General features: G+C 51.4%; 194 protein-coding genes and 2 pseudogenes (1 of these 196 running past the window's edge). 95 read left to right on the forward strand and 101 right to left on the reverse strand.

From position 1 onward, the window contains the following. From IXB28_RS16530 to IXB28_RS06120, 6 genes and pseudogenes are all read right to left on the reverse strand, one after another. Positions 1–487 (reverse strand): annotated as a pseudogene (locus IXB28_RS16530) (ATP-binding protein); the annotation flags it as partial. Further along, positions 484–1983, reverse strand: a complete 1500-nt coding sequence (locus IXB28_RS06100) for an AAA family ATPase (protein WP_215617643.1) — start codon at positions 1981–1983, stop codon at positions 484–486. The gene IXB28_RS06100 and the pseudogene IXB28_RS16530, both read right to left, overlap by 4 nt. Before the next feature lie 152 nt (positions 1984–2135). Further along, entirely contained in the window at positions 2136–3731 is a 1596-nt protein-coding gene (locus tag IXB28_RS06105) for a sensor histidine kinase (protein ID WP_215617644.1), read from the reverse strand. Positions 3732–3774: 43 nt separating this feature from the next. Further along, the gene (locus IXB28_RS06110) at positions 3775–4923 is read right to left on the reverse strand and encodes an FIST signal transduction protein (RefSeq protein ID WP_215617645.1); all 1149 of its coding nucleotides are present in this window, start codon (positions 4921–4923) and stop codon (positions 3775–3777) included. Between the two features lie 361 nt (positions 4924–5284). Beyond that, on the reverse strand, positions 5285–6469 hold the full coding sequence (locus IXB28_RS06115) for an iron-containing alcohol dehydrogenase (protein WP_215617646.1): 1185 nt from the start codon (positions 6467–6469) through the stop codon (positions 5285–5287). A gap of 14 nt (positions 6470–6483) precedes the next feature. After that, positions 6484–6774 carry an antibiotic biosynthesis monooxygenase gene (locus tag IXB28_RS06120; protein ID WP_215617929.1) on the reverse strand — a complete coding sequence of 97 codons (291 nt, stop codon included), beginning with the start codon at positions 6772–6774 and terminating at the stop codon, positions 6484–6486. Between the two features lie 228 nt (positions 6775–7002). On the opposite strand from IXB28_RS06120, the gene IXB28_RS06125 reads away from it, so the two are divergent. After that, the gene (locus IXB28_RS06125; RefSeq protein WP_215617647.1) at positions 7003–7350 is read left to right on the forward strand and encodes a hypothetical protein; all 348 of its coding nucleotides are present in this window, start codon (positions 7003–7005) and stop codon (positions 7348–7350) included. A gap of 114 nt (positions 7351–7464) precedes the next feature. Here the strand turns inward: IXB28_RS06125 and secA are convergent, their stop codons facing one another. Beyond that, positions 7465–10275, reverse strand: coding sequence for a preprotein translocase subunit SecA (gene secA / locus IXB28_RS06130; protein WP_215617648.1), 2811 nt, complete (start codon positions 10273–10275; stop codon positions 7465–7467). Between the two features lie 217 nt (positions 10276–10492). Here secA and IXB28_RS06135 point away from each other — a divergent pair, with 217 nt between their 5' ends. Further along, entirely contained in the window at positions 10493–14320 is a 3828-nt protein-coding gene (locus IXB28_RS06135) for a CHAT domain-containing protein (protein WP_215617649.1), read from the forward strand. 160 nt (positions 14321–14480) lie between these two features. After that, on the forward strand, positions 14481–14945 hold the full coding sequence (locus IXB28_RS06140) for a GNAT family N-acetyltransferase (protein ID WP_215617650.1): 465 nt from the start codon (positions 14481–14483) through the stop codon (positions 14943–14945). A gap of 72 nt (positions 14946–15017) precedes the next feature. Here IXB28_RS06140 and IXB28_RS06145 read toward each other — a convergent pair whose 3' ends face one another. From IXB28_RS06145 to psbX, 3 genes are all read right to left on the reverse strand, one after another. Then, a complete protein-coding gene (locus IXB28_RS06145; protein ID WP_246559633.1) occupies positions 15018–15200 on the reverse strand; it encodes a hypothetical protein in 183 nt (60 codons plus the stop codon). A 150-nt stretch (positions 15201–15350) separates the two neighbouring features. Continuing rightward, positions 15351–16265, reverse strand: a complete 915-nt coding sequence (locus tag IXB28_RS06150) for a Ycf66 family protein (protein ID WP_215617652.1) — start codon at positions 16263–16265, stop codon at positions 15351–15353. Positions 16266–16859: 594 nt separating this feature from the next. Further along, positions 16860–16976: a photosystem II reaction center X protein gene (psbX, locus tag IXB28_RS06155; RefSeq protein WP_215617653.1), complete on the reverse strand. Its 117-nt coding sequence runs from the start codon at positions 16974–16976 to the stop codon at positions 16860–16862. 236 nt (positions 16977–17212) lie between these two features. On the opposite strand from psbX, the gene IXB28_RS06160 reads away from it, so the two are divergent. Then, the gene (locus IXB28_RS06160) at positions 17213–17494 is read left to right on the forward strand and encodes a YggT family protein (RefSeq protein WP_407659175.1); all 282 of its coding nucleotides are present in this window, start codon (positions 17213–17215) and stop codon (positions 17492–17494) included. 116 nt (positions 17495–17610) lie between these two features. After that, the gene (gene uvrC / locus IXB28_RS06165) at positions 17611–19497 is read left to right on the forward strand and encodes an excinuclease ABC subunit UvrC (protein WP_215617655.1); all 1887 of its coding nucleotides are present in this window, start codon (positions 17611–17613) and stop codon (positions 19495–19497) included. A gap of 29 nt (positions 19498–19526) precedes the next feature. On the opposite strand, the gene arfB is transcribed toward uvrC, so the two are convergent. Next, on the reverse strand, positions 19527–19946 hold the full coding sequence (gene arfB / locus IXB28_RS06170; RefSeq protein ID WP_215617656.1) for an alternative ribosome rescue aminoacyl-tRNA hydrolase ArfB: 420 nt from the start codon (positions 19944–19946) through the stop codon (positions 19527–19529). Between the two features lie 170 nt (positions 19947–20116). Between arfB and IXB28_RS06175 the strand changes: the two genes are divergently transcribed. The 4 genes from IXB28_RS06175 to IXB28_RS06190 all read left to right on the forward strand — a co-directional run bounded on the left by IXB28_RS06175 (position 20117) and on the right by IXB28_RS06190 (position 24618). After that, a complete protein-coding gene (locus tag IXB28_RS06175; RefSeq protein ID WP_215617657.1) occupies positions 20117–20917 on the forward strand; it encodes an ABC transporter permease in 801 nt (266 codons plus the stop codon). A gap of 446 nt (positions 20918–21363) precedes the next feature. Continuing rightward, a complete protein-coding gene (locus IXB28_RS06180; protein WP_215617658.1) occupies positions 21364–22083 on the forward strand; it encodes a sigma-70 family RNA polymerase sigma factor in 720 nt (239 codons plus the stop codon). Positions 22084–22513: 430 nt separating this feature from the next. Then, on the forward strand, positions 22514–23296 hold the full coding sequence (locus tag IXB28_RS06185; protein WP_215617930.1) for an ABC transporter permease: 783 nt from the start codon (positions 22514–22516) through the stop codon (positions 23294–23296). A gap of 62 nt (positions 23297–23358) precedes the next feature. Further along, positions 23359–24618: an ABC transporter substrate-binding protein gene (locus IXB28_RS06190; RefSeq protein ID WP_215617659.1), complete on the forward strand. Its 1260-nt coding sequence runs from the start codon at positions 23359–23361 to the stop codon at positions 24616–24618. Here the strand turns inward: IXB28_RS06190 and IXB28_RS06195 are convergent. The 6 genes from IXB28_RS06195 to pdhA all read right to left on the reverse strand — a co-directional run bounded on the left by IXB28_RS06195 (position 24552) and on the right by pdhA (position 30332). After that, positions 24552–25136, reverse strand: a complete 585-nt coding sequence (locus tag IXB28_RS06195) for a GNAT family N-acetyltransferase (RefSeq protein WP_215617660.1) — start codon at positions 25134–25136, stop codon at positions 24552–24554. The genes IXB28_RS06190 and IXB28_RS06195 overlap by 67 nt on opposite strands. A 144-nt stretch (positions 25137–25280) precedes the next feature. Continuing rightward, positions 25281–25691 carry a hypothetical protein gene (locus IXB28_RS06200; protein WP_215617661.1) on the reverse strand — a complete coding sequence of 137 codons (411 nt, stop codon included), beginning with the start codon at positions 25689–25691 and terminating at the stop codon, positions 25281–25283. A 43-nt stretch (positions 25692–25734) separates the two neighbouring features. Then, a complete protein-coding gene (gene secF / locus IXB28_RS06205; RefSeq protein ID WP_215617662.1) occupies positions 25735–26685 on the reverse strand; it encodes a protein translocase subunit SecF in 951 nt (316 codons plus the stop codon). Beyond that, on the reverse strand, positions 26682–28118 hold the full coding sequence (gene secD, locus IXB28_RS06210; RefSeq protein ID WP_215617663.1) for a protein translocase subunit SecD: 1437 nt from the start codon (positions 28116–28118) through the stop codon (positions 26682–26684). The genes secF and secD overlap by 4 nt, the downstream gene beginning before the upstream one ends. Before the next feature lie 159 nt (positions 28119–28277). Further along, a complete protein-coding gene (locus tag IXB28_RS06215) occupies positions 28278–29261 on the reverse strand; it encodes an alpha-ketoacid dehydrogenase subunit beta (protein WP_215617664.1) in 984 nt (327 codons plus the stop codon). Positions 29262–29303: 42 nt separating this feature from the next. Next, the gene (gene pdhA, locus IXB28_RS06220) at positions 29304–30332 is read right to left on the reverse strand and encodes a pyruvate dehydrogenase (acetyl-transferring) E1 component subunit alpha (protein ID WP_215617665.1); all 1029 of its coding nucleotides are present in this window, start codon (positions 30330–30332) and stop codon (positions 29304–29306) included. Between the two features lie 756 nt (positions 30333–31088). On the opposite strand from pdhA, the gene IXB28_RS16895 reads away from it, so the two are divergent. From IXB28_RS16895 to IXB28_RS06250, 6 genes are all read left to right on the forward strand, one after another. Then, entirely contained in the window at positions 31089–33263 is a 2175-nt protein-coding gene (locus IXB28_RS16895) for an IMS domain-containing protein (protein WP_215617666.1), read from the forward strand. Positions 33264–33341: 78 nt separating this feature from the next. Then, positions 33342–34028 (forward strand): PD-(D/E)XK nuclease family protein, encoded by a 687-nt coding sequence (locus IXB28_RS06230; protein ID WP_215617667.1) that lies wholly within the window; start codon positions 33342–33344, stop codon positions 34026–34028. A 247-nt stretch (positions 34029–34275) separates the two neighbouring features. Next, positions 34276–34623, forward strand: coding sequence for a phage holin family protein (locus tag IXB28_RS06235; protein ID WP_215617668.1), 348 nt, complete (start codon positions 34276–34278; stop codon positions 34621–34623). A 335-nt stretch (positions 34624–34958) separates the two neighbouring features. Next, the gene (locus IXB28_RS06240; protein ID WP_215617669.1) at positions 34959–36662 is read left to right on the forward strand and encodes an ABC1 kinase family protein; all 1704 of its coding nucleotides are present in this window, start codon (positions 34959–34961) and stop codon (positions 36660–36662) included. Positions 36663–36876: 214 nt separating this feature from the next. Beyond that, positions 36877–37536, forward strand: coding sequence for an HD domain-containing protein (locus IXB28_RS06245; protein ID WP_215617670.1), 660 nt, complete (start codon positions 36877–36879; stop codon positions 37534–37536). A gap of 118 nt (positions 37537–37654) precedes the next feature. After that, positions 37655–38989 carry an HlyD family secretion protein gene (locus IXB28_RS06250; protein WP_215617671.1) on the forward strand — a complete coding sequence of 445 codons (1335 nt, stop codon included), beginning with the start codon at positions 37655–37657 and terminating at the stop codon, positions 38987–38989. A gap of 1330 nt (positions 38990–40319) precedes the next feature. On the opposite strand, the gene IXB28_RS06255 is transcribed toward IXB28_RS06250, so the two are convergent. The 4 genes from IXB28_RS06255 to IXB28_RS06270 form a co-directional block, all read right to left on the reverse strand. Further along, positions 40320–42326, reverse strand: a complete 2007-nt coding sequence (locus tag IXB28_RS06255; protein ID WP_215617672.1) for a sensor histidine kinase — start codon at positions 42324–42326, stop codon at positions 40320–40322. Further along, positions 42326–43015, reverse strand: coding sequence for a response regulator (locus IXB28_RS06260; RefSeq protein WP_215617673.1), 690 nt, complete (start codon positions 43013–43015; stop codon positions 42326–42328). Before IXB28_RS06260 ends, IXB28_RS06255 begins: the two co-directional genes overlap by 1 nt. Positions 43016–43626: 611 nt before the next feature. Beyond that, positions 43627–45693 carry a fasciclin domain-containing protein gene (locus tag IXB28_RS06265; protein ID WP_215617674.1) on the reverse strand — a complete coding sequence of 689 codons (2067 nt, stop codon included), beginning with the start codon at positions 45691–45693 and terminating at the stop codon, positions 43627–43629. Between the two features lie 411 nt (positions 45694–46104). Continuing rightward, positions 46105–47097, reverse strand: coding sequence for a ligase-associated DNA damage response exonuclease (locus IXB28_RS06270; protein ID WP_215617675.1), 993 nt, complete (start codon positions 47095–47097; stop codon positions 46105–46107). 347 nt (positions 47098–47444) lie between these two features. On the opposite strand from IXB28_RS06270, the gene IXB28_RS06275 reads away from it, so the two are divergent. Continuing rightward, a complete protein-coding gene (locus tag IXB28_RS06275; protein ID WP_215617676.1) occupies positions 47445–48368 on the forward strand; it encodes a LysR family transcriptional regulator in 924 nt (307 codons plus the stop codon). A 117-nt stretch (positions 48369–48485) separates the two neighbouring features. Then, a complete protein-coding gene (locus IXB28_RS06280) occupies positions 48486–49205 on the forward strand; it encodes a rhomboid family intramembrane serine protease (protein WP_215617677.1) in 720 nt (239 codons plus the stop codon). A gap of 47 nt (positions 49206–49252) precedes the next feature. On the opposite strand, the gene IXB28_RS06285 is transcribed toward IXB28_RS06280, so the two are convergent. Beyond that, on the reverse strand, positions 49253–49918 hold the full coding sequence (locus IXB28_RS06285) for a hypothetical protein (protein WP_215617678.1): 666 nt from the start codon (positions 49916–49918) through the stop codon (positions 49253–49255). A 174-nt stretch (positions 49919–50092) separates the two neighbouring features. On the opposite strand from IXB28_RS06285, the gene IXB28_RS06290 reads away from it, so the two are divergent. Next, on the forward strand, positions 50093–50911 hold the full coding sequence (locus tag IXB28_RS06290; protein ID WP_215617679.1) for an SPFH domain-containing protein: 819 nt from the start codon (positions 50093–50095) through the stop codon (positions 50909–50911). A gap of 87 nt (positions 50912–50998) precedes the next feature. Then, positions 50999–52048, forward strand: a complete 1050-nt coding sequence (rlmN, locus tag IXB28_RS06295; RefSeq protein ID WP_215617680.1) for a 23S rRNA (adenine(2503)-C(2))-methyltransferase RlmN — start codon at positions 50999–51001, stop codon at positions 52046–52048. 96 nt (positions 52049–52144) lie between these two features. Here the strand turns inward: rlmN and IXB28_RS17010 are convergent, their stop codons facing one another. The 4 genes from IXB28_RS17010 to pyrH all read right to left on the reverse strand — a co-directional run bounded on the left by IXB28_RS17010 (position 52145) and on the right by pyrH (position 55368). Further along, positions 52145–52333: a replication restart DNA helicase PriA gene (locus IXB28_RS17010; protein WP_246559635.1), complete on the reverse strand. Its 189-nt coding sequence runs from the start codon at positions 52331–52333 to the stop codon at positions 52145–52147. A gap of 501 nt (positions 52334–52834) precedes the next feature. Then, on the reverse strand, positions 52835–53965 hold the full coding sequence (locus IXB28_RS06300) for a geranylgeranyl reductase family protein (RefSeq protein ID WP_215617681.1): 1131 nt from the start codon (positions 53963–53965) through the stop codon (positions 52835–52837). 130 nt (positions 53966–54095) lie between these two features. Next, the gene (frr, locus tag IXB28_RS06305; protein WP_216862982.1) at positions 54096–54617 is read right to left on the reverse strand and encodes a ribosome recycling factor; all 522 of its coding nucleotides are present in this window, start codon (positions 54615–54617) and stop codon (positions 54096–54098) included. 22 nt (positions 54618–54639) lie between these two features. Beyond that, positions 54640–55368, reverse strand: a complete 729-nt coding sequence (pyrH, locus tag IXB28_RS06310) for a UMP kinase (RefSeq protein ID WP_215617683.1) — start codon at positions 55366–55368, stop codon at positions 54640–54642. 120 nt (positions 55369–55488) lie between these two features. On the opposite strand from pyrH, the gene IXB28_RS06315 reads away from it, so the two are divergent. Together IXB28_RS06315 and IXB28_RS06320 are read left to right on the forward strand one after the other, a co-directional pair. Next, a complete protein-coding gene (locus tag IXB28_RS06315; RefSeq protein WP_215617684.1) occupies positions 55489–56178 on the forward strand; it encodes a diacylglycerol/polyprenol kinase family protein in 690 nt (229 codons plus the stop codon). A 527-nt stretch (positions 56179–56705) separates the two neighbouring features. After that, positions 56706–57122 carry a bactofilin family protein gene (locus IXB28_RS06320; RefSeq protein ID WP_215617931.1) on the forward strand — a complete coding sequence of 139 codons (417 nt, stop codon included), beginning with the start codon at positions 56706–56708 and terminating at the stop codon, positions 57120–57122. A 138-nt stretch (positions 57123–57260) separates the two neighbouring features. Here IXB28_RS06320 and IXB28_RS06325 read toward each other — a convergent pair whose 3' ends face one another. Then, positions 57261–57587 (reverse strand): Hpt domain-containing protein, encoded by a 327-nt coding sequence (locus IXB28_RS06325; RefSeq protein WP_215617685.1) that lies wholly within the window; start codon positions 57585–57587, stop codon positions 57261–57263. Positions 57588–57752: 165 nt separating this feature from the next. Continuing rightward, a complete protein-coding gene (locus IXB28_RS06330) occupies positions 57753–57911 on the reverse strand; it encodes a hypothetical protein (protein ID WP_215617686.1) in 159 nt (52 codons plus the stop codon). A gap of 56 nt (positions 57912–57967) precedes the next feature. Between IXB28_RS06330 and IXB28_RS06335 the strand changes: the two genes are divergently transcribed. The 4 genes from IXB28_RS06335 to IXB28_RS06350 all read left to right on the forward strand — a co-directional run bounded on the left by IXB28_RS06335 (position 57968) and on the right by IXB28_RS06350 (position 60213). After that, positions 57968–58462: a gamma-glutamylcyclotransferase gene (locus IXB28_RS06335; RefSeq protein ID WP_326520962.1), complete on the forward strand. Its 495-nt coding sequence runs from the start codon at positions 57968–57970 to the stop codon at positions 58460–58462. A 54-nt stretch (positions 58463–58516) separates the two neighbouring features. Further along, a complete protein-coding gene (locus IXB28_RS06340) occupies positions 58517–59422 on the forward strand; it encodes a cation diffusion facilitator family transporter (RefSeq protein ID WP_215617687.1) in 906 nt (301 codons plus the stop codon). Between the two features lie 16 nt (positions 59423–59438). Then, positions 59439–59957, forward strand: a complete 519-nt coding sequence (gene pgsA / locus IXB28_RS06345) for a CDP-diacylglycerol--glycerol-3-phosphate 3-phosphatidyltransferase (protein WP_215617688.1) — start codon at positions 59439–59441, stop codon at positions 59955–59957. 97 nt (positions 59958–60054) lie between these two features. After that, positions 60055–60213: a DDE transposase family protein gene (locus tag IXB28_RS06350; RefSeq protein ID WP_407659176.1), complete on the forward strand. Its 159-nt coding sequence runs from the start codon at positions 60055–60057 to the stop codon at positions 60211–60213. A 98-nt stretch (positions 60214–60311) separates the two neighbouring features. On the opposite strand, the gene ctpC is transcribed toward IXB28_RS06350, so the two are convergent. The 3 genes from ctpC to IXB28_RS06365 all read right to left on the reverse strand — a co-directional run bounded on the left by ctpC (position 60312) and on the right by IXB28_RS06365 (position 63908). Then, a complete protein-coding gene (ctpC, locus tag IXB28_RS06355) occupies positions 60312–61610 on the reverse strand; it encodes a carboxyl-terminal processing protease CtpC (RefSeq protein WP_215617689.1) in 1299 nt (432 codons plus the stop codon). Positions 61611–61994: 384 nt separating this feature from the next. Next, positions 61995–63221, reverse strand: a complete 1227-nt coding sequence (gene ispG, locus IXB28_RS06360; RefSeq protein ID WP_215617690.1) for a (E)-4-hydroxy-3-methylbut-2-enyl-diphosphate synthase — start codon at positions 63219–63221, stop codon at positions 61995–61997. Positions 63222–63437: 216 nt separating this feature from the next. Then, positions 63438–63908: a tetratricopeptide repeat protein gene (locus IXB28_RS06365; RefSeq protein WP_215617691.1), complete on the reverse strand. Its 471-nt coding sequence runs from the start codon at positions 63906–63908 to the stop codon at positions 63438–63440. A 331-nt stretch (positions 63909–64239) separates the two neighbouring features. On the opposite strand from IXB28_RS06365, the gene IXB28_RS06370 reads away from it, so the two are divergent. Further along, positions 64240–65091: an AAA family ATPase gene (locus IXB28_RS06370; RefSeq protein WP_215617692.1), complete on the forward strand. Its 852-nt coding sequence runs from the start codon at positions 64240–64242 to the stop codon at positions 65089–65091. On the opposite strand, the gene IXB28_RS06375 is transcribed toward IXB28_RS06370, so the two are convergent. Continuing rightward, a complete protein-coding gene (locus IXB28_RS06375) occupies positions 65088–66887 on the reverse strand; it encodes an aspartate kinase (RefSeq protein WP_215617693.1) in 1800 nt (599 codons plus the stop codon). The genes IXB28_RS06370 and IXB28_RS06375 overlap by 4 nt on opposite strands. 432 nt (positions 66888–67319) lie before the next feature. Between IXB28_RS06375 and IXB28_RS06380 the strand changes: the two genes are divergently transcribed. Next, complete coding sequence (locus tag IXB28_RS06380) at positions 67320–68741, forward strand: NAD(P)/FAD-dependent oxidoreductase (protein WP_215617694.1); 1422 nt, start codon at positions 67320–67322, stop codon at positions 68739–68741. 74 nt (positions 68742–68815) lie between these two features. Here IXB28_RS06380 and IXB28_RS06385 read toward each other — a convergent pair whose 3' ends face one another. The 3 genes from IXB28_RS06385 to IXB28_RS06395 all read right to left on the reverse strand — a co-directional run bounded on the left by IXB28_RS06385 (position 68816) and on the right by IXB28_RS06395 (position 71923). Further along, positions 68816–69742 (reverse strand): S66 peptidase family protein, encoded by a 927-nt coding sequence (locus IXB28_RS06385; protein ID WP_215617695.1) that lies wholly within the window; start codon positions 69740–69742, stop codon positions 68816–68818. A 48-nt stretch (positions 69743–69790) separates the two neighbouring features. Further along, the gene (locus IXB28_RS16900; RefSeq protein WP_215617696.1) at positions 69791–71506 is read right to left on the reverse strand and encodes a protein kinase domain-containing protein; all 1716 of its coding nucleotides are present in this window, start codon (positions 71504–71506) and stop codon (positions 69791–69793) included. A 135-nt stretch (positions 71507–71641) separates the two neighbouring features. Then, entirely contained in the window at positions 71642–71923 is a 282-nt protein-coding gene (locus tag IXB28_RS06395; protein ID WP_215617697.1) for a Ycf34 family protein, read from the reverse strand. A 552-nt stretch (positions 71924–72475) separates the two neighbouring features. Here IXB28_RS06395 and IXB28_RS06400 point away from each other — a divergent pair. After that, complete coding sequence (locus IXB28_RS06400) at positions 72476–73726, forward strand: CCA tRNA nucleotidyltransferase (RefSeq protein WP_246559636.1); 1251 nt, start codon at positions 72476–72478, stop codon at positions 73724–73726. Positions 73727–74106: 380 nt separating this feature from the next. On the opposite strand, the gene IXB28_RS06405 is transcribed toward IXB28_RS06400, so the two are convergent. Next, the gene (locus tag IXB28_RS06405) at positions 74107–74268 is read right to left on the reverse strand and encodes a hypothetical protein (RefSeq protein WP_215617699.1); all 162 of its coding nucleotides are present in this window, start codon (positions 74266–74268) and stop codon (positions 74107–74109) included. A gap of 294 nt (positions 74269–74562) precedes the next feature. Here IXB28_RS06405 and IXB28_RS06410 point away from each other — a divergent pair, with 294 nt between their 5' ends. Then, on the forward strand, positions 74563–76020 hold the full coding sequence (locus IXB28_RS06410) for a DEAD/DEAH box helicase family protein (protein ID WP_215617700.1): 1458 nt from the start codon (positions 74563–74565) through the stop codon (positions 76018–76020). Positions 76021–76051: 31 nt separating this feature from the next. Here IXB28_RS06410 and IXB28_RS06415 read toward each other — a convergent pair whose 3' ends face one another. Continuing rightward, positions 76052–78064: a sensor histidine kinase gene (locus IXB28_RS06415; RefSeq protein ID WP_215617701.1), complete on the reverse strand. Its 2013-nt coding sequence runs from the start codon at positions 78062–78064 to the stop codon at positions 76052–76054. A 3-nt stretch (positions 78065–78067) separates the two neighbouring features. Beyond that, on the reverse strand, positions 78068–78328 hold the full coding sequence (locus IXB28_RS06420; RefSeq protein WP_215617702.1) for a hypothetical protein: 261 nt from the start codon (positions 78326–78328) through the stop codon (positions 78068–78070). 617 nt (positions 78329–78945) lie between these two features. Here IXB28_RS06420 and IXB28_RS06425 point away from each other — a divergent pair. Then, a complete protein-coding gene (locus IXB28_RS06425; protein ID WP_215617703.1) occupies positions 78946–80859 on the forward strand; it encodes an ABC transporter ATP-binding protein in 1914 nt (637 codons plus the stop codon). Between the two features lie 99 nt (positions 80860–80958). Here the strand turns inward: IXB28_RS06425 and IXB28_RS06430 are convergent, their stop codons facing one another. Then, entirely contained in the window at positions 80959–81246 is a 288-nt protein-coding gene (locus tag IXB28_RS06430; protein WP_215617704.1) for a hypothetical protein, read from the reverse strand. 50 nt (positions 81247–81296) lie between these two features. On the opposite strand from IXB28_RS06430, the gene IXB28_RS06435 reads away from it, so the two are divergent. Continuing rightward, entirely contained in the window at positions 81297–81506 is a 210-nt protein-coding gene (locus IXB28_RS06435) for a hypothetical protein (protein WP_215617945.1), read from the forward strand. Here the strand turns inward: IXB28_RS06435 and IXB28_RS06440 are convergent. Together IXB28_RS06440 and IXB28_RS06445 are read right to left on the reverse strand one after the other, a co-directional pair. Further along, a pseudogene (locus tag IXB28_RS06440) lies at positions 81461–81602 on the reverse strand (Uma2 family endonuclease); the annotation flags it as partial. The gene IXB28_RS06435 and the pseudogene IXB28_RS06440 sit on opposite strands and share 46 nt — an antisense overlap. Before the next feature lie 105 nt (positions 81603–81707). Beyond that, entirely contained in the window at positions 81708–82646 is a 939-nt protein-coding gene (locus IXB28_RS06445) for a cation diffusion facilitator family transporter (protein ID WP_215617705.1), read from the reverse strand. 434 nt (positions 82647–83080) lie between these two features. Between IXB28_RS06445 and IXB28_RS06450 the strand changes: the two genes are divergently transcribed. Continuing rightward, positions 83081–83836 carry a hypothetical protein gene (locus IXB28_RS06450; protein WP_215617706.1) on the forward strand — a complete coding sequence of 252 codons (756 nt, stop codon included), beginning with the start codon at positions 83081–83083 and terminating at the stop codon, positions 83834–83836. Here IXB28_RS06450 and IXB28_RS06455 read toward each other — a convergent pair. From IXB28_RS06455 to IXB28_RS06470, 4 genes are all read right to left on the reverse strand, one after another. Further along, a complete protein-coding gene (locus IXB28_RS06455) occupies positions 83820–84221 on the reverse strand; it encodes a hypothetical protein (RefSeq protein WP_215617707.1) in 402 nt (133 codons plus the stop codon). The two genes, IXB28_RS06450 and IXB28_RS06455, sit on opposite strands and share 17 nt — an antisense overlap. A 5-nt stretch (positions 84222–84226) precedes the next feature. Further along, positions 84227–85225, reverse strand: coding sequence for an ABC transporter permease (locus tag IXB28_RS06460; protein ID WP_407659177.1), 999 nt, complete (start codon positions 85223–85225; stop codon positions 84227–84229). A 209-nt stretch (positions 85226–85434) separates the two neighbouring features. After that, positions 85435–85962, reverse strand: coding sequence for an adenine phosphoribosyltransferase (locus IXB28_RS06465; RefSeq protein WP_215617709.1), 528 nt, complete (start codon positions 85960–85962; stop codon positions 85435–85437). A gap of 24 nt (positions 85963–85986) precedes the next feature. Next, a complete protein-coding gene (locus IXB28_RS06470) occupies positions 85987–86208 on the reverse strand; it encodes a hypothetical protein (protein ID WP_215617710.1) in 222 nt (73 codons plus the stop codon). A 687-nt stretch (positions 86209–86895) separates the two neighbouring features. Here IXB28_RS06470 and IXB28_RS16905 point away from each other — a divergent pair. Further along, positions 86896–87849: a M23 family metallopeptidase gene (locus IXB28_RS16905; RefSeq protein WP_215617711.1), complete on the forward strand. Its 954-nt coding sequence runs from the start codon at positions 86896–86898 to the stop codon at positions 87847–87849. A 35-nt stretch (positions 87850–87884) separates the two neighbouring features. On the opposite strand, the gene IXB28_RS06480 is transcribed toward IXB28_RS16905, so the two are convergent. Then, on the reverse strand, positions 87885–88376 hold the full coding sequence (locus IXB28_RS06480; protein ID WP_215617712.1) for a tetratricopeptide repeat protein: 492 nt from the start codon (positions 88374–88376) through the stop codon (positions 87885–87887). 355 nt (positions 88377–88731) lie between these two features. On the opposite strand from IXB28_RS06480, the gene IXB28_RS06485 reads away from it, so the two are divergent. Next, positions 88732–89244, forward strand: a complete 513-nt coding sequence (locus IXB28_RS06485) for a pentapeptide repeat-containing protein (protein ID WP_215617713.1) — start codon at positions 88732–88734, stop codon at positions 89242–89244. Between the two features lie 61 nt (positions 89245–89305). Here IXB28_RS06485 and IXB28_RS16740 read toward each other — a convergent pair whose 3' ends face one another. Further along, entirely contained in the window at positions 89306–90010 is a 705-nt protein-coding gene (locus IXB28_RS16740) for a 4'-phosphopantetheinyl transferase family protein (protein ID WP_215617714.1), read from the reverse strand. A 34-nt stretch (positions 90011–90044) separates the two neighbouring features. Between IXB28_RS16740 and IXB28_RS06495 the strand changes: the two genes are divergently transcribed. The 4 genes from IXB28_RS06495 to IXB28_RS06510 all read left to right on the forward strand — a co-directional run bounded on the left by IXB28_RS06495 (position 90045) and on the right by IXB28_RS06510 (position 96095). Next, positions 90045–91238 (forward strand): NAD(P)/FAD-dependent oxidoreductase, encoded by a 1194-nt coding sequence (locus tag IXB28_RS06495; RefSeq protein WP_215617715.1) that lies wholly within the window; start codon positions 90045–90047, stop codon positions 91236–91238. Between the two features lie 111 nt (positions 91239–91349). Then, positions 91350–92369, forward strand: a complete 1020-nt coding sequence (locus IXB28_RS16910; RefSeq protein ID WP_215617716.1) for a DCC1-like thiol-disulfide oxidoreductase family protein — start codon at positions 91350–91352, stop codon at positions 92367–92369. 94 nt (positions 92370–92463) lie between these two features. Continuing rightward, a complete protein-coding gene (locus IXB28_RS06505; protein WP_215617717.1) occupies positions 92464–93759 on the forward strand; it encodes a proton extrusion protein PcxA in 1296 nt (431 codons plus the stop codon). Positions 93760–93908: 149 nt separating this feature from the next. Then, on the forward strand, positions 93909–96095 hold the full coding sequence (locus tag IXB28_RS06510; protein ID WP_215617718.1) for a serine/threonine-protein kinase: 2187 nt from the start codon (positions 93909–93911) through the stop codon (positions 96093–96095). A gap of 131 nt (positions 96096–96226) precedes the next feature. Here the strand turns inward: IXB28_RS06510 and IXB28_RS06515 are convergent, their stop codons facing one another. Beyond that, the gene (locus IXB28_RS06515; protein WP_215617719.1) at positions 96227–97069 is read right to left on the reverse strand and encodes a DNA adenine methylase; all 843 of its coding nucleotides are present in this window, start codon (positions 97067–97069) and stop codon (positions 96227–96229) included. Positions 97070–97222: 153 nt separating this feature from the next. Between IXB28_RS06515 and IXB28_RS06520 the strand changes: the two genes are divergently transcribed. The 5 genes from IXB28_RS06520 (at position 97223) to IXB28_RS06540 (ending at position 101859) form a co-directional block, all read left to right on the forward strand. Beyond that, positions 97223–97420 (forward strand): DUF751 family protein, encoded by a 198-nt coding sequence (locus IXB28_RS06520; protein WP_215617720.1) that lies wholly within the window; start codon positions 97223–97225, stop codon positions 97418–97420. A gap of 133 nt (positions 97421–97553) precedes the next feature. Then, positions 97554–97970, forward strand: a complete 417-nt coding sequence (gene rbfA, locus IXB28_RS06525) for a 30S ribosome-binding factor RbfA (RefSeq protein WP_215617721.1) — start codon at positions 97554–97556, stop codon at positions 97968–97970. A 47-nt stretch (positions 97971–98017) separates the two neighbouring features. Then, on the forward strand, positions 98018–99646 hold the full coding sequence (locus IXB28_RS06530) for a glycoside hydrolase family 3 N-terminal domain-containing protein (RefSeq protein ID WP_215617722.1): 1629 nt from the start codon (positions 98018–98020) through the stop codon (positions 99644–99646). A 549-nt stretch (positions 99647–100195) separates the two neighbouring features. Next, positions 100196–100975, forward strand: coding sequence for a carboxylesterase family protein (locus tag IXB28_RS06535; protein ID WP_215617723.1), 780 nt, complete (start codon positions 100196–100198; stop codon positions 100973–100975). A 116-nt stretch (positions 100976–101091) separates the two neighbouring features. Continuing rightward, positions 101092–101859: a transposase gene (locus tag IXB28_RS06540; protein WP_215617724.1), complete on the forward strand. Its 768-nt coding sequence runs from the start codon at positions 101092–101094 to the stop codon at positions 101857–101859. On the opposite strand, the gene IXB28_RS06545 is transcribed toward IXB28_RS06540, so the two are convergent. Beyond that, positions 101816–104290 (reverse strand): GUN4 domain-containing protein, encoded by a 2475-nt coding sequence (locus IXB28_RS06545; protein WP_215617725.1) that lies wholly within the window; start codon positions 104288–104290, stop codon positions 101816–101818. The genes IXB28_RS06540 and IXB28_RS06545 overlap by 44 nt on opposite strands. Before the next feature lie 458 nt (positions 104291–104748). Here IXB28_RS06545 and psb34 point away from each other — a divergent pair, with 458 nt between their 5' ends. Both psb34 and IXB28_RS06555 read left to right on the forward strand, forming a co-directional pair. Next, complete coding sequence (psb34, locus tag IXB28_RS06550; protein ID WP_215617726.1) at positions 104749–104919, forward strand: photosystem II assembly protein Psb34; 171 nt, start codon at positions 104749–104751, stop codon at positions 104917–104919. Between the two features lie 73 nt (positions 104920–104992). Further along, complete coding sequence (locus tag IXB28_RS06555) at positions 104993–105223, forward strand: photosystem II protein, Psb35-related (RefSeq protein ID WP_215617727.1); 231 nt, start codon at positions 104993–104995, stop codon at positions 105221–105223. 353 nt (positions 105224–105576) lie between these two features. On the opposite strand, the gene sppA is transcribed toward IXB28_RS06555, so the two are convergent. After that, positions 105577–107409 carry a signal peptide peptidase SppA gene (gene sppA, locus IXB28_RS06560; protein WP_246559637.1) on the reverse strand — a complete coding sequence of 611 codons (1833 nt, stop codon included), beginning with the start codon at positions 107407–107409 and terminating at the stop codon, positions 105577–105579. A 65-nt stretch (positions 107410–107474) separates the two neighbouring features. After that, on the reverse strand, positions 107475–108536 hold the full coding sequence (fni, locus tag IXB28_RS06565; protein ID WP_215617934.1) for a type 2 isopentenyl-diphosphate Delta-isomerase: 1062 nt from the start codon (positions 108534–108536) through the stop codon (positions 107475–107477). Between the two features lie 278 nt (positions 108537–108814). Here fni and IXB28_RS06570 point away from each other — a divergent pair, with 278 nt between their 5' ends. The 4 genes from IXB28_RS06570 to IXB28_RS06585 all read left to right on the forward strand — a co-directional run bounded on the left by IXB28_RS06570 (position 108815) and on the right by IXB28_RS06585 (position 114632). Then, entirely contained in the window at positions 108815–108961 is a 147-nt protein-coding gene (locus tag IXB28_RS06570; protein WP_215617728.1) for a hypothetical protein, read from the forward strand. A gap of 201 nt (positions 108962–109162) precedes the next feature. Continuing rightward, positions 109163–110590, forward strand: a complete 1428-nt coding sequence (locus IXB28_RS06575) for a carbohydrate porin (protein WP_215617729.1) — start codon at positions 109163–109165, stop codon at positions 110588–110590. A 9-nt stretch (positions 110591–110599) separates the two neighbouring features. Continuing rightward, positions 110600–112951 carry a tetratricopeptide repeat protein gene (locus tag IXB28_RS06580; RefSeq protein WP_215617730.1) on the forward strand — a complete coding sequence of 784 codons (2352 nt, stop codon included), beginning with the start codon at positions 110600–110602 and terminating at the stop codon, positions 112949–112951. Between the two features lie 391 nt (positions 112952–113342). Continuing rightward, positions 113343–114632 (forward strand): glycosyl hydrolase family 8, encoded by a 1290-nt coding sequence (locus IXB28_RS06585; RefSeq protein ID WP_215617731.1) that lies wholly within the window; start codon positions 113343–113345, stop codon positions 114630–114632. Positions 114633–114708: 76 nt separating this feature from the next. On the opposite strand, the gene pyrR is transcribed toward IXB28_RS06585, so the two are convergent. After that, positions 114709–115251, reverse strand: a complete 543-nt coding sequence (pyrR, locus tag IXB28_RS06590; RefSeq protein ID WP_215617732.1) for a bifunctional pyr operon transcriptional regulator/uracil phosphoribosyltransferase PyrR — start codon at positions 115249–115251, stop codon at positions 114709–114711. 152 nt (positions 115252–115403) lie between these two features. Continuing rightward, positions 115404–115835: an Rrf2 family transcriptional regulator gene (locus IXB28_RS06595; protein ID WP_215617733.1), complete on the reverse strand. Its 432-nt coding sequence runs from the start codon at positions 115833–115835 to the stop codon at positions 115404–115406. Positions 115836–116377: 542 nt separating this feature from the next. Here IXB28_RS06595 and IXB28_RS06600 point away from each other — a divergent pair. Together IXB28_RS06600 and IXB28_RS06605 are read left to right on the forward strand one after the other, a co-directional pair. Then, positions 116378–116776, forward strand: coding sequence for an AbrB family transcriptional regulator (locus IXB28_RS06600; protein ID WP_215617734.1), 399 nt, complete (start codon positions 116378–116380; stop codon positions 116774–116776). An 85-nt stretch (positions 116777–116861) separates the two neighbouring features. Beyond that, positions 116862–118340 carry a hypothetical protein gene (locus IXB28_RS06605; RefSeq protein WP_215617735.1) on the forward strand — a complete coding sequence of 493 codons (1479 nt, stop codon included), beginning with the start codon at positions 116862–116864 and terminating at the stop codon, positions 118338–118340. A gap of 23 nt (positions 118341–118363) precedes the next feature. Here IXB28_RS06605 and IXB28_RS06610 read toward each other — a convergent pair whose 3' ends face one another. Further along, on the reverse strand, positions 118364–119689 hold the full coding sequence (locus IXB28_RS06610) for a GAF domain-containing sensor histidine kinase (protein WP_215617736.1): 1326 nt from the start codon (positions 119687–119689) through the stop codon (positions 118364–118366). 297 nt (positions 119690–119986) lie between these two features. Between IXB28_RS06610 and IXB28_RS06615 the strand changes: the two genes are divergently transcribed. Next, entirely contained in the window at positions 119987–120295 is a 309-nt protein-coding gene (locus IXB28_RS06615; protein ID WP_215617737.1) for a DUF3155 domain-containing protein, read from the forward strand. A 182-nt stretch (positions 120296–120477) separates the two neighbouring features. Here the strand turns inward: IXB28_RS06615 and IXB28_RS06620 are convergent, their stop codons facing one another. The 4 genes from IXB28_RS06620 to ntcA all read right to left on the reverse strand — a co-directional run bounded on the left by IXB28_RS06620 (position 120478) and on the right by ntcA (position 124112). Further along, on the reverse strand, positions 120478–120999 hold the full coding sequence (locus IXB28_RS06620; RefSeq protein WP_215617738.1) for a cofactor assembly of complex C subunit B: 522 nt from the start codon (positions 120997–120999) through the stop codon (positions 120478–120480). 126 nt (positions 121000–121125) lie between these two features. Further along, positions 121126–121503, reverse strand: a complete 378-nt coding sequence (locus IXB28_RS06625; RefSeq protein WP_006515159.1) for a PadR family transcriptional regulator — start codon at positions 121501–121503, stop codon at positions 121126–121128. A gap of 446 nt (positions 121504–121949) precedes the next feature. Then, positions 121950–123347: a DUF3084 domain-containing protein gene (locus IXB28_RS06630; RefSeq protein ID WP_215617739.1), complete on the reverse strand. Its 1398-nt coding sequence runs from the start codon at positions 123345–123347 to the stop codon at positions 121950–121952. Between the two features lie 93 nt (positions 123348–123440). After that, the gene (gene ntcA, locus IXB28_RS06635) at positions 123441–124112 is read right to left on the reverse strand and encodes a global nitrogen regulator NtcA (RefSeq protein ID WP_215617935.1); all 672 of its coding nucleotides are present in this window, start codon (positions 124110–124112) and stop codon (positions 123441–123443) included. A 499-nt stretch (positions 124113–124611) separates the two neighbouring features. Here ntcA and fabI point away from each other — a divergent pair, with 499 nt between their 5' ends. Genes fabI through IXB28_RS06650 form a run of 3 tightly spaced genes read left to right on the forward strand, consistent with a single transcriptional unit; the run spans position 124612 to position 128283 of the window. Further along, entirely contained in the window at positions 124612–125388 is a 777-nt protein-coding gene (gene fabI, locus IXB28_RS06640) for an enoyl-ACP reductase FabI (RefSeq protein ID WP_215617740.1), read from the forward strand. 45 nt (positions 125389–125433) lie between these two features. Continuing rightward, positions 125434–125883: an SRPBCC family protein gene (locus IXB28_RS06645; protein WP_215617741.1), complete on the forward strand. Its 450-nt coding sequence runs from the start codon at positions 125434–125436 to the stop codon at positions 125881–125883. A 9-nt stretch (positions 125884–125892) separates the two neighbouring features. Beyond that, the gene (locus IXB28_RS06650; protein WP_215617742.1) at positions 125893–128283 is read left to right on the forward strand and encodes a hypothetical protein; all 2391 of its coding nucleotides are present in this window, start codon (positions 125893–125895) and stop codon (positions 128281–128283) included. Position 128284: 1 nt separating this feature from the next. On the opposite strand, the gene IXB28_RS06655 is transcribed toward IXB28_RS06650, so the two are convergent. Further along, the gene (locus IXB28_RS06655) at positions 128285–128734 is read right to left on the reverse strand and encodes an ATP-binding protein (protein ID WP_215617743.1); all 450 of its coding nucleotides are present in this window, start codon (positions 128732–128734) and stop codon (positions 128285–128287) included. A 2-nt stretch (positions 128735–128736) separates the two neighbouring features. Continuing rightward, positions 128737–130371, reverse strand: a complete 1635-nt coding sequence (locus tag IXB28_RS06660) for a SpoIIE family protein phosphatase (RefSeq protein WP_246559639.1) — start codon at positions 130369–130371, stop codon at positions 128737–128739. 295 nt (positions 130372–130666) lie between these two features. On the opposite strand from IXB28_RS06660, the gene IXB28_RS06665 reads away from it, so the two are divergent. Further along, complete coding sequence (locus IXB28_RS06665) at positions 130667–131551, forward strand: hypothetical protein (RefSeq protein ID WP_215617744.1); 885 nt, start codon at positions 130667–130669, stop codon at positions 131549–131551. Positions 131552–131554: 3 nt separating this feature from the next. Here IXB28_RS06665 and rsmH read toward each other — a convergent pair whose 3' ends face one another. After that, entirely contained in the window at positions 131555–132412 is an 858-nt protein-coding gene (rsmH, locus tag IXB28_RS06670; protein WP_215617937.1) for a 16S rRNA (cytosine(1402)-N(4))-methyltransferase RsmH, read from the reverse strand. A 297-nt stretch (positions 132413–132709) separates the two neighbouring features. Between rsmH and IXB28_RS06675 the strand changes: the two genes are divergently transcribed. Further along, positions 132710–133894 carry an NAD(P)H-quinone oxidoreductase subunit H gene (locus IXB28_RS06675; RefSeq protein ID WP_215617745.1) on the forward strand — a complete coding sequence of 395 codons (1185 nt, stop codon included), beginning with the start codon at positions 132710–132712 and terminating at the stop codon, positions 133892–133894. 73 nt (positions 133895–133967) lie between these two features. Here the strand turns inward: IXB28_RS06675 and IXB28_RS06680 are convergent, their stop codons facing one another. Beyond that, positions 133968–134720 (reverse strand): pentapeptide repeat-containing protein, encoded by a 753-nt coding sequence (locus tag IXB28_RS06680; protein WP_215617746.1) that lies wholly within the window; start codon positions 134718–134720, stop codon positions 133968–133970. 590 nt (positions 134721–135310) lie between these two features. On the opposite strand from IXB28_RS06680, the gene IXB28_RS06685 reads away from it, so the two are divergent. Both IXB28_RS06685 and IXB28_RS06690 read left to right on the forward strand, forming a co-directional pair. Next, positions 135311–136012 (forward strand): hypothetical protein, encoded by a 702-nt coding sequence (locus IXB28_RS06685; RefSeq protein WP_215617747.1) that lies wholly within the window; start codon positions 135311–135313, stop codon positions 136010–136012. A 199-nt stretch (positions 136013–136211) separates the two neighbouring features. Then, positions 136212–137195, forward strand: coding sequence for a pentapeptide repeat-containing protein (locus tag IXB28_RS06690; protein WP_215617748.1), 984 nt, complete (start codon positions 136212–136214; stop codon positions 137193–137195). 60 nt (positions 137196–137255) lie between these two features. Here IXB28_RS06690 and IXB28_RS06695 read toward each other — a convergent pair whose 3' ends face one another. Beyond that, the gene (locus IXB28_RS06695; RefSeq protein ID WP_215617749.1) at positions 137256–137993 is read right to left on the reverse strand and encodes a hypothetical protein; all 738 of its coding nucleotides are present in this window, start codon (positions 137991–137993) and stop codon (positions 137256–137258) included. A gap of 863 nt (positions 137994–138856) precedes the next feature. Between IXB28_RS06695 and IXB28_RS06700 the strand changes: the two genes are divergently transcribed. The 8 genes from IXB28_RS06700 (at position 138857) to IXB28_RS06735 (ending at position 153318) form a co-directional block, all read left to right on the forward strand. Beyond that, the gene (locus IXB28_RS06700) at positions 138857–141163 is read left to right on the forward strand and encodes a cellulose biosynthesis cyclic di-GMP-binding regulatory protein BcsB (RefSeq protein ID WP_246559640.1); all 2307 of its coding nucleotides are present in this window, start codon (positions 138857–138859) and stop codon (positions 141161–141163) included. A 1-nt stretch (position 141164) separates the two neighbouring features. Then, positions 141165–143831, forward strand: a complete 2667-nt coding sequence (bcsA, locus tag IXB28_RS06705; RefSeq protein ID WP_215617751.1) for a UDP-forming cellulose synthase catalytic subunit — start codon at positions 141165–141167, stop codon at positions 143829–143831. 480 nt (positions 143832–144311) lie between these two features. Next, positions 144312–145424 carry a response regulator gene (locus IXB28_RS06710; RefSeq protein WP_215617752.1) on the forward strand — a complete coding sequence of 371 codons (1113 nt, stop codon included), beginning with the start codon at positions 144312–144314 and terminating at the stop codon, positions 145422–145424. A 101-nt stretch (positions 145425–145525) separates the two neighbouring features. Then, on the forward strand, positions 145526–145900 hold the full coding sequence (locus IXB28_RS06715; protein WP_215617753.1) for a response regulator transcription factor: 375 nt from the start codon (positions 145526–145528) through the stop codon (positions 145898–145900). A gap of 41 nt (positions 145901–145941) precedes the next feature. Next, positions 145942–146427, forward strand: coding sequence for a chemotaxis protein CheW (locus tag IXB28_RS06720; protein WP_215617754.1), 486 nt, complete (start codon positions 145942–145944; stop codon positions 146425–146427). Between the two features lie 111 nt (positions 146428–146538). Continuing rightward, the gene (locus IXB28_RS06725; protein WP_215617755.1) at positions 146539–149718 is read left to right on the forward strand and encodes a methyl-accepting chemotaxis protein; all 3180 of its coding nucleotides are present in this window, start codon (positions 146539–146541) and stop codon (positions 149716–149718) included. Positions 149719–149831: 113 nt separating this feature from the next. Next, positions 149832–153002 (forward strand): hybrid sensor histidine kinase/response regulator, encoded by a 3171-nt coding sequence (locus tag IXB28_RS06730; RefSeq protein WP_215617756.1) that lies wholly within the window; start codon positions 149832–149834, stop codon positions 153000–153002. 67 nt (positions 153003–153069) lie between these two features. Next, positions 153070–153318 (forward strand): MoaD/ThiS family protein, encoded by a 249-nt coding sequence (locus IXB28_RS06735; protein WP_215617757.1) that lies wholly within the window; start codon positions 153070–153072, stop codon positions 153316–153318. Between the two features lie 101 nt (positions 153319–153419). Here the strand turns inward: IXB28_RS06735 and IXB28_RS06740 are convergent, their stop codons facing one another. The 3 genes from IXB28_RS06740 to IXB28_RS06750 all read right to left on the reverse strand — a co-directional run bounded on the left by IXB28_RS06740 (position 153420) and on the right by IXB28_RS06750 (position 155376). Then, positions 153420–153785, reverse strand: a complete 366-nt coding sequence (locus IXB28_RS06740; protein ID WP_215617758.1) for a DUF2237 family protein — start codon at positions 153783–153785, stop codon at positions 153420–153422. A gap of 150 nt (positions 153786–153935) precedes the next feature. Then, positions 153936–154823, reverse strand: coding sequence for a hypothetical protein (locus IXB28_RS06745; RefSeq protein WP_215617759.1), 888 nt, complete (start codon positions 154821–154823; stop codon positions 153936–153938). 28 nt (positions 154824–154851) lie between these two features. After that, positions 154852–155376 carry a hypothetical protein gene (locus IXB28_RS06750; protein WP_215617760.1) on the reverse strand — a complete coding sequence of 175 codons (525 nt, stop codon included), beginning with the start codon at positions 155374–155376 and terminating at the stop codon, positions 154852–154854. 796 nt (positions 155377–156172) lie between these two features. Between IXB28_RS06750 and IXB28_RS06755 the strand changes: the two genes are divergently transcribed. Both IXB28_RS06755 and mltA read left to right on the forward strand, forming a co-directional pair. Continuing rightward, positions 156173–156427, forward strand: coding sequence for a hypothetical protein (locus IXB28_RS06755; protein WP_215617761.1), 255 nt, complete (start codon positions 156173–156175; stop codon positions 156425–156427). A 2-nt stretch (positions 156428–156429) separates the two neighbouring features. Continuing rightward, positions 156430–157593 (forward strand): murein transglycosylase A, encoded by a 1164-nt coding sequence (mltA, locus tag IXB28_RS06760; RefSeq protein ID WP_246559642.1) that lies wholly within the window; start codon positions 156430–156432, stop codon positions 157591–157593. On the opposite strand, the gene IXB28_RS06765 is transcribed toward mltA, so the two are convergent. Both IXB28_RS06765 and IXB28_RS06770 read right to left on the reverse strand, forming a co-directional pair. Further along, positions 157550–158386, reverse strand: a complete 837-nt coding sequence (locus IXB28_RS06765; RefSeq protein WP_215617762.1) for a P-loop NTPase family protein — start codon at positions 158384–158386, stop codon at positions 157550–157552. The genes mltA and IXB28_RS06765 overlap by 44 nt on opposite strands. 209 nt (positions 158387–158595) lie before the next feature. Then, positions 158596–158742, reverse strand: coding sequence for a hypothetical protein (locus tag IXB28_RS06770; protein WP_215617763.1), 147 nt, complete (start codon positions 158740–158742; stop codon positions 158596–158598). Between the two features lie 55 nt (positions 158743–158797). Here IXB28_RS06770 and IXB28_RS06775 point away from each other — a divergent pair, with 55 nt between their 5' ends. Together IXB28_RS06775 and IXB28_RS06780 are read left to right on the forward strand one after the other, a co-directional pair. Next, positions 158798–160570, forward strand: a complete 1773-nt coding sequence (locus tag IXB28_RS06775; protein WP_215617764.1) for an ABC transporter ATP-binding protein — start codon at positions 158798–158800, stop codon at positions 160568–160570. 275 nt (positions 160571–160845) lie between these two features. After that, on the forward strand, positions 160846–161790 hold the full coding sequence (locus IXB28_RS06780; protein WP_215617765.1) for a hypothetical protein: 945 nt from the start codon (positions 160846–160848) through the stop codon (positions 161788–161790). Here the strand turns inward: IXB28_RS06780 and IXB28_RS06785 are convergent. Then, positions 161787–162215, reverse strand: a complete 429-nt coding sequence (locus IXB28_RS06785; protein ID WP_215617766.1) for a CoA-binding protein — start codon at positions 162213–162215, stop codon at positions 161787–161789. The genes IXB28_RS06780 and IXB28_RS06785 overlap by 4 nt on opposite strands. A 25-nt stretch (positions 162216–162240) precedes the next feature. On the opposite strand from IXB28_RS06785, the gene IXB28_RS06790 reads away from it, so the two are divergent. Next, the gene (locus IXB28_RS06790) at positions 162241–162681 is read left to right on the forward strand and encodes a secondary thiamine-phosphate synthase enzyme YjbQ (protein WP_215617767.1); all 441 of its coding nucleotides are present in this window, start codon (positions 162241–162243) and stop codon (positions 162679–162681) included. Here the strand turns inward: IXB28_RS06790 and IXB28_RS06795 are convergent, their stop codons facing one another. The 6 genes from IXB28_RS06795 to IXB28_RS06820 all read right to left on the reverse strand — a co-directional run bounded on the left by IXB28_RS06795 (position 162682) and on the right by IXB28_RS06820 (position 168739). Continuing rightward, positions 162682–163491: a Uma2 family endonuclease gene (locus IXB28_RS06795; RefSeq protein WP_215617768.1), complete on the reverse strand. Its 810-nt coding sequence runs from the start codon at positions 163489–163491 to the stop codon at positions 162682–162684. It lies immediately after the preceding gene. A gap of 103 nt (positions 163492–163594) precedes the next feature. After that, positions 163595–165616 carry an NACHT domain-containing protein gene (locus IXB28_RS06800; protein WP_215617769.1) on the reverse strand — a complete coding sequence of 674 codons (2022 nt, stop codon included), beginning with the start codon at positions 165614–165616 and terminating at the stop codon, positions 163595–163597. A gap of 78 nt (positions 165617–165694) precedes the next feature. Continuing rightward, on the reverse strand, positions 165695–166990 hold the full coding sequence (locus IXB28_RS06805; protein WP_215617770.1) for a glycosyltransferase: 1296 nt from the start codon (positions 166988–166990) through the stop codon (positions 165695–165697). 73 nt (positions 166991–167063) lie between these two features. Continuing rightward, positions 167064–167765: a hypothetical protein gene (locus IXB28_RS06810; protein WP_407659178.1), complete on the reverse strand. Its 702-nt coding sequence runs from the start codon at positions 167763–167765 to the stop codon at positions 167064–167066. 223 nt (positions 167766–167988) lie between these two features. Next, positions 167989–168333, reverse strand: coding sequence for a cupin domain-containing protein (locus IXB28_RS06815; protein ID WP_215617772.1), 345 nt, complete (start codon positions 168331–168333; stop codon positions 167989–167991). 19 nt (positions 168334–168352) lie between these two features. Continuing rightward, complete coding sequence (locus IXB28_RS06820) at positions 168353–168739, reverse strand: DUF1823 family protein (protein ID WP_215617773.1); 387 nt, start codon at positions 168737–168739, stop codon at positions 168353–168355. A gap of 78 nt (positions 168740–168817) precedes the next feature. Here IXB28_RS06820 and IXB28_RS06825 point away from each other — a divergent pair, with 78 nt between their 5' ends. From IXB28_RS06825 to IXB28_RS06835, 3 genes are all read left to right on the forward strand, one after another. After that, positions 168818–169693: a biotin--[acetyl-CoA-carboxylase] ligase gene (locus IXB28_RS06825; RefSeq protein WP_215617774.1), complete on the forward strand. Its 876-nt coding sequence runs from the start codon at positions 168818–168820 to the stop codon at positions 169691–169693. Between the two features lie 111 nt (positions 169694–169804). Then, a complete protein-coding gene (locus IXB28_RS06830; RefSeq protein ID WP_246559643.1) occupies positions 169805–171364 on the forward strand; it encodes a M23 family metallopeptidase in 1560 nt (519 codons plus the stop codon). Between the two features lie 82 nt (positions 171365–171446). Next, positions 171447–171875, forward strand: coding sequence for an acyl-CoA thioesterase (locus tag IXB28_RS06835; protein ID WP_215617775.1), 429 nt, complete (start codon positions 171447–171449; stop codon positions 171873–171875). Here the strand turns inward: IXB28_RS06835 and IXB28_RS06840 are convergent. The 4 genes from IXB28_RS06840 to IXB28_RS06855 all read right to left on the reverse strand — a co-directional run bounded on the left by IXB28_RS06840 (position 171796) and on the right by IXB28_RS06855 (position 177819). Continuing rightward, the gene (locus tag IXB28_RS06840; RefSeq protein WP_215617776.1) at positions 171796–173190 is read right to left on the reverse strand and encodes an AMP-binding protein; all 1395 of its coding nucleotides are present in this window, start codon (positions 173188–173190) and stop codon (positions 171796–171798) included. The genes IXB28_RS06835 and IXB28_RS06840 overlap by 80 nt on opposite strands. Further along, the gene (locus tag IXB28_RS06845; protein ID WP_215617777.1) at positions 173172–174155 is read right to left on the reverse strand and encodes an o-succinylbenzoate synthase; all 984 of its coding nucleotides are present in this window, start codon (positions 174153–174155) and stop codon (positions 173172–173174) included. Before IXB28_RS06845 ends, IXB28_RS06840 begins: the two co-directional genes overlap by 19 nt. A 182-nt stretch (positions 174156–174337) precedes the next feature. Next, entirely contained in the window at positions 174338–175264 is a 927-nt protein-coding gene (gene menA / locus IXB28_RS06850; protein ID WP_215617778.1) for a 2-carboxy-1,4-naphthoquinone phytyltransferase, read from the reverse strand. 83 nt (positions 175265–175347) lie between these two features. Continuing rightward, complete coding sequence (locus IXB28_RS06855) at positions 175348–177819, reverse strand: endonuclease MutS2 (protein ID WP_215617779.1); 2472 nt, start codon at positions 177817–177819, stop codon at positions 175348–175350. Between the two features lie 164 nt (positions 177820–177983). Here IXB28_RS06855 and IXB28_RS06860 point away from each other — a divergent pair, with 164 nt between their 5' ends. From IXB28_RS06860 to IXB28_RS06880, 5 genes are all read left to right on the forward strand, one after another. After that, positions 177984–179225 carry a DUF790 family protein gene (locus IXB28_RS06860; RefSeq protein WP_215617780.1) on the forward strand — a complete coding sequence of 414 codons (1242 nt, stop codon included), beginning with the start codon at positions 177984–177986 and terminating at the stop codon, positions 179223–179225. A gap of 215 nt (positions 179226–179440) precedes the next feature. Beyond that, positions 179441–179809: a response regulator transcription factor gene (locus IXB28_RS06865; protein ID WP_215617781.1), complete on the forward strand. Its 369-nt coding sequence runs from the start codon at positions 179441–179443 to the stop codon at positions 179807–179809. 119 nt (positions 179810–179928) lie between these two features. Then, entirely contained in the window at positions 179929–180585 is a 657-nt protein-coding gene (gene upp / locus IXB28_RS06870) for a uracil phosphoribosyltransferase (RefSeq protein WP_215617782.1), read from the forward strand. Positions 180586–180597: 12 nt separating this feature from the next. Beyond that, positions 180598–180918: a gas vesicle protein gene (locus tag IXB28_RS06875; protein WP_215617783.1), complete on the forward strand. Its 321-nt coding sequence runs from the start codon at positions 180598–180600 to the stop codon at positions 180916–180918. Between the two features lie 228 nt (positions 180919–181146). Continuing rightward, positions 181147–181443, forward strand: coding sequence for a YggT family protein (locus IXB28_RS06880; RefSeq protein WP_215617784.1), 297 nt, complete (start codon positions 181147–181149; stop codon positions 181441–181443). 94 nt (positions 181444–181537) lie between these two features. On the opposite strand, the gene IXB28_RS06885 is transcribed toward IXB28_RS06880, so the two are convergent. The 3 genes from IXB28_RS06885 to IXB28_RS06895 all read right to left on the reverse strand — a co-directional run bounded on the left by IXB28_RS06885 (position 181538) and on the right by IXB28_RS06895 (position 185368). Further along, a complete protein-coding gene (locus IXB28_RS06885) occupies positions 181538–181972 on the reverse strand; it encodes a hypothetical protein (protein ID WP_215617785.1) in 435 nt (144 codons plus the stop codon). A gap of 535 nt (positions 181973–182507) precedes the next feature. Further along, complete coding sequence (locus IXB28_RS06890; RefSeq protein ID WP_215617786.1) at positions 182508–184043, reverse strand: AAA family ATPase; 1536 nt, start codon at positions 184041–184043, stop codon at positions 182508–182510. Positions 184044–184171: 128 nt separating this feature from the next. Further along, the gene (locus tag IXB28_RS06895) at positions 184172–185368 is read right to left on the reverse strand and encodes an AI-2E family transporter (protein ID WP_215617787.1); all 1197 of its coding nucleotides are present in this window, start codon (positions 185366–185368) and stop codon (positions 184172–184174) included. A gap of 165 nt (positions 185369–185533) precedes the next feature. Here IXB28_RS06895 and recJ point away from each other — a divergent pair, with 165 nt between their 5' ends. Beyond that, a complete protein-coding gene (gene recJ / locus IXB28_RS06900; protein ID WP_215617788.1) occupies positions 185534–187867 on the forward strand; it encodes a single-stranded-DNA-specific exonuclease RecJ in 2334 nt (777 codons plus the stop codon). Between the two features lie 76 nt (positions 187868–187943). Here recJ and IXB28_RS06905 read toward each other — a convergent pair whose 3' ends face one another. The 13 genes from IXB28_RS06905 to IXB28_RS06965 form a co-directional block, all read right to left on the reverse strand. Continuing rightward, a complete protein-coding gene (locus tag IXB28_RS06905) occupies positions 187944–188921 on the reverse strand; it encodes a GNAT family N-acetyltransferase (protein WP_215617789.1) in 978 nt (325 codons plus the stop codon). Positions 188922–189267: 346 nt separating this feature from the next. Then, on the reverse strand, positions 189268–190458 hold the full coding sequence (locus IXB28_RS06910; protein WP_215617790.1) for a DUF4419 domain-containing protein: 1191 nt from the start codon (positions 190456–190458) through the stop codon (positions 189268–189270). 116 nt (positions 190459–190574) lie between these two features. Further along, positions 190575–190721, reverse strand: coding sequence for a hypothetical protein (locus IXB28_RS06915; RefSeq protein ID WP_215617791.1), 147 nt, complete (start codon positions 190719–190721; stop codon positions 190575–190577). Positions 190722–190888: 167 nt separating this feature from the next. Continuing rightward, positions 190889–191287: a hypothetical protein gene (locus tag IXB28_RS06920; protein WP_215617792.1), complete on the reverse strand. Its 399-nt coding sequence runs from the start codon at positions 191285–191287 to the stop codon at positions 190889–190891. 30 nt (positions 191288–191317) lie between these two features. Beyond that, positions 191318–191485: a PCP reductase family protein gene (locus IXB28_RS06925; RefSeq protein WP_215617793.1), complete on the reverse strand. Its 168-nt coding sequence runs from the start codon at positions 191483–191485 to the stop codon at positions 191318–191320. A gap of 154 nt (positions 191486–191639) precedes the next feature. After that, positions 191640–192515: an SDR family oxidoreductase gene (locus IXB28_RS06930; RefSeq protein WP_215617794.1), complete on the reverse strand. Its 876-nt coding sequence runs from the start codon at positions 192513–192515 to the stop codon at positions 191640–191642. Positions 192516–192583: 68 nt separating this feature from the next. Then, entirely contained in the window at positions 192584–193129 is a 546-nt protein-coding gene (locus tag IXB28_RS06935; protein WP_215617795.1) for a hypothetical protein, read from the reverse strand. 293 nt (positions 193130–193422) lie between these two features. Further along, positions 193423–194187, reverse strand: coding sequence for a hypothetical protein (locus tag IXB28_RS06940; protein ID WP_215617796.1), 765 nt, complete (start codon positions 194185–194187; stop codon positions 193423–193425). Between the two features lie 209 nt (positions 194188–194396). Further along, the gene (locus IXB28_RS06945) at positions 194397–195632 is read right to left on the reverse strand and encodes a sensor histidine kinase (protein WP_215617797.1); all 1236 of its coding nucleotides are present in this window, start codon (positions 195630–195632) and stop codon (positions 194397–194399) included. Continuing rightward, on the reverse strand, positions 195622–198231 hold the full coding sequence (locus tag IXB28_RS06950) for a hybrid sensor histidine kinase/response regulator (RefSeq protein ID WP_215617798.1): 2610 nt from the start codon (positions 198229–198231) through the stop codon (positions 195622–195624). Before IXB28_RS06950 ends, IXB28_RS06945 begins: the two co-directional genes overlap by 11 nt. A 436-nt stretch (positions 198232–198667) precedes the next feature. Then, on the reverse strand, positions 198668–200083 hold the full coding sequence (locus IXB28_RS06955; RefSeq protein WP_215617799.1) for an ABC transporter substrate-binding protein: 1416 nt from the start codon (positions 200081–200083) through the stop codon (positions 198668–198670). Positions 200084–200178: 95 nt separating this feature from the next. Further along, the gene (locus IXB28_RS06960) at positions 200179–200610 is read right to left on the reverse strand and encodes a hypothetical protein (RefSeq protein ID WP_215617800.1); all 432 of its coding nucleotides are present in this window, start codon (positions 200608–200610) and stop codon (positions 200179–200181) included. A 112-nt stretch (positions 200611–200722) separates the two neighbouring features. Then, positions 200723–201646 (reverse strand): formylglycine-generating enzyme family protein, encoded by a 924-nt coding sequence (locus tag IXB28_RS06965; protein WP_215617801.1) that lies wholly within the window; start codon positions 201644–201646, stop codon positions 200723–200725. A gap of 173 nt (positions 201647–201819) precedes the next feature. On the opposite strand from IXB28_RS06965, the gene IXB28_RS06970 reads away from it, so the two are divergent. Further along, positions 201820–202161 carry a YciI family protein gene (locus IXB28_RS06970; protein WP_215617802.1) on the forward strand — a complete coding sequence of 114 codons (342 nt, stop codon included), beginning with the start codon at positions 201820–201822 and terminating at the stop codon, positions 202159–202161. Positions 202162–202207: 46 nt separating this feature from the next. Further along, positions 202208–203428 (forward strand): RNA polymerase sigma factor, encoded by a 1221-nt coding sequence (locus IXB28_RS06975; RefSeq protein ID WP_215617803.1) that lies wholly within the window; start codon positions 202208–202210, stop codon positions 203426–203428. 8 nt (positions 203429–203436) lie between these two features. Here the strand turns inward: IXB28_RS06975 and IXB28_RS06980 are convergent, their stop codons facing one another. The 3 genes from IXB28_RS06980 to IXB28_RS06990 form a co-directional block, all read right to left on the reverse strand. After that, complete coding sequence (locus tag IXB28_RS06980) at positions 203437–204570, reverse strand: DUF1822 family protein (RefSeq protein ID WP_215617804.1); 1134 nt, start codon at positions 204568–204570, stop codon at positions 203437–203439. Then, complete coding sequence (locus IXB28_RS06985) at positions 204567–205772, reverse strand: sigma-70 family RNA polymerase sigma factor (protein WP_215617805.1); 1206 nt, start codon at positions 205770–205772, stop codon at positions 204567–204569. Before IXB28_RS06985 ends, IXB28_RS06980 begins: the two co-directional genes overlap by 4 nt. Before the next feature lie 255 nt (positions 205773–206027). Continuing rightward, a complete protein-coding gene (locus IXB28_RS06990; protein ID WP_215617806.1) occupies positions 206028–206459 on the reverse strand; it encodes an NUDIX domain-containing protein in 432 nt (143 codons plus the stop codon). A gap of 85 nt (positions 206460–206544) precedes the next feature. Between IXB28_RS06990 and malQ the strand changes: the two genes are divergently transcribed. From malQ to IXB28_RS07015, 5 genes are all read left to right on the forward strand, one after another. Beyond that, positions 206545–208044, forward strand: a complete 1500-nt coding sequence (gene malQ, locus IXB28_RS06995) for a 4-alpha-glucanotransferase (protein ID WP_215617807.1) — start codon at positions 206545–206547, stop codon at positions 208042–208044. Between the two features lie 402 nt (positions 208045–208446). Then, positions 208447–209208 carry a response regulator transcription factor gene (locus IXB28_RS07000; protein ID WP_215617808.1) on the forward strand — a complete coding sequence of 254 codons (762 nt, stop codon included), beginning with the start codon at positions 208447–208449 and terminating at the stop codon, positions 209206–209208. 26 nt (positions 209209–209234) lie between these two features. Continuing rightward, positions 209235–210851: a gamma-glutamyltransferase gene (gene ggt / locus IXB28_RS07005; RefSeq protein WP_215617809.1), complete on the forward strand. Its 1617-nt coding sequence runs from the start codon at positions 209235–209237 to the stop codon at positions 210849–210851. Positions 210852–210988: 137 nt separating this feature from the next. Beyond that, positions 210989–216367, forward strand: coding sequence for a translocation/assembly module TamB domain-containing protein (locus IXB28_RS07010; RefSeq protein ID WP_215617810.1), 5379 nt, complete (start codon positions 210989–210991; stop codon positions 216365–216367). Between the two features lie 181 nt (positions 216368–216548). Next, positions 216549–217418: a tetratricopeptide repeat protein gene (locus IXB28_RS07015; protein WP_215617811.1), complete on the forward strand. Its 870-nt coding sequence runs from the start codon at positions 216549–216551 to the stop codon at positions 217416–217418. Between the two features lie 332 nt (positions 217419–217750). Here the strand turns inward: IXB28_RS07015 and IXB28_RS07020 are convergent, their stop codons facing one another. Next, positions 217751–218146: a response regulator gene (locus tag IXB28_RS07020; RefSeq protein ID WP_215617812.1), complete on the reverse strand. Its 396-nt coding sequence runs from the start codon at positions 218144–218146 to the stop codon at positions 217751–217753. Positions 218147–218465: 319 nt separating this feature from the next. Here IXB28_RS07020 and gyrA point away from each other — a divergent pair, with 319 nt between their 5' ends. Continuing rightward, positions 218466–220964, forward strand: coding sequence for a DNA gyrase subunit A (gene gyrA, locus IXB28_RS07025; RefSeq protein WP_215617813.1), 2499 nt, complete (start codon positions 218466–218468; stop codon positions 220962–220964). 9 nt (positions 220965–220973) lie between these two features. Further along, positions 220974–222191, forward strand: coding sequence for an ABC transporter ATP-binding protein (locus tag IXB28_RS07030; protein WP_215617814.1), 1218 nt, complete (start codon positions 220974–220976; stop codon positions 222189–222191). A gap of 82 nt (positions 222192–222273) precedes the next feature. Here IXB28_RS07030 and IXB28_RS07035 read toward each other — a convergent pair whose 3' ends face one another. Next, positions 222274–223020 carry a hypothetical protein gene (locus IXB28_RS07035; RefSeq protein ID WP_215617815.1) on the reverse strand — a complete coding sequence of 249 codons (747 nt, stop codon included), beginning with the start codon at positions 223018–223020 and terminating at the stop codon, positions 222274–222276. A gap of 546 nt (positions 223021–223566) precedes the next feature. Here IXB28_RS07035 and IXB28_RS07040 point away from each other — a divergent pair. Continuing rightward, positions 223567–224712, forward strand: coding sequence for an ATP-dependent 6-phosphofructokinase (locus tag IXB28_RS07040; protein WP_246559644.1), 1146 nt, complete (start codon positions 223567–223569; stop codon positions 224710–224712). A gap of 221 nt (positions 224713–224933) precedes the next feature. Continuing rightward, positions 224934–225554 (forward strand): TetR/AcrR family transcriptional regulator, encoded by a 621-nt coding sequence (locus tag IXB28_RS07045; protein WP_215617940.1) that lies wholly within the window; start codon positions 224934–224936, stop codon positions 225552–225554. On the opposite strand, the gene IXB28_RS07050 is transcribed toward IXB28_RS07045, so the two are convergent. After that, entirely contained in the window at positions 225551–226042 is a 492-nt protein-coding gene (locus IXB28_RS07050) for a HugZ family pyridoxamine 5'-phosphate oxidase (RefSeq protein ID WP_215617816.1), read from the reverse strand. The genes IXB28_RS07045 and IXB28_RS07050 overlap by 4 nt on opposite strands. 161 nt (positions 226043–226203) lie before the next feature. Between IXB28_RS07050 and IXB28_RS07055 the strand changes: the two genes are divergently transcribed. The 3 genes from IXB28_RS07055 to IXB28_RS07065 form a co-directional block, all read left to right on the forward strand. Next, complete coding sequence (locus IXB28_RS07055) at positions 226204–226593, forward strand: RidA family protein (protein WP_215617817.1); 390 nt, start codon at positions 226204–226206, stop codon at positions 226591–226593. Positions 226594–226941: 348 nt separating this feature from the next. Beyond that, entirely contained in the window at positions 226942–227811 is an 870-nt protein-coding gene (aroF, locus tag IXB28_RS07060) for a 3-deoxy-7-phosphoheptulonate synthase (protein ID WP_215617818.1), read from the forward strand. An 875-nt stretch (positions 227812–228686) separates the two neighbouring features. Then, a protein-coding gene (locus IXB28_RS07065) for a response regulator (RefSeq protein ID WP_246559645.1) crosses the window boundary here: on the forward strand, positions 228687–230686 show its 5' portion. The gene runs 688 nt beyond the window's last position; only the first 2000 of its 2688 coding nucleotides appear in the window; its start codon is at positions 228687–228689; its stop codon lies beyond the right edge, outside the window.

Consider the following 230686-nt stretch of genomic DNA (forward strand, 5'->3'; position numbering starts at 1 on the left):
CTCCCGCAACGCCGAACGCAACGCCTCCCGCAACGCCTAACGCAACGCCTCCCGCAACGCCTAACGCAACGCCGAACGCAACGCCTCCCGCAACGCCGAACGCAACGCCTCCCGCAACGCCGAACGCAACGCCTCCCGCAACGCCTCCCGCAACGCCGAACGCAACACCTAACGCAACGCCGAACGCCTCAATAGGAATCCATATTTTGGTTAATATAATTGCTAATAGGGTTGGTGTAACAACCGTTAGAAAAAGTCCCTGGAACCATAGGTTGCGTTCACAATGAGCGGTCTGAAACCATTGAATTCGTTCTTGCCAACTATCACAGTCTTCGAACCGTTGCCCACTACCAAATTTAGTTTCATACCAGCGGAGTGCTTGGGGAAAAAAGAACACCCAGTACAACAACAATAAATAATCCAGCGGATTCCATAAAGATAAAGGTTTTCTACGTTTAGGGGCTAAATTTAACCGAGGAACCGTCACAAGATTTCTCTCCCTCGATATTGTTCAAACACGTCATAGCATTCAAGCATCAACTGCTTAGGAATTCCCTTGCTGGTTTGTATTATCTTCTCTACATCAACATCAGCAAATCCCATTCCTGTCGATGCTAACTGTGCTTGGATAAAAGTCTTGATCTCTTCTGCACCCCAGGGATTTACCATTGCCTCCAAACAAATCCCTGCTAGGGGCGATACCATAGTCCCTTTGCCGCCACTGTCAGGAAACAATCGATCCAACGGTTGCGATGCCGTCACCACCAGCTTAAACGGAGCATCCCCACCCTCTGCTAACCCGCGCAACTGAGACCGCACCTGATTGGTAAACCCATCCCAGGTCATTTTTTCAATCTCATCTAGCAATAACAACACCCGACGACTTTTCACCAACTGCTTAAACCGAAACCCCTTGCAGGTTGCAAACCCCATGGAATCGCACAGGGCATAGTAAAAATCCTCTTCATCGGTCACATCATGCAGGTCAATATATAGCGGCTCCCGATCCGCTTTCAAGGCAGTTTCAGCCTTGCGTTCTATGGCCTTTAGCAACGAAGACTTGCCCATCTCCCGCTCACCAATCAGCGCCACACTGCTGCCCGTATTGAGGATGCTAAATACCTCGTTTAGCTCCCGCTCTCGCCCAAAAAATAAATCTGGATTGTCGATGCGCCCAGAACGATGCCAAAACGGATTTTGTACATCGACTGGGATAGCTAGGACCTTTTCTGATACAGGCACGATGGTTTGCTGCTGCAATAAGCGATCCAGCTTTGCATTGATTTGCTCCACAGTGAGTGCCGTGGGGCCTACAATCGCCAAAATTTTCTGATCGTTTTGATTTAACCCCCGCAATAGCGACATTTCCACAAATGTCCGCAGGGCATCCTGTTCGCTAAGCTGTTCTGCAAAGTAGCTGGCAACTTGCTCTGCCAGCATGGCTTCAATGGCCGGTCCATAGCAACTGGGGGCACCCTCTGCGGCAATGGTCACCAGCTGAGCAGTGGTCTCTTGCCATAGCTGAAGTGAACCATGGTCAGCAGCCCCTATCAGCCCGTTAATATCCTCTAAATTCAGGGCAGGGAGTGGCTGCTTTGGATGGCGGATATTGTCAATATCGGTTTTTAGTTGCTTCAGATGTTGGTCATACCAACGAACGGCATCACGGCAGGCTTCTGGATAAATTACCTGCCCTCGATAGGTTTGCTGATCTGTCCCAATTAGCTCGGTGCGTCTACCGGAGGCAATGGTCATCAGCGCCTGTTTATAGGCAAGCCAAACTGCCCGGTTCAACTGCTCCGTTAGGGGCGAATTGTCCTGCCGCAGGCGATCCCACAGGTACATCACCAGACCATCCACCCGATTGCCGGTGATCCCCCCCGCTAGGGTGCCTGCACCCAATGCCCCAGCCAAGGCTTCCCCAGCCCAAACCTCCTTGGCAAATTTGAGTAGTATTAATGTGAGTACGCCCGCAAACTCCAATCCATCACTCCATAGGGAACCGCTTACTAAGGTAACCTCAAAAAAACGAGAATGTGGTGGCTATGAACAGCTTGTAGTAAATGTTTGCCTAGATTTGCGGGTAAAGCCTTAATTTTATTTTGGCTGGGCAAGGGACCGTTATAGGGGCTGGTTTAAATAGATGCGATCGCATCCCCCGATTCCACAGCCGTCTTCCATTGCTGCCGGATCGGCAAAACTATCTGAAACGTCGTGCCCTGCCCCACCTCCGACAGGCATTGCAAACGCCCCTTGTGGGTATCCGTCACAATTTGATAGCTAATGGATAGCCCTAGCCCTGTGCCTTTCCCCACCGGCTTGGTCGTAAAAAATGGATCAAACAGCTGCCTTTGCATCTCCGCCAGAATTCCAGGCCCATTGTCGGTAATATCAACTTGCACATGGGACTCATTCACCTGCCGCGTGTGTAGCGTAATACAAGGCGCAGGCAGCGATTCAGACTGTTGCTTGTGCTGCTCATCAATGGCATCAATGGCATTCACCAAGAGATTCATAAATACCTGATTTAGCTGTTCTGGCAGACAGGTAATATCAGGAATGGTCTCATATTGTTTGCTGAGCTGGATCTCTGGACGATAATGGGTAGGCTTGAGCCGATGACTGATCAACAACAATGTGCTGTCCAGACCCTGGTTGAGGTTGGCACATTTAAAGTCGGTTTCACCCAGGCGAGAAAAATTATTTAGCGATAAAACAATCTTTTTGATGCGTTTACTACCCACCGCCATGGAGTTTAGCAACTTGGGTAAATCGTCTAGCAAATAGTCTAGTTCGATATCTTCCATCAGCCTATCCAGCTCTTGCTGCTTTCCTGGATATATTTTTTGGTATAGCTCGATTAGCTGAATCAGGTCGTCAGTATAGTTAGCCAGGTGGGGCAAATTGCTGTGAATAAAACTGATGGGGTTATTGATTTCGTGGGCAATGCCCGCCACCAGATGCCCCAGGCTAGACATTTTTTCGGTTTGGATTAGCTGGGTTTGGGTTTTTTTGAGTTCTTTTAGGGTGGTCGCCAGGCGACGATTCCGGCGTTCTAGGGTTTGTTGGGTAATTTCTAGGGTTTGGTGCTTTCGGCTGAGTTCTTCTAGCTGTTTGCTGAGGAGCTGTTCTACAGCCTTGAGGGCAGTTTCTGTTTTTTGGCGCTGTTGGTTTTCTGCGATCGCATTATGGTGGGCAATGCAGCCTTCAATGGAGCGGGTAAAGCTATCGACAATGCTGAGCAGCTTTGCCATTTCGGCTTCTACTAGGTTGGGGCTCATTTGGGCCGCATAGAGCTTTAAAATGCCAATATTGCCCAGACGATAAATAATAAAAACGCCGGTTTTGAGTCGCTTTTCGGTAATTAAGTGGTCAAATAATTCCGGAGTTTTTTCTGAGTCAACAACACAAAAAGGCCGGTTTGGGGTGAGCAGCGTGATCAGGGGATGCTGGCTATCGACGGTTTTTAGCCCGGTCCAAAATTTGGGAGAGCTGTAAACCAGGTTGTAGGCATCGTTCTGGGGGTGCTCTTGGGTGGGCTGGCTAGCGGTGGATAGGAGTTTTGTCTGGTGAATCCAAAGGCCAGCGTACTTTAGGTTTTTGCGAGACATGAGGGCTTTGAGCATGCGATCGCAGTTCGTTTTCAAATCTAACGACCGCCCCGTATCCAACGCTAGCTCGTACAGCAGCGACAGCGTTTGAATCGTTTCTTTTTGCTCCTCTTTCTCCATTGCAATCTTAATTTAAGAAATCTCCCATGGCCTGTTTCCCCACTTAGTTTTGGCGATACAACGAAGCAACAACCGTTGTTTTATTGAAAAACTCCAATAGCCCATCACCATAGGAAGAGATTTCTCCCAAACTCAGGATGCCTTCGGGGACAACGTGGTTAGAGCCAAGACCCCGCTGAATGGATATGAGTTCTTGCTCAAATTGGTCATCCAAAAATAATACCCTGGAAATACAATCCACCACGATGACCGCATGCACCTGGTCTTCATTATTCGAGTCGATGGTTGAATCTTTGGCAGCTTGTTCTGCCGCCGCTATCAAAGAATTAACAGTACCCTTAAGAATGTATAAAGATGCGTTCTCAAAAACTTCGCCAACGCACACCAGGGCACCCGTTTCATTCACTAGTATGGGATCTCGTACAATATCTTCTTGACCCGCTTTGGCAATGCCAAAGGGATATCCTTTGGCAATATCAAAAAAGTTGTCTGTGCGCAGTTCTTGGCCGCTATCGGCTTCCACTGTGGCTCGATAAACGTCAAAGGCATTTTTCCAACTGAGCTGGTTAATGATGGTTTTTTCGGTTTGTGTTGCCACCACCGGACCTTCCAGCCTTTGCCAGCCATGGCGGACGCCTAGGCCGCTGTGCAACTGTAAAAATGTGACCAGGGCCGCATCTTGGAAATAGCCTTGGGGGCTAAACAGGCAGGGCTTTTGCTCTAGCGATAGGGAGCCCGCGCCACCCCCTAGATAATTAATAGAATCTCCCAGGCTGTCATACATTTCTGAGAGAAATGTGCCAATATTGCCGGTCAAACCATCTACCAGCAGCAACGCTGTGGCAGGGGGAATATCGCTGGTATGGTCCAAGCTATCCAAAATAGGGTCAAAGTCCGGTAGGGCAATATCTGACTGATCTAAGCCCTGAATTAGGTAGGTGTCACCCAGAATCGGGAAAGCATTGACGACGACGCCTTGGGTAGATTTGCGATCGCCCCCAATCACAGCCGGAAACACCCCGCCAATAAAATTGATATCCGCATCGCATAGGGCCTTGATCAAACCTGGGATATCCAAGTCCGCCGCTTCCCCCACAAAAATGCACACAGTGGACGGCGCCGCATCTAAGGGCGCAATCACTTGCTGACAGGTTTGCCGCACCTGGTCTATGGAAGGATTGTCTAGGTACATAGTTGTGTACTGTCTGGGGGTAAGCAAACAAAGGCACGTATGCCCCGATGGCGGCACGATATGCCCCGATGGCGGCACGATATGCCCCGATGGCAGTATGCCGATGGCACGGTATATGCCCCGATGGCACGTATGCCAATTGCACGATGTGTCTAGATTGCCCGAAAATAGGGCGTTATTAAAGCTATGGGCGTTTTTTCAGTAGAACTACCGTTGCAAATTCAGGGGACGAAATCGTTAAAAAAAATAACAGTTTGCCCCTGGCAGATAAAATCATTCCCAGCCTCCCGACCGCCGCTACTTAACCCGAAGCCGTTGCCTAAGGTAGATTACAGAGTGCCAGACTCTAAATCAGCAATGGCTAAATCCTCGACTCCACTAAGCTACGGATTTCTGTTGACGTTAGCGTAATCGGGTTATTGCGATTTTTAGTGCGCCCAACAATACGTTCTAAATCCGAGGCTTGTACGCCATACTCCCCTAGTTTGGGGATGTTTAACGTTTCAGTCCACTGCCACAGGATTCTACATAAAGCGTCCCCATAGTAGCCCCGATCTTTGCCAGGGGTGCCGTCTAGGAATTCACCCAGCTTAGCCATTTTATCGATGGCGATATCATTGGTTGCCCGCTGCTTTAGGGCGGTCCAGTTGGTTTCATTGGCGGCTGCCAGCAGGGTGCCACAAACCACGCCGTGGGGAATCGGAAAAAAGCCCCCCAGCGGCGAGGCCAGACCGTGAACAATGCCTAACCCCGCATTGGCTAAACAAATCCCCGACAGTAACGAACCATAGGCCATGGCTTCGCGCACGGCTAAGTCGCTCGCCCCACTGCCACAGGCCGCCAATAGGTTTGGCCCTAGGGCCGTGAGGCCACTCCAGGCAAGGGCATCGCTCAGGGGGCTTGCCGTAGGCGACAAATAGGGCTCCAGTAGCTGGGTAAACGCATCTAAGCCACAGGCTGCTGTGACCTGGGCTGGGCAAGTGACCAACAGCTCACTATCGATGATGACGCCATCAGGAATAAGATTTTCATGGCGAATAGATTTTTTAAACCCCTGGTCGCCCACCTCACTAATCACCGCATTTTTAGTGACTTCACTACCCGTGCCCGAAGTGGTAGGCACCGCTAGATAGGGGACTTTGTCTCCCCCATGGGGGATGCCTTTGCCGACACCTTCCAGGTGGTCCACGATGGAGTTGGTGTAGGGCAACATGGCCGAAATCGCTTTGCCTGCATCGACAACACTGCCCCCACCAATGCCGATAACGGCTTGAATGCCCTGGTCGCGATAGGTGTGACAAGTCTGATCGATAAAATCTGGGGTGGGTTCTCCAGCGCAGTGCAGAATCTCATAGGAAATCCCCACCTGTTTTAAGCTGGCTTCAATTTGGGCCAGGTGGCCAGTTGTTTGTAGCGATTTTCCACCAATCACTAACAATAAACAGGAGGCATTTCTTTCCTTGAGCCAGGTAGGAATCAGCTTGCGTTTGCCAGCACCAAAATAAATCGGTGGGACCTTGGCAAAGCTAAAGTCTGCAAATACCATGGCGAAACCTCATGCTAAGGGGCAAGAACGGTGTAAGCTTTTCCCTGTCTGGGCTGGGCCATCCAGTCGGCAACGGTTTCCCGCCAGGTGAGGTAATGCTGCGTTTGTTTGTGGGCCGCCGCTCCATCGGCTGTTTCGTAGGCCTCGTACAGCATAAATTTTGTCGGGTCTTCCGGGTCTTGGAGAAAATCAAACCGAATATTGGTGGGTTCTTGTACCGAACCTAAGTGGTTGGCCTTTGTTGCTGCAATAAAATCATCCACGTGTTCAGGTTTTACAAATACATGGACGCAGGTAACAACCATAAATGTCTCCTCTGAGTAAACCGTCAGCCGCAGGGTGAGCACAGCCCACCTAATACAGGAAAATACCGCCCATAAGCCTATCGATTTCCCCGGCAAGGAGTAACTTGCCGCAACAAAAGTTGTAAAAACTTACCGACTAGCAGCCCAGACCCTAAACCTTTATAACGGTTGCGCCTTTGACTCTACACCAAAGATACGATCGCAACGCAGTCCCTATCCCTATTTTCTATGACCCCCCAACTCACCCTCAATTTGGTGCAAGGTTCGGTGCAGTTTAACTTTTCCGCAGCGGCGGCCCAGGAACTCAAAAATACCTTAGCCACCTTAACTCAAACCCTCAAGGCATCGGCGGCAGCTACCGTAGGTGCAGGCCGACCGAAGCCCGTAAAGCCCACCGAATATCGCCACACGGGGGATGTATTTTTAGAAATTTTTTGTAACCCCAATATTTGGCCTAGTCCATTTGCGGCCAAATTACTGATCACGGTACGAGACGACCGCATGCGGTTAACCACCGAGGCCGAACTCACCCGCATTATCGAAGACGTAAATATTTATCTAGAACAATACGCCTAACAGTTAAATACCCTCGTAGGAATAGGCACTAAGCACTATTCCTACGAGGGTATCGAACGCAAAAATCAAAAACCTTTAAATAGGGCATCCATAAGGGAGTGCCCGGACACCACCTTATACGACTTCTACATCGATGGGGCCATCGGCGGGCTCAGGTTGCTTGGGCTGCTGAGGCTGGAACTGGAACATGGTGTAGACCACATTACGGCGAATGCCGGTCATCATGTCCAAAAAGACTTCGTAGCCTTCGCTCTTGTACTCAATCAGCGGATCCTTCTGACCATAGCCGCGCAGACCCACGGTTTCCCGGAGGGCGTCCATCTGCTGTAGGTGCTCACGCCACAGGGTATCCACCTGTTGCAAGATAAAGAATCGCTCCGCTTCCCGCATCAAACCGGGCTTCATCTTATCCACCTGGCTTTCTTTAATGTCGTAGGCAATGTGCACTTGCTCCCGCAGGAATGTCTTGATTTCACCCATGGACAGGTTCTCAAGCTGGTCGGCGGTGAGATCCTCTAGCAGATAGATAAACTCTTTGACCTTGCCAACAATGTTGTCTAAGTCCCATTCCTCTGGCGGCAGCTCTGGATTGATGTAGGCTTCGACGATGTCGTCCATGGTTTGTTCGCCATAGCCGATCACCAGTTCCTTCAGTTTGTCGCCTTCGAGCACCCGACGACGTTCGGCATAGATAGCCCGACGCTGGTTGTTCATTACCTCGTCGTATTCAAACACTTGCTTACGAATGTCGTAGTAGTAGGTCTCTACTTTCTTCTGAGCCCCCTCCAAAGAGCGCGTTAACATCCCCGACTCAATGGGCATGTCTTCTTCCACTCGGAAGGCGTTCATTAGGCCCGCCACCCGGTCTCCACCGAAGATACGCAGCAGGTTGTCTTCCAAACTGAGGAAGAATTTAGTAGAACCTGGGTCACCCTGACGACCGGCTCGACCCCGTAGCTGGTTATCAACTCGCCTAGATTCGTGGCGCTCAGTACCAATGACGTGGAGACCGCCCAATTCAATTACTTTGTCGTGCTCAGCATCGGTGAAGTCTTCGTACTCCGCCAAAATCTGCTTGTACACTTCTCGCAGTTTTTGGATGGCGGCGTCTTCCGTGGGGGCTTTCTCCGCAGCGGTGGCAATTTTGTCTTCGGCTTCTAGTTCCGACAGGCTCTGGGGGCCGTAGGTCTTAACGGCAAAGGCAACGGCATCCTTCAGGGCTTTTTCGGTGTCGCTGGATAGGTCAGTGGGGAAAATTTCAGGTGAGGCTTTCCAGGTTTTTTTCTTTTTGCCATTACCTTGGAATCCCTTGGCCGAAGTGCGTCCACCCCCTGCACCAGCGACCTTAGCGACGCCAAAGCCCTGCTCGTCTTCAGGACGAACCACCTTGGGCATCAGATATTCCCGCATTTTTAGACGGGCCATATAGTCGCCGTTACCACCAAGGATAATGTCGGTGCCGCGACCGGCCATGTTGGTGGCAATGGTCACTGCGCCGCCACGACCGGCCTGGGCCACAATTTCCGACTCTCGTTCAACGTTTTCGGGCTTGGCGTTGAGCAGATTGTGGGGGACGTTCAACTTTTCCAATAGACCGGAGAGCAGCTCCGATTTTTCAACGCTAGTGGTACCCACCAGCACCGGGCGACCGGTCTCGTGCATTTCTGCACATTCCTGGGCCAGGGCGTTCCACTTGGCGGCTTCGGTCTTGTACACCACGTCCGATACGTCCTTACGGGCGATGGGACGATTGGTGGGAATAATCGTAACTTCGATGTCGTAAATCTTTTCGAATTCGGCTTCTTCGGTTTTAGCCGTACCGGTCATGCCCGATAATTTGTCGTACAGCAGGAAGAAGTTCTGATAAGTGATGGAGGCTAGGGTTTGGGTCTCTGGCTGAATATCCACATGCTCTTTGGCTTCAATCGCCTGGTGAAGACCATCGCTCCAGCGACGACCGGGCATTACTCGCCCGGTAAATTCATCAACGATCACCACTTCGTCATTACGGACGATGTAATTAACGTCTTTAACAAAAAGTTCTTTTGCTTTAACGGCATTAAATACGAAGTGTGCCCAAGGGTCTTTGGGGTCAAATAGGTCCTTCACATTTAGCAGATTTTCCGCCTGTTCAAAGCCTTCGTCCGTCAGCAGGACGTTGCGGGCTTTTTCGTCCACTTCGTAGTGGGTTTCTGCATCTAGCTGGCGGGCGATGTCAGCGGCCCGCTCGTATTTTTCCTGGGGCCGGTCTACCTGGCCGGAAATAATCAGAGGCGTGCGGGCTTCATCCACCAAAATGGAGTCCACTTCGTCGATGATGCAGTAGTTAAATGGGCGCTGTACGACTTCTTCAATGGAAGAGGCCATGTTGTCCCGCAGGTAGTCAAAACCGAATTCGCTATTGGTGCCGTAGGTGATGTCGCAGTTGTAGTTTTTGCGCCGCTCAGCTGGACTCATGCCCTGCTGAATGAGGCCCACGGATAGGCCTAGGAAACGGTGTACCTGTCCCATCCATTCAGCGTCGCGGCGGGCTAGGTAGTCGTTGACGGTAACGACGTGTACCCCTTTGCCCGATAGGGCGTTGAGGTAGGCCGGTAGGGTGGCCACCAGGGTTTTTCCTTCACCGGTTTTCATTTCGGCAATTTGGCCATCGTGGAGGACCATGCCGCCAATGAGCTGTACGTCATAGTGACGCATGCCCAACACTCGCATACCGGCTTCTCGCACGACGGCAAATGCCTCGGTGAGTAAGTCGTCGAGGTCTTCACCCTTCCCAAGGCGTTGTTTAAATTCAACGGTCTTACCTCGCAGTTCGTCGTCGGAGAGGGCCTTGATCTCGTCTTCGAGCAAGGCAATTTCCTTGACGTCAGGTTGGTAGCGCTTGAGCTTACGGGCGTTTGGATCGCCTAAAAGTCGTTTCAGCATGTCTGGGCAGTAAACGGCGAGTGTGGGTACTATACCCCGATACCTATCTTATCTAGATATCCTAAGTCGATAAACCCCCTTCTGTACCCCCTGCTAAGGGACGGTTTCCCCCACTCGCGCACTGATTGATTTTAATTGTTTAAAGTGTCCGTAATCTAGTTAGTCTGGGCAATGACTGTGGCAACCTAGGACGGATGAGGTCTGGGGCCAGGTACGCATGCATTGCCGGTTAAATCGCGTTCATTCTGCACCGTTGCGTGCTGGCTTACGAAAGCTCTACAGGGTGTGTTGGGGCATCGGTCTGACTACGTTGGGGAGTGGTTTGGGGAGTGGTTTGGGGGCGGTGGCTACGGCCCAGTCGATTGTGCCTGGGGAGCGTACCGAGGTCGATCAGCGGGCTGCTGACTATTGGATTACCGGGGGGCAGCGTTCAGGGGACGGTGTGAACCTGTTCCACGGATTTGAGAAATTTGGCTTAGTTGCCAACGAACAGGCGACTTTTTCGGTGCCCGCGGGGGTGGCCCATGTGCTGGGCCGCATTAGCGGCGGTGATGCTTCTTTAATTGATGGCCAGCTGCGTCTGGTGGGCAGCGATGCGGATTTATTTTTGCTCAACCCTGCTGGCATTATTTTTGGGGCAGCGGCGACCTTGGCGCTGCCCGGTGATTTTTTGGCGACGACGGCAAATGAAATTGGTTTTGCCGGGGGGACTTTTCCTGCCATGGGCGCGGTGGACTATGGCTCATTGTTTGGAGACCCCATGGGGCTAGGGTTTGCACCTAATGGCAGCGCTGTGCTAGTCAACGGTGGAAATCTGGCGGTGGAGTCCGACGCGGGTGTGTCGTTAGTGGGCGGTCAGCTGGTCAACACCGGCAGCCTTGCTGGGGGGACGGTCACTCTGGCGGCGGTGTCGGATGATGGGGCCTATGTGCGATTGAGTCCGGTGGGGGCTGTTTTGAGCTATGACGTGATGCCGCAGCAGATGACCGGCGGCATGGCTGCAGTTGATCTACCGGGTTTGCTGACCCAACCATCCGTGGCGTCGGCCACTGGCCTGGTGGTGACTGCTGACGGTAGCCTGCAGCTGGCGGGGGCGACGCTGGATCTGGCTAGCGGTATGGCCTTATCCACTGGCGAAATTACGGGCAGTGCGATCCAGCTATTGGGCGATCGCATTGGTGTGCTAGGGGGCACTGTGACCGCCTTCGATGGGGGCAATATTTGGCTGGGGGGCAGTCGAACGGGCAGTGGCCCGTTGCCCAATGCCGAGTCTATTTACGTGGCACCTGGGGTAACGCTCAGGGCCGATGGCCGGGGGGCTGGTGCGGGCGGCAACATTGTTTTGTGGTCCGATGAGAGTAGTCGTATTTATGGGGATGTGTCCGCCCAGGGGGGGCGCCAGGGGGGTGATGGGGGCTTTGTGGAAACCAGTAGCCGTAACTTTTTGGCGGTAACCCAGGGGCCGGATGTGTCATCGGTGCGGGGCAGCCCAGGGCTGTGGCTGTTGGATCCCTTTGATATTGAGATTCGGGATAACCGCACCAATGAGAATTTTACCCCCGGCGCTCCCTTTACGGCGACGGGGTCTCCGGCGGTGTTAGATGTGGGGATATTGAGCCAGGCCCTGGGGAATGGCAGCGTTGTTGTTGCCACCGGCAACGGTGGTACAGAAAGTGGCACAATTAGTCTTCTGGATCCGCTGACCTATGATGCAGCACCTGGGGCCACGTTAGAACTATCGGCCGCTGGTGATATTGCCATCAATGCATCCATTAGCCCTGCGAGTGCAGCCTCCGGCCCGCTCAACCTTGAATTACAGGCCGATAGAGACGGCCAGGGGACGGGGGCCGTTACCTTTGCCGACAATGTGGTGGTGAATACCGCTGGTGGTAGTTTGTTGGTGAGTGGTAATGGTGAACAGGTTCCCGGTGGGGCCGGTGTGTCGCTATTTTCGGGGGTGGCGGTGGAAACCAGTGGGGGCAATATTGATATTGTGGGCCGGAGTGGAAACGGTGTTGGCATATTGCTCGAGGCTAATACCCAGTTGAACACTGGGGGCACAGGAGACATTTCGCTCACGGGCACCAGCAGTACGGGCATTGCCATTGATATTGATACCAATGTCACCACTAATAGCAACTTGTTGCGTCTGGACGGGCAGGTGGGGGATCAGACGCGGTTGGCAATTCAGTCGGTCTCTCCTTTGGTCGATAGGGCCGTGCAGATTAATGCGGTGGGGGATGTGGACGTTGGGTATGTGGATGTGTCAACGAGCATTGATATTACGACGACAAACTTTTTGCGGGTGACAGCGACCAATACCCAAGGGCAAAGTTTGTTGGCTCCCGATGGGATTCGCATTAGCCATGGGGGGGCTAGCCAAACGCCCTTTATTGTGGGGGATGCTGGGAGCAATGGTACGGCGGGTGCGATCGCAACAGATGCGGGCAATGTCATCAACCCAACCCGTTCTTTCCTAGAAAGTTTTTCCCAGGGCACAATTCAAATTTTAACCACCGGGTCTGACCCCAACGATTGTCTGGGCGACTGCAATGAGGACGACGACATTGCTGGGGACAACGGTTTAGATGACGATGATGTCCTAGACGATGCCTCCGATGACGCCCTGGACATTGACGACGGTGGGGACAACGATGGCAATGGCCCAGATGGCGACCAGGACGACAATAATGGCAGCGACGAAGAGGACGATGAGCGCCGGGATGAAAATCGGGACGACGACGATGACGTAAACCAAGGGAATGATGGCTTTTTCGAAGTCTTAGACGATACGGAAATTACCGCCGAAGAACTCGCCATCAAAGAAACGATTTTAGCCCAAGAATATTCTCAATACTTGGGGGTGAGGGCCGAGCGCAACCTGCCATTGGTGGAGGTGCAGCAAAAACTCCATCAGGTCGCCACCCAAACGGGATATACCCCCGGCATTGTCTACATAAACTTTGTGCCGAATACCCAAAATTTCCCCAAACAAATCCTCGAACTCAATAAGGAGAACTATTTATTAGAGTTGGTTCTAGTCACCGCCGGTGCCCCCTCCCAGCGTCTGACCCTAGATATTACTAAAGGCGATATCCAAAAGATTGTTGCTCGCCTACAGCGGGGGGTAATCAATCCTTCCTTTGGCCGTCGTTATTTACGCCCAGCCCAAAAACTTCACCGCTGGTTGATCGCTCCCCTCGAAGACTCCCTCAGCCGGCAAGACATCAACCACCTAGCATTTGTTCTCCCCTCTGGTCTGCGGTCGTTGCCCTTAGCCGCCCTCCATGATGGCGAGACCTTTTTGGTAGAACGCTACAGCCTTGGCATTATGCCCAGCGTTAGCCTCACCAACATTGACTACCGTGATGTTAGACAAGAGGAAGTATTGGCGGCAGGTGCCTCCACATTTGTCGATCAGCCAGATTTACCCGCCGTACCTTTAGAACTAAAAACCATTGCCGATACTCTTTGGCCTGGTCAGTTCTTCCTCAATGAATCCTTTACCCCAGAGCAACTGATCACTAACCGCCAGCGCAAAAGCCAAAGTATTTTACACCTAGCTACCCATGGAGAGTTTCGCGCCGGCAGCCCGAGTAATTCCTATATCCAGTTTTGGGACAGACGGGTCACCCTCGACCAGCTGCCTAACCTCAGCCTCAACGATCCTCCCATAGATTTGCTGGTGCTCAGTGCCTGCCGCACGGCCCTCGGGAGTCCAGAAGCAGAGCTAGGCTTTGCTGGTTTGGCCGTACAGGCGGGGGTGAAAACGGCAATGGCTAGCCTTTGGCGGGTGGACGACATCGGCACGGCCGGGTTAATGACCGAATTTTATGCCAACCTGCTCAATAGTTCCACGCGTGCAGACGCGTTGCGCCAGGCTCAATTAGCCATGCTGCATGGAGATGTTACGGTAGATGCTGGTCAGTTGATTTGGACCGATGGAGCCTTGGCCATGCCCCCAGCCCTCGTGTCAGAGTCACGCACGGTTTTGACCCATCCGTTCTATTGGGCAGCCTTTACCCTCATCGGTAGTCCTTGGTAAGGTGGTTTCGTATCATTCAATACAAATCTATTGATGCTAACCATCAATAGATTTGATGGTTGCACCTGGTTCATCTGTGTAGTCTAGGGGCATAAACTTTCCCAATGCCTTTAGTCTATGGGGCAGGGTCAGGCAATGTTTTCTCATAGTTTTAGGTTCTATGGATTTTCGCACTGTCCAATTTCGCTACACAGAGGCATTGTCCACTCAGGATTTAATTCAACTTCGAAATTTATTTAATCAGTCGGCGTTTTGGGCCGTTGGACGTAGCCTTGAAGACCTGGCTATGGCCATTAGCTGTAGCTGTCCAGTGGTCACCGTCTGGCATCAAGAAACCCTAATTGGCTTTGCTCGGGCGACCTCCGATGGCGTATATCGCGCCAATATCTGGGATGTGGTCATCCACGATGATTACCAGGGCGCTGGTTTGGGGAGAAAGCTCGTGGAAACCGTCATCAGCCATCCCCACATGAGTGGTGTAGAACGCACCTATTTGATGACCACCAATCAGCAGGAGTTTTATCAGCGGGTAGGGTTTTCAGAAAACCAGACAACGACAATGGTGCTCTTAAATCAGCCCTTGGAAGAACTGCCGCTGCGTCAAACAGAAGACGTTGTTGCATAACAAAAAAATGGGCTAACTTAGCCCATTTTAAAATTTTCTATTGGTTTGTCGAAGAAGCCTGCTGCTTAAGGGTTAGGCTTCTTCGGCTTCGATCTTCTCGCGACTGTCATCCCAATAGGCGCTGTAGGTCCACTCTTCCTTCATGCCTTTGTCAATCACCTTCCAGCGATAGATGGCTATTTCAGGATTAACGCCCACCTCAATCAGCTTGGCACCCATGTAATATTCTGTTTGCTTTTTGGTGCGGGCTCTCATAAATTCTGACTGGCTTTTTGAAATTAGCTTCGTGATATGAGCCTGGGTCGGTTTCTTTCTTGCCATGGGATAAAAATGCGGTGTGAATGGCTGGGCAAAGTGTGGCCAATGGAAGCGCGGCTAGAACTAGCAAGCAAGCTCCTTGGAAAATTAGTAATTGGCCGGGGGCTGAGATGGAGGTGTATCTGGATAGGAGCCAGGATCTTCATCGGAGGAGGAGGCCGGTCGAAAATCAGTGTAGCTACCTTCGTTCGAGCTTTGGGGTCGGGGCTTAACATTCAGCGGTGGCCGCTCCCCGCGAAGGTTAGGGTCATCAGAAGACTTGGGTAACCCCCCTAAACTATGGCCAGCGCCATTGCCTGAGGGGATTGGTGGCTGATCCATGGGGCCCTGGGGTGGACGCTGAGGGCGATTGCTGGGGCCGCCGCCGTCGCCGTCGTAACGGGGTTTGGAGTAGAAATTATCTGGGGGATTGGGACGAGGTGCTGGTCGTGTCGGACCTGCGGGGCGACTGTCGCCATAGTTGTTGCCGTAACTATTGCTGCCCGGCCTTTCTGGAGGTCGGCCTTGTTGGTCGCTAGGTTGTAGGCGAGCGGGAGGACGACGATCTTCGTAGGGGGGGCGTTGCGGCTCCAATGGGCGAGACTGATACTTATCTCCATAGCCATCTCGGTAGCGATCGCTTGGAATGCGAGGCTGTCTGGGGCCGGGAGAATCCCAATCGTCTAGTTCGGCGCGATAGACACGGCGTGGTGGCCTTTCCTCATACTGGCGGGGGGGGCCATCCCGTTCCGCCGGGCGAGTACGACTGGAATCTCGCTTGCTAATGTCATTAATAATTAGGGTGGTGAGCATGCCCACCAGCATTACCTGCTGAAACGAAGCTAGTAGCTCCATATTTAAGTGGGCCAGCAGGAAAATGCCCGATAGCAAAAGCAAAATGGAGTACACCTTATCAGAGCTGCGCTCGTAACCAGGTTTGAGCTTGTCTAAAAAGAACAGTCCAACTGCGCCCAGAATCAATATTATTCCAACTAGCAGTGGGACCGGAGTACCAAAATTCACAATTGCTTCCTCGTAAGATAGGGGGCCCTCTAACAGGCGCTCAGCCTAAAATAGCTACCCATAGCCACCAATTCTATCCTAGCGGGCAGCTTTGAATTTGTCCGAATGCAATTGATTGAATCGATTCAATTAATTGCATTGGCCATAGCTATTGCCATGTATGGCTTTAGCTAACCATGATGGTGGGCCCTATGGGGCCTGGGTAGCCTTAGCTAACCATGATGGTGGGCCCTATGGGGTCATGTATGGCTTTAGCTAACCATGATGGTGGGCCCCATAGGGCCCTATGGGGCCATCGCTCCATCTAAAATTCAAGCTTTTGGGGTGGAAATCAGCTCATAAATGCTGGCCTGGATGATTTTCGGCCTGATGTGGCCGTGTCAGGGTTCGACAACGTGCCCCTACGGCTCATTTGGCTCAGCTTGGCGCACCCATAAAAAAGAGGTACAGCTGAATAGCTGTACCCCTAATATCCTTAATGCAGAAATCTGGATGTAGAAATCTCGTAAAACCTGACCTTAAACGCACCTATTGAAAAGTCAACGGTGGATCAGTCGCTACGACAAATTAGATGATGGCGTTTGCCAATAGAGACTAACGACTAATTTTATCCCGCTGACTAATAAAAACGACGGCGACGGTTGCAGGGATAACTACAATGACGGCACCTGCTAGAAGGCTTAAAAGAAAATTAGTTAATGATGGTGTCATGGCCTCTACTCTTCAGATCAGCAAACGTTTGTAATGCTTGGTTAATATAGTATCGAGCAACGTTAACCTTGAGAAGTCTTTTGGGGGAGGCAAGTTGTGATTTTTCGCGGTTTAGAATCGTTAAAGGCGTTTGATACAAAGAGTTTCTGAGATTTTTGGAAAGGAGTGGACTAAGTCCCCTAACTAAGCTTTACAATCCTTAATGTGGTTTAACTTCCTGGAGAGGTGACATGGCAATATCGGGTATTACGATTGGCAACTGGATTGTCGGCCCTCTGTTGGCCGTTATGACCCTGCTATTTATTTTTCGTATCGTATTGACCTGGTACCCCGAGGCGGAGTCCGCCAAGTTTCCTTTTAGTCTGGTTTACTGGCCCACGGAGCCTTTGTTGATTCCGGTGCGCAAGGTGGTGCCCCCGTTTGGTGGGGTGGATATTTCGCCGATTATTTGGGTGGCCTTTATTAGCTTGTTGCGAGAAATTTTAGTCGGTCAGCAAGGGCTGCTGAGGATGTTTTAGACCTGGTAAGCCCCATGGGTACCACAGGGTTACTAAAGATGTTAGAGACGCCTCAAGTAGGACATATGTATGCACAATAGAGAGGCCCCCTATTAGAGGACCCGGAGAGACCATTCGTGCCTTCTTCTGCCGCTGCAACGACGCTACTTAAAGATCCTGAGCGTTTAGATGCCCGTCTCAAGGAAATTCCCCAGGAACCGGGGGTTTACTTTATGCGAGATGGGGACGAGCAGATTTTGTATATCGGCAAATCCAAAAGTCTGCGCAATCGAGTACGTTCCTATTTTCGAGACAAGCACCACCACACCCCCCGCATCAGTGTGATGGTGACCCAGGTGGTGGATATTGAATTTATCGTCACCGATACGGAAGCCGAAGCCCTGGCGTTAGAAGCCAACCTGATTAAGCAGCATCAGCCCTATTTTAATGTGCTGCTTAAGGACGATAAGAAATATCCCTATCTCTGCATTACGTGGTCAGAGGACTATCCCAGAATCTTTATTACCCGTAAGCGCCGGAAGAAAACTAAGCGCGATCGCTACTATGGTCCCTATGTGGATACGGGGTTGCTGCGCCGCACGCTGCACATATCCAAAAAAATCTTTCCCCTACGCCAGCGGCGCCAGCCTTTGTTTAAGGATCGTCCTTGCCTCAATTACGATATCGGCCAATGTCCTGGCGTATGTCAGCAGCTGATTACGCCTGAGGATTACCACAAGATTGTGCAAAAAGTGGCCATGGTGTTCCAAGGGCGTGTGCAGGAACTGGAGTCGATTTTGACCACCCAGATGGAAAAGGCGGCTGAGAAACTAAACTTTGAGCAGGCGGCGAAGCTGCGGGATCAGATTCGTGGGTTGCAAACCCTGGGGGCTCATCAAAAAGTGGCGCTGCCCGATGACACCATTTCCCGAGATGCGATCGCGCTTTCCGGTGACGACCAGCACACCTGCATTCAGCTGTTTCAAATTCGAGCTGGGCGTTTGGTGGGGCGATTGGGGTTTGTAGCAGAAACCGAATCTGGGACGCCGGGGCAAATTTTGCAGCGGGTGCTAGAGGAGCACTACCCCACGGTGGATGCGGTGGAAGTCCCCAGCGAAATCATGGTGCAGTATCCCCTGCCCGATGCCGATATATTGGCAGGGTTTTTGTCTCAACAGCGGGGGCGCAAAGTCACCATTGAAGTGCCCCAGCGACAAACCAAGGCCGAGCTGGTGGAAATGGTGGAGCGCAATGCCCAGTATGAACTGGCCCGCACCCAGCGATTTGCCGATCGCAACAACCAGGCAATGCAGGACCTCGCAGAAATTGTCGATCTACCGGGGCAGCCTAAACGCATCGAAGGCTACGATATTTCCCACATTCAAGGCTCCGATGCGGTGGCGTCCCAGGTTGTCTTTGTCGATGGGTTGCCGGCCAAACAACACTATCGCCATTACAAGATTAAAAATCCCAAGGTGACCACTGGCCACTCCGATGACTTTGCCAGCATGGCCGAGGTGATCCGCAGGCGTTTTCGCAAGTATGCCGAAGATACGTCCAAAGAGCGCATTGGCAACCCAGACTGGCCCGATTTAGTCATGATTGATGGGGGAAAAGGCCAACTTTCGGCTGTGGTGGAAGTTTTGACGGAGCTAAACCTGCTCAGCGAGCTCCACGTGGTGAGTTTGGCGAAAAAACGAGAGGAGATCTTTTTGCCTGGGGAGTCAACGCCGCTGCCCACCGAGGCAGAACAGCCTGGGGTGCAATTGCTGCGTCGTCTGCGGGATGAAGCCCACCGCTTTGCCGTCAGCTTTCACCGCAAAAAGCGCACAGATCGCATGCGGCGCTCCCGCCTGAGCGAAATTCCCGGCCTGGGCCACCATCGCCAAAAGGTTCTGTTGGCAGAGTTTCGCTCCATTGACTATATCCGTGAGGCCAGTGTCGAACGACTGACGGCGGTATCAGGCGTGGGGCCTAAGCTGGCTCAGCAGATCTATGACTACTTTCACCCAGAATCATCGTAACGGTTGAGGACGCATGGGTTCCATGGCCCTTAATCCTCGAAACTCACCCGACCACGCATTGCTTTCTTCTGGCTACGCTTTGCTTTACTGTCTAACCGTCTTTTTTTAGCCGCCTTGCTGGGTTTGGTGGGTTTCCGTTTTTTCTTCACCACCATGGCGGAGCGAATTAGCTGCTGCAAGCGTTCGAGGGCATCGGTTTTGTTGCGGAGCTGGGTGCGATAAGTTTGGGATTTGATATTGACGATACCGTTTTTGGTAATGTGATGGTCTCTCAGAGATAACAGACGAGTTTTGTAATGCTGGGGTAAAGAGGAGGCTGCTATGTCGAAGCGTAGGTGAATCGCCGTGGCCACCTTATTAACGTTTTGGCCGCCCGCGCCCTGGGAGCGCACCGCTTGCAATTCAATCTCATTTTCAGGAATTGCCACCTGACCAGAAATCCTAAGCATCGTCCAACTCCCTATTGCCCTAGTGTCAGCATAACCAACTACACTGAATTCTGGGCGTTGCTGAGCCCCGGTATGATTGCATCTGTCAAATTCAGGTGATTAGAACGTTTAACAGATCGGCCCATTCCCTACATCAGCAACGGCGAATTCCGTATCTACTGCAATGTCCCATGGCTTTGTTCGGTTACCTTCAGCGTCCCCTGCGCATAATCCAGACGCTGCTGTCGGTTTACTACGCCTACATGCTGGAATATCGAGCCGAACTCATGTTTTGGGTGCTGTCTGGGTCGTTCCCCCTAATTCTGATGGGGCTGTGGCAAGAAGCCGCCCGCAGCGGCCAGTTTGATCTGGACCCAGACACCGTGGTGCGCTATTTCCTAGCGGTTTTTGTGGTGCGGCAGCTGACGGTGGTTTGGGTGATTTGGGATTTTGAGCGAGAGGTCCTAGAAGGCAAACTCTCCCCCTTGCTATTACAACCCTTAGATCCAGGCTGGCGTCATTTCTGCTCTCACCTGGCCGAGCGTTTAGCCAGGCTGCCCTTCATCGCCATACTGGTGGGACTATTTCTCTGGCTATACCCCGTTGCTCGCCAGCAGCCGGCCCATTTATTTTGGGGCCTATTGGCCACGGGACTGGCCTTTTGCCTGCGGTTTTTGATGCAATATACCTACGCCATGGTGGCCTTTTGGGTAGAGCGGGCCACGGCCATCGAACAGTTTTCGTTTTTGCTATATACCTTTTTCTCGGGCATGGTGGCCCCGTTGACCCTATTTCCAGAGGCCGTACGGACCATCGTCTTTTGGACGCCGTTTCCCTACTTGATCTATGTGCCTGCGAGTCTGCTAGTGGGCTTGCCCATAAAGATTGGCCAAAGCATTGGCGTCACCTTGATATGGTGTCTGATCTTTTGGCTGCTGAACCGTTTGTTCTGGCGGTTAGGCCTCAAACACTATGGCGGTATGGGCGCGTAGGGGGCCAAAAGCCTTAGGCACATTGCATACGTACGTATATGTAGAAAGCATAAACTTAAGCATGTCTGTACGAAGCTAATATGTGATTTGTTTATATTAGATTTGAAGACAATTAAAGCTGCTTTATAGCCTACTTATTTAGGCTGTTTAGTTGAATATTTTTGTCAAAGAAAAGCGGTTATCACCCATCTCTTAACTAACACTTTACGGACTACTCTTTAGCAACAGATTAGAGTGGTATTGAGCGATAGTTCTGATAGAAAAACGCTCAAACGGCTGATGTTTGATAGAGGTAGCTTTTATTACATTGGTGGACGTGCATGGTGATTATCACAGCTGCCCGTTCTACTAAGTAAAATTCCTACCGTTCTTTCTCACTCAATTTAGGTTTATCCCTGACCCACTCAGCCTTCAGTATTAAAGAAGCTTCCTGAATTGTTTTTATTATGACTACTATCCAACTTGACGTACCCTCCCTATCTAAAGGGGTTTTAGATTCTGTTTCTGCATTGTCTGGGGGCTCTACTGCTCAAAATTATTCTCAGAAGCTTGAGGCTGAGCAACTGAATCAGTTGGATTTAGCTGAATTGATTAATGTCTGCCAACGTCACCGTTATCCTGAGCAGGCTCCTTTTGCGGAGTTGATGCGACGCTACAGATCCCATGTGGAACGTCAGCTTTATCATCTTGCTCCCGATTGGTCCGATCGTGCTGATCTCGCTCAGGAAGTTTGGATTCGCGTCTACCGTAACTTAAGTCGTTTACAGTCGCCGGTAAAGTTTAAAGGTTGGATGAGTCGTATTACTACTAATCTTTTCTACGATGAGCTACGCAAGCGCAAGCGTCACGCGGGTACCTTGTCCTTGGATGCTCCTCGTCATTTAGATGATGGTCAGGTTGATTGGGAAATCGCTTCAGAGGATCCGAGTCCTGTGGACACAATGATGACCCATGAGTTCTATGAGCGTTTGCAAGCTGCGATCGCTGAGCTGCCTGAAGTGTTTCGGACCACTATTGTTTTAAGAGAAATTCAGGGCCTACCCTACGAAGAGATTGCGGAGATTACCGGTGTATCCTTAGGGACGGTTAAGTCCCGCATTGCCCGGGCTCGCTATCGTCTTCAGGGTGAACTAAAGCGTTATATTGATGGTCAGCGCTCTGCCTAATGCCGATGGTGTTGCTGGTCCATGCCACTGTGGGCAATTTCTAGACCTGCGGCATGTTTGCTTGATTGGTGCATCCCTTGTATCAGCAGTAGCCAAGATATTTTTATGATTTGAGTTTATTTGTTTTGTCATAGGTTCAATGTGATTGTTACTTTCTGATTTGGAAAGTTGAGGTCGCGGCTGAACTAAAAGACTGTCTAAATTTTGTTATTGCTCCCTGGGTCGTCTAACGGTTCAGGGAGCAATTTATTTGGGGTTGTTTTGGGCTATGGCCATGGGGCTGCCTGGAAACGTGTTCAATTAATGCTGGTCTCACCCACCATGGGGAGGTTTAGGTTTGAGCGGCCCTGCGTTGCCCAGTGTGGGTTGATGGCTAAACGGCCCTCGGGCATTGGTAGGATGACATTAACGCCGAAGGGGAGTAGTGACATTGCAACGATATTTCAGGGTATTGCGACTATTTTGGGAAGTTGCGATCGCAGCTGAATTAGAATATCGGCTCAACTTCGTCATTGCGGCCCTCAGCAGCCTGACGGCCCTGGGGGGCAATTTATTCGGCCTATTTTTGTTTTACCGCACGGGCTATCAATTTCAAGGCTGGCAGTGGCAAGAAGCCCTGGTGGTGCTGGGGGTGTTTACGATGCTGCAGGGGTTTGCCGCCACATTTCTGAGCCCCAACCTCAACCGCATTGTCAAACATGTGCAGGAAGGCACCCTAGATTTTGTCCTGTTAAAACCCATTAGCTCCCAGTTCTGGCTATCCACCCGAACGATTTCTCCCTGGGGCTTTCCCGACCTGGTGTTGGGGCTGGTGATGATTGTCTACGCCGGTACTCAGCTCGGGTTAGGTTTGGACCGCTACTTGGTGGCGATTGTGCCCTTGGCTTTGGGGTTTATGAGCCTGTATAGCCTGTGGTTTATGTTGGGAGCCACCAGCATTTGGTTTGTCAAAATCTACAACGTTACCGAAGTGTTGCGGAGCTTTTTGGAAGCTGGCCGGTTTCCCATCGTCGCCTATCCCGCCGCGTTTCGTATCTTTTTCACCTTTGTCATTCCAGTGGCGTTTCTCACCACGGTGCCTGCCCAGGTGTTTCTTGGGCGCATTGAAGTCACCTGGCTAGCGGGGGCGGCCCTACTGGCCATGGGATTATTCTTTATTTCCCGTTTGTTTTGGCGGTTTGCCCTCCGGTTCTACACCAGCGCCTCTAGTTGAACCCTGGGCGTTGTATGCAACCCGGCGATACACTGTATTCTCATTAGCCTATATTCTCTTCCATGAAACGCCAATTCCTGTTTGTTAGTCTGTTGAGCGTAGGGTTGTTATCCGCCTGTAATGGCAATCCTCAGGGAAACGAGAATGAAAAGACCCTAGTTATTTTGGGCTCCCTCACCGGTGTTGGCCAAGAGATTGTTGAGGAGGCCTTTGCCCCCTTTACCGCCGAAACGGGGATTGAGGTGGTTTACGAAGGCACAGACGCCTTTGCCACCGTACTTCCCATTCGGGTCGAAGGTGGAGATGTGCCAGACCTGGCTATTTTTCCCCAGCCCGGTCTAATGAGAGATCTGGCTAGGGAGGGCGTCCTCACACCGCTGGGGTCATTCATGGACCTGGATGCGTTAAGCGAGGCCTTTGGGCCTGACTGGGTCGAGCTAGGGGCCGTGGACGACCAGGTGTATGGGGTTTGGATGCGGTCCGATCCAAAAAGCTTGGTGTGGTATAGCCCGACCGCATTTGAAACCGCTGGATACACCGTGCCCACTAGCTGGGATGAGCTGATGGCCCTGGGGGAAGAGATGGCGGCGGCGGGCACCACTCCCTGGTGTTTGGGGATGGAAAGTGGTGACGCCACCGGCTGGGTGGGGACAGATTGGGTGGAAGATATTCTGTTGCGCACCGCTGGACCAGAGATCTACGACCAGTGGGTGGCCCATGAGATTCCGTTTAATTCTCCCCCGGTGAGGGAAGCGGTCAAAATATTTGGTGATTTGGTCCGTAGCGATCGCTATGTGCGCGGCGGCGCGGTGGGGGCCATTAGTACCCCATTTGGCGATGCCCCCGCCCCGCTGTTTGATCAGCCACCGGGGTGTTATTTGCATCGCCAGGCCAGCTTTATTACCGACTTTTTGCCCGAAACGGTGGAACCGGGCCAGGATACTCGGGTATTTTTGCTGCCGGGGCAAGAGGCCGCCGCCCCTTTGCTCACCGGGGGCTTAGTGGTGGCCATGACCCACAACACCCCGGAGGCCCAAGCGGCGATGAACTATCTGACCACGGTTACCCCCCATGCTAGCTGGGCTGCCCGTGGCTACATTAGCCCCCACAAACAGGTCGATCTGTCCCTCTATCCTAACGATGGGGTGCGGCAAATGGCAGAGGTGCTAAACCAGGCCGAGACCATTCGGTTTGATGGCTCTGATTTGATGCCAGCGGCCGTGGGTACGGGCACCTTTTGGACTGAGATGGTGAACTACGTGAGTGGGACGGACATGGATACGGTTCTGTCGGCCATTGACGATAGCTGGCCCGAGCCATAATCCTCAGCCGTTAATTCGTAGAGTTCCAATGGGTGATTGTAATAGTCTTCGGTGTGGCCCAAACACCGTAGGTTTAATCGAGCCATTACCCGCTGCGAGCGAAGATTGTCGGCGGTGGTGACGGCGTAGATATTGTCCAAGCCCACCGTGGTAAATCCATGGTGCAAAAGGGCCTGGGCGGCTTCGGTGGCATAGCCATAGCCCCAACTCGCGGGGCGAAAATGCCAGCCAATTTCGATTTTGTCGCTGTCGGTTTTGTCGTTGTTGGGGAGCGGTATGAGCAAAATGCTGCCAATGGCCCGGTCAATGGCTCTTTCGACTACGGCCCAAACGCCGAAACCGTGGACTGTGCGATCACAATAGCGCTGCAGCCGCTCTTGGGTAATCCGAATAGAGGCATCCGCATCCCCCGACAGCCAGCGCATCACCCGTTTGTCACCATAAATATCGTGGGCCTGTTGGGCATCGTAAATGGGACGCCAAGGACGAATCGTTAATCGCTCAGTTATCAATCGCATGGGGTAGGATGCTGGTCTAGTTCGACAGCTGCCCATTGTGCGGCAGCGATGGCGAATATTCTAGCGACAGGAGTTTAAAACGCACCGTCGAATTAGTAATTATTGAAGATTCTGGTGTTGCCTCGGGGCCGATTGCGCCCATACCTATGGGCGATTAACCAATGACCACAGGGGATGGGAATCCCCCTGGCGTCGAATTTTTGCCAGCTGTGCTTCCAGGCGTTTGCGCTCGAGGGGGGAAATACCCAGGGTGAGATGGCGCAGCTCCCGTACAACCAGGGTGCTGGCCAGCCCCACACAAAGAAAGAACCCCAGGGAGCCAAGAAAGTTATATTTCAGGCCGTAGTAGACCGAGGTCCAGGTGAAATAGTCCAGCAATAGGCTAATCTCGGCCCGCAACTGCCATAGGGTTAGGGGACCCACCGTTAACCAAACAGCAACGGTTAGCCGCCACCAAAGCGTTAGAGAATGTTGCCGCAGTGCTTCAATGGCTCTCTCGGTGGCGATATTTGAATAATGGTGATCGATGTTGTTAGGACTATTGGAGGATGTCACGGGTTGTCAACTGCCGATACCCCTAGTCTAACGCTAGGGTTACCTACTCCGCCGCCGGGGCAGGGAGTTCTGTAATAGACTCAGACCGACCGCGCCACCAGGCTAGGAGGGTGCTGGCGATGAAAATACTGGAATAGGCACCGGCGATAAAACCGACGATCATGGCGAGGGCAAAAAACTTAAGCGTATCTCCACCAAAAATAACAATGGCGAGCAGCGGTAGGACCGTGGTCATGGTGGTGTTGATGGAGCGCCCCAGGGTTTGATTCACCGCATCGTTAACGATGTCGTTTACGCCTTTCTCCGGCATCAGCTTAAAGTTTTCTCGAATGCGATCGTAGATAACAACGGTGTCATTCACAGAGAAGCCCACAATGGTGAGCAGGGCCACAATAAACAAACTGTCGGCCTCATAGCCGGCCACAAGACCAAGAATGGCAAACACGCCTAGGGTAATGATGACGTCGTGCATAAGGGCCAATAGGGCCAGCACTGCGTAGTCGAACTTAAATCGCAGACTTAGGTAAATGGTGATGCCTGCAAAGGCCACAATCAGAGACAGAAGGCCAGCGGTGAGCAGCTGTTTGCCGATGGTGGGGCCGACCACATCGATTTTGGATGAATTGGGATCCACCGCACCTAACGTTTCTGCCAGGGCAGCCCGGAGAGTGGTTTGTTCATCAACGCTCAGGTTGCGGGTCCGAATCGATAGGGCCTGACCAGAATCTCCCACCAGTTGCAGACTGCTGCCCTCTAGACCCTGCCCATCTAGAATTGTGCGAATATCGGCAATCTCAATGGGATTTTTACAGATTGTTGCATCGCTACAGTCGCGCTCTATTTGCAGTCTAGTACCGCCAATAAAGTCCAACCCAGGTCTAACGGGCCCTTGGAACTGGCTCCAGGATAAGGCCATGGTGGCGATGCTAATACCAATCAGCAGACCGGAAACCAGCCACCAGATCCCACGTTGTTTAACAATGTTCAGTTTCATGATGGTTGGGAATTAGAGGGCAGATCGGTGTCCAGGCTGGGGGCAAAATAACCCACCTTGCGGAACTGGGGGAAGCTAATGATGAAGAATAGGAGGTTGCGGGTGCAGGTGAAGGCGGTAAATAGGCTCACCGCAACACCAACCGCCAGGGTGAGGGCAAAGCCTTTAACCAGACCGGCACCAAACCAGAACAAAGCACCGCAGGCAATAATGGTGGTGATATTACTGTCGAGGATGCTAGAAAACGCCCGATAAAAGCCTGACTCTACGGACCGATAGAGCGTTTTTCCGGCGCGCAGTTCTTCCCGAGTGCGCTCAAAAATGAGCACATTGGCATCGACGGCCATGCCGATACTGAGAATAAAACCGGCAATACCGGGCAGGGTCATGGTCACCCCAAGAATGTTGTAAGCGGCCCAGGTGAGCAAGGCGTATACCACTAAGGCGATGTCGGCCAGGATGCCGGGCAGACGATAGTAAATGGCCATGAAAATAAGCACCAAGACTAGGCCAGCCATGCCGGCGTAAAGGCTGCGTTGGATGCTATCGCGGCCTAGGGTGGCACCGACGGTGCGGTTTTCGACCACCTCTACGGGCACCGGTAGTGCCCCACCCCGTAGCTGAATTTCTAAGTCCCTAGCGGCTTCTGCGTTAAAGCTACCGGAAATGGTAGCGCTATTGCCGGGGATGCCAGTGGAGGCATACTGCACGTCAACGGTGGGGGCGCTGATTAAACGGCTGTCTAGAAAGATGCCCAGCACCCGCCCGGTGCCGGCAATGTTGCGAGTCATGTCCGTAAACAGGGAGCCACCTTCGTTATTGAAGTAGATGGATACTTCCCATGATTGACCACCGGTGCCCCTGGGGCTAGCTAGGGCATCGGTGAGCTTGTCGCCCTTAAGTTCGGTGTCGTCAAACAGCTCCAGCAACGTTTCTCGGCTGGTCTGGAGCGCTGAGGTGATTTGTTCGAGTTCGGCCAACTGCTCTTCAGTGATGTTTTCACTGCCAGCGGCCAAAATGGTCGCCTGCTGAATTTCTTGCTGGCTAATAATGTCTGAAATGGCCCTCAGTTCGCCCTCGGTGCCAGGTTTTTGGGAGCGAAATTCTAGCTGGGCGGTGCCCCCCAAAACTCGCTGGGCCTGCCCTGGGTCGCTAACGCCGGGCAGTTGAATCAATAGCTGGTCTTGGCCGGAGGTTTGGACGATGGCTTCGGATACGCCCAGTCCGTTAACTCGGTTTTCGATTACCCGCTGGACGGCTTCGAGCTCCCGCTCGGAAATTTGGGTAATCTCTTCGGTGGTCAGTACTTGGAGGGTAAGTTGAGAGCCTCCCCGCAGATCTAACCCTAACTGTGTGGGTAGCTGCACAATGGTAAACACTGCTGCGATCGCAAGTCCAACAATGACAACCAACATCGAGCGTTGTTTACCCATGGCTGTTCTCCGTCCTATCCATACACCAGTTCACGTAAGCTCTCCAACAGAACATCCTAGTATAGGTTGCCACTGATGCCCCATGAATCTCCCACAAAACTAAAAAAAGCACAGAGGACCCAATTTAAGCCCCTGTGCTGCATGTCTAGCGACGATGGCCTAAACCCGAGCCGTCATCATTTTTTCCACCGCTTCAACAATTTGCTTCGGCTGCACAATCGTTAAGCTTTCCAAACGGCCATTGTAGGGCGTCGGAATATCCTGGGAAGACAACCGCATGACCGGCGCATCGAGCTCATCAAAGAAGCGATCGTTGATGGAGGCAATAATCTCCGCCGCAATACCGCCTGTGCGCATGCACTCTTCCACAATGATGACCTTATGGGTCTTGCGGATAGATTCACCGATGGTGTCGTAGTCAATGGGCTTCAGCGAAATCAGATCGATCACTTCAGGATCGAACCCCTGGGCTTCAATGCCCTTCACCGCCTGCAAGACATGGTGACGCATGCGGGAATAGGTCAAAATCGTTACATCCTTACCCGGGCGCACCACATCGGCCTTATCCAGGGGCACCAGGTATTCATCGCTGGGCAAATCTTCCTTCAGGTTGTAGAGCAATACATGCTCGAAAAAGAGTACCGGATTCTTATCGCGAATCGCAGACTTCAATAGCCCCTTAGCGTTATAGGGCGTAGAGCAAGCCACAATTTTCAAGCCAGGTACCGCCTGAAAATATGCCTCCAGACGTTGGGAGTGTTCTGCCCCCAACTGACGACCGACACCCCCCGGTCCGCGAATCACCATGGGAATGTGATAGTTACCGCCCGATGTGTAGGGCAGCATGCCTGCATTATTGGCAATTTGGTTAAACGCCAATAGCAAAAAACCCATGTTCATCCCTTCAACAATGGGTCTCAGACCAGTCATCGCGGCACCCACCGCCATGCCAGTAAAGCTATTTTCTGCAATGGGGGTATCTAGCACCCGCAGGGGGCCATATTTCTCATAGAGGCCCTTGGTTACTTTGTACGAGCCGCCGTAGTGGCCCACGTCCTCCCCGATTACAAAGACGGTCTCGTCCCGGCCCATTTCCTCGTCCACGGCTTCCCGTAGGGCATTAAATAAAAGTGTTTCTGCCATTAGATACCTTTGATTTCCTATTAACTGCGTGGTTTATGGGGCTTAGTCTTCAGCAAAAATGTAGCGATGTAGCTCCTCAGGGGATGGCTCAGGGCTGGATTCAGCGAACTTCACCGCGTCTTCCACATGGACTTCAATCCGCTTTTTGATCGCCTTTAGCTCGGCATCATCCGCTAGGTTTTGCTCAATTAAGTAAGCTTCCATGCGAGTCAGGGGATCGCGTGCCTGCCATTCATCCTTTTCAGCCTGGGATCTCAGTTCATCTGGATCGGCTAGGGAATGACCTCGGAAGCGATAGGTGAGACATTCAATCAAGGTGGGGCCTTCCCCAGCGCGGGCCCGAGCCACGGCCTGCTTAGCCACATCCCGCACAGCCAGCACATCCATGCCGTCAACCTCATAGCCCGGCATCCCAAAGACGCTGGCCTTACGATAAATCTCAGTTTGGGAAGAAGCCCGCTCATGGGCCATACCAATCGCCCACTTATTGTTTTCCACCACAAACAAAATCGGCAACTTCCACAGAGCCGCCATGTTCAGACACTCAAAGAATTGACCGTTATTCGTGGTGCCATCGCCAAAGAAAGCGGCCGTAACTTGATCTGCGGAGGCATCGCCTAGGGCATCGCGACGGTAGCGGGACTGAAACGCGGCCCCCAGGGCAACCGGGATACCTTCACCGATAAACGCAAATCCGCCTAGCAAATTGTGCTCTTTGGAAAACATGTGCATGGAACCGCCGCGGCCTTTACTGCAGCCGGTTTCCTTACCAAAAAGTTCAGCCATAACAGCGTTGGCCGGAACACCCGCACTGAGGGCATGGACGTGGTCGCGATAAGTGCTGCAAACGAAGTCATCGGGGCGCATGGACTTAATTACCCCACTGGATACAGCCTCCTGGCCATTGTAGAGGTGTACAAATCCGAACATTTTGCCCCGATAGTACATTTCGGCACACTTGTCCTCGAAGTACCGTCCCAGGACCATGTCCTCGTATAGCCTCAGGCCTTCTTCTTTATCGATCTTTGCTGAAGTTGCTTGAAATGTGGGTAATATCCTTTCCTGAACCATTGGCTTGCCAATTGCCTCGCCGCAATACAAATTATGATTATTCCAAAAAAGTGATCAATTCATGATCAACTTCGAGAATGCACACCAATTATCTAGCCTTATTGGTCGCAATTGACCGTTTCCAATTTTAACGACAAACCGTTTGGCTAAAGGGCAAATGTACCTTTCCCGTGCGGAAATAGCGTGAATATTCACTTAGATTAAGTTGATGCTGGATAATGTGTGTTAAGCGCTATGATGTCTGGCCAAGTGCCTATTCAACTAAATTCTATTGATATACCCTGCCATTATGAATAGCTAAAAATTAATGCTGTGATTGTTCCAGTTACTAAATCAATTATCTAAAAAGTTTGATTTCTTACTGTAGGCTTTCAAATATCAGCATTTCATAGCTATTATGTATGCGGTTTTTAGTAGATGACTGTTTCCCCTTGTTGGTTTGGTACTTTCTAGGCATCACTGATGTCTAAGGCTGCTATCGAGCTGCAATTTCAGGGACTGGCGTTGCTATTCCGCAGGCTGACGTGAACTGTCCAATCTAAGTGATTGGAGCGTTGTAAACCTTGGGAAATTCCTGCGGTTCGCAACGGTTGAAGGTTGGCAAGACGGCAAAGTCTGTATATGTTGGGGTGCTGCTGACCCTCGGCATGACTTTATCTGAAAGATGTTGCTCTACAGCGCGTTTATCCAGATCGGTCCATGCTCCAAATCAGCAACGGCTAAGTTGACGTCAACTCAGATGCTAAGGAAGTCACTGTGCAAATTCCGCTAGATTACTACCGAATCCTGGGACTGCCCATGCAAGCGACAGCGGAACAACTGGAGCAAGCTCACCGTGACCGCACCCTACAGCTACCCCGACGAGAATATTCGGAGTTTGCAATTCAGTCGCGCAAGCAGCTGATTGATTCGGCCTATGCCGCTTTAGAAGATTCCAGCAAGCGTCGGGACTATGATTCGCACTTAATCGCCGCTGGGGGGCCGGCTGCCATCGAACCCGTATCCATAGAAATCTATGAAGGGCAGTTAATTGGTGCTCTTTTGGTGCTATTGGAGCTGGGCGAGTACGAGTTGGTGATTCGCTATGGACGTCCGTATTTGAGTAGTGGGTCTGGCCAGTTGGGTCAAACGGCACAGGAAACCCTAGCGGATGTGGTGTTGACCATTGGCCTAGCTTGTTTGGAGCTAGGTCGAGAACAGTGGCAACAGCATCAGTATGAAAACGCTGCGGAATCGTTAGAAACCGGTTATGAGCTCATGTTGCGGGAAAGTCTGTTCCCCGCCATGCAAGCGGAAATCCAAGCCGACTTAGATAAATTAAAGCCCTATCGAATTCTGGAGCTGGTCGCTCGACCCTTGGGAGACAAAGCGGCTCGACAGCATGGTGTCGAGCTATTGAAGTCGATGTTGGCTCAGCGAGGCGGGATCGATGGTGCCAATGACGATGCATCGGGTCTGGGTGTAGAAGATTTTTTACGGTTCGTTCAGCAGCTGCGCAGCTATCTCACCTCGGCAGAACAGCAGGATATTTTTGAGGTTGAAGCTCAGCGACCTTCTTCTGTCGGTCTTTACTTATCGGTGTATGCGCTACTGGCTAGGGGGTTTGCTCGGCATCAGCCCAATCTAGTGCGTCAAGCGAAGCAGCGGCTTGCGCTATTGACGGAGCGCCAGGATGTTTATCTGGAGCAGGCCGTATGTGCGGTGCTGCTGGGGCAGACCGAAGAGGCGACCTATGCGTTGGAACGCAGTCACGAGCGGGAACCCATTTCGTTTATTCGCGAGCATTCTGCTGGGGCCCCCGATCTGTTGCCTGGCCTGTGTCTATATACGGAGCGCTGGTTGCAGCAGGACGTTTTCCCATTCTTTCGCGATTTAGATCAAAGTAGCGTCACCCTCAAGGACTACTTTGCCAATGAGCAGGTCCAAGCGTATTTAGAGGCGATGCCCCCCGATGATGTGGCCCCGGCGCCCATACCCGGTAGATGGGGCGCAGCGCCGCCACCGTCCGATCCTGGACGCTGGGGTGCCGCACCTGGGGGCGTGGCTCCTGACTATGGTGAGGCACCTACCTACCGACGTTCGTCGGGGGCTGGGACCGCCACGGCATTTGGTGTGGGTGCGGCTGCGGCCGGTGCCGCCGGAATTGGCGCGGCTGGGGCTGCGGCCATGGGGGCTGGGATCGGCGCGGCGGCATCTACGGCTGCTCCACCGCCACGGCCTACCTATACGGCTGAGCAGGTTTCTAGCCTTTCCCCTGAAGGTTCCTTGGATGAGGTGGAACCTGTCTCTACCATCGCGTTTGATGATGGCGGCGACGATGACGACGACGATGAGACGTTGCGGCGACGCTCTGGGGCTCCAAAGTGGGGCCGGTTGGCCCTAGTTTTGTTGCTTGGCCTCCTGGGGCTGGGGGTGTTGGGCTTTATTGTGGCTCAGCTGTTGGGCTGGGTCGGGGCGCTATTCAGTGGGCCTAAGCTTAAGGGCGATCCCTTAGATGTGGATGTGTCTCGTCCGGCAATTGAGCTACCTGCTGAAGAGGGTGTCTCTACGTCCACGAATGTTCAGGTGATTGCTGAGGAAACATTGCAGTCTTGGTATCGGGCTAAGGGGGAAGCCATGGGGCCACAGTGGAATGTGGAGGCGCTATCTGACATATTGCTGGAGCCCGCCCTGTCTGACTGGACCGGTAGGGCCCAGAAAAACCAGAGCCAGGGATATCACGTGGAGTACGAGCAGACGATTCAAAATATTTTGGTTGAAGAGGTCGCCGAGGATCAGCTCAAGGTCACCGCTGATGTGGATGAGACGGGGCAATCTTACTTATTTGGTGCGCCGGATGGGTCTACGTCTTTTGAAGATCAGCTGACGGTTGAGTACAGCTTGCAGAAGCAGGACGATAAGTGGATGATTGAGTCCTTTGCGGTGCAGTGATGGTGATTTTGGCGGTGCTGGGTCTCCCGCTGCCTCGATGGAAAAGATACTGATATAGGCGTGTTGGATAGATCGCTTGTGCCTTTCGATCAGCACCAGTTATTGCCCCACTTTACGGCTAAGCGGGTGTCGGTAAATCGTCGTCGCCATTTTGAAGTAGAAGGGCAGCGGTTGCCTGGGGTCACCACAATTTTGTCGGCTACGAAGCCGCGGGAAGCTAAGGAGCGTCTATGGCGCTGGCGCGATCGCATTGGTGCCGAAGAAGCCAATCGCATTACGGCTAAGGCCTCCCGCTCGGGCACCCGCATCCATAAGGTGATCAAGGCATACCTGCGCCAGGAAGAATGGTCCTTGCCGGAGGGGACCGAAGGCTTTTGGGCCTCCATTGAGCCAGTGCTGGAAAATATTGACCAGGTGCTGCTGGTGGAGGGGGCGGTTTGGCACCCGCTAAAGTTTGCCGGATATCCTGATGCGCTGATGGTGTACGACGGGCAACTGTTGGTGTGTGACTGGAAAACGGCGCGCAGACCGAAGCAGGAAGACTGGATTGAGGATTATTTTTTGCAGGTGGCGGCCTACTGCTGGGCGGTGAACTGGGTGTATCGTGACCACGGCATTAAGGTGGAGCGGGCCATGGTTGCGATCGCATTAGAAGACAGTCCGGCCCAGCTATTTAAGTTAGAGCCCGAGTCCCTAGGGCACCATTGGAGGCAGTTTCAGCAGCGCCTGCGTCAATACTATCGATTTCATGCCCTCAAGGGCTGAGCCGGCTCAGACGTCTGAGACGCCAATCATCGATTGCGGGTATCCCAAAGTACCTACCGCAGGATGGTGGCACTAGGACCCCATGGGCAGCCGATTCCAGCAAAATTACGGGGTATCTAGGCATTCGGTCGTATTTCTCTTAACACTCCTTTAATTGCCGACGGAGAATACTTTGGTATACTCCAATCAAAATTACTACGAGTAAACACGGAACCTGTTCCCGTAGTCATCACTTGTAAGGAGCCCCATGAACTTTCTCATTCCCTTTATTGTTACCTGGTTGATTACTACGATTGCTCTAGTAATCATCACCTTTCTACCCACTGGTGTTGAGTCTGATAGCTTTGGCAAAACTGCCATTACGGCCCTAGTGTTTGGTGTGCTCAACGGTATCGTTGGCATCGTAGCTAGCCTGCCAGTATTAGGCGGGTTGGTTTGGCTGGTCACCCTGGGTGGGTTGCTGCTAAACCTAATTTTGTTTGGCCTATCTGCCAAGCTCGTTGAAGGTTTCCGCCTCCGCTGGGGGATCTGGAGCGCAATCATTGGCGCGTTCTTGCTATCCGTCATTACCTCTGTTTTGGGCGCCATCATCTAACTGATGGAGATAGGGCGGCAGGGCTAGCAATGTGCGCTGCCGAATAATTTTGGCGTCTATTGGCCGCTAAGAAATAATTTAAAGAAGGGGCGCCTAGCGCTCCTTTTTTATTGTTTGGCCTATGTCAAGTTCTAGCCATTTGCTATAGCTAGCGTGAAGTCTAAAACTTTTTGTAGTTCTCTATACTATGATGAAGACATTTAACGTTAGATAGTGAGTCATCAGTGATGTTGACCATTGTCTACGTTGCTTAGGACGAAGGCTGATGATACTCGTCCCACCCAGGTGTCACCTTGCCTTCTTGACTAGGCGTTTTGCTTAGGAGCTGAGAATGTATGGCTGGGCTTGAAAAAATGCGCCGGTATGATGCTGTTGCGATCGCAGATTACTATCGCTTTCGTCTCTTAACCGTATTCTGGCGAGCAATTTCCGTAGCCATAATGCTAGGCAGTTTTGTCCTAGGGCTACTGTTCGATCGGGTTTTTAGATGTCAAGAAAAAAATGAACCCAAGCGGGCGGCGCAGCTGCGCAAAATATTAACGGACCTGGGACCCACATTCATTAAAGTTGGCCAGGCCCTTTCCACCCGCCCGGACTTGGTGAATCCAAGATTTTTAGATGAGCTGATCAAGCTACAGGATCAGCTGCCCCCCTTCGATAGCTATGTGGCTAGCCGCATCATCGAAAAAGAGCTGGGACGCACCACGGACGAAATGTATAGCTACATTTCCCCTGAGCCCGTGGCCGCTGCCAGTTTGGGGCAGGTTTACAAAGCTCGGCTCTACACCGGAGAGCAGGTGGCAGTTAAGGTGCAGCGCCCCGGTTTGGTGCCCATCATTTGCCGTGACCTCTACCTAATGCGTTGGGCCGCCGGGTGGCTTGCCCCCTGGCTACCGCTGAACTTGGGCCATGACCTGACCCTGATTGTGGATGAGTTTGGCGTCAAGCTATTCGAAGAAATTGACTACCTAAACGAGGGCCGCAATGCCGAGGCCTTTGCCGCCAACTTTGCCGATGACCCCAAGGTCAAGGTGCCTTCCATCTATTGGCGCTATACCAGCACCCGAGTGCTTACCCTAGAGTGGATTGACGGCATTAAGCTCACCGATATTTCGAAAGTGAAAGCCGCTGGCCTAGATTCGGATGAATTGGTCACCATCGGTGTCTCCTCCGGTTTACGGCAGCTGCTAGAGTTTGGCTTTTTCCATGCCGATCCCCATCCTGGCAACTTGTTTGCCATGGCCGATGGCTCCATGGCCTACATTGACTTTGGCATGATGGATCAGCTGGGTCAGGAAATGAAAGAAACCCTGGTGGATTCCGTTGTGCACCTGATTAACCAGGAATATGACAAGCTGGCGGATGATTTTGTAAAACTGGGCTTTTTGACCCCAGATGTGGACGTACGTCCCATCGTGCCTGCCCTAGAAGCCGTGTTTGACGGTGCCATTGGCGAAAGCGTGGGCAATTTTAACTTCAAAAGCATCACCGATCAGTTCTCTGAGGTGATGTACGAATATCCGTTTCGGGTGCCTGCCAAGTTTGCCCTAATTATTCGTTCTCTGGTTACCCAAGAGGGGTTGGCCCTCACCCTAAATCCAGAGTTTAAGATTGTGGAAATTGCCTATCCCTACGTCGCCCGACGGTTGCTGATGGGAGAAACCGCTTCTTTGCGTCAGCGCTTGTTGGAAGTCCTCTTTAAGGACGGGCGTTTCCAATGGCAGCGTTTGGAAAATATGATTCGCATTGCCCAAAGCGATCAAGGCTTCAATTTAATTCCCACGGCGGGTCTAGGCATGCAGTTTTTAATGTCGGAGGAAGGCCGCTATTTGCGTCAGCAAATTTTGTCAGCCCTGACCGAAGACAATCGTCTGCATACGGAAGAAGTCTTTCGCCTATGGCAGCTAGTGAAGGATGACCTGCAGCCAGATCAGCTATTGGAAGCGGCGTGGGGCGCCCTGGCCGATTTCTCAAAAAATCAGGCCGCTGCCCTAGTGCCCACCGAGTTAACATCCGTGTTCTCGGGCGCTGGGCGCTAAGCTGAATTTGTCGGCTCCCAACATAAAGTGGGCCGATTTTCTCAGAAATCTAGGGTTCGGAAGTCGGAATATCCTCTATTTCTAATTTCCGGCTTCGACCTTAGCCAAGATTTTCTCGGTAATAAAAATTAGACCCCGATTTTTACCATGGCTCGTTATGGAGAGGGCCTCTCTCATGGAGAGGGCCTCTCTCTTTGATGGTTGAATGTTTACGATGGCTCGTAGTCATGGAGAAGACCTCCCTTTTGGCCGTTGGAGCAGCCTGTGCCAAAATTTGGGAATTGTTTCACCCAGCGCCATAGAACAAGAATTTGTGCTGCTATCTGATGCCTATGGTGAGTCCCATCGGGCCTACCATACGGCCCAACACATTAATGAATGTCTGACGCTGTTGGACGCCTTAGACAACAGTGTTACCGCCCAGCAGCTGTGGGTGTTAGAAATGGCCCTTTGGTACCACGATGTGGTCTACCAGCCTAGGCTTCAAGATAATGAACAGCGCAGCGCTGGGAAAGCGGCGGCTTTTTTGCAGGCCCATGCTGTTGCTGCGGTTAGACAAGTGACAGCGTTGGTGATGGCCACCTGCCACGGCATTGACCGTGGGGATAAATCGCCCTTGGCCGCCTGGATGGTCGATATTGACCTGGCGATTTTGGGGGCATTGCCCGCTCGTTTTTTGCAATACGAACACCAGATTCGCCAAGAATATGGCTGGGTCTCGCCAGCTGTATATCAATTGAAGCGGCGGCAGGTGCTATCGCAATTTTTGCAGCGTTCCAGGCTATATCACTCACCGTTATTTTTTGAGCAGTTCGAACATCGGGCTAGGGAAAATTTGTTGTGGTTATTGTCTGATCCGTCATTGCTTGCCTAACCTCTTTGGTGGGAAGGATTTCAATACTCAGGCGTTCAGGAATTGGTTAAGCTAAAGCTAAGAGACTGGCTTGTGCTCTGTAGGGTTAAAACGGCATCAAAACGGAGAGCATTTGCGGGTGAAAGGGTTTTTAAAGGGGCGTCCCCTACTGTGGCTTCTGGGGGGAACTGCGATCGCAATTCTTGGCATCAGTGCAGTGACGTTACGGCGCTATCAAGGGACTCAATACGACATTGAGGCGTTAACGGTGCCGGTGGAGTCCACCGAAGTAACGGTGCGTATCAACGCCAGTGGTGAGGTAGAGGCCTTTCGCACCGTTAACCTAAGCCCTAAAACCGCCGGTGTTGTCGCTGAACTGCTGGTGGAGCAGGGCGATACGGTGCAACAGGGGCAGGTGGTGGCCCGCATGGACATTGATGACCTCAATGCCCAGCTCCGCCAAAACAGAGCCAGCCTAGCCGAAGCCGAGGCCCAACTCCAAGACCTATTGCAAGGCGCCAATCGGCCCCAACTGGCCCAGGCAGAAGCCAATTTAGCAGCCGTCCAGGCTCAGCTTGTAGAATCCCGTTCACGGTTAAGCTTGGCGGAAAGCGATTTGGATCGCGATCGCAATCTCTCAACCCAAGGGGCCATCTCCGATCGCGAATTAGATAACAGCCAAAATTCATTCAATAGTGCCCTGGCCAATGTACGCCAGCTCGAATCCCGCGTAGACGAAGCCCAACAACGGTTGCAAGACTTGGTCGATGACCCCGATCCAGAGACTGTGGCCCAGGCCCAAGCCCGCTCAGAACGTGCCCGTGGACAAATAGAATCCACCCAGACCCGCCTGGAAAACACCATTATCCGTGCCCCCTTTGGCGGAGTCGTCACCCAAAAATTTGCCACCGTAGGGGCATTCGTTACACCGACTACGTCCGCCTCTGAAGCAGCATCAGCCACATCTAGTGCCATTGTCGCCATCTCTAGCGGCTTAGAAATTGTGGCCGAAGTGCCCGAAGCTGATCTCGGCCAGATCCAAGTGGGCCAATCTGTTGAAATTAGCTCCACCGCCTATCCCGATCAAATTTTTGAAGGGGCCGTGCGCTTGATTGCCCCAGAAGCCATCGAGCGGCAGAACGTCACCATCTTTCAAATCCGCATACAGCTTAAGACTGGCCTAGAAGAGCTGCGCTCCAATATGAATGTAGATGTCGCCTTTCTCGGCAATCGCCTCAGCGATGCCCTGGTGGTGCCTGCTGTTGCCGTCGTTACCCAAGGTGGGGAAACAGGCTTACTCGTACCCGGTGACAAAAATAAAACAATTCGCTTTCGTCCCGTTGTCCTTGGTCCTCAAGTGGGCAACCAAATTCAAATATTAGATGGTGTAACTTCAGGCGACCGAGTCTTTGTCGATTTACCTCCAGGGCAAACCTTAGATAATTTGCGATTTAATCGCGATGAACAAAACTAGTCAGTAACAACTTACGGCAAAAAATCAATGGTGCGCCCATAGAGATCCTAGCGGATATCCAAATGCCCATAAGAAAAAGGAGCAAAGGCGCTGATAAAGCGCACCTCACTCCTTACTGTCACAGCAAAACTTGAAACTTTACGAGGGCTGCTAGATTCTTCTAGTTCGCAGCCATGCTCTTAGCAATAGTCAGCGCCACTTCTAAGCTTGTTCCACACGGATAACACCAGGCAAAGGAATAGCTCAGTACGCTGTGTTCTCATTGCTTTAATAGAAGATAGAACGATCATGGTGAAATCCTCCAAATGTGGGTGGTAGTGCTTATCTGGCGATTATTTGTTACTGCCGTCAGTGCTTTTAAGCTCAATCAGCAGTCTGGGGCTGTTATTTTTCTTGGGCTTTTCCTTGGGCTTAGCAGTAGATGTTTCTGCAACCAAAAAGAAAATGAAGCAAACTAAGAAGAAAGGGAAGAATGGCATAGCACAGCTTCTGAAAGGTGAGAATGCGTTCAACAAAACGTCGGTGTTGTTTGGATGTTTTCCTAAGGGACGTTGTGGGTAAATCAGCGAACCGCTTAGGGAAGTCAGCTAAATAACGGATGTTTTATCGAACAATCACAGAATAGCGAAGGCTCACTGTCAATACAATTTGCTTTTATGCAGAGCTTGGTTTGCTTTTGTTGAGGGGGTTAAGCCCTTATTGCTAACACCCCTTTGTACTTTTCTACAAAGCCCAGAATTGTTTGTAGCAATGTTTCAATAGTTAGTCGTTCAATCACCTGGGCCATGTGATTGAGATCATTCCTAATTGTGCATTGTCAGTTGTGAAAATCGGGCTACCACTGTTTTCATGCCTCAGTCAAATAACAGGTGTAGCGATGTCGTTATTCGTTTGAAGAAACTTTCTACTTTTGTACAAAGCCCATAGGAGTTTATTATAAAGCGCGCTGATCTCTTTAAAGAGATCAGCGCGCCTGTTGGGTTCTCTAATAAGAATCCGTTAGCTAGTAGCCCTGGGTATCATTGCCGCCACCATAGGGTGTCCCCGAATCTGATGGTGGGTCGTAGCTAGCACTAGCCGGATTAGCAACCATTGCAAATGTAGGCAGCACAGCTACCGCTACAGCAATGATCAAAGTCCATGATTTTCTACTAATAAGAGTCAACGTTTTTCACCTCCTTGAATTAATGTAGTTGACTTGGTTTTTCAATTTTCTCCCTTGAAATCAGGAGAGTTTGGTAGATGTTGGTTGCACTTTACTGATGTCATATCTAGTATGTTGTTGTCAGGCTTTGATGGGGAGAGATGGCTCGCAACAACAGCAAAGTCTTTAAGTAGTTGTAGTTAAAGGAAAGATGAGTCTGCAACACACACCCTTAAGTTTGTTTTTCTCTCTTGTATATTTCCCACGGGTTAATCGAGCCGCCTCCTTTCCGATTAGGGTGCCCTTGCCGGTTGCCACCTTATCGGTATCTAGTCCAGGGCCGTTATCAGAAATAGTTAGCTCATACAAATTTTCTTTGACCTTGCCCGTGACCGTTAGCCTGGTTGCTCCGACAGCATGTTTGCCTACATTCCCCAAGGATTCTTCCAAAAAACGACAGAGTTTTCGCTTAATATCATTGCTTAAATTGTCCGTTTCCACCGGGTCAAAGGACATTGCCTTGATTTTTAAGTCTGAAAAACCTATCAGTTCACGGGAGAGCATGGCGTCATATACATCCTGAAACAGCTCCTGTAGGGGGCTAGATAGGTCAAACTTTGTGGCCTTATAGCTCACGTCGAGGTTGTCTGTTTTAGTGGCGGCATCTTCTTTAACCGAATCTCCGATATATCTAATTTCACGGTTTAAGTCTTCTAAACAAAGACAGATATCGGGCATTCCAATATTGTCATCTCGGGTTTTCCTAAGTAAACTAGCCAGGGTCTGCAGGGGCCCATTGTGGATAGAGTCAAAAATATGGTCGATGGTCTTTTGACGCTCAAACTCAAGCTTTTTAGATAGATGGCGTTCCTTCTCTAGGGAAGAATCTAACTGAAAAATTAAACGTTCCCATCGCTTCTTGCTTTGGGTGTAGTTAATGTAAATAAGACCGTTAGCCGTTGTGGAAACCAGCGTAGCCACAAGGGGTACCCACAGACCCGCTGCAATAAAGACAAAATAGCTTAGACAGATGCCCAAAGAAACTATCAGTATTAGTGTTATCAAGCTGTTAATGATCCGCGTTGAAAAGTAGCCACAGCTAATACCTAGTCCAGAAAAGACAACGATAAACACATATTGGGCCGTGCGGCTGGTGTTGATAAATGGCCGACGCGATTCAAAACCTTGAATCATTTGGCTAATGGTATGGGACTGGATCTCTACTCCAGTCATCAAAACTATCTTTGAATCGGGCAGAATTGATTTAGAAATCTTGTTTCTTGCAGATGAAAACTTTCTTGGCGAATCCTCTAAACTTAGAAGCACAATTTTATCGGAAACTAGCTCCTTTAAGTATTCCTGTGAGTTTAGTAGTTGGCTTGCGGTAATTACCTCAAATGGCTCTACATTTCCTCGATAGTTAATCAATGTCTGAATGCCGTATATCCGTTTTGAGTTATACCCATAGACATTGGCTAACTTTGAAAGCCCAGATACTTCATTATCCCTAGGAATTCTGGGTATTTCAACTGTGTCCAAACGGACAGTGTCCTTATCTTTAATGCCATTTGCTAGTTCTTGATCTTTGTTGTCGAAATATTGGCTAACAACCTGAAACGCAAAGGAAAGTTTGAAATCCTCAGGTTTACTCGTAGGTGAAAATCCTAAAAGGGCACGTCGAACAAAGCCATCCTTATCGATCAGGATCTGGTTAAACCCTACTTGCCGTTCAATTTGCTCTGAAGATAGGCCCTCCAATGGGGGAGATGGGTCTATCTCGTCATATCTTTCAACGGTGATGAGATTTTGATTGTTACTAATAACATCGAGCAGGGGGGCTTTATTATCACCGATAATATTCTCAGCAACAATATCGGTTCCCACCACTGATGGCTTGGCGGCAAGGATTTTTTGCAGCACCTTTGCTAACTGCTCTGCTTGAATAGTGTCGTCGTCTAAATCTGGAGCGCTCTCCACATAGGGAGCGTCAATTTCAACAATGGTGATGGTACTATCGGGGGCTTCAATTAAAAATTGGTTTCTAAACGCCAGGTACTGATCAAGTACCATAAACTCCAGGGATTGAAATACCCCCAGGGAACGGGCTCCTAAAACAGCGGCGATAATCCCAAACCCCCAAATCCCTATTTTGAGCCTGTCTAAAACTCTTTCCCGTCGAGCTTGCTGTTTCATTAGTCCAGCAACCCCCGTTCGCGGGCGCGAATTTCAGTCAGGCTACGCAGGTTTTTTCCTTCTTTTTTGTCGATTTCTGGATCAATGGCCAGCACGTCGTACAGCTTGTTCCAATAGTGGCGAATGGTGCTGGGCTGGACGTTAAGCTGCTGGGCAATGGCTTTGTCTTGAAGCCCTTCATGGAAGGCTAAGGTGAGCACATCTAGCCACTCCGGTTTTAGTTCAATGCCAGACTTTATGGCTTTGATATCCCGCGTATAGCTAAAGCCTTTCAGGGCTCCATCAATGCGTTGAACCAGATCCTGGCTCGACATGCTTTTATCGACGGTGGTAAAGCCCCCCTGGTGGCTATCGATTTCTGATCGCACCCGCACTAAGGCTTTAACATGGGTGCTTTGGATGGCAATATTTTGTTCAGGATATTGCCTCATTACCTGTCTGAGTAATTCAATCCCATGTTCCACTTTGGCTTCTTCTTGGGGCTCCCCTGGAATAGACAAATCTAAAATTGCCAGGTCTAAACTATGACTTGCTAACTGCTCAAGGGCCTCCTGGGCCGTCTTTGCGGTAACTAGAGTGTAGGTAGGGTAGTTCTGCCTCAGAATGTCGATGGTGCCGCTCAGTACGACTTGATGGTCATCGACGATCAGAATTTTGCCGGTAGGTGCTTCGCTGGAGGAGGGGCCCATGGTTTATGTTCACTATCATTGGCTGCTGTAGATGCTAAAGCATTAACGGTCAATTGCCCCAGTCTGGTTAACCCGTTGTTGCTAAATGTTAATTGCACAAGCTTTTCAAGCGTTCGATTTATCCTTTTAAGGATGCTCTAACCCGAGGGGCAGATACCCTTTGAGAGGATATATCTACACTAAGGTCGCATACAGGTGTTGACAATAATCAAAGCCAGCAATTTATTGCCAGAAAAATGTAAGAGGCTTTGTAGAAAACTACAAAGCTTGTAGGTGGTGTCGTGTTCTAACCATCAATTTCTTGTTGGGCCATCGGTTGAGGACGTATGTGCAGCGGTGTCTACTCCATTTACCCTGGAACTTGCGAGTGGTAATCTTCGACTTTTTTGTGTGTATTCAGAGTTTATTTGCAGTTCAATTTAGTCAGGGTTCCAGGCATTGAAACAGGTAAAACCAGAACGGTTTTACTGGATCTTTAATTCTGAAACCCTTGATGGCAAAAAAGTTAGCTATTGCTGATGTGGGAGATTACCCCATCTATGGGATTGCCATGGGGCATGGGCAAGCCCTCAGTTTGAGTTGATGGCATTGCCCACCCTGTTGCAGATCCATTAAGCGATAGTTAGCTGTGCTTGGACGATGACATCATTGAAGTCCTGATCGCCACCGCCAGACAAGTCTTCAAATCCAAAGGTATTATCCCCTAGGAGGCGGATATGGTCTGCTCCGTCGCTGTTGGCCCCCACAAAGGCAAAGTAAATATCAGGGTCGTTAGCGGTGTCCGTATCTAGTAGAACCTCTGGTCCATCGTTAATGATGATAAAGGGGGCTAGGATGGAGCCGCCTAAAAGCTCTTGGTTGACCTTGGTGGTGGCTTGGTTCTCGACGGTAAGGTCTAGTTCAAGGCGTTGGGACAGGGCTGCTTGGGCGTAGCCAGCTGCGCCGGGACGGATATCGGTAATGCCGTCACCGTTGGTGTCGATGCCCCCGGTTTCATCGGCAATGGTGTAAAAGCCGATAAAGTTGTCGAGGGCCGCTTCGCGGTTGAGGGTAAATTCAGCATTGACGGCTTGGCCGGTAATGTCCCGTAGATCTATCAACTCGCCGTTGGGGCGCCCCTGCAGTCCTGTGCCCAGTGGTAGCGCAGCATCACTGGTTTGGATAGACACTACCAGGTCATCAAAGTTGTTGGTGTCCGGTTCGGTTTCCCAGGAGAGGGTAAATTGGCCTGGATCAGTTTCTTCGATTTGGAGGGTATTTGCGGCAGGAAAGATTATTTGGTCGAGGGCTGTTGTGCCGATATTGAGGGTGTCAACGGTGCCATCGGGAAGCAGATAAAACCGCAGATTTTGGTTTTCCTCAAGGCTGAGGGTGCGAGGAATGTCGTTATTGAATCCGTTGGGGCTATTGCTGAGGGTGGAGAATAGGCTCTGGAAGCGTTGGGTGGCTGCCTGGATATAGCCCGCTTCACCAGGGGCGATGCCGTTAATCAGGCCTAGGTCGTCATCTACGGTGTAGATGCCTAGTTCGTAGGGGCGGTGATTGGATTTGCTAACGAGGTTGACTTGAGCGTTGCCGGCTGCGGTGGAGAGTAGGGTGTTTTCGGAGACTTTGTTCAGACGGCTTACTGGTGGGGTGGTGTCTTCGCCATTGTCGGGAATATTCAGCGGAATAAGAACACGATCAATGCCTTGAATAGTGCCATTGGCGGCTTGGATGTCGGTGAGCCCAGCTATAAAGGTTGGATCGCTTAGGTCCGGTTCGTTATCAATGAGGCGATTGCCAGCTGCGGTAATGGTTGCATTGGTTAGTAAGGTGGCGATGGTGCCATCTGTGTTTACTCCGGGGGAAACGTGGTAGAGCAAAATATCGGTTAGCAGCGGGATGGGGTCGCCGTCGCCTAGTTCGGTGAGGGTGGCTGCGATCGCATCAAAAGCACCCGCCTCATCATCGCCACTAAAACCAAAGTCCTGGGCCAGGGCCACAAAGGCAGCATCCGTAGGGGCGAACACATTTAAATCCGTGTCTGCATCATCCAGGGCCTCGACCAGCCCTGCTGTTTGTAGCGCAGTGAGCAAAATGTCAAAGTCCTGGTTGTTGTTGTCAAACCCTTCGCCACTTTGGGCAACAATCCCAGCGATGGTGGGGATCGGGGGCTCGTTACTGGCAATATCCAGGGGACTCAGAACACGGTCGATGACTTGAAAAATACCGTTATCGGCGGCCTGATTAGTCAGAAAAGAGATAAAACTAGGGTCAACCAGATCTGGCTCAAGATCGATTAAACTATCCCCATTGGGCGTTATCGTCGCCCCAGGGAGTAACGTCGTAATCGTTGTTAGGCCTTGAATAGTCTCTAGCTCTTTCTCTTCTGGAGAAACATGGTAGAGCAAAATATCCCTGAGCAGGGGAAGTGGATCGCCGTCGCCCAGCGGTGTTAGGGCTGCCACAATGGCATCAAAGGCACCCGCTTCATCGTTGTTCTGAAATCCCAGGTCTTGTGCCAGGGTGATAAATGCTGCATCCGTAGGGGCAAAGACAGTTAGGTCAGCATCCTCGGCATCCAGAGCCCCATCTAGGTTTGCGGTCTCAAGGGCATTGAATAAAATATCAAAGTCATTGGATGTGTTATCAAAACTGCCACCGTCTTGACCAAAAATTTCTGCAAGTGTAGCCACAAGTATTTCCTGTTTAGTGTATCTATTCGTTATGGAAAAAATGGTGAGCACGCATAGAAAAAGACGGAACCGTTCGACGATCGGATTAATTTTTTTTGAGTTGATTTAATAAAATAATCTTTGTGTTTTAGAGAACAATTTTTGTTTGTTTGAGGAACAATCTCAATCAAAGGATGTCACCAGGTTTGGTTGCAATTCAACGGGGGGTTGCACCGCCCGAAAACCTTAAGGGGACGGCACAAAAAGTATCTTTAGGTACAGCAGACCAGTGGGGCACGCATGCCCCTTGCCTAAGGCCATAGGCGTTTGGCCTTGTCGGTTAACTGTCGGCGTCACTGAGCCTTGGGATGATTTTAGTTGTCATGTCTAGACAATTCGCCAGGTTTTGAGATTGTTTCAAGTCGTCAATGGCTAATTGTCGACTTCCCCTTCAAATAGGGTGTCCAAAGGCATGGCGTTAATCCCGAGTTGTTCTGTTAAATATCTCGACAACACATCGTTTTGGCCGTGGGTCACATAGACTGTGGTTGCCTTGGTCTCTTTTACTGTCCGAATTAAGCTGGGCCAGTCGGCATGGTCCGATAGGATAAATCCCCGCTCATATCCGCGCCGTCGGCGCGCACCGCGCACCGCCATCCACCCGGATGCAAAGGCCGTTTGGGGCCGTTTAAATCGCTTCATCCAAGTAGAACGATGGCCAGATGGCGGGGCAATCACCAAATCTCCTTGAAACCGATAGGATTTTTCTGTTTGGCTGGTGGGTACGGTGGGAAGCATGTTGACCCCGACCTGTCGATAAATCTCGGTGAGTGCCTGGACTGCCCCGTGGACATAAACTGTTTTGTCTGTGAATTGGGTGAGTTCCGCCAATACGCGCTGGGCTTTACCAAAGGAATAACAAAACAACAGTGAGGGGCGTTCTAAATCACGTTGCCACCAGCGATAAATTTGTTCTGCTGTTGTCGCCCCTGACTGCCAACGATAGATGGGGAGACCAAAGGTGGCTTCGGTAATGTAGGTGTCGCACTCTACCACCTCGAACGGTTCGCAGGTGGGGTCAGCGCAGCGTTTGTAGTCTCCGGATATGCACCACACGTCATCCTTGTGCTCCACTCGGATCTGGGCTGAGCCCAAAACATGGCCCGCTGAATGAAACGATACCCAGGTATTGCCTAGTTTAATCTTGTCGCCATACTGCATCGGTTTGAGGTCGATATCCTGGCCTAGACGCTTGCGGAGGATTCCTGCTGAACTGTGGATGGCGTAGTAATGTTCAGAGCCAGAACGGGCATGGTCCGAGTGGGCGTGGGTGATGAGGGCTGTTTCTACTTTGCGCCATGGGTCGATGTAGAAATCGCCTTGGGCACAGTACAGCCCCTCGGGGCGAACGCTAATTAGGGACATGGGGATTTAGGGGGGAGTTTCCCATTTTATTTCGCCCCGTCATGGTTGGTCGGGCGGATGGGGTTTGGGGGCAGCTCCGTGGGCCATGTCTCCCTTAGGGAATGGTTGGACTAACGCCCGATTGGCACAGTTTTTTAGTGTATGGTGGCTGATCGGCCAAATCAAGTGGTCTGCTGCACAATTTCCATGAAAGCTATAGATGGATTTAATCGATTTTATTTAGCAATCTAGGGCAATATCAAAAGATAAACCCTGTTCTAATTTGGCCTTGGGGGTTTTCGTTGGGAAAATCTTAATGGTTTGAGCCGAATATGGTTTAGGTATCATCTACATTCCTTAGGGGCTCTATGGCGCAGAGCAATCCCAACCGACTAAAACTTTCACAACTGCGGGCGCTGGTAGCGATCGCAAAAACCGGTACCTTTAGCGATGCCGCACTCCAGTTAGATCTGTCCCAGTCGGCGGTAAGTCATGCGATCGCCACCCTAGAAACAGAGCTCGGTGTGATTTTGCTCAACCGTGGTCGCCAGGGGGCCGTGCTGACCCCAGTGGGGGCAACCATTACGGCCGAAGCCGAAGCCGTGTTAAATCGGCTCGATACCATTTGTCAGCAGGCCCAGCTAGCTAAGGGCCTACAGTCCGGCCAGGTGCGCATCGGTGGATTTCGTAGCGTGGCCACCCACATTTTGCCAGCGGTGATCGAACGCTTTCGTCAGCAATATCCAGGCATCAGCGTCACCATTGATGAATTTAGCCACTACCGCCGCGTGGATGAATCCCTGCGGGAAGGGCGCATTGACATTGGCTTTAGCTATTTGCCAGCGGGTAAAGAATTTGATGCCTGGGAACTGTTGCGGGATGAATATATTGTGCTGTTGCCACCAGCGGCAAAACCCGTAAATGCTCAGCTTACCTGGGAACAGCTGTTTAGCTATCCCCTGATTCAAACACCTCCGGGGGATGGCTGTCGTTACAAAATTGAGCAATATCTCATGCGGCACCAGCAGCCCTGCAAGTTTGCCTACGATGTGCGAGAAGATTCCACCATTGTCAGCATGGTGCAAAAGGGGCTGGGGGCTACCATCATGGCCAAGCTCGCGGCAGAACCCATTCCAGACGATATTATCGTGGCCCAGCTGCCGGACCCCTTTGAACGGGTGATTGGGGTGATTACCTTAACAGACGCCCTGCAGCCCCCCTCTGTTTTTGCCTTTCTAGACACTATCAAAGCTGTGTGGGGTGGGAAGCCTGGGGAATCTCAGGCAGCGTGAAATGGGAAATCAGAAGTCGGAAATCAGAAGTCGGAATTTAAAACTTAATCGGCAGAATCGAAAAACCATCACCGACAATACCTGACAATATAAAACGTCGGCCGGTATAAATTTTCTGTGGTTCCTTTAAACGACAATAATCCCACCCGTACCACTCCCTATGTGGTGTTTGGTCTGATTGCCCTCAATGTGGTGCTATTTTTCTACGAGCTTTCCCTGCAAGGGGCTGGGGAGCAGGCCCTGGATCAGTTTTTTCGGGTATGGGCGATTGTGCCAGCGGAGCTAACGGATAGCTTTGTGGGCCGCACCGTGAATCCAGTAGGCGAATGGTTTACCCTGATTAGCTCCCAGTTTCTCCATGGTGGCTGGGCCCACCTGGGGGGCAACATGCTCTACCTTTGGATTTTTGGCAATAATATTGAAGACCAGCTGGGCCATGGCAAGTTTATTGTGTTTTACCTGGCCTGTGGGGCGTTGGCCGGGCTGGCCCAGTGGGTTTTTATGCCCAGCTCTATCGTGCCCACCCTCGGGGCCAGTGGCGCGATCGCAGGCATCATGGGAGCCTACATCATTCGATTCCCCAGGGCCCAAATCCTCACCCTGTTGCCTTTATTTATTCTGATTACCACCGTGCGCATTCCGGCCATCTTCTTCCTCGGTTGGTGGTTTGTGCAGCAGGCATTTTACGGTGTAGCAAGCTTAGGGGCCAATGCCGACATGGGGGCCGGTGGTGTGGCCTACTGGGCCCATGCCGGGGGCTTTGTATTCGGAGTTATCCTAGGGCCGCTACTCGGTTTATTCCCCAAGGGGCAAGGGCCGTTCAAATCTAGACGGTAATCGCCGCAAAGGCCAGTAGTCGGTCCCTGGTATCTGTTTTGGCCGAGTCACAGTTCAGGTAACCCAAAGGTGGGCAGTTCCAAATTGTCCTCCGCTTCCTCCGGCGGCGATATGGGGGCTGTTTCCGCTGCTGGCGCCGTGTCCCCCACTTGAAATACATATTCTCGACCAAATTCCCCTGGTCGGCTAATGCCCTCATAGAGGGTGGTGACTCCATTGTTCAAAATAGTCAGGGTATAGGGCACGGCTAGCCCATCCGCCGCATTCGCTGACTGCTCACCACAGGGAATGGTGAGCGCAACATAGGCCAAATAGTCTCCACTGGGCGCTGCCCCCGTCGGCCAAAAAATATTTTCCACCGGGTTTGCGCTGTGGGTTTCACAAAAGCCGTTGGCATTCACATCCAACCGGCCACCGGTAGGAGAGGTGGGGGAGCCAAAATCAATAATGTTGCTATTGGGATCGACCACAATTAGGTCCAAATCATCGCGGGTGTCCCAACGCAAAGTGATCTGAATATCACCGGTTTGTAAAACGGGTTGAATATCGGGTTCACTCCGATCGGGGCAAAGCTCACCCAGGTCATAGGTTTGGCCACGGCTGTCTTGGATATAGCAACCACCGTGATCATCCCCACCCCAGGCGCTGGTCTGAAAAAGCCCCCCCAGGACCACCACTCCTAAGCTGACCCACATTGCTTCACATTGTTTCATTCCAAAATATACCGTTAACTTTCTCAACATAGACCCACTGGCTAAGGCCTGTGGCTAAAAGATCTAGGGGTATTTGGGGGGAAGGGTATCGCAATTTTTCATCTGTACGCTAGACAGAAACTCGAAAGATGTGCTATCCATGGGCACATTAATTCGCGTGCGCTTTGATTCCCTATGGGTTCTTCCATCCTCGCTATTCTCTCGTTAATTGTGATCGGCTACTCTGTTGGTTCGGTCAGGGTTGTTAAAGAAGGTAATGCGGCATTAATTGAACGGTTAGGCCGTTACAAAGCCACCTTAGATCCTGGGGTGAACTTTATTGTGCCGTTACTAGACGCTCTGGTGATTGAAGACACGCTGCGGGAGCAAATTCTAGATATTGAACCCCGGTCTGCAACCACACGGGACAATGTCAATGTGGATGTGGACGCCGTTATCTATTGGCGGATTTTGGATCTGGAGAAAACCTACTACGCCATTGAAGATGTGGAGACGGCCATTCAAGAGTTAGTAACCACAACCCTGCGCTCTGAAGTCGGTAAAATGGAGCTGCAAGAAACCTTCTCCTCTCGCGAAACCATTAACAAGTCCCTGTTGGACGTCTTAGACGAAGCCACTGAGCCTTGGGGGGTAAAGGTAAACCGCGTGGAAGTTCAGGAGATTAAAATTCCTTCCGAAGTGGAAGAATCCATGCGCATGGAGCAGGCGGCTGAAATTGCAAAACGTGCAGCCATAACCAAAGCCAAAGGCTTAAAAGAAGCCGCCATTCTAGAAGCCGAAGGTAGCGTACAGTCGATGCAGCTAATTGCCCAAGCCTTTGACGGCCAGCTAAGTCAGGGCGAAATCATGAAGTTTCTCATTGCTCAACGCTATGTGGATGCCAACCAGAAGCTGGGTGAAAGTGAGAATTCTAAAGTGGTCTTCATGGATCCCCGGGCGTTAACAGAAGGCCTAGTGGATCTGATTAACGAAAATCCTGATACCAATAATTAAGCTGGGTTTCACCTAATTCTATTGCCCAAATCTTCTAAGATATAGGTCCGGTATTTATTGCTGGGCCTTTCTCTATGGTCTGAAATCATGGTTGCCATCCTGGATAACACATCCGGCCAGCGTCCCCTATTGGGGATGACCCAGGCCGAACTCACTGAGTGGGTGCAAACCCAGGATCAACCCGCTTACCGTGGTAAACAGCTGCATCAATGGCTCTACGGAAAAGGCGTGCGCTCTCTTGCCGACATTACGGTTTTTCCCAAGGCATGGCGTCAGTCTGCCGCCCATGTATCCGTCGGACGTTCCGACATTCACCATCGCTCCATTGCGCCAGACCAAACGGTGAAATTTCTGCTGCGGTTAGACGATAACCACATTATTGAAACCGTTGGGATGCCCACTGAGAAACGCCTGACGGTGTGTGTGTCTTCCCAGGTGGGCTGTCCCATGGCATGTGACTTTTGCGCCACTGGCAAGGGCGGCTTTATTCGCAATCTGGCCACCCACGAAATTGTGGATCAGGTGCTGACGGTCCAAGAAGACTTTGAGCAGCGTGTGAGCAACATTGTTTTTATGGGCATGGGAGAGCCCCTGATCAATGTGAAAAATGTGGTGGCTGCGGTTCAATGTCTGAATCAGGATATTGGCATTGGTCAGCGTAGTATTACGGTCTCTACCGTTGGTATCCCCGGCCAAATTCGTCGCCTGGCCCAGCACAATCTTCAGATAACGCTGGCGGTGAGTCTCCATGCGTCCAATCAAACATTGCGCACGCAGCTGATCCCCAGTGCCCAGCAGTATCCACTGGAGCAGCTCCTGGATGAGTGCCGTGAGTATGTGACGGTGACGGGACGGCGGGTGACCTTTGAGTATATTTTGCTGGCAGGTCTGAATGATTGCCCGGAACATGCCGCAGAGCTAGCTAGCTTATTGCGTGGTTTCCAAAGCCATGTCAACCTGATTCCCTACAATCCGATTGATGAGGTGGACTATCAGCGCCCTTCTAAAAAGCGGGTCAGTCAATTTACGAATGCATTAAAAGCAGCGGGGATTGCGGTAAGTGTGCGATATTCTCGGGGCTTAGAAAAGGATGCTGCTTGTGGGCAGTTAAGAGCCTCTAAGGTCGTCAATGTCTAGGGGCTACTAGGCCGGTTGTATGTGGGGGCTTAACCAGCCGTCATTGCGTAGCGAGGGTCGTAGGAGCGTTCTTGTCGATCCCAAAAATAATGTTGATTAACTGGCAAAAACTGAGGCAAAACCTGGGGCATAAGCTTCGATAACTTTGCCCGTTCGTTGACAAACAATCATTAAGTAATCACAACTGGAACATTGCGTTCGGGTTAACTGTTGTGAATTTAGATAATGGCGTTCAGCTGCTTTGCCACAGTTAGGACAATGAATAGATTGAATGGTAGTGCTCATAGAGATTATTGGTAAGGGCGAACAGGCCTTAATTATGGCAATTCTCTCCAGCTACGACAATGTGCCGAAAGATACAGGAAACACGGGGATCGCTTGTTAAAAGGGCGATCCCCGTGTCCGCTTTAATCCTTGGCACAGAGCATTTTGAGACTATTTAACCCATGGGAAAAATCAAAAAACGCCAATAGATTTAAAGACAAAAATTATCATTCTTATGAAGAATATGTTTAAGAAGTCAGGGTTTCATGCCTTTTTTCTAAAGGATTATTTTAGGAATTTTGCAACCTTTGATACTTTTTCAGCTGTTTCGTTGTGTAGCTAAATTAAGACTAATTAATATATTTTTTATATTAAATCGGTATGGCTTGTTTGTATTAATAAAAAACGTCAGCGGTTGTTATGATTTTTCGCTTTGCTGATTCCGGAGGGGGACCATTTGTAATGCTGACCCATGGGCTGGGTGCGACCAACATCCTCCCGTAGATTGGCCGCGTCCCTTTGCTAGTTATCTCGTCCGGGTAAAAAACTGCCGCTGATGCGTTTAATCACGCGATTGGCTAGGTCTGCGTAGCGAATTTCTCCTGCCAGTAGCTGTCCTAGGCGTTTTGTGGCTGTGGGCCGTTTTATCCCGACTCGATAGCCGATTTTTGGCATGCGGAAAAAGACATTGGCAATGCGCTGACTCCATTGGATGTCATTGCCCCATTCGGTGTGGATAGTGTGGCTATATTTTTCTAGGGCGTGGCTGTCGCCATTGAGGGCGCCGTCGATGGCGATGGCTGCTTGTATGCCACTAAAGATGGCGGGCCGGATGCCTTCTGCCGTCATCGGATCTACTAAGGCGGCGGCTTCCCCCACTAAAAGGGCTCGTTGGGTATGGAGGGGGCGGTTGCCGTTCCATAGTTTCAGGCCATGGGTATGGAGGTGGCCCGCTGTCGCTTCCATGCCTAGGAACTGGGCATAGGTGGCCAGGGAGTTTTCGGGATCTTTGGGTTTATCGCCTAAAAATCGGGTCATTCCTAGGGAATGGCTCTGTTGCTTGGGGAAGTCCCACAGGCAGCCTTGTTTCACAAGGCCAAATTCAAAGGCCATTGTGGGTTGGGCGATTGGTTCGGGTAGATCTAGTTCTAAGACATAGCTCTGGCGAACTTTTTCGGGTTTAAAGCCCAGCCATTTGGCCATGGGGCCATCCGCTCCATCCGCTGCAATTAGGTATTTTGATCCATAGGACCCCTGCTCGGTGGTGACGGTCCAGGTGCCGTCTTGGAGCTTGATATCGACTACGGGGGTGCCATCTTGGATGGTGACGCCTTGGTTGGCGGCCTGTTCTACTAAATAGTGGTCAAATACATCACGCCGGACCACCCACATGGGTTCTTCGGTTTCTAGGACGGCGTCAATGGTGTCTTCTAGCTGCCAGGTGTAGCGGATGCGTCGCAGCTTGTGGTCGATGGCGGGGGTGATGTCGAAGTCTAGCCACTGGGCAATGCTGGGTGCGATCGCGCCGGTGCAGGGCTTATATCGAGGCAGCTGATGTTTTTCCAGCAACAACACAGAGCGCCCGCGCTTACCCAGCTGATGAGCGGTCGTACTGCCTGCAGGGCCAGCACCCACAACGATACAGTCAAACATTATGCACTCCTGAAGTGGCCCACTTGCCGCCCCCGGGCGGAAAGCATCAACGCCCCTTATTCTAAGGGGCCACGGTCACCATTTTTCAGGAGTGCATAATGCTAAGGGTTAAGGCCTTAGCCGTTGGAAACTAGACCTTCATAATCTCCTTTTCTTTGTCCGCTAAGACTTGATCCACATTTTTGATGTATTGATCCGTCAGCTTTTGCACATTGTCCTGCAGGTCGCGGGATTCATCCTCCGACAGGTCGCCACTTTTCTCCTGCTTTTTGGCAAAGTCCATGCCTTCACGCCGAATATTACGGATAGCCACGCGACCTTCTTCTGCATATTTGCCAGCCATTTTGACAAATTCCTTACGGCGCTCAGTGGTGAGGGCAGGAATATTGAGTCGAATCACAGACCCATCATTGTTGGGGGTTAGCCCCACATCAGATAGAGAAATAGCCTTTTCAATATTAGTTAAAGTACTGGCATCATAGGGCTGAATCATCAGCGTGCTGGGATCAGGAGTGCTGATGTTAGCCATTGACTTTAACGGCGTAGGGCTGCCGTAATAATCAATAGTAATACGGTCTAAAAGAGATGCGTTGGCGCGTCCGGTACGAATGGTATTAAAAGAACGCTGGGTGGCTTCAACCGCCTTTTTCATCCCATTTTCCACGTCATCGATACTAGCTAACTTCACAAGATCCTCCCACAATTGTGCCAATCGGTTCCCCGGTCATGGCCCGTTGAATATTACCAGCAACGGCTAAATTAAACACCATAATGGGGATGTTGTTATCTTTACACAGTGCAATGGCGGTGCCATCCATCACTTTCAGATCTTTGGCTAGAACGTGGCTGTAGGTCAAGGTCTTGTAGCGTTTGGCATCTGGATTGGTTTTGGGATCCGAATCATAAACACCGTCTACTTTGGTGGCTTTAAGCAGCACTTCTGCGCTAATTTCGGCGGCCCGTAGAGCTGCTGTCGTGTCAGTGGTGAAGAAAGGATTACCGGAGCCGGCACCAAATATTACCACTCGCTTTTTTTCTAAATGGCGAATGGCCCGACGCCGAATATAGGGCTCAGCCATTTCCTGCATCGAAATAGCTGTTTGGACCCGAGTGGGGACCTCAATGCGCTCTAGGGCATCTTGCAGGGTCATGGCATTCATGACCGTGGCCAGCATGCCGATATAGTCGGCAGTGGCCCGATCCATGCCGGATGCGGCCCCTTTAACACCTCGGAAAATGTTGCCGCCGCCGACCACAACGGCAATTTCAATGCCCTGTTCAACGGTCTTGGCAATTTCCTGGGCAATCGTATCAACTATGGTGGGATCAATGCCGTAGGCAAGGTCACCCATTAAGGCTTCTCCGCTTAGTTTGAGTAGTACTCGCTTGTAGGTATTCCCCATGCCGTGGCTCGTGACTGAATTTCCCCATCAAGATAGCAGTCCGAGGCTGATTGGGGAACCGCATTTATAAAGGTGGGGGTGTACGCTTTACAATCTCCATGGGTTCTTACAAAGACGTTTATGGAACAACTGCAAATTGGTGTGTCTGGCTGGCAGATTGGGTTGGTCCTAGTGTGGCTCGGGTTAATCGGCGGGGTGTCTGAATTGGCCCGGCGGTTTGGCTACAGTTCAGAAATCACGCGCAAGATTGTCCATATTGGTGCGGGCCATGTGATTTTATTGGCCTGGTGGTTTATGTTGCCCGCCTGGATTGGGGTGGCGGCGTCGGTGATATTTGGTGCAGTGGCCTTAATTTCCTATCGATGGCCGATTTTACCTGGCATCAATAGTGTGGGCCGTCGTAGTTGGGGAACGTTCTTTTACGCCATTAGCATTGGTGTGCTGATGGGGTGGTGCTGGCCCCAGGGCTATCCCTATTTTGGTGTGGTTGGCATTTTAATTATGTGCTGGGGAGATGGTTTGGCGGCCTTGGTGGGGCAGCGTTGGGGTACCCATGGCTATGAAATTTGGAGCGAGAGCAAGAGTATAGAGGGCAGTCTAACGATGGCGCTGACTAGCGCCATCGTGGTGTTAGTCGTTTTGGGCACCATCCAGGGGCTATCTTTGCAGCTGTTGCTGGTGGCCATAGGCGTTGCGATCGCAGCCACAATTTTGGAAGCCGTTTCTAAATATGGTGTAGACAATCTCACCGTTCCCATTGGTTCAGCGGCGACGGCCCTAGCGTTGAGCCAGCTGTTGGCATCGGGGTAGCAGGCTGGTCTAAGATTCCATCGCTAATCAGATAAAGATGGCTTCATCGTCCCAAAAGTTATGGAACTCTCATTTAATCGGCTATGCAACTCGATGTTCTACGTCTATTTACGGAGTAATTTGTATCGATGAGTGCTTTTTTTAGCGCTTGCAAAAAATAAAGGGTAAACAAATAGCCTTAGCCACATACTGAGGTAAAAACTGATGCTAGAGTTTAGGCAAGAAAAGTCTTAAAGTTTGAAAGCTCTTTCATTCCTTGGGTACTACTAATCTTGCTGGTAACCGGTTTTTTAATCGTTGCTGCGTCTGGCTGTAGTTTTATTTCTTACATCCAGGCTATTAGCAAGGTTTACAGATCGGTTCCTTATCTAAATCAGCAGCGGCAATTTTGAACCTTATGGTTCAATAGGCAAACAGCTTTGGATTTAGAAGCGATTTTAGGTTTCGAAGCGTGCTTGGGGCCTTCCCCCCGGGCCAAGTCTTTTACCGCTGTCCAGTTGACCAGGTATTGAATTATCGTGTTTAAGATGTTTAAGCGAAAGCCGACGACTGCCTTTACCTATCTCAGCCGTACATGCGAGCTGGAAGGAAACGTTCATGCTGAAGGTCGTTTACAGGTTGACGGCATCATTCATGGAATCGTTGATATTCAAGGGGATTTAGAAATTTCCCAGACAGGTCTGGTGGAGGGGCAAGAAGTTCGAGCTAAAAATATTTCAGTGCAAGGGGTGCTCAAGGCTCGGGTCTATGTAGAAGGTAAGCTCACCTTGAGTAGCACCGCCCGATTAGAAGGTGACGTCGTGGCTGGCTCCCTTGAGATTGAGCCCGGCGCCTACTATACGGGCTACATAGAAACCCGTGAATCGAAGACCCTGCCGCCATCCCGAGATTTGCCCGAGCTTTACGGTACGGTCGAACCGACGGAAAGCCGCACATCTGCCTAGTTCTTCAGGCGTTCCGGCCAATGTAGGAACCACACCCAGCCAAAATCAAAAAAAGCCATTCCTAGGCCTCGCGTTTTAGGAATGGCTTTTTGGTCAGCGCTGTTAGTAGGGCGGCTTTCAGCGCTCTAAAAGTAAGTGCTAGCGGGTCAGGCGTTGCACTTCTTTTTGTAGGGTTTGCAGCTGTCTTAAGCTACTAGGTGCCCCTTGCAGACTACCCGATTTGGCTTTCTTCTCAATTTGGGCTGCGGTTTGCGACATCCCCACGGCACCCACATTGGCGCTGGCGCCCTTGATGTAATGGGCCACTTCCCTCGCGTTCGCTACATCGTCCGCTGAGATCGCCGCTGCTAGCTGATTGATGCTGTTGCCGACATCCTCTACGAACATGTTCAACAGCTCTTTCTCAAAGGCCTTATCGCCCCCAGCTAGCTGTTCTAATTGTTCTAGATCAAAATTCTTAGCCATAGTAGTTACTCCCTGAGAAACCCACCACATGTGGGCGATTGTCACACTTGAGAGATTGCCCAATATTCTTAAGGATCCTCCCATGGGAAAGAGAGGCTTACGAACGCAAAATGCTAGACCCCTATAAATTTACTGGAATCACATCCCATCGTTGTCAGTTGGTTGTTAATCCTTAATCAACCAACTGACAACGATGGAGCCCACCCCCAGCCAGAGCCACCAAGGTAGGCCTGGAAAACCAGAAAATATGTGGGGAATGCCATCGATGATTTGGCAGATCCATAGGCTAATAATGATCAGTATGAGACCGGCAAGGGATGTCATGGGGATGTCTAAAAAATAAACTTAGCTGCGCTTAAAAGAAATAAGGGAGAGTCACTGTGGTTACCAGATGTGGGCAGGTCGATGGATTTTATTACTTTGCCTATGGCTCCTGTATGTGCCCCGTCGATCTCAAACGTTCGTTAGGGGAGAATACCCACGACTATGTGGTAGGTCCTGCGTATTTACTAGACTATCGACTCGGGTTTTTCCGGTATTCCAGTCGTCGCCAATGTGGTGTCCTTGATATTACGCCGCATCCTAACTCCATTGTGCATGGTGTTTTATATCATTTGCCCCACTATTTGAGTGCAGGCTTAGATCGCCGTGAACAAGGCTATGTGCACCATCGGGTCGCCATTCACTGTCGGGGCCAGCAGTTTCCTGATACACGCACCTATACGGTGGTCGATAAATTGAACCATGAATGTGCTCCCAACGATTGGTATTTCGATGTGGTGATGCGGGGGGCTTGGACCTGTGGTTTGCCAGAATCCTACTGTTGGCAGCTGTTTAATCATATGCACCGGTTGCAAACCCAGTTGGCAGTTTAGTATCCGTAAGGGAGCGTCCTTCGCTACTATTAGACATGCTGCGGAAAGGTGCTCATGTCTACTGAAGTGTCTGGAGTTCGCTATCGGTCGGAAGTGAGGCAGGTCTTGGTGATCACCTTGCTTCTTAATTTGTTGGTAATGGTACTCAAGGTGATTGTGGGCTTTTGGACCGGCTCCTTGAGTTTGCTGGCAGATGCCCTTCACAGTGTGACGGATAGTGCCAACAATATTTTGGGTTTGGTGACGAATCAGCTAGCCTCACCGGAGCCCGATCGAGAGCATCCCTATGGCCACCAAAAGTATGAAGCTGTTGGCGCCCTGGGCATTGCGGCTTTTCTAGGCATTGCCTGTTTTGAGATTTTGCGGGGCACCTTCGAACGGTTGTTGCTGGGGTCTGAACCGGTCACCCTAACGCCAGCGTCGCTTTGGTTGATGTTGATGGTTTTGGGCATCAATATTGCAGTCGCCGTTTATGAGCGACGGGTGGGGCTGCGTTTGGGTAGCAATCTACTGATTGCCGATGCCCACCATACGATGAGCGATATCTGGATCACCATCGTTGTTATTACTGGGTTAATTGGTGTTTGGCGTGGTTTGGCCTGGTTGGATATCGTCATGGCGTTACCGGTGGCTATTCTGGTATTGCACAGTGGCTGGGTCGTGCTGTCGGCTAATTTGCCCTGGCTAGTGGACGAAATGGCCATTGCCCCAGAGGCCATTCACCGGGAAGTGATGCGGGTGCCTGGGGTTTTAAACTGCCACAGCATTGCCTCTCGCGGGTTGCTAGGGCGTCAGGTATTTGTGGATATGCACTTGATCGTGGAGCCCAAAGATGTGGTGAGTGCCCACGATATTACGGAATCGGTGGAACGGCAGTTAGAACAGGCGTTTGGGTCGATTCGGGCAACTATCCATGTGGAGCCTCCCAGCTATCGGGAAGAACACATTAGCTATCGATAAGCTGCAGGGGACAGGTATGAATTTACCCACTTGGATTACGTTGTCACGGTTGCTGGCGATTCCGGTTGTGTTTTGGGTGCTGGCGAATCCTACGGTGGGCAGTCGCTGGTGGGCAGTGGCGGTCTTTTTGTTAGCGGCTTGCACCGATTGGTTGGATGGATATTTGGCCCGGCGTCTTAACCAGGTGACTGAGCTAGGCAAGTTTTTGGATCCACTGGTGGATAAGTTGTTGGTACTGGCGCCGTTAATGGTGTTAGTGCAGCTGGGGACGGTGCCTGCTTGGGGGGTATTTTTGATTCTGGCCCGGGAACTGACCATTGCTGGCTGGCGCGTGGGGCAGGTCAAGGTGGTGGGGGCTAACCTCTGGGGCAAGGTGAAAACGGTGATCCAAATAGTTGCGATCGCAGTGCTGCTGTCACCGTTGTCTCAAACCTACGTCCAACTGTCCCTGGTGCTGTTTTGGCTTGCCGTTGCTATTACCTGGTGGTCTGGGCTAGTTTATTTAATCCCCCGCAGCCAGACCAGCACCCCATAACCAGTCTTTTTATTATCGGTTAACCATGGCGAACAACCCTGAGACGAATCCCAGTGAAGCACCTGACCCAGCGCCTGAACCTGCTGAGACGTGGCATATTGTGCAACGCTCAGAAGGCGCCTGCGATATTGTGACCCACACCGAGTTAGGTGCGACAGACGGTGAACCCCAAAACTGGGGCCCTTTTGCAAGCCGCTCTGAAGCCATTGCTAAACGGGTGGGGCTAATTCGAGCTGGGAAGTGCTTGCCTAAATAGGGCCTGGGGCCTTAGTTAATAGATCATCCGCCCACGCTGACCGCGGCGGTTTTAGTTGATAGATAATCCGCCCACACTAGCCGCTGACCGCGCCGGTTTTAGTTGATAGATAAGCCGCCCACACTAGCCGCTGACCGTTGACCGCGAATGACATCGTTGAGTACTTCAATGGCCTTGGCATATTGAGGATCGTCTGATGTGCCAATGCGTTCGCGGTCCTCACTGAGGTATTCCCGTTCATCATCCGATAGCTCTACGGTGAAGTTGGGCTCGATGCCTAGGGTGTTAATGTCGCGACCGCTGGGGGTGAGGTATTTGGCAATGGTCACCGCAATGCCGGAACCATCTCCCAGACCGCGTACAGACTGTACCAATCCTTTGCCAAAGGTGGTGGTGCCCACCAATACTGCTCGATTATTATCCTGCAATGCCCCCGATAGGATTTCGCTGGCGCTGGCAGAACCACCGTCCACAAGTACTACTAAGGGCTTGTCCGTTAAGGCGCGATCGCTAGCAACATTTTCATCCAACGTACCTTCCCGATTCACCGTCGATACGATGGTGCCTTCGCTGAGCCACATACGGGAAATATCAATGCTGGAATATAGCAAACCGCCAGGGTTAGAGCGCAAATCCAACACGTAGCCAGTCACATCCCGCAGTTCCAATTCCTGAATCGCCTCTCGCATCTCAGAGGCAGCATTGGCACTAAACTGAGTCAGCCGGATATAGCCCACCCCACCCTCTTGTTCTGGGTGATAGGCATAGCGCACCGGATGGATTTCAATGCGAGCCCGCACTAGGTCAAAGTCAATTTCCTCGCCATCGCGAATGATCGTCAGTGTGACTTCAGAATTGACTGGACCTCGGATTAAATTAACCGCATCACTGAGATCCATTCCCTCGGTGTTTTCACCGTCAATGGCATAAATCACATCGCCGGAACGCAGCCCTGCCTCAAAGGCGGGCGTATCCTCAATCGGCGACACTACAACAATTTCTTCCGTGTCCTCTTCCTGGGAAATCTGAATGCCCACACCGGTGAGTTCCCCGGAGGTGTCAATTTGCATATTGCGAAATTCCTGGGGATCCATGAAGCGTGTATAAGGATCTTCCAGGGTGTCTAGCATTTCCCGAATAGCATCGTAGGCTGCTGTGCTATCGGTGTAGTCACGATTCAAATAATTATTGCGAACCGCCTGCCAATCTTGATCGTTAAACGTATCGTCAACGTACTCGTGATCAATTAACTGCCAAACTTCATCAATTACCTCTTTAGGGCTTTCCCGAAAGAATGCCTGACTTTGAGACCAGTGAATGCTTGTTCCTGCAACAACTACCGCCATGGTTGTTAAGGCAGCTGCACTCAAAATCAAGCCATGCTTTTTGGTTGCCATAAAAAGAGATCCAAAGAATAGAAATGGAACGGGTTTAACCAGACAGTATAAAAGTTAGATCACACCCTACAAATATATAGGCTTTGTTCAATGGTGGCAGGAAGCGAACAAAGATTTAGTCATTCTTTTGCTATTCTATGCAGCTTAGCAACTTCCTACGGGGATCGGCCACCATTCACTAAAAATCCTGATAACTGTTGATATTGCAGCAGTTTGCCGTCGCAGATTGCTCCGCAAATTTGCTGAAATTCAATTTATCAGACCAGAATGAAATAACCATGAAGATTCCCTGTGATTATGCTTAACCCCTTGTGTAACCCTAAGCTTCACAAGGGGTTAACAAAATTAGACAATGGTTTACCGTACTATTCAGGGAAAGTCGGGTTAACTTTCTGGATCAACCCAACGATCGTCGCTTTTGATCAGGTTAATTAATTCTTCAACACCGTCCGCTTCGGGTACCCGCTTGATTTCTTCTCGGCCTCGATAGAGCGAGATATAGCCGGGGTTCTTACCAACATAGCCATAGTCTGCATCAGCCATTTCTCCAGGGCCGTTTACAATACACCCCATCACGGCAATGTCTAACCCAGTGAGATGGTTAGTGGCTTCACGCACCTTATGCAACACTTCTTCTAAGTTAAACAAGGTGCGGCCACATGATGGACAGGCCACATATTCCACCATGGTTTTGCGCAATCCCAGGGCTTGCAAAATGCTATAGCATACGGGAATTTCCTTTTCAGGTGCCTCGGTTAAAGAGACGCGAATTGTATCCCCGATACCTTGGGCGAGAAGGGTGCCAATGCCTGCGGTGGACTTGATGCGACCGTATTCCCCATCCCCAGCTTCGGTTACACCTAGGTGTAAGGGATAGGCCATGTCCAACTCATCCATGCGCTTCACCATCAGGCGATAGGCCGCCAGCATCACCGGCACCCGTGAAGCCTTGAGGGAAATGACTAAGTTGTAAAAATCCAGGGACTCGCAAATGCGAATAAATTCTAGGGCCGATTCCACCATCCCTTCGGGGGTATCGCCGTAGGTAAACAGCATCCGCTCAGCCAAAGAGCCATGGTTCACGCCAATGCGCATGGCTTTGTTCTGGTCTCTGAGGGAAACCACCAGGGGCTCTAGGGTTTCTTTGATTTTGTCGCCAATGGCATCAAACTCAGTTTTTGTATATTCTGTGCGGCTATCGCTGGGTTTCTCAAACACGTAAAGTCCAGGATTAATGCGGACTTTATCCACATGCTTGGCAACTTCCAGGGCAATTTTCATGCCGTTGTGATGCACGTCAGCTACCAAGGGCACCCGTTGGTACGTGGATATGAGCTGTTCTTTGATGGTGGCGAGTGCTTTGGCATGGGCCATGCTGGGCACCGTGACTCGAACGATTTCACACCCAATTTCATGCAGTCGGCGAATGGCTGCGACTGAGCCTTCAATATCTAGGGTGTCTTCGTTGATCATCGACTGCACCACGACGGGAGCCCCACCTCCGATGATGACATCACCGACAGGCACGGCGCGGGTTTTGCGCCGCACAATTTGAGTGTCGATTAGAGGAGCGGCATCGGTATTTGAGGAGGGAGGCGTCAGGGTTTGCATACGTTAAACAACGGTTTCAGTTTCCTAGTTTATTTTGCTAGGATCCCACAAAATGAGTACCTTTACTGGCAGTCTGAGCGACAAAAATAGTCGATTTGTCGTTACTGATTGAGCCGAGAAACGAGCTATAAAACGGTTGAATAGCCGGGGACAGCGTCAACACTAAAAATTGAGAGTAGCCTTGCCAGTTCCCTAGAAATTAACTGCCTGGGTGGGCTATTCAAGTTGAGCGATACATTCCAAAATGAGCCGCTGATTGATCAGTGAGAAGGGTTGTAGATCTAGGGTGCGACGAAAGTACTGGATGGCATCTTGGTAGTTGCCGACGGAGGCATAGCAGAGACCTAGGCCATGGAGGGCACCAAAGTGATGGGGCACTAGCTCTAGTGTTTTCTGGCAATCGTTGATGGCCGCTGGATAGTTGCCTTCCATGTAATAGAGCACAGCCCGCCGGTTCCAAGCTTCAGCAAAATCTGGCTGGGTATCGATCAGCTCATCTAAAATTGCTTTTGCTTTGGTATTTTGCTCTGCTTCTACCAGGGTTTGGCTTTCAATCAGACGCTTGGCTCCTTGGGTTCCTTTTTGGTGAAACCACATGTGCCAAAATTCGCCGATGGCCTGATTGCGTACTGTTTCGTTTTGATCTTTCAAGGCCTGAAGCAGGCGATCAATGTAGGCAGAATCCATCGTGAGAGTGATTGTGCGGACAGTTTGGGGGGAAACAGAAGGGAAACATGCTCCCCATAGTGGTGGGTCGAGATAAAACTCAGGGATGAAAGATACGGAAAGCCCCTGGCATGTCATGAATTAAGTGGACAGGGGGACGATAGAGAGTGATATACCCCACCAGGGAATGCTAAAGCAAATCTGTTGCTCAGGTGGGGATAGGGTTTAAGTAGCTAGCAGCGACTGCTGGTAAGCTTTTTTCGCATTAAGCCTAACTCAAGTTGATTTAGTAATCGTGTCATGGGCGGTGTTCACGTTATAGCCCATACTCTACGTACAAAGGATAGGTGTTTTGGTTTCCACGGTAATTCCAGTGCCACACCCGCAGTTTGTGCAAACCGCTGTTTTGGAACCGGTTACACAACGGGCACTACGCTACTTGCAGTCGGGCTACTCACTACATTTAGAGGGGCCGACGGGGATTGGTAAATCTGCTTTGGCCAGTCATTTGGCTGAGCGTCGCCAGCGTCCCATGCTGTGGATGATGGGGGGGCAAGATGTGCCTTGGCAAACAGATATCCCTGGCCCAGCAACCCAATTTAAACAGGCTTGTGCTGAAGGTTGGACGTTGGTGTATGACGAGTTTAATCGGTCTCGCCCAGAGATGAATACGGTCTTGCTGTCGGCGTTGGAGGAGCGGCGGGTGATGCGCCTCGGACAGCAGGGGCAAGACTGTGTGTCGATTCACCCTGAGTTTCGGGTGATTTTTACGTCTAATGCGGATGAGTATTGCGGCACCTATAGTACTCAACGGGCATTGTTGGACCGGTTGATTACGTTGCGGTTGCCAGTTCCCAATGTGTTGGCTCAACAGCAGCTGCTGGTGGAACTGGTCGGTTTGTCTCGGGAAGCCGCAGCCTTGGTGATTGGTATTGTGCAGCAGTTTTTTCGCCAGGTAGAGCCCGATAGCCTATCGAGTTTGCGGCCCCAATTGATGATTTCCCAGGTGTGCCAACGTACGGGCATTCAGGTTTCCGCTGAGAATGCGGAGTTTCGCCAGGTGTGTCGCGACATTTTGCTATCCCGTTCTGGGCAGTCGGCGGCGGATGCTAATGAAGTGCTTTGGGAGTTGTTTAATCGCCTGGCACAGCCGATGGCATCCTTGGAGCGGATACCATCTCGGCTGCATCCGGCTACCACCTAAGCGGGCACTTCTACTTCTTGGCTGCCAGCCAACCCAAAGGCGTTGTGGACGGCTTTGAGGGCGTCGATGCCGCTAGTCTCATCCACAACACAGCTGATTTTGATTTCTGAGGTGGCAATCATCTGGATGTTGATGTGGTTGTCGGCTAGGGCCTGGAACATTTTGGCCGCAGTGCCCGGTTCGTTCACCATGCCAATGCCGACGACGCTAACCTTGGAGATCGCAGTGTCCACCACAATTTCGCTGTGACCAAACTCATTGGCTAGCGATTGCAGCACGCTGTGGGCCATTTCCGCATCGGCCTGGGCCACCGTAAAGGCGATATCGCGGGTTTGAATGCCGTTGTGTTCGCGGCAGCGCTGGGCTTGGATAATCATGTCCACGCTGATGCCCCGATCGGCCAATATCTGAAACAGCTTGGCGGCCATCCCCGGCTGGTCTGGCACATGGCGCAGGGCCAAACGGGCCTGATTGCGGTCTAGGGCGACACCACGTACGGCGGGGCCGCTTACGGCGGCGGACTGATCCGCCCTAGCTGGAGATTGGTGGATGTCAAAGGCGGCGCAGAGGGCGGCAATGGTGCGATCGCAATCGGCGGCGGCAATGGTGCAGCTCACCTTTACCTCTGAGGTGGCAATCATCTGAATATTTACCCCGGCTGCCGCTAAGGTGGAGAACATTTTCGCCGCCACACCGGGGCGACCAATCATGCCCGCGCCCGCGATGCTGACTTTGGCAATTTCGGCATCGTTGACCAAATCCACCGTTGTCCCGGCGTCCCCCTGGAGTTCAGGAATCAAGCCAGATGCCAGCCCAGTTGCCTGGTCTAGGACATCCTTTTCCACCGTGAAGGCAATATCGTTAAAATTCCCCTCATTAATAGACTGAATCACCAAATCCACATCCAGATTTTGCTGGGCAACGGTTCCAAACAAACGGGCGGCAATCCCTGGACGATCTGGCACACTGAGCAGCGCCACCTTGGCCTGGTTCGTATCAAATTCAATTCCATCCACTGGCTGGGCCAGTTCCAAACCTTCTAAGGGTCTGGGTTGGCGATTGGGGGCAGTGACACGGGTGCCCGGATCCTGGCTCCAACTAGAACGCACCACCAAGGTGACACCATAATTTCTAGCAATTTCCACCGCTCGCGGATGGAGCACCTTCGCGCCCAAGCTAGCCAGCTCTAGCATTTCATCGCAGGTGATATCGCTCATCAGCTGGGCCGATGGCACCAGGCGCGGGTCCGTGGTCAAAATACCCGGGACATCGGTATAAATTTCGCAAGCTTCGGCTTGGAGGGCAGCGGCCAGTGCCACGGCTGATGTATCAGAACCGCCGCGCCCCAGGGTGGTAATTTCCAAGTCCGGAGCATCGCTGATCCCCTGGAACCCGGCTACCACTACCACTTGCCCCTGGTCCAAGGACCGCTGCACCCGCTCCGTTTCAATTCTCAAAATACGAGCATGGCTGTGGCGAGCTTCAGTAACAATGCCCACCTGGGCACCGGTCATGGATACTGCGGCCTGGCCCCGTTCTTGCAGGGCCATGGATAGCAACGCAATCGACACCTGTTCACCGGTCGAGAGCAGCATATCCATTTCTCGACGGCTGGGCTGGCTAGAAATTTCGTTGGCAAGCTTGACCAGGCCATCGGTGGTTTTGCCCATGGCAGAAACGACGACGACCACTGAGTTGCCTGCTTGTACGGTATTGTGCACGCGCTCCGCCACCGCTTGAATGCGCTCAACGCTGCCTACCGATGTGCCGCCGTATTTTTGGACGATCAACGCCATTCTTTTGCCCCCCTCAAACCGATGAAATTAACTGCCCACAGCAGACCGATACATCTGAAATCTGTGCATTTGCTGCTGTTACTTAACCTGGTTAACCAGATTACCAAGGGAAGTCCCGCAGTGGGGGGCGATGCCTCGGAATCTAATCGCCGCATCCGTTAATGCACCCATAGAGCCCGTTTGTGATGCTTACGAAACATTACGAAACAATGGGGTTAGTGAGTAAACCCTTTCATTTGAACCGTGAATTAGGCCCGGCTATAACGGTTTTGGTTTGCCCAATGGGAATTGTGAAAGTATGAAAAGCCTCTCTAAATAACCATCTTGGTGGGTTGATATATGAATAATTTTTGAAGAAGGTCCAAGTTTCAGCGTTCAACCCAGAGATAGACGATATAAGATTGTTAATCATCCGTAATAGTTTTTAATGCTATGACAGCAGCCCTTTCTGGTCAGGCTCCGGTAGCCCAAAAGACAACCGCTCAGCAAAAAGCACTGCATCACGTCGTTATTGTGGGTGGTGGTTTTGCTGGCCTATACGCCGCAAAATCCTTGGGTAAGGCCCCAGTGAGGGTGACGCTCATTGACAAACGTAACTTCCATCTATTCCAGCCCTTGCTGTATCAAGTAGCCACCGGTGGTCTGTCGGCAGGGGATATTTCGTCGCCGCTGCGCTCGGTGTTGAGCCGGCAGAAAAATGTCAAAGTGATCATGGGTGAAGTGGTCGACATTGACCCCGATGGGCAAAAGGTCACCCTGAAACGCAACGAAGTGATCGACTACGACAGTCTGATTGTGGCCACCGGGTCTAGCCACCATTATTTTGGTAACGACCAATGGTCCGACATTGCTCCAGGGATGAAAACCATTGAGGATGCCCTGGAAGTAAGACGTCGGATCTTTTTGGCCTTTGAAGCAGCGGAAAAAGAAACCGATCCTGAACGGCGTAAGGCGCTGCTGACCTTTTTGGTTGTGGGGGCGGGCCCCACTGGGGTGGAGCTGGCCGGTGCCCTGGCGGAGCTAGCCTACGAAACCATCAAGGATGACTTTACTGACATCAACCCCCAGGAAACCAAGATTATTTTGCTAGAGGGTATGGATCGGGTGCTGCCCCCCTACCCTGCTGACCTGTCGGTGGCGGCCAAGGCATCCCTAGAAAAGCTAGGGGTGGAAGTGCGCACCCAGTCTTTGGTTACTAACATTGACGGCGATACGGTTGCCATTAAGCACGGTGGCGAAGTGACCGAAATGCAGGCCTGCACGGTTCTATGGGCCGCGGGCATTAAGGCCTCCCCCTTGGGGAAAGCGATCTCAGATAAAACCGGTGCGGAAACCGACCGCATTGGCCGGGTGATTGTCGAGTCCGACATGAGCGTGCCCAACTATTCGAACCTATACATTGCCGGTGACCTGGCCCACTTTGCCCACCAGGGAGACAAGCCCCTGCCGGGGACGGCTGCGGTGGCCATGCAGATGGGGAGCTATTTAGCGCAAACCGTAAAGGCAAAGCTGGCCAGTAAGCCCGTGTCTGCCTTTGACTACAAAGACAAGGGCAGCATGGCGGTGATTGGCCGTAATGAAGCGGTGGCCGACCTCAACTTTATGAAGCTATCGGGCTTCCCCGCCTGGTTTATCTGGATTTTCGTCCACATTTACTTCCTCATCGAGTTTGATAACAAGCTGCTAGTGCTGCTGCAGTGGGGCTGGAACTACTTCACCTATCAGCGCGGTGCCCGCTTGATTACGGGCGACGATTCCATTCCCGCCCTATCGGAAACGGTGATGAACGAAATGGAAACGGAACTCGTCACCGTGGGTAATGGCGAGAAAGAGAAAAAAATGGTGAAAGCGTAGGGTGGGCAAGGCCCATCATGCTTGAGCCATCGGTGATGGATTGATTTCCTCTAGGGGCGCTGCTTGCAGCGCCCCTAGGCCTTTTTAGGGCCATAACCGGGAAACGACAGCAGGCCCGTGCCATCGGCATGGGCCTCTAGTTTTGCGGGGATGCCAAAGGGCAGGGCCGCATTTTCCCCATCGTGGCCAAAGGGTAGGGCCGCCACCATGGGCACACCCAGATCCCCCAGGCGTTCTTGCAAAACTTCCAGGGCGCTGAAACTGGGCACATTCTTCGGCGGTTCGCACTGGCTAAATCGGCCCAGGGCAATGCCTGCAATTTGGTCAAATTTGCCCAGCATGCGCCAGTGGGTGAGCATGCGGTCCAGGCGGTACGGCGCTTCGGTAACGTCTTCAAAGGCGAGGATGGCCCCAGCCAGGTCGGGTTCATGGGCCGTGCCCAGCAGGCAGGTGGCTACGGTGAGGTTGGCGGGTAGGAGTTTGCCCGTGGCGGTGCCGGTGACCCAGCTTTCCCCAGTCAGCGGTGCGAGGGTGTGATTTGCTAACCACGTAAATAGCCGGTTTAAGGACCAGTCGGGTTCCTGGCTAATGGTGGTGAGTAGGGGGCCATGGACGCCGCCGCTGAGCGCGCCACTCCACAGCAGGCTGGTGATGTCGGAAAAGCCGATCAGCCATTTGTTAATGGGGTGGCCCTGGGTATCGGTGGGCCACTGCCAGTTTTCCAGCAGGCGGGTGCCGCCGTAGCCGCCGCGCACACAGAGGATGCCTTTATAGTTGGGATTTTTGAGGGCTGCTAATAGCTGTTGTCGGCGCTGGTGGTCTTTGCCGGCAAGATAACCCCAGCGCTGGTTGTAGTTGGGGCTTAGCTCTATTTGGTAGCCGCGATCGCGCCAAACCTGTAACCCGGCCTCAAATTTTTCCGTTTCCCGCAGGGTGCCGCTGGGGGCGACTGCATAGAGTAAATCACCAGGCACTAGGGGGGCAGGCAAGCCGTAAGTCATGAAGAAAACGAGCAAAAATCGTTTCTGATCATGTCATAGGAATTGGCATTACGGCATCTTTCTCTGCCAAATGGTGACGGTTTCGTCCTGGCTGCCGCTCACTAATGTGTGCCCATCAAAGGCCAGGGCAAGCACCCCCCAACCTTGGGCTAATGTGGACACACATTGGCCGCTGCCGTCATAAATCCGCAGGGCATTGCCGTCGGTGCCCACCGCCAACAGCCGCGCATCGGGGCTTAGGGCCAAGGCCGTAACACTATCTGAGGTGGCACAAAACGGTGTGGGTTTGTCGGGCTGGCCCAAGGGCCATACGTTGACCCCACCTTGATCGTCTCCAACGATGGCGTAGTAACCACCAGGGTGCAGGGCTATCCCCTGGCTGGACTGAATCGGCAGCGTATTGAGCAACCCCTTGGCTGCTAATGACCAGATCCGCAGGGTGCGATCGCGACCGACACTCGCCAACCGCTCCCCCTTGGCCGCAATTCCATTTACCCCATCCTGGTGCTGGTTAAACCGATGGTGAATGTTTAAGGGGTCCACAGTCCACACCGTAATCAGTCCGGTGCTGTCGCTGACGATGAGATAGGGGAATGCAATGGTTAAGTCCGTGGGTTGCCAGCCTGACTGCGTCAGGGTGTGCAGTAGTTTTCCCTGGTTGAGGTCCCACAGTTTGACGGTGCCGTCACCACTGGCGCTGTAGAGAATGGGCCGCTGGGGATGGAAGGCTAGGGCCACAATGCGATCGCGATGCCCACGCCCCGTCAGCGGGTGGATGTCTGTGGCAGTCGCCAGATCGCAAACCAACACCTGGCCCGTGCTCGTGCCCATGGCGAGGGTGGTGGCTTGGAGCGCCAGGGCCGTCGTAATACCCGGCGTCAGTTGATACAGCGGTTGCCAGGCAACCAAATTCGCCGCGGGTGCCAGTTCTTTGGGTGGGGCTGGGCGAACCACGTTCAGCGGATTGGGGATTGCCCCCTTGGTGGGCAACAAAGATTTTGCCCGGTTGAGCAATGCTTCGGTGGGGGATCGTTTCAGGTCAGCAATCACCTCTTCGGCCCGGGCATAGCGTTTTTCTAGGGAACGCTCTAGCAGTTTATCCAGCACGCGACCCAGGGTTTTGGGTAGGGGCGCCACAAGCAGGTCCGGCCAAATCCAACGATTGTCCGCCACGGAATAAAGATCAAAGGGGGCCAGGCCGGTCAGTAAATGAACGGCCACTAAGCCTAGGCTGTAGAGGTCGCTAGCATATATCAAGCTGCCCAGGGCTTGCTCAGGGGCGGCATAGGCCGCATCTCCGCCGGTCATGGCGAGGGCTTGCCGGTCAATGCGTTGGGTAATGCGAAAATCCACCAGAATCGGGCGCGGTCCCTGGCGGATATTGGCCGGTCGAATATCCCCATGGACAAGGCGGAAGCTGTGGAGATGTTCTAGCAGGGACAGTAGGGACAGCAGCCAGGCGACTACCTGCGATGGAGACCAGGGCGGTGGCTCTGCCTGGGGAATGGCAGGGGCCGTGACATGTTCAAAGGCAAAAAACTGGCCGTTGTCTGTTTGCCAGCTATCGAGCAGGGTGGGGACCTGGGGATGCTGAGTGACGGAGCGCAAGCGTTGGGTGAGGGTTTGCAGCGGTTCTTGCGGCCTGTAAATTTGCTTAACCACCCGAAGTTGAGGCCCATTGCCGTGAGTAAATCGGGCCAGGTCCGTTTGGCCGTGATGCCCTTTACCTAGGGGCTTAAGGAGTTCGTAGCGGCTGGCATTCACAACGGGCGGCTGGCTGTTGGATCTGATGGGCTAGATTGACTGTGGGAGGCAGGCCTAGGCCCCCGTGAAGCCTAAGGAGGGGCCAGTAAAGGGGAGAGAATGAACTTTTAGCGTTGATACTGCACCAGGTCCTATTTAGGTGGGAATGGCTTCACCGGGGCGGAGTCTGGCCCATTTCCCCTGGTCTTGCTGAAAGCTGTTGCAGCCCACTACGTCATATTCAAAGCCAAAATCACCGGATTGTACAATCCGATCGCCTTCAACGCTAACGACGGGGGGCTGAATGTTGGCGTTAATGGTGGGATTTTCGGGATCAAAATCTGGGGTGTCGGTAAGATGGGGCTGTCGATGGTTCGCTTCGACGGCATGGTACGTGATACAGCGGTCCACATAGTGGCAATTGATGCAAATACACATGGTTGGGGAACGGTGTAGTTGTTAGCTTTTTTCGGAATTCTGGCCTCACAAACCTGTAGCTGTGGTGAGGGTGGGTTTCACCTACTTTAGCGCAGCTAAAATATGGGCAAGGAAATATATTGCAAATTGTTCGGTTGTCCTAAATTTTCAACGAAAATCTAGCCAGGTTTTGGTTAAGGCCCCTGAAAATTGTGTCTAGATTTATCAGGTTTTTGGGAGGGGGCCCTGAAAAAAATTGTGTCTAGATGCATTGGTTTTTGGTTAAGGGGGCCCTGAAAAAATTGTGTCTAGATTTATCAGGTTTTGGGGAGGGGGCCCTGAAAAAATTGTGTCTAGATTTATCAGGTTTTGGAAAGGGGGCCCTCAAAAAATCGTGTCCAAACTAGCTAATTTTTGGTTAGGGCCCCTGAAAAAAATGTGTCTAGATGCATTAGTTTTTGGGAAGGGGGCCTGAAAAAAATGTATTGAGATAGGTACAGACAGGTGACGCAATGTAGGAGAATTGTAAGCCGCACTACGTTAGGAGCTGCATCGTTGAATTTAGTTTCGTCTATGGCGTCTGCCCTGATTCCTAAAACTTGGCCCTTTGATAGTCGCTTGCTGCCGGAAACAGCCTGCGTCGTTGGGGGCTCTGTTCGGGATGCTTTATTGAAACGCCAGGCGGAATATTTAGATTTGGACTTTGTGCTGCCGGACGGGGCGGTTGCGATCGCGAGCGACATTGCCAAACGCTACCGGGCCGGGTTTGTGGTGCTCGATGCCGACAACCAAATCGCCCGCGCGGTCTTTGACGAAGCCACCATCGATTTTGCCCAACAGGTGGGGCCCACCCTGGAAACCGATCTGCAACGGCGGGACTTTACCATTAATGCGATCGCTTACCATCCCCAGAGCGATCGTTTGATCGATCCCCTCAATGGCATGGCGGACCTGCAGCAACAAACCCTGCGCATGGTCAGCCGTGAGAATTTGGCTGAAGATCCGCTGCGGTTGCTGCGGGCCTACCGGCAGGCGGCCCAGCTCGGGTTTACCATCGATAGCAATACCCGGTGCACCATCCGAGATTTAGCGCCCCTGCTCAAAACCATTGCGGCAGAGCGCATTCGCCATGAACTAGACGCCCTACTGAGCCAGCCCCATGGCGCCATGTGTTTTCGCATGGCTTGGCAGGATGGCCTGTTCGATTCCTGGCTGCCCCACCTGGGCGATGAACATGCTGGGCGGCTAGCTACGTTAGACCGGGCGCTGGCTAATTTACCGAGCCTGCCGGGCTATCTTGGGTTGCTCCACAGCTGGAAAGAAGCGGTGCCTGCGGGGCACTATCGCAGCTGGGTTAAGGCCGCTCGCCTGTCCATGCTGTTGCCCGATGATGAATCGGCCGCTAACCGCTGGTTGACTCGGCTAAAGTACAGCCGCAGTGAGGCCCAAGCTATTTGTCGAGTGCTGCAAACCCAGGCCTATGTGGAGCAATTGCTGGGGCCGGGGCTGTCTAGGGCAGACGAGTTTTTTCTGTTTAAGACGGCGGGCACCAGTTTTCCTGCCGTATCTTTAGTGGCGTTGGCCAAAGGGGTGGCACCGGCAACCGTAGTGGCCTTAGTCAAGCGGTATCAAACCCCTGGAGATCCCATTGCCCATCCGGTTCCATTGGTCAGTGGCAAAGATCTGATGGCCACCCTGGGGCTTAAGTCTGGCCCCCACATTGGGCAGTTGTTAAATGCCATTGAACGCGCCCAGGCCGAGGGGCAGCTGACTACCGCTGCAGATGCGTTGGTTTGGGCTCAGGACTTTGCTGGCGAAAGCTAGTGCCGGGGCAAGGCTCAACTTTGGAGTTGGGTAGGGATAAAGAGTGGAGGCTAACGCGTCACTCTTTGTTTCGTTTTACGTTTCATTCGCTATTGACCGGCTGCTAACTCTTCGGCGTGACGGACGATTTAGGTTAGCCACGGACCTCGATGAAGGCCGTGTTTGCCGCAAGCCATCAAACTGACACCGCCAAACCGACACCGCCAAACAAATACTGCCACCGAAGTCCTAACCTCGGTGGCAGTTTAGTTGCAAAATATTCGTTGTGATGTGGTTTGAGTTGAGGGGGAGTTTCCAGTAAAGGCCTCTCGTTGCCTAGTATTTTCAGATATGAAACATGCTACCCAACTCGCACTGTAGAAATTACCGAGACACCGGATCTATAGTTTGGGATCCACTGCCACATCCCCATCGGCGATGCGAACGATAAATTCGGTACCGCTGGGAGGTGTTTTTGGTGATTTCTCAACTTTCTTTTTGTCGCCGCTCAGCATCACAACCGAGCCAGCAATCGCTAAGCCTAGAATCATTGTAATATCCATGGGACGAGCCTCCTTGGTAGCAATCTGTAGGTAGAAACAACGTTGAGTGCATCCATTCCAGATAAAACTTAGAGGTTTTCCCGGATGGCTAATTCAATTGTTACTGAACGTTTATAAATTACCTCCGTGAGTGCACGGACCTTTTATAAACTACCTCCGTGCACTCACGGACCTTTGGCCATTGGGTATCGATCTTGGATGCTCTTTTGAAGATGAATTAGGGGATTCGTGCTTTGAATAGGCGCTTTGGTATATTTATTGACCAACGCTGTACTATCAATTTTTCATTGATCGATGGTCCGTACTCCCACTCTTCGGTTTGATCGCGGGACATTGATCTTGCATCCCCCTCCCCGAGGTAAGGGATGGATTGAACATGCGGTTTGGGATGATCGCATTGAGCGCTTTCGGATTCCGGCCCATTGCTATCGCCCGCTGTTGGAGTCCCTGCGTCAGGATAATGTGGCGATTGAAGATCACGCATCGGAGTTTAAGCCCTTAGAACTCCAGCCAAACTTGACCTACGACCCTTACCCCCACCAAAGTGAAGCCTTGGTGGCCTGGCAACAAAATCGATGGCAGGGGGTGGTGGTGTTGCCAACGGCGGCGGGAAAAACCTATTTGGCCCAGCTGGCCATGCAGGCGATTCCTCGCAGTGTGCTGATTACGGTGCCCACATTGGATTTAATGCACCAGTGGTATGCCCATTTGGAAACGGCCTTTCCCAACGCGGATATTGGTTTGCTAGGCGGGGGCAGTCGCGATCGCACCGATATTTTGGTGGCTACCTATGATAGTGCCGCCATCCATGCGGAAAATTTGGGCAACCGCTATGGCCTGTTGGTGTGCGATGAGTGTCACCATTTGCCTAGCGATTTTAATCGGGTGATTGCGGAATATGCGATCGCGCCCTATCGCCTAGGGCTGACCGCCACCCCAGACCGGGCCGATGGTCGCCATGGCGATCTCGATCAGCTCTTGGGTCCGGTAGTGTATAGCAAAACAGCGGCGGAGCTATCGGGCCATGCCCTGGCCCCCTATCAGATCATTCAGCTCAAGGTATCGCTGTCGGACATAGAACGCCGTCGCTATTCTGACTTAATTCAACAACGGAATGACTTTTTGCAAGAGGCCAAAATTTGGCTGAGTAGCCCTGAAGGATGGAAACGGTTTGTCGCCGCCAGCGCCCGTTCCCAGTCCGGGCGTCGGGCCATGTTAGCCCACCGAGAAGCCAAGACCATTGCCCTGGGCACAGCGGGAAAGCTACGCATCCTCGAAGACCTATTGGCACAGCACTATCCCGAACGCACCATTATTTTCACCAATGACAACGCCACGGTCTATAAAATATCCCAAGACTTTCTAATTCCAGCCATTACCCACCAAACGCCAGTTAAAGAGCGGCGACAGATTCTCCAAAATTTTCGCAACGGCGACTACACCGCCGTCGTGGTATCCCATGTGCTCAATGAAGGGGTGGATGTCCCAGAGGCGCGGGTGGCGGTGTTGCTCTCGGGCAGTGGTTCGACCCGAGAGTATATTCAACGCTTGGGGCGGGTGCTGCGCAAAGGCGATGGCAACAAACTGGCCCTACTCTATGAAGTCATTGCGGAAGAGACCACGGAAGAAAATATCGCCCGCCGCCGCAAAAAATCCCCCCGTCAGCGCGATCAGAATGCATATCGACCAAAACCGCTCAAACTACCGCTGGTGGCCGAAGCCGATGGCACACCTGAAGATTTGCCCTATTGATGCCACAACAGCATTCCCCATGGGCCTATCCCTACCTGGTGACTGAGGTGACTGCAGTGGAGCTAACGAGTTCATTGAAGATTGGTTCAGCCGGTAGGGCATCAATGGGCAGGGTGATGGCAAATTCGGTCCCTTTGCCAAGCTTGGAGCGCACATTAATAAACCCCTGATGCTGTTGAATAATTTTGAAACAGATGCCTAATCCTAAACCTGTACCTTTGCCCACCGGCTTCGTGGTGAAAAACGGGTCAAAAATCTTAGCCTGAATGTTGGCCGGAATGCCTGGGCCACTGTCGCGAATAATAATTTCCACTTGATTTTTGGTAGCTTTTCGGGTGGCAATCGTTATCTTTTTATGGTCGCAGTCGGCATCAAACATGGCATCCAACGCATTGGAAATAATGTTGGTAAAGACTTGGTTTATTTGGGCCGGCAAGCAGCGCACCAATGGCAAATTACCATAGTCTTTGACGACGGTGACGTCATATTTGAGGCGGTGGTTCAAAATTAATAGCGTGCTATCTAACCCTTCGTGAATATCGACATCTTTGACCGTGGCTTCGTCTAAACGAGAGAAATTGCGTAGCGATTTGACAATTTCATGAACGCGCTGAGTGCCCACATTCATAGAGGTGAGCACCTTCATTAAATCCTCCAACAAAAAGTCAAAGTCAATCTCCTCTCGTTTTTGTAGAATGACTTCCTCGGGCTCTGGATAGGTCTTTTGATAGGTATCTAAGAGGGCCAATAGATCTTGAAAATAATCTTCTAGGGGTTCAATATTCCCTTGAATAAAGCTAATGGGATTATTGATTTCGTGGGCAATGCCCGCCACCATTTGACCCAGGCTAGACATTTTCTCGGTTTGAATTAGCTGGGCCTGGGTGTCCTTGAGCTTATGCACGGTATTCGAGAGTTCCCGGGTGCGCTCCTCCACCCTAGACTCCAAGGTTTGGGCAGAAATTTCAAGTTCATAGGTGTACTGGCCAACCCATTCAATCAGTTGATTGAGCGATAGTGCGAGCACACTAATGTCATCTTTGGTGTTTGCAGTTGCCCGCAAATCGAAGCGTTGCTCACCGGCCACTCGCTGGGCCAGTAGGGAAATATCAAGAATAGGTCGAGCCACACGTTGAGCGATCCAATAGCCCATGATCGTCGTCACTAGGGCTCCTAAGAGCGCCACTGGAATGATCGACAACCAGAGTGTGCGCAGCGATTGGCTTAAGGATTGTTGAGAAACCAATAAAATCAGTTCGAATTTTTGATTTCCCAGACCCGCCAGATCAATGGTGTGAATAACAAAATCCTGTTCATTGATGGTGATATAAGAGTTGGAGCGGCTTAGATCTACCTTGGCTAGGGTGCTGTTATCAATCTTTGATGAGAATGTGGAGGCAACAATGCCATCTTCACCTAGGATTAAAATCTCTTCTTTAATAACTTGATTGATCTGGGTCAATAACTTATTGCCTAGGGCATTGCCTAAAATAATTCCCCCCACAATGTCTTGCCCATTGCGGATGGGGGCCGTGCCGATGAGCACCGGGGGACCAGGGTTGCCAGAGTCGATGATGGTTGCCATGTCCGACCCGGTGAGCAGGAGATCTTGAATGGATTGGGGGGGGACACTGCTGCTACCCAATGCCAGATCCTGAAAGCTAAATAATGCTGTTTTTTGGTCGCTAATAATATGAATATGATTGGCATTTAAGGTACTGCTTAGGGGCAAAATGCTATCCCTAAGCTGGTTGTGGTTGCCCTCAATGGTTCCTTGAATAATGGGTGTTTTGGAAGAAAGCAGCTGGGCTGTTTTGTGTAGGGAGTCTAGTTCTTGGGAAATTTCCTGTTGCACTAGATCAATTAAATCTACAGCCTGTTCCCGTTGTTCCTTCTCTAGCTGATTCGAAAATACGAGGCCCACAGCTGTGGTACTTCCTGCCCAGAAAATCAAAAACATGACAATAAAAGGCACGCTGATTTTTAACGGCAGTGAAGCGTTTTGGTAATTGAGCAATAACTTTTTATAAAACGCTAAACCCATGGGCTAAAAAGTCTTAAGTGAGTCATTGGCATCGACTAGCCGAAGGTCGGTAGTTGGGGGCTGCCCTGCTGAGCTGGCCAAAGTGTGGCGCAAGGTTTGATTGTTTAGCGGTGGGGCTAGTGCAATCTGAACCGTGGTTGTATCACCAATTCTGATCACCCTGGGTGGGACGATGGATTTTGTGGGGGCTGGCTGATGGGTACAACCCACCAGCAGCAGTGTGCTGGCTAAGATCAGGGAGCGGCGCATCCAGGTTTGACCCATAAGGCCTCGTGGCAGAAATGATAATGGCGAGTGTCTATGTAAGTTTTCCGATACGGATATGACACGGTGTGTTCATTCGATGCACAGTCCCTGCGAGTTTGTTCGAGTGACTTGAACACCCTAACAAGCTACTACCTGATATACGCAGGGCAGGGTAGAAAATCCGTCATAAATTTCACGGAGACGCTTCCTCTTTTATGTTTACTTGATGAACTTATTTCATCTGCTGAAATATTGAATAAAGTTGTTATTTGACTAGCAAATTTATTCAATATTTGAATATCTAACTGGTGTTGCTGTGCTAATAGAATCTGCGGCCTCAATGGTTTGATCTGGTTGGGATGGCGGTAGTTAAAAAATAGCGATATCTACTACTTTTATCCGATATGGTCGCGATCGCTTTACGTTTACTTCCTTGTTAAATGTTGATTGCTGAAAATGCCATGATTAAGGTCATAAATCAGCGGTGTATGTTATCAGGAACTTAGCCCATCCATAGCCTGCCGAAGACTTAGTGTTGTAGCGATATGGGGCCTGCTAGATCCCTTCCTGATTTGTTTCGCACCATTAGATCGTTTGCCCAGGTTACACTAGCAACGGTTCTTCTTTGTTAACTCATGACTCTGCTGGCTCTACGGGATATCAATAAGGATTTTGGCATCAAGGAAATTTTGCGAGATGCCAGCTTTAGCATCGAAGAGGGCGACCGGGTGGGGCTGATTGGTACCAACGGTTCGGGAAAATCCACCCTGCTGAAGATGATTGCGGGGATTGAGCCCATTGACAGTGGCGAAATTTGGAAAAATGCCAGTAGTAAAATTGTCTACTTGCCCCAGCAGCCAGAGTTAGACGACGAGCGCACGGTTTTAGAACAGGTGTTTGCTGACAGTGGCGATAGCATGGCCCTGGTGCGGGAATATGAGCTGATTTCGGCGAAACTGGCGGAAGCGGATGGGGATTCGAATCAGCTGATGTCCATGCTGTCGCGGGTATCCCAGCAGATTGACCAGGCCAATGCTTGGGAGCTGGAGACCCAGGCCAAGGTCGTCCTCAGCAAGCTGGGAATTGAGGATTTTAAGGTCAAGGTGGGGACGCTGTCGGGGGGATATCGGAAGCGGGTTGCGATCGCAACCGCCCTGCTTTCAGAGCCCGACCTAATCCTGATGGACGAGCCCACTAACCACCTGGATGCCCTATCCGTAGAATGGCTCCAGGACTACCTCAGTCGCTATCGCGGTGCCCTGTTTCTCATTACCCACGATCGCTATTTCCTAGACCGAGTCACCAATCGCATCCTCGAAATTGACCGGGGCGACCTATATCCCTACGGCGGCAACTACAGCTACTATCTAGAGAAAAAAGCCGGCCAGGAAGAAGCCGCCGTCAGCAGCCAGAAAAAACATGCCGGGGTGCTGCGTCGAGAGCTTAAATGGTTGCAGCGGGGGGCCAAGGCCCGCAGTACCAAACAAAAGGCCCGCATCGATCGCATTCGCGACATGCAGAACACCGAATTTAAGCAGACCCAGGGCAATGTGGAAATTTCCACCGCCGGTCGCCGCATCGGTAAAAAAGTGATCGAGCTGGAAAATATCACCAAGGGCTACGATGGCCGCACCCTGATCAACGACTTTTCCTATCTATTTACCCCAGCGGACCGCATTGGCATTATTGGCCCCAACGGGGTAGGCAAATCCACCCTGATGAACATTGTCACGGGGCGAGAGCAGCCCGACTCGGGCACCGTAGACATTGGGGCCACCATTCACATCGGCTATTTTGACCAATATTCCGACGATGTCAACATTAACGAGAATCAGCGGGTAATTGACTATCTAAAAGATGTCGCGGAGCTGGTGACCACCACCGATGGCACTGTGATTACCGCTTCCAAAATGCTGGAGCGATTTCTCTTCCCCCCCGACCAGCAATATTCTCCTATTCACAAACTTTCCGGTGGAGAACGGCGACGCTTATTTTTGTTGCGAGTGTTGATGCAGGCTCCCAACGTGCTGATTTTAGACGAGCCCACCAACGATTTAGATGTCCAAACCCTGGGGATTTTAGAAGAATATCTAGAAGACTTTAATGGCTGTGTTATTGTCGTTTCCCACGATCGCTACTTTCTAGATCGGGTGGTAGATACGGTCTTTTCCTTTGAAGGATTAGGCAAACTAAAGCAATATCCAGGCAACTATTCTGTCTATTTAGAGTACAAAGAAAAAGCAGAGCAGGCGGAAAAACTCAAGCAAGAAGCTGCTCCTAAAGCCGAGAAGGCCCAAAATGCTAAACGGAAGGACGCGTCTAAACCGAAAAAACTCTCCTATAAGGAGAAACGGGAATATGCCACGCTAGAAGAGAAAATTCCTGAGCTTGAAGAAGAGAAAGAGACCCTGGGGCAGCAGCTTTACACCAACCCCCCCAGTGACTATAACGAGATGCAAACCCTGGCGCAGCGACTGGCAGATTTAGAAACCGAGATTGAAACCTCAACCGAGCGTTGGATGGAACTGGCAGAGCGCATGGAAGAGTGATGGCTGGGCCTTATATGGGGCCGTGGTTAGCGATAGTGATGGTGGCTTTGAATAAAATCAACCCTTCACCGTGGGTTTCGATAAAACCTTGATGGGCCATTACTGTTTGCTAAGAAATTCTACTTCCGGGACCAGCGGATCGTTGACTACGCCCACCCCCGCATAGCCCCAGCGATCGATCATTTGCTTCAGCTGCTGCCCGCTGATGGGTTCTACGGAAAAGCGGTTGGCGACTTCAGCGGCATGCTGGTTGACGTAGCTGAGGGCTTCGTGGTCGGCCTTGAACAGCATGAGAAAGCCCTGGGAGTTTTCGATGTTGCGAGGTTTGGCGGCCAGGTATTGGCCATCGTGGGTGGAACGCAGTAGGTAGTAAGATTTGGTGAACATAGGGCTTGGTCGCTTTCTTCCTACGGTAAAAGCAAAGTCTTCAATCGCCTATGGCTTTGTTGCGAAGCTTAATCGATATCCAGCGGTTGATTGGAATTATGGAAGACGTCAAAATTGCTTTTTTCAAATTTTTGAATGGTGAGATTCCCGTTCAAGAATTTGAGCCATGGATATATGGTGCTGTTGATGTGCTGGCAGATGTTTTAGACGGTTATTCTTCAATTCCCCGTGCAGCATGCTCCGAACGCTTATACCGATAGTCTCTTGTTTCTTGCCCTGGCCTTACCACTTCAACCACTAAAAGTGGTGGTGGCATATCCAAAAAAAAACAGAGAGCGAGTGGCCCCCTCCAACGCCGTTACCCCGTTACGAATGGTCTTCCCTAACGGGTTTTTGATCGGCATCCCTTAATCGGAGTTGCCAGGGCGCATCGGCGTGGTTTCCTAACGATAGCTTGCCGGTTAGTCTGCGGGCATAATGGCCCGATGAATCCAACTGCGATCGCAGGTCACAATCAAATCCATGGCCAAATAGGGAAACGCATCCTGCAACCGCTGGTATAGCTGGCTCCGCATTTTATCCACATGGGCCACACCATAGGCCTTGGCCTGTTGTTCATTCACTTTGACATATACCTGCACGTAGATCAGGCGTCCTGTCATCAAAGGTCGCAGGTGATAATCCTCATGGGGTAACGGTTTTAACACATTGCCAACAATGTCGTTTACCTGTTGCCGTAGGGCATCTTCCGGGGCCTGCCCCATGAGCTGAGCCCAATTTTCCCGCACGGTTTGGATCGGTATGGGCAGCACAAAGAACACTAGCAAAATGACTAACGCGGGGTCAGCGTAGGGCACCAGGTGCCCCAGGTCACTGTGCTGCAAAATCAGGATCAGCCCAAATGCCAAGGCGACGGCACCGCTAATCAAACCGTCGATCAGCCAGTTCTTGGCATCCACATCCAGGATGGGAGAATGGCTGGTCTGGGCATATCGATATTGTTTCCAGGCAAGGATAAGGCAACCAGCGGAGGCTGCGATCGCGTACCAAATTGCCACACCGGCTTCAATCGGTCGCCCCCCATTCAAAATCGACTCCACCGACGAAAACAACGCCAATAGCGCCACCAGGGCAATCACCAAGCCCTTGCCCAGATTCAGCAAAGGCTCAAACATGGCATACCCAAACGGAAACTCCTGATCTTCTGGTTGATAGAGCAGATTAGCCACCCGCAGGGATAACAACGAAATTGCCAAGTGAATACCCGAAAATACCCCATCAAATAAAATTGCTTCAGATGAGCTGATTAAAGCAAAAACAACGCCTAACACCACCATTCCCGCATTGCCAAGGATGGTGAGTTTCAGCGCCTGCTGTTCTAACTCTTGATGATGGGTCATCGGTTGTGACTGTAACGATGTCTTCTTACCGTAGTGAACCCGTGACAAAGGCGTCAATTTTTATACCCGAAAAGCGTGTTGAACCCTGGGGAACGGCGTTGCTAAACCCCGTTGCTGCAAATTAGCAACGGGCGCGCTGAGATCGGAGAGGTTAGCTGCTCCTAACATACAAAAATCGCAGCAGCGTGGTTTATCCGTCCCTGTGCCAAGGCCGACATCCCCTGAAATATCATTCTTCACAGAAAAAATAATTAAGTTTGATAAATTACCCTGTACTACATCTGTTCGGTTGTTTGTACGCTTATGACATGCAAGGGGATATTACCTCCTCGATTGCTGAGCTCTTTCAACTGTGGGTATTTATAAAGATGCTAAATGGAGTGTCAAAACACCTTCTATTGACCGGTGGCCTGACCCTAGCGGCCGTCTGTAGTATGAGCGCACCCGCTGCCGCTGCTCGATTTTCCATGGAGATTGCCTATACCGAATCGCAGCTACTGCCCCCGTGGGATTTGCCAGAAACAGGCACGGGATTTTTCGACTTTGATGGGGTTACCTATGGCGATTTTGTTACCAGCAGTCTGATTTTTCAGAACTTTGAAACTTTTCCCGGCAATCCTTTTTTCCCAGGCGGACAAACCGAACCCTATCCTCCCAATACCGAGAGTCTGCTGACGCCCATCGTTTTTTCTCCATCCACGGCGCTGGTGTCCACCCCCACCCAATTAAGTGCCATCGGTTCCTTAGACTTTCAAACCGCTGCAGGGACAGAGCGTTGTCTCACAGACCCAATTGCCCGCGGTGGAGCCCTATGCGATGCATTTATTCCGGCCCCCGCCGTGCAATTGGATCTGTTATTTGATAATCCAATTTTTAATGTTGCGACCAATCAGTTTTTGCCCTCTAATTTTTCCTGGTCACTCACCACAACGGTTCCCTTGGATGTGCCTGGTCTGAGGTTTTCAATTCCTGCAGGTAGTCTGGTTGCCGGTGGTACCAATGTGGATGTGCCCAACCCCTTTGCAGGCAATATTGGGCCAACGGTAATTCCCGCTAACCGGGCAACACCCCTGGTGGCAGCCTCAGTGCCTGAACCCAGGGGTGTTTTAAGCTTGCTGATGTTGGCCGGAGTGGGGGGCGGTTTCATGGTGCGCAGGGCATCTGGCCTTGGTTTCAGTAGCGACCAGTGAACTCGCGAAAAACGTACATGTTAATGGCGGCTACGACAAAGCAGATGATGAAGATCAATACCCGAATGCCATAGATCGGTTCATTCATTAGCTGGCCGTTGGCAAAAATGGGCGTGAAGGAGGGCTCGACTTTCGCCATCATAAATCCTGCCACAAAGGCCGTAATGGTCGATGTGGCCTGGGATAGATTTCTGAGTTCATTGCTGGTATTAGGGGACACCAAAAAGCCCACTAGCCAACCACTGGCCCAGCCCGCCACGGCAATCAACACGGTTTGGGCAAACCCTGGATCGGTTAGTTCAGTGTGAACTCGGTTCGCTAGCCAAACGACAATGCCAAAAACAATAAAGCCAACCAGTAAACCACTGTAGGAACGTAGCTGCATGGGGCTTAGTTCATTTTAGAGAGCTTAATACGTGGATCCACAAACGATAGGGCCAGATCAGCGATTAGGTTGCCCACAATTAACATGGTGGCCCCCATCATCAAGCTAGCCATAATCAGATACAAATCCTGGGACTGCACCGCCTGCAGCGTCAGTTTGCCTAAGCCGGGCCAGCCAAAAAAGTATTCGGTAATAAAGGCGCCGCTGAGCAAACTGGCAAATTCAAACCCCAGCAGGGTAATCAATGGATTCACAGCGTTGCGTAGGGCATGGGTATAGATCACCCGGTTTTCTGGCAGTCCCTTGGCGCGGGCGGTGCGGATATAGTCCTGGCGCAGTACGTCTAACATTTGACCGCGCATCAACCGCTGTAGGCCAGCAAAGCTGGTAATACTCAAGGCCAATGTGGGCAAAATCATGTGCCAGACCACATCTAGGAATTGGCCAATCCAGTTAAGGTCATCGTGGTTAATGCTGGTGCGGCCCCCCACCGGAAATAGCGGAGTGGTTAGCTGGGCGAAAAATAGTAGCAGGAGTCCCGTGATCAAAGCAGGAAATCCCTGGCCAATGTAGCTCAGTACCCGCAGAAAGCGATCTGTAAACTTGTTGTGGTTGACTGCCCCAATAATTCCCAGGGGAATACCAATGGCCCAGGTGACCACAATGGAGGCAATCGATAACAACAGGGTGTTGGGGATGCGTTCAGCTAAGATTTCTATGGCTGGGCGATTGTAGGCAAAGCTCTCACCAAAGTTAAACTTAGTCACCACCTGGTAGAGCCATTGAAAATATTGTTGCCAAATCGGTTTATCCAGGCCAAACTGCTGTTCAAATTGTTGGATAGTTTCCGGTGAAATCTGAGGGTTTTGACGGGCCGCATCTAAAAAGTCGCCAGGTGCGAGCTGAATGACGAAAAAACTAAAGGCTGATGCCAGCAGCAGGGTTAGCAGTGCCTGCAGTATGCGCTTAAACACATACAGCGTTGTTTCGCTGGTGAGCACCATCTGCACTGTTTGCAGAGGAGAACGGTTGGTAGATGAGGGGGACTCTGCCGTCATGGTTTAAGGGAGGTGGGCGTCTGGTGCAAATTTTTGCCGGTGGCTGGGGTTCGCTTTGAAATGCTCTGGAAACTGGGCCTGTCTTTGGGGTGCCGTGACATCATTCTAATGATTGATGTCCCTGAGTGGGTAAGCGGCTAGCCCCCAGGCAAAAATCAATAGGAGATAAGGGCGTTAACCGGAATGCCCTCCGGCAACTTTTGTCGCCCTGGCAGGTCGGTGAGTTCGATTAAAAAGCTAAACCCCGCGATGGTTGCCCCTGTTTTTTGAACCAACTGGGCGGCGGCGGCGGCGGTGCCGCCTGTGGCCAATAGGTCGTCCACAATCAGGGGACGGTGATGGGGTTGGAGGGCATCTTGATGTATTTCTAGGCTGTCTTGACCGTACTCTAGGTCGTAGGACACCTGGTGCACGGCGGCGGGTAGCTTGCCGGGTTTGCGCACGGGGATAAAGCTTAGCCCCAACTGATATGCCAGGGGCATGCCAAAGATAAATCCACGGGATTCAATCCCGATGATGCAATCTGGTTGATATTGAACGGCCTGTTCTGCCATCAGGTCGATGCTGGCTTTTAATCCGTCGGCATCTTTGAGCAGTGTAGTGATGTCTCTAAAAAGGATGCCCGGCTGAGGAAAATCTGGGATCTCACGAATTAAGGCCTGGATATCTGCGGTGGTTGTCACGACTAGGGCGGATGCAGGACGGCCCTATTCTATACTGCCTGAGCCGATTGTGACCGCAGAGAAACGGCTGCTACCGCTAATGCGCCGTTCGGGGATGCCTTGACGCACGTCTGAATTTTGATCGGAATTGTAGAGACTGATGAAGTCCTGGTTGGGTTGGGGCAGCTGATGGCTATTTGAGGCAAAGGCGATCTGCGTGGTGGCAATGGGCAGTAGGGTAATGACCGTCAAGTAGATGCATTTCATGGAAAGTTGGGCCTAATCTGGATTAATTCAGATGTGCTGCCCTTGGCAGGCAGATGTTCTTACATATTTCGAAATAAGGCGCTGTTCGAAAACAGCTTGCCCCTTCCCTGTGATAGCCGTCACCATCGGGATATTCCTACTGTGGTAAGGGAATCTTTGTGCTTTCTTTGAAAAGTGATGGGAGAACAGTGACCCTACGGACTGTTATGGGGCAAATCAGGATATAGCTTTACGCACAATGGCGGATACAATTGCTAGCCGAATAGGTATTTCTAGGTAGGGCGCTCGGATTCGGTTGAGTTGTAGCGGGGATTTCGACCGCTGCTGCGGTGTATTTACTATTGTTGATTTTAGGGAGATCGCCCTCTGGCAGCTCCGCGTGATCAGGGAGTCTTGCCGCTATGAGCCCATGGCAGGGCTACGATGTCGGCAAGGTCTGCGGTTGATTTGAAGGGGGGAAACAGGCTTTTGACCCGGCCCCAGATACGGCCCATAAAATCATCCTAAGGATCGGCAATGCCGCTAATTTTGATGTGCTGTATCATATTCACGAACTTTGAGCAGTCTAAGGGCTTGTTAAAGATTAGAATCATGGCCTTGTTCCTTGAAATCATGGCTTAACAAGCTTTTCAGGATTAAACCGTGACGTAGTTTCTTAACAGCTCCGAACGGGCTCAGAGGCAACCTGTGCTTGAGGCTGTTATGCCTGTGAATGATGTTCCTCCGTCGAATACTGCAACCCCTACTAATAAGCGCCGATGTACGGTGACGGTGTCAGCTCAGGCGTGGCATGGTTCTAAGTCAGCCGCTCAGGCGGTGGGCTGCGGTAGCATTTCTGAATTGTTGGAGAAATTGGGCAATGGTGAGCTGGCGGTGGTGTTGGCCGATGAGCTGGGGCCGCCACTGGCTGAGGAGTTAGACCATGCCCCGGACTATGGAGCAACAACGCAGCAGCCGAGCCAGCCAGACTGGCCCGCAGCCACGGCACAGCCTGCTCCTAGGGCCGCAGCACCCGGCACAATTTCAACCCTATTGTCGCGCTTATCCCTGGGGAAATTTCCTCAGCTGGTGCTAACGGCCATCTGTGCGTCGTTGATTTTGCTGCCGATTCTTTATGTTTTGGATTTATGGCTGTCGAAGTCTTCTAAGGGGGATCTGGATTTAACCCAGGCGATTACCTTGACCACGGGGGATACGGTGGCGGGATATGAGGTGACGGACCATATGAGAATCCGTCCGTTTCATCCGGTGACGGGGGCTGCCAATGTGCCCCACAACGGTGTGGATTTGGCGACACCTTCGGGCACCCCGGTCTATGCGGTGGGGGTGACCGGTGATCGGGTGTCGGTTGAGTGTTGGTGGGATGTTGACGGGGGGGGCTGGGTTGCCGAGCAAACAACTGAGTCCTATCCCCAATTAGTGTTTCAATCTTTGCACCTGTTGGATGATGAGTGTCGTTCTGGTTCCTTTAAGAGCGGCGATGTGATTGCCCTAACGGGGAATACCGGGTTGGGCTCAGGGGAGCACTATGATTTTCGGGTGAAGTTGGACGGTAGTTATATTGATCCGCCCAGGCAGTTTTTGGAGGCGGCCCTGACTGGTAAAACGCTTTCTAAGGATGGCAAGCTGCCTGGGGAGTAGGTTCCTGGGTTCCTGGGCGATAGGGCAAATGGCGCTTACTGTAGCGGTTGGTCTGGACTACACACGGTAGACCAGGAGTCGATGTCGGTTTGGGATGCGAGCACACCTGTGAGCTGACTGCGATAGCCGGTCAGGCGCTCTCGCTCTAGGCCTTCTGCATAGGGAATCAGTTCATCGACAGTGGTGATGACGCAAACCCAGTCTTTGGCGGCGGCGGCTTTGTTTAACTGGGCTTCGAGGGTGTTGACCTCTGACTGGATAGCCGCCACCCGGTTGCGTTCGATGTAATATTCCACGTTTGCGATCGCATTGAGCGCATACACATCATCGGGACGTTCTTCTAAGGCGCGGCGAAAATTAATCAGGGCCGTTTGATAGTCAAACTGGCTGCTGTAGGCATAGCCCAAATTCATCGCCTGGGTATAGGCGTCTGGTGCTGCCTCGGGTGTTTCAGTTTGAGCGAGGGCAGGGCCTGGTAAGAAAATTGCCAGGCCTAAAAGTGAACCCCATAACCACTGCTTTGCCATGGATTGTCTCGGTGACCTCAAGGATTTTCGCTATTGTTACCACAAATTGTTGGTCAATCCCCAGCCTATTGCTCAGAGGGTGACTCATCTGTGTGGTTCAGCATAGAGCGGGTTAGCTAGGTTACCCGTGGTCACGGCAATATTTTCTGATTTCAGATCCGATTTATGGGAAAAGCCATCTGTGTTTGAGGCCTAATGCCTTGCCAACCGACGGGGGAATTGTTACATTAGTTTACATTAATATAAGTTTACAAAACGCCAGGCATAATCCCCTGTGGTTGCTGTGTTTCCGTTAAACATTGGTTTGCGGTTAAGGTGCCCCAGTTAATCTGCACTGGTGATTGAGGAATGGTTTGTGGAAGCATCTCAGTTAGTGCAGCGATATGCTGTCGGTCAGCGTCGGTTTGAGCGTGCAGATTTGCGTGAAGCTCAGCTGCCCGAGGCGAAGTTACAGGATGTTCGTTTGAGCTATGTGGATCTGACTTGGGCGAATTTGAGCCAGGCTGATCTGTCCGGTGCTGAGTTGGTGGGGGCAATGGTTTGGCGCGCCCATCTCAGCTGGGTAAATTTGAGCCAAGCCGATTTGCGTCGGGCGCTCATATTACATAGCCGTTTGGCTTTTGCTAATCTGTCCGGGGCGAATTTGCAGCAGGCCGATCTGCGTCTGAGCGATCTCAGCCAGGTTAATTTGCAAGGGGCCAATTTGCAGGGGGTAAAGCTCTGCTACGCGGATTTGAGCGGTGCGGATTTAAGCAACGCAGATTTGAGTGGCGCAGATTTGACGGGGGCTACCCTGCGCGGTGTGAACTGGCAAAATGTATGCCTCACTGGTGCGATCGCGGCTCCCAATTCCCCCGTGTTGGTCTAGGTTTTGATGCGATCGCATCAATAGACTTGTCGCCGCCTTAAAACTTGTGGCCTTGCTAACCCTATCCATTCAAACTCCAAAGGCGCACCTTCCTAATGCTGGGTGTTGTCACCAGGGCTCCCGTATATCCTGGCCCAGGGAAGAGGACACGCAGCTGCCACATCGGATCAGGTGCCTTTAAGCTGGGCGAGGGGGTTAACTCCACTTCAATGGCTGTTAACGATTCGCTAATTCCTTGGCCGGTTGCCTTCAAATAGGCTTCCTTGCACGTCCAATATTTAAGAAACGCTGTGCTCTGTTCCGATGCCGGTTGCTGTTGCAGGCTACGTTGCTCCCTCGGGGTTAGACAGCGCTGCACCAAGCCCCCTAATCGATCCATGGAACGCAGCTGTTCGATGTCCACGCCAAGGGGGGTGCGGGCAACGCCGCACAGAGCACATTCACCCGAATGGGACAGATTAAACTCCAGTCCCTGGCTGTTAAATTTTAGGGCCGGTTTGCCGCGGGGGCTATAGTCAAAAACAATGTCTTCGGGGTTAGTCTGAGTGTAGCGGCCCAAAATCTGACGCAGGCCACTGCGGGCCACCGCAAATCGGCGCTGATCTTTTTCAAATCGATATCGGTGCAGGCGGGTTAACTCATCCTCAGATAGCCATTGCGTGCAGGGGGAACGGTCCAAGGAAATCCGCCAAAGATCGGCGGTATTGTCCAGCGTGGTGTAGCAGTCGGCAGTGGCAGATACCCAGCGGGACTGTTCAGAAATCACAGTGTTGTGGTGTGGAAGTGGTCAAACTAGTTTCATGATTTTAGCGCCGTCGAAGTTTTCTCCCCAGAAAAAAGCCATTGGCCATGCCCCTCGGATTGTCATTGTGGGCGGTGGGTTTGGTGGGCTATACACGGCCCTGTATCTGCAAAAATATCACCAGCTTCAAAACGCTTCAATCACCCTGATTGAACCGCGCCAGAACTTTTTGTTCACGCCCCTGCTGTACGAAGTACTCACGGACGAGATGCTGCTTTGGGAGGTGGCCCCTAGCTACGACAGCTTGCTGGCTGGCACCACGATTCAATGGTGCCAAGACTGGGCCGATTATATCGACCTAGGCCAGCAGCAGGTGCGGCTACGTCAGGCAGAACCCCTTGCCTACGATTATCTAGTGGTGGCCACCGGGGCCAAAACCCGTCCCCTATCAATTCCTGGTTTGCCAGACCATGCCCTCACCTTTCGCAGCTTAGACGACGTGGTGGGCGTTAAAGCTCGTCTGGATCACCTGGCCCGCATATCGTCTCCGGTGGTGGTCACGGTCATGGGGGCGGGGGCCAGCGGCGTAGAGCTAGCGACGAAAGTGGCCGATCGCCTGGGGCCACGGGCCACCGTGCGGCTCGTCGATCGCAGCGAGCAGATCCTTAAGCTATTTCCCCAAGGGCTGCGGCGGCAGGCCCTGCGTGCCCTAAAGCAGCGTGGTGTGGCGTTGCACCTCAAGACCACCGTAGACGAGGTGGGGGCCAACCACATTTGTTTGAATGGTGAGCCCCATGTCAATCATTTGACCCTGGGGGCCACCGGCACTGAGCCCATGCCCTGGTCCGGTACGGCGGTGACCACCAACGAGCGGGGGCAAGTATCGGTGCGGCCGACGCTACAGCTTCAGGACTATGACAACGTTTTTGTCATTGGCGATGCGGCGGCACAAGCTTCCCCCGATACGGCCCAGGCCGCCTACCAAGCGGCCGCAACGGTGGCTAGAAATTTGGCCAAAATATCAGGTGGACGGCGGCCCCACCGGTTTCGATATATTCATCTGGGAGATATGTTAGCCCTGGGGAAAGGTGCCGGTGGCGTATGCAGTTTTGGCCTGAATTTAGGGGGCCGCCTCGGGGGGCTGGTTCGGCGTATGGTGTATTTACATCGCATGCCAACAAATCACCATCGGTTCAAAGTGGCTCGTCGAGCGTTGCGCCTGGTCCTGGGGCAACGGTCAGCGCGGACCTAGGCAAACGTTGTGGGACAATAATCCCGCTGGGCCCTTGGGGCCAGCCGCATGGAGCTAAAAAAATTAGCAACAGCAAAAAACTTTTTCAGGATTGCGGTCGGGGTGAATGCTGTGGAACGTCTCTTAGGGGTGGTTTTTAGTTTCGATTTACGTTCCCTGGCCTTGTTTCGCATAGGTTTAGCCCTGGCGCTATTAGGGCAGCTTGGCACCATGGCGGGCCGTCTGCCTATGGTCGGGCCTGTGGTGTTGACTTTGGCGGCGCTGCTTTTGCTCATCGGCTATCGCACCCGCTGGGTCACCATCGTCGCCTGGGGCTTGCTGGTTTTATTCCTGGGATCCGGTGGGTTAGGGGCCACCCTTGCGGCGGTGTTTTTCTGGGCGATGTTTCTACCCCTGGGTAGTTGCTATGCGGTTGATCAGGCGCTCAATACCTCACCTCGACCTCAGTCCAAACAGGTGTTTACCGCTGCCAACCTGGGCTTACTGCTGCAGCTGGTGTTGATGGCAATAGTCCTAGGCCGAACCGGTGGCGGCTGGTGGCTGGTGGGCGTCACCGGTTTGGCGCTTATTCCATCACCCTTGTGGGACCGATGGCCATCCTTTACGCCCCAACAGCTCGGGTTAAAAATTTACTACGATGCCGATTGTGGCTTTTGTAAAAAGTTGGTGCACCTACTGCGCACTTTTTTAGTCTTGCCCCGGCGCATCCCGCTGCAAATTGCCCAGGGTGATCCAGTGATTCACACGGCCATGGAAACCCATAATTCTTGGGTGATTGTTGACTGGCAGGGGCAGCATCATTACAAATGGCATGGCATTGCCTACGTCGTCAGTCTGTCGCCCATGCTGTGGCCTTTGGCCTGGGTCTTACGGTGGTCGCCCCTGATGGCTGTCGGTAACCGCATCTATGAAACCATTGCCAATAACCGTCGATTTGCCGGTAACTTTACTAAGCCCTTTAAGTTTCAATCGTTTACCGCTGAGGCTTCGCCGTTGTTCAATTTGGCCACGTGGTGCATGTTTCTAGTGGTGGCTGGCACCTACCTATACAGGTTGATGAACCACGGTGATATATTGTCGCAGCATCCAGTCTCAGTGGCGCTACATCAGATGGCTAGATTGATTCCTTGACGGCAAATGCCGCGTGAATCGATTGGTTGAGGGAATAGATATAGGTATGGACTTGATACTATAATTCTGGCCTTACTGAGCACCTACTATTGCCATGCAGCTTCGGGCATTTTTTCGCAACGCAGGTCAGTGGCTGTTTAAGTCACCCGATCAATCCCTTGAACAAGCCTATGAAGCCGCTTTAGCCATTAAAAAAATAGAGGACGACTATTTTCAGGGGAGTCCCATTAGCCAAGAAAATGGTCAGTATGGAGACAGCGCCTATCGCTATATTCAAGGCGAAGTCGAGCAAAATGTCGCCCTGATTAAAGAGTGCATGGCGACATTTGAGTCGACTCGGTCTAACCTGGCACCGGGACGGCAGATGGAGGTGCAATCCTACGACGATCAGCAGGACGAATATACCCTCGACTTAATCGATCAGTCGGCCATCATTTTCAAAAAATTGCAGTTTATAGACGAGATTTTAGGTCGTTATGGCAGCCTGGACAGTGCGCTCCAGCCTGTGCAGCCAAGCGGCGATCTATCGTCTGCTCCATCGGGGCCCAAGGCGGGTGGGGCGAACAAGGCCGATAAAAGTCGAGCGGGTTTGGCCGCTCGAGGCAGCGTCTTACCCCGGTCGATTTTACGTACGGTCGATCGGGTGAAGCAGGATCTCGATCCTACGGCGGAAGTTGATGTGATGCGCAACTTTCGTAAGTCCCAGGGAAAAACCAAAATTGCCCTAAGGTTTGTGCTGTTGTTGGTGATTGTGCCCTTGCTGACCCAGCAATTGACCAAACATTTTGCCGTGGGTCCGGTGGTGGACTATGTGCGCCAATCCACGGCGGCTGAGGTTTTCCTCAACGATGAAATGGAGGAAGAAGCCCTCCATGAGCTGCAGCAGTTTGAGGAACGACTGCGGTTTGAGGTGATTTTAGGGAAAGTGGCGGCGCTGAGCGAGACAGAGCTAGAAGAACGGGTATTGGATAAGGCCCTCGACATTGAAGAAGAATATCGAGAGCGCAGTGCCGACTCGGTGAAAAATGTATTTGCCGATATTTTTGCGGTGGTTGCCTTTTCGCTTTTGTTGAGTAGCTGCAAACGTCAGGTCGCTACCCTCAAGGCCTTTATTGATGAAATTATCTATGGCCTCAGCGATAGCGCTAAGGCTTTTATTATTATTCTGTTTACCGATATGTTTGTGGGCTTTCACTCGCCCCACGGCTGGGAAGTTTTATTGGAAGGCATGTCGCGGCATTTGGGCTTTCCTGCCAACCGCGACTTTATCTTTCTGTTTATTGCCACATTCCCGGTGATTTTAGATACGGTCTTCAAATATTGGATTTTCCGCTATCTCAATCGAATTTCCCCCTCTGCGGTGGCCACGTATAAAAATATGAACGAATAACCCAGGCAGGGCGTGCCCCTGCCAGAGGTTTATAAGAAAAATTGCCACAAACGGTTGCATCCGTAGGAAAAAACACTACACTGACCAATTAGATTAGCCCCGGTGAATTACTGACTAGGGGTACGCAGTCAGCTGTGAAGGAGCCGTTCATGAGCACACCCTGGGAATCTAGTCCCCCATTAGGCGCACGCTATAACGTATTGCAAGAAATTGGAGAGGGGGGCTTTGGCCGTACCTATTTGGCCGAAGATTTACATCGGTTTAAGGAACGCTGCGTCCTGAAAGAATTTGTGCCTCAAATTGAGGATCCTTCCCTCTTGGCCAAGGCAGAGGAATTATTCGAGCGCGAGGCCAAGGTGCTTTATCAGCTAGAACATCCTCAGATTCCTAAGTTTCGAGAGCTGATGCGGGAGGGGGGCAAACTCTTTCTGGTGCAGGACTATGTGGAAGGAACCACCTACCGTAGTCTGTTGCAGGGGCGGCAAGACTATGGCGGGCAGTTTAGTGAAACTGAAGTTACTCAGCTGATGTACCAGCTGTTGCCGGTGCTGGAATATATCCATGGTTTGGATATTATTCACCGGGATATTTCGCCTGAGAACCTGATTTTGCGCGCCGAGGATGGTAAACCGGTGCTGATTGATTTTGGCAGTGTCAAACAGATTGCCGCTACGGTAGAGCAGGAACTGTCGACCAATGTGAATCAAACCCGCATTGGTAAGGCGGGATATGTGCCCCAGGAACAGTTTCATTCCGGGGCTGTGGATCCGTCGAGCGACCTTTATGGGTTGGCGGCGACGCTAGTTGTTTTGGCTACGGGGAAAGAGCCCCAGGCGCTGCAGGACATTTATGACAATACTTGGAACTGGGATCAGTTTGTTGCTTTAGGGGAACCGCTGAATAGTGTGCTGAAAAAGATGTTGGCTCCTTCCCCTGCGCAGCGCTATGGCTCAGCGGCGCAAGTGCTCCAGGCGTTGCATGGGGCGGTGCCGGCAGAGCCACAGGAGGCCACCAATGCCGATGATTATGGCGTAGCCTTTGTGGGGGCCGTGGATGGGGACGAAAATGGTGGGGCTGAGGGCCTCCGTATAGAGGGGCCCCATACGTCGGGGGCGACCCAGGTGGTGGCGCCACCACCAGACTCGGCCACCGTTTCCCCGGCTGCTGTGGGCCCTGCCAGGCAGACAAATAGTCGCTCGGGCCTAGAAGCGTTGCTGGGGTTGTTGGCCCTGTTGGGAATCGTAGGGCTATTGGTTGGACTGTTTGGCGGGCTTGGTTTGCGCCCCCGGTTACCTTCCTTTGGCAATCAGTCGGGTTCATCCGATGCGCAGCAGCCCCAGCGGGGCTTGAATGCCGATGAAGTGGCTCGCAAAGAAGAGTTATTACAGCGTCGGCAGAACCTGGGGGTGAATGAGGCTTGGTTAAATCAGTGGGTGAATCAGCAGTTTTATGATCAGTATCCCAATTTGAGGGGACGACCCCTGACGCCGGCGGTGGAGGATGCGCCTTTGCGTTTGCGGTGGGATAACCTGGCGATGGATTCGTTGGATAGTTTGCAGCTAAATTTGAGCATGCCGGCGCGACGCGGCCTTGGGGCCTATGGGGCGGACGATCGCGAAAGCTGGCGCAAGTTGGTGAATAACCTGAATGTGAGTAGTCGGGCGTTGGAAGATTTATCCGATGCGAAGTTTGCGGCGACTTTTCCGAAGACGCCTCGGGATCGGGTGTTGGACCAGCCCTTGGGCCAGGTGTGGTACGCCATGACCCAGGATAGTGTGGAAGATTTGCAGTCTGGCAAAGCGCTAGAGCTGATTGAGTTTGATTCGGGCACGTTTAGGGATCAGCGCACGGGGCAGTTGGCCGTTGGTCAGGGGCAGGTGTTTGTTCTGAAGTTGGAGGAAGGGCAAAATCTGCGGATTAATTTGCAGGCGCCCCAGGATGCGGTGCAAATGTCTTTATATTTGCCGGCACCGTCCCAGAAGCTTCCTTTTTTGCTGTCTGATTCGTCGGAAACTACGTGGTCAGGTCGGTTGGAGCAAACGGGTTTCTATGAAATTGCGATCGCATCCAAATCCGCCAACCCCATCAACTACGCCCTCAGCGTAGCCGTGGATAACATCAGCAATACCCCTGCTCCCGAGGAGTCGCCTAAACCGACCGAAGGCGACCCCCCCAAGCCCGAAGACAAGCAACCCGAAGACCCAGAAACAGAGACCCCAGCCCCAGAGGAAGAGACCCCCTCTCCCGAGAACGAAGCGCAGCAGCCCAAAGCCGGAGATAGCACCCCAGGGGACTCCGAAACTACTGCTGGCGATGACAACCCAGTGAGTTTTTAACGCCGTTGCTGATGGAGAATTTACCAGCGCTTACATAAGCGCTGGTAAATTCTCGAGCCAAAGGGCCGCATGTAAAACAAAGCTTGCCCACACCATGGCACGACTCCGCCCTAACGGTGTTCTAGCCGCCCTCAATAATTAATCACCAGCAATTCATCCACCTTGCCCCGCTTGGCCGCATTAGAATTAATCGCCCGTTTTGCCTTGACCCGGAGCTGGTGATAGTCGCCATACAAATCCTGAATAAACTCAGTGGCCGCATTGCTCAGCATCACCTTACAGCCCCGTGCCGTGAGGTCATCCACCACAGACTTAAGCCGTCGCTGCTCATCACGGTTAAACCCATTCGTGTCATAGGCCGTAAACGAAGCCGTGGTCGACACCGGATCGTAGGGGGGATCAAAATAAACAAAATCCCGAGCCCCCGCCGCCGCCACCGACATAGCAAAATCCTCACGACGGATGGTGACATTCGCCTCATTCAGATAGCGACTGACCGCCCGTAGCACCCGTTCATTCGCAATATTAGGGTTCTTGTACTTACCAAAGGGAGCATTAAACTGCCCCTTCGAATTCACCCGAAACAATCCGTTGTAACAAGTCTTATTCAAAAAAATAATACGCGCGGCCCGTTGCACATTCGTCTTAGCCGCAAACTCCAGCTGCCGATCCCAGCCGCGCACCTCATAAAAATAAGACTTCTCATTGCGATGTTGCCCCAGGGTCTCAATCAGCTCATCCACCGATTCCTTAACCACCCGATAGCAATTAATCAACTCATCATTACTGTCATTAATAGTGGCCTGGGTGGGCTGTAGGTTCAGCAGCAATGCCCCACCACCAATGAACGGCTCATAATAGTGGCCATAGTGAGCGGGCGCGTGCCGCAGCAGTTCTGGCACCAACTGACGCTTTCCCCCAGCCCATTTCAAAAATGGGCGCAGTGGTTTTGGTGGGGAAGACAGTTGGACCATAAACTCTTAAGTATTTCCTATCGGGAGAAACGAGTCCCTACGGTAGGATATATAGGGCTCATCCGATTCAAAACAAAAGGTTGTTAAACCTTTGCAATACAAAAAAAGGTCGTCGTACCTTTTTAATATCTAAAATTGATGCAAGTTTAGACGATGCAAGACTTTTTTTCCAATGTGTCGCGCTACCCGCGTTACTTCATTACCTTTACCCTGGGCGTACTTTACAGTGCTGTTAAGCCCTTGCTGCCGCTGTTTGAGAATCGGACGACAGCCATTGCCCTAGTTGGTGCTGTCGTTGCCGGTTTCATGTTTTTAAGCTTTACCCTACGAGCAATGATGGGGTTGGCCTAGTCGACTGGGCAAGGCCAACCAGATGGCACAGCCCGGCTACAGTTAATTCCCGTTATGTGGGTAAGGGAATACTCCTTGAAGTTGCCCCGTCATCACACAGCCCACCCCAACGTTAACGAATTAGGAGAAGACGATGGCAACAAGTCGTCGAGTCGCAAAGGTGTCCGCATCCATCAAGCGCGAAATCAGTCAGATGCTGGTGACAGACATCAAAGATGATCGGGTGGGCGCTGGCATGGTCAGCGTTACCGCTGTAGACGTATCTGGCGATCTACAACACGCCAAGGTATTTGTCAGCATCTATGGCACCGCCGAAGCCAAAGCAGAAACCATGGCGGGTTTAGCCGCTGCCACGCCCTACGTACGCCGTGAAATGGGTCGTCGCATGCGCCTAAGACGCACCCCAGAAATCATCTTCAAAGAAGATGTTTCCTTTGAGCAAGGCACCCAGGTGTTGAACTTGCTCAGTAAGCTAGAGCACGAACGCGGCGTCGACGAAAACGGAATTCCCGCCGTCATTCCCAGTGCCACCGAAGAAGAAGAGACATAGCTTCTTAGGGCACTTATGCTAAAGGGCACCTATGCTAAAGGGCACCTATGCTAAAACCCATCCTGCCCGATCCAGATAGCCTATCCCTAGCCCAACTTGTCGCCCAGCTAATCGTCGTCCGCACCACCGGGCACCTATTCGACCACGAAATCGAATATCCCCAATGGGAAGCCACCCACGACCAGCTAGCGCACTACATCACCGAGCTAGGTGTGGGCGGCATTATCCTACTGGGCGGTAGCAGTGCCGAGGTTGCCCTGCGCACCCAGGCACTTCAGGCCATGGCCGACATTCCCCTGCTGATCGCCGCAGACATCGAAGAAGGCGTCGGTCAACGCTTTAGCGGTGCCACCTGGTTTCCACCACCCATGGCCCTGGGGGAAATCGCCCGCACAGATTTGCAATTAGCCAAAACCTACGCCCACCGGTTTGGCCAGGCCACCGCCCAGGAAGCCATGGCCATCGGCCTCAACTGGGTGCTAGCCCCGGTGGTGGATGTCAACAATAATCCCGCCAATCCGGTGATTAATGTGCGGGCCTTTGGCGAGACCCCCGAGATTGTTGCCCAACTAACCCAATCATTTATCCAAGGGGCACAGGCCTATCCGGTGCTAACCACCGCCAAGCACTTTCCCGGCCATGGGGATACGTCCATCGACTCCCACCTGAGTTTGCCAGTAATTGACCATGACCTAACCAGGCTAGACCAGGTAGAGTTAGCGCCGTTTAAGGGGGCAATTTCTACTGCAGCCAAGCCCGTGGATAGCGTTATGACGGCCCATCTCCGGTTGCCAGCCTTCGATCAGCAGCATCCGGCCACCCTCTCAAAGCCGATTTTGACCGGCCTATTGCGCCAGGAACTAGGGTTTGATGGGCTAATTGTCACCGATGCCCTAGTGATGGGGGCCATTACCGAGACCTATGGCCCCTACGAAGCAGCCGTGCTAGCGGTGGAAGCCGGTGCCGATGTGGTGCTAATGCCAGCGGATGTGGAAGGCTGCATTCAAGCCATTTGCGAAGCGGTGCGGGTGGGCCGCATAGACAAAAGCCAGATTCGAGCCTCGGTGGAGCGGATTTGGCGAGCCAAGCATAAGGTGTCGGGGCCGCTGGGCACTGGGCCATCCTGCCACAATTGGGAACCAGCGGAGCCCGTAACCCAGGTGCAGCAGTTGGCCCAACCAAAAACGCTGGAGCTGGCTCGCGATATTTTGCGATCATCAAATCGGCAGCAGCCTGGATTTAGGCCCAAAGGACCGGGGCAAAATGTGATTCTGGTGGATGATGTGCTGGGCTGTCGGTATTTGCCTAGGACGGCTCCAGCGATTACTGAACCAATAAGGTGGGGATATGAGCTGACGCTGCTGGATAGTCGGTCATCTCAATTGCCGAAGACGGGGGTGCCGACATTAGTGCAATTGTTTATTCGAGGAAATCCCTTCCGTAGCGGTCAGAATCTAGTGCAGCTGGCGCGCCAGTATTTGGAGACGGCCGTAGGGGATTTACAAGCGGTAGTGGTTTATGGCAGCCCCTATGTTTTGGCACAGTTAGAGTTGTCAGAGGATATTTCTTGGGTCTTTAGCTATGGCCAAATGCCGATGGCGCAGTCGTTGGCGTTGGAGACTTTGGTGGGGGCGGTGGTTGCTGTTGGGGCGGTGGATCGGAGTTTTACGGATTAGTGAATTGGATCATCAAATAGCTTGAGCTCGCCTTGGACTCAAAGTCGCAAGGCTAATTGGATCAAAACCGCTCAAACGGTTAGGAGATCGATAAAAGCCTTAAATTTAGGGCTGCATAGCCAGGTTGTTGCTTTTAGCAAACAGCACTCGATTAGCGTTGGGTTTTGAACCCAGCGTGGGTTGAAGCTACATCACCTGTCATGCCGATTTAAGCAATTCAGCGATCCAGTCTTTGTCGGCTTCAGAAAAACTGGGCGGTGGCAGCGGTTGTGATTAGTCAATACGCAGATCGCAACTGGCTCGCTCGTATATCCCTGTAACAATCGCTTGCAAGTCGATTCTGAGCGAAGTCGAAGAATTCCCGTTGGCTGAGCGAAGTCGAAGCCAACGGGAATTCTTTGTTGCAAAAAAATAGCACGACCAGCTTTGCCTAAAATTTGTTCTAATGGACCATTTAATTTACCTGTAGCATGGGCGATCCAGGGGGAACGTTTGTAGCATCGGAGTAGTCATAAAATCCTATTACCTGGAGCCGCATCGATGAACACAATGCCAGCATTTTTAACCGCAGCAATTGTTCTTGTCCCTGGCACTGCCCTGGCTCAGGTAACCGAAACAGGCTTTTTAGATCGTACCCTCACCCTTGATGGTACCGAGTATGCCTACCAAGTCTATGTGCCGAGGAATTACGAAGCGGCTGGGGAATGGCCTGCGGTTCTATTTCTCCACGGGGCTGATGAATATGGTGATGAAGGGCTAAAGCAAACCGATGTGGGTCTGGGTAGCGCTATTCGCTCCAATCCAGAGCGTTGGCCCACGTTGGCTATTTTCCCCCAGGTGCCCGAAGATGCCGACTTGATTTGGCAGGACCTAGCCGGACAAATTGCCATGGCGGCTCTAGACGAAACCGTAGAAGAATTTAGCATTGATGAATCGCGAGTGTATCTGACGGGACTATCGCTGGGAGGGGAGGGCACTTGGTATCTCGGCTATACCTATCCAGAGCGGTTTGCAGCCCTAGTGCCCATCTGTGGTTATGTGGCAGGCATGGATGGCTTTCCCTCCTTTGTGCCGGACTCTAGTGCAGACATTTATGCGGATGTGGCAGAACGGATCCAAGAGATTCCTATTTGGATCTTTCATGGAGATGCGGATGATGTTGTGCCAGTGGAAGAATCTCGGCAAATGATGGCGGCATTAGAATCTGTTGACGCTAATGTGCAATACACTGAATTCAGTGGGATAGGGCATAATGCTTGGGACCCGGCCTATGCAGATGAAGCCTTACCGATGTGGTTGTTTGAACAACAGCAGGAACAACAACAGTAAGTGGCCGCACATTGGCACCCCCCAGAGAGCTTTGCCATAGTCTCCGTAGGGTGCATTTCAATGCACCGTCTACCAAGTGTCATTATGGGCAATTGACTTTCCAGGGTAATTTGGCTATGGCACGTACTCCACGTAAATTTCAAAAAAACTATTGTTATCACATCACCACTCGCTGCAACAATCGAGAATTTCGACTGACTCGGTTTGAATGTCGGGAACTGTTGTTGTTTGCAATTCGGCGATGTCGAGACAAATTTGGCTTTAAGCTCTATGGCCTTTGCATTATGAGCAATCACATTCATTACTTGCTAGAGCCAGCCGAACCCAATGATGTGCCTAAAATTATGCACTGGCTAAACTGGTATACCGCCATGTGTTTTAACCGATTGTTGAACCGCACCGGGCACTTTTGGGAAAAGCGTTACCACAGCACAGGCTTTGCCAATACGGACCATCGCCGAGCATTGAACACATTACGCTACATCCATGGAAACCCTAAGGCTGCCAGTATGCAACAGGGCTGGTTTTATGACTTTAGCAACTACGGCAGCTACGACCGGTTGACCGATGATGGCATTACCCAATGGCATCCGGCTTTTCTGGCATTGGGGATAACGCTGGAACTCTGTGCTGCTGTATATCGTAGGTTTTGTAAACGATATAAACCTAGCCCCAAAACAGAGAGACGTAACCATTGGGGTAGTCAACGGTTGGCAGGACTAAAGCAGAAAATGAAAGCTAAAAAGGTTAGCCCTGGCCAAAAAAGCCTGTGGAAAGAATGGCAATTACCTTTTGATGAAGTGGTGGCAACGGCTAAAAAGTTTGTGCTGGCCAATTGTCTTAACCCTGACATTGCAGGGGCTCAATTTCCAGAAACAACGTAGGCTCTGGTGCCAGGTAACGATTGGCTGAAACCTTTGTTTTAGCGAACTCAAACCACTGATAATAAAAATCTTGATCGGACTGAACCGCCAATAGGCTAAAGTTTACAAGTCTGGATGCGAGAGAAGAGACAATAAAATGGACGTGCGTAAAAACGTGTGGCGCTGTCGTTCGGGGGTGTCCAGCTGACGGAGGTATCCAATTAGATGGAGTAACATATCCATAACGTGTACGAGCTGGCATGTACTCTCGTTTCTGGGAGGTGCCCAGCCCGACGAAAGGTAAGTGTCCCTTGGGTGAGGAAAGGTCATATTTTGTAGAATTCTTCCAATCAACTATCCTGTAAAACTTAGAGAATGCATCCTCATGATATTTGCCATCGGGAACCCCACCGCACTTAGTTAGGTATAGGTCTTTCTGGATGCTAAATCCAAACTTCCCATTGCTGTGGTTTACCCACAGATCATCAATGGCTTTGAGTTCCTCACAGGGAAAGTTGAGCAGTTCGTCGCTGCTAAAAATCTGGCCCTCGTCTTTACCTACGGTGGTAATCATCAACCGATAGGTTTCATTGTCAGCTTCTTCCCACTGGCCCTTTTTCAGATAGTTTTCTAGCTTCTTATACCGTGATACGGCCACGGCCTTTTTAAGACCTGCTAGTTCTGCTTCTAGTTTAGGGTCAATGCGTTTAGTGGTGTCTTGCAAACAATTATAGGCTAAATCTGTTGCATTCAAGTCCAACATTTTGCGTATCAAGCGCGTGGGCTTAACCTGGGCGGCATAGAGCAAAATAGTAGGCTTCCACCAGTCGTCTTCCAAGTGGCCATACAACAATGCTTCGGTTTGGGTCCGGACGATTTCAGCGGCTGCCAGATATTCCTGAAAGCTCAGGTGGGCAAATTCAATCTCGTCTTCCTGTTCGATCAGCAGTTCACTAATCTGTATAACCTGCTCCAAAAACTCACGGATATCTAGTGCCTCTTCCTGCTGTTGTCCATAGCCTCGCAACAGGAGTAACAGTTCTTTTCGAGGGATACGTTCCTGCCTCCGTGTCATCATTTCCAGCGCTAGCTTTTGCAAAATGCTCTGGGCATTGAATTCAGTCAGCACCGTGTCTAGTTGGCGGGCACTGGGACGATCCTGCAATTGCAGCACACATATCTCCCGATATAGCTCCACCCGGCGCTTGGGTAAATTCTTCCTCGGGTAGCGCCGATGAAAGGTGACAATCATATTAAGCAACAGGGGATTTTTGGCCAGGTCTTTTAGTTCCTGTCGATCTTCAATCTGGTTCAACAAATCCTGGGCAGACTCTGCGGCTAGCTTTTTCACATCAGGGTCACTGCGACCACCATGGGCGTACTTCTCCTGACATTCATACCAGCGGGTAACAAAGTCTCGTCGCTGCTGTTCATTAAAGTCCTGTACCCATAACCCTGTGGAGAGTTCTAAACGATCGGCAGCAGGCTGCTGTTTATAAGCTTTGGGTCGGGAAGTGAGAATAAAAATAGAATTGCCATAGTGCCGCATTTGGTCATTAATCCAGCGGGCCACTTTAGGTCGCTGGGCTTTGGCCACTTCATCAAACCCGTCTAGCATCACCACCGCATTGCCCTGGCGCAGCAGGTTAGTAGCCCAGTTTTCCGGCACGGGGCGGTCATTACCTTCCTTGGGCAAGTTGGGAATGTGATGGTTGGTAATCAGCTCTGGCAAATTAGGCGGAGTTTCCTGGGCCAGCAGGTCTCGATATTTGCGTAACACTAGCAACACTGGAATCCGCTTGGGCACCTGAAACCGTCCCTGCTGTTTAGTTCCATAGATATAGGCCACATGCTTGAGCAGGGTGGTTTTGCCGTAGCCGCCCCAGGCTAAAACTGCCAATTGCCGAAAGGGACGACGCTTCTCCGCCTGACGGATACAGTGCCAGATATTAAGGTCTTGAAACGGCTCTAGTTCTGCCCGTGCCAGGGGCTGGGGTGAATTCTTGAAACCGGGCAAATTACCGCTCAGGTTTAGCCCCAACGGGACAAACACTTCTTCTAGCATAGGGGTAAATATGCCCTCATATTGGCCCATCCCCTCAGGCCGATAGGACTGACAGTCCCATGCCTGACACTGTAAATACCAATCTTCGAAACTACCGTAGGTTAACCGTTCAGCAGTGCGGTCAATCCCCTGATTTAGCTTTTCACCAGCGGATTCTAACCTGCGCTCATTTCCCTTGTGAACTGGCATTAGCAGCTTGGCTCCGTAGGCAATGCCTAGGCCGATCACGGCTGAGGCAATCGCCTTTGGAATACTGCCATCCTGTTTAATCAGTTGCCAAAAAGCGTTTGCCCCACCCGCTGTAATGCCACCGGCTGAAATTGCTTTCAGCACAATATCTGCCAGTTTTTCGTTAAGCGGTGGTTCAGGGCCAGAGGATTGAGCCATGGCAATCAGGGACGATTCACCCCTATTTTGGCGTAAACAGAGACAAATGGACGGTTAAAAGATGAAACCCTTAATGCCAGTAATTTTGGCTACCGTGTCTGGTGCTTTCAACGCCTTTATCATCAACGTCATTGAATTTAGTAAAACCCTTAGGTCTCGGTTCGAAATTTACCGTAGGTCCAAAGTAGGGGTATCCCACCTAGGCTTCTAGAGGTTGGGGTAATTAACTTAAGTACAGTTGCAGGAAAGGCGCATTGACCCACAACCGCCTGCTACATCAGCCGCACTCCAGTAGCACCTAGCGTTCAAATAGATGTGCCGTAAAACTGCGTAACTATCCATAGAGGTATTTTATAGATCTAATAAAATCTATTCTGTCAAGTAAATTTGCAATTTGTAATATTCTGCGTTACATTGGTTTACATAAGAACACGCTTTCAGAAAAAGGACACCGTTTTATGTACACCACCATTAATGAAACTGGTCAGCTCAATAACTACGCGACTGAGCCTGAAATGTACTTAGCGTCCTACCCAGCCCCTGAGCAGCAGCGTCGTTACATGCTGCAAGCTGGTCTAGCTGCACTTCTCCTCAGTGCAGTTACATTGATTACCCTTGTCGTTAGCTAATCTTCGCTAGGGCCAACGGTTATTCGCTTTACAGCAAGTTTTAGAAATTTTAGAAACAGAAAGGAGACACACTATGATTGCAGTTTTATTGTCCGTCATCGTTGTTGGTTGGGTCGCTGCCGCCATCATTGGTACCCAAGCCTATTTCATGGGAGAGCAGACCAAGCCCATCCACGAGCGCAACTGGAATTCCGAAGGGTTTGACGGTCTAGCTAAGCTAGTCACCGGTCGTGAAACAGATTTCAACGATCGCGTATATCCCTTCAGTGGCGATGCCTACAGCAGCAACGCTGCCAACGGTTAAGTCAACAACGCTTCGGGTTTAGTTTCAGCATCATCTAGAAGTCAAGCCAAGCGAGTATTTGTTGGGGTAATTCCCCGGCGACTACTCGTTTTTTCTGTTGTGGGCTTTTTGAGGTATTGCGTTCAAATGCATTTAGGAACATACGAACAAGCTGTTTGACTTCGTGATTCTTGCCCCCAAACCCCCAATCCTGGGGGCTTTGAGTCTAGCTTCCCCCAATCTTGGGGGACAGGAGGGGGCCTCGATATCTGATGAAAACTGGGTTAACCTGCCTAATCAAAACTCACTACTTTTCAAGCACTGTCCTTGTCGGTGATGTTGTTTTTGTGCAGTCCCCTCGCTGATTTGTAACGCTACTCAATTTCTGTCGTAAAGGGCAGTCGCATATACACTCCCTGGGGGTCGTTGAGGGTATGCAATAGCGTTAGATCTTCTCGTAGCTCCAAAAGTTGTTCTGAAACCGGATCCTTGGCCCAGGGCACAGATACACTAAAGCCAAAGAGGCTATCTAAAATTTGTTCTTCTAGGCTGGGCGGTTTGGGGAATTCTTCTACTTGCCATTCGTCGAGTTCGGCCGCTTCGGCGGCGGCGGCAATGGCATCGTTCAGCCCTCCCATTTGATCCACCAGGCTGGCGCTTTTGGCATCGCTGCCGGACCACACCCGCCCTTGGGCCACCTGGTCGATTTTTTCTTTGGGGAGTTCTCGGCCTTCGGATACTAAGGTTAAAAACCGATCGTACAGGGTATTGACAAACCCCTGTTGTAGTTTGAGCTCATCGTCGCTTTGGGGGCGGCTGATGGTGTCAATGTCGGCTAGCTTGGCGGTTTTGATGATGTCCCAGGTGACGCCGTTACGATTGGCGATTTCTTTGAAGTTTAGCCGCAGGCCATAGACGCCGATGGAACCGGTGACGGTGCTGGGGGTGGCAAAAATTTGGTCCCCAGGGGCGGCAATCATGTAGCCACCGGAGGCGGCATAGTTGCCCATGGAAACGATGACGGGTTTTTGTTCTGCTAAAAGTTCGACTTCCCTGGCGATGACCTCTGAGGCAATGGCACTTCCCCCTGGGCTATTGACCCGCAGGACGATGGCTTCAATGTCGTCGTCATTGCGAGCCTGGCGCAGGGTGTCGGAGAGGCCGCCGGAGGTGATCAGTCCGGGGGCCTCTCCGTCGCCATCGACGATTTCGCCATTGGCGTAGATGACGGCGATGGTATCTTTGCCAAATTCAGGATCGAGGATTTGGCTGTAGTTGTATAGGCTGATTTGGGTAAAGTCGTCGTCGTTTTTGAACCAGTCGGTTTGGTCGGTTTGGTCGGTGAGTTCCCTAAGTTCGGTCAGAATCTCGTCGTAAAAGGCGACATTGTCTACCAGACCGGCGGCTTGGGCTTCGGCGGCAGGTAAAATTCCTTTGTTTTCGGCGATGGCCTGGATGGCTTCGGGGGTGGTTTCCCTGGCAGTGCTGGCGGTGGTTAAAAATTCTTGCCACAGGTCGGTGAGTAGGGCCTGGGTTTGTTGTTTTTCTTCTGGGCTGCTGGCGGTGCGGGTAAAGGGTTCGATGGCGGATTTGTAGCGTCCGGCCCGTAGTACCTGGACACCCACGCCATATTTGTTGAGGGCTCCGGCTAGAAATTGAATTTCGGCGCGAAAGCCGTTTAGTTCCATGATGCCGGCGGGGTTTAGGTAGATGGTATCTGCCACCGATGCGAGGTAATAGTCTCGCTCACTCCAGAGGGTGTTGTTGGCCAAAATGGGCTTGCCCGATTCGGTTTTGAATTTTTCTAGGGCGGCCCGAACTTCTTGTAGGGTGCCAAATCCGGCGAAGGTATTGCCGGTCATATAAATGCCGGTAATGTTGTCGTCGGTGGCGGCGGCTTCGATGGCCTGTAGCGCACTGTGGAGGGAAAGGGCGCGGTAGCTGCTGCCGGAGAGGGTTTCTTCGAGGACGATGCTGGCTCCTGAATAGGGGACGGCATCGACAATGTCGGTGGCCAGGTCAAAGACGAGGACTGAGTTTTTGTCTACTTCGGGCTCTGTTTCGGTGGCGGCTGAGGTAATAAACAAGCTGGCTAACCCTAAGGCTCCCAACCCTAGTAGGGCAATTAAGCTAAACAGTCCAACTAAGGTGCCAATGGCACTGGCGACGGTGTATTTGAGAAAGTCTCGCATGGTGGCTATGGGCAAAAAAGGGCTGGGCGATTAGGGGCTATCGGCTTAGCTATTTACGGGATTGGATGCGGAGATGACTACTAGTCTATGCGCTGGAGCACTGGATTGTGTCTGAGGTCCTGAAGGTTCCTTTGACCGCTGCAGAATAGGGCGGTTTTGACTTCGGCGATGAGGATGTCGGTGAGGGTATCAAGGGCATCTTCGGAATGGTCGGCGGCTTTGAGGAAGGGGAGGGCCATGCCAGCAATGTTGGCGCCTAGGGCCAGGGTTTTGGCTACATCTAATCCGTTTCGTAACCCACCGGAGGCAATCAGGGGAATTTCGGGTGCGATCGCTCTCACCCCGACAATACAATCCGCCGTAGGTATGCCCCAGTCGGCAAAGGTTTGGCCCAAACGCCGCTGTTTTACATCCTCAGCACGCTCACTTTCTACCCTGGCCCAGGATGTCCCCCCTGCCCCTGCCGTATCAATGGCCCGAATGCCCACATTGATTAGTTTCTGCGCCAAACTACCAGAAATACCATTGCCGACTTCTTTGGCAATGACCGGCACCTGCAGTTGGGCACAAAGGGTTTCAATTTTGGCCATCAGCCCACTAAAGTCCGTATCCCCTCGGGTTTGCACACATTCTTGTAGCGGGTTCAAGTGCAAAATCAAAGCATCGGCCTCTAGCCAATCCACCACCCGTTGGCAATGTTCTAAACCATAGCTGTAGTTGAGCTGCACCGCTCCCAGATTTGCCAGTAACACCGCATCAGGGGCATAGGTGCGCACATTAAACGTGTTGGCAAGTTCCGGTCTTTCCACCGCGACCCGTTGGGAGCCCACCCCCATGGCCAGGCCAAACTTCTGAGCGGTGACGGCCAGCCGTTGATTAATGATGCGCGCTTGCTCTGTGCCGCCGGTCATGGACGAAATCAACAGAGGGGCCTGCAAGGTTTTGCCCAAAAATTGGGTGCCAATGTCTATCTGGTCGTAGCTGAGTTCGGGCAGGCCACAGTGGATAAAGCGATAGCGCTCTAGCCCCGTGGTGGTGCGATGACATTGAACGTCGTCTTCTAGGCAGATACGTAAATGGTCAGCCTTGCGATCCTGAATGGTGCCAGAGTGAGTGTCATTCAAGCTAACGGTTTGGGCCACAGCGCGCTTTTGTTTAGGTTTTACCTTATCTAAATTAATCCCTAGTTTGACCCACAAATCGTTAATCAACTTTTATTCATGCTGTTGCCTTGGACCAGCTGTGCCGTTGAGTGCTAGCCAATGTCGGTAAGTCTAATCAGGTTTGGCGATTGTAACTTGAGGTCAGCGGCCATATCCGGCCAAATGCGGCTCTGGGTAAAGCCTTTGTGAAGACCAGGGCATACATAACTTAGATCGTATGAGGCCTACGTCATATTCCTTGAGGGTTTGGCCGAATTGTGGAACAAGACAGGGAATTAATCATCTTGATTTCCAGGGTTAAGGATGACGATTTGACCCGATGGGGTAACTATGGGGTGAATACCGATGGTAGCTCTGTCCGTCAATCTTTAATGGATCATGCGGTCCTAGGGAAAACTATCTAAAAAATACGGTTGCTGACTTTAGAGCATGACGCGATCTGTCAATTTGGCCCATGGCCGATGGCTCATCGCAGCTCTAAGATGGGCAACACTGAAAAACTAGCGGTTGCTGATTTGATGTGCGGGGGATGTTGCTTACTGCTTTCGGCAGCTCAATCCAGCCAACTGCGTTCTTATACACGAGTATATTTATTGGAAATGATTATGAGGGATATCGCTAGGAAATTTCGGGCACTGCCGCTGGTGTCTTGGATGGTGTGGATCGCCATAGCGGTAATTGCTGCTCCAGTGATGGCCTTACCTACAGAAACGCCCCAGGATGAAGCAGATGCCGAGCTGATTGAAGCTGTTGAGCTAGCTGCTGAGCAGGATGACGCCGATGTCGAGCTGATTGAAGCTACTGAGCTAGTTGCTGAGCCTGAAGTTGAGCTAGCTTCTGAGCCTGAAGCTGTCACCCTAGGCACTGGTGAGAGCGCTGGTGCGACGAGTGAAGCGGAGCCCGCACTCGTATCTCAGTCGGTGTCAGATGATTTGGCTGATCCGGCCGAACCCTTTGATTTTGATGAGCGGGCTGTGGAAACCCCTGAAGATGGTGCGCTAGAGCCGGTCTCGGAAACTGATGGGGCAGATGGTTCACCCAATGGAGACGTAGACCTCGACGACGGGCCGCTCACCGAGCCATCCCTTAAGCTGCAGACTGCGGCTATTCAGGAAGGTGATGATTTTTCGGCCCGGGCCCGCATGTATGGTCACTATTTTCTAGAGTCCAATGTGGCCTTTGTCGGTGCAGTGGACCTCTCCACCGGTGATGCCTTTTCGGATACGGACTCCACTGGGTTTGATGTGACTGAGCTATATGTGGTGGCATCTCCGCCCAATATGCCTGAACTGCGTGGGGCGGTGGGGCTAATTGAACTGACCTCATTTTTTGATCGCAATAGTTTTGCCAAGGATAGTCTCACCCACTTTATTAACCCAGTTTTCCAAACCAACCCGGCCCTATCGGTGACTCAGCTACAGTCCCAGCCTGCGGCCCTGGTACACTGGCGCCCCATTGATGAGGTGATTCTAAAGGCGGCGGCCTTCTCCTCCGATGGGTTTGATGATCTTGATATTAACGGTGTGGCTGGCGAGCTTGGTGTCGACCTTGGCAATCTGATTGTGCGTGGTACCTATGTCAGTGCCACCGATGACGGCGACCGGGATGGCATTCCTGAGAGTTTTCAGATTAACCGCAACGGCGTATTTGGTACCCAAGAAGGCGATCGCGAAGTGTCCTACGGCATTAACGCGGAGTGGTTTATCCCTGAGCTGAATGCAGGCTTATTTGGCCGCTATGGCTATCAACGCAATGCGGACCTAGATATTTCTGGCAATACCTACAGTTTTGGTGTCAACGTTCTCGACCTCTTTATGGATGACGATCGCTTTGGCGTTGGCTATGGTCGTCAGCTCAGTGATGATGATCGGCGCCAAGGCGATCGCCCCGATGTGTTGGAAACGTTTTACGACATCCGGTTAGCCCCCAATGCGCGGGCTGGTGTTAGTTGGCAAATCCGAGATGAGTTTTCCGAGTCGTTCCTGGGGCTGCGCGTTCGGGCCGATTGGGACTTGCTAGAGCTTTTTGATTAATGGACCGTTGTGGGCAATGCCTACGCATTATTGCTGGATGATTTGGTGGGCATTGCCCACCCTACTGATTACTCACTATTTCTTCTTGCTTTTATGAACTGGTATCAACGTACGCTGGGTCTTTGTCTCAGTTTCAATCTTATTGCTGCCACACCGCTGCTGTTGACCCAGCCGGTGCTGGCCCAGGTAACACCTAATTTAGAAGGGCAGCCCGCCCTAGTGCGCGAAGGCTATGCCCTATTTGATAAGGGATGGATTGATCCGGCCTTAGATGCATTTTCCCAAGCGGTACAGCGCTATCCCGATTCTGTCCCCGCTCAGCTGGGTCTAGCCCGTTCTTATCTAAAGTTGGGGCAAGACGCTAAGGCCTTTGAAGCATTTCGTCGGTTGCGGGTGTTGGCACCCACCAATGTGGAAGCTTTAGAAACATTGGGTTTGCTTGGCGGTTATCGCCCTGAATGGCGAGCGGTGGGCATTGATGCGTTGACCACCCTGCTAGAGCAGCCTGGCTATGGCGATAATGCAGAGGTGCGGTCCCAGCGGGCGCTGCTGCTGTTTTATGAGGGACGTTTGCTGGAAGCCGTCGCCGACTATGACGTCGTTTTGGAACAGCCTGCCACTACTGCGACCCAAATTGGGGCGGCCCAGGTGTTTGCCTATGGTGGTCGTTCCGCCCAGTCTGTGGAGCTATTTGAGGGCTATATCAGCAGCGGCCAAACCCTTAAGATTTATGAGGCTCAGGCCTATAGTTTTGCGCTGCGCCAGCAAGATCGGCCGAGTGAGGCCATTGATGTGCTACGGCCCTACCTCGATGCCAATGGTGACTCGGCAGAACAGGCCCAGCTGAAGTCTGAATTAGCGACGGCCTATGCGGCTAATCGCCAGTATGAGGCTGGGTTGCGGCTGCTAGATACGATTCAATCACAGCCGTTAGTGGTGGCTCGCGCCCTGCGGGGGATGAGTCTATATACGGATGCGCCGGAGGTGCAAACCCGCGCCATTGATGCCTATCAACAGATTCTAAACAGTTCTAGTTTGACGGTTGGTGTCGCCCGTGAAGCGGCGGATGCCCTCAGCGCCTATCCCAGCAGTCAACCCGTTACCCTGGCCACCTATCGTCAGCTGGCGGATCAATATCCCGATGACATCAGCCTATTTGTGGAAATGAGCGTCTGGGAGCGACAGTTGGCCCAGATCTCGGCCCAGGAACTGCGTCAGCGACTGTTGTCTGTGACCTTGCCCCAGAACCCGACACAGTTGCAGTACATTGCGCGGGGGTTAACTAAGCTGGCTCCCCCTGATGCAGAACTGATCCCGTTTTATCAGGCGGTTTTGGCAGCTACGTCCGTTGAGCCCTTTTTGCACTACCGGTTGGGCCAAATTTATTTGCAGCAAAATCAGCTAGCGCTGGCCCAAGAACAGCTGCAGCTCTATGCCGGAGATGACCCCGCCGTATTGCTATTCCAGGCTGAGCAAGCTCGGCGCTTGGATGACACAGATACGAGCATTGCCATCTATCAGCAGTTGGTGAATGACCCCAACAGCAGTGATGAGGTTGTGACCGGTGCCCTGCAGGGGTTGGCTGGGATTTATCAAGGGGAACGACGCTATGCGGAAGCGTTGGCTTTGTATGAAGACGTGATTGCCTTAAATCCTGGGAACGATGCCAAAATCTTGGGCCAGACCAGCTTGGCCTACCAGGGGAAGTTTATTTTGCTGGAAACGGCAGAATCGGTTTTGGCTCAGTGGCTATCTGCCCATTCTGTGTATGAACAACCCCCCGAGCTCTATAGTTTGGTCGGTTCTTTGCCCGCTGACCCAGACCGCAGTGGTCTGTATGAGTCTTTGTTGGTGGCCAACCCCGATTCGTTGGCTATTCGCCAGCGTCAGATCCAGGTGCTAGCCATGACCGATCCGGGGGCTGCCAATGAAGCTGCGGCTGCGCTGGTGGCTGAAAACCCTGATGCTCCTGAGGTTTATTTGCTGCGGGGGCAAGTGGCTCAAGATACGGGTAAGCTATCCACGGCTTCTCGGGCCTATGAGGCTTTATTGGAGCGCAACCCTGAGCAGCTTGATGCGATTGTGGGGCTAGCCGGTGTGCGGTTCCAGCAGCTGCGCTATCAGGAGGCTCGTACGTTGTACGATCAGGCGATTGAGATTGCCCCTGATGATATTGATTTGAGGCAGGCATCGGTGAGTTTAACGTTGGCTCAAGATCGGCCATTGCAGGCTTTAGAGGAAATCAACGCATTGAAGAGTCAGGTGCCCGCCAGCCGCCTTGTGCTGGAGCGTCAGGAACGCCAGATTAAGGAAGGTTTGCTGTTACATCGAGGCTTCCAGCCTGTTTGGGAGCGTTATTAACCCGTTGCGGTAAATTGCCTGCGAATTTACCGCGAAATCGCGCGAAATTTTAATCAACACAAGCGTTCCCTGGGCCTGGGCTTAGGGGGCGCTTGTGTTTGTTGTTTATGGGGTTTTATCGGTCGACGATTTGGGGCTGGATGAAGTTTTTGTTTGCATCTGTAAGTTAAGACAGTGGTTTAACCGTTGAAAGTGTTGCTGTCTAAGGCCAATGTGCCGATTAGATGGGTTTGTTTATTGTTCACCCATTCGGGAATAGCTGTGTCAGGATAGGTCTTATATTAAGAATTTTATCCAATCTAGGATGGGCAACGACTGGGAAGGCGTTGCTGTCTGGGGCGGGGCCATGGCAAGGCAATTATTGTGACAAGACATTTATAGGGAAATGACGATGGTGTCGAGAGCGGTTTTGAGATGGATGCGGCGTTGGGGGTGTCTGGCACTGTTAGGTGTGATGCTCAATATAGCGATCGCAAGTTGTCTTTCGCCGGTGCGATCGGAGGCGAACTACGAATTACCCACCGAGCTGCCTGAGACTGTCGAAATTGCCCTGGGGCCCTTTCCCCTGAGCCCATCATTCTTCAAAACGACCTGGGAAAACTATCGCGATCGCTTTATCCAGGTCGATGGTCGCGTTATTGACTGGGAAAATGACGATCAGCGCACCACCTCCGAAGGCCAGGCCTACGCCATGCTACGGGCGGTGCTAATCGACGATGCCGAAACCTTTGACCGAGTCCTCACCTGGGGCGAAGAAAACCTCGCCCGTCGTGACGAAGATGTGTTGATCGATCACCTGTGGGCCTGGAAATGGGGGCCAGATGCCGATCCTGAAGACGCGGAAAAATGGGGGATTCTAGATGAGAATTTTGCAACTGATGCCGATATTGACGCTGTTACCGCATTGATTTTGGCCTCCCGCCGTTGGCAAAATCCTGCATATTTAACCCTGGCTAAAACAAAGCTCAACGACATTTGGGAATTTTCCACGGCCGATATCGAGCTAAGTGAGGAATTATCTGGTCGATATCTATTGCCAGGTCCTCTAGAGGCGTTTCATCCCACGCCAGAAACCTGGTACCTCAATCCTTCCTATATCGCTCCCTATGCCTTTCGACTTTTTGCCCAAATAGATCGGCAACGAGATTGGTTAGAACTGGTGCAAACTGGCTATCGGATGCTCGAACAAAGCGCCCAAATTTCAGACATCGGACTCCCCAGTGACTGGGTGTTGCTCCACAGCAAAACCCCCCACTATCGCGCTATTCCCCTGACTGCACCCCTCGAAAGTTTATACGGGTTTGATGCCTATCGTGTCTGGTGGCGGGTGGCCCTAGATCTAATCTGGTTTGATTCAGCGCCAGCGGGCCACTACATCAACGACCATCTGACCGCGCTTTTAGAGCAATGGGCCCAGTCTGAACAACTGCCAGCACAAATTGACCTCACCGGGACACCCGTCGTAGACTACGGCGCCACCTCTCAATACGCCATGGTGTATCAGGCCGCGCGTCACCTCAACCCCGATTTGGCCGAAATCATCCGCGAAAATAAGCTTGCCCTGGCCGATACCGATCAATTTTGGGATGGCGATTCTGCCTACTACACTCAAAACTTAGCCTGGCTTGGTCTGTACCCCCCTGAGTGGCTATCCAGTGCCCTATTGGCAGGGCGGGCCTAATTGCTTATCTGTCTTCGGGCTTGGTGTTAGGGCGAAGGGCCTCGCTGACTTACGTGTCTTACGGTTTGTCAGACCATTAGGCCGCCGGTTTAATCAACTCCACCGTATCCCTGTCATCCACAGGTTTAAGCTGCACATTGACCACTTCTTCGCGGGCGGTGGGTAAGGCTTTGCCAATAAAATCAGGATGAATGGGGAGTTGGCGGTGACCCCGATCGATCAGCACCGCCAGCCGAATTAGGTTGGGGCGTCCATAGTCGATGACCGCGTTGAGCGCTGCTCGAATAGTCCGTCCACTAAAAATCACATCATCCACTAAGACTACTTTTTTGCCCGTCAGGTCGCAGGGCATTTTGCTTTGGGCTGGGGTGCGGGTACTAATTTGGTCTAAATCGTCTCGGTAAAAGGTAATGTCTAACTCCCCGACCAGGACTTGAATGCCCTCAAGGCGTTCCATTTGCTTAGCAACGGCCTGGGCTAAGGGAATCCCTCGGGTGTGAATGCCGACCAGGACTAAATCTTCTAAACGGTCAGTGCGTTCAATGATTTCAGACGCTAAACGATTTAAGGTGCGGCGAATCGCCTCTGCAGAAAGAATTTCGACTACCTGATCGGCCATGGTGACGGCAAAACGTGACAGTGATCGTAATGAAGCAAATGGTTCGCGCTTGCTGCTATAGAGCGAGGCCAGCAACGCCAAAAGTCTGCTACTTGTTAACGGACAGTAGACTCAGTTTAACCATACTGGAGCGTTTCCTGGGGCAAGATGGTCTAAACCATGAAATTCGTATTTTCTCCTTGGGCCGCTTGCCAACTGCGGGCATCAAAATATAGTTCTTCTAGGGATATTTTGTAGAGCACTTCCCGAAGTTTTTCCTGTAACCGACGCCATAGGGTTAAGGTGACCCAATCTTCAGCTTTCTCTAAATTAGTGGTTTCTAGGGGGGTAATGGGTTCTCCCACGGCATCTAAAATTTGTCCCAAGTAAATTTGTCCAGGCGCTTTTGCTAGACGATATCCGCCTTTTGAACCGCGTACCGATTCCACCAGTCCAGCCCGACGTAACTGAATGAGTAATTTCTCTAAATAAGGGGCGGGTAAATTTTGCCGCTGAGCGATCAATTTTACGGAAGCTAAAGTGGGTTGCAAACTCAAGTCGAGCATTGCTTTTACACTGTAATGTCCACGGGTTGTAAGTTTCATCGTTGGGGGTGAATCCTCAATTGAGTGTGAGGTTTAGAAAACGAGTGAACTGTAGTTGAGGGTAATAAAATAGACCGGGGAGAATTGCCGGGAAATTAACATAAGAAGCGTTTAGAACACCCTGACTCAGGTTGAATTCTTTAGTAAATCAACTCTTAATACAATTATCAAAAAATAAATTCAAACGACGTGCGCAAACGTATTTGAATCATGTATGATTCTGCTCGTTATCTATGCATAGAGCATCGGTAAGGTTTAGTTAGTTTTTATGGCATAGGCGCTTCATTATTCGATGAAGCTATTAATTGGGGGGGCTATGGAATCCTTTCCAATTTCTACAGATTAATTTTGGGCTTTGCTGAATGTTGCTATCTAGCCTGTATAAGCGGCTTAAATAAATTGCCTCCAGGCTGAGAACTCGATTTTTTTCGATAACAAATGTCTGGTTTTCATGGGTATAGTGAGTCGTTATAACAGGTGGATTTATGGCTATTATCAGTGATGGCAAGTTGTAAACGTGTTCATGTTAGAGATGTGGGTGAATGGCTAAACCGTCAAATTCAAATCCATTAACAGGTAAAACACTGCTTAAAAAAGTTAAAGACCTAGAGCATCTCTCTAGGGAAGAAAAAGCAAAAGCCTGTGGTTATTACACGGTGACGAAAAATGATGTTGTCCGTGTCAATATGATGAAATTTATGAATGCGCTGATTGATGCCGAAGGTATTCAATTAGACAGCGTTCAAACCGGTAATGGTCGTGGTGGTCGCAGCGCCAGCTATCGCATTACTGTGCAGTCTAACGGTAATTTGCTAATTGGAGCGGCTTATACCAAGCAAATGGGGCTGAAGCCTGGGGATGAATTTGAAATTTCCTTGGGTCGTAAACACATTCGTTTAAAGCAGCTGAATGTCGATGGGGATGACGATGCTGAAGACTAAATGGGAATGGCGATGCTGAAGACTCAATAGCGGCTATCATGACATCGTTCATCGGCTGAATTCTTAGCTTTAATTCAGAAAAATTATGGGGTTGCCAGTAGTTTTAGATGTTGCCCTTGGGTTGATATTTGTTTACATGGCCCTGGGGTTAATTGCTAGCGAGGTGCAAGAAATTATCAGCACTTTATTACAGTGGCGAGCTGAGCATCTTAAATATTCAATTGAGCAGTTGTTGTCAGGTGGGCAATCTGAGGAGTGGCGTTCGGCGCGTAAGTTGGCCGATCAGTTATATAGCAGTCCTATGGTTCGGGATCTGAACTATGAGGCCCAAGGCATCATTGCTAAGTTTGCTCGTCAGATTATCCATTGGCTTGGACGTGGCTATCGCTTGGTGACTCGTACCCGCAATGTATTTGGTGGGAAAACATCGGGGCCATCGTATATTCCATCGGAAGCATTTGCGACTACGTTGGTGGAAACTTTGCAATTAGAAGGGTTGCAGCAGTCGGTGGTGGAAGTGAGGTTGAAGAGCCTGCTACAGGAACGAATTATGCTTCCCCTGGGGGACACCCTGCACACCCTACGGGCGGCCATTGGTGATGGCGCGCTGCTCGATGTGGAGCTGCGAAACCTAGAGTCTTCATTGGAAAAAATCTTTCTGGATTATCGAACAGGGCGCACAGGGCTGGTCCAAATTGCCGATCGGGTGCTGGCAGAGTTGGATCATTTTGCCGATCAAGGGGCTCAAGTTTTGCCGGAGAGCTATGGGGCGACCCTGGCGTTTAATCGGCGGGTGGGCTATTTGCGATCGCAAATAGCCGGGGGCATGGATATGTCCGAAGGGCTGGTCCTACAGCTGCAACCCACCATCAAAGAGCTGGTTGCCATGATCCTCAATGCCGATCGGGCAGATGCGCGCCTCAGTGAGCTGAACCATGTGCGGCAGCAGTTGGAAGGCAAGTTGCCCCGCCGTCTTCAAGAAAGTTTAGGCATTTTGGCAGAACGGGTGAGCCGTCGTACCAATGCCGTTGAAGATCAAGTCAGGCTGTTTCAATCCGAAGTCGAACAGTGGTACGACCGAGGGATGGATCGGGCCGCTGGGGTATATCGCCGCAATTCGAAGATCGTGGGTATTTTGATCGGGGTTGCGATCGCTGCCGCCGTTAATGCCGACACCTTCTACATCGCCAATCGACTGACCGTGGACGAAGCCGTACGGGCCAGTGTGATCCAAACCATCGATCAAGTCTCGTTAGAAAGTTTGGTATCCGACACTGGGGGCGACGATCTTAGTGAAGACCTGCAATCCCTTAGCGATGCTGTGCAAACGACCTTGTCAGACTATGCGTTGCCCATTGGCCGTTCCCCGAAACTCCTAGCAACCCAAGCTGTCTTAGAACAAAGCTGGCGTTTCCCCATACCCCGCTACATATTCGGGTGGTTAGTCACTGGGGTGGCCGTTTCCATGGGCTCTAGCTTTTGGTTTGACGCCCTGCGACGCATTACCTCAGTGCGTACGTCCGGAATTAAACCCCTCAGTACGACCACACCGAGCGATCAGTAAACTGTGCCATTGCGCTTAAACACTTAATCAGCAATCGGTAACCAAACCACAAAAACCGTGCCCTTATCCATAAAATCCGCCTGATACTTTAACCCATCAGGTATCCACGGTGGCAAGTCCTCTTCCCCATCCCAATGGGGAGGGCTTGCAGGGCTAAACAGTTCAATGGTCCCCCCCATTTGCCCAATCAGGTCCTTGGCAATAGCCAGTCCTAACCCAGTGCCAGAAATGTTGCCTTGGGCCTGCACGCCTCGATAGTGGCGCTCAAACAACCGGTTTTGGTCCTCCCCCGGAATGCCAGGACCCGTGTCACCCACAACAATGCCCAAAAAATTGTCCCGGGCGAGGCCTCCCATCAACCATACCCAAGCTTCCGATGGAGCATATTTGAAGGCATTATCCAGTAAATTTGCAATCACTTCTTGCAATGCCTGCGTATCTATGGAAACCAAGGGCGTAGAAAACGTTTCCAACGGAGAGTGGAAAAATTTTCGGTGCCGTTCTTCCGCCGCCGCCACCGTAACCGTAATTAAAGGGTAGAGCACTTCCCCTAAGGACTGAGAAGAGAGTTCTAACGATCGCCCTAATGCCGGCAAAAGTGGCTTAGCCGTTGCCTCTGACGATTCTGGTAGCAGGGGCGGTGTTATATTCTGATCGATATCAGCATCCCCAATTTCGACCGCCGCATCAAAGTCCGTCACTAACTCCTTCAGATGCTGACTTTCCCGCACAATACCGTCCGCCAAACGATAGTTTGGGTCGTCCTGGGATAGGCGTTTTTGCAATAATTTACCAAATGTGCCAATGGCAGTCAGCGGATTGCGAAACTGATGCAGTAAGTTATGGAAAACATCCGATTGTTCGCCTTGCAATGCTTGTTTACCCTGGAGTCTTTGCCGCAGCCACTGATTTTGCCGATCTAAAAAGCAACTGGCGGCCAAACTGGTGGAAATAGTTTGCAAATATTGCTGCTCACTGGATTGCCAGGGACGGTCAGGACGCAACATGACCAATACACCCAACACAATATCTTGGTGCATTAAGGGTAAGACTAAACGCTCGGTTTCTATTTCTGGTGGCGAATAGTTAGAGTAGGTGGTGCCAGCCAGTTCGCCCGTTGGCAATGTGTCCATCTCCGATGCAGGTAGGGCACCGCGTTGGCTCATGGGGTGAAGTAAATCACTCAAATCATTAGCATCCGGGGTTTGCGCTATCGGCACCAAAATAGGCTCATCATCAGAATCCATCCCTAACGTGAGATAAATAACAGACGATATCTCACCGAACGTATGACGTAAGAGGTCCAAGTGAGCCTGGCATATGTCTACTAATTCAGCACTGGCTGGCATGATGTTGCCTTGCTAAGTAATGACTGTATGAGTAATAGACGGTGACTTAGTTTCTGAATCTGGACAAAATTATTTAAATCTTAATTTTTATCAAGATACTCAAAAAACTTGCGGACCCTTTTAATGCGGGATTTTTCCCACATGGGCGCCGTTAGAATACTTCTACGATGCATTCCACAATTTTAAGAGAAGTTGAAAATCTAAGGCACAACCGATATACTTTGCTGGGTTAAGTGTTTTTGTAACTATCAATACACGAATCCACTATTTCAACTTATCCAAGGGAGGTCAAGTAACTTGGCACGGAGACGTAAGCGTAAGAGTCGTCGCCGCCTTGAAGGGCGTCGTATTTTAGAATCAGTTCCCCAGTACAACATTGAGAGTGGAGAAGCAAAGCCGGTTACTGCGGCTCGTAACTTTATCCACGCCGAAGGAATTCAACCGCCTGCCGTTTTACTGGTGAAACGTAACGAGCATACCACCGACCGGTACTTTTGGGCAGAGAAAGGCCTATTCGGCGCTCAGTATGTTGAAGAAAACCATTTTTTGTTTCCCAGTCTTCGTGCCCTGATTGGTGAAGAAGAAGAGGAAGTGGTTCTCGGCTAAGGAAGAAAGGTTAAGTGCGTTAAACAGCACTTAACCGATCCAAACAAAACCTATAAAAGATTACCAGGGAGGCGTTACATTTTTGCCTCCCTTTTCAATGGGTTATTTTTATTTACTAACTGTAAAATCTGGTTGACAAATTCTCCACAGCTCAGTGTGATGGAAAATTTTAGGGAAATTGATTAAAGCGCCTTGAAAGGTGCGTTGGCCTTCAGTTGAATGATTTCATCTCGATGGGCGCGTAGAGTTAGCTTGGTTCCCTGCTCAGTATCAAGCACTTGAAAGGCAATTTGCTCTTCCCGTTTAGCTCGCCGCCAGTAGATGATGGCAGTTACGGGAGAAAGTAGGACTAAACCAAAAAAGATAGCGCCGTAATCACTGAAAAGCGTAGCTAGAACTAATGAAAAGCACAGTAAGGCTACTGCGGCTAAAAGCGATAGAAAAATCGCCAGGAAAACACTGGGTCTGACGACTCCCACCAGTTTGACCCAACGATCGTCGTCTGGGGTTTCTTCGGTTGTAAGTTGGTAGGCTCGATTTTGAAAATACTCAAGGATGGCTTGATGGAGTGGTTCGGCTAATTCGGTTGTAGCGAATTCTGCAATTTGGGTGCGATCTTTGGTAGCCGCTTTGATAAAGAAGAACAACCCTATGCCTAACAAAATGGTTAGGAAAAAAGTAGATTGACTGACCGCGCTTTCCACAACACCTATCCTTTACAAAAATAAACAACGACTGAAGCCACATTGACTATACCCTAGTCGCTGCTCAGTCGTTGTTGTTTATGGAATGCTTAGCCAATTAGATAACTGACTAGGTGATGGTAAGTGTTAGGAACTCATTGCGCGACGTCGTGGCGTTGTATTGCGCTGACCAAGGATATAACGTTGCCATAGCTCCGCTAGTTCCCGTGCCTTAGTTTGCCAGTCTGGACGCAGGCGATACATGCGTCGAGGACGGCCACGACCTTCTACTTTTTTCCAATAACCCATAATGGCCCCTTGGTTTTCAAGAAACTTTAGGGCGCTGTAGAGCACCGTATCCGATAACCGGTAGTCAGGATATTCATTTTCAATAGCATGAATCAGTTCTGTTCCGTAAGAATCACGACGGATGAGAACTGAGAGTACGTAACAAACTGCCAATTCCTTATTTAGATATAGCGGTGGTGGATCTTCAAAAAACTGATAGATGTCTTCAAATTTCATGGCATAGTGCTCCGGCTGCAATAGGGATGGGTTTAAAACAGCTTGATTACCAGAGATTTATTGATGGAGCATAGTTACATCATGCCTAGCATGGATAGGCTCTAGGTTTTGTAAAAGCAGGTGGTGCAGGGGCAGAAGCACGTTGTAATAGCACCTGCTAAAGGCCTTGGTCTAGTCGTTTATGAAGACTCCTAGACGCTTACCTAGATGCGGATATCAGTATTAACCTTTACTCCATGACTGTGGGTGAAGACTATAGCTAGCGCGTGTTCACCTAACGATTTCGTCAAAAGATTTTATTAAAATTCTACGCTTTATTTTAGACGCTAAAAAATCCCTCGAACAATTACTGCCTTATATAGTAACTATCCGCAAAAAAAATTTAGGTTTGCTTGAGAATTTGATAACAAGGATGAAAGTTGCTGCTAAAAATGTTAATTGAGCCGTTAATTATTGGGTGGCTGCTGCTGTTCGAAAAGTTGCGTTTGGAATAGTCGTCTGCCGTTTTGACTGGCGACAAGTTCAAGGGTTAAGGGACCGGCGGTGAATATGGGGCCGCTGGCGATAGCTTCAATGTCGAGGGGGGCACCGTAGTTTTGTACTTCGTTGAGAAAATCGATGATAGCGCCTCTGAAACCGCCGGCCACCCTGGGGTTATCGACTAAAATAATGCCTTCTAAACTAGCTCTGATTTGGGCGCTGGTGATCAGGGTGTTTAGGGTTTCGGTCAATAGTAAAGCGCTGGGGTAAGCGACGTTGATGCCAACTTGAGCCAGGCTTTCCCCTGGTTCAAAAATAATGCGGTTGGGTTCTGCCTGGAGTAAAACTTCTACGCACGGGGGCACTTCTTGTTTGACGACGCACGGTTCCCCGACGATATAGTTGCCGGAGGCTCCGACGCGAATGACATATTGTTGACCATCGGTAATTTTGCGAGCCGTATTTCTGACGACGTCGGGATCAACCCTTAAAATTCGGATTTCTTTGCTGGGGGCATCTGGCCAAATTTGGTCTAAAGCAATGCGATTGGCGTTGGCCAATACCTGTTCAATTTCTGAAATTGCCGCTGTGGTGGATTGGTGCCGTGTCAGCCTTAGGCCTAGGGTTTGGTTGCGGCTAATCGCTACATTGCCGGCCCTGAGCTTTAAAAGTTCTGACTCTAGGTTTTGAATGTCGTCTTCAAGGAAAGCTTGTTCGGTTTTTAATCGTGCTAATGCATCTTCCCGCTGGGCGATGGCTAGGTTGCGTTGTTGGAGCTCTGTATCTCGCTGGGCCAAGGCGGAATCTCGTTGAGCAATTTGTTTTCTAACCTCGGCCTGTTGGCGCTGTAGTATCTGGCGGTCTGCTTGAAGGCTGCCAATTTCCCCCCGTAACTGGTCTGCTTGTTGGGAAACGATGCCCAATTGATTTTGGGTGGCCCCTAGGCGTTCTCGAATCAGGGTTTCGCGTTCGGTGGCTTCGTCTAAAAAAGTGATGACTTCAGTGAGTTCGCCTTCGGCACTGATTTTTTGACGGGTAACTGTATTTAGGGCTTTTTCGACATCTAGTTTGGCGGTACGGGTATTTTCTAATTCTTTACGGGCATTGGATAAATTTGCCTGGGTTTCTTCAAATTCAAACAGCCCCTTTCGCAGTTGTTCGCTAGCGACCAATAGGAGACCGAGGGTGGATGCGGAAATAACGCTGCCGGTTAAAATGCTGACCACGGTAGCGGTTTGACGGGGGCGTAAATTAAATAGAGAAAGGCGGGCCTTTCCTACGCGCATGCCGATGCGATCGCCCAAAGTAGCAATAAGGCCACCGAGGACGAGCACGGTCAAAATCAGTATTAGACCAACGCCCATCTAGTGTCCGTCCAATGGAGTAGGGGTACCTGTTAGAGTCTCGTATAGGTTACTCGATTGTTTACCTCAATGGTCACAAGTCAACGGATTGACCTAGGCAAACTGCTGGCTCAATGCCACGGGATCATGAACGGTGATCTTTTTCTTGTGGATTGAAATCATTGTGTCTTGACGTAAATCCCCTAGTAGCCGAGTCACCGTTACCCTGGTGGAGCCGATGGCTTCAGCTATGGCCTGGTGGGACAATTTTAAATCAATGGTGATGCCGCTACTGCTAGGCACACCAAAGTCGCGACAGAGAATCAGGAGAAAACTAACGAGTCTAGACCCCATGTCTCGATGGGCGAGGGTCTCAATCATCATCTCGGTTTGGAGAATTCTAGATGACAGCCCCTGGAGCAGCATAATAGAAAGCTCTGGGTGCTCTTCGAGGGCCTGCTTCACCTGCTCAATGGGCATGGACATTAGCTCTACGGGGGTGAAGGCGACGGCATGGTAAAACCGGTCCGAACGATTGCCCGTGAGCAGTGATAGCACACCGAAAACGCTATTTTCGCGCAGTAGGGCAACGGTGATTTCTTCACCGGCTTCGTATACCCGAGATAGTTTAACGGCGCCCTTAAGCAAGAAATATACGCGCTCTGCTGGATCCCCAGGAAAGAAGATAGTCTTACCACGCTCGTACGTTTCGGCTACGGGGGGGAAGGAGCCTGTGGATAATTGCCTTAGTAAGTTGACGAGCGGTTTCTCTGTAGTCACGGTAATGGGGGGATGCGATCGCAAAGCTATAGCAGTAGGCAAAAACAACGTGTAGAGATGCTGTCTTAGAAAATAAACCAACAAACCAAATTTGGCAGTGGGTCTAGGCCTCATTAAAAAGGCAATCCCAAGGAGCAGCAGCGCCCAAGATATTTAAGCATTTTAGATATCAGTCAGTAAGGCTAAACCAAGGTTAAACCCCACATCCCCCTAAGGAGCGCAAACAACCCCCTAAAACGCACAATGCGTTTGTTAAATAGGAATCATTTAGCGATACAGTAGTAAGATTTCCTGACTTTAGACTAATAAAACCCAAGTCCGTCGTAAGTTTTGTATAGCAGTATACAAGAAGCCGCTTGTCCCACATTAGCTGCGTGATTAACGATACGAACCTCTGAGTTAAGGGTCAGGCTATCCATGGGGACCCATTTTTCAGTATGCTCCTATGGGCCTTGCCAACGGCTTAATGGTTCACACGTTAATTGCACAGCTCCACCCAACAATCATGCTAGACCTGACTGGAAAAAATGCCCTGGTAACCGGTATTGCCAATAATCGCTCCATTGCCTGGGGCATTGCTCAGCAGCTCAGTAACGCTGGAGCTAATATCGGCGTCACCTATCTGCCAGATGAAAAGGGCCGTATGGAGAAGAAGGTTCGCAATTTAACAGAGCCTTTAAACCCCAGTTTGTTTCTACCTTGTAATGTTCAAAACGATGAACAGGTAACGGCCACGTTTGAGGCCGTTAAGGAGCAGTGGGGACGGTTAGATGTTTTGATTCACTGTTTGGCATTTGCCAATCGTGACGATTTAACCGGAGATTTTAGCGACACGTCCCGTCAAGGGTTTCAAACGGCTTTAGATATCAGTGCCTACTCGCTGGTGAAGCTGGCTCAACAGGCCAAGGCCCTAATGACCGATGGCGGCAGCATTGTCACCTTGACCTATCTCGGGGGTGTGCGTGTGGTACCCAACTACAATGTGATGGGGATTGCGAAGGCCGCTCTGGAAATGAACGTTCGTTATCTGGCTGCAGAACTGGGCCCCAATAATATTCGCGTCAATGGCATTTCCGCAGGGCCAATTCGGACCCTGGCATCATCGGCAGTGGGTGGAATTCTAGATATGATTCACCATGTGGAAGAGGTTGCCCCTTTACGTCGGACGGTCACCCAGGCGGAAGTGGGGAACGCGGCTTCATTCCTCTCTAGTGATTTGGCGTCAGGGGTGACCGGTCAAATTCTCTACGTCGATTCTGGTTATGAAATCATGGGCATGTAGATCGCCCAACGGCTAATGTTTTAGTGAGTGAGTTCCATATCCCCCATGGCAAATTGGCTTGAGCATAGCGTGTATGTTGATGTGGAGGCTCCGATCGATCTGGTTTGGGCCCTATGGTCTGACTTAGAACAGATGCCCCAGTGGATGAAGTGGATTGACTCAGTGGAGTTACTGGCTGATCAGCCAGGCATGTCTCGCTGGAAACTTGCCTCTGGCATATGGGAGTTTACATGGCTTTCCCGTACGGTTAAGGTCGTTCCCAATCAAATCTTGCAGTGGGAATCTGTGGACGGTTTGCCCAATCGCGGTGCTATTCGTTTCTATGGTCATCAGCAGGGAACTAGCACCGTGAAGATGACCCTGGCCTATGCGGTTCCTGCTGTCCTGGCTCGGTTTATGGAAAATGGATGGCTGCGGCGAATTGTGGATTCTACCTTGCAGGCTGACTTAGAGCGGTTTCGGCAAAAAGCTGAACAAGTGGCAAAAGCTGATTAAAGGGCTGCTATGGGTTTTGATTTGCAGCAGGCCGAACAGTGCCTGCAGTCCCTTGATCTAGTGCCCTTATTTCAGACGGTTTTGGGTTGGAATCCTCCTGATGAAAAAGCTGCGATCGCAGTCAAAGCATTCAGTTGCTCCTATCGAGCCCGTTGCATTGCCCAAAACGGTACCGCCAGGGTTTGGCTCATAAAACTCAAGTCCCCTCCCGCCTTAACCGTCCAACTCAAGGCTAAGCTGCACCAGGCGATCCACAAAAAATATCCCCACCCATTAATCATATTCATCGATCAACAGCGATGTCGTAGTCTGTGGTGTTGGCGAAATCGCTATGCTCGTCTGCAATCCCAGGTATTTATTTCCCATCAGCCGCTAGCAGGGTGGCTGGCTCGGCTTACCTATCTGGCCAATTACAAACCCGAGAACGGCATACTGAGCTTCGAGGCATTGGCCGTTGACTCCAGCGAACTAACTCAGCAGTTGAATGTGCAACTGCATAATCTCAGTGGCGGTATTGATGGCATCGGTAATGGTCAAGACCGCTGGTGGTATGCCGTTGTGCTGTTGCAACGACTAATCATAATTCAATTGCTACAGCGGCAAGGGCTGCTCAATAACGATATCTGGTATCTCCACAATCAGTTGGGACGCAGTCAGCAACAGCAGCCAAATATTTTCTTTAAACAAGTCTTACAACCGCTGTTTGGTCAGGGATTCTCACTGCCAGTGGCAGAAAGACCCCGCCATACTCGCTGGATGGGGCAAATTCCCTATTTGGGAGATATTTTTTATCCCCATGCCCTAGAACAAAAACATGGTGCCATTGATATTGAAGATGCCGTTTTTGAAGCAATTTTGGTGTGGTTTGAATCCCCCCTATGGCAGCAAATAGTCAGGTCTTGGCAACCCAGTTACATCGTTTTAGCCTTTGAACAAGTACTGGGGCATTGGACCCCAGAGGATCCTGATGCTGCGTCTGAAAGCCATGCAACAACCTGTGACTTACTAATAAATCAGTTTGTTTTAACGCATCTAGGTCTGACGCCAGATGAAACAGGCCCCGATGTGTGGGACGTACTATTTTGTGGCCAGGCCCAGCATGTACGGCAGCTAGTACAAGCGATATTGCCCCAGTTCTCAGTGATTGATCCGGCCTGTGGGGCCGGTAGTTTGCTGGTGCTATGCCAGCATCGGTTAGTTGATATTTACTGTGCTCTCATTGGCCACCTTAAAACCTTGGCCGATAGCCAGCTGCAAATCTGGTTTCAAGGTTTAGAAAGCGAACATGAGTCCTTGCTACAAACGATCTATCGGCGAATTTTTAAGTACGGGTTATACGGTGTAGACCTAAATCCAGTTGCCGTTGATAGTGCGCGTCTGCAATTACTTTTGGGATTAATTGCCATGGCACGGCAACCCCAAGATATTGAACCCTTACCCAGTCTTGAGTTCAATATTGTTGTGGGTAATAGCTTAGTCGGATTTATTCGAGTAGATGAAGCCGGGTTTGATCGATTGCGCTCCCAAGAACATCTACTCCAAGGCAATCTGTTGCAACCCCTGGTGGCACAAAGCTATCAAACGATTCTTGCGGAAAAAAACATTGCCCTCGAATATTATCGGTCCCGCACCCACATATTAGAGGACCTGCGACAAGGTATTCCCCACTATGCCCAGCTAGAATTCTTCCGTGAACAAATTAATAATTTAGACGCCCAGGCCCAGGCAAAACTCGATGAGTTGCTATTGGCAGAGTTTAGTCAAACGTTAGGTATTCGCTTTAAGGCGGCTCAACTGATGGAGTCCCCGCGGCCAAGAATCTTAGAAATTGAAGATATCGCTGCCCTGCGCCCTTTTCACTGGGGATATCACTTTAGTCAATTTTTAGACCAGGGCCAGGGGTTTAATGTGGTCATTTCTCGCCCGCCGTCAGCCCCAGTGCGCCCTAGCATTCCAGAATTTTTTCAGCGCTTTGGTGATGTCACAAATAAACATGAACTGAGTCGGCGAACATTTAAATCGACCAAACGTTATTTGAATAACGTGCATCCAGAGGTGGCGGCCACCTGGCTGTCTTACCAGAGTCATTATTCCTTAGTGGCCGATTACTTTTACCGTTCCCCTCAATATACGCACCAAACGCCAATGATTAAGGGGAAAAGACAGCGTACACAGCTCCGCCAAGATTGGCTATTTATCGAACGGTGTTTTAACCTGGTGGCCCCCCAAGGTGTTTGTGGGCTGATTGTTTCCAATGATATTAAAGATAGTCCCAGGGGAATGGTTCTGCGGGGTTTCTTAGACAATCAAACCGATGCCACATTATTACTGGGACTACCTAGGGCCCAGGCATCCGATCAACAATGTTGCCTATGCTTTATGAAGCCACAACCCGGTTAGGTCACTTTGTATAGTCTTGGGGCAATCCGATACCTAGATCCTTTTCTAAGGTGAGGCAGTTACGTCCTTCTCCCACCATCAGTTGATAATCAACCCGATCCATCAGCTGGTGCAAAATCAACCAACCATATCCCCCTTCCTGATGTTCGCTAGGGATGGGGGCTCGATAGCTGCGAATATCAAATCCGCGACCTTGGTCCCAAACTTCTAAACACAGAAAGCTGCCTTCGACGCCGAGCCGCAAAATAACGGGTATTTCAGGTCGGTCGTGATGGGCGTGGCGGACAATATTGGAGTAGACTTCCACGATCACTAACCGTAGTCGGCTTTCAACTTTTTTCCAATCGAGGTCGACAATGTTTCCTAGTTCAGCTTTAAGCGAATTTAGTAGCCAATCTTCTACAACCGCGAGGAACTTTAAGTCACTGGGGATAGCGAGTTCAGTTTTCATGATTAAGGCGCTACCTCCAAGGACAAGATAGTTTGATCGTCATGCTGTTCATTGTCGGCCGTATTCAGTTGAGCGATTAAGCGCTTCAGGTCTAGTCCGTTGGTTTGTTGGAGAATCAGTTGCCATAATCCTGTTTGCTTGAGCATAGTTTCTTGCCCGTTGATGTCTATGCTGGCTTCTGTAATACCGTCGCTGGTCAACAGTAAGGCATCGCCCGGGTTGAGATTGAGACAGCCGGCCTTGGTTTGCCAATGCGGTATGATTCCCAAAGGTACGCCGCCCCCCTCTCTTAAGTAAGTAGGTTCCAGGGAGGGCTCAGTTCCCTCAATTAATTTTTTTTGTGACCATAAGATTGGATAGACATGACCGGCATTGGCATAGACGAGTTCCCGACTGGTGGGGCTGTATCGTACTAGCACCATGGTAATCATGTGTTCGTTGTTGACTAAATCAGCATTGAGGGCGCGATTTAGATTAGTCATCACCACATCTGGAGTTGCCGGTTGACTAGCGGATAATTCTCGTCGCAATAGTGAAATAGCGCTAGCCATAAATAAGGCCGCTGGAACGCCTTTGCCGGAAACGTCTCCTACGGCTAACCAAATATCTCCTTGGGGATGGATGAAAACTTCATAGAAGTCGCCGCCAACGGCCCTAGCGGCTTGGCACTGGGCTTGGATGTTAATGCCGGGAATTTCAGGCCACACCTGATTTAGCAGCTTTTGCTGAATTTGTCGGGCCACTTGCAATTCAGCTTGCATTTGTTCGGTTTGGCGCTCGACGTCGTGGTAGAGCTTGGCCTGGGAAATGGCCATGACCACCTGTTCGGAAATGTTTTTGAGCAGGGTGATGGTGTCGCTATTCCAGGTGTCGATGCTTTGGTATAAGACAATGGACGCCAGTAATTGATCGCGATAGCTAAATTCGGCAGCTAATTGCTGATATGTAGTATCCCCCTGGATTACGTGATCCAGGATCAGCGTATTTTCTGGCATCCCGGCATTAGCTAAGGCTGGGATTGGGCTATCGGCTTTGCAATAGGTCACAGGTTTGGGGGGGGGACCGGGGATGGTGGAATCTACCGGGTATAGGACAGCATAGTCAGCATCGAAGGCTGTTCCCAACGCATCTACAACAGTTTGTAGGGTGTTGGCATAGTTTAAGGAACGACGGATAGTCGTGGTAATTGAGTTGTATAAAGATACTTGTTTTAGAGAAGCCGATAGGGCGTTGGTGCGTTGCTTGACCACGCGATAGGTGTCGGCGGCTTCATCGATAACTTGCCGGAGTTCTTTGGGTTTCCAGGGCTTGGTGATGTATTTGTGGACCTGCCCAGAGTTAATTGCATCGACCAGATCCTCCACGTCGGTATACCCGGTGAGGACGATGCGCATGGTGTCAGGATAATCCTTAACAGTCAGGCTTAAAAACTCTGTCCCGTTCATCTTGGGCATGCGCTGGTCGGAAATGATAATGGCCATTTCCCCATGCTTTGCCAAGCAATCTAAGGCTTCTTGCCCACTGCTCGCTCGATAGACACGATAGTTACGTCTAAAGGTTCGGTGTAGAAGTTCTAAATTATCGAGTTCGTCATCGACAACTAGAAGTTTCAGTTGTTCATGAGTGGTGAAACTCATAGTGTCTTTTGGGATTTCTGATGATTGGGGCATGTTGGGGCCAACTTGGGGAAAAGTATCACCACAGTTATCCATATTTACCAGTCGATTGTAGTGTGCCCAGGGATAACCTTGAAATGACTCTATTAGCGCCTAATTAAAAGAAAATTGATCGGTTCTATGGGATTGAGTGGGGATGAGACGGGTAGCCTCACAAGTAGGCAATTATCAAATGGATTATGGCGTTAAACGTTTAGTCGCTTGGGTTCATGATAAGTTGCCACAATGTTGCTGTTAGCCGTTAGGGCATATGACTATGCTTCGCTCTGGGTTCTTGGGGTCTTCTGTGGCACTATCGCTTTTGTGGGGGCTGGCATTGGGGGCTTTTAGCCAGGAGTTGCCGTCTTCCCATCGGTCTGTGGCGGATAGTTTGGCGCGCTTGGACCGGGCCATTTGTTTACAAGCTTGGGACCAGGCGATTGGAATTACGGGGGAGTTGATTGCTTCCCCTGATGTGTCTTCTGGGTATCGTCAGGAGCTACTGGTGTTTAGGCGGCAGCTACAGACTTGGCAGCTGAGTGCAATGTCTCCGACGACTCAGACGAGTTGCGATCGCACCAGTCCCCTATATTTAACCGTGGATCAGCCAGAAGCACCCGCACCTCAGCCCTTAGACTGGAATCGAGCGCTGGCATCGCTAAACACCTCACGGCCCATCATTGACTTTGACGATACCTATAATCCGGTAGAAAATCTCATTCCTGATCAGCTAGTTGCCAATAGTCCTGCCCCCCTTGCCGATACCTATGTGCCTGTCGACACAACCTATGGCTTTGATGTCATTGCAGGCCGTCTCAATCAAGGTCCCCAGGTCTATAGTTTTCTAGCTCGTCGAGGCGATCAGCTATCCCTAGAAGCCACTGTGACCCGTTCATTTATACCGGGGTCCTTTCGACTACTCCTTTTTGATCAAAACGGACGTTTGCTGCTTCAAAGCGACCAATCCGATTTTCAAACTTCAGTGCAGGCCTACACCCTACCCTCAACCCATATCTACTTCGTGGCGTTAGTCCCCGAAGAAAACGTCCCAGCCCTAGACCTGCAGGGCCAAATTGTCGAATGGCCCCCCGCCAGCAATACTAGCTTCGACTACACCCTAACCCTGACGGGGGTCACGCCCTATCAGACATTGCTGCCCTGAGGGCTATAGGCGTTCAGCAATACGGAGCTTGGCAGAGCGAGCCCTTGGGTTACGCCGTATTTCATTTTCGGTTGCCATAATAGGTTTTTTCGTAAGTACCTTTAGCCGCTCATGGTCCCGTAGGCCATGTTTGACACGACGATCTTCAAGGCTATGGAAACTAATAATGACCAGCCTCCCCCCAGGCTTGAGCCAGCTGGGCGATATCTGTACTAGCTGCTCAAGCACATCTAGCTCTCGGTTGACAGCAATGCGCAGGGCTTGAAAAACTCGTGTGGCCGGGTGAATACGGCCATGGCGATATTTGCCTGGCACGCTGGCCGCAATTGTCTCTGCCAGCGCCGTTGTCGTTTGAAACGGACGGCGTTCCACAATCCGCCGAGCGATTCTGCGCGACAGACGTTCCTCGCCATAGTGGTAAAAAATATCTGCTAGATCCCGCTCCGAACCATGGTTAACCAGGTCTGCCGCCGTCAACTCTTGGGTCGGGTTCATGCGCATGTCCAGGGCGCCCTCGTGACGAAAGCTAAAGCCTCGTTCTGGGCGATCCAACTGGGGTGAACTAACGCCTAGATCTGCCAAAATGCCATCAAAACTCGAGTCCTGAGGCATAAACTCAGCAAAGTTGCCGTGCCAGAATGTCACCCGATCGCCAAAGTCAGCTAAGTTCTTTTGGGCCGCTGCCAGGGCATTGGGGTCTTGGTCCAGGGCTGTAATCTGTATGTTTTCCGCTGCCTCTAGCATCAATCGACTATGGCCACCTCCCCCCACCGTGGCATCCAGATAGTGCCCATGGTCTTTTGGCGTTAGCCCCGCCAGAACTTCCTCCGGTAATACCGATTGATGGACGAAGGCTGCCATGTCCTGAGCGTTAGAGTCATGGGTCACAGATATACCTCGTTCACCCTGTAAGTGCCTATAAATGTTAGTAGAAGCGAGTAAATTCTCAAGTTTTGCCGACGGCTTTCGGTCTCGCATCATACCCCAGCCCGTTGGCACAATAAATTGTAGAACCCATTAATTTCGATACCTATGGACCTTGTTTAGGTAAATCTGATCTCAAAAACATACCCATTTCCCATAGCATTGCTCTTTTCTTCAAGCTTTCAGCGAAGAATCTTGCTAAAGTAATGCAGAGATTAATATCGCATAGTTTCTATGACTCGGCTCGAAACCAGAACTGAGCCCATGGTAATCAACATGGGACCTCACCACCCTTCAATGCATGGGGTGTTGCGACTCATCGTTACCTTGGATGGTGAAGATGTGATTGATTGTGAGCCCGTGATTGGCTACTTACATCGCGGCATGGAAAAAATTGCCGAGAGTCGTACCAACGTAATGTTTGTGCCCTACGTTAGCCGTTGGGACTACGCGGCGGGCATGTTTAATGAAGCCATTACGGTCAATGCGCCTGAAAAGTTAGCAAATATTGAGGTGCCAAAGCGTGCGAGCTACATTCGGGTGATCATGCTCGAATTGAACCGTATTGCAAATCATCTGCTGTGGCTGGGGCCATTCTTAGCCGATGTTGGTGCTCAAACTCCCTTCTTCTATATTTTCCGTGAGCGGGAACTGATTTATGACCTGTGGGAAGCAGCCACAGGCGCCCGCTTAATCAACAACAACTACTTTCGTATTGGTGGTGTTGCCGCTGATTTACCCTATGGGTGGGTCGATAAGTGCGAAGACTTCTGCGACTACTTTTTGCCAAAGGTTGACGAATACGAAAAGCTGATTACCAATAACCCTATCTTCCGTCGCAGGGTGGAAGGCATTGGCACCATCACCCGCGAGGATGCCATTAACTGGGGGCTGTCGGGGCCCATGCTGCGAGGGTCTGGGGTGAAATGGGATTTACGTAAGGTCGACCACTACGAGTGCTATGACGACTTTGATTGGGATGTACAGTGGGAGACCGCTGGAGACTGCTTTGCCCGCTATGTCATTCGGGTGCGTGAGATGCGTGAGTCTGTCAAAATTATTCGTCAGGCGCTGAAAGGGTTACCTGGAGGTCCTTATGAGAATCTTGAAGCCAAGCGCATGGCTGAAGGACCCAAGTCAGACTGGAATAGTTTTGACTACCAGTTTATTGGCAAGAAAATTGCTCCCACATTCAAGATACCGGCAGGGGAACACTATGTTCGTTTAGAAAGTGGTAAGGGCGAACTGGGCGTATTTATTGTGGGCGACAATAGTATCTACCCCTGGCGTTGGAAAATTCGTGCTCCAGATTTCAATAACTTGCAGATTTTGCCCCATTTGTTGCGTGGGGTAAAGCTGGCTGACATCATGGCTATTCTGGGTAGCATTGACGTCATTATGGGGTCTGTCGACCGCTAATCCGGTCTCGCTTGTGGCGCGACGGCTGTTCAAACCTTTGGGAATGAGGACATTGCCCTTGGCATGTCCTCATTTATTGTGAGCTGCTAGAGTCATCATCAATGTTGCAATCGGTTACCTGATTGATCGAATTGATATATCCCTCATGGGCTGTGGAGCCATCAGGATAGGTGACGAAGGCCATGTCAGCTTGATCGAAACGGGTTCCACGGGTGATGGCGTTGTACATGTCGGCATAGCGCATGTAAGCTTGGGAAAAGTTAGCCCCGGTCATATCGGCTGCCCGTAAAATGGTGCCGTAAAGGCTGGCACTCTTAAAGCTGCTATTTACGAGACGGGCCGAACAAAGATTGGCATCGCGCAGTTCCGCATTGGTCAGGTCGGCTCGTTCAAGGTTGGTATATTCCAGGGTTCCTTGCAGAATTTTGGCATTGCGGAGGTTAGCCCTTACCATACTGGCTTCTTCTAAATCGGCCCCACGCAGGTTGGTGTAACTTAAGTCGGCTTCATCTAGCTTGGCTTCTCTGAAGATCGTATTAATCAAAAGACTGTTGCTAAAATTCGCACCCCGGAGGTCGGAGCCAAAAAAGTTTGCGCGGCTTAAGTCCTGATTGCTGAAATCCTTGCCTCTTAGGTCGCAGCTGACGCAGGTGTAGTTAGGATGCTGAGGGTCGGTCATCGCATCCAACGAATTACCTCGCTGGGTAACCGCCACAGCTGGATCACTGGATTTTGATAACGCTTTGTCGACCTGCGGTAAACGCAAGAGTAAAGGGGCCATTGCGGCCGATAAAATCAACAGGGTCAGCAGAAAATTCAGTTTCATAGGCTATGCACTGTCGATAATAAAAGCAAAAATTAATATAAGAGTTAAAGGGAACTGACCCGAACTATGATTTCACTTGAAAGATACTGCTGTATTGCATGTCTTTCAGATTGATTTATCTTCTAAATCAGTAAAAATAAAAAATATAGTAAGGAGCTGAAGCAGCTTCCCCTAAGAAATAAGAGCTATAACATTTATACCTGTCCTATGCAAAAGGACGCCCACCAGAACATTCTGTCTATTACTATAGGTTTTTCCTATTTCTGGATTTTTAAATATAGCTTTTAGTTATAAATTTGTCCTACGTGTAGATAAATACTTCAATAAGGCGTTTATGAAGCCTTATTCATTAGTTATTTAATATGTTTCAAATAGTCACGATTGTTCTATGGTCTTTCTTAAACTACCTCCTGACGATAATTGTTTTGGATGGATTCTTTAAGAGGACATACAGACGTTAACTCAACCTTACGTTATTATTCACCGATTACAGATTGAATTCCATGGGCTCATCTCCCTTTCGTAGCATATTCTTACCTTCGCTAGTGTCATCGGGATTAGCATTTGCTGTAATCACCTTGCCACTATCCATGGCTAACTCTGTTCCTACTTGGGTTTCACCTGGTCAAGCCCGAGGCGATTTGATTAGTCCGTTGGAGAATTCGGCTAAACCAATTATTCGTTATATCGGCATTGCCATTATTGGTAGTGTGGGCACAGGCATGCTGACGGCAGATATTTTGCGCCGTTTCTATCAGCGAAAAAGGATGCTAGATGCGGCACCTGAACCTTTTGAAGTTTCCTCTAGTTCTAGTCCCATTCCAGAAGAGCGTATTTCTTCAGATTTTGATGAGGTGTTGCCGACTTCGCTGGGGGTGGGGAGTTCGATGACCTTAAATGGTCAAAGTTTATTAGCTACAAAGCTTGCTCCAGGGCATACGGTCGTTCACTTCAAGGGATATACTCAGCAGGATAGTGTGGATGGCCTAGATTTGGATCCGGTTGCACTAGAAGAGCTGATCCTATTAGATGCAGATGATCCATCCATTGATGTGCCTGTGTTGATGTTTTTAGATCAGGTTGAACCTGCCCATTTGGATACAGGGGATGCGATGGTCTTTGGTGTGCGCTATCAAAATAAGTATTACTGTTTGTGGCGCAGTACTGATAAACACGAGCAAGTGATGGGATGGGCTCGTCGGCTTATTCGTCGGCAAAGGGATGTGATTGTTACCCAACATGAACAGGGGCAATACTCCCTATGGTATGTTCCTCCTAAGCATTTGAGATAAGGCGAAAGTTTAGCGAATCCATTTATAGATAATCAAGTTGATCCATAGGCATTAAGGGCTTGTTAAAAATTAAAATCGTGGCCTTGTGCATTTAAATCATGACTTAACAAGTCTTTTGGGCTTAACCCGTGAAGTAGTTTTTTAATAGCGCCTAACTAACTATTTTTAATTTTTTCTATAGTCATCGAATTTGTTTATTATGACTGACTTATCTTCCCAAGTGATTGAGGCTTATGCCAGGGGACGGCGTGACTTTAGCTACTGTCAGATGCCTGCTATTCGCGTGTCTCAATATGCGTTAACGGGGATTGATCTGTGGGGATGTAATTTGGTAGACGCCCATTTGGCGGATGTTGATTTTAGTAGTAGCAATCTCCGTGGGGCAGATTTGCGTCGGGCTAATTTGCGCCGGACTAATTTTCAAGGGGCTGATTTACGAGGAGCCTGTCTGAAGGATGCGCAGGTTGAGGATGCTAATTTTCAAGATGCGATCGCAGATGAGCGGACCGAATTTCCCGATCACTTTGACCCATTGCAGGCCGGTATCCATCAGTTAGCTCCCAATGCACCGCTAATAGACTCAGACCTCAGACAGCGTGACCTGGGAGGAATCGATCTGAGCCATAGTGACTTAGCCGGTGCCGAACTCAGCCAAACCAATTTGTTAGGAGCTTGGTTAGTGGGGGCACAGCTAACCGAGGCTGACCTAAGCTATGCCAATCTCAATTCCAGTAATTTAACCAATGCGAGTCTTCAACGGGCCAAGTTAAAGGGAACGAATTTAAACCGCGCTAATTTAACTAAAACCACACTTTTTGGGGTGGACCTAAGGCAAACTGACCTTAAGGAAACCTGTTTACTAGGAGCCGTGTGTGACCCCGCCACCCAATGGCCGGATGACTTTGATTGGGAATGGGCCGGTGTTTACTGTTTAGGCCCTAATCAATCCCTATGGGCTGCGGATCTCAGCAATTTAGTATTGATTGGGATTGACCTAAGTGGTGCCAATCTTGTGGGGGTTAATTTTACAGGGACCGATTTATGGGGGGCGAATCTTCAAGGTTGTGACCTGAGAGATGCCTGTTTAGCAGGGGCCAATCTGTGGGGCGCAAATTTAGTAGATGCAGACCTGACCGGTGCAGAAATCGATACCGCTAATTTAGAAGCCGCTATGTTGTCCTAACGCTGGGCCTAACGCTAGGCCCAGCGTTAGGCGTAGGCCTAGCATCAGGCGTAGGGGGCTTTAGTAGAGAAACTCCTCTGGTTCTGGCGGACGATTAGTTTGACGTTCTTTAGGAAAGTCTACCTGGTAAGGCATGGGTGGTTCCTCAATCAAAATGTGTCGGGTGCCCCAGCCATCGTTATAAAGTTCTGGCCGAGCACTGATCTGATTGTCGACCGGAATATCTAATACCTTCGTCATTTCCAGGTAGCGACGACCTTCCAGCGTAGTTTGCAATAAATCTGGCGATACCTTGAGACCTTGCTGGGCAAGAATTCGCTCCAACGTAGTTAGCTGGTCAAGAGGTGTGTATGTGACGGTCACGACCACGTCGTCTGTTGGCACCACATCCAGGTCTAATTCCTTTTGATCTAGTTGCCACGTTTCTTTGCGGCTACCATCAGCGGCCACCTGCTTGAGGGTGAGTTCCCCTTGCCATCGCCCACTTTGTACCCGCACCACTTGATAGTCCAAAATCGAATAGGTTGGTTTGGGCTCCACCGTCTTGTCTTTAGGGGCAAGCTGCCGCATGACCAAAAGGTTCAACTCTGTTTGGTTGGGGAAATTAGCAGTCCCCTGAATATCGTAGGTATAACTACGGCTGCCAGGCTCCACCGTGAAATCCATTTCAGCTATCGGCAAACGGTTGATCAAAACTGGATTATTGGGAGTTTCAATCGAAAAGCCACAACTACTTAAAAAGCTACCAAAACTAGTAATGGCCAATATCTGGATGGCACGGAGACGCAATTTTACCATTGTCAATTTGATATAATTAGTAAAATATAAAGGAGGTATAAGCTTGGCATGAATTAGATAATTGTCTGCCCTTGCCAGACCAGATTGATAAACCTGTTCTTAGGCAAAATAAAGGCATTACTTAGCCCTATAGGAATCGCTTACAACGGGTTTCGATATGGAGCAGGAAAAAATCAGCCACTTCCTATAATTACCTAAATCCATAATCGAATTGTCAACTACGTTCGGTTTAATGCTACACCTATAGATTAGTGCTCTACTTACAGATCGTCGATGTCATAGGAATATTTCTATCACCCTACGATCTAAAATTTCATTGAAAATACATGCAGAGGTTGTTGCTTTTAATACTCCCTTCATAGGTAAATTTGCAAGCTAGATGTTGAATTATTAGTTCAACCTGCGAATTATATTTTTATGTTCATGCGCTGAAAGATTTAAATAGATTTGCCCATCTAAAGCGGAACTTGAACGAAGTTTACCGGATTCCACTGATTAGGTGTGATATGTGAAGTTAGCAGCTTGCGACCAGCTTGATGCATTATTCCTTAAATCCCGAGAACACTAGCCGTTATAGGCGAGTCAGGGTGAATGCTAGTTATATGTGTAAAACAAGAAGCTATGGAAACATCCTAGTAAGGAATTTTTTAGCTCATTAATACCTGACGCAATTCTCTTTTGGAGGAGCGTTAGGGCTCGTATATGTTTGAACGGCTAATAATAGCCAATAGTTTGATTATTTCGACCTAGGTATGTATCTGGGGGGAGTGCTTGTATCAGTGTTTTTAAGGATAATTAGAAAAAGACTATTTATCTCGCTATTTTTATCTGTCCTACTATCTGTGACCACTTTGGGCCCCAGTATGGCCCAAGTAACATCATCCCCTGGTGCTGCCGATAATGCGGCAGAAGCAGGTACTGCCAGCGACCGTCGAAATCGTAACGAGGACGGTTCAACAGCAGGGCGTGATTTGTTGCAAGATGCCCAAGCGGCTGAATTAGAACAAAAAGACGACGATAGCCAATATATTCTTGAATTTAACCGTAGTCCGGTCGTCGGTACTCGGTTGAGATTAGAGGGAATTTACAATGAGTCCCGGTTACGATTTACTCGGCCTAGAAATTGGTCGGTAAAATCCGTCAAGATTCTTCTGCGCTATCGCCATTCGGGTGCGTTGTATGCCACCAGGTCTAACCTGAACGTCATTGTGAATGACAACAATGTGGGTAGCGTCCCTCTCAATCTCAAGCAAGGAGATACGGGGACGATTGTGTTTGATATTCCCACCCGTATCCTCAAGGATTACAACGAGTTAATTATTGCCGGATTGCAAAATAACTCCCCCACCTGTACCCAGGACCCCTTTGATCCGTCGCTGTGGACTGAGATTCTGCCGGATTCAAAGCTGGTCTTCAACTACGATGCAGAACCTTTTCAATTAGATTTCAATAGCTATCCCTATCCCCTAATTGATGTTCTAAGTTTAGAGACAAATCATATTGATTATGTCTTGCCCACAAAGCAGGATCAGGCATGGTTGACGGCTGTGGCTAAGTTACAGACGTCGTTAGGTCGCATTGCGGATTACCGTCCCCTAGAAACCGATCTAGTGAAGAAATTGGATGATGTATCCAAGGGGAATCGAGTCGTTGTGGTGGGTACTCCGGCTCAGCAGCCTATGTTGGAGGGATTAGATTTACCGCTAGATCTCAAAAACAAGCGTTGGTTGGATGATAAGCAGACGCTGATTCCATCTGATAAGGGTATTTTGATGTGGACTGTACTGGAAGACAAACAGGCTCCTGTGCTGGTAGCGACTGGCAATGGTCCAGCGGCTGTGGCCAAAGCAGTGCAGTTTTTGACCCAATCCCAAGATCGTAAAATTGGTTCTGGCCAGGTTGTGCTGGTGGATGATGTGGAAGAGATTTCCACCCCAGACATGCGTGATTGGCCACGTTATTTACCGTTGTCCGACAACTTTGAACTGGGCGATTTGACTGGGTTTAACGGTGAGCCCATGGACGATGTTGTGATTCGAGGTGCCCACGCTCCCGCATTTGAGTTTGACTTTAAGGCCCTGCCAGACGATCGCTTTTTGCCAGGTAATGTGATGAACCTGCGCTATACCTACGGTCCTCAGGTTAACCCGCTGACATCTCTGGTGGAGGTTCAATTAGATGGCATTACCGTAGCCGGTAAACGACTAGATTCTATTGATGGTAAGCGCCGAGCTAACTTGAAAGTGGAGCTGCCAGAGCAGCATATTACGCCCCAGTCGCGAATTAAGGTCTATCTGCGGTTTGATCCACGGGAACGGCGTTCCTGTAGTCGAGTGACCGACCACCAGCTCTGGGGGACAATCCATAGCGACAGTAACTTTAACTTGAATCGTCAGCAGGTGGCTAAGCTTCCAGATCTGAACTTGATTAAGTCTGGCTATCCCTTTGCATCTCCCCAAGATTTGTCCCGTACGGCTATTGTGATGCCCAATACCCCCAGCGTGACCGAATTATCAGTGATGCTGGAGCTGAGTGAGCGTCTTGGTCGCTTGAGCCGTTCAGAGGCGATACAACTTGCGGTTTACCCTGTGGGGCAGCTGCCTCAGGAAGTGCAGGCGTCGGAACATTTAGTGGCTATTGGATTGCGCTCTAAGTTTCCGTTGGTTGAAGCCCTTGACAGTGCTGAATTTAATTTGAAAGACGGCGCTCGTCAGTGGGGAGATAGTCAGGTGCAGGCATTACCTGATGCGGAGGGTGTTCTACAGCAACAGCTTTCCCCCTGGAATGAGGCGCGAGTGTTGCTGACGTTAACGGCTCAATCTGAGTCGGGCTTGAAGCAACTGCGAGATCTTTTGGAATTAGATTCTCTCTTTTATCAGCTACAGGGGGATACGGCTCTAATTAGTGCCAATGATGAAAATCCATCTCCCTATGATGAGAATGCCTATAATCTTGAATTCTTACAGCGGTCGGCTCAGCGAGATATTCAAGAAGAAAGCACATTTCAGCGAGCGATCACGGTGATTCAAGGTAACTGGTTCCTGCTGATTCCAGGCATCATTATTCTGTCGCTGATGCTCTATGGTGTGATTCAAGCCTATCTGAAGAGAAATGAAGCCATCGCTGCTGCTGGTGTAATGGCTGATCCATCTGCACCAGGAGAGCTTTAATATGTCTGAGAGATTAATGCCCGGACGCCGATTAAAAGACCTTCAGCGTCGGGCGGGTGATTATTTTTCGACCCAGTTTCGACCCTTTCTAATCGAGTTGTTGATCATCAACCTGCCCGATTGGTTTGAGTGGGGATTGCGTTGGCTGAATAAGCAGCAACTGCTGATTTTGGCGGTCTGTTTAACCATGTTTGCCTGGCCGATTATGACGGCTAGGCCCACAATTTTGCAGCAGGGCTTAGTGGCTTTAGCCTTGCTGGGGGTGGGGCAAATTCTGTTGCGTTTGGAGGATCGGCAGACAAGTCGGCGAGTCAGTGAATATTTGCACTTGCTGATGGCTGCCTTGAGTACGATTACGACGCTGCGGTACTTGTACTACCGTTCTAATTACACGCTCAACCTGGGTTCTTGGTTAGACGGTTTCTTTTCTGTTTTACTGTTTGTCGCTGAGCTATATGCGATCGCAACATTATTGTTGTCTTATTTTCAGACCTTAAGAATTCGCGATCGCAAATCAATTTCCTTAGCCCAATGGCCCCAAGAAAATTGGCCCACGATAGACATTTACATCCCTACCTATAACGAGGATGTTTCTATTGTCCGTAAAACAGTGCTGGGGGCCCTAAATATTGATTACCCAGCGCATAAAAAGACCATCTATGTTTTAGATGATGGCCGAGCGGAAAAATATCGCGAGCGTCGTATTGCCCTGAGGGCCATGTGTAAGGATCTCGGCTGTACCATGCTGACCCGAGATACCAACGATCACGCCAAAGCAGGAAACATTAATACAGCGCTTAATAAAACCGGTGGGCAGCTAGTCCTTGTCCTAGACTGTGACCACATTCCTGTCAGGGGCTTCTTGCAAGAAACCGTAGGATTCTTCTTCGATAAAAAAGTAGCCCTTGTACAGACCCCTCACTGGTTCTACAACCCCGATCCCTTTGAGCGGAATCTTTTGACTAAAGGTCAAATTCCTGTAGGTAATGAGCTGTTCTATAAAGTATTGCAAAAGGGGAATGACTTCTGGAATGCAGCCTTTTTCTGCGGTTCTGCTGCGGTCATTCGTCGTAAGTATCTTTTGGACATTGGCGGTATTGCTACCGAAACCGTAACAGAGGATTGCCATACCTCCCTGCGTCTTCATTCGCTGGGGTATCGTACGGTCTATTACGACAAAATTATGGTGGCTGGTTTAGCCCCCGAGAAATTCTCATCCTATGTCGGTCAACAGGTGCGTTGGGCCCGGGGGATGGCACAAATCCTGCGGATTGAGAATCCGTTGTTTAATCGACGGTTGAAGCTGCGCATGTCCCAGCGCCTCTGCTACTTTAGTGCGACGTCACACTTCTTCTTTGGTTTTCCAAGATTGATGTATGCGGTTGCGCCCAACCTATTCTTACTATTTGGAATTAACCCGGTAAAAGGTCTCGGCATTGAAACCCTATTCTACGCATTGCCCCACATTGTGTTGTCGATGCACGCGAACCACATCTCCTATAAGCATGTACGATTTTCCTTCTGGAATGAAATCTATGAATTTGCGATGTCGTTCCAGGCAGGCATTGTTACCATGCTGGCGCTACTAAATCCAAACCTCGGTTCGTTTAACGTAACCGATAAAGGGATGTCCGTAGATTCACGTAGCTTTGACATTGATAGTGTGCGCTACTTGGTGGTTCTAGGCGCAATCACCGCGGCCTCTCTACTGACCGTTCCCATTTGGTTAATTCTGAGCCCATTGGATACTCAAGCGGTGCTGATTAATGCACTGTGGTGTGTGTTTAACCTGGCGCTGGTACTAGCCGCCTGTCTGGTTGCCTTTGAGCAACCTCAGTTGCGTCAGTCCCACCGTCTGCCACGGGAGCTGCTGGTCAAAATTTACAGTGATGATGGCCAGGAATGGGAAGGCACTACTATCGATATCAGTGAGACCGGATGCCAGGTCCTGCTTGATGTTTTGCCTAATGTTTCTGACCAGGTTAAATTAGAAATCTTTGGCGATTATGGTGCCCTAGCTCGTTTGGATGCAGAAATTGTGCGGGCTACCGCCACCGATTCACTGCAAACAAAGTTAGCCATTAACTTTGTAGATATGAATCAAACCCAGCAAGATGACTTAGCAACGGTGATTTACTCGGATGTGCGTAGGTGGTATTCCCAAAACCGGGAAAACACTGATAACCCTTGGGAATCACTGAAATTTATTCTGCTGAGTTTGCAACGGGCGTTTCAGGAATTTCAACCAGCTAATAGCTATAAGATGCGTAAGCAGGTTGAAGTGATGAGTGACCTGAGATGGAAAGGCTGGGGCAGCTATGTACAGGCGGCCATGATCACCGAACTGGGGTCTAGGGATATGCGTCTAGAGTTACTGGGAGACGCGACGACGGCTGCCGTCGCCCTCCAAGATAATAATCCCTTACTGCACTTGCAGGTTTACCCTCAAGTGGACAGTGCCCAGTCCTATGATTTGATGGCCCAGGTTGAGCGGCTGGAACTCATTCCTAAATTGACCAGTGCATCCGATAGGAGGGCTGACAATGCCCCTGTGAGCAGTCCTAATCAACTGTCGGACTATCGGGTTGCCTTGGAGCTATCGTTTCCAGCTTCCCTAGATCAACAGCAGCAGAATCAAATTAAAGTCCTGCTGAAGCAGATTTCTTAGCTTGGATTAACGCTTTAAGGCATGATCAGGGGAATAATCTATATAATCAGCTGGCTCATTTTTCTTTATTAAAAAGCCTGTTTTCTTTACCAAGGCTTTGTTGGAGGAACCCCGAGTTTACTGGTATTCTCAGGATGAATACCCGACTTAATTCTGGACTTGTTTGATCTAATTCCAGTTCAAAGTAGGTTTCTTAATACCGTTAGTTTAAGCCTATGCAAGATGTGAGTAAAGATCCCAATAGATAGTCCGGACTGACGGCTAATGTATAGAATTTTTTCATAGTGCTGTCAATGAATAAAAATATTTAGACTGCGCTTAAAATTCATTTCCGTATCTTAAGAAACCATTTGAATGGTGATTGAGTCGAGAGTTTATATATCTTCTTACGGCCGATGTGCACTAGGGTTTTATCCCATCGCTCAGGTCTCATAACCCGCAAGGGTTTTGGCTTTTTGCTGTATCGTTAAACATTCAGTTATGAACAGTCGTTCGATTGTGGGTTATGGTGCAACCCAGAAGTTACATCCTCTAAGCTTTTTAGCTCAGCTGATTAGTCGGCAGGTGAGTGGGCACTTCAAGTTGTACTCGGGGACTAACTCATGGTCGCTTTTTCTTAACCAAGGCAAGCTTAACTTTGCTACGGATACGGATGCGCCCTTTGATCGTTTAGATCGCCACCTCCAAGACTTAAGTAGTGAAATTTCTACGTTAGTAGGCGCTGTCAGAGTACAGCTCCGACTAATGTTTGAGCAATCTCCCAAGCAGGCTCCCTTGACTCCTGACTATCAGGCCATCAGCTGGCTGGTAGAGCAGTCTCATTTGACTGAAGATCAGGCCACCGGGCTAATTCGTGCCATGGCGATTGAAGTTATCGAGTCTTTCCTGGGCGTTCAGGAAGGTAGCTACGATTTACTGGGGCTGGACGATATTGGGGAGTACCCAATTCTTTGTCAGTTAGATTTGCGTCCCATTGTTGAAATTTGCCAGCGTAATCGTCGTCAAAGCTTGCTCTCTTCTCCTTCAACTGTCTCAGGCGCTACAGCGGTTGCTGCAGCCACTGGAACGGCTACCTTGAGTCCTCAACCTTCGGCTCCTGTGAGTCAGCAATTGGTTAACGGTGCTGCGGCAGCTCCAGCGGTTGGCGGTGTGCCTGCACGTATGAACGTACCGGGTGCTGTGGTACCGGCTGATGGGGCTGGATCTCAGAAGGCCAGTTATACAATTGCCTGTATTGACGATAGTCCGACAGTACTCAATGCCATTCAAGAATTTTTGAATGATAAAAGTCTAAATGTTGTACCCATCAACGATCCAGTCAAGGCGCTAATGCAGGTAATGCGGTGTCGTCCTGATTTGATTTTATTGGATGTGACGATGCCTAATTTAGATGGTTACGAGCTGTGTTCGCTGCTGCGTCGCCATCCTAGTTTTAGGAATACACCGATTGTGATGGTGACAGGGAATACTGGGTTTATTGATCGAGCTAAGGCCAAGTTGGTTAGATCGTCCGGTTATTTAACTAAGCCCTTTAGCCAGTCAGAACTGTTGAAGATGGTGTTTATGCATCTGCCGGCTGTGAAGCCCCGGTAGTTTCAGACAGTGGATCAAATTTATAACTCAGATTGGTAACGGTTAGGGTTGTTACTAATTTGAGTTAATTGGGTACACATTTAGGGGATAACAAATAAAATATGACAGTAATTCAAACGGCTACAGTGCTGATTGTGGAAGACACCCCTTCTGAACGGGAGCTGATCAGCCATTATTTGCAAGAAGAAGGGTATAGCGTTATTCATGCTGTAACGGCTCAGGAAGGTATGGATAAGGCTCGTTCCAGCCAGCCAGATGTGATTGTTACAGATGTGGTGATGCCTGGCATGAGTGGGTTTGAGTTATGCCGCAGTCTGAAGCGTGCACCTGAAACCTCCACAGTACCTGTGGTAATTTGTTCATCAAAAGATCAGGCTATTGACCGACTTTGGGGTATGCGCCAAGGGGCGGATGCCTATATTACAAAGCCTTTCAATCGTGAAGAACTGCTTAAAGTTGTTAAGTCTGTCTTGTAAATTATTCTTTGCGATCGCATGTTGTTCATGAGGTCATAGAATTGTCTTCCCTATCTTTAAGAAAAGATCGCCCTGTCATCAACAAGTCCTTTCTCAAGTTTCAATTGGCTCCTAGCGTTGTGGCCATGTTGCCTGCGATCGCTGTACAGGAAGCCGTTGTACTAGATACGCGACGAGTGATGGCCATGCCAAATATGCCTGCCGCCCTGTTAGGACTTGTTAACAGGCGCGGTCGTGTTTTTTGGGTTGCTAATTTAGTCCGTCTTCTGGGTTTGCCTGTGCCTGACGGGCAAACCCAGCAATATAGTTTGGTCGTTGTTCAGGGACGTTCCACGCCTTTAGCGCTTCAGGTTGAATCTATCGACGGTATGGTGAGTTTTCCTCCAGAAGCTGTGCATCCCCCTCCGAATAATGTTAGCAGCATCATCCTGCCCTATTTAACAGGTTGTGTTACGCAAAACGAAGAAACCATTTTTATACTAGACGTTGAATCGTTGCTACGTTCTTCGGTGTTGCAAGGAAATTAGGTGTTTTAAGGGATCAAAATAACGATTGATTCCTATCCCACTATATTTATTTGATTAGTTTTTGATTATTTCACGAACTGTTATTGAAACGCTATCTAAAGGAAAGTTCTCATGGCTATGGACGTTGGTGCAAACTCAAATGCTGAGCCAAATCCTGAGGTAGATGCCTTAGGAAATAAATCTGAGCAAGTAAAAAATACTGAAAATGATCAGAGCTTGGATGCCAGCGTTGTAGCCTCTGTCGATAGTTCTCCATCTAGTGATTATGCGGGTTCCGGTAAATCGGAACAAAAACCCGATGTTTTGTCCTTGGCGGCTCAGTTAGAAGAACTTGCCTCAACGGCAACGCCTAATCAGCCCGCTGTGACTGAACCCGCCTCCCAAACTCCGGTCGCGGCTAATCAGAAAAGCGACGTCATGTCCTATCGCGGGGTTAGCTATACCAAAGGTAAAAAACGCTACGCCCCGGAAAATCTAGCTGTTAGCCGTAGTCGTTTGCTGCAGTGGTTTTACGATCTACCCGTAAGTAGTAAACAGCTGATTGGTTTAATCTCTTCAGAGGTTATTTCAGTCATTGGTTTGGTGGGTGTGGGTTCATTGCTGATTATCAGCGGTGCCCGTCAGCAGCTATTGGACCAATCTGAGGCGGAACTTACGGTTGCTGATATTCAATACAACATTAAAGTCAACCAGATGGGGTTTGGCTTTCGGGGGCAATCCGAAAACACATCCATTATTGAGTTAGCTGAGAAATCTGCTCAAAAGGATGCTGATATTAGCGCCAGCGAGCGTTCCCTCGTCAGCGATATATTACAGGGCGAAGTAGACGCTCGAAATATTGAATATGCCACCCTGGTGGACGTTGATGGCAATATTATTGCCAATGCCCAAAATAATCGCATTGGTGAAGAATTTAGCGATCCCTATGGCTTGGTTTCTCGGGTTGCTTCTAATAACCAACAGATCAAGACCAACGGGCTGGTCAGTCGGAGTGAATTACAGCGGCAGGGGGTGGAACTTGCCACTGATGGAGATAACGCACTCATTCGCTATGTTGCGACTCCTGTCTTTTCGCGAAATCAAGCTAATAAGCTCGTGGGTGTGCTCATTGCGGGTGATTTGGTCAACGGTAAGAACTCCATTGTGGAAGGCGGTGTAACCTCCTTTGGTAGTGGGTACAACGCGATTTATCTAAAGGACGATGACGGCAATTTCCAGTTGGCTTCGGCGGCGGCCTTAGCTGATGGGGCCCAAGAAGCCGATTTGAGTAGGGAGATATACAATGAATCCCTGCTGGCTAGGGCGTCCCAAAGCCCGGGCGATGTAGTTTCGCAGCGTTTTGTCGCATCTGGAGATGGCTCCTATGCTATGGCCGCTAAGGCCTTGGAGGACCTCAATGGTGAATCCATTGGCTTTCTGGTGCGGGGAACTGCAGAGGCCAAGCTACAAAACCTGATTAACCGAAGCTTAAAAATTCAGTTTTTGATTGCGCTGTTGGCGATTGTTGCCGATATCTTTTTGGCGCAGCTGTTGGGCCGGTCTATCGCTAGTCCGTTACGTCGCTTGCAACAGGTGACGGAATCGTTTGCCAGGGGAGATCGTCAGGCTAAGGCTGATGTTTTTGCCCGGGATGAAGTGGGGCAGCTAGCCGCAGCGTTTAATGATCTGACCAGTACGGTGGTGCGTTCTGAAGGAACCCTGATTGATCAGGCCAGTGTTCAGGCCCAGGCGGCCCAGCGAGCGAATCAGTTAGCTACGTTGACTAGCGACCTGCGCAAGAATATGGATTCGGAGCAGATGTTTAATCTGGCTGTGAATGAAGTGCGCAAGGCTCTAGAGACAGACCGTGTGCTTGTTTATCGATTTAATCCTCAGGATTGGAGCGGTGAGATAACGTCTGAATCTATCGCCATGGGCTGGCCCACTGCGTTGGGGGCAACCATTGCGGATCCATGTTTTGCTGAGAACTATGTTGAGCGATATCGCCAAGGGCGAGTGCAGGCAACGGCCAATATTTTTGAGGCGGGGTTAACAGAGTGTCATTTAGGTCAGTTAAAGCCCTTTGACGTCAAAGCTAATTTAGTGGCGCCTATTTTAGATAGTGGAGAACTCTTTGGCCTACTTGTTGCACATCAATGTTCAGAACCTCGGGATTGGAGCGAGCTGGATGTTAGCTTCTTCAAGCAAGCGGCTTTACAGGTTGGTTTAGCCTTTGAGCAGATTAATCTGTTTAACCAGAAGCAGAAAGCTCAATTGGAGGCAGAAGCGCTATCGGAAGAGCGCCGTCAGCGCCAAGAGACCTTGCAGATGGAACTATTGGGGCTGTTGGATGATGTTGAGGGTGCTGCCCGTGGTGATTTAACGGTGCGGGCCGATGTCTCCGCTGGAGAAATTGGCACAGTGGCTGACTTTTTCAATGCCATTATTGAAAGTTTGCGCCAGATTGTGACCCAGGTGAAGACATCAGCGGTTCAGGTAAATACCTCCTTGGGGGCGAACGAAATCGCCATGCAGGCATTAGCGGACGATGCGCTGCAGCAGTCGGAGCGTACGACACAGACCCTGAACTCTGTGGAAAATATGACCATGGCAATTACCCAGGCCGCCGATCGAGCCCAGCAGGCAGCGGTGGTGGCCCGTGAGGCCTCGCAGACGGCTGCTGATGGCGGAGAGGCCATGGACCTAACGGTGCAAAATATTTTGGAATTGAGGGCTACCGTAGGTGAAACGGCGAAGAAGGTGAAGCGCCTCGGGGAGTCATCTCAGCAAATTTCTAAGGTGGTTTCGCTGATTAATCAAATTGCGACTCAAACCAATCTATTGGCGATTAATGCCGGAATTGAGGCCGCTCGCGCTGGCGAAGAGGGCCAAGGTTTTGCGGCAGTTGCTGAGGAAGTGGGTGAGTTGGCGGCGCGCTCGGCGGCAGCTACCCAAGATATTGAACGTATTGTGGACAGTATTCAGCGAGAGACCGCCGATGTGGTGAGCGCTATTGAAAGTAGTACTTCCCAGGTGGTTGAGGGAACTCGCCGGGTGGATGATGCGAAGCAAAGCTTGTCCCGTATGTTGGAAGTGTCTCAACAGATTGATGTATTGGTGCAGACAATCTCTGCGGCAACGGTTTCTCAGGTTGAAACGGCGGCCAATGTATCTACATTGATGCAGGAAATTTCGTCGGTTTCTGAGCGGACATCGACGTCTTCTCGGGTGGTTTCGGAAGCACTGCAGCAAACTGTTTCGGTGGCTAAGGAGCTGGAGCTATCGATGGCAGCCTTTAAGGTTGATGAGTAGGTGTTTTGCTGAGGCTCGGCTTGATGGCAGGTTAGGGTCGCGTTATGTTCAGTGGTCGCTGGTGTTAAGCGATAGGCAGTTACATAAGGCAGGTATGCAATAGGTGCAGCATCATGGCGGTTGATAAAGAACTTGAGATTAAGCTTCAGTTTCTAGACGAAGCTAATGAGTATTTACAGGCGTTGGATGGCGCTTTACTGGATCTGGCTCAAAAGGGCGTGGTTCAGGACGAGTTGAATGCGGCGTTGCGTGCGGCCCACTCGATTAAAGGTGGTGCGGCCATGATGGGCTATGCGCTACTGAGCGATTTTGCCCATCGCCTTGAGGATTCTCTCAAGGTGTTGAAGGTTAATCGAGATGGTTTGGTCATTGACGATGGCTTAGAACGGTTGCTGCTGTCGGCGGTGGCTGTGTTGGGGCGGGTGATTGAGTGCGATCGCAACCAAACCAACCCTGAAGAATCATGGTTGTCCGATGCCGCCATGCCCGTATTCGACCAGCTATATGAAATCTTGGGAGAAGCGGATCCTGAAGATGCCAACCTGCTACTGTCTTCGGACGAAAATCAGGACATTATTCCGGTTCTATTTAGTACGGAGGTAGAAGGCTGCCTCGAACGATTAGAAACGGCCATTTCTAGCAATACCTCCCAGCTGCGGGAAGAAGTGAGCATTTTGGCTCAGGAACTTGGCGGCTTAGGGGAGATGTTGCAGCTAGACTCTTTTTGCAGCCTCTGTATATCTGTTGACCAAGCTGTTGCCATTGCCGATGATGCCCAGGTGATGGAAGTGGCCCAAGCGGCCTTGGACGAATGGCGTCAGTCCCAAACCATGATCTTGGCGGGGCAAATGGAGCAGTTGCCTATGGCGCTGTCCACCTTGAGCTTTGAGGTGCCAGCCGGTGCGGCTCCACAGACCCCAGACTTGTCCAGTAATCATGTGGGCATGGACGATCTGTTGCCAGCAGAGCCGTTGCCTGAAGACGATTGGGCCGCTATTTTGGCCCAGGCTGAAAATGCCCCCGCCGAGCAGGATATCTTTGCCCAAGTTGGCAATGAACAAGATATTTTTGCCGGTGCTGGGGGTGGTTTTGCCCCTGAAATAACGTCTCCTGAGGTGGTTGAAACCGCCGAAGCTTCCCAGGTCGTTGAGCCTGTTGACCTGGACGTAGAACAGCCCCAAACAGTTGAACCACCCTCGTTTGTAGATGCGACCCAAGAGGTCAGGCCCATGGTTGAGCCTGAGCCTTCAGAGGCGGGCGGGGGTTCCCAGACAGAGTTTCGCTTTTCCAGTAAGCCTCGGGCAGAGGCTAAGGTGTCCGCCGCCGTTGATGAAGATGCCACTGTTAGGGTTTCTGTGCGGCAGCTAAATGAGTTGAACGACTACTTTGGCGACTTAACCATCGAACGCCATCGCCTAGATAGCGAGGTTAAGCGTCTGCGAACATTAACCAAGCTTTTGCATGAGCGTCTGCGGACTTTAGAAGACTCCGAAGAAGATCTGCGGGATGCGTATGATCAAACAGCCATCGCCACTCAGTTGATGTTACCGGCGTCTAAAGGGAGTGAAGTTTCCCCTGCGGTGGGTTCCACGTTGGCTCTGCACAGGAATTTTGGTAACACCTCAGGCTTTGATTCCCTCGAGATGGATCAGTATGACGCCCGGCATTTGCCTTTCCGGGACATCATGGAAACCTCTGTTCGGTTGCGGGAAGTTGCGGATGATATCGAGATTAGCGTTGATACCGCAGAACAATCATCACGAAATTTACAGCGCACCACCCGCCAGCTGCAGCGCAATCTTAACCAGCTGCGGATGCGGCCCCTGTCGGATATTACCAACCGCTTCCCTCGGGCATTGCGGGAGCTCTCTTTAGAATTTGGTAAGCCGGTAGAGCTCAAAGTGGAAGGGGATAAAACATTAGTTGATCGCAACATTTTAGAATCGCTCAACGATCCGTTGATGCATATTCTGCGCAATGCCTTTGATCATGGTATTGAAACCCCTGAGACTCGCCAATCCTCGGGTAAACCCGAGCAAGGGACCATCATGATTACGGCCCAGCAGCGCAGTAGTCGCACAATTATTACGATTCAGGATGATGGCCGTGGCATTCCCCTAGATAAAATTCGTGCCCGTGCCAGGGATATGGGGCTGGATGAATCGCTATTAGCGACCGCGAGTGAGACCGATTTGCTGTCGCTTATTTTTGAGCCCGGATTTAGTACCGCAAGCCAGGTTACCACCCTGTCTGGCCGTGGGGTGGGGATGGATGTGGTACGCAATAACCTGGAGGAGATTCGCGGCGACATTAGTGTTGCGACCCAGGCCGGTCAAGGTTCCACATTTACTATCTCGGTCCCCTGTACCCTGTCTGTGACCCGGGCATTATTGGCGGAGAGCAATCGCCTACCCATGGCGATACCGACGGATAATCTGCAAGAGATGACCGAGGTGAGCGAGGCCGAAGTCTACGAAGAAGATGGCCGCGAGATGTTTGTTCGCAATGGGCAACCCATCCGGCTGATTCGCATGGGTAAGTGGTTGGCCTTCAACTGCGCTCGCCACATTGAAAGTTTAGAAATGAGCCCCAATGTAACGGTGCCAACGGTTTTGGTATTCCGTTATAACGATCAGCTATTTGGGTTGCAGATTGATCGCTCCTGGGGGGATCAAGAAGTTGCATTGCGCCGGGTGGAGGGAGATATTCCCATGCCGGCGGGCTTTAACAACTGCACCATCTTTGGTGATGGCCAGGTGGTGCCTTTGCTGAATGCACCGGAATTTCTCCGTTGGGTATTGAGTTGTGAAGGATCCAATATCAAGGAAGCGTCGGTCCTCTATGGCAATCCTTTACTGAGTGGTAAACTGAGCGACCTGCAGCCGAAAGTCACTAAGTCTTCCCAGCCTACGATTATGGTGGTGGATGATTCCGTCAATGTGCGACGGCTGCTGGCCCTGACGCTGGAAAAACAAGGGTATCGAGTTACCCAGGCCAAGGATGGTCTAGATGCGTTGGAAAAGCTGGATGCTGGGTTGAATATTAATGCCATTGTGTGTGATATTGAAATGCCGCGTTTAGATGGTTATGGCTTCCTGGCTAAGCTGCGCGCCCACGATCGCTGTTCTCAGATTCCGATCACCATGCTCACATCGCGTACCGGTGACAAGCACCGTAAGCTGGCGATGAAGCTGGGGGCCACTGCCTATTTCTCGAAGCCCTATCGGGAGCAGCTGTTGTTGGATACCCTGGCCAATGCTGTATTTAATGCACCGTTGAACTAAGCGATCGCGCTTTGACGCAGCCCATAGAATAATGGGTAGCTAATGAGCATACATTACAGTCACGGGCATGATTTCGATTAAATTGAAGTTGTTTGCAGCTTATCAAGAGGCGTTGGGACAGCCCGAGGTGAGCTTGTCGTTACCCGAGGGCACCACGGTAAAGGAACTGTGCGATCGCATCTGCAATCAATATCCTGACTTGAAGCAATGGCAAAACCTGACCCGATTTGGCATTAACCTACAGTTTGTCGAGGCCGATACCTCACTACAGGATGGCGATGAAGTTGTGCTTATTCCGCCCGTGAGTGGTGGCTAGGGTACCACTGCGAATTCCAAAGGCGGTGGGGCTATGCGCTCTCCAAACACCACCGCCTATTCCCCACCGCCTGGTCTTCGCCTAGGCCTTATTTTGTGCGGTTATTCGATGGCATATTTCTGAAGAATGTCCAGGGACACTATTTTCAACGTCGATTCATGGGTTGCCCCTAGAACAACGTTTGGCGCAACGCCCGCCTCGTGGGCTTCTTTCCAGCGAGCTGCGCAGAGGCACCAACGGTCGCCTGGTTTGAGTCCAGGAAACTGATACATGGGAATGGGCGTACTCAGGTCATTGCCCTGGGCTTTGGTATAGGTTAAAAACTCTTCTGTCATTTCTGCACAGACCACATGGGAGCCTAAATCATTCGGTCCCGTATTGCAGGTGCCATCCCGATAAAATCCTGTCATTGGACTGGTGCAGCATGTTTGTAGATTGTCGCCGAGAACGTTTTTAATAATTGCCATGGGGAGTAGTCCCTGAAAGAGTGAGATTGTACGTAAACAACTTGAGCCAGTGTGCGGTGTGATAACAACCATTGAAAAAGCTAGAAGCATTCCCTAGCTTCTAGCTTTTAGGTTTAGGATGGCGGATAAAACACCCTATTGTTGAACTGTCTAGATTTCGGCAACAGCTCGCTCCACCAATCGTCGGGAGAGAGTTTGGATGCCTGTGTGTTCGTAGTAGTTGGTGGAAATGTCTAGAAACGCGCCAAAATAATCCATTTTGTCGTCGGCCACGTCCACAAAGGTTTTGAGATTAGACACCACACTTTGGGGCGTAATCCCCTTAGATTCCACAAAATCGCCCATCCAACCCTTAACCGACTCAAAGCTAGCCCCAATAAAGGTGAGCTGATCCCCCGTTTTACCACCGGGGACAGCGTCCTTGATCGCCTTAAAGGCAGGATTGCTGTCTAGATCCTTGGGGGTTAAATTGCCCAGGACGGTTTCAGTTTGCTTAATAAAGTTGGGGCCTAGGGGCACTAAACCATCGAAGCAAACCAGGGCCGCCATGCGGATGAGCGATTCGCCGCCGTAGTCGCCCAGGGCTTTAACAAAGTCCCCCACACTATCGCCGGGGATGCCGTTGACTTTGCAAAAGGCGACAATTTCTGTCACCAGCTTCATACATAAATCAATGGTTTGGGCTTTTTCTGGTTTGGGGGTGAGGCGATTGACAATGGACAGAAACGGCACATTCTCAGTCACCTTGCCAGCTAATGCGGCCTGCCCCAAGGCCCGACCGGTAGAATCAATGGTTTGATAGAGCCACAGGGCCCGCTGATATCCTTCGGATTTATCGTTGTACAGCTGAATTGCCCGAGCTCCGATCTGCTCAATCAGAGCGGCATCACTTTCTCCGGTGACCTGACGGATCGTATTCTCGAACCCTACGATATTTTCCCATTCTCCAGGGACCACTTTGTCGAGGGAGCGCAGGGCAAAAACCGTTAGATTTTTTTGCGGTAGTTCGTTAACAAGCTCGTAAATTGACTTGCTCATGGTGATTTCCTCGTTAGCACCGACGGGATTAATTGACGAGTTTGGCAAGACCTGCCAAATCAAACTTTTCTAGCCAAGCTTCACGGTCAGTTGCCGTAAAAGCGTCATCCCGAGAGAGGACCTTGACCTGTAAACGATCGGCCACCAATAGACTAGTCGCGGTTTTCCCAACTTCGGCTAGGGGGTAGCCCGCCAGGGAGCGCTCACTGTTTTGATACTTGTTTGTGGCGCTAGGGTTGGAGATGGTGTCAGATACGGACATCATGGCTAGGGTGTTGCCATCTTGCTTGAGCTTGGCTTCAGCAAATCCGTCTTTTTCTTGGGTGTAAACCCGTTCGTACCCATTGGCATTGGGGAAAAACTTATTAAATGCACTGCCATTGATGACAGCGTCTTTATCGACATCAACGGCCGGTGTTTGTTCTTCAATTTGCTCCCATCTAGCATTGTCGCTAGGTTGGGACGCTTTTAGCTGGGTGAGTTGGCAACCGCCCACCGCTAGTAAACCGACGAGTAGCAGAGCGCCGATGGCTATGGAAACTTTACGCAACATGGGATAACAAGCGTGCTTCTAGACAACAGGGTAGAAACCGTAGTGGTTGCCCAACCTGGGCAGAGTGAATGCAACAGGGGTAAACCGTAGTGGTTGCCCAACCTGGGCAGAGTGAATGTAACAGGGGTAAACCCTTATTGGTTGCCCAACCTGAGCAGAGTGAATGTAACAGGGGTAAACCCTTATTGGTTGGCCCACTCGGGCAAAGGGAGTGTTGATTCTGTTCTCTGACTTGCTGGGAAGATGGACAATGGAGCAGGGGGGTGTTGCACAAGTGCGATGTAGAAATACGTCGCAAAAATACGTAGACCATCTGCAACCGGTAGAAGTGTAGCGTTATCCTGTGGGCGCAAATAATGTTGGCCGTGAGTTTGTAAGTATTTTTATTGTTTTTTGGTTTCAGTTCAGGAAAATGGCGTAGCTTTCCGCGGCTTTTCTACGCTGTTTGGTCGAACGTCCAGGTGTTGAGTACCCCATCGCTTTTGAGGGGGATGCCCGCTGCTTTTGTGGCTTTTTAAGCCTGTTTCGTCCTGGGTGGTGTAGGCCACTTTGGTGGTGAGGCCACTTTGGTGGTGAGGCCACTTGGGTGGTGAGGCCACTTGGGTGATGTAGGCCAACTTTTTTGGCGTGGTCTAGGGGGCAGCTTGGCAAACTTGACCGTCCACTGCCCATACCTTGGTTTCTGGCCGGTGGGGCGGGGGATGCCCTATGGAATTGAAGAAAAGCATTAACTTGATGCTACTTTTTGCCGGTTGGAGGGCCATAATAGGTCGGTGATTCAAATCGGCTAACGGATATGCCCAGGAAACCTAGCGAATTTATTGTTCACATGCTTTTTGATGGTGGCCATCATGAGGAAGTGAGTTTTTCATCGATTCAAGATTTTCAAAAGTGGTATAGCAATGAGCTGATGCCTAAGGCGTCTTCGGAGGACTTTATTAAGGTGCCCCTGCCGGAAGTTAATCCTGGTGAGTATATGGTGATTCGTCCTTCTCGGCTGATTGCCATTCGGGTAGAACCTCAGTTTAGCTCTAGCGTAGAGCGGTTCTAGCGATGGGTGGTGCGGGTCCTAAGCGATGGCGGCGGCGCGGTTTGCTGGCAGCCTGGATGACGTTGTGGTCTTTGCCAGCACTGGCGTCTCCCCTAGATTTGGTCAATTGCCATGTGGAGTTTGTGGATCCTGTTTGTCTGGGGTATGACGCCCAGTTTGGTCAAGGACGACAGGCGTTGTTGCGGGCCATTGACCATAGCCTGGACTATTTGGGGACAGACGCGGCTGCCATGGCCTATGAAGGATATCCCTTGGCGGGGATAACGCGGGACCGGGTCCGACGAAGTTTAGTGCGATTTCGTCAGCTAGTGGCCACTAGCCATTCGGCGCAGCAGCTACAAACTGCGGTGAATCAAGAGTTTGATTTTTATCGGTCGGTGGGCAGTGATGGCGCTGGCCATGTCGATTTTACGGGCTATTTTGAGCCCACCTATCGGGCCAGTGCGGTGCCGACGGCGGAGTATCGATATCCTCTCTATCGTCGCCCTGGGGATTTGGAGACTTGGGCCATGCCCCACCCTACCCGGGCAGAGTTGGAGGGGACGGACGGATTGCAGAGCGCTGGCGGACCGCTGGCGGGTTTGGAGCTGGTGTGGCTGCGCGATCGCATGGAGGCATTTTTGGTCCAAGTGCAGGGGTCGGCCCGGCTGCAGCTAACCGACGGGTCTGTGATGTCCGTGGGCTATGCCGGACGCACCGAATATGCCTACACCAGCATTGGCCGCGCCCTGATTGACGACGGCATTATTGCCGAGGCGGATCTATCGCTGCCGGTGCTGCTGGAGTATTTTGAGCAAAATCCAGAGGCCCTGGACAGCTATTTGCCCCGCAACGACCGATTTGTATTTTTTAAGGCGACCGGCGACTCCCCCCCCATTGGCAACCTCAATGTGCCGGTGACCCCAGGGCGCTCCATTGCCACGGATAAGACCCTGATGCCACCGGGGGCATTGGCGTTGATTTCCTTAGACTTACCCATGGTGACCGCAGCCGATACCTGGCAGCCGGTGGCGGTGAATCGCTATGTCTTGGATCAGGACACGGGCGGTGCCATCCAGGGGCCGGGGCGGGTGGATATTTTTGTGGGCACGGGGGCCCAGGCCGGACAGCAGGCCGGTTTGATCAATACGAGCGGGCAGCTATATTACCTGCTGCTGCGCCAGTAGGCGTGCCGGTCGGCGTGCCTACTGGCATGTCGGTTCGGCGGGCAGAGGGGCGAACGGTTCGGCGGGGTCTGGCTGCTGAAATCGGGGTGGGTACCTGGATCGCTATGCTGCGATCGCACACCCTGGCCCGCAAATGGGCCTGGTCAAACCGGCCAATGAAACAGGTGCCCTTGGTTTTGCGATAGTCGATTAGCTCCAGTAGCCGCATTTGGTTCGTGGGATCCAACTGACTAATGGGTAGGCCAATGACAATGATGCTGTAGTCCACGGCAAAGGTGCTAGCCAGGTTGACCTGGTGGAGTTCATCCAGGGAAAGGTCTTTGGGGGACTTGTGCCAGAGGCTGCGGGGGAGGCTCACCCAGTCCAACACATGTCGACTTTCCGCATCCGCCTCACTGCGGGACATCCCCAGGGCCAGAAACTTATTCAGAACACAGTCTAGAACCGTCGGTTGGGACCTGAGAATTTCGCAGGGTTGGAGATAGCCAATGGTTTGGGCATGGACCTGGTTCATCTGCCGTTGGGACAGCTGTAGCATGTTCAACCATCGCTCTTGGTGCTGGATCCAAATCTCCCCCGCTTCAATTTGGGTGCGACCCATCAGGGTATCTAACAGTAGCTGGCTGGCCCAGGGCACATAGCTTTTTAGGTGGATACACTCACCCCCTTGCATACTGAAAGAAATATCTTCAAGACCCGAAAAAAGACGTTTATTCGTCTGGTTAGAAGCTTTATATAGTCGTTCTACCTGTAGTTTGATGTTGTTATAACGGACTGAAAAAGGAATTTCCATTATCTATAAATAGGGTTTAGCAATGTATGGAGCGAGAATTTGTAGCCGCCATACAAGCGGGTACCGGTAGATACTCCACGATTGGTAGATGACCCAATGGAAATGTCAGTGAATATGAGTGAAATAGAGGTTTCTTAGCAGTTTAAGTAGTTAACGTATCTAGGATAATTTGAATAATGTGCTAGTGGCTCCGGCAACTATGCGTAATATTACGGTTGTGTGTAGTCTAACCAGGAAGAGTCGATTTCACAGGGGGGCACCTGGGCACTTCGTGAAGACTTTACGTTTTGCTGCCGGTGTTGGCCGATGGGCAACGGTGGATTTAGGCTGGGTTCTCCGTCACAGTTTTCAGCCATAGTTCACAATGTAGGGATTGCCGAATGGCTTTACTGTCTTTACCTTTCAGGGGCTATGACCTACCCACTCCGTCGTTTATTGACCTATGGCCGCCGCTATCGCCGCCGCATCTGGCTAGCAAGTTCCGCCTCGATTTTGAATAAGCTGTTTGATTTAGCCCCCCCGGCTTTGATTGGTCTGGCGGTGGATGTGGTGGTAAAACAGCAGGATTCGCTGATGGCCAACTGGGGGGTGGCCACCATTCGTGGTCAGTTTCTATGGCTGTCGCTGATCACCATGGTCATTTGGGCGTTGGAGTCGATTTTTGAGTATGCCTACAACTGGCTGTGGCGGAATTTAGCCCAATCGATTCAGCACGATTTGCGGTTGGATGCCTACAGTCACCTGCAGTCCCTAGAGCTTGCTTTTTTTGAAGAGCGCAGTTCCGGGGGGCTAATGTCCATCCTCAACGACGACATTAACCAGTTGGAGCGATTTCTCGACCGGGGCGCTAATGAAGTGCTCCAGGTGAGCACCACCGTATTGATTATTAGTGGGGCCTTTTTTTGGATGGCCCCCAAGGTGGCCTGGATGGCCATGCTGCCCATGCCCTTGATTGTGTGGGGTGCGATCGCATTCCAAAAATATCTGGCACCCCGCTATGCCGACGTGCGAGAACGGGTGGGGTTGCTCAATGGACGGTTGGCCAACAACCTCACCGGCATTGCCACCATCAAAAGCTACACCGCCGAAGACTACGAAACCCAGCGGGTGGCCCAGGACAGTGAGGCCTATCGCCAGAGCAACCGTCGCGCCATTGCCTGGAGTGGGGCCTTTATTCCCCTGATTCGCATTTTGATTTTGTTTGGTTTCACCGCCACCCTGCTCTACGGCGGTTTAGAAGCGGTGGCGGGGAACCTGCCCGTGGGCACCTACAGCGTGCTGGTGTTTCTGACCCAGCGGCTCCTGTGGCCCCTCACCCGCCTGGGGGAAACCCTGGATCAATATCGTCGCGCCATGGCCTCCATTAACCGGGTGATGGATTTGCTTGATACCCCCGTCGCCATTCGCACCGGAGACTATCGCCTGCCCGTGAGCAATGTGCGCGGGGATATTACCTTCAAAGATGTCACCTTTGCCTATCGCGATCGCGCCCCCGTGGTGGAACACCTCACCCTAAAGGTGCCCGCTGGCAAAACCACCGCCATTGTGGGGGCCACCGGCTCTGGCAAAAGCACCCTGGTGAAGCTGTTGTTGCGATTTTACGAAATTAGCAACGGCGAGATTATCCTCGATGGCCACGACCTGCGCACCTTGCACCTGGACGACCTGCGCCAGGCCATTGGTTTGGTGAGTCAGGATGTGTTCTTATTCCATGGCACCGTGGGAGAAAATATTGCCTACGGTAGCTTTAGTGCTACAAACGGGGACATTGAGCGGGCCGCCAAGCTGGCAGAAGCCCATGACTTTATCCAGCTGCTGCCCCAGGGGTACGACACCATTGTGGGGGAACGGGGACAAAAGCTCTCCGGTGGTCAGCGTCAGCGGTTGGCCATTGCCCGGGCGCTGTTGAAAGATCCGCCGATTTTGATTTTGGATGAGGCCACCTCTGCGGTGGATAACGACACCGAAGCGGCCATTCAACGGTCATTGGAGAAGATTACGTGCGATCGCACCACCATCGCCATTGCCCATCGCCTGTCCACCGTGCGCAACGCCCACTGCATTTACGTCATGGACCAGGGCCAATTAGCAGAATGGGGCACCCACGAAGAACTCTTATCTCGTCGGGGCATCTATGCCAACCTATGGAGTGTTCAAATGGGAGAACGTCGAGTGGCCCTGTAACAAAAGCTACCCAGCTTTATCAATGGCCTGTGCGTATGTTTAGCGAATCTATAAACTTCAAACCGGCCAAAAGAAACTCCGGACATCCTTAGCCAAGTTGGGAGATTGAACCAGGGATAGCGGTTTTCACGACTTTAGTCATCGGTGTTTTTCCTTGGTTTCTCCTAGCTTAGGGCTTGTTAAAAATAAAAATCATGGCCTTGCACATTTAGCCCATGACTTAACAAGCTTGTCAGGCTTAAACCACGCAGTAGTTTCTTGACAGCTCCTTAGCTATGACAAATAGCGCAACACAATTTATACCGGTTTCAAAACTGTCTGCGGGCACTCGACGCTGGCAGCAAACCATATCCGGCGTAACGGCAGTTACCCTCGGCTTTCAAGGGACAGTGGCCAATGCTACAGATGTGCCCTTGGCCAGCGTTCCAGCGGATAGCGCCACAGATATCTTTGTGGATCGAGGCTTTATTGAGCCGGTGCCGGCTGTTGTCGTGCCAGAGGGAGCAGCCTCTGTTCAACAGCCTCGCTTTTCCCCATTGGGGACTGTTCCCGAAGAGACTATCCCAGTCGAAGCCCCCCCTCCTGATGACAGCATCCGTCTTTTCCCCATCAGGCATACCGGGGGTTCCCAAATCCTGGAGAGGGCAAGATTCAAAGCCCCCAACGGTGGAGGTTTGGGCGCCTGGATGTCTAGTAGCTTTCTATTGAAAAATGACCTGCAATTGCGGTCCAACCAACCACAGCCCGCCGTAAGTCTCTCGGTGGAGCTCCTAAAACACCATCGACGGGAGCTGCATCGACGTTCTAATGCCGTAGAATCCCAGCTGCTCAATGTGCAGCAGCTACTGTCCATGCCCTCCTATGGCAACAGTTTTGCCGATCGGTTGTTGACAGAAGACGAATTTTACCAAAGCAAGCTGCGCAAACTACAAACCCTAGAAGCAGAAATCCACACCGCCATAGAACAACAGGATAAAATCCTGCTAGAGCAGCTACAGCATCGTTTGCAACGCATGGACGAAGACCTGCGCACCCTGGCCCAAACCCGCTTGCAGCAACATATAGAACAAGCCCAGGGGACGTCCGTTTCAGGACTGTGGCAGGAGCCCATGTACCATTCTTCGTTGCAGTGGCTGATGGATCATACCCATGAGCGCCATGCCCTAAAGGCGCGGCAGCAAACCCTGGCCCAAACCATCGTGGCCATGGCCGTGGATTAGATTTGATGTCGTTGCCATTCGATTTTGATGCAGGCATCCATCACCACTTGCCAACCTGTTGCCATCGCCTTTTGGGCAACGGCTTCGTCGTAAATATCTAGCTGGGTCCAGAGACACTTGCCGGTCGCCATGGTGTCTAAGGAGAGAATTTCGTCTAAGATGCCAGGCAGAAATTCGCTACGGCGAAACACATTTACCACATCAATGGGGCCAGGCACATCGGCTAGCGTTGCGTAGCAGGGCTGACCGTCGATTTCCTTGGCGGCGGGATGCACCGGGTAGACTACATAGCCCTGCTGCCGCATAAACTTAGCCACCTGGTAGCTGGGGCGCTGGGGTTTAGGCGAGTGACCCACAACGGCGATATACTTCGTGGTGGCCAGAACGCTCTGGATCACGGCTGGGTCTTGGTAGGGGGTGTTCATGGTATGTCCCGTCAGGAAGGCAACTATGCAGCTTGTTTCCCACTATCTAACATTTGACACTGCTGAGGCGATTGATATTGTCGATATTACGGCGGATATCCAGCGGCAGGTGGAGGCGGTTGGGGTGAGCCAGGGCCATGTGGTGGTGTTTTCGTGCCATACCACCACGGCGCTGACGGTAAATGAAGCGGAAGAACGGCTGCTGGTGGATATTAAAGCTTATTTGCGCAAGCTGGCCCCACCGGAGGATCGGTATTTGCATAATGACCTGCACCTGCGGGAGGTGCCCCCGGACGAGCCGATAAATGCGCACTCCCACTTGATGGCGATGACCTTGGGCAATAGCGAGACGGTGCCGATTGTGGATGGGAAGCTGGCGCTGGGGACCTATCAGTCGGTGATGTTGGTGGATTTGGATGGGCCGAGAAAGGGACGGAAGGTGTTGGTGCAGATTTGTGGTGTGTAGCTAAACCCCATTGGGGTCAATGCCTAGCTCCCTTAGCTTTTCTGCTAATCGATCTGCCTGAGCCTGGGCCTGCTCCACCTGAGCCTGGGCCTGCTCCACCTGAGCCTGGGCCTGCTCCACCTGAGCCTGGGCCTGCTCCACCTGAGCCTGAGCTTGGTCCGCCTGGGTCTGAGCCTGTTTTGCCTTGGCCTCGGCTTGTTGTGCTAGTTCTTCTGGCGTTGGCAATCGAGTGCCATCCTGGGCATACCAATAGAGCCATTCCCGTTCTCGGCCCAGATAGGTTCCCCGTTCTCGGCCTAGGGCTAGACCGATTTCAGGCAGCCAGACGGGATTGCCTTCTAGGCGCTGATAGCTGCCGTCAATTAAGGCATACACTTCCAGGGGCTGACGCTTGCGCCGGGGTTTGGGCAGGTAAACGGCGTAGTAACGAATGCCTAAATCGGCGTAGATTGCTTTTTTGCGTTCGTATTCGCCACCGTAGGTTTTGGAGACGACTTCTAAGGCCAGGGTGGGGGCAATGTTGTCTTCTTCCCAAAAGACATAGCTTAGCCGCCCGTCTTCGCCGATAAAGCGTTCCACACCCAGGCTAAGGAATCCGTCTGGGACGATGGCTGGTTTGGCTGGGTCGTAGTAGATGCCCATATCTACGCCGAAAAACCAGTCGAGGCGATGGGGCCACACCATGGCTAGGATGGCTTCGAGCAGGTTGGGGATTAGGTTCTGTAGCTCGTTATCTACAGGTGTGTCGTCTGAGTCGGGTAGCTCAGCTGAGGAGGGGAGGCATTGTTTGGGATCGAAGTGTAAAACCATGGGGAGCCTGGGGATTTGCCTTGGCTATTGCTATTTTAGCGTCACGATATGGGTTGCTTTGTTTGCGTAATGATTCGCTGGGGATTTTGGAGCTACGCACGACTCATCGCTTCTGCGCAAGTAGCGCCTGCTGCTCTGGCGTCATCTGCGCAAAGTGCTGCCTAAGCAGATCGTGGATAAAACGATAGCGTCCACCCGTTCTTTGAATAAATCGATGTTTAACGGCATGCTCCAGGAACTGTGCGTAGTTCCAGGGGGTGGCACCGTTTATCGTCAAAACTATGCGTAGGATGCAATGTTGGATAGCGCCCATCAGACCGCTACTCAGACCGAAAATCAGACCGAAAATCAGACCGCCACTCAGACCGAAAATCAGACCGACTCTCAGACCGAAAATCAGACCGACAATCAGACCGCTAATCAGAACGACACTCAGACCATTTTGAAGACTTTTCTTAATGCCTTGATTCGGTACTTGTTTTTGCTTGATAGCCTCGTCACTCAGACCGAAAATCAGACCGAAAATCAGACCGACAATCAGACCGACAATCAGACCGACAATCAGACCGACAATCAGACCGAAAATCAGACCGACAATCAGACTTTTACGGAGAGACCACTTTAGCTGTTCTTGTAACTTTATTTCACTTAGACCGCTACTCAGACCGACAATCAGACCGCCACTCAGACCGCCACTCAGACCGAAAATCAGACCGACAATCAGACCGACAATCAGACCGAAACTCAGACCGAAAATCAGACCGAAAATCAGCCTGTAAGCTCGCTCCTGTTGCTTGGATGACAACCAGTCGGGTTGCAAGTTTTCAATTAAAAATTCAGTGTCGTTTCTTTTTTTTAGTTGCTGGGCAAGCCATGTCAAATAATGCAGTGTCTGTTTGGGTGTCTTGGCATTCCCCGGTTTATAGGCCCCCTGGTAACTGGGCTCGTGTAGTTGCTTTTGAATATAGGCATTAAACAGTGCCTCCCTGTCTCGAATTGGCTCACCTTGATAGGCGACAACCAACATAGTGAGGAATAACGGCGATTCAGCCAGTTTCAAAAGGTCGGCATTAGACTGAATGTCATCCCATAGCTGCTCCTGACCTAAGTCCTCTAAATAGTGTTGAATCTGCTGCGAGCCTACCGCCTGTAGGTAGATCGCGCCATTCAGTTGTTTAAGCTGCTGCTTGCCTTGTTCATATTCCTCCCTACGACAGCAGACGATTGCTGACAGCGCCGGATGCTGCGACAAGAACTCTTCTAGCGCTTCAATACAAGCTACCTGGTTACTCTGCCCAAGTTCGTCCAGACCGTCTAATAAAGGTAAAAATTCATTCTGCTGTATCCATTGCTGTGCAGTACTTTCAGCACGCTTATTAGATACACCATAGGACTGCTGTAGCTGCTGTCCAAACCAGGTCAATATCGAGGTTCCAGGCGTCCAGCTTGAGAGTTCAAAGAGTATAGGAATGGGATGATCGCTATCATCAATCGCAGCATCTACCAGCCGCTGTGTGACCGTCAGCAATTCAGTGGTTTTCCCGGCTCCCGGCTCGCCTAAAATCAGTAAGCGTCCTCCAATATCATTACGACGGAAGATGTTATAGGTTTTCTCAGCTGGTTCGACCTGCTTAATGGCTTGATTATCTTTAAATATCGCTAGTCCTCTTTTAACCAGCTTGCGCAAAGCAGACGGTGATCGCTTTGACTTAGGTGTCTTGGCTAACTTTTCTTTTCTTGGCCGCCCAACCTGATAGCGCTGCTCTTCTTGCTCCAAATCGACCCTAACCCAATTGTGGAGCGAATCATCAAGACGCTGCGCCACATTGGTTTTCATCTGCTCTAATAGCTTTTGTCGTAGAATCGATAGCTCTTGCTCAGATAGTTCAGCCTGGCCAAAGTACTTACGAAAGAAACTAAAAATTTTGTCCAGGTTGCCCGTCAGTTTAGCGACAGCGGCAACCGCTAGGGTAATGACTGCAAATACCGCCAGCCCCAAGTCTAGACCTGGAATATGCTGATTTAACCACGCTATCAGCTGCTCGGTCTTATCAGGGTCTTTTGGCAGCGGCTGAGCCGCCTGCGCTAGCAGACCACCCAGGGCAGCATTAACCTCTTGTAGCATTCCGTCCACCGCCCACACCACCAGAATAAAGCCCTACTCATCGTCGATAGAAACGATGAGATTCTCTCAATATATAAGCTAACCACATGTGCCCAAAAACCTATCAATAGATTTTACAGCTCGCCCCACACCATCTTCCCCATTCACATCCCCCGACAACACCTTCGCCCGTTTTACCATCTCCTCAGACCCCACCACTTGCCCTATCGCCATAGCCAACCGCTCCGCCGATAACACCTTTGCCGCAATTGGCTCAGCCGCCATCCCCAACTCATACAGCCGCTCACCCCACGCAGGCTGGTCCCCAAAAAACGGCACCGGTACTACCGGCACCCCCGCCCGAATACTCGCCGCCGCCGTCCCCGCACCACAGTGATGAACAACAGCATTCATCCTCGGAAACAACCACCGATAGGGAGCCTGATTCTCCAAATAAATATCCGAATTTTGTGCAAACAGTTCGCTACCCTGATCGTCGTTCCAGCCAGGAATAAACACACACCTCACCTGAGCCTTACCAATCGCCTCAGAAATCAGCTCATAGGTTTCCGCCGGTTTACCAATGGGCATACTGCCAAACCCTAAGGAAATCACGGGTCGCTGATCCCGGTTAATAAAGTCAACTAAGGACTGGGGTGGTTCATACTGCCGGTCATCATCCAGAAAACAATAGCCCACCGTTTCCACCTGGTACTGGGCATTTTCCCAATCGGGGGGCGATGGTACTACACACTCACTGTATTGATTCAAAATCAACACCATTTTGGCCACTTCTGGGTCGTAGCGTTGCACAATTGGTCGATTTTTTAGGCCGATGGACTGTCTGAAACTATTGATGGTTTTGCGATCGCTCAGCCGCTTTAACATCGACACCAACGAATAGCTGGCACCATTGGCCCATTTTTTGACAGGATTAAGGGTAAGGTCCACCCCTTTACCAAACTGAAGAATCGGAAAATAGACCGTGCGCTGCAGCGGAAAATAGCTAGCAACGATGATGGGCAGACCCAGCCTTTCCGTAATATTTGACGCCCACATGCTCAGTGGACCAACAATCACCGCCCTAGCACCCTCGGCTGCTGCTAACGTTTGCTCTAGCTGCCGGGTACGTTCTTTCTTGATTTGTGGCGGTTCGTCCCACGGGGGCACTTCCCCTTTGATAACTTTAATCCCTGCGGGAGATTGGAGAAACTTACGATAGTCTCCCGCGATGGGAAAAAAGGGTAGATCTAAGTCTTCTGCCAGGGAGCGAAAATTTTCATGGCTGATAAAGCGGATACTATAGCCAGCCTTTTGCAATCCTTTTGCGATCGCAGCCAGGGGTCTAATATCGCCAGTAGACCCTACGGCCACAACCGCAAAATCAAATTTCATCCTACATTCACCTAAAGGGACAGCATAGCGGTTAGCCCAGACCTTGTCTGTGGCCGTAGGACTACGTTGGCAATCAGTCGCCAATAAAACAATAAAACAACCCGTCGCCGCCTGTCCCTTGCAATGCTTCCTGGCTGCAGCCGGCAGTGCCATGGGCCGAATTCCACGACAACATATGCCAGTCTTCGCTCAGGCCAACCCGGTCGTGATGGCCCACAATGGCAGACCCTTCCCCATCACTAGTCCACGCACTGCAGGTCGTATCGCCCCCAGCGGTGGAATACATGCCGTTTGGATCAGACCCGGTTAAAATATCGTGGCGATTTGGCTGATCTCCGCGACCATTAACAAGATTGCCATTCTCGTCTAACCCTGTTGCTTTACCAACAAAATTGTTGCTGGAATGTAGCGCGTTAACATCGTTGGCAATGAGAGCTCCCTTGGCATTGTGCCAGGGGCCGTTGCCGATGCGATCGCGGGCATTTACCCCAGGAATCACCACGGGGCTACCGCTCGATCGATCTACCTTGGGGCTAACGCTTAAATAAGCGCGCCAATTAGTCGCTTTAGAACCAGCCGCTGCAGCAAGTTTGGCACAGTGGCCATCAGCACCCGCCAACCCGCCCAGGTTGCCTCCATTTCCAGGACCGGCACTGGTGATAAAGAACGACATGTCGGGCTGCTGTGCCTGTACCGCTAGGCTAAAAACGAAGCCCAGCAGTGCCGTACTTACGAGTAAGGCTATGACCCTTACCTTTTTGGTAATGTAATGCATCTTAGGAAAATCTTCTGTGACGTCATGAATTGCCAAGGTGCATCTTAGTCTAAGGTTTTACATTATGGAGTTTTCTCCATAACCCATTAAAAAAGAATATTCCGATGGCAGTGAAGGGGCTAGCAGAGTGTGTGCACCGCAATCGGACCTTAGAACAAAGTGGGATGGTTGCCAGGGAGGGGCTGCGGCGTTCGGACTGCTGAAGGAATACCGCAGAAATTATTTAGGAACTGAGCGGATCGTCCGAGTGCAGGGTCTGCCCAGGGGTGAAATACATAAACTTGGCCCCTTGGGGCGCACCGGGCTTGTGCCAGATGCCCTTGGGTACAACAAATGTGGAACCCGCCTTGGCAACAAACTGTTGTGGTGTTTCTCCAGCCAAGAGTGTGATTTCAAACTCTCCTTCAATAATGTAAAACCATTCGTCCGTGTCCGGGTGCATTTCCCACACAGGAGATACCCCTGTGATGCTGCAGGCACCAACATGGCTACCGTTAAATGGCACGATATCAAGAAAAGAACCGTCGGCATGGGCCGCGAGTTCAGCCGTAACGTTTTTTATATCCATAATGAATTCACGACATACCCTATACGGAATTGTCTTTTAGCAACCCCTGCATCTGCATGTGGCTCAACAACCAGTTGGCCATGGTGGCCCGTCGCGTTAGCCGGGGCACTAGCTGGTCAATGCTGTAGCCCTTAAACCCCAGATGGTTTTTCAGTAGCTGCTTATTCTCTTTTGGAATGGATCGGGTCAGCTTTACGGTGGCCGGACGACTTTCAATAAAGTTGGGCGGCTCAGGATACTTTTCTTGTATAGCCTCTATTACATTAGAGGCATCCCACTGCTGGGTGGCACCATCGTAGCGATAGCCCAGGTAGTGCCACACCAGTTGATTGACAATATCGTCTTCGAGTTCTTCGTTGAGGATGGCCCAAACGGTGGCTTCGGTAAGGGGGGGCAGGTCAGTCATAATCAGTGCAATTTAATCAGCCCTAGGATAGCAAGCCATTGGTAAGATCGATGCCTAGCTGAAATCGGGGAAAAGATTGTGGCAGAACCACTGCCATTGGATGGGTTTAATCGAGCGGGCATTTATCGGGCACTGGCGTCATTATCCGTGCCAGACAATCCGCCATTTCTAACGTCGCTGCGGCCTCGGTTTGATCTCCATATATACGACCAGGTGGCATCCACCAACGAAACGCTGTGGCAAATGGCGGATGCACGCTCAGGGACGGTTGCGATCGCGCGTACCCAAACCGCAGGCAAAGGCCAGCGGGGCAAACAATGGATGTCCCAACCGGGCGGCATTTATCTATCGCTAATGTTAGAACCAGACTGGCCCGCCCAACGCGCCGGGCAACTGACCATGGCCAGTGCCTGGGGCATTGCCAGCCAGTTTCAGCACCTTGGGGTATCCGCCCAAATCAAGTGGCCCAACGACATTGTTGTTACAGGTCGAAAGCTGGGGGGCATTTTGAGTGAAAGCAAACTGGATCATGAAGTTATTACCCGAACGGTTATTGGGGTAGGTATCAATGTCTACAACTCAGTACCCACCACCGGTATCAACTGGAAAACCCTTATAAACTCTGAGTCTCAGGACGCTGCCGACACGCTTTGTCAGGTCGCTGCCGCTGTGTTGATGGGTATTTGGCGTGGCATTTTTTACAGAAACCACACAGATAACGAAACTTTTACAGATGTTTATCAAAGTCTACTGACCCATATGAATCGGCCTGTAGTTCTGGAAGGGAAGACCTGGAAAATAACCGGCGTTACAGAATTGGGACACTTAATTCTAAATTCTTCGTCACAGGATTCAGCGTTGATCGATGGGCCAGTTGAGCAATTGGTCTATATCAAATCAGGTGAGTTGTCTCTTGGGTATTCTCAGTTTGAGTCAGATATCAACTGTGATTAATCATCGCGTTAGCCGCAGATTACTTGGTCTGAACTCTTATTGTGTCTTCCTTTATTTTAAATTTCTCACTATTTAACTAGCTCGTCACTCCAACTTTCTATTAATCCTCCTATGGCTGACTATTGCCCCTCATCCTCGGCTTCTCCTAAACCCCATAAGTCCCGTGATGTTTCCCGTAAGCCTACTACTAGGGTCATTATTTCCCATAGGCAAAATGGACAGCTGTGGAAAAAAATAGGCTTGATGGGGTCAGTGGCCGTCATCGGTGGACAGCCATTACTGGCTCAGATGGACTCCGCGACCGCTGGCGATGTCGCCGCTCTATCCTCTGTGGCCGATACCGCCCCTGAGGTAGCTTTGCCGGTGGTGCCACCCAGCGTAGAAGCTGAGCCAATTGCGCCCCCCGTCATCATGGCCCCCGAGGCTGGAGGGCCTGCTTTTTCCAATACGCCTGCGGCACTGCCCCAGGTAGAGGCAATTACGTCCCAGGTGGAAGTTGTCACACCCATTGGCGGTGCTGAGCAGTGGGAAGCAACGCCCGTGGAAACGTTGCCTGAAATCGCGCCGGAAGCAGTATTTTTAGAAACTCCGCTGGAAGAGACGTTTTCAGCGGAAGGCGAGCTGGCAGAAACCCCCGTACCTATTGATGTGGTTCCTGCCGCTGAGGCCCCGACAGTAGATATTGTGCGCCCCAGTGATGTCGTCCCGAGCGCCATTCCAACGGCTGAGGCCCTCGCCGCTGACTTTGGTGGGGTATTTGTGGATCCCACCGACTATGCCGTCGGCTCCACCCCTGCCGTGGAAGGCGATGAAGCCGGGCCTGAGGTATTTATTTCAGAGCGTTCCACCGGTTGCGAATATACGGTGGATTCCAATAGCCTGGGCCATGCCTGTGGGCCAATTGCCCAGAATGAATCTGAGGAAGATGCGCCTAAAAGTCTGATTCCCGGTGTGAACCGTGCCGGCGGCAGCATTAACATCGGCCCCGTTAGCATTAGTCGGTCTGGCATTCGCTTTACCGGCAGTGTGGCAACGGTGGCTAGCCGTGAATACTACAACACAGTGGCAAAACCGCTGGTAGATTTACAGGCGGGCGAGTCCTTTGTCTTTCCTTTAGCATCGGCTTCACCGATTACGTCCCTGTTTGGCTGGCGCTGGCACCCCATCCACAACGACTATCGTTTCCACGGTGGTACTGACCTGGGGGCTCCCATGGGCACGCCGATTCTGGCCACAAAGTCTGGTCAGGTGGCCATTGCCGATAATCTCGGCGGCTATGGTCTGACGGTGGTGCTGCGCCACAGTGAAAATACGCTGGAAAGCCGCTATGCCCACATGTCTCACATTTTAGTCCAGCCCGGTGAATGGGTAGAGCAGGGCGATGTGATTGGTCTGGTGGGTTCCACCGGCAACTCCACCGGCCCCCACCTGCACTTTGAGCTACACCAGCTAACGGGTCAGGGTTGGGTCGCGGTCAGCCCCAACGAAGTGCTGAGCTACGCCCTGGCTAATTTGAATGAGCGGTCTAGCGGTAACCCCCTAGCGGCGCTCAATATTATCCCCAAGGCCCAGGCAACTCCCGCCAAAGCGGCACTACCCAAGGCCGTGAAGACTGAAACCTTGGTGAAGGATGCGCCCAACTTCCGTCCTGCCCAGCCTAATGCACAATAGGTTTAGGAGTTCGAAGGTCAGTGACGCAACCGGTCCAATACACTGGTAATCAGTCGTTTTGAACTTTTGCCGGGGACCCGCAATGGCCCATATATACTCCTATCGCCGGACCATTCGTTTCCATGAAACGGATGGGGCTGGGGTGGTGTACTTTGCCAATGTGTTGACCCTCTGCCACGAAGCCTACGAAGCGGCGTTGGGGGCGACGGGCATCGACCTGCGCCGGTTTTTTGGTGGGGGTTCGTTGGCGGTGCCGGTGGTCCATGGGGAGGTGGATTTTCGTCGCCCCTTGCACTGTGGCGATGAGGTTGCGATCGCCCTCGCACCACAACCCATAGATGGGAGCACCTTTGAAATTCGCTACACCCTCAGCAATGGGGACCAGAAAACCGTAGCCACTGCCCTCACCCGCCACGTGTGCATAGACAGCGCTAGCCGCCAGCGCCACGCCCTGGACGATCAACTGCAGCAGTGGATTCGTGCAGCAAAGCCACCATCTGTTGCCGATTGACCTTGCCCTGGGGGTTGCGCGGGATACGGTCCACCGAGTGCCAATACTTTGGATGTTTGTAGCCACTTAGCAGCGGTTTTAGGGCTATTTTGAGGGCTTTGGGGGTGGCGGGCTGTGGCCCAGACTTAGACACATAAACCACTGCCACTGCCTGGCCCCACAGCTGATCGGCCAGGCCGCCCACCCACACATCGGTGACCAGCCCCGTGGCCAGCAGCGCCGCTTCTACTTCAGCTGGGAAAACATTTTCGCCACCGGTAATAATTTTTTGGCTGTTGCGGCCCACCACATGGAGATGCCCCTGGGTATCTAAATAGCCCAGGTCGTCTGGGTAGAACCATTGGTTTTCAATGGCTATGGGGTTATGGGGCCAGTAGCCCAGACCCAGGGACGGTGTGCGGAGGGCAATGCGCCCCACGGTCCCCGCCGGTTGGACCTCCGGGGTGTCTAAACCATGGATGGCCAGTTGTACGTGGGGAAGTGGGGGGCCATTGCTGCGCACCCCTTGGTAAAAATCCTGGGGCGGCAGGGTGGCCACCTGGGCGGCGGTTTCGCTCATGCCATAGGTGAGGGCAATGGGTAATGTCTTTGCCTGGGCCAGCAGGTGGGGCCAAGCGGGGGCACCCCCTAGCAAAACCCCGTGAAACTGCTGCAGCCAATGGCCCGCATCGGCATTGAGCAGCCGCTGGAGCTGGGTGGGTACCAGGGAAATAAACCAGCTTTTGTCTGGGGCGACCAGCCGCGTTCCGGCTGCTAATTGTTTGAAGGGCTGAATCATCAGCCGACCGCCGCAGAGCCACACCCGTAGGGCCTGCATCAAACCGCTGACGTGGTGCAGTGGCAGCACACAGTAGCTGTTGACGCGGGTGAGGCCAAAATGGTCTAAAAAGCCCTGGGCGGCGGCGCTGAGGGTGGCCCAGGTGTGGACCACAAATTTGATGTGGCCAGAGCTGCCGCCGGTGGCGATTAAAATTTGTCCGGGCTGCGGCCGTGGATTGTGGGCCGCAAGCTTTACCGGGGGCCCTTGGCCTAGCACAATGTCTGGCGAAATCTGGGGGGCAACCTGTTGCCATTCTTGCTGTTGCCAGCTGGGGTTGGCCAAAATAATGGCGGCATTGGCCAGTAAGCCACTCCATAAATGGGCCAGGAATGCCTCGGGCTGGGGTTCGTTGATCAGAATGACGGAGTTGGGGGGAATGGCCTGGACCTGGCTGCACCAGGGGGCGGTGAGGGTGCCCCAGATTTCGTGGGGAGATTGCCCCGCAGCTGAGAAATCGCTGGGTTCTTGCCCGTGGGCTAGTCTAGCTGCTGCCATAGCTGTGGCCAGTCGGTTTGGCTGAGGCCATCGTTGGGAAACCACTGCTGGGTGCCGAGGCCCAGGGCGCGGTGGGGAATGTCGGGATAGACCATGGCCAGGTCAATGGCCAGACGAATCAGGGCCTGACGCCCCACGGCGGTTTCGAAGACGGAGGAAATCACCACGTCGATGGGGTACTTGTGGTAAAAATGCTGCAGCCGGTGGGGGGAGCCCATGATGGATGCTTTGATCACATAGATGCCGTCCCAGCCTCGGTGGAAATGGGCCTTGAGCTGCTCTAGGCTGGCGATGGATTCGTCTAGGGCAATGGGGGTGCGATAGCGGTAGCTCAGCCGCATTAATGTGTCAAAGGCGTTGGGGGGCAGGGGCTGTTCTAGAAACTCGATGCGCTGGCCGTTGCGATCGCACCAGTCTAGCCACTGCCTGGCCGCGAGTTCATTCAAGCCACCGTTGGCATCTAGCCGCAGCTTAGCGCCAAAGGGCAACTGCCCCAGGAGCTGCTCTAGCCAATCCATTTCCGCGGCTACAGAATCCACCCCAATTTTGCACTTAAAAATTCGGTGGCCCTTTTTCCAGAACTGTTGCCAGTTATCTAATGCCTCTTGCCCCCGGGGCAGCAGCACACCACATTGGGCATTGGGCAGATCAATGGGGCTGAGCCTGCGTTCTAGGTTGGCAAATACGGACTCTAGGCCAAACTGGCAGGCCGGTAAGGTGGGCAAAAGGGAGGGCACCGCCTGATCCGATAGCTGGGACGGTAGCTGTTGACAAAACGCCAGGGCCTGGTCAAAGGTTTCAGAGCCAAACCAGGGCAGCGGTGCCACCTCGCCATAGCCGCTGTGGCCGTTTTCGTCCGTGAGCTTAAGAATCAGCCCCTGTCTTACCTGCCATTCGCCATGGTGAGTGCGTACTGGCTGTCGAAACCGACGTTGGTAAGGGCGAAACTCAAACCGATAGGCCATGGGGTAAAACTCGAATGCTGGAGGAAGAGAAAGGCTAAGACCTGCCTATCTGAGAGAGATGCTTGAGTAGTCGGTGGGCAATCAATCATACCGAAGCCCAGGGGCACCCTGATGGGCGAATATTCAACTGATATTAGCTAAGGGATTATAGCAATGCCACCTGTGTCCTTCCATCGGTCATGCTAAATCGACTGTAGGCCAGCGGACAGCAATAGCGCTAAGCATATGAGTATTCCACAACAAAATTGGAAACGAATGGCCACGAACTTAGCATTTTGTACCAACTGGGGCTGATCGTGATATCGCATTACATGGCGACAAAGTTGCACCGCAAAGGGCGCACTGGCCAGTACCAACGCCAGGCTAGGGGAAAAAATACCCGTGGCTAACCCCCCCAGAAGAATGACAAAAATACTGCCGCACAGATAGGGCAGCAGTTTGGCCCCGCCTAGGGTGCCGATGCGCACAATGGGGGAACACTTGCCGGCGGCCACATCATCCTTGACCTGGTGAAAGTGGGAGCAAAACAACACCAGGGTGGTGGCCATGCCAACCATGGCCCCCAGGCCCCAGCAGCCTAGGGAAAAGGTCTGGGCCTGGGCATAGTAGGCGGCGGCCACCCCCAGGGTGAAGCTAAGAAAACAAAGGGGTTCCCCCAGGCCCTGATAGCCGAGGCGAAAGGGGGGACCCTGGTAGATATAGCCCAGGGCACAACAGATCAAAATTAGCCCCAGCACCGTAAAGTCTTGCTGGATCAGGGTGATGGACAGCACTCCGGCAACCCCCAGACCGAGGCTGAGGTTGCCGAGCCAAAAGATCAGGGACTGGTTTTGGGTGAGGTTCACCAGGGAATGGTGCTTATTTTTGTCGATGCCCGTGTCCGCATCGTAAACGTCGTTGCTCAGGTTTTCCCACATCAACAGCAGCACCGCCGACAGCAGAAAAATGGCCAGAATGCGACCATTTAACACCCCCGTTTCCCCATAGGCCAGCAGGCTCCCCACCAAAATGGGAATAATGGCCACGCTGTACATGGGCGGTTTAATGGCGGCGAGCCACAGGGCCTTGCGGGTGCTATCTATCTGTTGGTCAACCGTTGGCAGGGTCATTGAGGTGTAATTTTGCGGTAGCTGTAAATTCCACAGCTAGCATACCGCCTGGCCTTGGCCGCTAGGGCCGGGGGTACGATTTCTTAAACCTGAGCCACCGTTACCCCCGTTCCTCCGTCGGCCTGTTCTGCATTTTCAAAACTGCTGACCTGGGGATGGCGTTTGAGAAACTCCCGCACCCCGCGCTTGAGCTTGCCGGTGCCGTGGCCGTGAATAATCCAGATGGGTCCGGTGGATTGGGCGATAAAGTTTTCCAGGTCGGCCTCGGCCTCGGCCACGCGCATACCCCGTAGGTCAATGGTGTTTTTGGAGGTGCGCACCGCCGGGGCGGCGGGTTCTTTTTTGGCGACTTTGGCCTTTTGGGTGCGACGTTTTTCCGGCGGTTTTTCCGCTGGCGCTTTGGTGGCGGCCTTTTGTCCCGTTAGGGATTCAATATCCCTTAGATCCACCACGGTTTTCATTAGGCCAAAGCGAACGGCCACTTTGCCATCGGCATCGGGGGCACCAACGACTTCTGCGGTTTGCCCCCCCAGGCCGATTAGCCGCACTTTTTCCCCTAGCTTGGGTTTGTAGTCGGTGACGGCTTTTTTGGCCGGATGTTTACCCTTGGGCAGCACCTTGTCCTGGGCGATGTCTTCCACGATGGCGGTGGCTCGCTGGGCGGCTTGGGCGGTGGTATTTCCCTGTTGCAGCCGGCGAATTACGGCGGCGATTTCGGTTTTGGCCTCCGCCACGGCGGCTTGGATTGCTTTTTCCTGTTCTAGCTTTTGGTTGAGCTCCCAGTCTTTAATGGCGGCGGCTTTCCGTTCGATGTCGGCCTTGAGGGCCTCTGCCTGGGCGACGATGTCGGCGGCCTCGGCGGCTTTATTTTCCTGGCGTTTGCGCTGGGCTTCAAGGCCGGCAATTACCTGGTTAACGTCTTCTTGTTTGCTGACCCCCACGTAGCCCTGGGCCACGTCAATCACCGTTGGGTTTAGGCCCAGCCGTCGGGCAATGCTGAGGGCGTTGGAGCGACCGGGAATGCCCCACAGCAGTCGGTAGGTGGGGGAGAGGCTAACGTCGTCAAATTCGACCGAGGCATTTTCGAAGCGCTCGTCCTGGTATTTGAGGGCTTTGAGTTCGCCGAAGTGTGTGGTGGCCACCGTTAGGCGGGTGTGGTTGGCCAGGTGTTGCAGCAGCGCGATCGCAAGGGCACTGCCCTCCGATGGATCCGTCCCCGCACCCACCTCATCCAACAGCACCAACGAATTATCCGTAGGGTGGACACGGCCCACTTCGCCGGGCGCCAATGCCTGGCCAGTTTCAACCGCTGCATCCTCCGCCCCAATGGCCTCCAAAATCCGACCGATGCGGCGAATGTGCCCCGAAAAGGTGGACAGGCTCTGCTCGATGGATTGTTCATCGCCGATGTCCGCCAAAATCTGGTCAAACCAGGGTAGTTCCACCGGTTCTCGCGCCGGGACAAACAGCCCCACCTTGGCCATTAGCGCCGCCAAACCCAGGGTTTTGAGGGTGACGGTTTTGCCCCCGGTGTTTGGCCCCGTGATGGCCACCACCCGAATGTCGGGCCGCATATTGATGTCTACGGGCACCACTGCGTTGCCCTCTTCATGGCGCTGCTGCCACACCAAAATCGGGTGGCGCAGCTGGCGCAGTACCGTGCGTTCTTCGGGGCTACTAAAGCGGGGCGGGTTGGCCTCTAGCCAGAGGGAATAGCGGGCCCGAGCCGTGGCCAAATCCAGGGTGGTGACGATGGCCATTAGCTGTTCGAGGTCGTCGCTAACTGCGGCCACGCTGGCGCTTAATTTTTGCCGCACCAGCTCCTCTTCTCGCATTTCCTGGCGCTCTAGCTGCCGCAGCCGATTGCCAAATTCCACCACGCTCTGGGGTTCGATATATAAGGTGGCGCCGCTGGTGGACACATCGTGGACAATGCCGGGAATGGAGTCCTTTTGGGGCGCTTTTACCGGAATCACAAACCGCCCCGCCCGCTGGGTTATCAGGGCTTCTTGCAGGGCCCCGCCGTTGCGCTGCATAATGCGCTGCAGCTTTGCCTGGAGATTGTCGTGGGTGGTTTTTAGGCTTTTGCGAATGCCCGCCAGCTTGGGGTTGGCCCGGTCGGTCACCTTGCCCCGGTCGTCAATGCAGTGGTGAATTTCCTTTTCTAGGTCTGGGTGGGTGCGCAGTTCCGCCACCAAAGACTGCAGCACTGGAAAATCGTCCTCTTCCTGGGCATCAACTGCCCGGCGTAGCTGCCGGGCCCCGGCCAGGGTGGTGGCAATGTTGAGCAGGTCGTCCCCTGACAAAATGCTTTGCAGTTTGGCCCGTTCTAGGCTGTCGCCAATATCTTGCACCCCTCGAAAATTGAGCGGGCTTTTGTCTTCGAGCACATAGGCTTCGCGGGTTTGGGCCAGCAGGCGTTCACTTTCTGACTGGTGCTCAGGAATGCGGCCATGGCGAGCGGCCATGGCTCCGAGCTTGGTGGCAGCAAAGGTGGCCCACTGTTGGCAAAGTCGGGGCCATTCTAATAGGTCTAGGGTTTCTGTCTGGATCAAGAATCGGTGGAAAAATGCTTGATAAAAAAGTCTGCCGCTGCTGATTGCGGAGCGCGATCGCTAAGTTGCCCAGATATGACGAATAAAATCATCCTAGGGATCAGCAGCGCCTAATTAACTATATAGCGTCTATCTTGGGAAGGTGCTGCCTTCTTGCGAAGAAGATGCTTCCTTCTGATTTACTGATCCATCGCCCCCGGGGAGGTTCCATCGATGCGAAACAACTGCCGGTGGCAGATCCCTGGCTTGCGATCTCAAGCAACCTCATCTCCCTATTCCAAGCCACCGTCGGCGATACCCAGGGCAGCCTCAACCAAAAACTCCAAACCCTAGAAGGGGAAGACACCGACTATCGGATTAAACGCGGCCTGGCACATATTCTGCGCAGCAGCTTTAGCACCTTTGAAATTGTTAGCCCCCTAGACCCCCAGGATCTCCGCCAGCGAGTGTTTGCCCTGGCGGCGGCGGCGGTGCCCTCCCCCACCGCTGCCCGCCAGCACCTAGAAACCCTGGCCACCCAGCTGACCCAAGAACTCGACAAAGATGTAGAGCCCATCCATATCCAACAGGGGCTGTACGCCGATCTCAAAGAAAACCGTATCCTCACCCAGTTTGAGGCCCCCACCCCCGAGGCCCTGCTCCATCGCTATAACCTCTCCCAGGTGCAGGGCATCTTTTACCGGGCTAGCCACGTGGTGCTAAACCTCCACCGCAACGACCCCGGTGAATACAAGCTAATGTTTCGCTACCTCAAGCTATTTCGGCTGATGACCTACATCGAAGGGGAAGCCGACCAGGGATTTACCATCACCATCGACGGCCCCGCCAGCCTGTTCAAATCCAGTACCCGCTACGGGCTGGACATTGCCAAACTGGTGCCCGCCATTTTGCACGTCAGCCGCTGGCACCTGAGCGCCACCCTGCAATGGAAAGATAGCTACACCAAAAATCGTTCAGAAAAAGCCTACACCCTCGACTCGGACTGTGATTTGGTCAGCCACTATCCCCCGGGTAAACCCTACGACAGCATGCTCGAAGCCGCCTTTGCCGAACGGTGGGAAAGCTTAGTCGCCAAAGGCAAAACCCAGTGGCAGCTAGAGCGGGAAGTCGATTTAATTCCCATTCCAGGCAGTGTGATGATTCCCGATTTTCGCTTCGTGCATCCCGACGGTCGAGTTTATTTGCTGGAAATAGTAGGATATTGGCGGCCTGAGTATTTGCGCAAAAAATTTGCCCAGGTACAAAAAGCGGACTGCCCGAACCTAATTTTGGCAATTTCAGAACGTCTTAACCTGGCAAAGGCCGGTGTGGATGTGAAAAATGTCTCAGCCAACGTGGTGTGGTTTAAAGATAAGCTGCAACCTAAGCCGCTGTTGAATTTGTTGGCCGAACTGGGGGAACAATAGGCTGTCCTGTAGCAATGAGATGTTGCCTTTTTCGTATACTTAATGCAGCTTACATCCGCCTTTAATGGAGCTGGTTGGCAGATGGGTTCATCGCGATTGTCGTCAAAATTATTGCTTGTAAACCAACTGACTTCGTATTATTAGCTGGTTACTTTTAATTTAGCCCGTACTCTGGGCTCACTAACACTTAAGGAATCCTACCTACTTCCCTGACTATGACCACGGTTTTGATTGTGGACGACAGTTCAACCCTGCGAGAGATGATCTCTGGTCTCCTGATCAAAGCAGGGATGACCGTTTTAGAAGCTGAAGATGGCGAAAAAGCTAAGGATATGATCTCATCGACACCTCCCGATTTGGTGGTACTCGATATTGTCATGCCCAATATGAATGGTTATGAGCTCTGTCGGTGGGTGAAGGGCAATAACTCTACTAAGGATGTGCCGGTGGTGATTTGTTCATCTAAAAACGAAGACTTTGATCGCTATTGGGGCATGAAGCAAGGGGCCGATGCCTATATTGCCAAGCCGTTTCGTCCGTCGGAGATGGTGGAAACAGTGAAGCATTTGCTGCGCAGTCGATAGCAAGGGTGGCGAGAGCCCATTTCCCGGTGGGTCGTGCTCACCGACTGGACCGCTTAGCTGTCGAAGACGTATGATTGGTCAGATTTCTGCCCATCCTACAGTTCTTATCAACCCTTCCCATGGCAATTCAGCTGCGGATCCATGTGCCCCCCCATCCATTAATTAAGCACTGGCTTGGTGTATTACGGGATGTAAATACCCCCTCGGCTGTATTTCGCAGTGCCATGACGGAAATTGGTCGCTGGTTAACCTACGAAGCGATTCGTAACGATTGGCTACCGGTGGTAGAAACCACGGTTCAAACCCCGTTGGCCCCCTGTCCGGCAACATTTATTAATCCTGAAAGGCCGGTGATGGTGGTACCAATTTTGCGAGCGGGGCTGGCCCTGATGGAAGGTGTGCAGGCGGCTTTACCTACGGCTGCGGTATATCACCTCGGATTTGCTCGAAACGAAGAGACCTTAGAGGCTGAGTGCTATCTGAATAAGCTGCCTGAGCAGATTGATCCGGCCACGCGGGTGTTGATTAGTGAGCCAATGCTAGCGACGGGCGGTACAATTATGGCCACAATGGCAGAGTTGGTAAAACGCGGAGTGGACCCGTCCTTAGTCAGAATTGTTTCTGTGGTTACGGCCCCACCGGCGTTACAAAAACTTGCTGAAGCGTATCCACAGCTGGTGATTTATGCTGGCATCATCGACGAAGGTTTAGATAAAAATGGCTTTATTGTTCCAGGCTTAGGGGACGCTGGGGATCGCACATTTGGTACTAACTAATCACCACACATCATGAGTCAGTCGAATAATTTTACGGGTGGATTTTTTCTGGGAGCCCTTTTAGGTGGTCTGGTGGGCGGCGTCGCCGGGGTGCTGGCGGCCAATCGGGTGCCTCGGGAAGAGTCGAATGCTAGTTTTGGGCAGCTGTCGGAAGATCTGCGCCAAAATTTAGCCAATATGAGTAACGACGAGCGCATGGAAGTGGCTCGCCGTGGTTTGGAAGATAAAATCTCTGAGCTCAATGCCGCCATTGAAGACGTGCGCCAGCAGTTGGGCAGTACCAATGGCAATGGCCGAGCGACTGAGTATGAAGCGTCCACGACAGATTCGTAATGGTGTAGCTGTGTGTAGATAAATCGGCTACTCCGTTGAGGGCATGGGGGCTGAGGAGGCCATGGCCTTTTCGGCTTTCAACACTGGCTGATGCCGGGTTTGGTCGCTTACAACTGGATTAAGATTTGCTTGTATCCCAAGGACTTCTTGGGGTTAAAGAAATCATCGGTTAAACTAAACAGCAAACCCAAGAGTTATTGCTCTATTTTTCTGGAAGGTAGGATACCTATGCAAGTCATTTTTGCAGCTCTAGCGCAGTTTATTAGTATTTACCTGGCGTTGCTCTTGATCAGAGTGCTACTGACTTGGCTGCCAAACTTGGATTGGGGTAATCCTGTTCTGTCTGCCCTAAGTCAGATTACTGACCCCTATCTAAATTTGTTTCGGTCGGTGATTCCTCCCTTGGGTGGAATTGACTTCTCTGCGATCTTGGCATTTATTGTGCTTCAGTTTGTTCGTAGCGCCTTAGTTCAGGCTACTTTCGCCCTGGGCGCTGGCGGCTACATGGCCTATTCCGGTTTCTAGGAGCGCGATACGCCTGCTTTGCTAGATAGCGTTAAGAACGAAGGGCGGACTGCTTTTGCAGTCCGCCCTTCGTTTTGGGATGTTTTGATGTTCGTTATTCTATTCGGCCTTGGCGACGGACTTTGCCCACAAAGCCAGAGGCTTTGAAGTTTTTCAGCTTTAGCGGTGGGGACTGGTTGGAGGCTACCGATACGCGAATTTCGAAGTCGCTTTTACCGGGAGGAACATAGTCTACGCCCCCCAAGCGACCACGGTTTTGCATGACGGGGTTGTTGTTTTTGTCGTAAATGCGGCCAAAAATATCGGCATTGAGGATGGGTTTGCCAGACTCGTTGGAGAGCGTTCCTGTGATCAGATAACAGGTGGCTTTGCCAAGGCTGCCGGCAGCTACGATACCTTCCGCGTATTCTGCGGGGCATTCATCGTAGGCCAGGTTGGAGACTCCTAACGGCGTCATGGCATGGGCTGGAGAGGCAATCAGCCCAAAACACATAATGATGAATGCGATAAGGGTTGCACGAAAAGCCATTACAAGAATCAGGGTAGGTTTGCGATCGCATTAAAACTCGCCATAAAACAGCGAGCACACTAGCCCATGGTAACGGGTCTACGTTACCAAAACATACCCTGACCAGAGTTAAGACCGCTGGCTATGCGGTTTGTTGACGATTGGGCAATACCCAAAGCAAAACGGGCGTCAGCACGATCATGGCCATGGAAAAGCTAAAACAAACCCATAGACCTTCGACTTGAGCAGGTGTCATGGTAATTTCTCCGGAAGCGATAGTGTGTTGAAAATGAATGATCTAAGATAGCAAGCACTCCAGGTTACATAGGTAGACGTCACCTTTCCTGACAATAGTGTCCGTTCGTTAGAAACCGTAAGATCTACTTTATGAAGTAGTTACATAGCGGTTATCCGCATTACTTAGGCCCAGTATGCCCAAGGCATTTTTGAATTAGGAATGTGCAGTTCGAAAGCCGGAAGTGGGGCCATTCCGAACTCCGACTTCATTCAGTCTTTGCCCAGCTAGAATTTGCCCAGCTAAAATTTGTGGCCTTCTTCACTTCACTGGCACAAAGCGATCGGTGGCCAAACAGCGTAGCCGTTGAATATCTTCCCGACGAGAAACGGATAGGGGCACCGTTGCCTTGATGGATTGCACCAACAGGGCCGTGTCCAGGGCGCATTGTTGATGGATCGACTGATATAGGCTGGAGACGATCAGCTGTTGAATTTCAGCGCCGCTAAACCCTTCGGTGGCTTGCACCAGTTCTACCAGGTTGAACTGATCTGGGGCTTGGTGGTGACGCTGGAGGTGAATGGAAAGAATGGTGGCTCGCTCTTCGGCATCGGGCAGGTCCACAAAGAAAATCTCATCAAAGCGGCCTTTGCGCAGCAGTTCTGGCGGCAGTTGGGAAATGTCATTGGCGGTGGCCACCACAAACACCTCCTGGGATTTTTCCTGGAGCCAGGTGAGAAATGACCCAAACAAACGTCGGCTGAGGCCGCCATCGGTGTCCGCACCTTGGGCGCCCCCCATGGTTTTCTCAATTTCGTCGATCCAGAGAACGGCGGGGGCCATTTTTTCGGCGAGGGAAACGGCCTGGCGAAAGTTCTTTTCTGAACCGCCCACATATTTGTCGTAGAGTCGCCCCGCATCCAGCTTGAGTAGGGGCATTTGCCATTCGCGGGCAATGGTTTTGGCGGCGAGCGATTTACCACAGCCCTGAATGCCCACAATGAGAATCCCTTTGGGGGGCGTGAGATTGAGGGCTTGGGCCTGGCTGCTAAAGCCGGTGCGCGCCTGGGCGAGCCACTGTTTGAGGCCGTGAAACCCACCGAGCTCAGCGGTGTTCTTTTCCACGGGAATATAATCCAGCAGGCCGCTTTCGCGGATGATTTGCATTTTTCGCTCTAGCACGCGGCCGATGTCGTCGGCGTTGAGGTGGCCATCTTCTAGGGCGGCGTAGGCGATTACCTTTTTGGTTTGGTTGAGGGTCATGCCCTGGGTGGTATGCACCAGGGTGCGCATTTCTGCTGGGGTGAGTTTGACTTTGATCCGTCCCCGCAGGGCCTGGACCGCATCGACGATGGCCTTGTGTAGTTCATCCCGGTCCGGCAGGGGCATGTCGAAATACACCGCCTCGTGGGCAATCTCCCGAGATAGGGAAACCTGTTCCCCTGAAATTAGGAGGGTGGATTGGTTGTGGGAAAACTGCTGGGCCACTTCTCGAAACAAACGGGTGACCACCGGATCGTCAAAGTGGGTGGAAAAGTCTTTGAACCAATAGATGGCCCGGTGGGCGATGGCCTGAATGTGGCGTAGGGCATCGATGGGGTCGGCGGTGTTTTCGTCGACGGCGGGGCGGCTGGCGCCGGGGGGGGCATATTCGTTTTTCCAGCGATTGTAGCGGTTGCCCTCCATGCGCACCAGACCTTGGGCGATGCTCCACTCGTACACGGGGAGCTGGAGATCTAGGGTGGACTTGTTGATCAGATGCTGCACCCGGGGTTCTTCTACGGTTTCCACCACAATGATGGGGTGGAAGGACATGATCAGGGTTTGCAGATGACGAACGCTCGCGGCGAAGGACATAGTGGCGTGTAGGACTATCTGGGCTTCAGGATGCCCAGGTTGGGAAGATAAGGCTGATGGCACCTGGAAAGTTAGGGGCTGCTGTAGCCGCACCTGTTGACGCAGTGATAGTCACACAGCGATGTTGTTCAATCGTTGTTGACTGGGCGACTGGTTTCTAGATCTTCATTCGATGGTTGGTCAATTCCCGATGGGGGGTCGGTGGCTGCTGGTAGGGCGGCACCTGCGATCGCAGGCTGCCATGGCTTTTGGTTGGATTTTTTCCAGCGGTCAAGAATATCTTTCACCAACAGTTCCTGCATCCAGATTTTGGCAACCACGGCCAGGGGTAGGGCCAGCACCAGACCCAAAAAGCCAAAGATGGCGGCAAAACAAATCTGGGCGATGAGGGTAAACGCCGGGGGCAGTGAAATTTGGCGAGCCATCACCGTGGGGGTGAGCCAGTAGCTTTCAATTTGTTGAATGATGGCGTACCACACAATGACGGGGATAATTTTGAGCGGGTCGCTGGTGAGGGCAACAATCGCTGGAAAAATAACGCTGAGGCTCGGTCCCACGTTGGGAATAAAGTTGAGCACCCCGGCCAGTAGGGCATTGGCGAAGGGAAATTCAATGCCCAAGAGTAAGAGGCCAACAAAGCTGAGTAGAAAGATAAAAACAGAATTGAGAACAATGCCCCCCATCCAGTTGCATAGGGCCACCTCACATTCTTGTAAGATGCCGTCGGCGCGGCGGCGATAAAAGGAGGGAATTAACCGCAGCAGTGAATTGCGATAGACGGTGGGGTTGCCTAAAAACATTAGGGATAGGATCACCACCAGCAATACTTGCAGTAGTACCCGCAGGGACGAGTTAAAAAATGAGAAGAAGTTGCTAAAAACATCCAGCACCGCTGAATCGAACAGGGTATTCCAGTTGAGGATTTCAACGGACTGGAGCCAGTTGAGAAATTCTTCTGACTCGGGAAATCTGAGCTGTCCGGGCAGGGAGACATTTTGGCCCAAAAATTCTAGGGTGTTGGCCAAAATAAGCGGGATGCGGTCGATGCCGTCGATGATCACCTTCAGCAGTTCGTTGAACTGGGCAACAAACGGCGGGACAACACCCAGTAAAAATAGGGTGATGGAGAGAAAGGTGGTGCTCAGGACGATGGGAATCGTAAACTGTTTGGGGATGCCCGTTTGCTGAAGACGCCGCACCAGACTGTTGAGTGCGATCGCAAGAATCACCGCCATAAACACCAGCAGCAAAATCGCCCGCAGCTTCCACAAAATGTAAAATGTCGCGAGGATGCTGAGTAGGCCAATCCATTCACCAAGCTTCACAAGCTACTCCTAACTATCACCACGGCATTGTTTCCCACAGGGTATTGACTCTGCTACAAGTTTGCATCACAGCCACCAGGAGAATTTCCGCCTATTTTAGCCAAACTGCAGGCAATAAACCTCGAAGGGAGCTAAATTAGCCACAGATAGCAACGCGGCCCGGTTATGGCGACTACCCCAACTCCCAAATGGCAGCTTCCCACGGATGAACCCATGTCCGCCGACTGGGTCGATACGGTTCAACGGCTGGCGGGGTTGCCCAACCCACCGAAACGCGGTGCAGAACTTCTGTGGCGGCGCGGCATTCGCACCGCTGAGGGGCTAACGCTATTTATCAATCCAGATGCCTATGGACCCACATCGCCCGAGGCCTTTGGCACCGAAATGACCCAGGCCCTAGGGCGTATCCTCCAGGCGATCGAAAACGACGAAACCGTTACCATCTGGGGCGACTTCGATGCCGATGGCATTACCTCCACGGCGGTGCTGTGGGATGGGCTGCGGCAGTTTTTTGGGCCAGACAGGCTCAACTATTTCATCCCCAATCGGCTGACCGATTCCCACGGCTTATCCATCCACGGCCTCGATGCCCTGGCCGACAAGGGCACCACCCTGGTGATCACCTGCGACAACGGCAGCACCAACCTCACCGAAATAGACCATGCCCGCAGCCTCGGCATTGAGGTGATTGTCACCGACCACCACACCCTGCCCGCCGAGCGCCCTCCCGTGGTGGCCATCGTCAATCCCCGCTACTTTGCCGCCGATCATCCCCTGGCCCATCTGTCCGGTGTGGCGGTGGCCTATAAGCTGATCGAAGCCCTCTATGCCGCCACAAAGGGCAGCCCCATCAACGTGGCGCTACGGCCCTTGGCAGAACTCACTGACCTGGTGGCCATTGGCCTGATTGCCGATTTGGTCCAGCTCAGCGGCGACTGTCGATATTTGGCCCAAATGGGAATTCGGCAGCTGCAGACCCACCTGCGAACCCAGGCGCCGATTCGGCCTGGTGTGGCGGAGCTACTCAAGCTGTGTCGCCGCACCGGCGATCGGCCCACGGATATTTCCTTTGGCATTGGTCCCAGAATCAATGCCGTGAGCCGCATCCATGGCGACGCCCAGTTTTGTGTCGAACTGCTCACCAGCCAAGACCCCGACCATTGTCGGGAGCTGGCCCAGCAGACCGAATGGGCCAACACCCGCCGCAAGGCCTTGCAAAAGGATGTGCACACCCAGGTGATTCAGCGCCTGGGCGAGCTGGATATGGCCACGGTGCAGGTGATTGTGCTGGCGGATGCCCAATGGCCCACGGGGGTGTTGGGCATTGTGGCGGGGCAGGTGGCCCAGGAATATGGCAAGCCGACGATTTTGCTCACCATCGATGGCGAGGTGGCGCGGGGGTCGGCCCGGTCGGTGAATCGGATCGATCTCTATCAGCTGGTTACCGAGCAGTCCCATTTACTCACCAGCTTTGGTGGTCACCCCTTTGCGGCGGGGATGACCCTGCCCGTGGACAATGTGGCGGTGTTTGCCGCTGCCCTCAACCGGCAGCTGCGGCAGATAGGCAGTCCCTCTGGGCCGACGATTCAGGTGGATCTTGAAATTAGCGTCTGTGAGCTGGGCAAAGGGCTGTTTCAGCAGCTCAATTTGCTAGAACCCTATGGCATGGGCAATCCGGTGCCGCGCCTGCTGATTCGCAATGCTTGGTTTGATAATACTTGGCACCAAAAGATCAAGGACCCGGTGTCCAACCGCAAGCTGCGGTTTATTAAGACCCACTTTTTACTCAAGGACGATACCTGTACGGCTGGATTTCCAGGACTGTGGTGGGGCCACTACAAGGATGATTTGCCCGTGGGGCGGTGTGATGTGGTGGTGGAGCTAGATTTTAATGCCTATTCACGGCAGAAGAAGCCCCAATATGGGGGCTATGAGGTGCGCATTGTGGATGTGAGAACAGTGCAGGCTGAGGCTGAGGTAACTGCGCCGACGCAGCAGGTAATTGATTTGCGATCGCAAGAAACAGAATCAGAGCCAGCCGATGGTCTGGTGGTGACCCAGTGCCCCACCACCTGGCAGGAGTTGCGACCCTGGTTTCATCAGGCCACACAGCAGCATACGCCGCTGGTGCTGGCTTATAAGCCCCCTGCTGAGGTGCAGGCGCCAATGGAGGTGTGGAAGCAGCTGGTGGGGGTGGCGAAATATGTGGCCCGCACCGGGAAAACGGTGACAATAGCGGAGCTGATGGAGAAACTAAGCATTGGATACGCTGCCTTAAAGGTGGGGCTGGCGGCGCTGGAGAGTTTTGGCTTTCGGGATGAGGCAGGGACTGCCCAGGCGGTGGTGCTGACCTACGAGGCTGGTTTGGCAGCTGACAGGGAACAGCAACAGGCTGGTCTGCGGTTGTTTTTGGCTAGCTTGGAAGAAGAACAGTTTCAGCGACAATATTTTTCTAATGTGCCGGTGAGTGTGGCGCAGCAGGTGATGCAGGCAGATTAAGAGGAACATGAAAGTGGTGCCCAGCTAGAGGCTGAGCACCAGACAAATAAACTAATTCATGTTTGATCGTCATTGTCTAAGGAGACAACACTTTTCGATAAACCGTTGAGCGAAAATCTTCGCTAAAGCCAACGGACTTATACAGGGCGAAGGCACCACTGGGATTTTCGGCATCGACACCGATGGTGGCAGTGTCCATACCCCTAGCCTGTAGACGCTGGAGGCCAGCCATCAAGAGAGTTCGGGCCAGTCCCCGGCGACGGTAGCCCCGTCGGGTGCCCAACAAACATACGTACCCCTCTTTGCGCCCCAGCCGCTGATTATAGTCAGGGTCAATGGCGCTATAGCAGAAGGTAACTAATGTGCCCTCATCGGTTTCAATCACTAAATCCAGAGCTGGGTTGTAATCAGCAGATTGGGTGTAGTGATGGAACTCTTCCAGTGTCATGGGAGTGTGGTTCCAGTGGTCCACAAAGGACTGGTTAAACATGGCGACCCAGGCGGTAGCGTCGCTGTTGGCATCCACTGGGCGAATTTTCCAGCCATTGGGCAATGACGGTACGGCAATATCTCCTTCTAGGGAGCGTTTTAGCTCATAGAAGTAGCGGATGGGGGTAAACCCAAATTGGCGCAACAGTTTTTTGCGATCGCTAAGTTTATCGCGACAGCCCGTGTGGAATACCAGGGGCAATCCTTCTGGACTAACTTCCCGCAGACGCTGTTCAGCCCAGATCATGGCAGCGTCTTCTAACCCGTCACCGCGCAGATGGGGATGAACATTGAAGTAAACCGACCCTAGAAATTCGGTTTCGTTGGGTTGGGAATCGTGCCAGAGAGTTGCCATGGCAACCACATTGCCTTGGACATCTTTCCATAGTCGTAGGTCATGGTCAGGATCAAACCCTGGGCTGGCAAAAGCCTCCCTTAGGTCTCTGACGGAGGTACGACTGTCCAAATCATCTGCCTCACGGCAGGCGTTAATTAACCTGGCGATGGCGTCTAAATCGGCTTCACCAGTGTAGGTATGTTCTCGAAACGTAGATGCAGTGGCCATAAAGCCTTTTGAAATTTAAATCAGATAGAGTGCAGCTACAAAGACTCACCAGCAAATTACGGTTAAATTTGTAGCCTATATACTACGTGATGCTTTATGGGTGCGTGTGACCGATCTGATTCAACTTTTTTGATTTTGATAATTTGGGTAGGGTGGGCATTGCTGAGAAGATTTTTGCTGCAGGAAAAGGGGAGGCTCTAACTCGCACTCAGGCTCTGCCTGGAGCGGGCGATTGTGGCTCTGCCACTTGTGCAGAAGGCAGGAGCCTTGAGAGTTATGCCCAGCCAGAGGCTGGGCACCAGACTAAATAGGATGCTGGTACATCGCATAGTTTCGGTGAGCGGTGCTAATTTTCACGAACGACCCAACCAATTTCAGGCCGAAGGAAAAGATCGTTGGAATCTTGCTTAACTCCAACAAATCCACCCAAAAGTTCCATGTCAAAGCATTGTGCTAAATACTTCCAACGAAAGGGGACTTTAGCTAATCCACTGGGAAAATCACTCCCTGACATTTCAGAAAAAACATCATCCTCATGATTATTGATGCCATATCGTAGCCCTTGCAGTTGATGATTACCCTTAATTAACCAGGGATTTTTCCGATTTACTTGGCGAGTTTTCGAGTCTGTTAAGTATGGGAAAAATACTATAATCCATCCAGTGATATAAGGGCCTCCACTAGCATTTTGAAATTTGTAGAATGACTGCCAAAACGTTTTATCTGACTGACCTTGGGCAGCCATAATAAATTGGTCTAAGACCGGAATCAGTAAATCAACCCACCACTGCAGCTCAAATTCTGCGAGTCTTTTTGTTCGCTCTAGCAAGTCCTGCCAGTCGGCCACTGTTCCTTCCAGTCTTATTCTTGGAATTCCACAAGCGGTCATAAGACTATAGTCAAAATAAGGCTGCATTGCATCTAGAAGAACCAGTTCTGACGCAGCCTTCTCTACCGCACGAGTCGTCGAAAAGTGGGGAATGAGCAAATCATGGGTAGCAGGTCCAACGTGTTGACGAATTTGGGCAGAAAAAGATTCGAATACTTCCTCCCAGGGATTCTCTGGAGAGCCTTTGACAAAGTCATCACGCCGAACCTCGATCTTGATTTTTTTCTGATGCTGAACAAATTGAGATCTGAGTTTGTCTGCATGCACATTGATATGACTGGCCAGTCCCTGACTGATGAGTAGCCAAATCATATCTGGAGATAAACTTAGGGGGCGATGTTCTGCAAAAGCACCATGCACCGCTGCAACAAACGGGTGAACTCCAGCAGCGGCAAGTAGCGTTCCACGATAGTTGGAGCAAGCCTCAAAAGACAATCCTGGGTCTGGGACCTGTTCTCGTTCTTCTCTATTTTTGAAATGCTCTCGCCAATCTGTAGGTACCTTCAGTAAGGCATCTACGGCCTGATAATAGGAGATCTCCGGGAATCGTCTATCGGTGGATGATACATCTGAAACCTCGAATACTATCGATGAATTATTGGTTTTTACTGATTGTTTAATATCTGTTGAATAAGACTGTTTCTCCATAAGACAGCAACCCTCATCGATAGATTTTAGCTAACCATTCTATCGAGTGTCAGAAAACCCATACAAGTAATGATTCAGTTCTTAAACTTTGAGCAATTTCAATGTTTGCTGAGCTTTTAGAATTCGAGTTTTTTGCTGCAGCCATAGTGCCAGGTGCTCACCAAGCCACTGCGCTTCAGCGGCATCAAATGCGCTTCCAATTCCTGCCTATCGGCTTCATCTGCCCTGGCATAGGCCAAAAATATGGAAACCGGATTGCCCATGCAAAGCCCTAATGCGACTAACTGTGCCTTCAAGCATTATAAAGACCCTTCCGGTAAAACTCCATCAGGCTTGATAGTGATTACGGTTTTGACTGATAAAGCGCGTAGTCGGGTTTCGACTGCGCTCAACCCTCAGGTCTACGAGGTATGCTCTACATCGCCCCCGATTACTTAGGATTCGTTACCAGTAAATCTCTTTTATCACCAGAGACCAAAAACCAACTGACCGTATCCTCCGCATTCTCTCGGGCGATATAAATGTCAAACGGTCCCGCTTCTTTCGTTTCTCGACTAGTGAGCTGAATGATGGCCTGGTAGGTGCCCTGCACATGGAAAACATCATTGTCCTGGGCTTCCCGCTGGGTCACATCCACCTGGCGTAGCTTAAAGTTGGGCAGCTGTAGCACCTGGGGCGATAGCTGAGCGATCAGCGCCTGCTGTGTTTGGGCTATTTTCAGTGCCAAACCCCGCTCCACAATTGCCTGGGGCGGCACCGTGCCAAACTGACTGCAGGCCTGCATTAGCAACACCAAACCCAGCAAAAATAACCAACGCAAACGACCCATTCTCATCTACCCACTGTTTTAATATGCCAATTATCCAAACTTTTTCTTGGCCTGTTCGTAGACTTCGATAGTAATTTCAGTAGCTCCGGCTTCCTGGGCAAATTTTTCGATTTTCTTGCGGGCCGCTGGACGCACGAAAAAAGGAATTTCCTTTAGGCGGGCTTTTGCTTCAGTGGTCCACTCAACGGCATTGCTCATGGAAAATTATAGGTGCACAGCCCTTTTACTTTACCGCCAAAAAAACGCTGCCGCACGTACCTATGGGGGCAAAATGTAGCTGCGGTGCACCCCATTACCCTGGGGCCATTGCCCATAGTGATGGGGAACCGGCCTTCCATGGCGAGGCGCACCCTTACACCTGGCCCCGCAATGCGGCTAGTTCCCCACGGATAGATAGGGGCGCATACCCCAGGGCAAAGGCCTTACTACTATCTAAAGAAACGTCTGGCGGGCGCGGGGCCGACATTGGCACATCCCGTTGCCGACCGGCCTTTAACCCTTCTGGGGGCAGTTCAAAAACGTCCACCATCAAACGACCAAAATCATAGCGAGAGATCCGTTCTTTTCCGCCTAAATGGACAATGCCTTGCACCTTGTCCAGGGCTAGCAACAGCCCCTTGGCCGCAGTGGTGCCACTGGCGGGGGTGCGAATCTCATCGGTGAATAGGTTTAACTCCTGTTTGTTGCGCAACATTTGGAGAAACGGTTGCAAAAAACTGTTGGCCGTTGGCGGTGCCGCACCAAACATCAGGGGCATACGGCATACCGCAGCCTGGGGATAACATTGGAGTATTTCCGACTCTGCCAATGCTTTTTGTTCGCCGTATAGATTCACTGGAGAAAGCGGATCGTCTTCTGTGTAAGGCGCATTGAGACCGTCAAACACCTGGTCGCTGGAGGCAAACACAAAGGGAATATTCGCGATCGCACACTGTTGGGCCAGGGTGCGAGATAAAACCACATTGATCCGGTGGGACGTTTCTGGATTTTCCTGGCACCAATTGGGCTTTGATTCAGCTGCCAGGTGGATGACTCCATCGGGCTGAATCGTTTGAAACAGTTGGTGCAATGCCTGAAAATTGGTTAAGTCTGCTTGGAGCAGCGTAGCGCCAGGAATCGTTAACGCTTTGGAATGGTAGATGCCATACACATCCCAGTGGGGGGAAGCCATTTGGCATAGATTCCAACCCAGAAAGCCACTGGCTCCCGTCACAAGCAGTTTTGGCATGGGGCGCTCCAACATAGGTCCGGGACCCATTGTAAAAGGGAGTGTGGCCCGGAGTGAACCTTGGGGGCCTATAGCATGGTGTAGTGTGTGGCGTCAGCAAACAACACCCCAATGGTGGCCTGGGGCTGCAAAACGCGCATAACGGGTTCTAGAATGCCTACGGGTTCTTGACCACGGAGAATTTTGCCATCGATGGGAGAGCTAAACTCAAAGGTGACATAGTGTACCTTTTGCAGGCGCATAGTAGAAGTAATGATGCCCGGCACAATGTGGGTGGCGGCCAATGCCACATATCTGCGACGAACGTAGTCTTTGCGCGCCAGGTGGCCGGCGATGTATAAACCCACGGGTAAGATCAACAGAATCAGCAGCTGCATCCATTGGAACGGTCTACCCTGGGATACGGCATCGTAAATTAGACCGATAACTACGGTGGGTAAGGCCAGGATGCCGAATGCAATAAATCCGATGCCTATCCAGTTCCAGAATTTGTTTGTTCCGGTTTTAGGCAAGGGGCGTTCTCCGTCGAGAAATGCGTAATTTTCTGAAAACCGAATAGCGATGGGGGCTTCTAACAGATTGATGAACCGAGTCTCACTAAATGTAGTAAACATGACGATTGGTAGATGAGTCTAAAGGGCGATGACCACCTGTGCTCTTTTTATTCTGCCATTAAATGATTTTCGTTTCTACGTACTTAATGCCACATTCCTTGCAGATTTAGGCAATGGGATAATCCGTGACTGTGCTATTCCTAGTGGTTTTCAGGGTTTCTGTTGAAAATGTAACAAGAAAAAAAATATAAAAAGTCTTATTCTTTGTTACAGTCCTTTTAGGGAAATAACCGTGATTTTACGTAGATTTTATCCGTTGTGTTGTTAGGGCGTTGACCGTGATTTTACGTAGACTAAGGTTGCGGTGCTGCTGAGGGGGTAATTGTAATTTCACGTAGGTCGAATGATGCTGTGCCGGGTGAAAAATAATATTCTCCCGTTAGCCCTACTTCAAATTGTAGTCCGGCGATTAAATCGGCTTCCATGATTTGGTTGCCAAGCTCCACATTGCCACTGTGTTGAAACTTAAACCAGTTGGGATGGTTGGCCGCGATGGGCACCGAAATTTTAGTCCATTGCTGGCCAGGTTCCACACATAGCCTCTCGTATTCTAGGGGGGGTACACCATGGGCCCAAATCTCTCCATCGCGATCCATAAAGCGCAGACCCACACATACAGGGGATGAAGACCTGGCTTCAAAGGTGATTTGAGCTGTTTTAGGCAGTTTTTCTGGCACCAGGTTCTTGGGAACAACACTGACGCTGGTGCCATGGCCATGGCGGGCAAATTCTACGGTGAGATAAGGCTTGGGCTGATAGCGGTTGACATGGGATTTGACCCAGCTAAAATCGTTGCCATCATGGAGTTTGGCATCGGGGTCGGCCCAGAATTTGCCAACGGTAGCTGTCCCTCGGGAAAAGTCCTGGTAGATACCGTCCGAGGCCTCGTCTCCTGTGGCTGGTTTCAGTCCATGGTATCGATAGACATCAACAATCGGTTGCTCCTGAGGGTGGCCGTTCTGGGGGAATTCTGACTGGTTTGCCTTGGCGGTGGAAAAATAGAATAGGGATAGTCCTATGAAGGCAGAGGCTAATATGGGATGGAGCAAACGTTTCATATAAACTCCCAAGAACAACTATGCTTCAAGATGCCCATATTTGAGCTCCCTCGATGATCTCTTATTCTAAGTTTTAGCCATAGATACGATGAGTCTTTGGCTGGCTGACTGACGAAAGTTCCTTCGGTAGGTTGGCTAGCGTTGAAAACTATGGGTTTAATTCATTTCTTTTTCTAAGGTAGGATCTACAGCAGAATCTTCCTCAACCCTTAGCTGGATTGATAGGGTAAGGTGATTTCAAAGGTCGTTTTATTGTCTGGCTGAGAAGAGACCTTTATCGTGCCGCCATGGTTGCTGATGATGGAATAGCTGATGAAAAGTCCTAGGCCCTTCCCCTGACCAACGGGTTTAGTGGTGAAAAAGGGTTCAAAGATTCTGTTTTGTTCTTTTTGGGGAATTATCTTGCCTGTGTTCGTGATTGAAACCTGAATCTGCCGATCATTTATGACTGCTGTATGAATAAGAATTTCAGGTGTTTTATCATAGTCTTGGCAGTCTCGAATAGCATCAATAGCGTTATTAAGGATGTGTAAGAAGACTTGATTTAGTTGATTGGGGTAGCAGGTAATGCTGGGCAGGGTGCCGTAATCGCGAATAATGCTGATGGCGGAACATGTATCTGTTGCATTTAAGCGATGTTGCATAAGCGACAGGGTGCTGTCAATGCCACTGTGAATGTTGGCAGCTTTGCAGGGGGTCTCATCTAAACATGCAAACTTGCGCAAACTTGCAACAATTTTTTGAATGCGATCGCTACCCACCTGCATAGAGCTGAGGATTTTGGGCACATCTTGAACTAGAAAATCTAGATGAATGTCCGCTTGTTTTGCTTGAATTAAGGAACTGGGCTCTGGATATTCCTGTTGGTAAAGTGCTAACAACTCTTTTAAGTCTTCAAAATAATCCTCTAATGGTTCAAGATTGCCAGCGATAAAACCAATGGGGTTGTTGATTTCATGGGCAACACCGGCCACCGTTTGTCCTAGGGAGGACATTTTTTCTGCATGAATAAGCTGGGCCTGGGTAGTTTTTAGCGTGCTTAGGGTGGTTTCCAAATTTTTGTTTAGGGAGCGTAGTTGTAGGTGGGTATTTACCCGCGCTAACAATTCTGCTTCTTGGAACGGTTTGCTGATATAGTCAACGGCCCCTAGGGTAAACCCTTTAACAATACTGTCCGTATCGGTGAGGGCGGTGAGAAAGATAATGGGAATATCTTTCCATTCTGGATGTTGTTTGATTTGGCGGCAGGTTTCGAACCCATCAATTCCCGGCATCTGCACATCTAATAAAATTAGGTCGGGAATGTGTTTTTGCAGGCGTTTCAGCGCCCGTTCGCCACTGATAGCTGTGGTTGCTAAATATCCTTGGGATATGAGCGTATCCCTAACAACTTCTAGGTTGTTAGGGATATCATCAACAACTAAAATCGTGGTTTTATCCTGCATGGGTAATTTCCTTGGCCATATACTGCTGCAGTAATTCCTCGATTTCTTCGGCTTTGAATTCCTTTGCCAATTGCCTAATGGGTTCAGCAAAAGCTAGATAGGTGTTCTCTGTGTTAACTAGGCTATCGAGCTGTTCACATAGTTGTTTTAGGTCGCCAATTTGAGCGGGTTCCAATAGGCATTCTAAGGTTTCCTGTGGAGGTAAAATCAACTCGGTGGGTTGGGATAGTATCGGCTCGTTGCCATCGGGTTCATGGATCCACGTCAGATTTAAATGGGTGGTCAGTAACTGTATCAGTTCTTTGATATCTACGGGCTTGACCAAGAATCCATCCCCCCCCGCATCCAAAGCCATCTGCTGGTCCATTTGCGCCACTGATGCGGAGGAGACCAGTACTTTGGTGTGTTTTAACGTTTCACTGCTACGAATATGTAGTAAAAACTCAAATCCATCCATTACTGGCATGGCTAAATCGGTAATGATTAGATCCGGGGGCGTTGATTGGAGCTGGTCTAAACCATTCTGGCCATTGATGGCTTGAATCACTTCAAAGTCTAGAGACTCTAGTAAATTAGTTAGAACGGCTCGGTTTTCCCAACGGTCATCGATCACCAGAATGGTATGGCGCTTGCCTTCATAACCAATGATGCGATCGCTGGCTGCAATATCTTGTTGTTGTACCCAATCCTGGGCGCGAGGTACTTCAGCGGTGAAGAAGAACTCACTTCCTTCCCCTAGTTGACTTTTAACCTGAATGTGGCTGCCCATTAATTTTATGATGCGCTGGCTAATGGCCAATCCCAATCCAGTGCCCTCGGACTGTTTTCGATGGTCTCCCACTTGTTCAAATGCTTCAAATAGTTTGGCACAATCGTCCTCGGCAATGCCGACTCCGGTGTCTTTTACCTGAAAAAACAGGTTGCTATGGGCTTCAGAGAGCTCCAGGACGTCCACGCTTAAGGTAACGGTGCCACTGTCAGTAAATTTGATGGCGTTACTCAGGAGATTAATCAAAACCTGGCGTAGGCGCTTTTCATCAACTTCGATGCCCGCTGGCAAACGGGAACTGGGTTGATAAACAAATTCAATCCCTTTTTGCTCTGCCCGCATTTCACACATCTCGACCACGCTTTGTAACAGAGACGGTAAATGAACCGCCGTTGGCATGAGTTCTAGCTTACGGGCCTCAATTTTAGAGAGATCTAGAATATCGTTAATCAATGTGAGCAGGTGAGAACCACAGCGATGAATAACGTTCACGCCGTTTTTCTCTTCTGGGGGCAATGTTTTCGTCCGCCTTAGGATCTGGGCATAGCCCATGATGCCATTGAGTGGCGTCCGTAACTCGTGGCTCATATTGGCTAAAAAATCGCTCTTTGCCTGGTTAGCGGCATCGGCTTGTTCCTTCGCGTCTGCTAGTTCTGCCGTTCGTTCTGCCACTCGATATTCTAGGGTTTCGAAGGATGTTCGTAGCTGACTAGCCATTTGGTTGAAGGTTGTGGCCAACGTTCCCACTTCATCCGTCGTCATCACAGGGGCGGTTTGGGTCAAATCTCCCTGGGCTAAACCATTGGCCGCGTCGCTAATGGCCAAAATCGGACGGATAATTCGCCGGGATAGCAAATATACGGCAATTAAAAGTACTCCTGAGGAGAGCAATCCAAGAATGACAATATTCCTGGCTAATTTTCGAGCGGGTAAAAAGGCTGTGGACTGTTCGATTTCAGCAATTAGGGCCAGGTTTTCTTCAGGTAACCAGCGGTAAACACCCACCACGGGAATCCCCTGGTAGTTTTTGTATAGGCCAAATCCATTTTTTTGTTGATTAATGGCTTGGTCAATGCCTGGGCTACTAACGCTAATTTGGTCTGCTGCGACCTGCGATGTGCCGCCCTCTGTTTGCTTTGAAATAAAAAAGTTTTTTGTCTTGGTTTGTCCCACCAAGTAGGTTTCCGCCGTATTCCCTAGGCCTGTATTATCGCGAATCAGGGTATCGACCTGGTTAAGATCGAGATCGACCACGAGGGCTGCCATGCGTGTCCCTTGGTCATCTAAAATCGGTGTGGCTACTGTAACAGCAGCTTTCTGGCTGTTTGGGGAAATATAAAAATTGGGAACAACAATGTTAATGCGATCGCGGGTAAAGTAAGTGGCTGGAGCCCCTAAGGGACGATAGGTCTTTTCGATGCTCGGGTTATCTGAGGCAAAAATAACAAAGCCGCTATTGCGTGTAATTCGAATACTGCGGAGATTGGGTTTAATCTCACTCAGATTGGTCACACGGTCAGTTAGCTCTTGGTAAGCTGTTTGATAGGCCGGATCCTCTGGGCTGGTGGTCAACAAAGTTTCGATCGTTACCCGAATTTTATCTTCCTGGCTGACCAGCAAAACGTCACTTAATTGGTCCTTTACCCACTTATCCAGTTGGTATCCCTTAAGTTCAGCCGCCACGGTGAGACGGTTTAGGACTTCTGTTTCGAGGGACGTACGTGCCTGGACGAAGGAGCCAACGGCAACGACACTGACGGTGACTAAGGACAGTAGTGAAAAACACCCCACCAGTTTAGTTAATAAGCTTTTGTTCAGCCAATGTTTCATGCCATTGCCTCCCAACTGTTTCTGGTGGATAAAGGTGCTGGCTGAAGCGGGGCACTCTGCGTTAGCTCAGCCTTGAGCTCCAAGTGTTTTTGCCATGGATAAACCCGTTGAATGATACCCGCGTTTTCTTTGGCTAAGCCCTGGCCCCACCAAGTGCTTAGATCGCTACGCTCTGGGGCTAAATCAGCCGTAGATGCTTGGGGCTCAATTGTGCCATTGCCTAGCCCGTCCCCAACCAAAGAAAGCCGTATAAAATCCCGATGGGTGATCATAGCAAGCCATATCGAAAATTATATTCAAATGATGTCCTATAACGAAGTTTTCACGAACTTATTGAGGTTCTAACATTCGAAAATAGAATCACGTTTGTCATCCTCTCTGAGGCTGCAAACGCCTGGGAAATAACCATCCTATATTTTCCAATCACCCATGCTGGTTATTTCCACTGTGACCAAATATTGTGGATTTCATCAATTGCCCAGTTGCTTGCTGCTTTGGGCGATACCCTATCGTGAACAACCCTATACACGGTTTTGGCCCATAGCTGCTGATTTTGGACCTCACTAAAGGCCGGGTGAATGACTTCATGGGGCGTAAGACCAGCCCGTTGGGAAATTTTAACTGTGGCAGACAGATGTGGATCCGTCGTATCACTCCAGAGAGAATCTTCAAATAGTTGGGGCATTACGGGGAGTGCCCGCCCCTTAAATCCGGTGACCAGTTGTTTAAGATTTTGAGGCTCAATTAAGTACTTGAGGAAATTTTTAGCCGTATCTGGATGGGGAGATGTCTTAAGGACGATCGCTTGTTTAATCGCCTTTCGCGTAGACAGTTCAGTTCCATCTGGCTTCCTTGGTCGCTCAATGGTGACCATTTGTTGATAGCGCTCCGCCGCATCCTGGTTATAACCGTTAGGGGGTAATTTTTGGGTTAAAGGAATGGAGAGGGTTAAATTTTGCGTCATAACAACCTCGCCAGCAATAAAGCTATTGTTGTTGCCGCCGCCTGCCCATGTTGCCGCCGCAGGCGGGACATAACCATCTAGGAAAAAGCGCGTATATTCGTCTAATGCGGTGATCATCCGCTGTCGATTATTTGATTCGGCTAGTAAAAACTCGCCGTCGGCGTTAATCACCTGGACGTTATGGGCATCTAAAAACATCATTAAACCCACATAGGTGTCAAATCCAGGGATCGACATGGATAGGCCCAGCCCATAGATATCAGGATGACCTTTGGCTCTGAGCCGGGTTTGGGCAGAACGCCAAAACTGCCAAAACGGTTCCCAGTCCATCGGTACATCGGTGGGGCCGTAACCTAGCTTTTCGATCAAAGGCTGCCAATAGTGGATGTAGTCCTCGATTTGCCATAGGGGCAGGGCATAATAGCTCGCTTCTCCGCGGACCTGATTATGATAAAAAACTTGGTCTAGTGCTACCGATGTATAGCGCTCCTGAGCGGGTAACATCACCTCGGACAAATCCAGTAATTGATCTTGCCAGGCAAGCTTTGGGGCAAGACTGTTGTCTACGCCAATGGAATAGACGATATCTGGCAATTTAGAAAAATCAGACCCTTGGATGAGCTGGCTGAGTTGTTGCGCAATTAAGTTAATGGGCAAAAGCTTTAAGTTAACTGTCAACCCAGATTGTTGTTCCCAGCTTTGAACAATTTGGATTATTTGTTCATTTTCTTCTGGTAAAAATCCTTGTTCCCACCAAATGGTTAAGTCGCTGCGCTTGTTTGCTGATGTCGAATTGGAGACAGACGACCGAATTTTATCTGTGCAATTGCTTAATCCTAAACCAACACCCAATAGAGAGATGCGTGTAAATTCTCGACGACTGATCATGGTGGGTTCTATCGAAAACTACATGGGGTTGGATGTTCTACGGTCAATTTTTCACTGCCTGGTCCAAGGTCTAACAGCCAGATGGGGCGCAATGGTTATTCTAATGACCAATCCCAAACCTTAGGTTCCGCTTCAGAGGTGGTTACAATAATCACCAATATCAACCCCTCGCGTTCAATAAACTCCATCCGACACAGGCCTAACCCCGTCCCTGCGCAATCTCTTACTTCTTCGTAGCCCAAATCCTGCATCTGTTGCACCGCCGTGCTGACATAGTCTAAGGGGGGATAGGTGCGGGGAATCCAAATCTCTTGGTCGATGAGGGCACGGGCTTCGCCATAGGCCATGCCCAATTCCATGCCTTCAATTACATCTGGCAAAAACTCGTCATCTGCAGACGGCTGCGCCATGGCAGCGCTGATAGAAGTGTCATGGTGCATCGGTCCTAGGACACTGAGTAAGGTCAGCAGCACTAGTAGGGGATAGACTTTGGAGAAGAACATGGCGGTTGCTTGTAGCCATTCCATAGGTGGGAGGACAAGGGTATCTACAGTCTGCAACCTTGATTTTTTCTACGGAAATAGCAAAAATACCGAAGAATGGGATTTTTGCCAAAGTGTAACTTGGTGCAACTACCCATTAGGGCTGGTTTAGGGCTAAGCGAAACCCAAATAAAATGTGGCGTGACTCCACGGGGCGATCATGCTGGTAGGCGGCCCGACAAAAGCCGGGAAAATCATCCCAGCTGCAGCCTTTGAGCAACACCTTTGCCCCCCCTCTGGTCAATGTGCCGGTGTACTCAAATACGTTTCCGGCCATGTCTTCGATGCCATAGGGACTCTGGCTCTGGGGATAGGCCCCCACCGGGCTCGTGCCATAGGGGCCGTGCTTGGCCCAATTTGTGCCATCATTTTGCCACTCGCTACCCCAAGGGAAATAGTGTCCGTCGGTTCCCCGCGCAGCCTTTTCCCATTCCAAGGCGGTGGGTAGCCGATAGCTCACCCCGTCCTGCTCAGTTTTCCATGCGGCATAGGCCACCGCATCATCGTAGGAAACCAGTACCACTGGATGGTTTGCCTGCCCTGGGGGATACTGATCGCCCTGCCATAGGTAGGGGGCTACGTCGCTGTAGGGGTGCACTAAAAAGCCCTGCCGCTGATAGTCTGCGGCTGAAATCCCGGGTGGTCGATGTTCTGTCGCTTGTATAAATGCTTGATAGTCTGCGTTGGTCACCAGGTTTTGGGCGAGGCAAAAGGAGGGTAAATTTTCTGTGCGCCTGGTGGGTTCGCGTTCAAACCATTGGCGTCTGCGGTAGCCCGCTTCGGCGGCAGCCACGTTTTCTGGGGCGTCGGCAAAGCCTTCGGCACTGATGCGATAGGCGTAGTCCCGCTCGGTGCGATCGCTGCCGGCCATAAACTCCCCCCCAGCCACATGGGCAAACCCTGGCACCGCCTCACAGTCGGCCTGGAGAATGCCAGATTCAGGCATAGAACCCGCCGTCAGTTGCTGACAGCTCGCCAGCAATAGCAGCAGACTGACGGTGCTAAGGCGTATGGTTGGCATGGGGGCATAGTCTCCTGGGGGATATGGATATCCTAGGTGAGGAGTCTGAGAATAGACTTATTTTTTGACTGAAATTATCCAGCGATGTCGAAATCAAGGTTGCTTATTCGTTATAGAAGTAGAGCATGGGTAAAAAGGCCCGCTGCTCTGGTGATTTAACCCAACAAATTCAAATGAAATACGCGATTTTGGTTTACGAGACAGAACAGGACTTTGCCCATAGAGATCAGCATATGCCTGCCTACAATGCCTACTCCCAGGCATTGTCAGAAGCCGGTGTCCTCACAGGCGGTGCCGCCCTGCATCCCGGTCACATTGCGTCTACCGTGCGCCTCAAGGATGGCCAGCGCCAGGTGCAAGATGGTCCCTATGCCGATACCAAAGAACAGCTGGGGGGCTTCTTTTTGATTGATGTGCCCGATCTCGACAATGCCCTGGACTGGGCCGCCCGCTGTCCGGCGGCGGGTCTCTGTGCCGTTGAGGTGCGTCCCCTATGGTCCATGGAGGCAAATTAGGAGATTGCCGTGAACCTACTATCCGTACCTCGGGGGTAGATGAATAATGGACGCACGTCGAGTCGCAGAACTAGCCGCCCGCAATTCCTATGGTCGTCTGGTGGCCTATTTGGCGGTCAGGTCCCAGGACATTGCCACCGTAGAAGATGCCCTCGGCGATGCGTTTCTGAAAGCCCTTAGCAGTTGGCCACAGAGGGGGGTGCCCGACAACCCGGAAGCTTGGCTGTTGGTGACTGCCCGCCGTCGATTGATCGATATGGCACGGCGGTCCCAAACCCACGCTAAAGCGTTGAATATTCTTAACCTCAGTGGTGTAGATTCCGCCGAAAATCTGGAGGAAATCTCGTTCCCTGATGAGCGGCTAAAGTTGTTATTTATTTGTGCTCATCCTGCCATCAATGTGAACATTCGCACACCGCTGATGTTGCAGACGGTGATGGGGTTAAACGCTGCTCAAATTGGGTCTGCATTTTTGGTGGCACCGACTACCATGGGGCAACGTTTGGTGCGGGCCAAAGCCAAAATTCGAGATGCGGGCATTCCCTTTGGGCTACCCCAAACCCAAGCTCTCCCCGACCGGTTAGACGCTGTGCTGGCCGCCATTTATGCGGCTTACACTACAGGTTGGGATACGGTGCTGGGGGGGGATCCAAGCCATAAAGGATTAGCCGATGAGGCGATTTGGCTGGCCCAGCTTTGTGGGCAACTGTTGCCGGCCGAGCCTGAGGCTAGGGGGCTACTGGCGCTGATGTTGTACTGTGCGGCGCGACGTGGGGCCAGGCGGTCAACCACCGGAGACTATGTGCCCCTGTCGGAACAAGATACGGATCTGTGGTCCCAGTCGATGATTCAACGGGCGGAGAGAGAGCTCCACCAGGCATCAATCTACGGCAGGTTGGGCCGATTTCAGCTGGAAGCGGCAATTCAGTCGGTCCATGCCCAGCGGGCGAGCACCCAGCACACTGACTGGGAAACGTTAGCTCAGCTTTATTCTGGGTTGATTCAGCTGGTGGATACCATTGGGGCAAGATTGGGCCATGCGGTTGCGATCGCTCAAACCCAGGGGGCTCAAACTGGGCTCGATTTACTCGATGCCATGGATATAAAAACGGTGCAAAAGCATCAGCCCTATTGGGCCCTGCGGGCCCATCTGTTAGCCCAGCTAGATGAGCAACCTGCTGCCCGACAGGCCTATGCCATGGCCATTGGCTTAACGGAAGACCCAGCCATTCGTAAGTTTTTGATGGCTAAAGCACAATCGCTCTAAACATTTCCTTAGCTAATAAACTCTTCTTGGCGGCTAGCATCCTCTAGTTGAATCGTGACCCTGAGCTGTTGCCCGGCCTGACACCGAAACGGAGGGATTTGAATAAAAGAATCTCTTCCTCCAGAATGTACCGTCTTTAATAACTGGCCAGTTTCGGACAGCTCTAACGATAAAACAATATTGCGAGGCAGTACGGGTTCACTGGAGGGATAAAGTTGAATCCGAATGTTGCGACGGTTGTCGGATTCCATATCTATATTGAACATAAGCAACAAATCGTCGCTGTAGTCACCGACAGCAATTTTTTTGCCGCAGGTGAGGACGGCATTGCTGGTGACGACGGAGCGGAACTCCGCAGGGCACACACCCGGAAACAATGACTCTAGGGGGCCCCATCCCTGGGTATAAATGTTATTCAGCCAGTCCCGTATATTGACGGGGCTAATCTGTTGTCTGCTTTGGCAAAGTTGTTTTCTCCAGGCCTCATTGCTAACCAATGCCCCCCAATGGGGGAAGGGAATGGCTAGTCTGGGTTCGGGGCTGTCGACTAATGTTTGCATGAGCGCTGTGGCTTCTGGGGCGCATATCTTTGGCAGAGGTTCTAGGGGGGGCAGTGGTTGCCGGGGCATTTGTTGCGCCACCCAAAATGCTGAGAAATCTTGTATCATCTCCTCGGCGTTGAGGTGATAAGTACGGGTACTTGTCGTGTAGGTGCCTTTAGTTTTAAGGGTGGAGTGATGGGTATATCCCCACAAGATTAGCTGTTCTTCATCCACGTTAACGTGGGCCGCTAAATAATAATCGGCCTGCCATTGCGGCATATCAACCCATTCTTGGGGGACTTCAATTTCCGATAGCTTGATGGCTTCAGATAAAATAATGATTAATCTTCTGTCGCCAAGTTCTAAACATAGTCCCTCGACGTTGGCCCACATATCAAATGGAGCAGCATGGGGCCAGGGGAGGACGGGGCTGTCAAATTCTTCTTGTAGCCAGGTTGTTATTGCCGCGAGGCCGAGCTGGTGAAGATATAAACGCCAGCGGGTAGCGGCATCCGCAATCGATGCATGGGACTGCCACTGGGGGACGTCGATGGGCATGGCCAGAATCGGTTGTACGGGATTATCAAAAAAAACGCTCATTTTGAGTCCTCTGATGGTTCTGGCGCATAGTGGTGCTGTAACCACTCGTGAATGACGTCGCTAACATTTTCTAGTACGTCGCATTCTGGAGAAATATGCACTGTGGTTTGGCCCCAGTTAACAACGCTGAGTAATAACTTCTGACGAATGCGTTGTAGCTGACGGGAAACTTTATATTGCTGAATATTTGTTTTCTGGGCAATGGTACTTTGGGTGAGTTTTTCTTGGTAGTAAAGGGTGAGTAGGGTTTGCTGAGCGGCGCTCAGGGTCTTGATGGCTGCGGTTAAGACGGTGTTAATTTGTTGTATTTGTTTTTGTTGTTCTGCGTAGGTTTCGTTGCCTACGAGCTGGGCCATTGGGGTTTCGCTCGCGGCGATGGTGTTGATCGGTTCTTCGGTGGAATCGTCGTACTGGCGCTGGTTGAGGGACGTAATGCTGGGGTTGAGGTAGTTGCGGGCAATGGTGGCCAGTTGGATCAACTCTTGCTTTAGCTGTTGGGGGTCGCTGGCGAGGGAATGGTCTTCGTCGCCCTTGGGGTTGGGGGGCAGTTGATGGCTCAATTGCTGAAACCGCCTTGCGATCGCATGCAGTTGGTCCTCACTGGGGTCACTGAGCCCGCGGGCCGATCGCCCTGGGGTTGGGGTACACACAGCGCGAAAACACTGCCACAACAAAAGTAATGGCGCCGTATGGATAAACCCAACGGCGAGCAAGGCTTCATTCAGTTGGGTCTGGCTTAACCGGCGCAACAGCCCCCAGTCACTACTAATGTGAATTTCCTGCTGCTGCCGTAGCTGGTCGCGAATATAGTTACCAAAAGCAGTATGGGCATAGGCCTTGAGCTTACTGCCATAGTCGGGGTTGTACCCCCGCAAAATCCGAGGACTATGGACGATGGCAATTTGAAAACTATCTGCCACCGAATATTGCACCATGGGGAAACGGCGAGTTACCTGGTCTGCCGCTCGGTAGCAGGGCTCCTGCAAATAGGCCCACAGGTGCTCCATGGCCTGGGGGGAATGGTCCAGTAGCCTGTACCAATGCAGGGCCCAAAATACGTCTGATTTTTCGGTGGGGTGCTGTTGCAACAGCTGCCGCATCCTTTGCTCTAAACGCGGCATGGGCATCCAGCATTCAAAGCGATCGTCCGCAAACTGAATGAATGTGGAGAAGACAGCCAAAATGTCGTTCCGAGGGCGCATTCTCTAAACGTTCAGTAACACGGCAATGGGGTGGCAGACCGAGCCAAATCTAGCCGCCTTCCCTTTAGTTAAAGGCCCTTTAATAAAGGGCCTCTAATAAAGCCCTTTAATAAAGCCCCTGTCTTAAAAGGCCAATTTACTGGCTAATGGGGCCGATTCGACGTGGAATTAAGGGGGCTGATCAGGAGGGGTAAAACCCCTTTGGGATCATGCCACGTTTACCCTGGCTGTCCTTAGCTATGTCACGAAATGAAATCATCCCAAGGTGGGCCGGCGACCGTAGTGGCGATAAAGCCAGTAGTCCTGCAGAATTTTGCCATGGTCAAAACATAGGTTCTCTGGCAGTTCCCACAGGTTGAATAGCTTAAAGTGCTTGGCGTCGTCCCCGGCCATGGGGGTGCCTTGGGCAGCGGCCAGAAAAACAATGCTGATGGTGTGTTTGCGCTGGTCCCGGCCGGGGGCAGAATAAACGTGAAACTGTTCCAATAGCTGGATGTCTAAGCCAATCTCTTCTTTAGCTTCGCGGATAGCGGCGGTTTCTACGGATTCTCCATAGTCTACAAAGCCGCCGGGAATGGCCCACCCCAGAGGCTCATACAAACGCTCAATCAAAATAATGGGGCGCTGGGGACGATCGGTGAGTTCGATGATGATATCGACGGTGGGGGCAGGATTGCGATAGGCCATAGGGAGCTAAGCGCTTAGCAGAACGTTATTGCATTGAATAACCATGCTAAAGTCAGTTGGCCTTAATTCAGCAATTACTCCCACCATGTCATTTACCAGAGCTAGCGGTCTTCTGTTGCATCCGACATCGCTTCCTAGCCGCTACGGCATCGGCGATCTGGGCCAGATGGCATATCGGTTTGTGGACTTTTTGGGGGAGACGAAACAGCAGCTTTGGCAGATTTTGCCCCTGGGCCCCACGGGCCATGGAAATTCTCCCTATATGTGTTATTCCGCCATGGCGGGTAACCCCTGGCTGATTAGTCTAGATAGCCTGGTGGAGCAGGGGCTGCTGGAGAAATCGGAGTTGGCGGATGCGCCGGATTTTCCGGCAGACCGGGTGGATTATGACCGGGTGATTGCCTATAAGGGGGAGCGCCTGCGGCAGGCGGCCCAGAAGTTTCAGGCGACGGCTTCATCCGAATTTGAGCAGTTTTGTCAGGCCCAGGCGTTTTGGTTAGAGGACTACAGTTTGTTTATGGCCCTTAAGGAGGCCAACGATGGGCTGAGTTGGAGTGAATGGGATACGGCCATTGCCAAACGTGAACCGGAGGCCTTGGCAACGTGGCGCGATAAGCTGGCGGATGCCATCTTTTTACAAAAGTTTTTGCAGTTTGAATTTTGTCGCCAGTGGTTTGCCCTCAAGGCCTATGCCAATGAGCGCCACATTCAGATTATTGGCGATATGCCCATTTATGTGGCCCATGACAGTGCCGATGTGTGGGCTTTTCCTGAGAACTTTATGATCGATCCGGAGACGCTGCGGCCGTCGGAAATGGCCGGTGTGCCGCCGGATTATTTTAGTGAAACGGGTCAGCTGTGGGGCAACCCCACCTACAACTGGGAGGTGCTCGAAGAGACTCAGTTTGACTGGTGGCTCAAGCGGATTAAAACCTCCTTGGCCTATGTGGACCAGATTCGCATTGACCACTTTCGCGGGTTTGAGTCCTATTGGGCCGTGCCGGCGGGGGAGGAAACGGCGATGAATGGGACGTGGGTAGAAGCGCCGGGGGTGGCGCTATTTGAACGGGTGGAAGCGGTGCTGGGTAAGCTGCCCTTTTTAGCTGAGGATTTGGGCATTATTACCCCGGAAGTGGAAGCCCTGCGGGACCAGTTTGGGTTTCCGGGGATGAAAATTTTGCAGTTTGCCTTTGGGTCAGATCATCGCAATCCCTATTTGCCGTTTAATTGCGATCGCAACTTCGTTATTTACACAGGCACCCACGACAACGACACCACCGTCGGCTGGTACACCACCGCCAATGACTATGAAAAGCAGCGACTGGCTGCATTTGTCGGTGGATTTGCCCCGGAGTCAGTGCATTGGACCATGATGCGACTGGCCCTATCGTCCATTGCCAACTTGGCGATCATTCCCCTGCAAGATTTGCTGGGCCTGGGGGGAGAAGCCCGCATGAATACCCCCGGTTTGGCCGAGGGGAATTGGCAATGGCGATTTGCCGAGGACGCCCTCACCCCCACCCTGCGGCAGCAGTTCACAGCCCTAACCGAACTCTATGGTCGCGCTACCCATCAATGGTCTTAGAGTCGCGGCATTAAGGCCGGGGTCTTAGTGCCGGGGGGCTTAAGACTCCCAGTGTGAAGTTGGCTTTACACTGGCGACCAAAAATTAATCTATGGATTCATAACAAATTAGAGCCATCACCGCGGTTTCCCGGGGTTGATGTCAACGATTGGGGGCTGTTTGCAATAGTCAATTTGTTGCAAAAAAAATCGAAAAAATAAAAATATGATTAATGCTCCTACCCCATAGAGGGAGTTAGTTGTGGGGCAAATTGTTGATGAACTCTTCGCCCATGGCTATTGCATCCTGTCTGTAATTATGTAGTTGAATTTACTGAAAATGATCGGTTGAGACAGCCTTGTTCGTGGCATCATCCCTGATAGAATCCAACCATAGGTAGTGAAGACAACATTAATATCGGCCATGGTTTCTAGCGGCTTAGCTCCAATCCAATCCTCACTACGAGTGGGTCTGGGACGAGTATTAATCGTTGAGGACGAAGAGCTTATTAGGGAGACAGTTGCTTTGGCGTTAGCCGAAGAAGGGTTTGAAATTGTTGTGGCGGCTGATGGCCCGACAGCCCTAGAGAAACTCATTGGCTCTGCTGACGGTAGCCGAGACGCTATTTCCGACATTAGCCTGGTGATTTTGGACTTGATGCTGCCGGGAATGAACGGTCTAGATCTATGTCGTTTGGTGCGTCATCGCGGTTTGGATGTGCCGATTTTGATCCTCAGTGCCAAGGGTACGGAAACGGATCGGGTGGTGGGTTTAGAAGTCGGCGCCGATGACTACCTATCTAAACCCTTTGGTATGCGAGAGCTGATTGCGCGCTGTCGGGCGTTGCTGCGGCGTTACCAGTCGAAGGCCAAGTCCCCGGAGGATACGTCCGCCCTACGGTTTGAAAATATTGCCTTGCACCCCAATGAGTGCCGTGCTTTTCTCAACGATCAAGAGCTCAGCCTTTCCCCTAAGGAATTCAAGATTCTAGAGCTATTTATGGGTCGTCCCCGGCGGGTGTGGTCCCGCGATCAGATTATTGATCGTGTTTGGGGATACGACTTTATGGGCGATAACAAAACCGTGGATGTGCACATTCGCTGGCTGCGCGAAAAGCTGGAGGAAGATCCCAGCAAACCTAAGTATTTGAAAACCGTCCGTGGCTTTGGCTATCGCCTTGGGTAAACGGTTGACGACAATGGCAGTTGCCCGTGGTTAACCCGCCCACAGAACCGGTGCACATCAACCGGAGCCAGGCCCATGGCATGGTGGTTTCCCCCCATACGATTGCATCTAAGGCCGGGGAAACGGTTCTGCGTCAGGGGGGCAATGCCGTTGATGCGGCTGTTGCCGTTTGTGCCGCCCTTTCGGTCACCTATCCCCACATGAATGGGTTGGGGGGGGATGGGCTGTGGTTGATTTATGATGCGGCGACGCAACAGGTGTACGGCCTAAATGGCTCGGGGCGTTCGGCAGCTGGTTTGGATATCCACGCCCACAGCAAAGAATTGCCCCAGAGGGGGGCTGCTGCCGCCATGACGGTGCCCGGAGCGGTGGATGCCTGGTGGTGTGCCCACCGGCGGTTTGGCCAGCGGCCCTGGCCCACATTGTTACAACCGGCCATTGAGTTAGCGCAGGGCTACCCCCTATCGTCGTCGCAGTTTCGGTGGACCCGCCAAGATCAGGCTCTCTTGGCCGCAGATCAGGGCGCTGCGGCCACATTTTTGACTGCCGCTGCCGTGGGAGATCGCATCCAGAATCCTGCCCTGGCCAGGGTGCTGCAGTCCTTGGCAAAAGGCGGCGCCGATGAGTTTTACCGGGGCCCCATTGCCCGCGCCATTGTGGAGTATGTGGCCCCCTTAGGCAGCCCCCTGGGGCTGGAGGATTTTGCCAACCATCGCTCGGACTGGGTGCAGCCCATTACCACCACCTATCGGGGCCAGCGGATCTATCAGCTGCCGCCCAATACCCAGGGGCTGGCGGTGTTGCAAATGCTCAATTTGATTGAACCCTACGACATCGCTAGCCTGGATGCGGTGGACTACTACCATTTGATGGTGGAGGCCACTAAGCTGGCGTTTTGCGATCGCAACCGCTGGATTGGCGATGCCGCCTTTACGGATATTCCGAGCCAGCAGCTGGGCTCCAAAGCCTACGGCCATCGGCTGCGCCATCACCTGGATATGCACCGGGCACAGACGGGGCACCACACCGTCCCCATGGGGGGAGATACGGTCTATGCCGCCGTGGTCGATGCCCAGGGCAATGGCGTATCCCTGCTCCAAAGCCTCTACTTTGACTATGGCTGTGGGGTGGCCCCGCCGGAGTTAGGGTTTGTGCTCAATAACCGGGGCGCTATTTTTTCCCCCGATCCGGCCCACGTAAATGGCGTTGCCCCTAAAAAACGCCCCCTGCAAACCCTGATTCCGGCCATGGCCCTAGAGCACGATAGGTTGAATTTAGTGTTTGGCACCATGGGCGGGGAAGGCCAACCCCAAACCCAAGTGGCGCTCTTAACGCGCGTCTTAGATCTCGGCCTAGACATTCAAACCGCGGTCAATCTGCCCCGCTGGCGCTGGGGCCGTACCTGGGGCCAACCGTCGGCCCGTTTGGCCCTAGAGGGGCGCATTGAACCCACCATCCGCCATGCCCTGCGACAGCGGGGCCACACGTTGCAAATAGAGGCCAACTGGTCTGAACCCATGGGCCATGCCCACATGATTCGGGTGCAGCCCGACTGTTTGCAAGGGGCCTGCGACCCCAGAAGTGACGGCATTGCCGTGGGCGTTGTCGCTAGTTCTTGCGACAAATCTCTCAAAAATCCTTGATGGAAGTTTGTTAGAGTAGTCGCGGATATAGCAATTGTTCAATCGATTGTGAGTCAGATGAGTTGTGTCATCGAGGGCTTTTGGGGAGAGTGATTGTCCTGACTCAACTGACCAATGTTCTATAGTGCCAGTCTGTGATGCCGTCGCCCAATACAGAGAGGCCGCCTGACCGTAGGCGGTTTTGGAAACTTACTGCTATTACCCTTGGCGCAGGCACTATTATCGTTGGCACAGTGGCCTTTATTGGGGCTTGGGTATTTGTCAATACTGGCCTAACGCCGCTGTTGGAACGGCGCCTATCGAAGCTATTAGAACGGGAATTAGAGCTAGGTCAGTTAGAGGCGCTCTCCTGGAACGGCATGCAGGTGGGGGCTTCGGCCTTGAAGGCCACCGCAACGGATCCGACCCATGTCACGGCGGACTCGGTGGCCGTGGGTTTCGACCTTTGGCGGTTAATTTTTCAGCAAGAACTCGACATTGATCTGCGCCTGACCGGGGCTAAGGGCTACCTAGAGCAGCATCCAGAGCAAGGCTGGCTGGGCATTGAAGTGCCCACCTTTGAACCCCCGCCCCAGGAACCGCTGGTAAAGGTGCGGATGGATGACATTGATGTGGTCAATGGCGAAATTACCCTGGTGCCTTTGCCGGCGGACGGAGCGGAGCCGGAGCCGTTGTTGCTCAGGGATGTCAATGGCACGGTGGGCATCGACCCGATGCAGGTGGATGGCCAGGACAGTCAGCAGGTGGTGTTTGAGTCAACGACCATCCCCCCCGGCGGGGGGGAGATCGAATTTACGGGGGCCGTTGTCCCCATCGCCTCTGGCAACAGCGAACAGCCTATCCAGCAGAAAACTCGCCTGGGCATTAAGGGGGAAGGGGTGGCGGCTGAGGCCGTCATGGCTTTTTTGTTGCCCACCATGGGGCAGCGCAATTTTCCCATGGCAACCACCGCCGGGCGGGTCAGCGGCCAATGGACCGTGGACTTTGTGCCAGAGCAACCGGTGACGGTGGCTGGGGCCGGCAGCGTCGACAATGGCCAACTGCAGCTGGCGGCTTTGCCCAGCGAGGGCCCATGGGGAAACACCATTGACAATATTGATGTCACGGCCCGATTTAAGGGCACCACCATCACCATAGACAAAGCCCAAGGGGCCTATGGTGAGCTGACGGCAACGGGCACGGGCACCGTGGACTGGGCCGGTGACTATGATCTGGTGGCCCAGGTCCCTGATATTGATCTAGAAACCTTGCTGGAGCGGTCTGAGGCGGATGTGCCCATTGCCCTCAGTGGTTTATTTGAGAGTACGGTGGCCATTACGGGGCCGGTGCTACAGCCCAAAATTGCGGCAGATGTGGTGGCCAGCGGGCCGGTTACGATTGACCGGGTGGTGCTGAATGACCTCGATGCGGATGTGGTGATGCAAAGCGATCGCATCGAAACCCTATTGGATGTGGTGACGGTCAACCAGCTCACGGCCAACCCGGACATTGGCGGGCAAATTACCGGCAGCGGCGTGCTCAACCTAGCCAATATCCCGGAAGCGCCACCGGAGTTAGATTTCACCATCGAAGCCGCCAATGTCCCTGGGGATGAGGTGTTGGCCCTCTACGATATCCAGCAGTTGCCCTTTAGCCTTGGGGCGGTGGCTGCCCAGACAACGGTTGTGGGCAGCCCGGCCGATTTAGCCACCCGCATCAATGTGCAGGCCCCCACCCTGGCCTACGGCGGTCAGGTCTATCCGGCCCAGGCGACGGCCGTGTTTGCGGATGGGGGGCTAAGGATTCCCCAGGCCCTGGTGCAGGTGGGCGCCGGCAGTTTGACTGCCAGGGGGGATGTGGGGCGCGATCGCTGGCAAGGGGATGTGGTGGCCAACAATGTCAACCTTGAGGCCCTAGGCTTGGCCCCGCTGGGCAGCGTTGATGCGGATGTGGCGGTTTCAGGTCCGTTGCAGGGGGCTGGTTTAAATACGATCCAGGCCCTGGGGGACTATCGGGTTCAGCTAATGGATGGGGCCATCCAGGGCGAGGCGACCCTGCGCAACGGCGGCTGGCAAACCGATGCCACCCTGGCCGCCCTGGGGCTCCGGCAATTTTCTCCCCAGCTGGCGGGCAACACCAGCGGTAGCCTGAGTTTGCAAGGGCGGTTAGATGCCCTGACCTTAGCTGATGTGCGGGCCCAAGGGGATTTAAATTTTTCCGCCGGTCTAGGGGGGCTATCTCCCCGGCTAGCGGGGTTCAACACCCCGCTCACCACTCAGTTTGAATGGTCATCCCAAGAGCTGCGCATTGTGCAAGCAAATAGCGATCAGCTCCAGGCGCGGGGCGTGGTCTCCACCGATGTGGTGGGCAATCAGTTTCGCGGGATTCAAGGGTTTATCCTCGATGTCGATGCCGCTCGCTATCCCCTAGCCCTATTGCCCACCCCAGTGCCCCTGGGTGGTTTTGCCTCGTTCGAGGGGCGCTTCCTGGGCACCCCGACGGCCCCCCAATTAAATGGAAACCTGACCTTAGAGCAGTTTGGTGTGAATCAGGTGGCCTTCGATCCATGGTTGTCGGGCCCCATTAGCTACGGGCCCCAGGCGGGGCTGGCGGTGGACCTGGCGGGGCTGAGTGGGCCCACCATTAATGGATTGGACGATGGCATTGCCCTAAATTTTAAAACGCTCCGCGATTTAGACTTTGATGTGCGTTGGCAGGGGGCAAGGGCCTGGGGGCGGACGGAGGGTGATTTTTTACGCACCAGTTTGCAGGATCTGCCCCTCCAGGCGTTGGCGCTACCGACCGTGGATCGATTGGGCGGTGGTCTGCAAGGGACCCTCTCGTCCCAGGACGACTGGTTGATTGATTTGGCCCGTCAAACCTTTGTGGGAGGCGTGGTGGTAGAACAACCCAGTTTGGGCTATCTCAATGCCCAACGGCTAACGGGGCAGATCACCTATCGCGATCGGCACCTATTTGCAGAACAGGGGGAGCTGATCTTTAATGCCTGTTCCAATCGTCTCAACAATGGCAGTCCCCCCTCTCACTTTTACTGTGTACCCGGTGATACTGCCGATAGTCTCTACCGGTTCAATGGCAATGTTGCCCTAGATACCCTGGCCTACAATGCCAACGTTTCTGTGGAAAATGGAGATGTGGGGGATGTGTTGACAGCCTTGGCCATCAACGATCTGCAGGATCTAATTCAGACATTTCAAGCGCCGCTTGGGGGAGGGGCGCTTCCCCCCGAGCAGGCCACCCAAGAGATTTTGGCCACCCGGTCTGTGGGGGATACCAGTGGTTCATTACAAGACCAGCTACGACGGTTGGCGGAAATTCAAGCCATTCAGGATCAGGCGGCCCTGGCGGAGGCCGAGAATCCGATTCCGCCGTTGGCCCAGTTAACCGGGCGCTTTGATGCTGATGTGACGATCAGCGGCCGTCCCCAAGCACTGCCTAATCTTGAGTTTGATGTGCAAGGTCAGGACTGGCGGTGGGGGCGTGACTTTACCGCCGACCGGGTGATCGCCCAGGGGGAGTTGGCGGACGGTATCCTCACCCTGCAGCCATTACGCATGGAGACTGTCTTGTCCCCGGTGGGCGCTCCTCCCCAGCTGGCGTTTGCCAACCTGGCGGGGACGTTGTCCTTATTGGATCAGGATAGTTCGGGTCTGCAGCTGGTGGCCGAAAGACTACCGATCGCCGCCGTCAGGGATATGTTTAATCTGCCCTTGGGGTTACGGGGAGAGTTTAATGCGATCGCAAACTTTAGCGGCAGCATTGGCAACCCCACCGTTCGTGGGGACGTGGTCCTTGCCAACGGCAGCATTAACAACCAACCCATTGAGCAAGCCGAGGGACTGTTTCTCTACGAAGACGCTCGCCTGTTGCTCAACGGCACCCTGAACCAAGTGAATAATCCGCAACCATTAACCTTGGTGGGGGACATTCCCTATGCCTTTGACTTTATGGCGGTGCGGCCCGCTGATGACAGCATTTCCCTCACCATCGATGTCGCCGATGAGGGATTGGCCCTGCTGAATGTGCTCAATGACCAAGTAAGTTGGGAATCGGGTAAAGGTCGAGTATCCCTGGATGTGGGGGGACGCCTCAGCCAGCCCATCATCACTGGGATCATGGATGTGCAAGATGCGGTATTACGTTCTCCTTTGCTGCCCGACCCCCTAACGGATTTTGTTGGGCGTATTGTTTTTGAAAACGACCAAATTATTGTTCAAAAATTAAACGGCAACTACGGAAATGGCCGCCTGCAGGCCGTGGGGCGTTTTCCCCTAGGGTTTCCCCCGCTCCTAAGCGGCGCTGAACTGGCAATCCTCGGGGATCAAGCCATCTCCCCATCAGAATCGGCCCTGTCCCCCGATGGGGTGTCCCCTGCTGCTGCCGCTGTGGCCGACGCCCCGGCCCAGCACCCATCCGGCGCCCTCACCGTCACCTTAGATGACATTGATTTAGACCTGCGGGGGATCTATCGTGGCCGGGTTAAGGGGCAAGTTGTTGTGGGGGGCAGTTTGTTGGTGGGTGGTCCCCAACTTGGCGGTGTTGTGGAGCTGGCCAATGGCCGGGTCTTTTTGCCCGATGGTAGTACGGACCCGGTGGCCAATAATTTAGAGGAAGAAGCCTCCCCATTTATTCCTCGATTCGACAATCTCAAAATTACCCTGGCAAAAAATATTCAAATTCAGCAAAGCAATCTGCTCAACGTAATTGCCGACGGGAATTTACGCCTGACAGGTCCCCTGCGCCCGTTTCGAGCGATTGAGCCAGAGGGCGAAATTCGATTACGCTCCGGACGCATCAATCTGCTCACTACGACATTTCGTTTAGCCGGTCGAGATAATGTCGCTCGGTTTTTTCCAGATCGGGGGATCGCCGATCCCTTCCTCGATATCAGGTTGCGTACATCTGTTACCGAAACCCAGCAAAGTAATGTGGTAGAAGCCACGGCCTTTGCCACGTCTGAAGTTGCCGATGCGTCGGTCGATCCATTTCGCGCCACCACGGGTCTGGAAACCATTCGCATTCGGGCCAACTATCAAGGGACCGCCAGTAAGCTGCTAGAGAGTTTATTCCTATCTGATATTGGGGATACGGTGATTGAACTGTCCAGCTCCCCCCCCCGTTCTCGCCAAGAAATTATTAACCTGTTGAGCGGCAGCTATGTGGCGGCACTCCAGTCGGGGCAAGGGGTGATCAATTTCTTTGGGGGAGCTTTGCTGACGCGACTGCAGGACTTTATTGGTCGGACCCTTAACCTCAGTGAGTTTCGTCTGTTTCCCGTCACTGGTGCTTCACGATTTTCTAGCGAAGACAACAGCGGGTCTGACCTAGATGTGGCCACCGAAATCGGTTTTGATGTCACCAACAATGTCACCCTATCTATTCTAGAAATCCTCACCGATAGCACACCGACAGAGTTTAACCTGCGTTACCGCCTGACCGATGAGTTCACCTTAAGGGGGACTACAAATTTCGACGATCGCAATCGAGTTTTGTTAGAGTTTGAAACGAGATTTTAAAAGGTGTAATGCACCTATGCCCTAATCGAGGTATTTTTATAGGCTAAAGCCCATAGCTTTATCAAGTTGCCAGTTCCCTCTCCATATAGTGTATCTATACTGATAAATAGCTAAATCAACGAATTAACTCTAAGTAAAGCGCTTAGACCCCATTTATTTTTACGTCCACCGCCCACACCCTATGAATCAGTTTATTTCCCGTCTTACTCGTCCTACCCTAGCGACCCTGCTGATTTTGCTAGGGGGCGGTTTGGCAGCCCCTCGTGTAGAAGCCCAGGCGCTTTTACCCTACACCTTGCCTTTAGATGAGGAGCGACTGACGGCAACGGGACTAAGTCTTGCCCAGGAAGCTGCGCAACTGGCTCAATTCCAGCAATATGACGAAGCCTTGGCGCGTATTCAACTGGCGGCTCAGCTGGCCCCCCAAGATCCCCAAATCTTGACCCTGATGGGCAGTTTGTATCTACAGGTGGGGGATAGTTCGACCGCAGTGACCACCTTGGAAAAGGCGAAGGTGCTCAAGGCCGACGATCCCGTAATTTGGTTCACCTTGGGCTCCGCCTACTTTAGTGAAGCAAAATATTTACAAGCGGCTAATGCCCTGGAAAAAGGTCTGAGTTTTGAGCCGAGTAATCCGGGGGCCCACTTTGACCTAGGCAACGCCTATTACAAGCTCAACCGCTACCCTAAAGCGATTGAGCACTATGAAGCAGCCGTTCGCTATGACGAGATGTTTTGGCCCGCCATCAATAATATTGGGCTGGTGTTTTACGAAATGGGCCAGGCAGAATCAGCGATTGAACAGTGGGAACGCTCCTTAGACGTGGCCCAGGAGGAACCAGAACCAACCCTGGCTATTGCAGTTGCGAACTATGCCGCCAATATGAATCGCCCTGCCGCCATCGAATCAGCCACAGCGGCACTAGAACGGGACAGTCGCTACGCTAATCTGGAATTTTTAGAGGAAAATCTGTGGGGCAATCGATTGCTCGGTGCGACCGAAGCCCTGTTTGATACTCCCGGTCTCCAGGATGTGTTGTCTGGTCTCTAATGGTGAAAGTGATCACAGGGCTGGTACCTAACGCCCTTGTCTAACTAATTTGTAAACCAACCCTACAGTTAGTTAAAAAACAGTATTTTGTACAAAGATAAGGGGGCGCCATTAATGGCGCCCCCTTATCTTTGTATGGTTAGATTAAATAAATTTAATCGATTTGGTTCTTTTGTACTAGTATGACTCTATACAGTCTAAATTGCCTTAAGGTCGCCCACCACTTTGGGGCTCTGATTGCCTTATTGCAGTTACTGGTTAGGGTTAGACTGCTTTGCAACTATGCAATAACATCTACAGATGAGTCTAAACCAAGCGCTAGCAAAACCCGTTTATTCACCAATCATTGCTTTGACATCATCGACAAACTTTTGGTGGTCCACAATGGGTTTTGAAATATAGCCGTCAGCGCCACTCTGTTGTAGAAAGTTCTCCCTATCGCCATCCATGGCGTGGGCGGTCACCAAGATAATGGGGAGTTGGGCGGTGTCGCTATTGGCTTTTAACATCTGGGTAATGCGGATACCGTCCACGGGTTTGCCTTGATAGACACTGTGGGACAGGGACACATCCATTAAAATCACGTCTACTTCGCCGCTGGCGGCAATTTGCATGACTTCATCCACGTTTTCCGTATGTTTGACCGCTAAGCCACCCCGCTTGGTCAAAATCTTGGAGAAAACGCGCGCGTTGATCATGTCGTCTTCCACGATTAAAACCGTTTTCATAGGCATTTCGTTAACACAGCAAAGTTACTATAGCTACTGTCAGTCACTGGTCTGGGAGTCTAGGCCAATGCCGTAGTAGTTTTTCGTTTAAAGAATAATGGAGCTGTGAACGTAGGCGTTCCCAAGTCGATTGAATTCTTTGTTGATTTGGATCTTAACTATTGCGGATCCATGGCGCTTGTGTATAAGGTACAGCATTGGTAAGGCAAAACCACATTCAAGTTAAAACCTAGAGTTTCCTCTATTAAGAGACGATTTTTCTGGATGTGGACAACATATTAGTCACTGCATTTCAGGCAGCTTTCAAGGATACGAAATCATGGCAAACCAGTTAAATGCGTTTTCGGATGAACAAATTGTTGTCACTTCTCTTCATACAGAGGTGCAGCGATCATATCTGGAATATGCCATGAGCGTAATTGTCGGGCGAGCTTTGCCGGACGTGCGTGATGGATTAAAACCGGTGCATAGACGTATTCTCTATGCGATGCATGAGTTGGGGTTAACGCCCGATCGACCGTTCCGAAAATGTGCCCGCGTAGTGGGAGATGTGCTGGGTAAGTATCATCCCCATGGTGATCAGGCGGTTTATGACGCCCTGGTGCGCATGGTGCAGGACTTTTCCACCCGCTATCCGTTGCTGGACGGCCATGGCAATTTTGGCTCAGTGGACAATGACCCGCCAGCGGCTATGCGGTATACCGAAACGCGGTTAGCCCCTGTGAGCCATGAGTCTTTGCTAGGGGAAATTAGCGAGGCCACCGTCGATTTTATTGATAACTTTGACAGTTCTCAGCAAGAGCCCATTGTATTGCCCGCTCAGCTGCCGAACTTGTTGCTTAATGGGAGTTCGGGCATCGCCGTTGGCATGGCCACGAACATTCCTCCCCACAATCTGGGGGAGGTGGTGGATGGTTTGATTGCCATGATCGATCGCCCCACGCTTACGGATGAGGCTTTGTTTAAGTTGATTCCTGGGCCAGATTTCCCCACGGGTGGTGAAATCACAGGCACCAAGGGCATTTATGATGCCTACCGCACGGGGCGGGGGAGCATTCCGGTGCGGGGCATTGCCAGCTTTGAGGAGGTGCAGCCGGGGAAGGGGCGCCAGCGCCGTAATGCCATTGTGGTGACCGAACTGCCCTACCAGGTGAATAAGGCTGGGTGGATTGAGAAAGTGGCGAATTTGGTCAATCAAGGCCGGCTTGATGGGATCGCGGATATTCGGGATGAAAGCGATCGCGACGGCATGCGGGTCGTGATTGAGCTCAAACGGGAGGCCCAACCCCATGGCATTTTGGCCGCCCTGTATAAGATGACGCCCCTGCAGAGCAACTTTGGCGCCATTATGCTGGCCTTGGAGGGGGGGCAACCGGTGCAAATGCCCCTGCGCCACATGCTACAGGCGTTCCTCGATTTTCGTGAAGAAACGTTGGTGCGGCAGTACACCAACGAACTGGAGCGCACCGACCAGCGGTTGCATATTGTGGAGGGGCTGCTCACGGCCCTCGACAGCATTGACGAAGTGATTGAAATTTTGCGGGCGGCCCCCGACGGCACCACCGCCAAAATGGAACTAATGGAGCAGTTTGACCTGAGCGATCGCCAGGCAGATGCAATTTTGGCCATGCCCCTGCGACGGCTGGTGGGTCTGGAGCAGGAAAAGCTGCTGAACGAATTTGATGAGCTATCCACCGTGAAGGAACGGCTGGAGCTGTTGCTCGGAGATCGCAAAGAGCGGCTCAAGTCGCTAAAAAAAGAGCTGAGAAAGCTGAAAAAGGCCTACGGAGACGAGCGCCGCACCCGGTTGCAGTCCGCCAGTGAGCGGGCGGCGGAAGAAGAACGCTTAGCCAATTTGGTGGCGGAGGCCAATGAGGAAGAAACCGTGGTGGAGTTCACCCGCAAAGGCTATGCTCGCCGGGTTTCGCCCCGGGCTTACCAGCGGCGCCAGGGGAAACAGGAGGCGCTTCCCACCAAGCTGACGGAGCTGGACGATGTCACCACCCAAACCGAGTTTGCCTCCACGGCCCAGGCATTTTTGGTGTTTTCCCGCGATGGTAAGGCCTATAGTTTAGGCATTAACGAGGTGCCCTTAGCCCAGCGACAATCCAAGGGTCAGCCCCTGGTGAATTTATTGCCCGATGCCATTGGCAACGATCCGGGGGCGATTTTGCCACCGATTTTGCTCAGTGATGCGGTGATGGCGCGGCAGGTGATTTTAGTGACGGCCAATGGCAAGATTAAGCGTTTACCGATGACGGAGTTTGAATCTATTACGGCCCGTGGACTGCTGGCCATTAAGCTCAAACCTGGGGATCATTTGGCCTATGCCGTAGTGGCCGATTTAGAACAGGACCTCATGCTGGCATCTTCCGGTGGTCGTCTATTGCGGTTTGCCATTGATCGTGACCAGTTGCCGGACACTAGCCGAAATTCCCAAGGGACCCAAGCGATTCGGGTGATTAAGGGGGAATCGGTGGTGGGCTGTGTGCCGATTAAGAATAATAGCAAAGTGTTATTGATGTCTATCAAAGGCTATGCCAAACGGATGCAGGTGGCGGCGATCAATCGCAGTAGTCGGGGGGGGATTGGTTCCCAGTCGTTCAAATTTAGTCAGAACAGTGACCAGTTGACCACCCTTGTGGTGGTGCCAGGGGCGGCTGACTTTACGGTGATGACCAGCAGCGATCGGGCGGCGCGGTTAAAAATTGACCGAGTGCCGCTGCAGGGGCGTAGTCAACCCTGCGATCGCATGCTTACCCCTGCCCGAGGTGAAACCATTACCGATATCCTGGTATCTGTGGTGGAGCAGGGTTAGGAAGCAAACGTGGCTGAGGTTGTTATCGACAACGTTTACAAAACATTTCCCCGTCAGGCATCGGACGCTAAGCCAGCGACGGTGCTCAAGCGCATTTATCTCGATGTCAAAGACGGGGAGTTTATGGTGCTGGTGGGCCCCTCGGGCTGTGGCAAAAGCACGCTGCTGCGTCTAATTGCCGGATTGGAAAGCATTACGGGGGGCACCATCGCCATTGGCGATCGCTCGGTGAATGCCCTCGCCCCGAAACAGCGGGATGTGGCCATGGTTTTCCAAAGCTATGCCCTGTATCCCCATTTGAGCGTCTACGACAATCTAGCCTTTGGCCTGCGGCGCACGGTCAGCGATTTGCCTGGGATAACCCGCGGGCAACAGCTGCTGTTTGGGGCGACACGGCTATTGCCGCCGGGGTTTCACTATTGGCCCGAGCGGGAACAGGCCATTGCCAAACGTGTGAAGGCCATTGCCGAGATTTTGCAGATTACGCCCCTGCTCAAGCGGTTGCCAAGGCAGCTATCTGGCGGGCAAAAACAGCGGGTCGCCCTGGGGCGAGCCATGGCCCGCAACCCCCAGGTGTTTTTAATGGATGAGCCCCTGTCCAATTTGGATGCCAAGCTGCGGACCGAAACCCGTGCCCAAATTGTGGCCCTACAGCGGCGGCTAGGCACCACCACCATCTATGTCACCCACGATCAGGTGGAAGCCATGACCATGGGCGATCGCATTGCGGTCATGTCCGAGGGGGTAATCCAGCAAATTGCGGCCCCGCTCGAACTGTACCGATACCCGGCCAATCGATTTGTGGCCTCGTTCATTGGGTCGCCACCGATGAATTTTCTCACCGTGCAGGTGCAGGCCCCCCTAACGCTGGTGCATCCTGCCTTTCGCCTCACGGTGCCCAGCCATTGGGAATCCGTGTTAGCCCCCTACGGTGGCCGCCCCTTAACCCTGGGCATTCGTCCAGAGCATTTGCGCCTGGCGGTGCCCGCTCCCAAACATCTGGCGGTGACCGTGCAGCGCACAGAGGCCTTGGGCAGTGAAACCTATGTGAGCGTCAATTTAGATGATGTGCCCGACGGGAACGAAGAGAAGACTCTTTTAGCTCGCCTGGATGGCACTGAGGAGGCTGTTCCCAAGCTAGGCGATCAGTTGGTCTTGGGGATTCGCATCGAGCACATCCATTTATTTGACCCAGAAACGAATATTGCCTTGAATCCTGGGGTATAAGCGTGGGGGGATAAACAAATACCCACCCGAACCTGGGTGGGTAAGAGACAAGATTAAGGTTGTGTGTACAGGGGCTGGCCGTTTACTTCTTGTTCCAGCGCAGGGCTAACCCAGCTAATGCTGCGATCGCAATCCCAGAGGTGGGTTCAGGCACTGATGTCGGTGTATCCTCATCGGGTTCTGAAATACGAATACCAAAATTTGTAATCGTTACCAGGGCACGTCCCCCTTCATTGTCTCCCGTGCCAATGTTGAACCCAAAAATCTCGTCGGCGTTTACAGATACCGTCGTCGAACCGCGCTGGCGCACCTCGCCGGCACTGTCGCTAAGTTGGTTGAATGGACTGTCTGGCAGTACTTCAGGGGGCAAGTCGCTAACAAAGTAGCCAAACAAATCAAAGGCTGGGCCTAGGGAGTCTTCGGTGGCATATTCCCAATCAAAAAAGAGCTCACCCGTATCCGGCACGGTCACATACAACGCAGTGAAGCTGTCCCGGCAAAGCAGTGAAACGAAATTGCTGGGAGCTGTGCCACAGGTCAATCCAAACTGCTCCAAATACTCTGACTGGTTACTACCCAGCAGAGTTAGGGCATCAGGGTCGCTAAATTCTACCGAGCCATTGAACGGGGCCAGTTGCTCCTGAAACTCCCGTACAGCATCTTCATCAACGTTGGGGGAAAAAATAGGACTGCTATTAAAAAGTTCCCATTCCCCAGGAGCAAAGTCACCAGTAAATCCTTGAGCGATTGCCATCTGAGCGGTTGCAGTAACCACAGCCGTCGATGCAAAGAATGCGCCTAAAACAGTTTTAAAAATGGCCTTTGCCATCGTATCCCGTAAGTAAAAAACCTTAACCTTATTGCTCTTAACAAAGGGTTAGTAGACCTAACCGGAAGATGACCTGATATACGTACAAAACAATCGGTATCTGGATACAACTCAGATTGATTTGCCGTTACACCGAATATAGTCGTTTCAATTTCGAACGGCGGCTTGGAGTTAAAGCGTTTACCAAAACAATATGCTGACTACGGCTTTGTTAAGGTTGGTTGATGCTGGTTTAGCAAGTTCGGATAAAGCCTAAGCAATTGTTAGCAAAACCGAAACTTGTCATCCGTAGTTTTGACGTTTTTTAGGGTGCTGCCTACGTCATTTATATGACTTGCGGTTGCCATAACTCATTTGAAACCAGTCACGTTGTCTGTAAATCCACCGATCTATTTGTTGATATAGTCACATTGTTCTTAACTCCTGTACATAAAAATGTTGCGCAGTATATCTACCTATCAATAATTTTTCAGGTGTCTTAACCGATTAGCCTCAGCCCCTGTAGTGTGTAGTCTCAATAGAGCTTAAACATTGAAGTGACAGACTATGGGACAGCATCGGGACAGTAAACGAATTGGCTTGCTCACCAGCGGTGGTGACTGTGCAGGGTTAAATGCCGCGCTACGGGCGGTTGTGCATCGAGCCCATAGCTATGGATGGGATGTTTTGGGCATTTCTCGGGCCACCCAAGGTTTAATGGCCCGCCCGCCGCAATATGTGGAATTTGATATCTCTAGCACCCACAATCTGTTGTTGGCGGGGGGCACAGTGTTGGGAACAACGAACAAGGGCAATCCCTTCGATTTTCCATTGCCCGATGGATCTACTTGCGATCGCTCCCAGGAGATTATTGATGGCTATCACCTACTGGGTTTAGATGCCCTGATCGGCATAGGCGGCGATGGCAGCATGGCCATACTACGCCGTTTGGCCCAACAGGGAGGGCTAAATCTCGTAGGTATTCCCAAAACCATCGACAACGATTTGGGGTCTACGGAGCGTTCCATTGGCTTTGATACGGCGGTGAATATTGCCACCGAAGCCTTAGACCGTCTGCACTTTACGGCGGCTAGCCATTCTCGGGTCATGATCTTAGAGGTGATGGGCCGAGATGCGGGCCATATTGCCCTGAATGCAGGCATTGCTGGCGGTGCGGACATTGTTCTAATTCCTGAAATTCCCTATAGCATCGAGAGTATTTGCCAGACCATTAAGGGACTCAAGCGTAATTTTGCCACCATCATTGTGGCGGAGGCGGTGTGTACCGAATCCGGAGAAAAAGTAACCCAAACCAACCGGTTAGGCCAATGTCGCCTGGGGGGAATTGGAGAATATTTAGCGGAGCAAATCACTGAAAGTATTGGCGCGGAAACCCGAGTAACGGTCTTGGGCCATGTGCAGCGGGGCGGGACGCCGTCTCCGTTGGATCGGGTTTTGGCCACCACCTTTGGGGTGGAGGCTGTGGATCTGATTGCGGCCGAAAAGTACGACCATATGGTGAGTTGGCAAAATCGCCAGGTGGTTCATGTGCCCATTGCTGATGCGATCGCAGAATATCGTGCCGTCAACCCGGCCGATACGCTGGTGAAAACTGCCCGGGGCATGGGCATTTGCCTAGGGGATGTTGCCTGTCAGGTGGTTGACCAGCAGGTGCGATGCGACGGCCAGGTGTTAGCCCAGGCAAGAGTCTAAGGTCGTGGAGAAGTCGGTGGCCCTAATTCCTGCTGCCGGCTGCCTAATTCTCTATGAATGTAAGCTTCTGTTAACCAATGGCATGATTGCGCAGTTCACGATAGACAATGACCCAAAGGCATTGGGGCGATCTCGGCTGTTTCTGCGTGCCACGTACTCAGTTCTAATCCCGTTGTTAATGCCAGCTTTTTGTCTGTCAGCACGTATGCGTGCCCTATTTTATGCAGTTTGCTAAATCGTTGACGTCTTCCCAAGATGATACCCAAGAAAAAATCCTTGGGGCGGCCCAGCGATTATTTGCCCGGCGTGGCTATGGGGGGACCACCACTCGCGATTTAGCCCAGGCCGCAGGGGTGGCAGAAGGTACCTTATTTCGCCACTTTGAGAATAAAAAAGCCATTTTAGTGGAGGTGGCCACCCGTGGATGGGTCGACCTGCTTACGGAGCTACTCACGGAGCTGAGTGAAATGGCAAACTACAAGGCGATTGCCAAGGTCATGCGCAAACGCATGCTCAATCTGTCTGCCAATACCGACATGCTCCGGGTGTGCTTTATGGAGGCTCAGTTCCATCCGGAGTTGAGGGAGCGGGTGCAGGCCGAGGTGATTGAAAAAATGACCGATGTGGCCGAGGCCTTTTTCCAAACGGCGATGGATCGCGGCACCTACCGCCCGATGAATCCCCGGGTGGTGGCTCGAATTTTCCTAGGGATGTTTACCATTGCTGGGTTTAGCCAGGTCACCCTAGCCGATGAGGCCAGTTCAGCCCAGGATATGAAAGAACTGGCGGAAACCCTGGCCGATATTTTTCTCAACGGTGTGTTGGCCAATGTTGATGCCTAGTTTTGTCGGCGTCCTTCCAACTGATTCAAATCCTCTTTGTTGACCCGGTAAGCGGCGCCAAAGCCCAGCACGAATTGTCCCGTTTGGGGTTTTAGACAGAACAGTTGAAAATCTGACAGCTCTTTCATCATTCCAATGACGGGGCCAAACTGCTGTTCAAATCGCTGGATGAGTCCATGCCATTGTGCGGTCTCGCGGGGGAGCGCTTCGGCGGTGCATTCGTAGGTGAGACGCCGTCGGGCAAAAATTTCCTTGGTGGCCGCTTCGTCTTCTAGCATGAGCACGCTGGCTCGACCGGTTTGTTTTAGGTTGTCGGTGTGGGCCGATAATCCACTGATGTAAATATAAATGGATTTATCCGGATCTATTAAAAAAGGGGCATAGCTTGCTTGGGGAATGCCGTCGCTGCTGGCCGTGCTTAAGACGATACTGCGAAATTTACTCGGAAACGCTTGATAAAGCTCAGTGACACGATTGAGATCAGCCATGGTTTTAGCGATCGCAACAACTCAATACAAGTCGTTGCTGATGGTTAGAGATGAACGAATTTACAGACGGGCCCCATAGACCCCACACCTGCAAATGAAATCATAGTTTGGATCAGCAACGCCCGGTAAAATACTCAAGCTAGTTAACTAAACACAACACCATGGTTCGTCGCATTATTCAAACCGAAAGTGCTCCTGCCCCCGTTGGCCCTTACAACCAAGCCATCGTCGCTGCCGGTGAAATGGTTTTCGCCTCTGGCCAAATTGCCCTGGATCCTAAAAACGGGACCCTCGTGGGCGAAGGTGACGTCGCTGCTCAAACAAAACAATGCCTAGATAACCTGAGCGCCGTTTTAGCCGCTGCCGGGGCCACCATGGAGAATGTGGTGAAAACATCGGTTTTCTTAAAAGATATGAATGACTTCGCCACTATGAATGGCGTATATGCCACCTACTTTGATGAAGCAACTGCCCCTGCCCGTGCCTGTGTTGAAGTAGCCCGCTTACCCAAAGACGTTTTAGTCGAAGTTGAATGTATTGCCGTACTGTAAAGTTGACGATTCGATTTTGGCGCGCTAACGTACACATATCGACGCAAAAACGTTTCTAAGTTTTTACCCATGCAGTCCAAGTTTTTTCACTTTTGGTTTATCCAGGTTCACCGGCATTGAACCCTGGCGTTAGCATGGGAAGCCGGTGAACCGCAGAGTGCAAGCTCTGCGGTTTTGTTTTTTCTACCTACCTCTTACGTTCATGATTGTTTGCTACAGCTGGCAATTTACATTTTTCTTTTTTACGCCACCACCGGGTAGGTAGCGTTAGTTTTACTGTACTGACTTGCCCGGAACCTCTACAGGTTGCGGGCTTTTTGTTTTCTACTATTTCCTCTTTCTAGACCCATGAATGACGCCAAACTTGTTACTAAAACCCATCTAGATCACACCAGTGAAATTGCCATCACGCCAACTATTTCCGTGGGTGGCAACGAGCTATTCATCGTGGGTGGCCCCTGTTCCATCGAGAGTATGGCCCAGATGGAAACCATTGCCCAAGCCCTGCGGCAGGCACCGGTGCAAGCTCTGCGGGGCGGCATCTATAAGCCTCGCACCTCTCCCTATGCCTTCCAAGGCATTGGCGATGTGGGGCTAGACATTCTGGCCGCTATCCAACAACGCCATGGGCTGCCCATCATTACTGAGGTGATGGCTATCCATCAAATTGATAAGCTGGCCGCCCATGCCGATGTGTTGCAGGTGGGCAGTCGCAATATGCAAAACTTTGATTTGTTAAAAGCATTGGGTTCTGTGGATAAACCCATTCTCCTCAAACGAGGACTAGCGGCCACGGTAAATGAATTTGTGATGGCGGCAGAATATATCGCCAGCCACGGTAATACCAACATTATTCTTTGTGAGCGCGGCATTCGTAGCTTTGATAGCTATACGCGCAATGTTTTAGATCTTGGCGCCGTGGTTGCCCTCAAGCAACTTACCCACTTACCTGTGCTCGTAGATCCTAGCCATGCTACGGGCAAACGCGAATTGGTTGCGCCCTTAGCGCGAGCGGCCATTGCCGCTGGGGCAGACGGACTCATGATTGAGTGCCATCCGCAGCCGGAAAAATCTATCAGTGATGCTAGACAAACCATTGATTTGGATGCCATGCAATCACTTATCAATAGCTTAAAACCATTGGCTCAAGCGGTTGGACGCTCCATTGGGGAAGTTGTCCCGGCGGCCCATAGCCCCATGCCATCCATCTCGATGTGATGGGCGTTCTCCCCCATCATCCATGCTATGAATTAGCCGCTCCGTAGTTTCCCCACTAGCGAAACTACAGAGCGGCTTATGTATGCAATTGCAGCCGTTGCCGATATGGATAGGCAACAAGTAAGCCAACTTTTTACGTATGGAGGTGTGGCAGATTAAACCATTGCAAAAACCAGCAATGCCAATTCAACTAATTTAAATTTATGACCCGGCGTAACCTTGCTTAAGTAAAGCTATCTTTAAGCTTTCTAAAAGTCTGGGTTTAGCCTATGGAATAATACGCAGGATTAGCCAGGTATAGAATACAGTTTTTTGATAATCCGAGGGTCAAAGATTAAACCTAGGATAAACACCTGCTTCAGCGCAAACATTCGATAGCATTCCATTGTCTACAACCTATCGAAGCCATTCGAGGGTGTTCTTATTCTTGAACTTTGAAGAGTCTTGTTGACAACTGTTCTGATTCCTGGGGAACCCAGTTGTTGATTAAGGTACGGGGGTGTGTAGCTGTTACTGTTTTTCAAGACTTTATCATTCATGCTGTTGCTGATTGGGAGGCTGAATGGGTCTGTAAGCATAGCTAATTGCCTGAATCTTACAGATAATGCCATTCCACGGATCAGCAATGCCTAATTCACATTCAGGTTAAAACTGAGGGTTTGGGCTCCAGTTCGAGCTACCTATTTAAGTAAGATTCTGATGCATTATCAGAAAAAATTATTTTATTTTTGGAGATGCCTGAGGTGAAACGCAAGCATTTTGTAAGGGGGATACCTGCTGTCGCAACACTCTCAGTCTTAGCAATTCTAGGTCTGAAAAATTTTGCTGTTGATTTCGATCAATATAGAAGCTATAGCGCTCTAATTTCAGATCAGTTGGTCAATGAGGCAGCTGTTCAGCTATCGCTGCAAAATATTCGCTACACGATTTCTCAAAATGACCAGTCATTAAATGTCGCTCTCCTAGAAGCGGAAAAAGTTCAGACGCAACTAACTGCGCAAATTCCGCCGTCAGTTTCAGCCAATGATAGAAATCGATTAGAACGGCAGCTAGAGTTTAATACTGAACTCTTAGCGGAAAAACGTCAGCTGATTGAAACCCTTGAAAAGCACCACGCAGAGGTGAGAAAAGCCCTAGACCAAGAAGCCAACTTATTGGAAGGACTCAATGGCAATCTCCGGCTAGAAGTGGAGGCATTGCTAGATGACTTATCGCTCTATGCGGTTACCAGTAACGAGCAACTGATTGTTGATATCAATACAAAACTGAGACGTTTAGAAAACAGATTGGGGCCTTCGGCGACCCAGAGGCAGATGACCCAGTCGGCTCAAATGATTTTGATCAATAAGCCTGTGGCAGACCAGTTGGTGGGCCAGGTGTTTGATTTACCGTTAACTAATAATATTCGAGCGCTAGAAAAACAGTTCGCCGATATTCAACAAACGACCCGAACCCGCGTAGAACTATATCGCAGCTTTATTTATATTTTGCTGTTTGTCAGTTTAGGGGTGGTCTCTTTTTGGGTTATCAATCGCCTACGCAGCTCTAGCCAGCATACTGTTAAAGTGCTGGAGAGTATTACCGATGCCTTTATTGCCGTTGATCGTCAATGGTCGATTACCTACGTCAACGCCCAGGCTGCAGATATTCTCAAGCGAGATATTTCCGGATTACTTGAACAAAATTTTCTGAAAGTTTTGCCAGAATCTTTAGCAAAACGTTTTACTGAGCAATACCATGATGCCGTTGCCAAAAAAATAGCGGTGATTAGTTTTGAAGCCTACTATGAACCCACCCGGCGTTGGCTGATGATTCGGGGCTATCCCGGTATTGAGGGACTATCGATTTTTTGGCAAGACATTACCGAACGCAAACAGGCGGAAAAGAAGCTACTAGAGCTAAACCGAGACCTTGATGGTCGGGTTAAAAATCGCACAGCTCAATTGGCCAGTGCCATGGAAGAGGCTGAATCAGCTCGGGTCAAAGCCGAAGATGCCAACCGTTCTAAGAGTGAGTTTTTGGCCAATATGAGCCACGAGTTGCGGACGCCTTTGAATGCCATCATTGGCTACAGTGAAATGTTGGAGGAAGACGTTACTAGCATTGGTGAAGACGACTTTGTGCCCGATTTGAAAAAGATTCAAGGGGCCGGTAAACATCTCCTTGGTTTGATCAATTCGGTGCTCGACCTATCGAAGATTGAAGCCGGTCGTATGGAGCTATTTTTAGAAGATATTTCTATTCAAACAATTACCAAAGATATTGTTGGCACGATTCAGCCCCTAGTGCAAAGAAATGGCAATAAACTGTTTGTGTCTTGTCCGGACGATATTGGCACAATTTATGCCGATCAGGTGAAGTTGCGACAGAGTTTAATTAATTTGTTGAGCAATGCTTGTAAGTTTACGGAAAATGGTGAAATCACGTTGACCATTAAGCCGACTAGCATTACGACCCAGGCAGGGACTCAGGAGAATTCTTTGCAGTTTGTGGTGGCTGATACGGGTATTGGCATGACACCTGAGCAAATGAGTAAAGTGTTTCAGGCGTTTACCCAGGCCGATACCTCCACAACCCGTAAATATGGGGGAACTGGTTTAGGCTTAACCATCACCAAGCAGTTTATCTCTATGATGGGAGGTGATGTTTCTGTGGATAGTGTGCCTGGCGAAGGGACATCCTTTGCGATTACGATTCCCAGAACTGTCCATGCCCATAGCTCCTCCGAAGACACCTTTTTTGCGCCACCATTGCCCCTAAGCGATCGGGCCGCTGTTTCTGCTCTATATGAAATATCAGGACAGTCGTCGGAAAAGACGGTTTTGCTCATCGTCGTCGATCAGCACACCCGCGATCGCTTACAGATTTGGTTAAA

Origin of the sequence: Leptothoe kymatousa TAU-MAC 1615 (assembly GCF_018739865.1) — a bacterium.
Lineage (GTDB): Bacteria > Cyanobacteriota > Cyanobacteriia > Phormidesmidales > Phormidesmidaceae > Leptothoe > Leptothoe kymatousa.

Coding starts and splice junctions, on each gene's coding strand:
- IXB28_RS06105 (WP_215617644.1), bottom strand. CDS start 3,731: ATGGAGAAAGAGGAGCAAAAAGAAACGATTCAAACGCTGTCGCTGCTG.
- IXB28_RS06110 (WP_215617645.1), bottom strand. CDS start 4,923: ATGTACCTAGACAATCCTTCCATAGACCAGGTGCGGCAAACCTGTCAG.
- IXB28_RS06115 (WP_215617646.1), bottom strand. CDS start 6,469: ATGGTATTTGCAGACTTTAGCTTTGCCAAGGTCCCACCGATTTATTTT.
- IXB28_RS06120 (WP_215617929.1), bottom strand. CDS start 6,774: ATGGTTGTTACCTGCGTCCATGTATTTGTAAAACCTGAACACGTGGAT.
- IXB28_RS06125 (WP_215617647.1), top strand. CDS start 7,003: ATGACCCCCCAACTCACCCTCAATTTGGTGCAAGGTTCGGTGCAGTTT.
- secA (WP_215617648.1), bottom strand. CDS start 10,275: ATGCTGAAACGACTTTTAGGCGATCCAAACGCCCGTAAGCTCAAGCGC.
- IXB28_RS06135 (WP_215617649.1), top strand. CDS start 10,493: ATGCATTGCCGGTTAAATCGCGTTCATTCTGCACCGTTGCGTGCTGGC.
- IXB28_RS06140 (WP_215617650.1), top strand. CDS start 14,481: ATGGATTTTCGCACTGTCCAATTTCGCTACACAGAGGCATTGTCCACT.
- IXB28_RS06145 (WP_246559633.1), bottom strand. CDS start 15,200: ATGAGAGCCCGCACCAAAAAGCAAACAGAATATTACATGGGTGCCAAG.
- psbX (WP_215617653.1), bottom strand. CDS start 16,976: ATGACACCATCATTAACTAATTTTCTTTTAAGCCTTCTAGCAGGTGCC.
- arfB (WP_215617656.1), bottom strand. CDS start 19,946: ATGCTTAGGATTTCTGGTCAGGTGGCAATTCCTGAAAATGAGATTGAA.
- IXB28_RS06175 (WP_215617657.1), top strand. CDS start 20,117: ATGGCTTTGTTCGGTTACCTTCAGCGTCCCCTGCGCATAATCCAGACG.
- IXB28_RS06180 (WP_215617658.1), top strand. CDS start 21,364: ATGACTACTATCCAACTTGACGTACCCTCCCTATCTAAAGGGGTTTTA.
- IXB28_RS06190 (WP_215617659.1), top strand. CDS start 23,359: ATGAAACGCCAATTCCTGTTTGTTAGTCTGTTGAGCGTAGGGTTGTTA.
- IXB28_RS06195 (WP_215617660.1), bottom strand. CDS start 25,136: ATGCGATTGATAACTGAGCGATTAACGATTCGTCCTTGGCGTCCCATT.
- secF (WP_215617662.1), bottom strand. CDS start 26,685: ATGAAACTGAACATTGTTAAACAACGTGGGATCTGGTGGCTGGTTTCC.
- secD (WP_215617663.1), bottom strand. CDS start 28,118: ATGGGTAAACAACGCTCGATGTTGGTTGTCATTGTTGGACTTGCGATC.
- IXB28_RS06215 (WP_215617664.1), bottom strand. CDS start 29,261: ATGGCAGAAACACTTTTATTTAATGCCCTACGGGAAGCCGTGGACGAG.
- pdhA (WP_215617665.1), bottom strand. CDS start 30,332: ATGGTTCAGGAAAGGATATTACCCACATTTCAAGCAACTTCAGCAAAG.
- IXB28_RS06235 (WP_215617668.1), top strand. CDS start 34,276: ATGAACTTTCTCATTCCCTTTATTGTTACCTGGTTGATTACTACGATT.
- IXB28_RS06240 (WP_215617669.1), top strand. CDS start 34,959: ATGGCTGGGCTTGAAAAAATGCGCCGGTATGATGCTGTTGCGATCGCA.
- IXB28_RS06245 (WP_215617670.1), top strand. CDS start 36,877: ATGGCTCGTAGTCATGGAGAAGACCTCCCTTTTGGCCGTTGGAGCAGC.
- IXB28_RS06255 (WP_215617672.1), bottom strand. CDS start 42,326: ATGAAACAGCAAGCTCGACGGGAAAGAGTTTTAGACAGGCTCAAAATA.
- IXB28_RS06260 (WP_215617673.1), bottom strand. CDS start 43,015: ATGGGCCCCTCCTCCAGCGAAGCACCTACCGGCAAAATTCTGATCGTC.
- IXB28_RS06270 (WP_215617675.1), bottom strand. CDS start 47,097: ATGTCCCTAATTAGCGTTCGCCCCGAGGGGCTGTACTGTGCCCAAGGC.
- IXB28_RS06275 (WP_215617676.1), top strand. CDS start 47,445: ATGGCGCAGAGCAATCCCAACCGACTAAAACTTTCACAACTGCGGGCG.
- IXB28_RS06285 (WP_215617678.1), bottom strand. CDS start 49,918: ATGAAACAATGTGAAGCAATGTGGGTCAGCTTAGGAGTGGTGGTCCTG.
- IXB28_RS06290 (WP_215617679.1), top strand. CDS start 50,093: ATGGGTTCTTCCATCCTCGCTATTCTCTCGTTAATTGTGATCGGCTAC.
- rlmN (WP_215617680.1), top strand. CDS start 50,999: ATGGTTGCCATCCTGGATAACACATCCGGCCAGCGTCCCCTATTGGGG.
- IXB28_RS17010 (WP_246559635.1), bottom strand. CDS start 52,333: ATGAGCACTACCATTCAATCTATTCATTGTCCTAACTGTGGCAAAGCA.
- IXB28_RS06300 (WP_215617681.1), bottom strand. CDS start 53,965: ATGTTTGACTGTATCGTTGTGGGTGCTGGCCCTGCAGGCAGTACGACC.
- frr (WP_216862982.1), bottom strand. CDS start 54,617: ATGAAAAAGGCGGTTGAAGCCACCCAGCGTTCTTTTAATACCATTCGT.
- pyrH (WP_215617683.1), bottom strand. CDS start 55,368: ATGGGGAATACCTACAAGCGAGTACTACTCAAACTAAGCGGAGAAGCC.
- IXB28_RS06315 (WP_215617684.1), top strand. CDS start 55,489: ATGGAACAACTGCAAATTGGTGTGTCTGGCTGGCAGATTGGGTTGGTC.
- IXB28_RS06320 (WP_215617931.1), top strand. CDS start 56,706: ATGTTTAAGCGAAAGCCGACGACTGCCTTTACCTATCTCAGCCGTACA.
- IXB28_RS06325 (WP_215617685.1), bottom strand. CDS start 57,587: ATGGCTAAGAATTTTGATCTAGAACAATTAGAACAGCTAGCTGGGGGC.
- IXB28_RS06330 (WP_215617686.1), bottom strand. CDS start 57,911: ATGACATCCCTTGCCGGTCTCATACTGATCATTATTAGCCTATGGATC.
- IXB28_RS06340 (WP_215617687.1), top strand. CDS start 58,517: ATGTCTACTGAAGTGTCTGGAGTTCGCTATCGGTCGGAAGTGAGGCAG.
- pgsA (WP_215617688.1), top strand. CDS start 59,439: ATGAATTTACCCACTTGGATTACGTTGTCACGGTTGCTGGCGATTCCG.
- ctpC (WP_215617689.1), bottom strand. CDS start 61,610: ATGGCAACCAAAAAGCATGGCTTGATTTTGAGTGCAGCTGCCTTAACA.
- ispG (WP_215617690.1), bottom strand. CDS start 63,221: ATGCAAACCCTGACGCCTCCCTCCTCAAATACCGATGCCGCTCCTCTA.
- IXB28_RS06365 (WP_215617691.1), bottom strand. CDS start 63,908: ATGGATTCTGCCTACATTGATCGCCTGCTTCAGGCCTTGAAAGATCAA.
- IXB28_RS06375 (WP_215617693.1), bottom strand. CDS start 66,887: ATGGCGTTGATCGTCCAAAAATACGGCGGCACATCGGTAGGCAGCGTT.
- IXB28_RS06380 (WP_215617694.1), top strand. CDS start 67,320: ATGACAGCAGCCCTTTCTGGTCAGGCTCCGGTAGCCCAAAAGACAACC.
- IXB28_RS06385 (WP_215617695.1), bottom strand. CDS start 69,742: ATGACTTACGGCTTGCCTGCCCCCCTAGTGCCTGGTGATTTACTCTAT.
- IXB28_RS06395 (WP_215617697.1), bottom strand. CDS start 71,923: ATGTGTATTTGCATCAATTGCCACTATGTGGACCGCTGTATCACGTAC.
- IXB28_RS06400 (WP_246559636.1), top strand. CDS start 72,476: ATGGCGTCTGCCCTGATTCCTAAAACTTGGCCCTTTGATAGTCGCTTG.
- IXB28_RS06405 (WP_215617699.1), bottom strand. CDS start 74,268: ATGGATATTACAATGATTCTAGGCTTAGCGATTGCTGGCTCGGTTGTG.
- IXB28_RS06410 (WP_215617700.1), top strand. CDS start 74,563: ATGGTCCGTACTCCCACTCTTCGGTTTGATCGCGGGACATTGATCTTG.
- IXB28_RS06415 (WP_215617701.1), bottom strand. CDS start 78,064: ATGGGTTTAGCGTTTTATAAAAAGTTATTGCTCAATTACCAAAACGCT.
- IXB28_RS06420 (WP_215617702.1), bottom strand. CDS start 78,328: ATGGGTCAAACCTGGATGCGCCGCTCCCTGATCTTAGCCAGCACACTG.
- IXB28_RS06425 (WP_215617703.1), top strand. CDS start 78,946: ATGACTCTGCTGGCTCTACGGGATATCAATAAGGATTTTGGCATCAAG.
- IXB28_RS06430 (WP_215617704.1), bottom strand. CDS start 81,246: ATGTTCACCAAATCTTACTACCTACTGCGTTCCACCCACGATGGCCAA.
- IXB28_RS06435 (WP_215617945.1), top strand. CDS start 81,297: ATGGCTTTGTTGCGAAGCTTAATCGATATCCAGCGGTTGATTGGAATT.
- IXB28_RS06445 (WP_215617705.1), bottom strand. CDS start 82,646: ATGACCCATCATCAAGAGTTAGAACAGCAGGCGCTGAAACTCACCATC.
- IXB28_RS06450 (WP_215617706.1), top strand. CDS start 83,081: ATGAGCGCACCCGCTGCCGCTGCTCGATTTTCCATGGAGATTGCCTAT.
- IXB28_RS06455 (WP_215617707.1), bottom strand. CDS start 84,221: ATGCAGCTACGTTCCTACAGTGGTTTACTGGTTGGCTTTATTGTTTTT.
- IXB28_RS06460 (WP_407659177.1), bottom strand. CDS start 85,225: ATGGTGCTCACCAGCGAAACAACGCTGTATGTGTTTAAGCGCATACTG.
- IXB28_RS06470 (WP_215617710.1), bottom strand. CDS start 86,208: ATGAAATGCATCTACTTGACGGTCATTACCCTACTGCCCATTGCCACC.
- IXB28_RS06480 (WP_215617712.1), bottom strand. CDS start 88,376: ATGGCAAAGCAGTGGTTATGGGGTTCACTTTTAGGCCTGGCAATTTTC.
- IXB28_RS06495 (WP_215617715.1), top strand. CDS start 90,045: ATGATTTTAGCGCCGTCGAAGTTTTCTCCCCAGAAAAAAGCCATTGGC.
- IXB28_RS06505 (WP_215617717.1), top strand. CDS start 92,464: ATGCAGCTTCGGGCATTTTTTCGCAACGCAGGTCAGTGGCTGTTTAAG.
- IXB28_RS06510 (WP_215617718.1), top strand. CDS start 93,909: ATGAGCACACCCTGGGAATCTAGTCCCCCATTAGGCGCACGCTATAAC.
- IXB28_RS06515 (WP_215617719.1), bottom strand. CDS start 97,069: ATGGTCCAACTGTCTTCCCCACCAAAACCACTGCGCCCATTTTTGAAA.
- IXB28_RS06520 (WP_215617720.1), top strand. CDS start 97,223: ATGCAAGACTTTTTTTCCAATGTGTCGCGCTACCCGCGTTACTTCATT.
- rbfA (WP_215617721.1), top strand. CDS start 97,554: ATGGCAACAAGTCGTCGAGTCGCAAAGGTGTCCGCATCCATCAAGCGC.
- IXB28_RS06530 (WP_215617722.1), top strand. CDS start 98,018: ATGCTAAAACCCATCCTGCCCGATCCAGATAGCCTATCCCTAGCCCAA.
- IXB28_RS06535 (WP_215617723.1), top strand. CDS start 100,196: ATGCCAGCATTTTTAACCGCAGCAATTGTTCTTGTCCCTGGCACTGCC.
- IXB28_RS06540 (WP_215617724.1), top strand. CDS start 101,092: ATGGCACGTACTCCACGTAAATTTCAAAAAAACTATTGTTATCACATC.
- IXB28_RS06545 (WP_215617725.1), bottom strand. CDS start 104,290: ATGGCTCAATCCTCTGGCCCTGAACCACCGCTTAACGAAAAACTGGCA.
- psb34 (WP_215617726.1), top strand. CDS start 104,749: ATGTACACCACCATTAATGAAACTGGTCAGCTCAATAACTACGCGACT.
- IXB28_RS06555 (WP_215617727.1), top strand. CDS start 104,993: ATGATTGCAGTTTTATTGTCCGTCATCGTTGTTGGTTGGGTCGCTGCC.
- IXB28_RS06575 (WP_215617729.1), top strand. CDS start 109,163: ATGAGGGATATCGCTAGGAAATTTCGGGCACTGCCGCTGGTGTCTTGG.
- IXB28_RS06585 (WP_215617731.1), top strand. CDS start 113,343: ATGGTGTCGAGAGCGGTTTTGAGATGGATGCGGCGTTGGGGGTGTCTG.
- pyrR (WP_215617732.1), bottom strand. CDS start 115,251: ATGGCCGATCAGGTAGTCGAAATTCTTTCTGCAGAGGCGATTCGCCGC.
- IXB28_RS06595 (WP_215617733.1), bottom strand. CDS start 115,835: ATGAAACTTACAACCCGTGGACATTACAGTGTAAAAGCAATGCTCGAC.
- IXB28_RS06600 (WP_215617734.1), top strand. CDS start 116,378: ATGGCTAAACCGTCAAATTCAAATCCATTAACAGGTAAAACACTGCTT.
- IXB28_RS06605 (WP_215617735.1), top strand. CDS start 116,862: ATGGGGTTGCCAGTAGTTTTAGATGTTGCCCTTGGGTTGATATTTGTT.
- IXB28_RS06610 (WP_215617736.1), bottom strand. CDS start 119,689: ATGCCAGCCAGTGCTGAATTAGTAGACATATGCCAGGCTCACTTGGAC.
- IXB28_RS06625 (WP_006515159.1), bottom strand. CDS start 121,503: ATGAAATTTGAAGACATCTATCAGTTTTTTGAAGATCCACCACCGCTA.
- IXB28_RS06630 (WP_215617739.1), bottom strand. CDS start 123,347: ATGGGCGTTGGTCTAATACTGATTTTGACCGTGCTCGTCCTCGGTGGC.
- fabI (WP_215617740.1), top strand. CDS start 124,612: ATGCTAGACCTGACTGGAAAAAATGCCCTGGTAACCGGTATTGCCAAT.
- IXB28_RS06645 (WP_215617741.1), top strand. CDS start 125,434: ATGGCAAATTGGCTTGAGCATAGCGTGTATGTTGATGTGGAGGCTCCG.
- IXB28_RS06650 (WP_215617742.1), top strand. CDS start 125,893: ATGGGTTTTGATTTGCAGCAGGCCGAACAGTGCCTGCAGTCCCTTGAT.
- IXB28_RS06655 (WP_215617743.1), bottom strand. CDS start 128,734: ATGAAAACTGAACTCGCTATCCCCAGTGACTTAAAGTTCCTCGCGGTT.
- IXB28_RS06660 (WP_246559639.1), bottom strand. CDS start 130,371: ATGAGTTTCACCACTCATGAACAACTGAAACTTCTAGTTGTCGATGAC.
- IXB28_RS06665 (WP_215617744.1), top strand. CDS start 130,667: ATGCTTCGCTCTGGGTTCTTGGGGTCTTCTGTGGCACTATCGCTTTTG.
- rsmH (WP_215617937.1), bottom strand. CDS start 132,412: ATGGCAGCCTTCGTCCATCAATCGGTATTACCGGAGGAAGTTCTGGCG.
- IXB28_RS06675 (WP_215617745.1), top strand. CDS start 132,710: ATGACTCGGCTCGAAACCAGAACTGAGCCCATGGTAATCAACATGGGA.
- IXB28_RS06680 (WP_215617746.1), bottom strand. CDS start 134,720: ATGAAACTGAATTTTCTGCTGACCCTGTTGATTTTATCGGCCGCAATG.
- IXB28_RS06685 (WP_215617747.1), top strand. CDS start 135,311: ATGGCTAACTCTGTTCCTACTTGGGTTTCACCTGGTCAAGCCCGAGGC.
- IXB28_RS06690 (WP_215617748.1), top strand. CDS start 136,212: ATGACTGACTTATCTTCCCAAGTGATTGAGGCTTATGCCAGGGGACGG.
- IXB28_RS06695 (WP_215617749.1), bottom strand. CDS start 137,993: ATGGTAAAATTGCGTCTCCGTGCCATCCAGATATTGGCCATTACTAGT.
- IXB28_RS06700 (WP_246559640.1), top strand. CDS start 138,857: ATGGCCCAAGTAACATCATCCCCTGGTGCTGCCGATAATGCGGCAGAA.
- bcsA (WP_215617751.1), top strand. CDS start 141,165: ATGTCTGAGAGATTAATGCCCGGACGCCGATTAAAAGACCTTCAGCGT.
- IXB28_RS06710 (WP_215617752.1), top strand. CDS start 144,312: ATGAACAGTCGTTCGATTGTGGGTTATGGTGCAACCCAGAAGTTACAT.
- IXB28_RS06715 (WP_215617753.1), top strand. CDS start 145,526: ATGACAGTAATTCAAACGGCTACAGTGCTGATTGTGGAAGACACCCCT.
- IXB28_RS06725 (WP_215617755.1), top strand. CDS start 146,539: ATGGCTATGGACGTTGGTGCAAACTCAAATGCTGAGCCAAATCCTGAG.
- IXB28_RS06730 (WP_215617756.1), top strand. CDS start 149,832: ATGGCGGTTGATAAAGAACTTGAGATTAAGCTTCAGTTTCTAGACGAA.
- IXB28_RS06735 (WP_215617757.1), top strand. CDS start 153,070: ATGATTTCGATTAAATTGAAGTTGTTTGCAGCTTATCAAGAGGCGTTG.
- IXB28_RS06740 (WP_215617758.1), bottom strand. CDS start 153,785: ATGGCAATTATTAAAAACGTTCTCGGCGACAATCTACAAACATGCTGC.
- IXB28_RS06745 (WP_215617759.1), bottom strand. CDS start 154,823: ATGAGCAAGTCAATTTACGAGCTTGTTAACGAACTACCGCAAAAAAAT.
- IXB28_RS06750 (WP_215617760.1), bottom strand. CDS start 155,376: ATGTTGCGTAAAGTTTCCATAGCCATCGGCGCTCTGCTACTCGTCGGT.
- IXB28_RS06755 (WP_215617761.1), top strand. CDS start 156,173: ATGCCCAGGAAACCTAGCGAATTTATTGTTCACATGCTTTTTGATGGT.
- mltA (WP_246559642.1), top strand. CDS start 156,430: ATGGGTGGTGCGGGTCCTAAGCGATGGCGGCGGCGCGGTTTGCTGGCA.
- IXB28_RS06765 (WP_215617762.1), bottom strand. CDS start 158,386: ATGGAAATTCCTTTTTCAGTCCGTTATAACAACATCAAACTACAGGTA.
- IXB28_RS06770 (WP_215617763.1), bottom strand. CDS start 158,742: ATGGCTGAAAACTGTGACGGAGAACCCAGCCTAAATCCACCGTTGCCC.
- IXB28_RS06775 (WP_215617764.1), top strand. CDS start 158,798: ATGACCTACCCACTCCGTCGTTTATTGACCTATGGCCGCCGCTATCGC.
- IXB28_RS06780 (WP_215617765.1), top strand. CDS start 160,846: ATGACAAATAGCGCAACACAATTTATACCGGTTTCAAAACTGTCTGCG.
- IXB28_RS06785 (WP_215617766.1), bottom strand. CDS start 162,215: ATGAACACCCCCTACCAAGACCCAGCCGTGATCCAGAGCGTTCTGGCC.
- IXB28_RS06790 (WP_215617767.1), top strand. CDS start 162,241: ATGCAGCTTGTTTCCCACTATCTAACATTTGACACTGCTGAGGCGATT.
- IXB28_RS06795 (WP_215617768.1), bottom strand. CDS start 163,491: ATGGTTTTACACTTCGATCCCAAACAATGCCTCCCCTCCTCAGCTGAG.
- IXB28_RS06800 (WP_215617769.1), bottom strand. CDS start 165,616: ATGCTACAAGAGGTTAATGCTGCCCTGGGTGGTCTGCTAGCGCAGGCG.
- IXB28_RS06805 (WP_215617770.1), bottom strand. CDS start 166,990: ATGAAATTTGATTTTGCGGTTGTGGCCGTAGGGTCTACTGGCGATATT.
- IXB28_RS06810 (WP_407659178.1), bottom strand. CDS start 167,765: ATGCATTACATTACCAAAAAGGTAAGGGTCATAGCCTTACTCGTAAGT.
- IXB28_RS06815 (WP_215617772.1), bottom strand. CDS start 168,333: ATGGATATAAAAAACGTTACGGCTGAACTCGCGGCCCATGCCGACGGT.
- IXB28_RS06820 (WP_215617773.1), bottom strand. CDS start 168,739: ATGACTGACCTGCCCCCCCTTACCGAAGCCACCGTTTGGGCCATCCTC.
- IXB28_RS06830 (WP_246559643.1), top strand. CDS start 169,805: ATGGCTGACTATTGCCCCTCATCCTCGGCTTCTCCTAAACCCCATAAG.
- IXB28_RS06835 (WP_215617775.1), top strand. CDS start 171,447: ATGGCCCATATATACTCCTATCGCCGGACCATTCGTTTCCATGAAACG.
- IXB28_RS06840 (WP_215617776.1), bottom strand. CDS start 173,190: ATGGCAGCAGCTAGACTAGCCCACGGGCAAGAACCCAGCGATTTCTCA.
- IXB28_RS06845 (WP_215617777.1), bottom strand. CDS start 174,155: ATGGCCTATCGGTTTGAGTTTCGCCCTTACCAACGTCGGTTTCGACAG.
- menA (WP_215617778.1), bottom strand. CDS start 175,264: ATGACCCTGCCAACGGTTGACCAACAGATAGATAGCACCCGCAAGGCC.
- IXB28_RS06860 (WP_215617780.1), top strand. CDS start 177,984: ATGCTTCCTTCTGATTTACTGATCCATCGCCCCCGGGGAGGTTCCATC.
- IXB28_RS06865 (WP_215617781.1), top strand. CDS start 179,441: ATGACCACGGTTTTGATTGTGGACGACAGTTCAACCCTGCGAGAGATG.
- upp (WP_215617782.1), top strand. CDS start 179,929: ATGGCAATTCAGCTGCGGATCCATGTGCCCCCCCATCCATTAATTAAG.
- IXB28_RS06875 (WP_215617783.1), top strand. CDS start 180,598: ATGAGTCAGTCGAATAATTTTACGGGTGGATTTTTTCTGGGAGCCCTT.
- IXB28_RS06880 (WP_215617784.1), top strand. CDS start 181,147: ATGCAAGTCATTTTTGCAGCTCTAGCGCAGTTTATTAGTATTTACCTG.
- IXB28_RS06885 (WP_215617785.1), bottom strand. CDS start 181,972: ATGGCTTTTCGTGCAACCCTTATCGCATTCATCATTATGTGTTTTGGG.
- IXB28_RS06890 (WP_215617786.1), bottom strand. CDS start 184,043: ATGTCCTTCGCCGCGAGCGTTCGTCATCTGCAAACCCTGATCATGTCC.
- recJ (WP_215617788.1), top strand. CDS start 185,534: ATGGCGACTACCCCAACTCCCAAATGGCAGCTTCCCACGGATGAACCC.
- IXB28_RS06905 (WP_215617789.1), bottom strand. CDS start 188,921: ATGGCCACTGCATCTACGTTTCGAGAACATACCTACACTGGTGAAGCC.
- IXB28_RS06910 (WP_215617790.1), bottom strand. CDS start 190,458: ATGGAGAAACAGTCTTATTCAACAGATATTAAACAATCAGTAAAAACC.
- IXB28_RS06915 (WP_215617791.1), bottom strand. CDS start 190,721: ATGGGCAATCCGGTTTCCATATTTTTGGCCTATGCCAGGGCAGATGAA.
- IXB28_RS06920 (WP_215617792.1), bottom strand. CDS start 191,287: ATGGGTCGTTTGCGTTGGTTATTTTTGCTGGGTTTGGTGTTGCTAATG.
- IXB28_RS06925 (WP_215617793.1), bottom strand. CDS start 191,485: ATGAGCAATGCCGTTGAGTGGACCACTGAAGCAAAAGCCCGCCTAAAG.
- IXB28_RS06930 (WP_215617794.1), bottom strand. CDS start 192,515: ATGCCAAAACTGCTTGTGACGGGAGCCAGTGGCTTTCTGGGTTGGAAT.
- IXB28_RS06935 (WP_215617795.1), bottom strand. CDS start 193,129: ATGTTTACTACATTTAGTGAGACTCGGTTCATCAATCTGTTAGAAGCC.
- IXB28_RS06940 (WP_215617796.1), bottom strand. CDS start 194,187: ATGAAACGTTTGCTCCATCCCATATTAGCCTCTGCCTTCATAGGACTA.
- IXB28_RS06945 (WP_215617797.1), bottom strand. CDS start 195,632: ATGCAGGATAAAACCACGATTTTAGTTGTTGATGATATCCCTAACAAC.
- IXB28_RS06950 (WP_215617798.1), bottom strand. CDS start 198,231: ATGAAACATTGGCTGAACAAAAGCTTATTAACTAAACTGGTGGGGTGT.
- IXB28_RS06955 (WP_215617799.1), bottom strand. CDS start 200,083: ATGATCAGTCGTCGAGAATTTACACGCATCTCTCTATTGGGTGTTGGT.
- IXB28_RS06960 (WP_215617800.1), bottom strand. CDS start 200,610: ATGGAATGGCTACAAGCAACCGCCATGTTCTTCTCCAAAGTCTATCCC.
- IXB28_RS06965 (WP_215617801.1), bottom strand. CDS start 201,646: ATGCCAACCATACGCCTTAGCACCGTCAGTCTGCTGCTATTGCTGGCG.
- IXB28_RS06970 (WP_215617802.1), top strand. CDS start 201,820: ATGAAATACGCGATTTTGGTTTACGAGACAGAACAGGACTTTGCCCAT.
- IXB28_RS06975 (WP_215617803.1), top strand. CDS start 202,208: ATGGACGCACGTCGAGTCGCAGAACTAGCCGCCCGCAATTCCTATGGT.
- IXB28_RS06980 (WP_215617804.1), bottom strand. CDS start 204,570: ATGAGCGTTTTTTTTGATAATCCCGTACAACCGATTCTGGCCATGCCC.
- IXB28_RS06985 (WP_215617805.1), bottom strand. CDS start 205,772: ATGCGCCCTCGGAACGACATTTTGGCTGTCTTCTCCACATTCATTCAG.
- IXB28_RS06990 (WP_215617806.1), bottom strand. CDS start 206,459: ATGGCCTATCGCAATCCTGCCCCCACCGTCGATATCATCATCGAACTC.
- malQ (WP_215617807.1), top strand. CDS start 206,545: ATGTCATTTACCAGAGCTAGCGGTCTTCTGTTGCATCCGACATCGCTT.
- IXB28_RS07000 (WP_215617808.1), top strand. CDS start 208,447: ATGGTTTCTAGCGGCTTAGCTCCAATCCAATCCTCACTACGAGTGGGT.
- IXB28_RS07010 (WP_215617810.1), top strand. CDS start 210,989: ATGCCGTCGCCCAATACAGAGAGGCCGCCTGACCGTAGGCGGTTTTGG.
- IXB28_RS07015 (WP_215617811.1), top strand. CDS start 216,549: ATGAATCAGTTTATTTCCCGTCTTACTCGTCCTACCCTAGCGACCCTG.
- IXB28_RS07020 (WP_215617812.1), bottom strand. CDS start 218,146: ATGAAAACGGTTTTAATCGTGGAAGACGACATGATCAACGCGCGCGTT.
- gyrA (WP_215617813.1), top strand. CDS start 218,466: ATGGCAAACCAGTTAAATGCGTTTTCGGATGAACAAATTGTTGTCACT.
- IXB28_RS07035 (WP_215617815.1), bottom strand. CDS start 223,020: ATGGCAAAGGCCATTTTTAAAACTGTTTTAGGCGCATTCTTTGCATCG.
- IXB28_RS07040 (WP_246559644.1), top strand. CDS start 223,567: ATGGGACAGCATCGGGACAGTAAACGAATTGGCTTGCTCACCAGCGGT.
- IXB28_RS07045 (WP_215617940.1), top strand. CDS start 224,934: ATGCAGTTTGCTAAATCGTTGACGTCTTCCCAAGATGATACCCAAGAA.
- IXB28_RS07050 (WP_215617816.1), bottom strand. CDS start 226,042: ATGGCTGATCTCAATCGTGTCACTGAGCTTTATCAAGCGTTTCCGAGT.
- IXB28_RS07055 (WP_215617817.1), top strand. CDS start 226,204: ATGGTTCGTCGCATTATTCAAACCGAAAGTGCTCCTGCCCCCGTTGGC.
- aroF (WP_215617818.1), top strand. CDS start 226,942: ATGAATGACGCCAAACTTGTTACTAAAACCCATCTAGATCACACCAGT.